This is a genomic window from Methanobrevibacter sp. UBA412 (genome assembly GCA_002495685.1).
In the GTDB taxonomy this organism is placed as follows: domain Archaea; phylum Methanobacteriota; class Methanobacteria; order Methanobacteriales; family Methanobacteriaceae; genus Methanobrevibacter_A; species Methanobrevibacter_A acididurans.
On sequence record DAGJ01000021.1, the window covers coordinates 552 to 180,930 of the forward strand.

A 180,379-nucleotide genomic window follows, 5' to 3' on the forward strand; every position below is an offset into this window, starting at 1 on the left:
ATATTCCGATTAACCTCAACTATGGAGGATAAATCAGCATTAAATACATTACCACAATTTTTACATTTATACTTTTGAACAATACAAGTTTCAGTTCCTTTATTCAAAAATATTAATTCACGTTCTATTTTACCATTTTTACGACTATGGTTAGACCCACACACTGGACAAACAGCATTACTATTGCTAAATATTATCTTACCATTTTTTTCAAGACGAATCAAATTAGGACTCATCTCTTGACATCCAATCAACTTTTTAGACACATCAGATCTAAAACCAGAAAACTCTTCACAAAAATCGTAAAGTTTAAATTGTATTGGTTCCATAGTATAACATGGAGCTTTTATTTTTGTTTTAGTCATATAAATATATTAGCTCCACTTAATATATTAAATTTACTATTTCTAAATCAAAAATAAAACAATTTTAAAGCTTAAAAAAAATTATAAGCCAAAACTTTCAAAAAATCAAAACACATAAGTTTTTGACAGAGCCATTTATATTAAATTATAAAACAATGTGTGAAAAAATAAAAAAAGTAGTAATTGATTTTAGAATATTTTAAAGAATAGTGGTATGAATACTTGTGATGGTAAGATTACAAGTGTTGCTATACTTACAGCTAAATTAGTACCAATCACTACAAGTAATACTCTGAATATATTATTATTCCATAAATCTCTTAAAGAGTTAATATCATTTAAGTTTTTAATATCTTTTTTACGAACTTTACGATATTTTAATTCAGTTAAACCACTGAACCATCCTGCTGCAAGTAATGGGTGGATTATTGTTAATGGTGCAACTACTCCTCCAACGAGTGCGGATTGAATTTTACTACCACTACATATGGATCCTACAAATCCCATTATCATACTTATTATGATGAATTCTGCTATGTTCCATTCAATTTTAATACCTTTTATAAATGCAAGAAAAAATATCACAACGAATAGTATTGGTATCATTGCTAAGATTATTTTAAGCCATGGTATTCCACCTTTTTTTTCAGTATTAGTTATTTCACTAATTGGTGGTATTGTTTCTGGATTATCTAAGTAACGATTTATTCCGTCTTGGTGTCCTGCACCTACAACTGCTATTACTTTATCTTCTTCAATAGATCGTATACTGTTTGCAAGGTATGCGTCTCTTTCTTGTACGAGTGCATGGTAAGCTCCAGGGGATACTTCTTGGAAATATTCCATTACTTCTTCTAAGGTTTCCTCGTTTTTTAACTCTTCAATGTCTATTTCTTCGGTTTCATCGTCACCTGAGAAGAAACTTGTTACTGTGCTGAAGAGGAATTTAAGTTTTTCCCAAAAACTCATATTGTTTAAGGTTCTTTGAAGTGTTATGTTTATGTCACGATCGAGTAGGGCGATTTTTATTCCTAAATCATTTGCTGCATCTGCTGCTGCTATCATTTCAGAACCAGGTTTAACATCTAAGTTTGCCCCGATTTTGTTTTGAATATATGAGAGTATGGTGGTTGCGAAGAATAATCCGACTTTGTTTTCTTTTATTATTTGTTTGATGTGGATTGATTCTTCATCATCAACGAGTCCAGCTCTTTCTTTCATTAATCTATCGTATCGTCCATAATCTAATTCTATTCCAACCACGTCTGGTTGTAATTCATAGATAGTGTTTTTAACTTCTTCCACACTATCTGAGGATACGTGAGCTGTTCCAATTATTGTTAAACATTCTCTTTTCATAGGTAAAAACTCTTAAAAATATATTTTTTAAATTATTCTTCTTTTTTTATAAAAAAATTTTATGGGGGGGGTGGTATTATATTTTTTATAAATTAAGAAAAATCTTTAATTTATCATGTTTTATTTTATTAACTATTTAAATAATATCTTTATAAGTATATAAAACTTATTTTTTTTAGATCAATTCTAATTTTTTATTTTTATACATTACTACATTATTTGTTATATTTTTCTTTATGCAGTAGTTTATGTCTTCAGTGTGTCCTAATTTTTTTAGGACTTGACTGGAGTGAGTGTTTAGTATTGATTCAGTGAAGTTTTCCTCATCTCGTGATGCAAGAATGCTTCCTATTGCATATTCACTTATTTCATCTGTACTTTTTAATTCTTTTTTTATCCAGTACAATATTTCACCACAAGCAAGGTAATCTTCTAAGGCAAAATTATGTTTTCTTCCAGCCATTACAAGGTCTATTTCTGTGCTTGCTATTTCAACTGCTTTTTTAGCCACAGCTTTTGCATTTATAAAGCTACCTATTAATACAGTTGAGTTCATTGCTTCCATTATTCTTGTTCCATTAGTTGTTGTTAAGACTAATGTGTCTTTATCTGTTTTGTAATTTTCAACTTTTTCAGGGGAGTTTCCTATTTGAAATCCCTCTAATTTTTTCCCTAATCTTTCCCCGGCAAGTACTGCATTTTCAGTTTTTGCAATTTTTCTTGCTTCTTCTGGTGTGAATGCTGGGATTACTTTTTTAAAGTTATTGAATGCTATGGTCATTGTGGCGCTTGCTCTTAAGGCATCTACTACAATGCTCACATCTTTACTTTGGGTTTTCTCAAGACTTAATGTTACTTTCATTTCCTTTTTTCCTTTAAAATTTAATTAAAATAATAATAATTATTAATATATATTAAGAATTAAATATTATTTAACAATAAAGTATTTATAAAAAAATGAAAAATCATTTAATAATAATTATTTAAAAAAAATTTTTATTTTATCTTTTTTTAATGGTGACATCATAATATGAAAATAGTTGTAACTCCAATGTGTGAAAAAATTGTACTATGGGCAGGTATATGTGACTATACTGTAAATAAGTTTCCAGATACAGAAAAAAATATGGATATAGCAATAGTTTTAGCTGAAAGGGAAACTAATATGGATTCTATAAATATAAGTTTAAACACATTTAAACAAATCAAAGAATCAATTAATAAAATATCTCAAATATTTAAAACAGATATTGATGAGGAAACTATAGAAAAAATATTTAAAAATAATAGGGATGCTTATAATATAATAAATAATTTAGATAATATACGCTATGAGAATAAAGACATTAATGTTAAAGTATACTCAAATTTTTTAAAAGACATTGTATGTGATTTAGGTTTTAATATAATAAATGATGAGAATACAGATTATAATATTGTAATTTATCCAGATTACCTTTCAAATCAAATAAGCATGGAAAATAAGGATTGTAAATTAATTAAGGTGGCCTCACATTCTAATGTACCTAATAATCCATTAGAACGTGCAGTCACACGGTATAATATTATATTAAATAATATTTAATTTTTAAAAAAATTTTTATATTCTATTAATATAATAATATATTATATAATATAATTATCTGTAATTTATTTAGTAAAATTTTTTTTTAGGGAGATTTTAATAGTATGTATGAAACATTAACATATGAAGGTGGAGTTCATAGAAGCGAAGAATTAAAAGAACTCATTGAAGATTTAGGTGGGTTTATTCTTCAAGAAAACGTTTTACAAATGGAATTAATCATTAATATGGCTGTTCCAATGGAAGATGTTGATAAAGTTAAAGAAAAAGCTAAAGAAATTCTTGGTGAAATAACAGTTGCACCTATGGCAGGAACTGAAATTGCTATTGTATCTCCAACTCTTGCAAGACATCACCTACCTCATGCAGCATGTGATATTAGTGAATATTTACGTCGTTATGGTGCAAAAGATAATATGATCGGTTTAGCTCGTGGTCATGGTAAAGGTACCTCTGGAATTTCAGAAATTGAAAAAGATTTAATTGAGGAACATGATATAGCTATTTTTGCTCTTGGAAGTTTTAAAGATTGTATTATTGATAAATCTTTCCTTTATGATGATATAGACATACCAGTTATTGTTACAGGATCTCCAGAAATAGATTTAGAAGATTTACCTGGAGCTGATGCTTATGTTTCAGGTTTAGGTCGTATACCTCGTAGATTAAAAAGAGGACCAGATATTCGTGCTTTGAAAAGATTAGTTGATGTTGTTGAAGATCAATTAACAATTTTAAAAAAAGATTTAGCTCAAGACCCTCCATTATTCCCAAGTATACTTGTTAAAAATGAGATTGAATCTCAAGTTCCAGCAATCCATGAAGTAATTAGTCCAACACCTGTAACTAGTCAAATTAGTGGTTTACGTGTTAAATTGGATTATGATAAGTATCATGAAGTCATTGAAAATGTTATGATTGATGATAAAAAATTAAAGGATATAGCTAGTGTTGAAAAATCTCATATGTATGATTATATTCTAGTTCGTCTTTTAAATGAAAGTTCTTTAGTTTAAATAAATTTTATAAAAATTTTTTATACTTTTTCTTATTCTATTAAATTATATATTTTTTTTGGTGTTTTTTGTGGAAAGTTTAAAGGAACGTTATATTTTAAATTCAGTTTTCCCTTCAATTATTTTAAGTTTTTATAATTATTTTTTATTAAAAGCTATGTGGGCTTTGATTGGTAGTCCTGATAATAATATAATTATGTTTTTAAGTGTTGGTGTATGTGTTTTAACTTTAATCTTTTCATATATTGAATTATATAATTCTAATAATGTGACACGTTCTATTATGGTTGTTTTGGAATCATGGAAATGGCCGTCTCTTATTTTCTTGTTTGTAATGATAATTTTATACTTAATTTCATATTTTGTAATAATACCTAAAATTATTACACTTAGTATATATCTTGTGGTGTTTTTAATAGGATTTTATGCTTATTATAATGCTCATAAAATTAAAGTCATTGGATATGAATTAGAAATTGAAAACTTAAAAGAAGAACTAAACATTATCCATATATCTGATATTCATTATGGGACCTATAGAAATCAAGGATTACTTAAAAAAATTGTTAAAAAAATTAATCACTTAGCAAATAAAGGGGCTCAACTTGTAATAATTAGTGGAGATTTAGCTGATGGATCAACAAGTATAGGAAAAGATGATTTTAATGAATTTAAAAATAGTAAAATACCTGTAATATTCACACCTGGAAATCATGATTATTATCCTGGAATAGATAATGTATACGTGGCTTGTGAAAATGCTGGAATCTATATTTTAAGTGATAATTACTGTACATTTAAAGATTTAAATATATATGGTTTAGATTATAGTTTTAAAAATCCAGAAAAATCATTTAATCAGTTTAATATTAATCTTGAAGATAATAATATAATAGTTTATCATGCACCTCAACACTGGGGGGAATTTATTAAATATGGTTTTGATATTCAATTATCTGGTCATACTCATGGTGGACAATTTTATCCTGCAAATTTATGGGTTGGAAAGTTTTTCCCATTTTGTAAAGGATTATTCATTAATAATCAAGGAGAGAAGACTAGTTATTTATCTGTATCTACAGGTGTAGGTACTATGGGTCCACCATTACGTTTAGGTACAAATAGTGAAATGGTTTTATTAAAACTCTTACCAAAAAAATAAAACTTACACATTTATTTTTTTAGTAGAGGGATTATTTATTTTAACTAGAAATTATATAAAAGATTCTTATGCAAATAGTAGCTGATGTTGGTGGAATTCCTGGAAAAGATTGTAGAGGATTTTGTAAATATTGTTATTTTCGTAAAGTAAAACCTATTGAACCTTTAGGTTGTAGGTACTGTCCTCCAAATACTGTAGGTTGTAAACATTGTGGTGAAGGTGTTTGTGAGACAGGTTCAGAGTTTAAACCTTCATTTCTTGTTATGAATGAGATTCAAACTGCTATGATGATGAATCAAACAAGTGATAAAGAACTTAAAGTGAATATTTCAGGTGGTGGGGATGTTAGTTGTTATCCTCAACTTGAAGAATTGGTAGCTGGAATTAATCAGTTTGGACTTAAATCACATCTTGGTTATACTAGTGGTAAAGGGATTGATGATTCTAAGATGGCTTCAAGATTAATGAATCTTGGTGTTGATGAGGTTACTTTCACTTTATTTGCTAATGATATTGGTTTACGTAAGGAATGGGTTAAGGATCCTAGTCCTGAGGCTTCTCTTGAATCTGCTAAACTTTTTGCTGAAAGTGCTAATCTTTATGCTGCAAGTGTTATTATTCCTGGGGTGAATGATGGTGAAGTTTTATGTAAAACTTGTGAATCTTTAGAGGAGTGGGGTGCTAAAGCTTTACTTTTAATGAGATTTGCTAATAGTACTAATCAGGGTCTTATTTTAGGTAATTCTCCAATTGTTGGGGATGTTAACTCTCAAAGTCTTGATGAGTTTTCATTGCTTGTTCAGGAAATTAATAAGGAGTATGATTTAAGAGTTACTGGAACTCCTTTAGGTGATCCTACTATTAATGCTCCATTTATTATTGCTCGTGATGGTAATGAGGAGTATTTACAATTTCTTAAAGAGGTTACTGGTGAGGCAACTATTATTACTAGTAAGTTAGCTGCACCATTTATTAGTAAAGTGTTTAAAAAGATTGGTGCTAATAATGTTAATGTTATTGGTACTGATAAGGAGATTGCTTGTTTAATGACTCAGGAAGATTTTGAATCTGTTGATTTAAGTCAGGTTAAAGATTCTGTTATTATTCCGGGTCGTAGTTTTGTTCATGATAAGGTTGCTGAGGATATATTTTCACGTGATGGTGTTGAACGTGTTGTTGGTAGGGGACCTGATACTTTAAGTGTTGATGGGGAATTAAGTAGTGGTTTTACTGAAGAGGAAGTTATTATGGAGGAATTAGAATCTTTTAGGGATTTGATTGATGCTATTAACTTCTTTGGGATGAGACCTAGTTAACTGTTTTTTTTCTTTTTTCAGTATTACTTTTTATTTTTTCTTATTCTATTTTTTTCTTATATTTTTTGGTGTTTTAATGTTTTGGATGGTTTTTAAAGGTTTTTTGCTTTTATTTTCTTTTTTGTAAGGTTTTTGTGTTTTTTGTTTGATTTTTTTAAATCTTTTTTTTATTTTAGTCTTTTTATTATTTTTATTTTTCAAAACTTTTTTTATTATTTTTATCAGTTTTTTTATTATTTTTCGTTGTGTTTAAAACGTTTGAAAGTTTATAATAATTGAAGAATATTAAAAATTAATTTTATAAATTTAAGATTATTTTAACTTATTATACAATTTTTTCATGTTTAAGTTAAAAAATTTTCATTTAATTTTTAAGATTTCAATTTTTTTTAATTTAAAAAACTAAACTTAATATTTTTTGGTGTTTTACTTAAATTATCTTATTTAACTTAGTATTTGTTTTGTTTTAATTTTATTATTGATTTTTCATGTTTTAATCTTTTGTTCTTTTAAATTTTTTATTTTTAGCTTCATTTGTTCTTAATAAATTTAGTAATACTTTTTATCCCAATAATAAGAAACAACTTAATTTAACTTATCATTAATAAAGTTTACTAAATCTTTCTAAAAAATATATTTATATTATATCTTATTCAAAGATAAAATCGTATACCAAATAGCTGGCTATTGCAATACTTGCTTTGTAGCTTACTCACTTCAAACATATTTTATATAAAACTGTTTGATTGAGTGGTATATTAGTAACTCTATTAAATTAGGAGGGAAAAAATGGCAAAGTTTGATGATAAAGTCGATTTATACGACGAAAGAGGTTCATTAGTTTCATCTGATGTACCTATCGAAGCTCTAAGTCCACTACGAAATCCTGCAATACAAAAAATTATTCAAGGTGTAAAACGGACTGTAGCAGTTAACTTAGAAGGTATCGAAAACGCATTAAAAACTGGATCTGTTGGAGGAAACAAATCCAAGATTCTAGGAAGAGAAATGGATCTCGACTTAGTAGGAAACGCTGACGCTATTGGAGCATCTTTAAAGAAAATGATCCAAGTAGATGAAGGAGACGACACATTAGTAGAACCTATCTCTGGTGGTAAAAGATTAAAAGTACAAATTCCAACCAAAAGATTAGCTTGTGCTGCAGAATACTCTGTATCCCCATTAGCTACCGCAGCTGCTTTAACACAATCCATTATTGAAAACATGGATGTAAGCATCTACGATGGTAACATGGTAAAAGCTGCAATCTTAGGAAGATACCCACAATCTGTAGATTACATGGGAGCTAACATTGCAACTATGTTAGATGTACCACAAAAACTCGAAGGACCTGGTTACGCATTAAGAAATATTGGTGCAAACCACTTCGTAGCTGCAACTCTTAAAAACTCATTACAAGGAACTGCTCTTTGTTCTATATTTGAACAATCTGCTATGTTCGAAATGGGAGATGCAATCGGTGCATTCGAAAGATTACACTTATTAGGTTTAGCTTACCAAGGTTTAAATGCTGATAATATGGTATTAGATTTTGTTAAACAAAACGCAGAAGGTAACGTTGGTAATGTTGTAGCTTCAACAGTTGACAAAGCTATTGGCGATAACGTTATTTCTGAAGCAGAAGATTTAAACGGCTTCAAATTATACAAAACAGACGATGTAGCAAAATGGAATGCATATTGTGCTGCTGGTTCCATAGCAGCTGTTATGGTTAACGTTGGTGCAGCAAGAGCTGCTCAAGGTATTCCAAGTACCTTATTATACTTCAACGATAACATAGAATTTGCAACTGGTTTACCTGGTCTTGACTTCGGTAGAGCAGAAGGTGTAGCTGTAGGATTCAGTTTCTTCAGTCACTCCATCTACGGAGGAGGAGGTCCTGGTATCTTCAACGGTAACCACGTTGTAACCAGACACAGTAAAGGATTCTGTATTCCACCAGTAGTAGCTGCAATGTCCTTAGATGCAGGTACTCAACTTTTCAGCCCAGAAAAAACCTCTGGACTTATTAAAGAAGTATACAGTTCATTCGATGAATTCCGTGAACCTTTAAAATACGTTGCAGAAGCAGCTGATGAAATCAAAGGAGACATCTAAGTAATCTATGAATTTATAAAAATTCATCCAAAATCTAATTTATTAAATAAAAAACATGAGGTAATTAAATGGATATAGAAATATTCCCTTTTAGAATACTCGGTTCAGACACTACCGAAAAATTATTAAATGAAATTGAATCATTAGATGATGTGAAAAGAACAGTCATTCATGGACCAAGATTCCCACCTTTAGATGATTTTGAACGTAAATACGGAGATCGCAGAGTCATCACAATAAACGGTGAAGAAGTTGAATTAAAAGTCAAGACTGGTCGTATATGGATTGAATTGGGAAACACTGAAACAATCGATTTAATTGATGAAATTTGTGGTAAATATCTTCCATTTGGTTATGATATTAACACTAACCGAGAACAATACATCAGAAAGTCTAGAACTGTTACTGATGATATGAAATATGGGAATGTTGATATGCCAGATGAATTAATTGGAATGACTGATCAACACTCAAAATTTTCAGAAAGTGTTTCATTAATTAAAAAAGATAAGAGTAATTCTTAAAATTTAAATAAAAATTAATATTTTATAAATGTGATTAACAATGATTGGAAGAAAAAGTCATGTAGTGGATTGTCGAGAAACTAGAGGTCTTGGTGAAGGTGGGGGTATTGCTCAAAGAGGAACTTTCGCTCAATGTGGAAGTGATGTTGTTGCAGTAGCTATGTCTCCTGGTAGACGTCACATTACTAAGCCTGTATGTGAAATCACATTTGCACTTCGTGAATCTAATCTTTTAACCAGTACTATTATCTTAGATGCAGGTTCAGGTGTTCCTCGTGATGCTCCTTCTGCTAGTGGTGGAAGCCTTTTTGGTTTAACCAATAAAGAGATTGAGCAAATGAGTCAATATAAATTACTTGTTGTGCATTTAGGTGGAGTTAAAAATCATATTATATACAAAGCAAGATTAATTTTAAGAAATGTTAATAAACCTTGTGTTATTATTTGCGAATACCCTATTGATTTTGAAGACCTTGCAAAAATTGGTGTTAAAACTTTAAAGGTTATGCCTGATGAAGTTAAAACCAAGGGCACTGTTGTGGGAATTATTAGTGGTGTTATTCGAGGAGAAACAGCTCCTCAGGAAAAATTAGATGAGATTATTAGAAAAGTCAAAATAGGATTAGGAGATGTATGATTATGGTACAATATTATCCAGGAACTTCTCAGGTTGCAGAAAATAGACGTAAATTTATGGATCCATCAAACGATCTTGAAGTTTTACGTGAAATATCTGATGAAGATGTAGTAAAAATTTTAGGTCACAGAGCTCCAGGTGAAGAATATAAAAGTGTTCACCCACCATTAGAAGAAATGGATGAGCCTGATGATATTATTAGAGAACTTGTAACACCTATTGATGGTGCTAAAGCAGGGGACAGAGTAAGATATATTCAATTCACTGATTCCATGTATTTCGCTCCAGCTCAACCTTTCTTAAGAGCTAGATCTTACGTAAACAGATTTAGAGGTGTAGATACTGGTACTTTATCTGGTCGTCAAATTATAGAATGTCGTGAAAGAGATTTAGAAAAATTATCTAAAGAAATCTTACAAAACGAATACTTTGATCCAGCTAGAACTGGAATCAGAGGTAAAAGTGTACACGGACACTCTTTAAGACTCGACGAAGACGGTATGATGTTTGATATGTTAAGAAGACAAATATTCAACAAAAAGACCGGTAAAGTCGAAATGGTTAAAAACCAAATAGGTATTGAATTAGATGAACCTGTAATTTTAGGTGAACCTATTGATGAAGAAACCTTAAAACAAAAAACCACCATCTACAGAAGAGACGGTGACTCCTACAGAGAAGATAAAGATGCTGTAAAAGTTTGTCAAAACATTCACGTATCTAGATCTATAGGTGCATACAATCCAGAAATATATGGAAACAAGAAGGTAGAATAATATGGCAGCAGATAAAAAGTTCATGGAAGCTTTAACAAAAAAGTTTAAAGAAGATCCTACCGACAGAACCACTACTTTTTATAACTTAGGTGGTTGGAGACAATCTGAAAGAAAAACTGAATTTGTTAAAGAAGGAGAAGAAATTGCTAAAAAGAGAGGAATCCCAATGTACAATCCAGACGTTGGTTCCCCTCTTGGTCAAAGAGCTTTAATGTCTTACCAATTATCCACAACTGATACTTTTGTTGAAGGTGACGATTTACACTTTATTAACAACGCAGCTATTCAACAAGCTTGGGATGACATTAGAAGAACTGTTATTGTAGGATTAAACACTGCACACACAGTTCTTGAAAAAAGATTAGGTATGGAAGTAACTCCAGAAACAATTACTAATTACTTAGAAACTGTAAACCACGCAATGCCTGGTGGAGCTATTGTTCAAGAACATATGGTTGAAACCAACCCTATGTTAGTAGCAGACAGTTATGTAAAAGTATTCACTGGGGACGATGAATTAGCAGATGAAATTGATGATTGCTTCGTTTTAGATATTAATAAAATGTTCCCTGAAGAACAAGCTGAAGCTTTAAAGAAAGAAGTAGGTTCTGCAGTATGGCAAGCAGTTAGAATTCCTTCCCTTGTAGGTAGAGTTTGTGATGGAGGTACTACCTCTCGTTGGTCTGCTATGCAAATCGGTATGTCTATGATTTCTGCTTACAATCAATGTGCTGGTGAAGGTGCAACTGGTGATTTCGCTTACGCATCTAAACACGCAGAAGTTGTAAACATGGGTACTTACTTACCTGTAAGAAGAGCAAGAGCTGCAAATGAAGTCGGTGGTATTCCATTCGGATTCATGGCAGATATTGCACAAGGTAGTAGAACTAACCCAGATGACCCTGTTCGTTCCTCCTTAGAAGTTGTAGCATTAGGTGCTGCACTTTACGATCAAATCTGGTTAGGTTCTTACATGTCTGGTGGAGTCGGATTCACTCAATATGCTACAGCAGCATATACTGATAATATCTTAGATGACTTCTCTTACTATGGACAAGAATATGTAGAAGATAAATATGGTGGATTATGTGAAGCTCCTAATAACATGGATACTGTTCTTGATGTAGGTTCTGAAGTTGCATTCTATGCTTTAGAACAATACGAAGACTATCCTGCTTTACTTGAAACTCACTTCGGTGGTTCTCAAAGAGCATCTGTTATTTCCGCAGCATCTGGTATATCTACTGCATTTGCTACTGGTAATGGTCAAACTGGTTTAAGTGCTTGGTACTTATCCATGTACTTACATAAAGAAGAACATTCCAGATTAGGATTCTATGGTTTCGATTTACAAGATCAATGTGGTGCAGCTAACGTATTCTCTATAAGAAACGACGAAGGTTTACCAATTGAAATGAGAGGACCAAACTATCCTAACTATGCAATGAATGTAGGTCACCAAGGTGAATACGCAGGTATTGCTCAAGCTCCTCACTCAGCTCGTAAAGATGCATTTGCATTTAACGCTTTAGTTAAAATCGCATTTGCTGACCCAAGTTTAACATTTGACTTCGGTGCTGTACGTTCTGAATTTGCTAAAGGTGCTTTAAGAGAATTTGAACCTGATGGTGAAAGATCTGTCATCATTCCAGCTAAATAAACACGAAATATTTTAAGACTAAGATAGGTGTTTTTAATTAAACACCTATTTTTTTTCTTAATTTTCTCGATTTATTTTCAAAAATAAAATTACAATCAATTTTAATAATTATCAAATAAGGTTTAATCTTTTTGTTTTCCTAAAAACTTTTTAGTAAAGCTTATATTAAACTTTTTTATATAGATATAAAGTATAGGTTAAACTATCCTATATTCAAATAAATCAAAAAATGTTTTCAAAGAGGTTAAACTTCCTTTTGAATATTTAAAAAAAATAATACAAAAAAATGTAAAACAATTTCTAATTTTTAGAAAGTTTTACTTTAGTTTATAAGTTTTCATTAAGTTATAAACTATTTACTCTAATAAAAAGGAATTCGAGTGGATATTAATAAATAAAATTAAATCATTTTTTTCATGATTTATAATAAAATATTAAAAATTTAGAATTTATTTTTAATGGAGAAAAAAAATCAATTAATAAAAAAATGAGTGCAATCCTTTAAAAAATGGGATAACAATTATTTTTTTTGGGATAAAAATAATTGTTAATGATTAATTATTAATTAATCAGAACCATTATAAAGTGAGAAATAATTATTAAAGAAGATAATTATTATTGTTTTCTTTAAATTAGCTTATTAAATTTATTAAATTAATTTAATAAAAACTAAGGAGGAAAAAATATATGGACCCAATTACATTAGGTGTAGTCGCATTAATCGGAATAGCTGCTACTATTGGTGGGGCATCAGAAGATATCGAATCTGATATCGGTTCTGAAAGTAACCCTAACTCACAAGTACAACTCGCTCCGCAAATGGGACATTTACACAGAATGGTAAATAAAGCGATCTCTGGGGAACCAGTCGCTTACGGTGTATGGTGTGGAATTTCTTGTTCCGTAGCTTATTTAGTTATGACATTAAATGCTGGATTTTTATCCTTACCTATTATAGCTATAGCTATTGGTGCAACAGTCGCTGCTCTTGTACACGTTATATATACAACAACAGCTCATATTGGTCGTATTGTTGGTCAAGCTCAGTTCCAACAACCACTATTTTATGATCTATTGATTGAATGTTTAGGACCTATTGCAGGTCATGGATTTATTGCAACTTTTTGTATTACAAGTTTCTGTTATTTAATGACAATCCCTCTCGGAGGAAATCCTTTAGTTAGCTTCCCATTACCTGTTTTAGGTGTTGTATGGGGTATTACTATTGGTGCTATCGGATCTTCAACTGGGGATGTTCACTACGGTACAGAAAGTGAATATCAAACTTACCCATTTGGTGGAGGTACTCCTGTAGCTATTCAAGGAGATATAGTTACTAAAGAAGCATGTGGTGCTAAAAACAGTATCGATGTAGGAAACTTTTGTGCTAAATTTGGTGGACCTTTAACTGGTGTTTGTTTCGGTTTAATTGTATTCTTCAGTTTCTGGATTACTGTTGTATTCGGAGTTACTGGTGGTATTATTGCTGGTGCAATAATTATATTAATTTTAATCTATCTTAACTTTAGATTAGAAACTTTTGCTCGTAATGTTTATGGACCTTATGAAGAAGAAGCTGAACCTGCAGAAGAAGCTGAAATTGTAGAAGAAGCTGAAAAGGCAGGACAATAAGGAGGATAAAATTATGTTAGACCCAATTAGTTTAATTATATTTATCGCTGTAGGTGGAGTTCTTATTGGAGCAGGTGTACACTTTATTCCTGTAGGTGGAGCTCCAGCAGCTATGGCAACAGCAACCGGTGTAGGTACTGGTACAGCTATGTTAGCAGCAGGTGCAGGTATGACTGGACTTGTTACAGCAGCTTCAATGACTGGTCAACCAATGATTCTTGTTGTTTTAGCAGGTGCAATTGGTGCAATGTTAATGATGGGATTCACCATGTTAATCGCAAACTATATTTATGTATATGGTTGTGGTGTTGTACCAGCTTCTGCAAAAGTAGATAACGATCCTATTACTGGTAGAAATCAAGAAATTTATTGTACACCTGGTACAGAAGGACACGGAATTCCTACTGTCTGTTTCGTCAGTGGAATTATAGGTTCTCTCATGGGTGGTGCAGGTGGTGGACTTATTTACTATGTAGTAAATAATGCAGCTACCAACGCTAGTTTTATTACAACCCCTATTGAAGCAGCAGCATTAGCAGCTATTATCGCTATTTCTGTTTATTTCATTAATTCTGTTATTGCTTCTTATAATATAGGTGGTACTATTGAAGGATTCCATGATCCTAAGTTCAAAAAAATTGGTCGTGGATTCGCAGCTTGTCTTATAGCATCCATTCTCTGCGCTATACTTTGTGTACTCATTTTAGGAGGTATCTAAAATGGCTGAAGAAAACGCAGTTAATTCTAATGCATTACTTGCAGTAGGAATAATTGGTGGATTATTAGGAATTTATTTAGTTGGTATCAACTCTCTTATAGGACCACTTCTTGCTTGTTTAGGTGGTATTTGTGCTATCGTATGGGGTGCAAATGCTATTAGAACCGTTGCAGGATATGGTTTAGGTACTGGTGTACCTTCTATAGGTTACATGTGTTTAGCTATTGGTATTATTGGTGGATTATCTGGTCTTGCTTTAACATTAGTTCCAGCTTTATCTGGATTTGTAATGTTAGGACCTGTATTTGCTTTAATAATTGCAATGGTTTTAGGTTTCATTGTAGCAGTTGTTGTTAAAAAAATTGTAGGAATGAAAATACCTGTTTTACTTAGATGTACTACTGAAATTGCTGGAGCAGCTGCTTTATCTGTTATAGCATTTTCCGTAGCATTAGCTGGAGCTTATGATATTAATTCTATATCTGCTGCAGTTCTTATACCAGGTTATATTGTTTTATTCTTTATTTTAAACACTATGGCTATACAAGAACCATTTAATGCTTGTCTTGGACCTAACGAAGATCAAAAAAGAACTTTAACCTTAGCTGTTGCTAATGGTTTCCTTGCAATTTGTGTCGTTGGTTTATTATTAATACCTTCTGGATTTGTTTCCTTATTAGTAATAATAGTTGGAGTTATTGGATGGATTTGCAGTTACAGAAAATTCCTTAAAATGTCTAATGAAGCTGCAGCATCCGTTAAATGGTCTGGTTTATGGCCTAAAACAGAGGATCAATAGGAGGTTCAATTATGGAAATGTTACCTTTAATTCAAGTTGTCCCAGAAATGGATCTAGCTATTGACCCTGTAACAGGATCAATAGGTGGAGCTATTGGTGGCGGAGTTTTAGTCACCTTAGACGATGTTAATGTTGAAATAGATAAAATAGAAGAAGCAGCTGATGAATTAATTAATTCTTTAGATCCAACCACTGCTCCTGTAGGTGCTTATGCTGGAAGAGCAGGTTCCTATGTTACTGCAGGTAAACAAACAAACTTTGTTTACGGATTCTTAATTGGATTACTTTTATTAGTAGCTATACTTCCTATTTTAGCTAAGATGGGGGTATTATAGATGGTAGATAAAAAAGAACCTGCAGCAGATTGGCCTCTTATCACAGGAGATTATGTTACAGGTGACCCTGAAAGCCCTGTTGCAGCTGTAACTTTAGCTTCTAATTTAGAAGAAGCTGCTGTTGCTGCTGGAGCTGCTATTGCAGGTCACTGTCACACTGAAAACCTTGGTCTTGAAAAAGTAATCGCTAACACTATTTCTGATCCAAACATCAGATTCTTAATAGTATGTGGTGCTGAAGTACAAGGACACATTACTGGTGCAAGTTTAAAAGCTTTACATGAAAACGGTGCTGACCCTGACAAAGGAGAAATCATAGGTGCTCCTGGAGCTATCCCATATATCGATAATATTCCACAAGATGGAATTGCAAGATTCCAACAACAAGTTGAAATAGTTGATTTAATCGATGTAGAAGATGAAGGTCAAATTGCTTCCAAAGTAAAAGAATGTGTTGAAAAAGATCCAGGTGCTTTTGAAGAAGAAGCAATGGTAATCGACGTTAGTGACGACGATGAAGATGAAGATGAAGGAGATGCAGTACGTCCTGTAACCCCTGAAACCGCTTTACTCGAAGCACGAATGAGAAACATCAACACCCAAATCAAAATGATTGGAGCAGTTGAAAAGGATTTATCCGGTAATTATGCAGGTAAAGTACAAGGAATCATGATTGGTCTTGTATTTACCTTAGTAATCGGAGCTTTATTCTTAATAATATAAGTTAGGAGGTAGGATTATGGTTAAATTTTCAAACAAACCAAACATGAAAGGTATTAAAAGTACATCTGAAAACATTAATCGATCTTCTAAACTTATAGGAAGACAAGGTCGATTATGGTCAGGATTATATCAAACTAGAGTTAGTGGTATAGGATACGGACTTATATTTGCTTTTGCACTATGTCTTGTAATACCATTAATAGTTAAATTATGCGGAATGTAAAGAGGTGTTATGATGGCTGATAATGAAATACCTCAAGTACTTGTTTCTGCAGAAGAATTCGATAAATCTAGTGCAAGATTAGATGATGTTGAAGAAAAAGTTGATTTTACTATTGGTGAATATTACCAACGTTTAGGTCAACAATCTGGTAGAGATGTTGGTATTTTATATGGTATAATTATAGGAATGATAATATTGTTAGTATTTATTAAATTTAATTTAGTAGCAATATTGACAGGATTACTCTAGAATTAATATTTGGAGGATTAACAAATGTATAAGTTTGATAAAGAACAAGTCGTCGTAGATGTTGCTGGATGTAAATGTGGTGGTCAACCTGGAGAATATCCAACCGTACTTGCAGGAACTATCTTTTATGGCGGACACAAAATTATTAGTGATGAAAAAGAAGGAATTTTCGATAAAGACAAAGCTGAAGAATTAATTAAACATATGGAAGAAATGGAAGATACCACTGGTAACCCATGTATTATCCAAACTTTTGGTGCAACACCAGAAGCTATGGTAAAATACTTAGAATTTGTCGGTGATGTATCAGACAAGGCTTTCATGATTGATTCTACTAGTGCTGATGCTAAAGTAGCAGGTGCTAGATATGCTCAAGATGCAGGTTTATCTGACAGAGCTATATATAACAGTTTAAGTATGGCTTGTGAAGAACCTGAAATCGAAGCAGTTAAAGAAACCGATATTTCTTCTTCAATTATTCTCGGATTCAACCCAATGGAACCTGGTGTCGAAGGTAAAATCGATATTTGGGAAAATGGTGGATCTGTAATGGATCAAGGAATTCTTGAATTAGCAGACGAATGTGGTATTGATAAACCATTTATGGATGTAGCTATTACTCCTTTAGGTCAAGGTGCAGGTCCTGCACTCAGAACAACATTTGCTGAAAAAAGTAAATGGGGTTACCCTATAGGATCCGGTATTCATAATGTACCATCTGCATGGGATTGGTTAAGAGACTACAAAAAGACAGTACGTAAAGAAACTTTCCACGTATGTGATATAGGTTCTGACCTTTTACAAATTGCTGTAGGAGGAGACTTCTGTCTCTTTGGACCTATCGAAAACAGTCCTGATGTTTTCCCAGCAGCTGCTATGGCTGATGGATTCGTTGCTGAAGCTGCAAAAGATTTAGGAACTGAACCTATAGAAACTCACCCATTCAATAAATTATTATAAATAATTTTATTAGTTTGAGGATTTTACTATAGAGTTTACTTCTTTAAACTCTTTTAAAGTTAAACACGTAAAAAATATAAAGGCTTTATATGGGCTTTTAGGTTTTAAGTAAAAATTTTTATTTAAAACTTAAATTCTATATAAAACCAATTTTTTTAAAACCATATTAATACTAATTTTACATAAATTATTACTAACTTTTTTTTACAAAAATTAAAACACCCCCTAGATTTAATTAAAATTCCTGGAAATCCTATTCTATATTAGAACAATTTAATAAAATTTATATTGTTATATTTATAAACCCAATAAACAAGCATAAAAATAAAAAATTTTATAATATTAATTTTAGGAGTTAAATGGTGTATAAAAATGTCATTTTTAGGTAATTTATTCAATAAAGGCCCAAAACCAGTTATAGCTCATAGTCAAACAGAAAAATTAGATTTTCTAAAAGCTAGTACTAACCGGCCTCAAAGTCCAGGTTTCAAAACAAGACCTGATGAGTATTATGTTGTTGCAAGTGTAGAACTCGGAAACACAACAACCAAATGTATTCTTACAGCTACCAACTTAAATTCTAGTAAATCCTACCTACTAGATAAAACAGTTAAAATGACTAGAGATATTCGAAAACCAAAACCCGACGAAGAAGTATTCGGTTCAACAGTTTGGGGAATAGAATTATCAAAAGAATCAGTAGCAGATTTAATAAAAGACACAGTACTAGAATCCCTACACAAAGCAAACGTAGACATGGAAAAAGACTTAGACTTCGTAGTACGTTCAACAGGTGTAACAGCAGGTTTTGCAACCACACAAGAAGTAGGTAAACTAGTAATAGCACTAGCAGACGGATGCTTAAATGCAGGTATACCACCTAAAAAAATGGCACCAGCAATGACCACACAACAATTACCAAAAAGATTACAAAATTTCACCCTACTAGACAATATAAGTTTCGATGGAGCAGTAGTAAGTGTAGTTCCACCACGAGGCCGAGAAGTAGTAGCAAACGAAATGGAAGGAGAACTAGTAACAGCAGGAATAAAACTAGGAAGTAAATGGACAGAAGTCGATTACCGAAACCCCTGTGTCAGCCTAGATTTCGGAAGTACACTAGCCGGCCGTATAGTAAACAAAGAAGAACCATACGCAAATACAATAGGTAACTTTTTAGGACTTGCAGGTGTTATAAGTGATTCACTTGCACGTGGAAGTAAACAAGTAGACCCCAAAGGTGGAGCAGCACTAGATTTATATGATCCAAAACTCCTACGTAAAGGAGATCAGAAAAAAGCAAAAATCAATGCACAAGAAGCACATAAACTCATAAACATCACCAAAGTACCAGAAGGTATGGAACGTTTCGGTACAGTACCATTAGACAGTACCCGAGCAAAAGATGCAGGAACCACTCTAATAGGTTGTGATGTTGGAACTAATGCAGATGGATTGCCTGAATTAATGGAATTAGGAGGACAATTCTATGATGAAGATGGTCTTCCAACCTTACTTGCAACAATGGATCATGTAAGTGCAATAATAGTTGACCGCTTACTAGATATAGCATTTGAAGAAAAACTTGTCCTACCTGGAAGCATATTAGGTGTAACAGGTCGTGCAGGTATCACCGGACGTAAACCTAACCTTATACTCGAATACACTAAAGAAAAATTCGATCAAGTAGTATTTGTTGAAGATGGTTTAGGTTTAGGTGCAGCTACTATGGCTCGTTGTATGAATAGTATGGGTACTCCAAAAACACCATTAGGTGGAAACCAAGGAGAACATTGTATACTTAAAAAACGTATGCAACTTCAAAACAAAAAAACATAATTAAACATAAAAATTATATTATAAACTTTATTCTTTCCTTTTTTTCTTATGATTTTTAGTATACTAATGGCTGGTGGACGTGGGACACGTTTAAATAATAAAGTTGAAAAACCATTATACAATTTTAATGGTAAACCCCTAATAGACCACGTAATAGGAAACCTTCAAAAATCAAAAGTTGATAAAATTATCATAGCACTAAGTCCACATACAAACCAAACACTAAAACATTTAAAAGAAAAAGGATTTAAAAACTTCAACCTAAACTTACTAGATTCTTATAATGAATTTATCCTAAATACTCCAGGTGAAGGATATCTTAAAGATTACAACTACATTTTAAGATTACTAGAGAAACATTCAAAAAAGGATACAGTACTATTTATCAATACTGATCTTCCTTTTATAAATTATAATATTTTAAATAAAGTTTTAAATGAATATCTAAAAATTCAAACTGATGCTTTAAGTGTTTTTGTTCCTGAAGAAATTTTCAATACCAACAACCTAGATTACAAGTATGCATATAAAGGATTAGTACCTTCAGGATTAAACATAGTTCGAAGCGAAAATATCATTCAAGAACAAGAAGATTTAATTTTACCACATATAGAACTAGCACTTAACATGAATACATTAAATAATATACAGATAGGGCTTAAATTATTAAAATAAAATATTAAAAAAAGACTTATCAAAAAGTTTATATATTTTATAACTACATAGATTTATTTAATAATATAAAAACTTTAATTCAGGCTTTTTTAAAAAAAAATATTTTATCTAAAAAAAAACAAAATCCCTTAAAAAAACTGTTAATAGAATAAAATATTAAAATTTTTTTTTTTATACATAAAAGAATACAGAAATTAAAAAACATATGAAAAAAATTAACTTGGTGGAATTTATAATGGAAAATAAGGCAATACCTAAAAAAGAAGAAAAAATGTGGAGTGAAATTAAGAATTATCAAGTAGCAACCAATAATGCACGTATACTTGGAGTTCTTGACGAACTTATAATAAACGAAAAAACTGGTAAAATAGTTGATATTGCTATTCGCGTAGAAAGTGGCCGTAACGTTCATGTAAAAGGCGCTAAACGTAAAGGAGACCTATTACTCGTTCCTTTCACTAAAGTTGAAAAAGTTGGAGAATTCATAATAGTAACAGAATAAAACTATTCTCTAAATTCTCTAATACCCCCCCATTTTTTTACATTACTACTACTTTTTTTTAAAACAATTTTTATAATTTCTATTTTTCAATCATTAAACTAAATAATTTAACCAATTTTTTCATAGAAACATATTCTAATTTATAAATATAAAATCTCTAAAAAATTTTTAATATAACAATAGTTTATATAAATGATAACAAATAAAAGAAGAATATAATAATTGTTATATTTTTTCTATAAAAAAAAATTAATAATTAAAAAAAAAGAATTTGTATTTAAATAAAAATAATTCATGGTGGTGGAAAATAAAATGTTACTAAAAATAGAAGACTTAGCAGTACAAGTCGAAGGAAAACAAGTACTCAAAGACATCGACTTATGTATAAAAGAAGGAGAAACCCACGTCCTACTCGGACCTAACGGTGGAGGGAAAAGTACACTCTTCATGAGCATACTCGGATTTCCTAATTACAAAATAACCAATGGTAATATAATATTTAAAGGAGAAGACATAACTAACTTAACAACAACCGAAAGAGTTCAAAAAGGAATAGGTGTAAGTTTCCAAACACCTCCAGCAATAAGAGGAGTAAGTGTAGAAAACCTATTAAGACTCATAGAAAACAAAGATATAGAAAAAGAACTCTCACCAAAAATGCAAAACTTATGCACAAAACTAAAATTCAACCAAGACTTCCTAAAAAGAGACGTGAACCTCGGATTCTCAGGAGGAGAAGTTAAAAGATCAGAAATACTCCAACTCCTAGCACAAAAACCAGAATTTGTAATGTTTGATGAACCTGACAGTGGAGTAGACATAGAAAACGTTGAATTAATAGCAGAAGAAATAAATGAATTATTAGAAAAAAATACCAAACCAAAACAAAGAACAAGATCAGGATTACTAATCACTCACCTCGGATACATCCTAAACTATGTAAATGCAGACATAGCACATGTACTCCTAGACGGTGAAATCGCTTGTTCAGGAAACCCAGAAGAAATAATACAAGATGTTAAAACAGAAGGATTTAGAGGATGTGTTGAATGTGCGGAATGTATCTCAAAAAGCTGCTAAAGCAAAAGACAAAAAAGCAGCAATAGGAACAGATGTAACTATAGAAAACTATTCAGAAGAAACTATAGATGCATATGATGTAATAGACAGCTTAGATGATGTAAGTAAATCAACACAAGACACCCTACTAAAAGTCGGAGTAGACTCTGATGAAACTAATCGAGCAGGATCATTTCTACAAGTTGGTCAAAGTAACATCTTCCAAGACAGCCTAACAGGTGACGTGGAATTACTAAACCTACAACAAGCATTAGATAAATACAATTGGGTATCAGATTTAATGTGGACAACAGTCCAAGCAGACGCAGATAAATACACTGCAAAAACAGCACTTCGAGAATCTGAAGAAAATGTAAGATCAGGTTACTTCATAAGAAGTAAACCAGGAACCAAACAAACCTTCCCAGTACAAGCATGCATGTTTATAGCAGACCAAGACGTAATCCAAACCACTCACAATATAATAATTGCAGAAGAAAACTCAGAACTACATTTAATAACCGGTTGTGCAACAGGTGACGATGTATCCTCAGCACTCCACGTAGGAGTCTCAGAACTATTCGTCAAACCAGGTGGAAAAATCACATTCACCATGATACATAACTGGGCAGAACAAGTAGAAGTACGTCCAAGAACCGGAATAAAAGTAGAAGACAATGGAACATTCATAAATAATTATATCTTAACCAGTCCAGTACACTCCCTACAATCTTATCCAACAGCACACTGTGTAGGTAAAAATTCACGTGCACTATTCCAAACCATCCTTAATGGTCAAAAAGATAGTTACATTGATAGTGGAGCACGGGGAATACTTTCTGGTGATGGAGCATCAACAGAAGTTATTAGTCGAGCAGTAAGTAATGATGAATCAAAAATTTATGCTAGAGGACACCTAGCAGGTGAAAGACCAAACGTAAAAGGACACCTAGAATGTAATGGACTCGTACTATCAGATGATTCAAGCATCTATGCTGTACCAGAATTAGAAGCAAACAGTAGTGGTCTTGAATTATCACACGAAGCTGCAGTAGGTAAAATAGATGAAGATGAAATTTATTACCTTACAAGTCGTGGTTTAACAGAAGAAGAAGCAGCTGCAATGATAGTTAGAGGATTTTTAAGTATGGACATAACAGGCCTACCACCAGCACTTGCAAAATCCACACAAGAAATGATAGACATGAGTGTAAAAGGAATATAAATAAATATTTTTCCTTTCACTCTATTTTTTTATAATGTTTCTAGCTAGATTAAACAATTCTTCTTTGTCTATATAAAGATTAAAACCCCCTATTTTTTTATAACTTTAATTAAACTATTTTTAAATTCAATTTTTAACAAAACCTTAAATAAAAATGATTTTATTACTCTCCTATTTTTTTAAAACAATTTACTGGTTTATTTATAATTACACTCCATTTTAACTAATTTTGAAAACTAATTTTTTTTAAATGACTTACAAAGTATTAATTACCTAATTATAATTGGAGGTGAAAAAAAATTTTAAAACTTAAATTTTAAGTACAGATATTTTAGTTTGATTTAAACAAAACTTATCAAATCTATCTAAGTCAAAAAAAAATTAAGGAATATAATTTTTAGAATGGAATGAAAAATAAGAAAAAAATTAAATTTTAAATCTTTAATGGGGAATTAAGAGAAAAATATAAGTCAAATAAATTTATATAAAAATTATAATAAAATAGTGGGGTTTTAAAGAATAAAAATTTTGAAAAACATAGATACAAAGACAATTTCAGGAAGGATCTCTAAAGAAAAATTTGAAGAATTAAAAAATTTAAATTTAGATGGAACAACTAGTATAAAAGTTGCTAAAGCAATAGATTTTTTAATATTAATTTATTCAGATAATAATGAACAATATAAGGAATTATATGAATTAAATTTAAAGAGAACCCGTAGAGATGAAATTGAAAAAGAGTTAAAGGAATTAAAAAAGGATATAAATTTTTTAGAAGAAAAAAACAATACAGTTAAAAACTTAGATTTAACTGATACATTAAAAAAAATATATTATAATGATAAATGTTCAGATTTTTTAAATAAGCAGTTAGAACGATTATCTAATAGAAGGTATGCTCCTGAAATTTTTAAAGATAAAAATAATTTATCTTTTAATCAAAAAAGGTACTTAGAAATTTTAATTAATAGTTTAAAAAAGTTTAATAATGAAAACAATTTTGATTTAGATTATGATAGTTTTATTGAGGGGATGATACAAATAAAACAGGAAAACAAGGATTAAATAAAAATATACTTATTATAAAAGTTTAAATTAAAAATTTAACTAAGTTTTAAATTGTATACACATTTTGCATACCTTTTAAAATTTTTGCGCAAGTGTAGTGTAAGGGGGGAGTTATAACTTTAAGTTATAACTATAACTATATTCTAACTAGTATACTAATAATAATAATAATAATAATAATAATAATAATAATATATTAATAAACTATAATTCTGCGAGGGTCCTGTATAGAAAAAGAGTTATAACTTTAAATTATAACTATAACTCCCATAATACAGTATACATTTTCAAATCTTAAAAAACCTATAACTTTAAGTTATAACTTTAACTCTATTCTTATAGTATAGATTTTCAGATTTTAAATTAACTATAACTTTAAGTTATAACTTTAACTCTATTCTTATAGTATAGATTTTCAGATTTTAAATTAACTATAACTTTAGGTTATAACTTTAACTCCTCTTACTTAGTATAGTTTATATTTATAAAAAATATTTTTTTCATATAATTGTATTAATTTATTCATTGTATTTTTTTAATGATCTTTTAATTTTTGGTTTTTAGATGAAATTTAAATATTTAAGGGGGTAATGTTTTTTTTATTAAAATTTTTTTGGGGTTTATTCTTATTTTTATATTTTTTGTTGATTTCAGCATATATTGCTAGCTAGAGGTATACTGATTGGTACTTTTTTCAATGTTTTATAGGGGCTTTGTTTTTTTTAATTTTTTCATATAATTTTTCTTGTTGGTGATGTTTGTGTTTCTTATTTTTTTAAGTGTCTATTGGATTTTTATTGAAGTTTTTTAAGTGTTTGTATAGTGTTTTAATTATTTTAAAGGTATTTAGTTAAAAATAAAACTGTTAGTATTAATACATACAAAAAACTTAATATGATATTTAAAGCTTTCGAAATACTTTTCGAAGTAACATTTATATTTAATACTTATTTAATATATTAACAGTACATTGATGTTAAGCTGAGCTAGCTCATTAACGTACAATAAAAACTAAAAATTAAATAAGAAAAATTAAGACTTTTTTTTTATTTAAAAAAATATTAGTTTTACATAAAAAAAACTTTTTATAAAAAGCAAAAAAAAAAAATATAAATCCTTAAAAAGAGAAGAACTTTTCTTTTTTTAGGTAAAAAAAATATATATAAAAAAAAATTTGAGATATTCTAGAGGAGGAAAAACTCTATGGACGAAGATGTAAAAATAGTAATGTTTTGTTGTAACTGGTGCTCCTATGGTGGAGCAGACACAGCAGGTACTGCTAGAATGCAATACCCACCGAATATAAGAGTAATTCGAGTAATGTGTTCCGGAAGAATAGACCCACAATTTATCCTTAAAGCATTCAGAGAAGGTGCAGATGGAGTACTTATCGCAGGATGCCATATGGGAGACTGCCACTACGATGCAGGAAACTACAAATTAGATAGAAGAATGAGATTAGTTTACAAACTCGTAGAAGACCTTGGAATAGGAAAAGAAAGAGTATACCATGATTGGATCAGTGCATCCGAAGGGGAAAAATTCGCAACTACTGTAACCATGATGGTAAATCGTATTAAAGAACTCGGACCATCCCCATTAAAAGAAGAAATCGAAGCAGAAGGATAAATTTAATATTATTTGGAGGATTATGATAACATGGCTGAAAAAGCACAAATAGGAACCATGTGGCTCGGAGGATGTTCCGGTTGTCACTTATCAATTGCTGATTTCCACGAATCATTACTTGATGTATTAGAATTAGCAGAATTCAAATTTTCACCAGTACTTATGGATACCAAATATGATGAAGTACCACACTTAGATGTACTTATTGTAGAAGGTGGAATAAGAAACAATGAAAACCGTGAATTAGCAGAAATGTTAAGAGAAAAAGCAGACTTTGTAATTGCATACGGAACATGTGCAGCATACGGTGGAATACCAGGACTTGGAAACTTACACACCGTAGAAGAATTAGAAGAAGAAGCATACATTAACTCTTGCAGTACTGTAAACCCAGAAGGAATCATCCCAAGCGAAGGCGTACCACACCTTGAATCCCGTGTAAGACCATTACACGAATGTATTGATGTGGACTTAACCATCCCAGGATGCCCACCAAGATCCGATGTAGTTGCACAAGCAATCATTACATTATTAAATGGGGAAACAATAGAATTACCAACAACTAACCTTTGTGAAGTATGTCCAAGAGAAAAACCACCTGCAGGTTTAGCAATGGACTTCATCAAAAGACAATTTGAAGTTGGAAAACCAGAAGAAGATTTATGTTTAATCTCCCAAGGACTCGTATGTATGGGACCAGCAACCGTATCCCTCTGTGGATCCGAATGCCCAGGAGACGCAAACGTACCATGCCGTGGATGTTACGGACCAACTGCAAATGTTAAAGATGCAGGAGCAAAAATGATTTCCGCTATCGCATCAGATTACGGAGTATCAGAAGATAAAGATGTAGATCCAGAAGAAGTAGCAAACGAATTAGATGATATCGTAGGAACATTCTACACCTACACTTTACCTGATGCATTAGTACCAATGAAAATGCAAAAAGGAGGCAAATAAATATGACAACACTTACAATGGAACCAGTAACCCGTATTGAAGGACACGCAAAAATAACCGTAGACCTTGATGAAAACGGTAACGTAAAAGACACAAAATTACACGTAATGGAATTCCGTGGTTTTGAAAAATTCTTACAAGGAAGACCAATAGAAGAAGTAGCACGTATAGTACCACGTATCTGTGGTATTTGTGATGTACAACACCACTTAGCAGCAGCAAAAGCAGCAGACCAAATCTTCGGATTCGGAGACGAAATACTCCCTACTGCTTATAAGATGAGAGAAATTGAAAACTGGGGATCATTCATGCACTCCCACGCTCTTCACTTCTACTTCCTCGCAGCACCAGATTTAATAATACCAAACGGAACAAGACAAACCCGTAACGTATTCCAAATCATTAAAGACAGTCCAGAAGTAGCATTACAAGCAATCAAAATCAGAAGAAATGGTTTAGATATTGTAAGAGCAATAGGTGGACGTCCAATTCACCCAGCTAGTAGTATTCCAGGTGGAATAACCACAGAACTCTCCGATGAAACACAAGCAGACTTACTTGCAAAAGCAAAAGAAAACGTTGAACTTGCACAAGCAACACTTGACCTTGCAAAACCAGTATTTGCTGAAAAATTAGACCTTGTACAAACCCTTGGAAACTTCGGAGACACACGTCACTGCGGACTCGTTAAAGATGGTGTATGGGATGTATATGATGGAAATGTTAGAATAAAATCCAAAGACGGATCCAAAATCGAATACGAATACAACAACCTCGAATACCAAGACATTGTTGCAGAACACGTAAAACCTTACAGTTGGTTAAAATTCCCATACATTAAAGAATTAGGATACCCTGAAGGAATTTACCGTGTAGCACCATTATCTCGTTTAAACGTTGCAGATAAAATGCCAGACCAAGCACCATTAGCTCAAGCTGCATTTGAAGAATTCCGTGAAAAATTTGGATACGCACAACAACCATTACTCTTCCACTGGGCAAGAATCATCGAAATGTTAGCAGCAGCAGAATGTGCAGCTGACGGATTAGATCAAGACTTATCTGGTGAAAAAGTACCGGAACCACAAGAAAAAGTAGCAGGAGAAGGTGCAGGTATTGTAGAAGCACCTCGTGGAACATTAATCCACCACTACAAAACAGATGACAATGGACTTGTAACTAAAGCAAACATCGTAGTAGCAACTATCCAAAACAATCCAGCAATGGAAATGGGAATAAACCAAGTCGCAAAAACTTACATTAAACCTGGTGTTGAAGTAGATGATAAAATCTTCAACCTTATGGAAATGGTTATCCGTGCATACGACCCATGTTTATCCTGTGCAACCCACACAATGGATGGTCAAATGAGACTTGCAACTATTGAAGTATACGATAGTGAAGGAACCCTTGTCAAGAAAATATAAAATATTTGATGCAAAAAAAAATATAATACTAAAAAAATTAGAATTTTATAAAAAAAAATTTTTTTATGAGGAATAAAATACTATTTAACCCCCATATTATTTTTTTATATAATCCCTTTTTTTTAGAATTATTTTATATTAAAAAAAATATTTTTTTTTCAAACAAAAAAATTAAAATATAAAAATTGAAGAAAAAAAATTTAATTAATTAAATTAGGAGAATAACTAATATGATATCAGTTAATCAAGATACTTGCATCAAATGTGGAGCTTGTGAAGGAGTTTGTCCTTCAGGTGCTATTGCAGTTAAAGAAACAGTAACTTACTGTGATACTTGTGAAAGTGAACCTAAATGTGCTGATGTGTGTCCTAATGGTGCATTAACTGTTGGAGACATTATCATTTCTGATGATGCAGATCCAGTTGTAAGATTAAACTTCAATCCAAGTAAATGTGACCAATGTGGAGAATGTATAAGTGCATGTCCTAAAAGTATAATGAAACTTGGAGACGAGGAAGGGGAATTACCACTTGGTGGATACTGTGTAATGTGTCAACAATGTGTTGATATTTGTCCAGTAGATGCAATCGGTATGCCAGGTATAAAAGAACCAGCAAGTCGTGAAGTAAATATTGAAGGTGCAGTCTACATAGAAGACTGTGTAGGATGTGGAACATGTGTAAGTGAATGCCCAGTAGAAGCAATTACTTTATCTGGTTATGGTGAACCAATCACTATAGATGAAGATACTTGTATTAAATGTGGAATCTGCTCACAAACATGTCCATGGAATGCAGTATACATTAGTGAAAACATTCCAACTAAACGTGGAAAAACCATAAACACTTTCACATTAAACAATACAGATTGTATTGGATGTAATACTTGTGTAGATGCATGTCCAGGAGACTTCATACAAGCTAAAGGTGCAGATTTAAGTATAAAATTACCAAAAGCATGTGCAGCATGTGGATTATGTGAAAAATTATGCCCAGTCGACGCAATCGAATTAGATGTGACTTGGGGACAAGCAACACAAGCCAACGAAGAAGGATTAGTCCGTGATACTGAAAAATGTATCTTTGATGGATCCTGCGCACTTAAATGTCCAACAGAAGCAATACGTGTAGTCACTAAACGTGGAATGGAATTACCATCCAAAAAACGTGACATGGGAGAACCATCCTTTAACATGTGTGCAAGATGCGGAGCATGCGCAGCAGTATGTCCAAACGATGCACTACAACTTGCAGAAGTAGATAAAATCATAGACGGTGTAACAGTTACACGTAACCGTATAAACTTCAATGCAAGTAAATGTGATCAATGTGGAGACTGCATAAGTGCATGTCCATATGACATGTTACATGAAACAAGTAAACCAAACTTACCTGTAGCAGGATTCTGCACACTCTGTGAAAACTGTATCGAAAGATGCAAAGAAGAAGCACTATCACTAAAATAAACACTTCTTATAAGACTTAAAAGGGGAGAAATTACTCTTATTTCCCCCTTTTTTCTTATAAAAAAATTTTAACTCTTTTTTTACTTAATTTAATTAGATAATTAAAATTTTTCTGTATATTAATCCTATTTTTTTTACTTTTATACTGTGAGAATTATATAGTAAAGTATTTATTGTATAATTACAATAAGGTTATATTAACATGGTATTTTTTTAACAACCCTTTAAAAAAATCTTATTAGGTTTTGGATTGTTTTAATAAATTAAAACAAAAATGAAAGGTTTAATTTGATGTTAAAAAATAACTAACACTCTTACACCTACTCATATTCCCACCATAATAATAATTGTACGAAAATTTTTAAAGGACAAAATAAACTATTGTTATTTAAAAGAATACTTCATGTTAAAAATGTTTATATGGGGATGATGTAATCCCAAATATGAAAAATGGGGGGAAAACTTTTTCTTCTATTTTTATTATATGGGTTTTACTATTATTTTCTTTCATATGAAAAAGAATAAAAAAAATATATTTAGACAGACGAATGAAAAAATAGATCAAAAAAAATTTAAAATAAAACTTTTTTGATACTATAATTAAACTCAAAAATTTTGAGGTGAAAAATAAAATGTTTTCAAAAAACATTAAAACATTATCATTATTTTTAGTCCTTGCAGCAGTTATGATTATAGCTGTCGGTGCAGTTTCAGCAGCTGTTGATGTTGAGGGTACTGGTACTCCTGGTGATGGTATTGTAACTGGTAATGCTTCCAATGTTAATGCTGCTGGTACTATAACTGGTACTGTAACAGTTAATGATGCAGCTGCTAACAGTACAACTGATGAAACTAATAATGCTACTAAATTTGATAAAGATGCTGGTACTCAAGTAACAGCTGGTACTGGTATTTATACTAAAGATGCTAATGATGCTTATGTTGTAGTTGATAGTGGATCTACTTTTACTCAAACAACTGGAACTACTGATGGTGTATTAACTGATGCTGGTGAATATACTATAACTGGTACTATTGCTGATACTAATAATAAATTAGTTAATGGACAAACATATTACCTTAAAGTAACAGCTCCACAATATACTGCTAGTTATGCTGGAACTACTGGAGCTTATACCTTTAATTATTTAGCTACTGCTGTAGATAAATATGTTCCATTTACTTACACTGAATCTAGTATTGTTTTAGATAATAATGCAAGTACTATTAATTATAATGATTCTTGGAGTTTCAGTGGAACTTTAACTGATGCAAATGGTAAGCCAATAGTTGATAATGTAGAGGTTACAATTACAGATAATGCTGATTCAGCTAAAACTGCTACTGGTAATATTCAAACTGATGCAAATGGGAAATTCACTATAACTAGTGATACTTGGACTAAATATTTAACAACTGGTGATCTTAATACTGGTGATCCTTTAACTGTTCAAGATAAAAATTATACTTTAACTTTCACTTACGGTACTACTCCTAATATAGCTACTGCTAGTGCAAATTTAAATGTTACTAATAAGAATGGTAAAGTTAATGTTGTATTAAATGATACTAATATTAACTTTGGTGATGTTATTACTATTAACGCTACTATTGTAGATGCTAATGGTAAATTAATGAATGTTGCAGAAAAGTTAACTGCTAATTTAATTAACCAAGCAACTGGTAAAGAGGATACTGTTACTTTAAGCCCTTCTACAGATGGAACTGATGTTTACACTGGTGCAACTAAAAATACTTTACCTGCTGGTGTTTACTATATTACTGTAACTGGTACTAAAACTAATTATGATATTAATGCTTCTGATGTTAATCTTTTAACTGTTAATAAGGTTGCTACTAATATTAAAGGTAATGATACTATTTACACTACTGGTGATGCTTTAGCTGTGGATGATTCTACTTTCATTAAATTAGTTTCTAACACTACTACTGGTAAAACTGATGTTTCTGGTTCTTGGACTGCTGTTCTTTATAAAGCAGACGGTACACCATTAAAAAGTGTAACTTTCAATACTGCTGATAAAGCAGCTACTAATACTATTAATGCAAACCAATTTAAGGGTTTAGCTGATGGTAGTTATTATGTTGTAATTAATTTTGCTGCTGATAATTATCTTCCTAGTAACACTACTGTGAACATTGTTGTTAAACAACGTAATACCATTACAGTTGAAAATCCTGATTTAAAATATGATTTCGGTACTACTGGTAATGATACTTACTTAAACATTACTTCTGATAAAGTTATGAATACTACTGTTGAAGTATTCCTTGGTAATGAATCTTTAGGTAATGTTGCTATTAAAGATGGTAAAGCTAGTATTGATTTCGGTGCTTTAAGTAAAAGTGCTGGAGTTTATAATGTTACTATAGTTTATGCTGGTGACGATACTTACTTACCATTTAATGCTACTGCAAAATTAACTGTTGTTGGTAAAAATATTGGTAATCTTAACACTAATGCTACAACTATTAATGGTGTAACTATAAACAGTGTTAATAAGACTTTCACTCTTAATTTAACTAATAGTACTAAAGATCTTGTTAATTATACTGGTACTGTAAAATATTACGTTGGTAATGAACTTGCTGGTACTATTAATATGGTTGAAGGTAAAGTTGTTGTTGATGCTAATACCTTAAAAGGTTTAACTCTTGGTGCAAATAAAGTTACTTTTGTAGTTGATAATAATGTAACTAGTAAAAATGTAACTGTAACTATTAACACTAAACAATTAACTAGTGATATCATATCTAATAATGTTTCTACTAATAATGCAACTCCTATTACCATTACTGGTACTATTGTTAACGCTACTGAAGGTACTGTAAAAGTAAGCCTTAAAGATGCTAAGAATAATACTATTGCTACTGTAACTGGTAATGTTGCTGCTGATGGAACTTTCACAGTTGCATTCGGTAATTATGCTAATGGTGTTTACACTGCAGAAATTAATTATACTTCTGTAACTGAATTATCTAGTGTTGCAACTAAAAATGTTACTGTTACTGTAAACGGTACTGCACCTACTCCTGTAGTTGGTAATGTTACTACTAATTTAACTATTAATACTAATTTCACTGAAGCTTATGGTGAAGGTTTAAACTTAACTGGTAAATTAACTGATGCTAATGGTAATCCTATTGTTGGTCAACATATTGCTCTTAATCTTACTAACCCTGCTAATGGTGCTAGTAAAATTTATTGGGTAACTACTGATACTAATGGTGAATACCAATTACAAATTAATTTATTCGTTGGATCTTACACAGCTAGTGCAAGTTTCGCTGGTTTCACAACTGCTGATAATAAAACTTATTATTTACCTAGTGGTCCTGCAAACGGTACTATTACCGTTACTAACGGAACCGAACCTGTAGATAACCGTACTGCTACTGTATTAGCATTCAGTAATTTCACTGAAAAGTATGGTCAAGCTTTAAACTTCACTGGAACTTTAAAAACTACTGATGGTACTCCTATTATTGGTCAAAAGATAGGTATGGTATTATCTAATGCTGCTGGTCAAAGTAAACTTTATTGGAGAACTACTGACTCTGCTGGAGAAGTACAATTACCTATTGAATTATTCGCTGGTGATTACACCTTCAAATGTTACTTTGAAGGGGACAGTACTTACCAACCTTCCAATAATCAAACTGGTAGTATTACTGTAACTGCTTAAAGTTTAGTATAGTTTTAAACACAAAATAAACAAAATTTATATAAAAAAATTTTAAGTTAGGAGGAATTTTCTCTCCTTTCTTAAAATCCTATTTTTTATTTTTTTAAATTCTTAAAACTTTTACAGGTGAAATTTTATTTATAAAATATTTACAGTGTACATGTTTACACACTCACACATTAATTTATTTAATAAAGGAATAAAAAAATCTTATACTAAATTTTTAAAAAAAAGAAACTATTAAAATAATTAAAAAAACATTTAATTAAAATATTATTTAAAACCTTAACTATAAAAATAATTAAGGCTTTACTAGGTTTTACTTAACTGTGCACGTATTTATTAATTTTTTCACCTGTCTTATCTATATCTCTTTTTAGTATTTCACCTTTTTCCATTATTACTTCTCCATTTACTATTGTCATTGTGGGTTTTCCAGTGTAGGTCCAATTTTTAAATGGTGAATATTTAGCTTTACTATAAAAAGTTTCAGGATTTATTACTCCACTTTCTTTAAGATTTACTATAGTTAAATCTGCATCGTATCCTTCAAGTATTTCTCCCTTATTTTCAAGGTGGAATCTTTTTGCAGGATTTTCACTCATAATTTTAGCTAGTAATTCTAAACTTAAGCTACCCTTATTTACCTCAGTTAAAAGTAATGGTAGTACACATTCGAGGTTACCTATTCCTGGTTTACTATCCCACACTCCCAAGTTTTTTTCATTTATTGTGTGTGGTGCATGATCTGTTCCTATTATACACTCAGGGTTAATGTTTTTTAATCCAATTTTATCATTAACACTTCGAAGTGGTGGGTTGGTTTTTACCATATTTCCTAAACTATTAAAATAAGTATTATCCAGATATATGTGGTGAGGTGTAAACTCATAACTTACATCACACGGACTTTTTAATACTTCCTTTAATCCTTTAACTGTGCTCAAATGACAGATGTGTGCTTTTAAATCATACTTTCTGATTAAATCTAGGACTTGTTTTATACTTACAATTTCTGCCTCTGAGGGTCGAGCATAACTATAATCAATACTCTGATTTTCCCTTTTACTTTTTTGATAGTAAGTGTTTTCATGTACTATAAAACGGTTTTCACAGTGACAAGAAACTAAAAAACTAGTACCCAGTTCAGTGTTTAATCTTCTTAAATCCCTAAACTTTTCATTTAAACTAGAATCACTTTCAAGGTCCATGAATATTTTAAAACTAGTTGGTTTTAATTCTGCTATCTTACACATTTCCTCATAAGTATTAAATCCAGAGTTTAAACCAAAGTTCACTATACTTTTCTTTTCCCCTATTTTTATTTTTTCACTGAAATTTTTATAAGTATTAGTTAAGGGTTTAGTATTTGGCATATCAATTACAGTAGTGAATCCTCCATTTGCAGCACTCATACTACCAGTATGAAAATCTTCCTTATAAGTTAAACCTGGGTCACGGAAGTGTACATGAGGATCTATTAAACCTGGAAGCACCACCTCACTTTCCCCGGGGTTTATTAGTTTTTCCCCTTCTAATTTAAGTTTACTTATTTTACTTATCTTTCCCTCATTTATTCCTATATTATATTCACCTTTCATGTTTACTATTTTCACATTTCTGAGTACTGTATCAAATAACATAAAATAAATCCAATCCTCCCACACAATAAATTTCTATTATAGTGTAATTAATTTTATTATTTATAAGATTTATAAATAATTAATATTATGGTAAGTGAAGTTTATGTGGAAAATATTTTAAAACGTGATAAGAAGATTTTTAAAAAAGATTACAGGGATTCTCAAAACCGGAATTTAGTGAAAAACAAAACACCCTCTAGTGGTGGTGTTCCTTTAATTGCTGATTTTACTGAGTATTCACCTTTACATAATGGTCATTATCATTGTATGAAAACTGCAAAAGAACATGTTCCTGATGGTTTGTTTGTTGCAGTTGTCCCTGGACTTTTTGAGCGAAGTGGACGAGGCCTACCCTACATTTTACCTCGTGAGGTTAGAGCTGAGATTGCTGTGAATGTTGGTGCGGATATTGTAGTTGAAGGGCCACCTATGGGTATTATGGGTTCTGGTCAATACAGTCTCTGTTTATGTAAAATGTTTCAAGCCCTAAACACTGACTACATTCCAAGGGGTTATAATCCTTCACCAGAATTTTCTGATATTCTTAAGCGTATAAGTATGGGTCATGCAGTTGTTCCTAAACCTTATAAAATAGTTGACACAACCCTTCATGAGACTGTTTTTAAGGGTAAGTTAGCTGAGGATAATTATGTTATTTGTTCATTTAGTAAAAGTTTGAATAAGATTGGATTTGATTTTAAGGATAAATTCATATTTGTTCCCCGTATTGAAGGGGTTAGTGGTACACGAATACGGGAAGCCATAGTTAGTAACGAATTAGATTCTATTAAAGACATGGTACCAAGTGAGACTTTAAGAATTTTAAAACGTGAAATAGAAAATAATCATGCACCATTACATAATATAAGAAACACAGAGGAAATCCTTAAAAATGTTAACTCTTTATCTTATGGGGAATTATCTAAATTAAACTTTTTCACACCAGAATTAACCAAAAATATTATACTTCACAGGGAAGAAGAGCCGTTTACTAATCTAGAGGAAGTTTTAAATATTATTCCTTATGGTTTTAGTACTCATTATAAACATAGGGTTTTAAGTATACTTGAGACAAAAGTAAATAATGATATAATATCTAATTATATTGAAACTTATCCTTTTAACATACGTGTACTAAATTATAAAAATGAACACGTTTTAGAAGATTTTAAAAATAAAATAATTAACGATAATAGGAGAATTAAATTATGGCGATAGAAAATGGTGACTTTGTTAAAATAGAATTCACTGGAAAAGTAGAAGAAACCGGTGATGTATTTGATACTACTAATCAAGATGTAGCTGAAGAAGCAGGAATATATAATAAGGATAAAAATTATGGACCAATACCAATAGTTGTTGGTGGAAAACATTTACTCCCAGCAATAGATGAAGCAGTGCTTGGTATGGAAGTAGGGGATAATAAGAAAGTAACAGTTGACCCTGAAAATGGTTTCGGTCATCGTGACAGTAGTTTAGTTCAACTCATCCCAATGAAAGAATTTAAAAAACAAGGTATGACACCATATCCTGGAATGAAAATTACAGCTGAAGGACAAACTGGTAAAATCTTAACTGTAAATGGTGGAAGAGTTAAAGTAGATTTTAACCATGAACTTGCAGGTAAAACTTTAGATTATGATTTAACCATCTCTGATGTTATTGATGATGATACTGAAAAAGTTAAAAGTATGATTAATCTTCACTATGCTTATCCTAATATGGATCTTGACAAGACTGAAGTTGAATTTGACGGGGACACTATTAAAATCAAGTTAGATGAAATCACTCATTTCGATCAAAAAACTTATATGGATATAACCTTTGCTAGATACCGAATTAGTAAAGATTTATATGAAAACATGCCATATGATAAGGTTCAATTTGTTGATGAATTCGAAAAAAGAGCAGAAGAAGAATCTGAAGAAACCGAGGAAAATACTGAAAGTGAAGAATAATTCCTCTCACTTTTCTTAATTTTTTTTTAACCCCTAAATATTAACAATTGTTAACATTTCTCTTATAAAAAAAATAAAAATAGAAGAAAAGATTTTAATTAAAAATATTACCTATAAGTTGAATTGGATCACTAAACAATACACTAACTGCATCAATATATGTAGGATAATCCCCACTTAAAGTAAATAAGTAAATCACATAACTAACCACTATAAGAATTAAAACAATTAAAATAATAGTTAAAATAATTTCACCAATACTAAACTTACCCTCATTCTCATCATCACCTTTTTCACGATGACTATGAATATTTTGAACATTACTATTTAATTCCTCATTATGAACATAATAATCTGCTTCATCCTCATAATACTGTTGAGGCTCAACATCCTCTTCAGGTAGATTATTTAGAACTTCTCCACTATGATGGAATAATCCTTTATCATAACCTCCAGTACTACTACTAGTATTATAAGCATCTGCTTCACGCATTTCATCCTCATACTCAGATTGCTGATTAGCATAAGCACTTTGAACACGACCAGTATCCGGTTCACTATTTAAATGACCTTCCTCTTTAATAATACGTTCACGAATCTCCTCATAACTTAAACCATCATCATCATTATTGTTTTGCATATGGACAGGAACAATAATATCTTCATCATCACTTTCACTTAAACTACTAGTATAAGTCCCATCATTAAAACTATCCTCAATACTACTAGTAACAGTTTCCTCTACTTCTTCCTCTTCATCTTCTTCAATTTCTGGTTCTTCTCTTTTAATGAAAGGTTTACGTGTTAAAGGACCATTTTCAGCTTCATCCATTGCTAATTGATCTTGAAGAGATAAAGGTTTATCAGATTTAACTTCCTCACTAATAGTTTCTTCACTTTTATCAGGTTCATCATAATAAAGATCTTCTAAATACTTCTCATACTTAGCTTCTAATTCTTCATCAGGACCATCACCCTCACTTACAGGTTCTGCTTCCTCGAAGACTGCAGGTTCCTTCATTTCAGGTTCAGGTACCTTATAAATATCATCACTTACTACTTCAGCTTCTTCTTTTTCATTTAAATATGAAGTGGACTCTTCAGTTAAACCTTCTTCTTCAAGCATACTGGAAATCTTAGCTGCTGAACGGAACTTATGCTTACCAGTATCATTAGAAACACTAACTTCTTCTGACTCTTCTTCGAATTGGTTTTCAAAGTCATAATCCCCATCTTCAGCTGCCTCGTCCTCTAATTCTGGTTCAACTTCACCAGTACTAATTTCACTTTGACTTGCAGGTTTTCTTTCAACTTCACCAGTACCAATATTAGGTTCCGGTTTCTTATTCTCCATAGCTTTTTCAACTATACTTTCAGTGACCAGTTCATTAATACAATCTTTACAATAAGTATTTCCAGCAATTTTTATAAGGCACTCTTCACATATTGGTTTACCACAAACTGCACAATTGGCTACTGCTTCTCTATCTGGATGATTTTCACAATTCATTTAAATCTAACACTCCAACAAACCATTTATTTCCTGATAAAATAATGTTTTATCCCTTTTTTATAAGTATCTTATTTTTTTTTTATTAAAATAAATGAGGGGTTTAAAAAATTTTTTATTTAATTCATAAATAACTAATATTAATTTTATTAATGTTATATATCTTTAACAAAACTCTTTATTAAAGTTTGTTTTATACTAAGCATTACACCCTAAAATTAATACTAATAGAACAATTAATTAATAATAATTTACTGAAAAAATAATTTTAACTATAAAAAATCCATTTAGCCAATGAATTACTAATTTTAAATAAAAAATTTTAAAAAATAGAAAAAAACATATTCAAATTATTTTATAATTAAAAAATTAGTTAAAAAAAAGTATTTAGTAAGGATTAAAGTTTCATCCTTACATAATTAAGTTCTGATTTTATTGTTTTGGCCAGGTTAAAACTTTAGGTGTTTTTGCATCTTTTAGGCGGTCAAGTACCATTTTTGGCCAGTTTTCTTTATCGAATCCTTTTTGTGCAAGGAATCCGAATAACCAACGTGTTAGGCCGAAACCTGTACAACCTGTCCAGATGTTGTGTTGGTGTGCTTCTTGTATACTGAATCCTTCTACGAAGTGTGTTCCATGATTGTTTGCACTTACTACTGCAACTCCTTTGTCACGGTTTGGTACTACTAGTCTCATTTCATATTTTGGTACGTCTGGGAATTCTATTCCACGGTTTTCAACTTTTCGTCCTTCAAGGTAGAATGGATCATCTCCTACTTCGGTGTACCATTCAAGTTCTAATTCACTTGCTAAGTCTTGGGATAAGAGTAGTGTTTGGTCTCTTACTTCATCTACTTGTTCTGGGGTTCCGCACCATACTGCTTCTACTCGTTGGAATTCATGTACACGGTCTAGGCCTTTTGCACCTCCACCTTCCCATCTGTAGGTCCATCCACTTTTATCGAAACATTTTATTGGTAAGTCTTTTTCATCTACTACTTCGTGTGAGAGGAATTCATAGAATGGTTCGCATTGTGCTGCAGCATTAACATATCCTGGGTCTTTTAGGCCATCTTTTAGGAGGTCTATTGGTATTTCATGGTTAATGATTAATTCTTGTTTGAATTTATCAAATGCTTCTGGGTCTCTTTTTGGTGCACTTACATAGTACATTCCTTCTGGTAGGCCTTCTAAGTATTTCATTTTATCTAATACTTCGAATGGTATGAGTTTTGGGAATAAGCATTCTTGGAAGTCAAGTTTATCTAGTACTTTTTCCACGAGGATGCTTTCTATTGCTCGCTCAAGTGCAGTCATTTTTGGTCCGTAGAACCATTGTCCTTTTCCAGGGAATTGTTTAACCCATCCAAGTTTTAATGCTTCTTCGGTTACATCATCTACAGGGTGTGTTTCGAATTTATCACTTCTGTAAACGATTTCACCTGGAGTACTGTTCATTTTGTAGGTTAAATCTAATTGTTCTCCATTTTCATCAGTTAACTCTTCTTTAGTAGCTACTTGTTTTATAATACGATTAATGGTTTGTTTTTTAATTTCAGATTCATTAATATCTTTAATTGTGAAACATACAAGGTTATCTTCTTCTTTAATGTCTTGGATTTGTTCGAATTTTAAAGCTGCATCCTTATTAAAACTATATTCATCATTTGGTATGCTTATTTCATAGGTGTCTATGTGCATGTCACGTACGCCTAAATGATATTTTTTACCAACAATTTTACTTAATGGATTTTTTAAACGTAATAATCCGTCATGTGCACGTATTTTATGACCAGATTTAATGGTTAAGTTTAATTTATCACCTGTAATATTCCAATCTGTAATTTGTGCTCCTGCTTCTATGGTTTCATTTCCTAAACCACGGAGTAATAATTCTTTATTCGCATCATCTATGAAGCTTTGAATATCCTCTTTAGCTTCTGTTGCATTTTTACTAAAGGTAATTTCTCCTTTGAGTGTGAATTTCATTTTCTTCCACATTCTCCCTTAAAATTTTTTTTTAATTTGTATTTAACTGTGATTTTTCAAGTATTTTCTCAACAAGTATCTCAGATGCTATTAAATCATCTGTGGTATTTAAGAAACTGCCTAAATTTTCACTTGTAATTTTATAATTTATAATATTATCTGTAATAGTTGATTTACAGTACCCTTCATCGTCATCTACTTTCAACGATTGATAAGATATTTCTGCATCTTCACTTTTTTTATATTCTATTTTTATATCTGCTTTAATCTTCACAGTAAAAGAATCCTTTATTTTTTTTTCAACTATTTAATATAAAAAAATATAAAATAAATTCATTTTATATTCTACTTATTAATTTTATGTATTCAAGTATATATTTATAATTCACAAAATTTTAATATATTAGTAAATGTATAATAATCATACAATTAAAATAAAAATCATAATATAAGATAAAGAGGGGAGTGCTTTTTAGAATGGTTGATTTTAGTGAAATGTTTATAACAGTTAATGGTACTAGTTTTTTTCATGGAGTGAAACCTTTCCAGGTTGGTAGTATTTTAAAATTAGTAAAGGATCCTGAAAATCTTCATGATGGTGAAGCTATTAAAGTTCTAATGCGTTATGCTGGTCAAGTAGGATTTGTTGCAAATAGTCCTAAAACTGTAGCTAAAGGAGCAATGAGTGCAGGTAGGATTTATGATAAAATTATGAATCCAGATTATGCTAAAGTACGATTTATATTTAAGGATTCTATAATAGCTCAAGTATTATCTCAAGAGGAATTAGAACAGGAAAAATCTGATGAAAATTCAGATGTAAATAAAATCTAAAAAAATTAAATTTGAGGGGGGTTTTTTTAATGAGTGTTAATGCAATAAAAGATAGTTTAAGTAGTATTGAATTTTTACCAGTGCAAAACTATGAAAACATTACAGTTTTAGGATTTAAAACTAGTAATCTTAATGATTTTGATTTTTTAACCCTTAAAAAGGGTTTACGTATGGGTTTAGTAGAGTTAAATGAGGAAAACCCTGGAGGGGTTGTGGATACTATTAAAGTGGAGAATAATGCAGTAACACCTTTACTTATACTTGAAGGTGAAGTGCTTATAGGTGCTAAACAGGATCGTATTGCAAATACTAGTCTTTTAATCCCACCACATCTTGAAACTTTAATACCAGTAAGTTGTGTTGAAGCTAATAGGTGGGAGTATCAAACTAATAATTTTAATGATTCCACAAATTATGCCCCGTCAAATCTTAGGGGTGCCCGGACAGAAACTGTTAATGTTTCACTTAAAAAAGAAGGAGCATATAAATCAAATCAGGGCCTAATTTGGGATGTGATTAATCAAACTCAAAACAATTTAAATATAAAATCCAAGACTAGTGCATTAAAAGATGTTTACACATCTAAAGCAGAAACATTAAATGAGTACTATGAAAGTTTCCCCTACACTCGTAAACAGAATGGTAGTATAATTCTTATAAACAATGAAGTTAAAGGATTAGAATTATTATATAATAACCATTTATATAAAGAGTTTCATGAAAGAATAATTAAAAGTTATATAGTTGATGCCTTACAAGAGTCTAAAACCAGTAATCCAGGAAATGAGGATTATGCTTATAATTTAGCTGAAGACTTCCGGGATAATATTTCCTCTTCTAAATATGAAACCTTCAAATCAGCAGGTTGTGGAGAAGATTCCCGTTTAGATAACACAGATTCAATGGGTTCTGCATTAATTTATAAAAATGAATTAATCCATGCAGTGTTCTTTAATAAATTAACACCAATTTCAATTTAAAAATAATTTTATTTTTATATTATATTATTATATAATAGAAATTACAAAATAACTTAATGTAAATGAATTTTTATTTTTAAACTCATTTTTAATTTTTTATGTAAATAAGAAATATTTTTTTTCAAGATGAACTTTTTTCAACATAACATTTATTAATGTTGATTAAAATAAATAATCGTATTCTATCTTAAATTATATAAAATAACATTAAATTTTAGATACAAAAAAAATAATTTTTATTTAATCTTAAAATTTTATTTAAATAAACCTCCTATATAATCTTAAAATTAAGTTTTAAAGGGGCTTGTTTATTTTTATTATATATCAAACCATAATTTATAATTTGGATTGTTTGATAGAAAAATTTTTAAATTTATTATTTATGGAGGAACTATTAATGGTTCGTGCTTACTCAAGAAAAGAATATATTAGAAAAACCCCAAATTCAAGAATTGTTCAATATGACATGGGAAGCTTAACAGATGAATTCCCAGTAGCTGTATCTTTATCAGTTAAAAGACCTATCAGAATTAGTCATAATGCTTTAGAAGCTGCAAGAATTGCTTCTAACAGATTAATGATGAGAAAGGCAGGAAGATTCGGATACCATTTGAAAATCAGAACTTACCCACATAATATTGTACGTATTAATCCTATGGCTACAGGAGCTGGAGCAGATCGTGTACAAAGTGGTATGAGAAACGCATTCGGAAAAGCAGTTAGTGTAGAAGCTTTATGCAGTAAAAATCAAAAAGTTATCACTATTGATATTAATCCTAAAAACTTTAACGATGCAAAACTCGCACTTAAACGTGCATCAATGAAACTTCCAGTTGCATGTAAAATCACTGTAGATAAAGGCGCAGAATTAATTAAATAAATATAATAAAAAGAAAGAAAATTTTTTCTATAAATATTTTCCTTTTTTTATTATAAAAACAAAAAATAAAAATAATTAATGTTAATATTTGATTAATAAAAAAAAGATTTAAAAGTTAATTCCAAAAAAAAATTAACCCTCAAAAATAAAATAAAATTCAATAAAACCTAAAAAAATAATGGATTAATCATTAAATTCTATTTAAAAAAATTTTTATGGAAAATTTATATTATATTTTTAAAAAAATATTGTAAAAAAAATATTAGAGGAAATTTGAAAAAATGTATGTTGAAAGATTTGAAAATATTAGCAAAGACGACATTGGAATAGCTGGGGGAAAAGGAGCAAATCTTGGAGAATTAACTCAAGCAGGCATCCCTGTACCACCAGGATTTGTAATAACAGCAGAAACCTACCAAAAATTCATGGAATCTACTGGAATATTCCAATCTGTAATGGATATACTTGACACAATCGATATTAACAAAACTAAAGAACTTCAAGAAGCTGCAGAAGAAATAAAACAAATAATCATTGACACTCCAATACCAGAAGACATAACCACTCTTATAATAGAAGCATACAATGCCTTATCACAAAGAGTAGGTGTTGATGATGCAGATGTAGCAATAAGATCATCTGCAACAGCAGAAGATTTACCTGATGCATCATTTGCAGGACAACAAGATACTTTCCTTCATGTTAAAGGAACAGAACAAGTAATTGAATATGTTCGTAAATGTTGGGCAAGCTTATTTGAAGCAAGAGCAATCTTTTATCGTGAAGAAAACGACTTCGACCATTCCAGAGTATTAATTGCAGTTGTAGTTCAACAAATGGTTAACTCTGAAAAAGCAGGAGTAATGTTCACTGTAAACCCATCCACAGGAGAAAATATTGCATTAATAGAAGGATCCTGGGGATTAGGTGAAGCAGTAGTTTCTGGAACAGTAACACCTGATACTTACACTGTAGATAAAGACACAGATAAAATCTTATCAGTCAAAGTCAGTGAAAAAAGATACATGTTCACAAAAGACGATGAAGGAACCAGTAAAGAAACCACTGTACCAAAAGACAAACAAAACCTAAGAGTCTTACCAGATGATGAATTACTTAATTTAGTTGCAATGGGAAAACGTATACAAGCACATTACGGAAAACCACAAGATACTGAATGGGCAATGGAAAATGGTAATTTATTCATGTTACAATCTAGACCAATCACTACACTTGGAGATGACACTCCAAAGCCTGAAACTAATGAAGTTGAAGACATGAAAGTAATTAAAAAAGGATTAGGTGCAAGTCCAGGTACAGGTTCTGGAACAGTGAAAATAATTAAAAAAATCCAAGAACTCGACAAAATCCAAGACGGAGACATAATGGTTACAACAATGACCACACCAGATATGGTTCCAGCAATGAAAAGAGCTAATGCAATCGTAACTGATGAAGGAGGAGTAACCTGTCACGCTGCAATCATCTCCCGTGAACTTGGAATACCATGTGTAGTGGGAACTGGAGACGGAACTAGTGCAATTAAAGAAAACATTGATGTAACTGTAGATGGTAAAAAAGGATTCATTTATGAAGGAATCCAAAAACAAGCCGAAGAAAAAACAGAAACACCAGCAACCCTTGCACAAGAAGCTCCAATCATAACCGTAACACAAGTAAAAGCAAACGTCAGTATGCCTGAAGCTGCACCAAGAGCATTCGCAACTGGAGCAGATGGAGTAGGATTACTCCGTACAGAGCACATGATGTTAGCTGCTGGAGTCCACCCTGTAAAATTCTTAGAAGAAGACAGAGAAGATGAACTAGTAAACATATTAGTTGAAAACATTCTCAAAGTAGTAGATGTATTCTATCCAAAACCAGTATGGTACCGTACATTAGATTCCCCAACTGATGAATTCAAAACACTTGACGGTGGAGAAAACGAACCTGATGAACCAAACCCAATGCTTGGTTGGAGAGGAATCAGAAGAGAACTTGACCAAGACGGCATACTTCGTGCAGAATTCAAGGCAATTAAAAAGTTACATGATCAAGGATACACAAATATTGGAGTAATGATTCCATTAGCACAACATCCTGATGAACTTAGAAAAGCAAAGAAAATCTGTGAAGAAGTAGGATTAACCCCACACAAAGACATTGAATTCGGAATGATGGTAGAAATACCAGCAGCAGCAATCCTCATACAAGACTTCATTGATGTTGGATTAGACTTCGTGAGTTTAGGAACTAACGATTTAACCCAATATACACTTGCAGTAGACCGTAACAATGAATTTGTTGCTAAAAATTATAGTGAAGAACACCCTGCAGTAATGGCATTAGTAGAACGCACAATCAGAACATGTGTTGAAAATGGTGTAACCTGCAGTATCTGTGGTCAAGCAGGAAGTGTACCTCACATTGTTGAAAAACTTGTTGGAATGGGTATTACAAGTGTATCTGCAAACTCTGATGCAATATTAGAAGTGCGTAAAACAGTAGCACGTGCAGAACAAAAATTAATACTTGATGCTGCAAGAAAACAACAATAGAAAAAACATTGGATTATCAAAAAAAGAAAAATACATTTTCATCTTTTTTTTATAATCCCCTCTTTTTTTAATATTCTTTTAAACAATAATAAACATTAAATTAAATTTTTATTCTATTTTAAAACTTTTTTTTTTAATCATATTTCCATAAAAATTTATAATTAATAATAAAATTAAAAATAAGGGAATTTATATGAATACAAAACCAATAGCAAAATCAGAAATCCTAAAAGAACTACAAGAATACCAAAACCAAGATTACAAATACGAATCAGGAAGGATATTGGGTTCAATGTGCACACAAGCACATCCATTTGCTAAAGAAGTTTTTATAAAATTTTTAGACAGTAACCTTGGAGATGCTGGACTCTTTCAAGGAACCAAACATATAGAAGATGAAGCAATAAAAACAATAGGATCATTTCTCGGAAACCCTGAAGTCTATGGAAACATTGTAACAGGTGGAACTGAAGCAAATCTCATGGCAATGAGAGGGGCTAGAAATCTTGCAATCAATGAAAAAGGAATAAAAAATGGGGAAATAATCGTACCAGAATCAGCACATTTCTCATTTAAAAAAGCACAAGACATGCTAGGATTAAAAGTAATCCACGCACCATTAGATAAAGATTACAGAACTTCTACTGATTTTGTACAAGACAATATAAACAAGAATACTGTTGCAATAGTGGGAGTTGCAGGTTCAACAGAACTTGGAGTAATAGATCCAATCCAAGAATTATCAGATATTAGTATTGATAAAAATATTCACTTACATGTTGATGCAGCATTTGGAGGATTTGTAATACCATTCCTTAAAGATTTAGGATACAATTTCCCAGATTTTGATTTCACCCTACCAGGTGTTGATTCCATGACCGTGGATCCACATAAAATGGGGCTTGCACCAATACCTGCAGGTTGCATACTATTTAAGGATAATAAATGTTTAGATGCAATGGCAGTTGATACTCCATATTTAACTTATAAACAACAATCAACAATTGTTGGAACCCGACTGGGAGCTAGTAGTGCTGCTATTTTTGCTTTAATGAAATATCTTGGTCGTGAAGGTTATGCTAAATTAGCAGAGGAATGTATGGATAATACTGATTTTCTAGCTAAAGGTCTTAAATATTTAGGTTATGACTTGGTTATGGAACCTAAACTTAATATTATAGGTTTTAACCATCCAAAGTTAAGTACTGAGGATTTAGCTGATGAACTTGAAAAAAGAGATTGGAGAGTTTCTATGAGTAAATGTCCAGAAGCTGTAAGAATTATAGTGATGAGACACATTAAGCATGAAAATATTCTAGATTTACTAGATGACCTTAAGGATATTAAAAATAATCTTTAAAAATTATCATACTTACATTGTTAACTACTTGTTTAATTAAGTATTAAACAATTTATATTAATTCTTTTTTTACCTTAAAAAACAGGAAAATTTCAATACTTTAAAAAATAAAAATATTTTTCTTATCTAAATAAAGTCACAGTATTTTATACTTTAACTTTTACAATAATAATACATGATACATCATTTGCATATTTATATAAATCATTACCAGTATAATCCACTTTTAACAATATATCTACCTGCAAATAAATTAATTTCTAATTTTCCCCAAATTTATCAAAAAAGAGAAATATTAAACTATTTCAAAAATATAAAATAATAATATGAAAGAAATCACAACACCAGTCAAAAATGAAACTATTAAAAATCTTAAAATTGGTGATAAGGTAAATATTACAGGAACAATGCTTACAGGAAGAGATGCAGTACTGCCAAAACTTGTAAAATTATTAGAAAATAATCAAAAAGATGAAATTAAAGTAAACCTTGAAGGGGCTGTGATTATGCATACAGCTTTTAGTAGTGCGGGGATTGCACCAACCACTAGTAATAAAACCGAAATAGAATCAAGCATAATACCATTATCTAGTGCTGGTGTGAAATTACATATAGGGAAAGGATCCCTACACCCTGAAACTGTTGAAGGTTTAAAAAAAGAGGGAAGTGCTTATATAGTAACACCACCTGTTGCAGCATTACTTACAAGTAAAGTGAAATCTTATAAATGTGTAATGTATCCAGAAGAAGGAATGGAAGCATTATACCAATTAGAAGTGGAAAATATTCCAGGTATAGTTGCAAGTATTAATGGTGAAACCATTTAAATAAACACACTATTTTTCAAATGCTCTCTAATTATTTAAATACTAATTTTATAAAAATATTAATATGCAAAGAAAAGGGGTAGCGAATTTACCATTACATGGAGGACACCCACCACACTGGTTATTCACCCGAATGATAGATTTAGCCGAAGCAATAACAGATGTAATACTAGATGAATACGGTCACACAGAATACTTAAACCGTATAAGTAACCCATACTGGTTTCAAGCATTCTCCTGCGTATTAGGATTTGATTGGCATTCCTCTGGAACAACCACAACAACACTTGGAGCTTTAAAAAGAGCAATTAAACCAGAAAAACATGGAATCTACATTTCCGGTGGAAAAGGTGCTAAGTCTCGTAAAACACCACAAGGCATAATTCATGCAGGAGATCTTTTCAATATTTCCACAAATAAAATTGATGAAATGGTGAACAATAGTAAATTATCTGCTAAAATAGATAATAGTTGCATACAAGACGGATTCACCCTATATCAACATAATTTCTTCATAACAGAAAAAGGTGAATGGGCAGTAGTCCAACAAGGAATGAATACAAAAAATAAGTATGCAAGAAGATACCATTGGATGAGTAACACAATAGATGATATGTTAGAAAACCCACATACTGGAATATCCTGTGATGAAAAAGAAGCACAAGCACTAAATATGGTTGCAACAGAAAGTCAAAACACACAACAAATTAGCATAGATTTAATAAATGATAATCCAGAACACTTACGTAAATATTTTAAAAGAAAAGATCAAGCACAAACTTTACTCTCAGATTTCAATTCCACAACCAGTTTCACCATGCCGGCACATCATCCAGTACTTGATATGGATTTATCAGATAAAGAATTTGAAGTACTTAAAGAAGCATGGGAAATACAACCTGAAAATTATGAGGAATTACTCCTTTTACATGGTATTGGTCCGAAAAAGATAAGAGCATTAGCATTAATAAGTGATTTAGTATATGGTGAACCTGCAAGTTGGGAAGATCCTGTGAAATATAGTTTCACACATGGAGGTAAAGATGGTTTCCCTTATCCTGTAAATCGTGAAGTATATGATAATTCAATTAATACAATGAGACAAGCAATAGAAGAATCCCATATAAATAAAGATGAGAGAATAAAAGCAATAAAAAGATTAGATGATTTTATCACCTAAAAAATAAAATTAGTATTTAAATTATATTTTAATGGTCTATTCCATGACTTTTCTTATTTTCATCATGAATATTTACATGTTTTCCATGAGCTTCTGGAATAACTTCAAAGACTGGTTCTTCAAATTCAATATTAAATTCTTCCCCATCCATTAACATATGTTGAAATACTGCTAATGCTGCAACTTCACTGTGAGGTTGTGTTGTAACACTAACATTCCAGTCACTATTTTCATAAACCTTAGTTGGGACTTTAGCTCCACCTACAACTATTAAAATATCTTTATCTGAATTTCTAACTTCACTTACAACGTCTTGTGCTTGTGAACCATACATTGTTAAGTGAACTATTTTCCCACCATTATCTCTCCAATCTGTGATAACTTTCATAAAGTTCTTTTCATAGGCAACTTCAAAGTCACCACCCCAACGGTTTACAATGTCTCGAACATTATCCATTAATCTATGATCTTGTTCTCCACTTAACCAAACTTTACTTGCACCAAAAGCTCTACTTGTTAAGCATACATGTGTTGTGATACGTGTATCTCTTTTTAATCTATGATCTAATCTTAAAACATTAATCTTCAAAAATATCAAACCTCTAAAAAATAATTTTTTTATACTATGAGTACATATGGTATAATCATCATTAAAAGTGAAAACATACGTCCTATTTCATTACTTGCACCTAAAACATCACCTGTTGCAAATTTCATATGATGTTTACATACAAGACTAGTTAATGCTCCACCAAGTATACCACCAATTACTCCAAATACTCCTAATTTTGTATTAATAACTAATGCGATAATTAAACAAATAATAACACTCACAATGTAGTTGGTTTTATTTGTGTATTCTATGAAACTTTTACCTGTACCATTAACATATGGTGTGCTTGTTAAACAAGTAGTTAATAATCCGAGTTTAGCACACATTTCACTTATTAGAACAATCCAAATAAGACCATGACTAATAAATGTGAAATAACAAGTAATAGTAATAAGGCCTGTTAAAAATAATGATGATATAGCACCAGTACCAATTAATGAATCACGCATTACACGGATTTTATCTTTACTAGTTCCCTGAAACATCACACCATCACTAAAATCAAGCAAACCATCTAAATGATGACAACCATTAATTAATATGAAAAATCCATAAATAATAACAGCACTTAAAAAGTAAGGTAAGTTTAAAACATTATTTAAAACAAATAATATAATAACACCTAATAATCCTACAAAAGCATTAATAACCGGCCAAAACCATGTCATTTTAGCCATTTCATCAATTGTTGTTCGAACATTCAATGGGATTATAGTTGAAAAAGTAAATAAGCCAAGAATACTTCTCCACATTGAAAATTCTTGTCTATTAAAATAATCATCCCTATTTTTGTCAACACGACTCATAAAAAATTTCACTCCAACCTTGTTCTACTTTTTCTTTATTCTTCAAATATTTTACTCATACAACCTGCAATTAATCCAGCAAAGATATCATCTAACATTGGACCTAAACCAAAAATAATCCCCGGTTTCTTTTCATCGTAACGTTTAAAATTAAAGGTAGCCTTAGTACCAGCAATCTGATTACTAATAGCTAAACCTAAAACCTCATCAGTATATAAATATGCTGGATCATCTGAGATATCAACTTCACGTAAACGATTATTCTCAAAATCCTGTTCTGTTCTGATTGCAGCCATTAATAAAGCAATCACATTAATATCAGTTAAACTCTTAAGGATTTCTTCTTCTAAACGATTCTTCAAATCATTAGTAACCTCAACACCAACACAAAGTTCAAAACCCGCATCAACTAAATCACTAATCTGTATACCTTCAGAAACAAGATAATCAAGAATACCGAAATCTAAACCCATACGTTTAACACTATCTTCACAGTTAATAATAACAGATTCCTCTAAATCCTTTAAAAACTTAGGAATATCTAAAGATTCATCATCATATTCAGCTTGAGTAATATCAACACCACTATCCATATACTCCTCATCATAATCCTGACTTGGAAGATTAGATGCAATTACCAAGAAATCATTCTGATTTATAATATTATTAATATGAACTGGTAAATTCAAACTTTGGAAAAACTTAGTTTTAGCTTTAATACAAGTCTTATAAATGTTTATTAAAAGTTTAGGACTTAAACTCTTATTAATCAAAATAACTTCACCAAGATTAATACGTGCATCCTTAAAACCTTTAGGACTATTTGCAACTTTCAATTTATCAGTGAAATCTTCAACACTAACATCATTACGTATAATATTCAATATACCATAATCATTATAAGTATTAGTGAAATATTCTAAATCCTTAGAAAATGTTGCAATATAACTACCAGAAATATTATTTGTTTCCTTATAATCTTCAGTTAACCCTATTAAACCCTCAATATCAAGGTTTTCACTATTTTTCACATCATCCTTTAAAATAATAATATTTTCAACTATATCAATACCATCACTTATTTCTAAATCACTAAAAGTTAAGAAATAATCTGGATTATTAATACAAATATGATTATCCGTATTTGAAACTTTAACATTACTTAAATGGTTCTTTTCACTTGTATCATTCACTATAAATAGCCCCTATATAAAAAAATTTTTGTTTTTATTTCCAATAATTAAAAGAGAATTCTTTTTCAAAATAATATATAATCAAGAAAAATAAAATATATTAAGATTTATAAAAAAATAAATCATATTTAATATATATCATTTTCAACATAATAAATATTAATATTTAAAATATAAAAAATAAAAAAAATTATAATTTATTTTTTTTATAGGAGAATGAAAACTTCATGGTAGTTATAATCGACCCACAACAAAGCGGAATTGCAGGAAACATGATAGTTGGAGCATTCGTAGATATGGGAGTAAACCCAAATGAAATGAAAACAATAATGGAAAAAGTAGCAAATGAATTCGGAAAAACCACCATACATTTAAATAAAATCAACAAAAAAGGCATCCAATCCACATATTGCAGGGTAGAAATACCTGAAGATGAAAATCCACACATCCATTACACAGAATTAATAAAAAAATTAGACACCATATCACAAAACACAGACTATGATCCTAAAATTTTTGAATTAAGTAAAAAAGTTTTCCAAAAAATAGCAGAAGCAGAATCCATAGTTCATGGTAAATCACTTCAAGAAATACATTTCCATGAAGTAGGAGCATGCGATGCAGTAGCAGATGTAATAGGCTCCGTCTATGGATACTATAAATTAGGATTAGATAAAACACAAGTCATAGGATTACCAGTAAGTGTAGGTGGAGGAAACATCAAATCCGCACATGGACGAATACCAGTACCAGTACCTGCAACACTAAATATTTTAAAAGGAATCACCATTAAAGGAGGACCAGTAGAAACAGAACTAGCAACACCAACAGGTGCAGCATTATATGTAACATTCTGCGATGAATTCAAACAATTCCAACCAAGTTTAAAACCCCAAATAATAGGTTACGGTGCAGGCAGGAAAGAATTCAACTACCCCAATGTATTAAGAATAATACAAGGAGAAAACCAAATACCATTAGAAAAAATAAATGTAATAGAAACCAATATAGATCACTTAAACGGTGAACAATTAGGATACCTATTCGATAAACTAATAAAAGAAGGAGCAAATGATGTAATCATAATCCCTGTAATTATGAAAAAAAATCGACCAGGACAAATACTAAAAGTAATATCCAAAGAAGAAAACACAGAACACCTATTAAAAACAATATTCACAGAAACAGGATCACTTGGAATAAGAGTAACACCAATGACACATAGAGGAATAGCTAAAAGAGAATTTAAAAAAATCCCAATCACAATAAATAAACAAGAATATGAAGTAACTTATAAAATAGCATATATTGATAATAAAATAATATCTAATCGCCCAGAATTCGAGGATATGAAAAAAATAGCACTAAAAACAGGTTTACCCCTAAAAAATGTAGTTGAACAAGCAAACATTACAATAAATAAACACTTAAAAGAAAACATATAAAAAGGCTTAAATTAATATGGAAATCAAAATAGCAACAATAGAAGATGCAGAAATAATAACTAGTATAGTTGAAAACACTATAACTGAAATCTATCCGAAATATTTATCTGAAGAAAATATAGAATATTTCCTAAACCTACACTCAAAAGAAAACATAATAAAAGATATTAAAAACAAAAACGTGTACGTATTCCAATACCATGGAATAAGCTTTGCAACAGCAACAATACATGAAAACAATGTAAAAAGATTATACGTACTACCATCATTTGAAGGAAACGGTTACGGTTCAGCAATAATGACTTTCTTCGAGGATAAAATAAGTGAAAAATATGATTACATCCTCATAGATTCAACTAGTCCCAGTATAAATTTTTACATTAAACGAGGATATTATACAATAGAAAATATAGAATTTAATATAAGTAATGAAAAAATTTTATACTATGAAATACTTAAAAAAGACTTAATAAAATAGGAATAAAAAACACATGATTAAAAAAGAAAACTTAAACCATAAAAAAGCAATAACAGTATTATCAGGAGGCTTAGATTCAGCAGTAGCCACAGCAGTCTATGCAAAAGAATACGATATACATGCAATAACATTCGATTATGGTCAAAAAGCAGCAAAAAAAGAAATACAAGTTTCTAAAGAAATATGTAAAGCCCTAAATATCAAACACACAGTAATGGATTTAAAATGGTTAGGTCAAATAAGTAACTCAGCATTAACCACAGACAAACCAATACCAGAAATCGAAAACAACAAATTAGATGATACAAAAACATGCACCAATACAGCAGATAAAGTATGGGTGTCAGGTAGAAACATAGTATTCACAAGTATAGCAACAAGCTTTGCAGAAGCAGAACATGCTGAAATAATCATTGTAGGATGGGATAAAGAAGAAGCAGCAACATTCCCAGACAACTCCAAAGAATTCCTAGAAAAATATAATCAAATGCTAAAAGAAGGATCACCACAAAACATCACAGTAAAAGCACCAGCAATAGATTTAAATAAAAAAGAAATAGTTCAATTAGGACAAAAATATAATGCCCCAATGAACTTAAGTTACTCCTGCTATAAAGGAAACAACAAACACTGTGGAGTCTGCGAATCTTGTATGCGACGTAAAAGAGCTTTCAAAGAAGCACAAATACCAGACCCAACAGATTATGAACAATAAAAAACATAAAATAAAATAACAAAAAAATAAATAAAAAAAATTTTTATAGTCTTGATTAAATTGAAAAAAGAATTCATAATGGCACAATTAGGTAGAATATTCATAATAGTAGCAATAATCCTATCAATAGTTAATGCTTTCTACTGGAAAAAGAATTACATAGACGGATTATCCGTAATATTCGCTTTCCTATCACTAGTCATGGTGCTATATGCATCACGTAACATTCGAAAACAATATACAAGTGGTCCAATTGGAGCATTAAACCAACAAGTAGCACAAAGCTACCTATTCAACATGGTATACAAGTCAACAATTCAAAACAATTTCGAATCACTACCACTTGCAGTAGAAGAAGAAGTAAAAGAAAAAATGCCACAAATAAGCATAGATCAATTACTAAAAATATATGACTATATGCTAACAATACCAAAAGAAATAAACATTTTCTACTATAACCTAGATTCCACTAATCAAAATGATTTAAAAAATTCAGAAGCAGATATTAAAGCTTGGATAAAAAGTAAATACTTATGGATGGATGAAGAAAGTCTAGATTTAAGTTTCCAAAGATTCTTTAACTCATAAATACTACTTTTAAGCTAACTATTTTTTTTTAAAATCCTAAAAAAATTTCAATTATTTTTTCAGTACTATCATGTATTGTAAATAATTTTTCGTTTTGTTTTACCATTTAAATTAATTAATGATAGTTATGAATTATTTTTTTAAATACAAAATATTTTATTAACTGAGATTTAAGAGAGGGAAAATGAATTATATCCTCCTTAATAAATACAGAATGAAAAGTAATGATCTGGATTTAATCAAATAAATTGAAACAGTTTTATCATGTCTTAATTATTATTTTAGTATAGGATTCCTAATCAAAGGATTTAATCTATTTAAAAGAATTAAAAAGAGTTTAAAGCTTTTTTAAATATTTAAAAATATGTGGGGAGTGTTACATTTTATTAATGTTACCTGAAAGTTACATTAAAAAAAGTAACCCTTAGCTAACCTTAGAATCCTTAGATTTTAAAATAGGGTTATTATTATTATATTTTTTTAAAAGTTACTTAAATTTTAAATTAGAGCCTCCCCTTAGTGAGAATTTTTATTTTAATTAATATAAAATATGTATATAGGGGTACCCTCTTCAGAAAAAGGTAACTTTGTAACATTTATACAAATTAATATAAAATATTAAAAACTATTTAATATTAATATATTATTTAATAAAATATTAAGGTGTACTTCCTTTAATAATGGTTACTTCATGAACATTAAAAAAGTAATCTTTTTTAAAAAAAGTAACCTCTAAAAAAGAAAGCCCTAAAATTAACTTAAAAATGTAAAATATCATGATTCACATTTTTAAAATAAAATCTAAGACATTAACTAATAAATTGGTTAAAAAATAAACAAGAATAATTTAAATAGAATTATATTCCAAATTTAAACACGTATATAATATAATTTTTAAATTTTTATTATTTAAAGTAGATTATATTATTAAAATAATAAATATAATATGAAATTATTTAAAGTTGGAAGACTATTTTTTCAAAAGATGAAAAGATTAATGAATCTTGCCCTTCTTTAAAGATATGTAAAATTATTGGATATTTAAATTCAAATAAGTTGAATATTACTTTAAATTATTATTTTCGTTTAGGTGTAATACAAAGAAAATAAACCTTCTATTAAAGATTTTGATGAAGGAGGAATACAAGAGATAGAATTATCTGAAAAATATAAAAATGATTCAAAAAAAATACAAAGGGATTATCTAATAACTTCAGATTTACTAAATGAAATATCAAATTATTATAAAGGACAATTAAAAAAAGAGGTTAAACTTAGTGAATTGGTAGGTATTAAATATTAAATAATTAATTTTTTTTTAAATTAGTGGTTTTATTTTTTAACTCAAGATTTTTTAAAGAATTAAAATTTTAAAAAAAAAGAGAAGATAATTTAGTTATTTATTTTGTTATTATTAATACGTAATACTGTTATCATTATCTCCTTTTTTAAAAAAAATAAAAATATTTTTTAAAGATTTTTAGCTAAATTCAACACCACAATCTTCAATCTCTTTTTTCAGATTTTTAAAATAGTCTTCAGAACTAACATTCATTCTATGGTTAGTAGCATTTGAATCCATTATATCTACATCTAATAATGGACTAATCAAATTAGGTAATCCTTCTGATTCAAATGAAACAATACCACAAATATCTGTATCATAAATAGGACTATTAACATTTATAGTTTGAATTTCTTCAAGATTATTAGCCTGTTCTATTTTCTTTTTTAAATCTTCACTAATATCTACAGCAAATGATAATGGGAGTTGAGATATTATTATGTGTTCATTAATATAAAATGCGAGCTTATTTTTAACTAAAGAATCCATAACATATTTATTTGGGCAATCTATAAGGATTAAATCTGTTTCACACATTTGTTTAGTGTCCATTAAATCTTCATATAAAAGATTATTTCCACGAAATTTTGGTAAGACATAAATTAAGTTTAATATATAACTATCATTTACACTAGTTCTATATACACTAAATCCTACTACTTTTTTATCATAGACTATTTCTTTCATAAAAGCATATTCATTGTCAGGATCTTCTAAAAATCCATCTTTAACAAAGGCTTCATATAAATAAGGATATTGATCTGTTAATGTAGGTACTAATTTAATTTGATCTTTAAGATGGTTTTCTTCTTGGTTGAATATTATTTTGCCTACACCATCTTTACGAGCTATATACTCATGTTTATTTTTATTTACCATGACATGTCACCTCTTAATGAATTAAAGTATTTTATTTTAAATTTCATACTTTTTCACCTCCTAAGATTTTATTTTAAATTAAATTATTTTCTCCTTTTATTTGATTTAATTAAAGAAAATAATTAAAATTCATTTTATTATATAGTACTAATACTCATTGTGGTAGCATGTGAAAATTACTATTCTTTTATTTTCCATATTTGATTTTTATTAAAACAATAAAATATGATTAAAAATAGATTGGCAGTTTCTATAACTGTTACATTAATTTAAAAACAATTATTTTTTAATTTTATGAGCTTAATAATTTTAATAAATAATAATTAATGAAAAATGAGAAATTTTAGTGATTTAATAAAATTTAGAAGAATTTATTTAAAAAAAGTTTTTGAATTATAATAAAAAGTTTAAAAAAAAGAAAAGGGGTTTATGGTAATAAGTGTTTACTTATTTTATTACCATTAAGGTGTCGCCAGCGTTTACAGTATCTCCTTCGTTGATGAAAATTTCTTTGACTTGTCCGTCTTTTTCGGCTTGAATATCATTTTCCATTTTCATAGCTTCTAATACTGCTACAACGTCACCTTCTTTAACTTTATCGCCAACGTTTACTTTGAGTTTTAAAATCATTCCTTGCATTGAAGAGGTTAATGCACCTTCAACTGGTGTGAATGGACCTTTATCTGTTGCTTCATCAATTTCCATAAATCCAGTTGGCATGATTTTAACATCGAAAACATCACCATCTACTTCTACAGCATATTCTGTAGGTATGTTAACTCCTTCATTAGTCATATCTGCTTGTTTAGGAGATAATAATTCTTCTTCTTCAACTTCTCCTTTTAAGAATTTAGTTGCAAGTGCAGGGAATAATGCAAGTGTTAAAATATCTTCATCTTTTTTAATTAAACCCTCTTTTTCCCCTTGTTTTTTGAATTTTTCATATTCAGGTTTAAGTAAATCTGCAGGTCTGCAATCTATTGGTTTTTCATCACCAATAATTTTTTTAGCTAATCTTTTATTAACTGGTGCAGGTGGTCTACCATAATTTCCTTTCATATACTCTTTTACTTCATTACTAACGTTTTTGTAACGTTTACCACCAAGTACATTCATTACAGATTGGATTCCTACAATTTGACTAGTTGGAGTTACAAGTGGAGGGTATCCCATGTCTTTTCTAACACGTGGCATTTCTTCAAGAACATCTTGATAACGATCAAGAGCATTTTGTTCTTTTAATTGGGATATAAGATTACTTAACATTCCTCCAGGAATTTGGTAAGTTAAAACATCAGTATCAATACGTTCTGCAATTGGATCAATTAAGCTGGAATATTTTTCTCGTATTTTTTCGAAATATTTTTTAATATGATTTAGTTTCTTTAAACTTAATTTAGTATCATATTCTGTTCCACTTAAAGATGCTACTATTGTTTCAGTTGGAGGTTGACTTGTACCCCATGCGAGTGGTGAAATTGCAGTATCTAAAATATCAACACCTGCTTGACAAGCAGCATAGTAACTTATAGGACTCATACCACTAGTACAATGTGAGTGTAAATTTATTAGTAAACCAGTTTCTTCTTTCAATCTGGTTATTAATTCATAAGTTGTTGAAGGGTTAATTAAACCAGCCATATCCTTAATTGAAATTGAATCACAATCTAATGCTTCTAATTCTTTAGCTAATTCAACATATTTATCAATAGTGTGCACTGGACTTATAGTGTAACTTATTGTACCTTGTACATGTCCACCTGCATTTTTAGCTACTTCAATAGATTTTTTCATATTTCTTACATCATTTAAAGCATCGAAGATTCTGAAAATATCAACACCATTTTCATAAGATTTTTCCACAAATTTAGTTACAACATCATCAGGATAATTTTTATAAGCAAGTAAGTTTTGTCCACGAAGTAACATTTGTATAGGTGTTTTTGTAATATTTTCCTTTAAAACTCTTAATCTTTCCCATGGATCCTCATTCAAATATCTTATACAAGAATCAAATGTTGCTCCTCCCCAAGCTTCTAATGAGAAATATCCGATTTTATCTAATTCCTCGGCTATAGGTACCATATCTCTAGTTCTTATACGTGTTGCTAAGAGTGATTGATGCGCATCTCTTAATGCAGTTTCTGTAATTTTTGTTGATTTCATGACTTTTTACACCTCTTCATGACTTCATATTATAAAATATAATTAACAGTTAACAATATAATTTATAAATTTTTTCATAAACTATTATTATCTTAGATTTTTTTAACTAAAATAGTTATTGTTTTAAAAGGGTATATAAAGTGAATTTAAAAATCATAAAAAAAATTAAAAAAAATAGTAGAAAATTTAAAAAAAAATAGGAATTTTAAACTTTCAAATCAATAACCTGATTTTCACTTGATTTAACATCTAAGGAAATATCCTCTTTTAAAGGCTTAATCTTTCTAGCAATTAATAAACCAATAACCAAGTTACCTATAATAAGGAATAAATTATAACCAATATAAATTCCAGGATACTGTACTAAATTATAACTTACAAAATGTCCTGCATAAACAGTATTTGTTAAATAAGTGAATAAATCAAATACACCATGTAATAGAATCACACTTAATAAATTATTAGTTCTAAGGAAAACAGCACCAAGAATAATCCCAGCAGTCATAGCATAAACAACTTGAATTAAAGTATCCAATAGGGGTGCATGAGTTAAATTAATAAGATGAGCTAAACCAAAGAAAAGACTAGCTAATATTAAAGTCTTATACACTCCTCTTTTACTATGACCAAAAACAGTCATTAAATTTTGAAGAATTAAACCTCTCATAAAGATTTCTTCATAAACTCCAACTGCAAATGAGTAAACAATCGCACCAATAATAGGAGCTAAAGTAAAAGTCATAGGATTATTAACATTTAATGTTAAAAATATGATTAACTGAACAACACCAGTTAAAATCACAAAAGAACCTAATTTAAGACCTAAACTTAAATTATGCTTACCAAAAAGATCCTTACTAAACAAGCCTAACTGTTTCATTATAAACAAAGACATAATAGCTAAAATAATTTCAGTAACACTTTCAGTAACATAAGGTAAACCTTGTGATAAATTAATTGCACTAAAAATTGTGTTTAAAACAATTCCAATAATCAAGAATAATATCAAAGAGAGTATAGTGAAAAGTAATGGTTTTCTTTTAGAAAAATTTTCTCTCGTATTTATAATAATCACCTCATAAATTTAAAATTTATACTTTTTTTAAAAAATTTTATCCTAATTCATTGAAAAATTAGCAAATACTTAATATTTAACTTAATAATTTATTGTTAATCAGTTTTAAAGCTTTTGGAAAATAAAACAATGAAATTAAACATTCAAAATATTAAAAACTTATCATGCTTTTATTCAAAAAATTATTAATTATAAAAAAAATATAAACTCAAATCAAGTTAAAATATAAAAAAAGGAGTTTAAAAAATATGCTTAAAAGAAGTGAATATTTAAAATCAGATAAAATATTAGAACCTCCACTTAACATTAATTTACCCTATTTTGCATATGGACTTTTCAAACCAGACCAATTAGCATACAATAAAATCAAAAACCTAACAAAAAAACACAATTCCGGGAAAATACATGCAGAAATCTATTTAAAAGATGGAATAGCATTACTAAAACCTATAAAAACTGGTAAATCCCTAATCAATGGTGAATTATACTATTTTAAAGAAAACATGAAAAATTTAGCCTATGACAATATCCGGGCATTTGAACCTAAAAAATTTTACAAATGGCAAGAAATCAAAGTAATAATAAATGGAAATCAGATAAAAGCAAACACTCTAATTGGGAAAGATTTTAAAAACAGTAAACTATTAAAAAATCCTAATTTTCAAAGTGAAGACCCATTCTTTAAAGAAGCATTATGTGAAATAGAATCAATAATTAAAGAAGACACTATAAATCAAGAAAAACTAGAATGGATAAACACTTCAAACTTTCAACATATTTTCAGATTACAAATGGCATACTCCCTACTTTGGACTTGTATAAAACGATTCGCATTTATAAAATACCCATTAACAGATAATTTATCTAATCAATATAAACTAATAGCCAAAGAACCAATATTTAAGGAAAATCTTTTAAAAACAGTTAAAACAGAGAGAAAAATTTACTCCTCAGATTACCTAAATGAAAACATATTAAATAAAAATTCTCCAGAAGAATCATTAAACTACTACTACACTCTCAGAAATTATGGAGTGCATAGAGAAACAATTTCCAAGGATTATATTATAATAAAAACAGGTTTACAAGAATTATTAAAAATATTTAAAGAAATAGTGAAAAATTCAAAAAAATGAAAATATAAATGAAAAATAGTAAATATTTTTAATGGTGAAGATTTTAATATTATCTTTCAAGATCACCATTAAGGAAAGCTTCAACTTTTTCAGCGGCAATATCATCAGTATACTGAACTGGTGGATGTTTCATAAGATATGATGAAATAGAAGTTAACTGACCACCAATACCTCTTTTTAATCCAAGTTTACAACAACGTACTGCATCAATAACACAACCAGCACTATTAGGTGAATCTTCCACACTTAAACGTAATTCAATATTCATAGGAACATCACCAAAAGTCTTACCTTCCATTCTTAAGAAACATAATTTATTATCATTTTGCCAAGGCACATAATCACTAGGACCAATATGGATATTATGATCTTCTAATCTTTGAGGAACAACCGCTTGAACAGCTTCTGTTTTAGATTCCCGTTTAGAACTTAAACGATCATGATTTAACATATTAAGAAAATCAGTGTTTCCCCCAGTATTAAGTTGATAAGTTCTATCAAGAGTAACTCCTCTTTCCTTAAAAAGATTAGCTAATGTACGATGAGTTATAGTTGCACCAATTTGTGCCTTAATATCATCACCAATACAAGGTATGCCTTTATCATGGAATTTCTTCTCCCATTCACCATTACTAACAATGAAAACAGGCATACAATTAATAAATGCAACACCAGCATCTAGGCAACATTGAGCATAAAAACGAGCAGCCTTTTCAGAACCTACTGGAAGGTAATTTAATAAAATTTCAGCACCACTATCTTTTAAAACTTGAACAACATCACAAGATTCTTCATCACTAACCATAAAAGTATAATCATCTTCATAATTTTTCATATGAGGAGCTACACCATCAAGAACTTTCCCCATTGATACTTTAACATCAGTTTCAGGGAGATTATCATTAAAAATAGTAGTACAATTTGGTTTTTCAAAAATAGCTTCATTAACACTTTTTCCAACCTTTCTTTGATCTATATCAAATGCTGCAACTACTTCAATATCTCCAGGTTCATAATCATCAATTTTCCAATGCATTAAACCATTGGAATCTTTCTCGGTTTTATCAGAATAATAATAAATACCTTGAATAAGTGAGCTAGCACAATTCCCCATACCAACTATAGCAATCTTAATCTTATCTACCAATTAAATTCACCTAATAATTTCTTTGTTTTATAATAAAATCTTAATAAATATAGAATATTTAAGAATAGTAAATTATAATAATATAATATTAAATTTCATTTTATTTAAATATGATTTTTATATAAAGTGATAAAATTAAAAGTATAAAAGTATTATTTAATATAAATTAAATTCAAGTAATAAAAAAAATTTTAAGGGAGTAAAAATGGGGAAGAACATGAAGAAAGTACTATTAATAGCATTCTATTTCAATCAAGTAAACGAAATAGCATCTAAAAGATTAAGAGCCTTAGCTAAATATTTACCTGAATATGGATGGGAACCAATAGTCATAGTTCCAAACCTTGGTAAGTTAAATATGGAAGGTTTAAATTGTGAAGTAATCCAAACTCCCTATGAAGACATGATGGATAAATGGTTAAAACGCCAAAGCACAGAAAAAGTTGAAAACACTCAACCAGTTATACGGGACTCAACAAGTGTAGATAACAAACTATTAAGTAAAATAGTAACATTCGCCGGTGAAATATTCGCTTATCCTGATGGTATGAAATATTGGTACGAACCAGCAATGGAATACTCCTCAAAAATAATAGAAGAAGAAAATATAAATGCAATAATCTCCTCATCTTGGCCAGTAACAGCACATAAAATAGGTAAAGATTTGAAAAAAAAGTATAATATACCATGGATAGCTGACCTACGTGACTTATGGAATATGAATCCATATATAAACCATACTCATATTAGAAACTATTTTGAAAAACGTTTAGAAATTAACACATTTAATCATGCAGATGCACTTACAACTACAACACCTCTTGCAGCTACCACACTATCACAATTACATCCAAACAATTTAATAGTCCCAATACCTTCTGGATACGATCCAGATGACTTTAAAAAAATAAACATTATAAAAGAGAAGAATACAAAACTAAACATAACATATGCAGGATCACTATATGCAGGAAAAAGAGACCCTACAATACTATTTGAAGCATTGAAACAATTAATAGATGAAAAATTAATTAAAGAAGATAAAATTCAATTAAACTTTTACGGGGATTCTGGAAACCTAAAAGAAATTGCAGAAAAATATGATTTAAAATCAACTTTAAATATTGGAGGATTCATCCCTCACGAAGAAGTACTAGAAAAAGAATCCCAATCAGATATTCTTTTACTTATTAGTTGGAATAATCCTAAAGAACAAATGTTCATACCTGGAAAAGTATATGAATACTTAGCACTTAAAAAACCAATACTATCTATTGGTTACAAGCAAGGATCCCTAAAAGATTTAATTACTGAAACTGGTATAGGATTTCATGTTTCATCTTTAAATGATACAAAAGAAGCATTACTAAAATTTTATAATGAATTTAATGAAAATAATATTATCACTTTTAAAGCTAATGAAAGTATTGATAAATTTTCAATGAAGAATACAGCTTCTAATTTTGCAAAATTATTAAACCAAATATAAAACATAATATTAAATTAATAAAAAAAAATAATGGAATGTATTTTTATGAATGTTTATTTAGAAATAACCAGACCAACAAATGCATTAATGGCAGCAGTAGCTGTACTATTAATGGCAATTATAAATTTCAATTATGGAATACCAATAATATTAGGTTTCATCACTGTTTTATTTGCAACTTCTGGAGGAAACGTGATTAATGATTTCTTTGATTATAAAATCGATAAAATAAACAAACCACAAAGACCAATTCCATCAGGACGAATCAGTTTAAAAAATGCTAAAAATTACTCAATCATACTATTTCTAATATCAATACTACTAAGTGGACTTATAAGCTACTTGGTGAAAGATTTAACACCATTAATATTAGTATTCTGTTGTTGTTTACTAATGTATTTTTATGCACGTAATCTTAAAGCCATGCCATTATTTGGTAATATTGCAGTATCATTACTTACAGCATTATGCTTCATATTTGGTGGGGATATCCTTGCATTCAGCACTCATTCATTTTTAATACTTCAAACAGGATGCGCATTAGGATTTTTCGCATTCTTCATGACACTAGCTAGAGAAATAACAAAAGATATGGAAGATATTGAAGGGGACAAAATAGAATCTGCAGAAACACTACCAATAGTATGGGGAAATAGGAATTCAAGCATCTTATCAAGTATATTAATAATTATAACAGCACTTGTAAGTCCACTACTATTTTACCTTAACATATTTAATGTTTACTACTTAATAGTGATGATAATACCTATAATTTTATTCTTATACTGTGCAATTATTATATTGAAAAACCAAGAACCAGTAACTTGTGGAAAAGTTTCAAAGTATTTAAAAATAGGCATGTTAATAAGTTTTTTAGCATTCATTATAGGATCCATACCATTCTAAAAAAAAATAGTGAAAAAAAATTTATAAAAAAAAGTGGGGGTTTTTTTATGTATTTTAATGAAAATATTTTCTTTAATAAATTATTTTTTGTAAATGGTGAAAAAAAAATATTTAAAACTTAAAAAAATCACCCCACAATTTTTTAAATATAAGCATTCTAGGTTTAACCTACTCCAATTTCATTTCCATTTGCATCAACTTCATGTCCAGCACCTTCAACAGTGTTTCCATCTTTATCATAAGTTACATACCCACTTTCAGTAGTTCCATTAGAATTGGTTTTTGACCATGTGACAGTTTTACTACCATCATCATTAACTATAGTGGTATTTGAAGAAACATTATTATTGCTTGAATCATTTAAATTTATAGTTGATGAATTGGTGGAATTATTTGAGGTATTTGTAGAATTAACTAATGCATTATTACTATTAGAAACATAAGTTACAGCTCCAACAGCAGCTACTGCAATAATTATAACAATCAATATTAAAATAAAAATATTGCTTTTTTCCAAATTTCTCACCTCCAATAGTGTTTAAAATTTAAATGTATCAAATACTTATAATCCTTTTACTTATTAAATATAACGGTTTTATTAAGGGTTAAAATATCAATTAAACACAGAATAAGCTTTTAAATAATCTTTAAAAATAGTGAACTTAAATAAAAAAATAGTGGAAAGGTTTTAAAAAACCCTTTAAGGATTAATATCCCTAATAAAATAAAAACTAATAAAATGTACTATAATCAAGTATCCCTCACCATTTAAGGAAACACTAAATCATTCACACTTTCTGATAAACACTAACCTCTCCAATCTGTTTAACTTCCTTATATTGAGGAATACTTAAATTTTGATATTGTGAAATATAATACTTCGTATTGTTAGCTAACATTTCACTAGAAAATTTCGAAGAATTCTCTTTACTAGTAACATAATGAACTTCTTTTTGAAGATACCAAGTAAATATCGGTCCCCTATCCGCCCAAATCACAGCAGAACTTAAATTCGGATCATGACCCTCTAACCAAGTTACAGTATCTTGCTCATTATTTACAAGTGAATCATGTTTATTAACACCTAAATATGAGAAACTCATAATAAGAAGTAAAATAACACAAATAGTAGGGATAATATGTTTTAAACTCACACTCTTAATCTTATAATCTTTTAACTTTTCACATATAAAACTTAAACCAAAAGTAATGAAAAATGCTAAAGCAGGAGCAAAAGCAGTAGCATAACGATCAACTTTAGTTAAATGAGCAGATAAAAATATCATATGACCCATAAACCATCCAATCATCATTAAATCATAAGTAAAAAATTCATACTTAAACTTATTATTCTCATTAAAACTTAAAAGCACCTTATTAAATGTAAGTGAAAAAATGAAAATACAGATAAAGAATAATATTTCACATTTAACAAAAGAAACCTTACCTGCAATGAAAAATGATAAACACATACCAACAATAGAAGCAAATAAAATCACATAAAAAATGCTTTTAGGAATCTTAAATTTACCTACAATATTATCCCAAAAACCATTAGTATCATAATTAAATCCAACTTTAGAATCCATAACACCATAAGATTCTTTTAAAACCTTTGAAAAACGATACAATGCATAAACAATACCAACCATACAAATAATTAACAATATAATACCAACCCAATGGTTAGGATTATAAATATATCTTGGAAGATTACTGAAATAATATAATAAATTATTCCCTTTATGCTTACGAATAGCAAAAGCAGATCTAGTAGTAGTGGAAGATATTGTTTCGGCTTGATTTAAAAAACCAAATGGTATATGATTAGATAAATAATAATAAAAAAACGGAACCATGAATAATAAACCAAACAAGGCACCACCAACAATATTCTTAAAATACTTCTTTATAGTTCCAAAAATATCCTTTTGGGATAAGAAATAAAGAATCATTACAGCAAAAACAACAGCACCAGTATACTTTGCAAAGAATGTTAAAACACTTAAAGGGAAAGCTAAATAAAAATATTTTTGATTTGTTTTCATTGCTTTAATAAAAAAGTATAAAGTCCAAATAGAAAGCGCAACACAAGGCACATCAATTGACCCATTACCTGCCCACATAATATTTACAGTGAAACTACCATACAATATAGCTCCAAAAATACTATAAGTATTATCAAATCTTAACTTTAAAAGAAGATAAGTTCCAACAACACCTAAAACATAAAAAATTCCAGTAATAACAAATAAACTATTAACACTCACAAAATTCAATCTAAAAGCAATACTAGTTAAAAAAGGAATCAGTGGAGATAAGAAATCCACATAATCATAACCAGTAATATTAACTCCACTAAACTTAAGAGCTTCAATCAAATAAAGGTAAATATCCCTATAAGAATGTCCAAGAATGTTTTCACTACAATTAATCCAAACAATCAAACTACCAATAATTAAAGAAACTATTAACACGGTTAATAAACTAAAAAGATTCTTATTTTCCGTAATAATTGATTTAAAATTCTTAAGCATATAATTAGATTTCTCCTTTAAAAAAATTTTTTTATTATTATCATTTTTTTTTATAATAATAATATAATCTATTAATAATATTTATTACATATTATTTAACATATTAAGAAAAAAGGAATAAAAATATATATGATTTTAAAGTGGATTTGAAATTAATGAAATTTATAAAAGACATCAACATAAACCGAATGGACTCACCTTACATCTTATTTTTATTAATATTCACTTCACTTATAACAATAAACATAATATTTTTCAATAACCAATTAGGTATTTACTGTTCAGACGTTTTCATCTACTTATTAAACAGTTTAAACTATGCTGGAGTGAATATAGATGCTAACGCTACAATGTATTTATCACCAGTACTATGTATGATTACAGGGGGAATATTCCGCTTAGGATATGTTAATGTTAATGCATTATACATTGTAACAGGAATTTTTGCAATATTTGGAAATTTAGGATTCTACATATTACTTAAAAAACGATTCAATAAAACATTAAGTTTAATAGGATCCATACTACTATTCAGCCTATCCCTAAATCTTCTATGGTTAGCAAATGGAACATTAGACATTCCCGCAATCGGTTTAAGTATTTGGTCAATCCTATTTTTCACATTAGCTGTAGATAAAAACCCTAAATATTACATACCATCATTACTATTATTTGTCTTAAGCATCTTCACACGTTATACTGCAGGATTAATCATACCAGTACTATTAATATACTTCTTTGGAAAATATGATTTATTCCAATGCTTAGACAAACTCTTATCAGATAGGGAATCTTTTAAAGAATCCGCAAAAGCATTTTTAAAAACCAGTGAAGTAAAATACATTATAATAGCATTAATCACTAGTGTAAGTTTAACAATAATTTTCCTATACTTTATAAGTGGATATGTAACAAATTTAGGATTCCTATCCCAATCATCAGCAGTTAGTTCAGGATTAAAAACAAGTGTTGTAGATTCAGCATTCACAACAAACACATATTTTTATATTACAAATTTCTTAAACTTCCTATTCTCAAATAATATAATATTTAAAGGTAACATACCATCATTATACAATCCAAACATAATCTCTTATTTAGTATTTTTCATAACAATTATAGGATTAATTATAGGTGGTTTAAAATTAAAATATCAGAAAAAAAGACACATTAATTTAAATGGTTTAACTGATTTTAAATCTGAAAATAAAATCGAAACAGTTACTAAAACAACTGATTATAAAATTAAAAATGAAAAAATCGTGTCAAAACCAATTAAAAAAACTGTTAAAGAACCATTATTTAAAACTAAAAAATTAGAACCATTACTAAAACTAATATTTATAATTACTTTAATATTTGCAGTATTAAGTTTTGATAAAATCAGTTCTACTATTACATTAATCTTAATCAGTTTCGATATTCTAATACTAAACTCCTTATTAAAAAATCATAAAATTAAATATTTAAACCTAGATTTAGCAATGATTGCATGGTTTCTTGTGTACTTAATAGCATTTACTTATATAAATATTAAAGTAAACCGTTATATTCTAACAGTAATGCCTGCATTTGTATACTTTTTCACAGTAGGATTAAATTATATTAGTCAAGAATTAGATTTTAATTTAAATATATTTAAACATAAAATCAACACATCCCAATTACTTGCAGTAATCCTAATCATAATATTTGTATTCAGTGCATTTACTTTCACATCAACAGTAACAATAGATCAAGAAATAAAATCACCAGAATTAATTTCCAACTACTTAAAACATTACGATCCAGATTATGAAAGTAAAAATATTGGAGTATATAATAAAAGACCATTTTCATGGTTCTTACATAAAGACTTATTCGGAATAGATAAATATCATAGGGATTACTTAGAACAAAGTGATTTAACATATTACATATCTAATGAAAAAGTGAACTTAACAAATTATCATCAAATTCAAAAAGAAGGTAATTTATACCTTTATCAAAGAAATAATACTTAATTAATGGAGAATAAACTAATATGAATATATTACATGTAGCACACTCTTACTATCCTTGTCTTGCAGCAGGAGGAGTAGTTAATGCATCTTATCAAATTGGGTGCAAACAAGTACAAAATGGTAATGAAGTTTATGTATACACTACAGATTCATGTAAAGAAAGATTAAAATTTGATAAAACAAACTATAATGTGGATATTAATGGAATAAAAGTAAACTACTTCAAAAACCTTTCCAATACAATTAAAACAAAAACCTTAGTAGACACACCAATCACCGCAGCCCATTATATACGTAAAGATATTAGTAATCATGATATAATCCACATTCATGAACACCGCCAAACATTAGCAATCCTCACATGTCATTATGCAAGAAAAAACAATATACCCTACATTGTACAAGCACATGGAAGTGTTTTACCATTTTTCCAAAAAGAAAAATTAAAAGAAATATATGATAAATTCTGGGGATTTAACACATTACATAATGCAAATAAAGTATTCGCCCTAACAGAAATTGAAAAACAACAATACATAAAAATGGGAGTTTCACCAGAGAAAATAGAAATAGTACCATTAGGAATAAACTTAGAAGAATACTCAAAACTACCACCTAAAGGAGAATTTAGAAAAAAACACAATATCCAAGAAGAAGACACCCTACTAATATTCATTGGACGATTACATAAAATAAAAGGATTAGACCTATTAATCGAAGCATTTGATGAATTAATTAAAACAAATAAAAATTATAATATAAAATTAGCAATAATCGGACCAGATGATGGATTTTTACCAGAAATACAAAAACTCCTAAAAAAGAAAGGATTAAACAAACAAATAATAATAACAGGTCCATTATATAAACAAGAAAAACAAGAAGCCTTAACAGATTGTGATATGTTTATAATGCCCTCCCAATATGAATCATTCACTACAAGTGGATTAGAAGCAATGGCATGTGAAAAACCATTAATACTAACTAAAAACAATCATATACACAATTGGGTTAACCAAAAATGTGGCCTATCCTGTGATTATGATAAAATAAGTTTAAAAAACAGTATACAAGAATTAATAGAAAATGAACAATTAGCAAAACAGTATGGTAAGGAAGGTCGTAAGCTAGTTGAAGAAAAATACAATTGGAATGTAATTGATAAACAAATAATAAACATTTACAATTCAATTATAAAATAATAAAAATTGTCCAGGTTAAATAATAATATTTAAATCATAAAAACAAGATATATAATTTAGTAAACTTATTAAAAAAAGTATATTGCAATAAAATTAAATCGGATAAGATTATAATTAATACCTTTTTTTTAAAACATTTATTTGCTATTATAGAGGATTACAGATGAAAGTTGTTGTTTGTCAAAATTGTGGAGCTAAATATCAATTAGAAGATGATGAAGATTTAGATGGTTTTGAATGTAGTATCTGCACAGGTAACTTAGAAGAACTTGCAGAATACCCAACAACTGGAGATTCATCACATAAAACTAAACAAACTCATTTTAAAAATAATTATAAAGATTTTAAGCTTGTTTACTGTGAGGATTGTGGATTAAAATATCGTTTAAATAGTAATGATATTGTAGATGAATATGAATGTGTAAGCTGTGGAGGAAGGTTAATACCTGTAAATGAAGAAGATCAAATGACTCCTTATCCAAAAATCCTAGAACCACAAGTATATGAAAAAACTGCCACAACTCCAGGTAAACGTCATGATATAAATAAATTAAAAGAAGATTTAGAAGAATCTCGCCAAGACTTAAAAGAATCTAATATTCAAAAACAATTTATAAAACAAGAAGAAATCACTGAAGCACCTATTGTTGAGGAAGATTCAATCCCAGAAGAAAATACAAAAACACCTATTATTGAAGGGGAAGTTGAACCTAATCAAGAAATACTTAATAAGTCTTCACATTCCCTACCTGAGGTAGAAACTAAAAAGGATTCAAATTACAATTCAGAATACTCTGAAAATATACTTAAAAAAAGTGTACGGGTAGGTCCTAAAGGAAGAATTTCAGATGAATTAACAGATTACTTAAGTAATGTAAAACATGAATCTGAAACAATTCCAGAAGATAATATTCAAACAAATAAAACAACAGAAGTTAAAAAACAATCTAAACGTGTTAAACATGAAGAAGCTTCAGCAAATGATCGTTACGCTTTAGCTTTATATAAATATCATGATGAATTAAAAAAACAGATGAAACAAGATTTTTTAGATGGAATTGCAGATTCTCATTATGGTGAAAATTCATTTGATAAACTCTCCAATATGATAAAAGATCAACTTAAATCTTATAGGGAAGATTTAACACATGCTCCTAAATTAATCCATACAGATATTAGAACACCTGAAGGATATAAAACTAATAAACAAGAACTTATACCTCACCCAAATGAGGAAAATTTATCTTACCATATGGTTTACATAGTAACCGGTTCAGTTGTGGCTTTAATAGGTTTAGCTGATGTTTTAATTTCAGGCAGAACCATAAGTATATCATTCATAACTTTAGGTATTATAATAATCATTTATGGATTTTATAAACGTTATTCCTATGCTGATAGTGAAGCTAGAGGTAGAATTATTCGTGCTAAACTATTAACTCTTCCTGAAGACTTTTATGTTTTATATTATGTAAGACCTCCTGAAGCAGGTAAAGGAATAAACCATGTTGTTATAGGTCCTACTGGAATATTTACAATTGTCACTCAAAAATATAATTCTAAAGAGGATAATGGTAAAATCAAACAAGATAAGGAAAATTCATCTTTAATTGGTAAGTCTGGTTCATTAGAAGAATATTTATCTAGTAAACATAGTTTAAAAGTTGTATCTAACTTTAGAGATAAACAAACTCATTTTAAAGTAAATGATAGTAAAATTAAATTTGATACTAATAATAAAATTAAACAAGAAACATTAAGTTTAAATGAAAATTTATCACAATTTTTAGATGAAAATGGTTTACCTGGAATACATATAGAACCACTTGTTGGTTTTGTAAATAATGAAGTTGCAGTTATTAATGTAATTTTAACTAATGATGATTTATTCCTTGAAGAACTTTTATATAAAATTAAGCATGGTGAACGTAGAATTGATGATTTAACAATTCATAAAATCGCAGTTTTATTATCACAATACTCAGCAGAATGTTCATCATAAAAAAAAATTTTAAAGAGGATTCATGATGAGTATACTATCTTTTTTTCATAATCTTAAAGTGAAACATTATACTAAAAATATTCAAAAAACTGTAAAAGAATGTGGAGTAAATCTTCGGGTTAATGGTCCTTCTCTTGCAACATCTAACACTTACCTTGGAAATAATGTTAATTTTAATGGGATTCATATTCAAGGTAAAGGTGAAGTTAAAATTGGTGATAATTTCCATTCAGGTATTGAGTGTATGATCCTTACTGATAATCATAATTATGATAATGGTGAAGCTATACCTTATGATGAAACTATAATTAGTAAAAATGTTACTATAGAAGATAATGTTTGGTTAGGTAATCGTGTAAACATATTACCTGGTGTTACTATTCATGAAGGTGCTATAATTCAATTAGGAAGTGTTGTTGTTCGTGATGTTCCTAAGTGTGCTATAGTTGGTGGAAATCCAGCTACTGTTTTTAAATATCGTGATAAAGACCATTATGAAAAGTTAAAATCTCAAGCTAAATTTCATTAAAAACTAATTATTTATTTTTTTTCCTACTCTAAATTTTTAACTAATCATTTTTTTAAAGAATCTAATTTCTTCTATTTTTATACATTTCATTACAAATATTAAAGCGAAATATACTATTACTCCAATTATTATTGCGATTAGAACATTTATTAACCCTGTTGGGTTAATTAATTTAACTACTATTCCCATTATAATTGCTGCTATAATAATTTTTATAGTGGAACTTTTTTCATAAGGTAATTTATGATATTTTCTACTTTTATATGTTGTAATTGTGAATGTGAAAATATAACATAGTAATGTTACGAATGCTGCTCCAATGATTCCTAGAATTGGTACTAATAAAATATTTAATAAGATATTAGCTATTGCTGCTACGGTCCATAGTTTTCCTAAGATTTTTGTTTCTTTTTCTAATATTAAATAATTGTTAGTTATTCCGTAAACACCCATGAATATTGCACCTAAGCATACAAATGGTGTTACTAAGTATCCTGTATTTGCAATAGTGCTAGTTGTTATAAGTAAGAGTAATGGTTTGCTTAAAACTGACATTCCTACAGCTGCAGGTACTGTTAATAATAAGTAATATTTCATACTATACCTCATATAATAATCAACAGTTGCCATGTCTCCTTTTTCATAATGTTCTGGAAGTATTGCTGGGAGTAGAACAGCAAATGGTGATAAGAACATTAATAAAACACTTCCTAATGCATATCCTGGAGAGTAACAACCTACTGCTGCTGATCCAAGTATGGTTCCAATAACATATTTATCACTTGAATCAACTACCCATGAAGATACATTATTTGGAATAGTTGGAATAGCAAAAGATAGTTCCTCTCTCAAGTTTTTATATGAAGGCTTACCAATTCCAAGATATCCAACCACCATAATTAACATCATAATAAAGACTAATGCATATCCACTAAGTAAACCTAAAACAACAGTTTCAATATGATAACCTGAATACACAAGGAAAATACATAAAAGAACCCCAATATAACTTTGCAAAATCAAGAAAATACTATACTTCTTCATTTGCTGAAAAGTCCTAAAGAAAGTAATTAACATCAAATTCAAACAAGCAAAAAATGAAATCAAAGTAGTAATATATAATACTTGTAAATTCCCATTAAACAAAGCATTCGCTATAGTTTGTCTGAAAATCAAAAAACATCCACAAATAATCAAAGTAGATAACAAAGTAACTGAAATCATACTATAAAAAGAACCCCTAATCTTAGTTTTATCCTTCTCAGAAGATAAAAATCTAACCATAGTATAAGGTAGGCCAAGATTAGCAATATTCGGAACCAAAGCAACAGTAGTAGTAACTTGAGCCCACATACCATACTCAGCAGTGGAAAAACTCTTAGTAATAATTGGTATGAAAATAAGACTACTTAAACTAATTAAAATATTAGTAATACCAACTAAACCAATTCTCTGAACAAATTTAACATACTGACTCAAAACAAACACACCTAATAATCAAAACATTAAATCTTTTTTCGAGGAACTTGCATAATATTCTTATTCAACAAAACATCCTCTAAAAGTTGCTCATCATAATTCTTAAAAAAGAAATCAGCATTATACTCTTTCAAATCTAAATCTTTCAATTTATTAACCATATCATTAGGATTTCTAACTTTAACAACAATTTTCTTCTCAACCAAATCATCTAAATACTCAACACCAGGAACATCAACAATAAAAGTCTTACAATTAAAAGCTAAACCCTCATAAATTGCAGTAGAAAAAGCACCAACCTGATACTCAGATTCAGCAAATAATTTATATAACTCCGGTTCATTACTATCAATAACACTAAAATTATCTAACTTATCTGCTTCAACAAGTTTAGGATAATTCTCCTTCCAAGTACTATACTCCCCAGGATGTAATTTATAAATAAAATCATAACCATCTAACACACTAGCTAGATGGCATGCAAATTCACTTAAATACTTCCCTATAACCCCTTGGGAAATAAAAAGTATCTGATTCTTCTTCTTAGAAACATCCTTATACTTTTTACTATTATCCTCAAAATAAGGAAAACCAACACTAAAAATAGCATGCTTCTTAATAGGATAAGCACTAGCATCTTTCCAATAATCCCCAAAACTTAAAATCTTATTAGGGAAATAAGCTATATGTTCATAAGTCCCACTTTTAAGAGTAATATTCTCACTAGGATAACTATAACCTAAATGATACTTACTAATTATACCATGCTGTAATTCAATAACCTCTATACCTAAATCTTTACAAGCAGCAACCAAAGCTTTATTCTCATAAGCAACTACAACATAAACTTGTTCAACTTTCTTCTCATTCAATAATTCCCTATACTTCTCATATTCATACTGAAAATTAAGAATATGATTAGAAAAAATCTCAAATAAATTAACTTCAACACCAAAATGATTATGAATTAAATTCTCAATAGACTGTATAGTTTCAGATTCTTTCTCCGTATACTCAATATTATGTGTTTTTTTATAAAAATAAGAACCAAGCAAAATACGATCATTAAACTTAACCTTATCATCCTTTTTAATATAATGCTTATTTAAATAAGGAGAATCAAGAACTTCATAAGATTTACCTAAGTTTTCTAAGGTATCTCTTAAAAAATAACTATAAATATCCATATACTCCCCATTATTTAAGACCTTACGAGGATGATTAAAAATTAGAATTTCAAAATTATCTTGACCTTTAAAAGGATTACAAAAAATACTATTCTTAATAAAAGGCAAGAAAGATTTAACTTTATCAAATAAACTAACACTAGCTTGCTGAGCACTACCAAATAAACCAAGTTTACGGGTTATTTCATAATAAAGATATAAACGTACAAGTTCCCAAGGATAAACATGTTGAATCATAATATAATTAAGATTATACTCATTTTCCAATCTAAAAAATTCATCACAAACTTCTTTAACACTCATCATTTCAATTAAATCCTTCTACAAAATAATTAATATTTTTTCCCGTAAAAATTCTATTTAAACATATTAAAATCTAATAAGTCATCTTCACAAATATGTACTTTAACTTCCTTACCTAAAACTAAATTAATCTTATTAGGTGAAATACCGCTACCTGGACGTTTAAATGTTAAATCATCAATATCAATAATTTCACCAACATCCATATCACGCTTAGCAACTATGGATCTACGAGCTTGAATTCGTGCAGCACCTTCACAATCTAAGGGAACCTTATCATATTGACCATTAATACTTCTAATAAATTCAATATTTTTAAAAAACTTCTTAACATCAGATGGATCCATAGCATGATAATGATCATTACCTTTTAAAGTTTTATCTAATGTGAAATGTTTTTCAATAATTTTAGCACCATTTAAATAAGCAGTAGTAAGAACCAACATTTCATCATCAGGTTTAGTATGATCTGAATAACCAATATCATATTCTGGATAAAGATTTTTAAGATTTTTAATCATTAACAAATTAGCATCAGCATAATCTGTAGGGTAAGATAAAACACAATGCATAATACCAATATCACGGTTATCTTCATCTTCAATAGCCCGAATAGCTTCTGAAATCTCTTTAGTAGTTGAAGCCCCAGTAGAAATAATAATAGGTTTGTTTTTACGTGCAATAACCTTAATAAATGGAATATTTGTTAAATCGGATGAACTTATCTTATAAACACTCATAAATTCATCTAAATATTCAACAGATTCAAAATCAAAAGGGGTTGAAAGAAACATTATACCAATACTATCACAATACTTGGCAATTTCATGGTATTCTTCACTGCCAAATTGATCAAACTTTTTAAACAATTCATATTGGGAAGTTGTTGGTTCTTCATTTAAATCCCAATAAGCTGGAGAATTCTTTGAAGCAATTGTATTAGCTTTATAACTTTGAAATTTAACAGCTCCACAACCAGAATCTTTAGCTTCCTTAACCATTAATTTTGCAGCATCCATATTACTAATATTCATCTTTTTAGCTATGTCATAATAGTTAACACCAATTTCTGCAATTAAAAATGGTTCTTTATTGAATATGCTCATTGTTTAACATTTCTCCCTTTTTTTCTTTTTCAAATTCTAAATATTTTGGTTTAACAATTTTCATTAAGTTTTCAAAACCATGTCTAACATCAACATTTTTCATACGATTACTCATTTCCAGTCGTAAATCATAATTATAAATAATATCATTAATAGTTTTAATTAAATCAGTTTCCTTAACTTCACTACCTAATCCTAAATTAATAAAACCATTTTCCACATTACCAAAAATATGGGTTAATTCTCGTTGATTTTGACAAAGACAAACACATGGAACTCCAATAGAAGCTATTTCATACATTGTTCTACCTGCTGAAGTGAAAATAATGTCTGCTGAAATCATATATTCACTAATATTTTTAACATCTTCAAAGATTTCAATGTTACTGTAATCTTGGAACTCTTTTTCAATTCCTTTTTTATCCATATACCCAAGTCCAAGAATAACTTTAACATTACCTTTAAAATCACTCTTTAAAATAGAATTTAAAGTTTTTTTAGTTAAATCATTTGGATCTGTTCCTCCAAATGTTAATAAAATCTCTTTCACACTTGGATGGATTTCTTTATAAGGTTGATAATAGAATTCATCCTTTAAAATATAATAAAGATGACCACTGTATAAATTTTTAAGAGGTATCTTATGCTCATATAATGCATCACAAACTACATCAGCATATTTCACTCCCCCTCCTAAATCCTCAAAATTAAGAACAAAATAATCTTCATCTTTTAAACTTTTAATATAACTAGATGATGTGTTTAAAATATCATTTACTACAATATCCGGTTCATACTCCTTAATTTTACCTAGAATATTATCTTCTTTATGTGTAATGTATGGGTAATTATAATTTTTAATTATATTAATCCCAATTTCTTTATTCTCATTTAATAAGAACATAACATCATGATTCACTAATTTAGATGCAATAGCTAAACCTCGATAAATGTGGCCTGTGCCAATTTCATGAGAAGCATCAGTCTTAATAAGAATACGTTTTTTCATTAAAAGACGTTCTGCAACCCACCAATCCTCATAATTATCAATATCAATACTTTCATGAGGACTTACAGGTATTAAATCAATTTTTTCACCTAATCGTGAATCTTCTTTAAGGAATTCTCTTTTTGTTGCAAAAATAGAGCCAGTTTCACGGTATTGTTTAGGTAAATACTGACGATTAACCCTTTTACTATATAAAGGATAAAATTTATCATCTTCAGTATCATAACCCCAACTTAAATGCCTATCATCAACAACACTAATAACAGTATCATTACCCTCACAAAGCTTTTCAATAGCCTTATTCAAGGTACTGGTTTTTAAAAGAGGAGAAGTAGGTTGAAGAGTTATAACAAAATCATAAACAGTATTAAACTTTTCTTCTTGTTTAATTGTAGCATCATAAATAACAGGATCTAAAGGCACATTATCTTCTGCTAACTCTTTAGAACGTTTAATAACATCAGCACCAAACTTCTCAGCAATAAATTTAATCTCATCATCATCAGTACTAACAACAACATTATCAATATACTCAGAAGAATTAGCATGGTTAATAGTATGTGCAATTAAAGGTTTATCATTCATCATACGAATATTTTTACGAGGAATACCTTTAGAACCTCCTCTTGCAGGAATAACCACTAAAATTTTATTATCCTTATACATCTTTAAGAAAACCTTTTCCCTTTTTTAAATTTTAAAAAATAATTACTTTTCATATAAATTCATTATATTCATAAATATATAACCATAGAATATTTATATTTTTTTTAAAAAAAGGATAAAAATCTTTTAAAAATTAAATATATTTAGTTTCAACTAAAATTTTAAATATTTATTTAAACAAACAGAAATTACATTAAGAATTATAAAAATATTAATTACTATCTAATTATCAAAAAGAACATAATAAATAAAAAAACGGTGTAAAACAAAATGAAAAATTTATCTAAAGAATTAGTTAGCAGAATAAATGATATTGCTGTACCTGTAAGAATAATGCACGTTTGCGGATCACATGAACATGCCATAATGGAAAATGGGATAAGATCACTATTACCTGAAGAAGTAGAAATTGTTGCAGGACCAGGATGCCCAGTATGTGTAGTTCCATCAAGAGAAATAGATGAAGCACTATCACTTGTAAATCGAGATGTAACAATCACAACATTTGGAGACATGCTAAGAGTTCCAGGATCCAACCAATCACTAGCAGATGCAAAATCAAAAGGTGCAGATGTAAGAGTAGTTTATGGAATAAACAATGCAGTAGAACTAGCAGAAAAAAATCCAGAAAAAAAAGTAGTTTTCATTGCAGCAGGATTCGAAACAACTGCACCAACAACAGCATCAACAATACTAAACGAACCACCTGAAAACTTCTCAATCCTATCATGCCACAGATTAATACCACCTGCATTAGACTTCCTAATATCCTCAGGAGAAACAAATTTAAATGCACTAATCGAACCCGGACATGTTTGCACAATAATAGGAACCAAACCATTCGATCATTTCTCAACAAAATATGGAATACCACAAGCAACAGCAGGATTCAACCCATTAGACATTCTCATGGCAGTTTACCTAATCCTTAGACAAATCAAAAACGATGACCCTCATGTAGATAATGAATACAAAAGAGCAGTAAGAGAAGAAGGAAACATAGTAGCTCAAAAAGCAATGGATGAAGTATTCACAGTAAAAAGTAGAGAATGGAGAGGATTTCCAAAAATGCCAAACAGTGTTCTTGAATTAAAAGATGAATTCACCCAATACAATGCAAGAGACATATACGATATAGAAGTAAAAGATGTGAAAGAAGCACCAAAAGGTTGTATATGTGGACCAATACTTCGTGGATTAAAAAGACCAACAGATTGTAAATTATTCGGAAAATCCTGCAACCCAATGCACCCAATAGGAGCATGTATGGTAAGTAAAGAAGGAACCTGTAACATAGCACACAGATACACTCCAAAAAATTAAAAATACATATTCCATAAAAAGGATATAAAACAATGAAAAAAATAAAAGCTTTAGCATTAGATATTGACGGAACCATCACAGACTCACAAAGATTACTATCTATAAATGCAATCAAAACAATAAGAAAAGTTGAAAACAGTGGAATACCAGTAATATTAGTAACTGGAAATACAGCAGTATACACTTACGCATTAACAACTTCCATAGGTACAACAGGAGGAGTAGTAGGTGAAAACGGTGGAGTAATGTTTAAAGAAGGATACAAAAACAATGAAACAATAGTATTCGCAGATAAAAAATATATAGATAAAGCTTACAATTACCTAAAAGAAAACTTAACAAAAGAACATCAATTAAAAATAGTAGATGACCAATACTGCAGACTATCTGAAATAGCATTTTACAGAACAATGAATGCAGACATAATACGAGAAATATTAAAAGATTGGAATGTTAAAGTCTACGATAGTGGATTTGCCTTACACATAACAGATCAAAACATTAACAAAGGAATCACATTAGAAAAATTAGCAAAGATTTTAAAAATTAACCCTGACAACATAATGGGAATAGGAGACAGTGAAAACGACTTAGACTTCCTAGACCATGTTGGGATAAAAATAGCAGTAGCAAATGCTAGTTCAAATCTAAAAGAAAAAGCAGACTATGTTTGCAAGAAACCCAACGGTGATGGGGTAATGGAAGCTGTAGAAAAATTCATATTCAATGATTAAAAAAAAATAATAAAATAATTCAATTTATCAGGGGATAAAAAATACAATGTTAAATCAAATAATAGAAGAAGCAGAAAGAAACATTAGCAAATACTGTGATGAATACGAAATATTTGCTGAAAACTCAAAACTCTTAGAGTTAGATGCACAAAAATCAGATTTAAGCTTTGCAAAACAAGAAATCAACTTAGGACTAGGTATAAGAGTAATACAAGACAATAAATTAGGTTTTGCATTCACATCAGATATGAATAAAATATCAGAAACAGCAGAAAAAGCATATTCCAATGCAAAATTAAACCAAGAAGATTCAAACTTTGCATTTGCAGAAAAATCATCCTATCCAACAATAAAAAACAATTATGATAAGAAAAATGAAGAATTAGAATTAGATGAAATGACTTCATTCATGGAAAACATACTAAGCACAGTAGAAGAAAAAGGATGTAAACCAACAAGTGGAGGATTTTCAAGAGGATCCGGTGAAGAAATAATCTTAAACTCTAACGGAGTAAATGCATCTGAAAAAGGCACTGGTTTTGGAGCATACATTGCAGTAAACGCTTTTAAAAAAGATGAATTTTCAAGTGCATATGACTCAATATCCTCATGTAACTATGACTTTAATGGGGAAGAATTAGCAGAAAAAGTATCCCAACTAGCCATGGATTCAGTTGGTGGGGAAAACATAGATACTGGAGATAAAGAAGTAATCCTAGATTATAATGCAGCAACTGGATTATTAAACACTTTCATGAGCGGATTCAATGCAGATAATGTTCAAAGAGGAAGATCAATACTTAAAGACAAAGTAGGCAAATCAATCGTTAGTGAAAACTTATCCATATATGATGATGGAACTATAGATGCAGGTTTATCTAGTTGTAAATTTGATGGAGAAGGAACACCATCACAAAAAACAGAACTAGTAAAAGATGGAGTTCTTAAAGGATTTATATATGATATTTACACAGCAAACAAAGCTAATATAAAAAGTACAGGTAATGGTTTCAGAGGATCCTACTCATCAACACCAGGAGTAAGTTCATCAAACATAATACTAGATTTTAATAAAATGACAAAAATCGATGAAATAGATAATGGAATAATTGCAACAGACCTACTAGGAGCACACACTGCAAATCCAATAAGTGGAGATTTCAGTGTAGAAGTAAACAATGGATTTTTAATAGAAAATGGGGAAATCACCAAACCAATTAAAAAAGCAATGATATCTGGAAATGTTTTTGAAACATTTAAAAATTGTGAAGCAATAGATTCACAAATAAAACAATATGGATCATTTATCCTTCCAAAAATCTTATTACATAATTTAAGAGTAATTGGTTAAAAAAAAGAAATTCATATTAAAAAAATTTTCAATGAGAATAATTTAATTCTCATTTAACTACTTACTTATTTTTTTAGATAAAAAATTAGGATTCAAGGTTTTATACCTTCCATTTAAAATAGAATTAAATGTAAAATCCATAGCTTCATTAATAGATTTAAATAAATCCATATCATTATTTTTAATCAAATTAGCAACAATAGCAGCTGAAAAGGTACAACCAGAACCATGAGTATTATCACTCTCAATTAATTCTTGATTAAAAACTTTAACTTCCCCATTATAAAAAGTATTAACTCCATTTAAATGACCACCAGTAATGATTACATTACAATAATCACCAATCTTATAAGCAGCTTCAATGGCATCCTCTTTAGATTTAATCTCAATTCCACTTAATTGTTCTGCCTCAGAAACATTTGGAGTAGTAAGTATACATCGAGGAAGTAAATATTTTTTAAAAGCTTTACAAATATTATTTTCACTTAACTTATCACCAGCACTAGCAACCATTACAGGATCAACTACAATTTTTAAATCATATTCTATGACCTTTTTAGAGACAGCTTTAATAATGTCTTTGGAATATAATAAACCAGTTTTACCATAACCAATATCATATTCACTTAAAACAGAATCAAATTGTTCATTAATAAAATCCACAGTAATTGGTTTAACAGAATATACTTTAGATGGATTTTGAGCAGTTAATGCAGTTACAACACTTGTAGGGTGAATATTATAACTGGCTAATGTTTTAACATCAGTTAATATTCCAGCCCCACCAGAAGGATCTAAGCCTGCAATTGTAATACCAATCATAAATAATTAATCTCGTGTTACTTTTAGTCTTTCATGACCATGAATACTTTCAACACTAATATTTAAAGACTCTAAATACTTTTTAGTATCAGTACCTTTACCATGAATCATAATTTCCCCTAAATCTTCAGTTGTATTAACATCTAAAGCCATATAAAAAGAATCATGAACTAATGGGGAAAATCCTTTAGCCTCTGCATTTTCAACATGTTTTTGAAAACTAAACTCTCCAAATTCCATATTAATACCACAAGGCTTAATAATAAGAGCATTAGTTCCCCCACCTTTAGAAGGTACAATAAGAAAATCAAGCTTGCTCGCTTGTTTAATAATTAATTTAATATTAGTTTTACCAATAAGCGGAACATCAGAAGGTATAATTAACACTTTTCGAGTTTTACCTCTACAATAAGTCATAGCCTGATTAAGAGCCTTATTCAAATTACTATCCTCATTTTCAACTAAAGTATCAACTTTTAACTTTTTAGCATAATCTAATACTTCACTGTCCCGACTAATAATAATAATCTTATCAACTAACCTTTTAAGAGTAGCTGTAACATCTTTTAACATAGCTTTTAACAAGTCTTCTCTTTCTTCACTAGATAAAAATGGAGACAATCGTGTTTTAGCATCAGTGAATTTACTTACAGGTATTATTGCATAAATCTTATCCACAACTATCAATACTCCAAAAATTTTAAAAATTTTTTTATAATAATTTAATAAGTTTTAGCTATTAAAGCAACATGTTTAGCAGGTTTACCACAATGAGCACAAACATCATCAGTTTCAATATCTTCCTTATAAGTTCCAAGTAAATCAATATCAGTTAACTCTTCAATAGCTTTTCCACAGTCTTCATCCCCACACCATGGGAAACTAACCATATTACCATTTTCAATAAGACTATTTATCTCATTAACATCCTCAACTGATTTAATATTATCCTTAAATGAATCCCAAGCATTTTCTCTTAATAAACCATCAATATCATTTAAAGCATTTTTAACTGGTGAAACAATATCCTCTTTAAGACTAAGCTCTATCTTTTCAAGATTATCTCTTCTTACAAGAACAGTTTTATTATTTTCTAAATCTCTTGGACCAAGTTCTAATCTAATTGGTGTTCCTTTTAATTCCCATTCATAAAATTTCTTACCTGGTCTAATATCTCTACTATCAATTCTTACACGTATACCAGCATTTTCTAAACTTTCTTTAATTTCATTACACTTGTTTAAAACTTCTTCTTTTCCTTTTTTAAATAATATAGGAATTATAGTAACTTGTTTAGGGGATATTTTTGGAGGTAAAACTAATCCTTTATCATCACCATGAATTCCAATAACTGCAGCTATTACTCTATCACTAATACCATAACAGGTTTGATAAGCATATTCATGTTCTCCTTCTTTATTCTCAAAGGTTATATCATAAGTTTTTGCAAATGTTTGACCAAGATTATGCACAGTTCCAATTTGTAAAGCTTTTCCATCAGGTAATAATGTGTCAAAAGCCATAGTATAATTTGCACCAGGGAATTTATCCCAAATAGGTCTTTTAGTAATAGTATAAGGAATTCCAAGTTCATTGAAAAGTTTCTTAAAAATTTCAATACCTATTTTAACTTGTTCCTCTGCTTCTTCAGAACTAGAATGAACTGTATGAGCTTCTGCAAAAGTAGTTATTTCACGAACTCTAATCAAAGGACGAGTATGCTTAGTTTCATATCTAAAAGTATTAACAACTTGATAATATCTCATTGGTAAGTCAATATGGGATCTAACCCATAAAGATAACATTGGATAAATACTACTTTCACTTGTAGGACGTAAAGCTAACTTTTCATTTAATGGTTTATTACCACCTTGAGTTACCCAATAAACTTCATCTTCAAATCCTTTCACATGTCTTCCTTCTTTAGCTAATTCACTTTCAGGAATTAATAAAGGGAATAATACTTCTTCATGATCTTTATCAAGTAATTCACTATAAACTTTTAACATATGTTTTCTTATTTGATATCCGTATGGTAACCAAACACTCATACCTTTAATTGGATATCTAGCATCAGTTATATTTGCTTCTTCTAAAATATTGTGGAACCATTCACTAAAGTTTTCCAAATTTATCACCTAATAATAATTTAACAATTAATATTTTATTGTTTTTTAAATTTTATATATCTTATCCAAAAAATTTAATTTTTCTCATAAAATATTATAAAATACCAAAACTTTTTTTAATCTATTAAATATAGAATATTATTGAATGATAAATAAATTATAAGGAGAATATTTTTGTCATGGTAACTAAAAAAATTCAATTACCTCGTGAAGTACATATTGGACCAGGTTTAATTGATAATACAGGAACAATATGTAATGATTTAAGGTTTTACAATGATGCATTAATGGTTTGTGGACCCCACACCTATAAAATTGCAGGTAAACAAGTTATTGATAGTTTAGAAAATGCAGATTTCAGTGTTGAAGTAGTTAAAGTAGATTCAGCCACTCAAGAAAGTGTGAATCAGGTAGAAGAAAAAATAGGTAAAGCTCAAGTAATACTTGGAGTAGGTGGAGGTAAAATCATTGATGTTGCTAAAATGTCCTCAGCAAATACTGGAACCTACTTTTTATCCGTTCCAACCACAGCATCACATGATGGAATAACATCCCCTTTAGCATCAATAAAAAGTGATAAAGGCAGTGTGTCAATTAAAGCACAATCTCCAATGGCAGTAGTTGCTGATACTGATATTATAAGAAATTCTCCTTACCGTCTTTTAGCATCAGGATGTGCCGATGTAATAGCAAATTACACAGCAGTACTAGACTGGAAACTAGCTAAAAGATTACAAAATGTTAGTTACAGTGAATCTGCATCATCTCTATCACAAATGACTGCAAAACTAATAACTCAAGGTGCTGATCAAATAAAACCAGGATTAGAAAAAAGTACAAGACTAATTGCAAAAGCATTATTCAGTACAGGAGTTGCTATAAGTATAGCAAACACATCCCGTCCTGCAAGTGGATCAGAACACCTTTTCTCACATGCATTAGATAAAATAGCAGAAAAACCAGCACTTCACGGAGAACAATGTGGAGTAGGAACTATAATGATGATGAACCTACATGGTGGGGACTGGAAATGTATACGTGACTCATTACAAAAAGTTAAAGCACCAACTACAGCAAAAGAATTAGGGGTAAGTCCTGAAGAAATAATAGAAGCTTTAACAATAGCACATACAATAAGAGACAGATATACTATACTTGGGGATAGAGGATTATCTAGAGAAGCAGCAGAACAACTAGCAACAAGTACAGGGGTGATTTAATGATAACATTAATAGGTAAAGAATTAGCGAAAAAAGGAACAAGTTTCATATTTCAAGGACCTGCTGATGAATGTGAAACATGTAGATTCGAAACAACATGTATAGGTTCATTAAAAGTTGGAAGAAAATACACTATAACCGAAGTCAAAGACTCAGAACTTAAATGCCCAATTCATGCAGAAGAAAAAGTAGTACCTATAGAAGTAGAACTAGCAGATATTGAAATGTTATTAGATTCCAAAAAAGTATTTGAAGGATCATATTTTAATTATGAAAAACCAGTATGTACAATTAAAGATTGTAAATATCATCATTTGTGTTTCCCTGATGGTTTAATTTCTGAAGATAAAGTATCAATAGCAAAAGACTTAAGAGAATCACCAGATGATTGTCAAATGGGTTTATCTTTAAAGAAGATATTAGCTAGATTCTAAAAATAATATTATATAATTTAATCTGTATAAAAATTAAATATTGAACAAAAAAAATTAATAAAGGTGGAAGAAGAACTATGAACCTTAAATTAAATGCAGGATATGCTGCAGCAGAATTAGTAAAAGATGGTCAAGTTTTAGGTCTTGGAACCGGTTCAACAACTCATTATTTCATAGAAAAAGTAGGACAAAGAGTTAAAGAAGAAGAATTAGAATTATTCGGAATCCCTACAAGTTACCAATCATTTTTACTTGCAAAAAAATGGAATATACCATGCACAACATTAAATGAATACAGTATAGATTTAGCTGTTGATGGTGCCGATGAAGTGGATCCTCAAAAAAATCTTGTAAAAGGTGGAGGAGCAGCTCATACACTTGAAAAAATTGTGGATTACTCTGCAAAAGAATTAGTTATAATTGCAGATGAATCTAAAGAGGTTGAAAAACTTGGAGCATTTCCAGTTCCAGTTGAAGTTATTAAAGAAGCAACACAACCTGTAATAAGTGCTTTAACTGATATGGGTGCAGAACCAGTTATAAGAATGGGTGTTCAAAAGGATGGACCTGTAATAACTGATAATGGAAATTTCATTATTGATGCTAAATTCCCTACAATTGACAGTCCTGTTGATATGGAAATTGAGCTTAACACTATTCCCGGTGTTGTTGAAAATGGTATATTTACTGAAATGGTAGATAAAGTAATTTTTGGAACTAAAAATGGTTTAAAAGAATTATAAATATTAAATTTTATTAAATGGAGTGTGATTTTTCATGCCAATTCCTGGACTTAATATACCTTATGAATTTAGAAAGATGTTAAACATGTTTTTAATTTTAATGGGTATAGCTATAATTATTTATGCAGTTTTATGGATTTTAGCTAAGTTAGCATTGATTCCATATGTATTTTTCAGTATTTTCCCACAAATAATACTATTAATAATTGGTATTTTTATCTTTTATCAAGCTTGGATTAACAGAAAACAATACTAAAAACTATTTTTTTTATTTTATTTAGAAGAATATTTTTCTTTTTTCCACATTTTTTATAGAAACATTTATATACTAAAAAAATTATATTAAATAATGCTTATATTTTTATATAAAATTTTTTAATTCAGATAAAAGGATTAAAAAATAAATTAATAATAAAAAGATTTTTAATAACTACTCACAAATAAAATTAAACTACTATTAAAAAATAAAATATAATTTTTAATTAATAGTTAAGGAATATTAAACTCTAAAATTTTTATAAAAAAGTATTCGGCTTTTTTGGTTAGGAATAAAAGTTTTGGCAAGTTATAATAACGATGATATAACTATTAATTAAAAAAAATATTTATTTACTATTCCAATAATATGTTATTTAAAAAAAATTTTCACGCTCAGCTATTATTATTAATTAAAATATAAGAAAATAAGCTTTTTATTAAAGTTATATAAACCTAAAAAAATTACCTTAAAAGAAAAATTCAATAAAATGTAGTCTAATGAATCGTTTTTTCTTAAACTCCATTTAACAAGAACTCATTTATTTACCCAAAATTAATTCTATTTGGAAAAAACGAATATAAAACACGTAAAAAGGTTTCAATATAACTTTAATAAAAAATCCTCTTATTTTTAAATTTTTATACTATTTCTAAAATAACTTAACTCCAACATTAAAAAAATATTATAGTAATAATATATAAACAAATATATTACTAATATTAAACAAAACTAAAACTATAATGTAAATTTTATAAAATTAATTTTTATCACATTATACTAATAAACAATAAAACTTTTTTGGAGGAAAACGGATAAAATGTCAAAAATTTTTATTTCATGTGCATTACCCTACGCAAATGGACCTTGCCATTTAGGACATTTAAGATCAACTTACATTCCTGCAGACATCTATGCAAGATGTAATAGAATGCAAGGAAACGAAGTATTATTTGTCTGTGCAACTGATGAACATGGAACACCAATCGCTGTACAAGCAGAAAATGAAGGAAAAAAACCTATAGAAATAGCTAAAAGATATCATGATATGATAGTTGAAGATGTAAAATCTTGCGACATCACATTAGACAGTTTCACACGTACAACAGATAAATTACACTATGAAATCAGTCAAAACTTCTTTTTAAACCTATACAACAAAGGATTAATATATGAACACACTATAGAACAATTATACTGTGAAAATTGTCATAAATTCTTACCAGACCGATACGTTGAAGGAACATGCCCAGTATGTGGAGCAGAAGGAGCAAGAGGAGACCACTGTGAAAGTTGTGGAAGACACTTAGAACCAACTGAACTCAAAGAACCACAATGTTTAACCTGTGGACACACACCAGTTATAAAAACAAGTAAACAATACTTCTACAAACTCAGTAACTTCGAAGATGACATAGAAGAATACATAGAAAACAATAAAAAATTACCCTCAAATGTAAGAAACTATGCACTAAACTGGTTAAAAGAAGGTTTAGACGATTGGATAATGACAAGAGATATGAAATGGGGTATACCTGTCCCATTAAAAGATGCTGAAGGAAAAGTAATATATGTTTGGGGAGAAGCATTCCTCGGATACATATCATCAGCAGCACAATGGTCAAGAAAAACAGGAAAACCATGGGAAGACTACTGGAATGATACAGCAATACATTTCATTGGTAAAGATATCATCTACCATCACGCACTATTCTGGCCAGCATTACTATCCGGTTATGGTTGTAAATTACCAGACAACATATTTGCCGGAGAATTCCTATCCCTTGAAGGTAAAAAAATGAGTACAAGTAAAAATTGGGTAATATGGGTATCTGATTTTGTACGTGACTTCGACTCAGACTTACTAAGATACTACTTAACAATCAACGCACCACTAAACAAAGACACAGATTTTAGTTGGGATGATTTCCAAAGAAGAGTAAACGATGAACTTGCAGATGTACTTGGAAACTTCTTACACAGAACTTTCACATTCACCCACAAATTCTTCGATGGAAAAGTACCAGAATACAAAAATCCAAGCCAAGAAGACATTGAATTTGAAAAATTAATAAAACAATTACCTGAAACAGAAAAAGATTACATAAACGATTTTAAATTCAGAGAAGGATTAGTTGAAGTTTTCAAAGTAGCTAAAGCAGCTAACAAATACTTTAATGACCAAGAACCTTGGAAAGCAATAAAAGAAAATCCACAAAAAGCAGCAAACACAGTATACTTATGTGATCAATTAGCAAAAAGCTTTGCAACATTAACAAAACCATACATCCCAAAAACTGCAGATAAAATCGCAAAAATAGTAAACATCACAGATAATGATACTTGGGATAAAGCAACAGAATACCTCCCAATAGGTCATGAAATAAACAAACCAAAACCACTATTCCAAAAAATAGAAGATTCAACAATCAAAGCAGAAAAAGAAAAATTATACAAAAACTTAGAAAAAAGCACAGATAATGGAGAAAAGAAAATGAGTGAAAAAATCAGTATAGATTACTTTGATAAAGTAGAAATAAGAATTGGACAAATAAAAGAAGCAGAAAAAATTGAAAAATCTAATAAATTATTAAAATTACAAGTAAATGTTGGAGACAAAACATTACAAATAGTTGCAGGATTAGCAAAAAGATACAGTCCAGAAGAATTAATAGATAAAAAAGTAACAGTACTAGTAAACTTAGAACCTGCAAAACTATTTGGTGTAGAATCCCAAGGAATGCTTTTAGCATCAGGTGAAAGTGCAGCACTACTCGTACCTGAAGAACCAGTTAATGTAGGTGAAGAAATACAATAAGAAAAATATTTAAAATTAATTCTATCCAATTTAAAATTGAAAAATATTCGGCGTATAAAAAAAACTTTAAATAAAAAAAATATTTAAAATTAAAAGATAGAATTAAATTAAAAAACTTCCCCTCCAACCCCCCCAACTTTATTTAGTCTTTTTATGAAAAATTAGCCTCACAGGTGAGTAATAAAATGGATGAATCCATGCTCATAACAAATGCTGAAAAGTATTTAAATAAAATAGATAAAGAAAAAATTGACATAAAACACATTAACAACATTGAAGAGTTTAAAACAGTCTACTTCAGGTTTCAAGAAAGATTAAACACCTTACAAGATTTAAAAGAAAAAATGGATGCAAATGGTTACACAGCACCATTTAGATCATTAAACCGTTATGGAGTTTCCTCCACATCAGATGTTGGATTTGATGAAATATCTGAAATAAACCGTCATAACCAACACTTCAGATTAAAAGCAACAGCAAAACGAAACATTTTAGATCGAGTTAAAGCAGCAATAGACTCACATAAAATAGCAATGGGAAACCTTGAATCCTATGGTCAATTTAAATGTAAAGACTGTGGAAAAAGTTACAGACCAACAAACTTCAATAATCCAAATATAAAATGTGACTGTGGTAGTGAAAACTTTGAATTTGATGTAGACGAATCCGGAGTCTACAGACTAGAAATAATACCACACTTACCATTATCTGGTAACTACATGGTATTAATGAGTGAACTATCTGAATGGGGAAGAGATTCACTTAAAAAAGTTTTAAATTTACTTAAAACTAAAAGAAAAACAGTAATAACAAATGTATCTCCTGTAATCTCAGTAAAAGAAAACAATAGATGGATAACAAAAAGAGTATCCCTAGATTCTGAATTCGTAGATAGCTATGAAGAAGAACTTCGAAGAATTTATGGAAGAAACTTCCGAATAGAAAGATTAGACTTCCATAGATCAAGACCAACAATAATAAATGATAAACATACAAGAACCGCTCTAGCAATAGCTTACGTGAAACATTCAGAAACCATAGTTAAAAAACACAAACAAGCAATCCTAAAAAATAATATTAGAAACTTAGAACACTTACAAATCTATGACGAAGTAGTTAAAGATGTTAAATTAGACAACCCAAACTTTATCGAAGAACTTGACACATTAGAAGAATGGAGAAACAATAAAGTAAGTGAAATATTACAAGATATAGGATTAATGGATAAATTCGGTCACTTAGACAGAACATTAAAAAGCGATATTAAAAAAAGAGACCAAATAGAACAAACAATATTCTCAGAAATAGCTCCAACACTAATAAGATGGGATATCTTCAAATACTACATAACAACCTCCAATGATAAAAGAAAAAGATATGGCGGACCATTCCCATACATCAGAGGAGATATAGACAGACAACAAAGAAAAATTTTCCAAAGATATTCAAACAAAACCATCAAAATATTACAAGAAATGGAAAATGAGAAAATCATACCAGTACCAGACATGGATCTTTTACTTTACAAAAAATTCAATTTAGAAAAACAAATAAAAAATTCTAATATAAAATTAGATTACACAGCACTAGGTGCAGCAATGATAAGTACCAACTCAGATATTCCAATAAAAGAATCAGCTAGAGTATTCACTGTATCCCAAAAACGTGTAGAAAAAGAAATCAAAAACTTAGAAAACAGTAAAAGACCTAGAAGTAAAAAATCAAAAAAGTTTTTAGAAATGATAAAAAATTAAAAAAAAGGGTTAAAATTCAATGATTAATGAGGATCAACAAAATTCAACAGACTTAGATATTAATGCGTGGCAAATACATATTACTCATCCATTAACTTCAGAAAAAATAATAGAATTAATGGATAATTATCCTAGTCTTAGAAGAATAACATGTTCACAGAGTTTATATGATAATATTTCCCCAAAATATCTTGAAGCATTAAAATCATTAGACATAAAAGTGGAAGTAGAATATAATTGGGGAAGAAAACGAGTACACCCTCAAGAAGATATAGATAAAGTATTAAACTCTTTAAAAGAAGGAAATTCACCTAAAAGTATTAGTGAACAGTTCAATATTCCTTTAAATAGGGTATATTACTTCAGATCAAAATATTCAAACGATTCTAAAAAAGATTATAATTTCTATAAAAGAAAATATGATGATAAATTACGTTTAAAGATTAAAAATTTAGTTAAAAACGGTGAAAAACCAAAGAACATATCAAAAGACTTTAATATTCCTCTTAGATCTGTTTATAATATTTTAAATGATAAATAACTTCTTTTTACATTTTTTTACTAAAATTTGATTAAATCCATTTTTTTTTTAAGATTACTCTTAGATGAGGGTAATGTTTAATGATAAAATCATCATAATACTTTTTTATAATTTTTACAAAGGATAAAATTCTTTTATTTCTATCTATACGCTATTTAAAACATTTATATACTCTTTCAATCTCGTTTTTAGTTTTATTATTTTTTCAATAATCCCTTTTTTTAAAAAATTTAAATGGATAATTTTTAATATTAATAATAATATAATAAGATTAATTTTTACTTTAATTAAGTAATGTTTTTTATTAAAAAAAATTTAAATGGAGAAATAAAAGTTCATGATTTCAGTTTTAACACCTCCACATCTGCCTTTAGTTTTAATTGCATTGGTTTGTGGTATTGTATCATTTGCAGTTACTTGGTTTGTTATGCCTCATCTTATTCATCGTTTGGAAAATGCTCATATTGTAGGTAAGGATATTCATAAATCTTTAAAGCCTATTGTTGCAGAGATGGGTGGTTTAGGAATATTATTTGGTTTTATTATTGGTATGTTTTGTGGTGTTTATTTATTTTCTACACTTACATTTCAATTGATTATTGTATTATTGGTTATTCTACTTGTAGGTATTATTGGTATGGTTGATGATTTAATAATGCTTTCATCTTATGAGAAGTTAATATTGCTATTTTTTGCAGGTATTCCTTTAATTTGGGCTGCTCCACCTAATGTTGGATTTTTCTATATTATTTGTATTCCTATTGCAGTTAGTATTTGTTCTAATTTAACTAATATGCTTGCTGGTTTAAATGGTATTGAATCTGGTTTAGGTGTAATTGCAATGGTTTCTCTTACTATTTCTTGTATTGTTCTTGGTAAGTATGATGTGGCTATTATAAGTATGAGTATGTTAGGTCCTTTAATTGCATTTTTATACTTTAATAAGCATCCGGCTAAGGTTTTCCCTGGGGATACTGGTACATTAATTATTGGTGCAGCTATTGCAGCTATTGCATTTATTGGAAGATTAAAGTTCATTGCTTTTATTATATTATTACCTAATATTATTGATGCTGCATTGAAATTTTATAGTGCTGGTGTTATGAATCGTGCAGATCAAAAGCCTACTCAGGTTTCATCTGATGGTACTCTTTTCAGTCCAGATCAAGGTTTCAAGTCTTTGATTCGTTTTGTTTTAAGAAAACCTGTTGATGAGAAGACTGCTGTTAAAATGATTTGGGGTATTGGAATCTTTTTCGGTCTTGTTGGTATTATTATTGCTATATTGATGCCTGGTGTTTTAGATAATCATTTAATGGCTCAATTTTTAAGTTTTAAAGATTTATTTTATCATATTTAAAATTTTTTTTATATTTTTTTTATTTAATAAATTAAATGTATATACATAATTATATGTGTACACACTTACACATAAAATTATTTTTAAAAAAAATAATTAATGAAAAAAATATAAGTTAAAATCAATTCTTAGCACGAATTCTTAACTTTTCATAAATTTCATCAATTTTAGCATCTTCTTCTTTTTCTCTTTTCTTAAGAACATTATCATTTTTCAAATTAAATTTATCAATTAAATCATAAACATCCTTAGAAGAATGAGATACCTTTTTAGATGAAGTTTCTGTAAGTTTTTTATAAATCCTATCTACCTTTTTATCTTGCTCTTTTTCACTATAAGGCACATTCATAAAAATCCCTCATCTCTAATTTAATATTTTACATTTTAATAACAGGTAACTGTATTTCTCTTAAACAATCCTTCTCTTCAACTTCAAAAGGACTATTTAAAAATATTTCTTTAGGTGAACCAATAATATCATAATGATTCACTTCAGCAAATTCAATCATTTCATCATAACTTTCCCGAATATTATCACGAGACCCTTGATGAATACCTGAAAGAACAGTGTGTTCAACCATATCAGCAATATCTATTTCAGGAGTTTTATCCACTTCATCATCAGAAATAGGAACACCTAAATCATAAACAACATCATCTTCTTTAACTCTATCAGGCATCCGATAAAATATAACAAAATAATTACCAATAGTTTTAATCTCTTTATCTTCAACCCATCCAGTTAACTTAGAAATCATAACTTCCATATCACTTAAAGATCCTTTATGTTTCATAACAGCAATTTTATGATCAGGTACAATTTTTTCTTGAACATTCATAATAATCATTTCCTCATTAATTAAATATTAACTTTTTTATTTAAATAAAGTAACAGTTACAATTTCCCCTTCATCTACTAACTCAATATTTTTATCAACTTTAGTATAACCATCTGCAGTAGCTAAAGAAAATATAGCACCAGAATCCTTAAATATAGGTTCAACACCATCATTCTTTATTCTAACTAACTGATATTGCATTCTACCAATAGGAGAATGGATTCTTTTAGTTATAGGTCCGGTAAAAGTATTCTTATTCTCATCCACTTTAATACCAGCTAATTTCTCTAAACTTGGAACTACAAACACGTTAAAAATCACAAGCGCACTAACAGGATTTCCAGGCAAACCAATCACAATTTTACCATCAATAACCCCAACTAATGTAGGTTTACCTGGTTGAACTGTAATCCCATGAATATAAACACAACCTAATTCATCAAGAATACTTCTTAAATTATCCCCAACACCTGCAGAAGTCCCACCAGAAACTAATACAACATCAAAATCTTTAATACTACTATTAATCTTATTTTTTATAGAATCATAATCATCTTTAATAATACCTAAAGTTTCTGCATCTGAACCAGCAGCATCAGCCCCAGTTTTTAACATATCACTATTAACATCATAAATTTTCCCAGGAATAATAAGTTCATCATTATCTAATAATTCATTCCCTGTAGAAATAATACCAACTTTAGGCTTTTTATAAACATCAACTTCACTAATTCCTTGTGCAGCTATAACCCCAATTTTAGAAGGAGTTAAAAGATCACCTTTACTTAAAATCTTATTACCCTTTTTAATATCAGAACCTTTTTGCCCAATTTCTTGAGTAGGTGTTAAACTTTTAAATAAATTAACATTACCTTCATCATCTAAATCTGTAAACTCAACCATTTCAACAGCTTCAGCACCATCAGGCATAGGAGCACCAGTACTAATTTGGATACATTCTCCAAGTTTCAATGTTTTGTCACTAAAATCCCCAGCTTCAACAACATCCACGATCTTAACAATATTTGGACTTTCTTCACTAGCACCATAAGTATCCTCTACTTTAACAGCATAACCATCCTTAAGTGCTCTGTTAAAAGGAGGAAAATCTATTCTGCTTTCTATATCATTAAATAAAACACGATTAAGACTATCACTTAATTTAACACTTTCAGATTCTGGAGTATAATACTTTTCAAATAAATCCCCAATAATCTTCTTAGCATCACCAGATTCTTTAATCTTTAAAAATTCCTTTCCCATTTTAATCACAATTTTCTTAAAAATAAATAAAAATTTTTTATTATTAATTAGTATATCATTAATTCCAATTATATATAATATTATATATAAAGAATTATAAAATAATATTCATATTATAAAATATTGTATGTTTACAATTTTTTTAAAATATTAAAAAAACCCAGTATTTATTTTCTTAACAACTAAAATCATTATTAAGACACTTATAAATCATTTAAGGTTCATAAACAGGAGGAAAATTTTTGACTAATAAAAAACATAATAACAACAATGCCCCACAAGAGTATCACAGAGTAAGAACACCTCGAAGAGGAGAAATGCCAGGAGTAGTAGAACAAATCATGGGACATGGAAAAATCAGAGTAAGATGCTCAGATGGATACATAAGAATGACCCGTATACCTGGAAAAATGAAAAAACGTATTTGGATTCGAGAAGGAGATGTTGTACTCGTTAAACCATGGGATTTCCAAACCAATGAAAAAGCTGATGTAATTTGGAGATACACTAGAACAGAATCTAACTGGCTCGAAAGAAAAGGCTACTTAAAAATGTAAAACCATCTATTTTTAAGTAAATTTTAATTCCCATACCAAAAATAAAAAATATTTCAAAAAAAATAATTTCAGAAGGTTAATAAAAATGGATTCTAAAATAAATAAAGCTGATGCAGAATTACAAAAATTAATCTCTGAAAAAAGAATAAAAGATGATGATGATAAAAAAGTAGCTAGTGAAGTATTCGATGATAAAACATTAAAAACCTTATACAAACTAGCTAACCAAAACTATTTAGACATCTTAAACGGGGCCATTAGCACAGGTAAAGAAGCAAACGTCCTTAAAGGCATAAAAGATGATGGATCCATAATAGCTGTAAAAATTTATCGAATCACCACATCTGATTTTAAAAAAATGCATTATTACATTGATGGTGATCCACGTTTCAATGTCAAATCAACAAATAAAAGACAACTAATAAAAGCTTGGGTTAATAAAGAATACCGAAACCTAAACAGATTATATGAAAATGGTGTAAATGTACCTAAACCTATTGTTGCCTTAGATAATGTATTATTATTAGAATTTATAGGAAATGATCAAGGAGAACCTGCAAAAACTGCACGATACGATCCTCCAGAAGACCCTACAGATTTTTATGAAAGATTACTTTTAGAAATGGATAGGTTCATAAATAAATCTAACTTAATCCATGGTGACCTATCAACTTTCAATATCATGAATTTTAATCAAAATCCTGTAATAATTGATGTTTCACAATCTGTAGTTCGAGATCATCCAATAGCTAAAGAATTATTGTTGAGAGATATAAAAAATATCTCTACAGAATTCAATAAATTAGGAGTTCAAACTTCTGAAAGTAAAATTAAAGATTATTTAAATCTTAAAATTTAATAAAACTACTTTCTACTATTTTTTTATAAAAGAAGATTACTTTTCAAATGCTTGGAAAATATTCTTTTAATAATTAATTTCAATATTAATAATAACGCTTGTTTATATCCAAAAAAAATAATAGGAAGTTAGTTTCTAATTTTTTAAAATATAAAAATTCATTTTTTTTCAAAATGAATAAATAAGATTAAAATAATATAAGAATAATGTATTTAATAATATTTGGAAAAAATGTTTAAATAAAACTTTTTTCTACTATTATAATAAAATTTGAGGTGAATAAATTGCCAGAAACTGACTATCTTAAAATTCCTAACAATCGAGTAGGAGTTTTAATTGGAAAAAACGGTGAAACTAAAGAACAAATTGAGAAAGTAACTCAAACCCAATTAGATATTGATGGAGAAGAAGGTTTAGTAACAATAAATCCAACTCCTGATATGGAAGATCAATTAGGTGTTTGGAAAACTAATCATATCGTCAAAGCTATAGGTAGAGGTTTTAATCCTGAAACTGCATTAAAATTATTAGATGATGATATGTACTTAGAAATAATTAAGTTACCTCTTTTTGTTGGAAAATCTAAAAAAGCTTTAGCTAGATATAAAGGAAGAATCATTGGAAAAGATGGTAAAACTAGAGAAATCATTGTTGGAATGGCAGAAGTGGATATGGCAATTTATGGAAAAACAGTTTCCATTATTGGTCTTCTAGATAATGTGGAGATTGCAAAAGAAGCTGTTGAAATGATTCTTAATGGATCAAGACATAAATCTGTATATGGATTTTTAGAAAATAAAAAGCAAGACTTAAAAATGAAAGAATTTAAGGCTATTGTTGGAATTGATGATGATGAAATTCAACTTCGTGATGATTTAGATGATAAAGATGATGAATCTGAATCAGATGAAGATTTAGAAGAATAATTATTTTTTTAATTCCCATTCTTTTTTTTATTTTATTTTAAAGATTAATTTGAATTTATTATTTAATTAATTTTTAAGATTTTTTCCATTTTTTTTTATCCTATTTCTTAAAAACTCCCTACATTACTAAATTTATTATCAAAAATTAGGCATACTCTGTTGATTAAACTTATTAGTTACACTAGTTCCATAATAATAATTAATCTTAAAAATATTAATTTTAGTTTTTTATAATAAAACTTATATATAATATTAACTATAGGTATATCTATTGATAAATTTAGTAGAGTTTATTCAATTTTATACAAAATAATATTTTTTTCTACCAAAAAATAAAATATAAATTTTCAAATTTATAAAAAAAGGTTTTTTCTTTTTATAAAAAAATTTTATTTAAAATTTTTTTTAGCTAATGCTATGAAAAAAATATTAAAATCATCATAATTACAAAATATATAAAAAATTTTTTTAATGGAGGTAAATTAATTTGTCCCAACAAGCATCAGAACTCTTTGACAACTTCCAAGAATTGACACCGTCAGAGTTCTTCAGAAAAAATAAACAAATGTTAGGATTCAGTGGAAAAATAAGATCATTAACCGTAGTATTCCACGAACTTATAACTAACAGTTTTGATGCAGCAGAAGAAGCTGGAATTCTTCCAGAAATTAAAATAGACTTAAAAAGACTTGATAAAGAACATTATGTTCTAAGACATTCAGATAACGGTCCCGGAATCCCAGAAAAATTCATAATGAAAGTATACTGTACAATGTTTGCAGGATCCAAGTTTAGAAACATCCAATCCCGAGGACAACAAGGATTAGGATGTAGTGGATGTGTACTTTTATCCCAAATGACTACAGGTGAACCAGCACATGTAATCTCAGGATACCAAGAAAACGGGGAACTAAAAGGAATTAAAATGGACTTTAAAATGGATGTTAAAAAGAACAAAGGTATGTTACTACACAAAGAAAAATATCCTGTAGACCATACTGGAGTATGCATAGAACTCCAATTTAAAGATGTTTCATATTCCCTAGCAGAACAAGGAGCATTTGAATATATACGTAGAACCATGATAGGAAACCCTCATGCAAAAATAATATTCAGAGACCCATCAGGACACAAATATATATTCAATAGAGCATCAGACATTGTACCTCCATTACCAAAAGAAGTATTACCTCATCCAAAAGGTGTTACCGCAGATGATTTAATCTTCATGGCTAAACACACAGATAAAAGACGATTTAAAAGTTTACTAACAAGTTCACTTTCCAGAATGTCTGCTAAAAGAATTAAAGAAGTTGAAGAACTAACTGGAATCGACTTAAACAAAAGACCAAAAGATATGAAATGGGCTGAAGCAGAAGCAATAGTACATGCTTTCTCTAAAATGAAATTCATGGCCCCACCAACAAACGGTTTAATACCAATTGGTTCAGATCAAATCGAAAAAGGTATGAAACAAATACTTAAACCAGAATTCATAACTTCCATTACAAGAAAACCAGTAACCTACAAAGGAGGAGTAGCTTTCATTGTAGAAGCTGGAATAGCATATGGAGGGGACTGTGGAAGACTCATCAGTGATCAAAGAAAAGCAGAAATAATGAGATTCGCAAATCGAGTACCATTATCATTCGATCAAGGATCATGTGCAATAACAGAAGCATTAAAAAGTATAGACTGGAAACGATACGGAATCAGAGACCTTGACAATGCTCCAATAACATTATTCATTAACATAATCTCAACCCAAGTACCATACTTATCTACAGGAAAACAAAGTATTGCTCCAGAACCTGAAATAGTTCATGAAGTAAGACAAGCATCAATGAAACTAGCACGAAGACTTCAAAAACATTTAAGAAAGAAACGAGCAGCTAAAGAAAAGAAAATGAGATCTAAAATATTCGAAGATTACGTACCTGTAATCTTAGAAGAAGCTGCAAAACTTGGAGAAGTTGAAGTACCAGACTATGAAGAAGTATTATCCAAAGTAACTAAAAGATCCATTGCAGATTTATTAGGTGAAACTGTAGAAGAAGTTGAAGAAGAGGAAGAAGATGCTTTAATGGAAGAACTAGATGAATTCGGATACAAAGTAGATGAAGAACATTCAAACATGACAAATATTGAAAATAAATCAGTTGTAGAAGAATTAGAAGATGAACTAATCATTGAAGAAGAAGATGCAAAAAAAACACAATCAGAAAGTAAACAATCTACTTTAACAAAAAATGAAGGTGACTAAATATGGCTGAAGAAGAAAGACCTGAAGATATGAAAAAAGGATTATCCCATAAAGAAAAAAGAAAAGAATACACATTCAATAAACTCAAAGAATTAGGTCAAGGAATTGTTGCTGATGTAGAACAAAAAAAAGTACCTTCATTAAAAATCCCTTCTAGAGGAACAGGAAACATAGTATATGATGATGCTAAAAAATATTATGTTCTCGGAGACCGATACGGTCGAAGATCATTAGGAAATGTTAAACAAATCCGTAAAATGGGACAAATGGTATTCACTGCAAATTTCTGTAAAGATTTAGTTCAAAGAGAAAAAACTGCAACAATACGGGAAATGTATTATGTATCTGAAGGTTGGGGTGTAGAATTTAACACACAACAGGAATCAAATACTGTAGGTGAAGATTTAGAAGTAGCACTTGGAACAACTCGTGAAGACCTTGGATTAATGCCCGAAGAAGATGGAGCATCAGTATACGGTGATTTAACCCTATTAGATGATGATGTTGAATTAAATGCTAAAAAATCTGGAAAATCAGGTTACACTATAAGTCCAACAATTGACCAAGTAGAATTTCTTGACTGTGGAGTAGAAAGAGTACTCGCAGTGGAAACAATGGGAATGTTTCACAGATTAGTTCAAGAAAACGCTTATGACAGATTCAACACATTAGTTGTTGGATTAAAAGGACAAGCAGCACGTGCAACAAGAAGATTCATAAAAAGATTAAACACAGAATTAAATTTACCAGTATATATTTGTAACGATGGAGATCCATGGGGATTCCATATTGCACAAGTTATCATATCTGGAAGTGCTAAATTAGCACATGTAAACTATGACCTTGCAACTCCAAATGCACAATTTATTGGTGTAACCGCAAGTGATATTATAAATTATGATCTTCCAACTGATCCATTAAAAGATATAGATGTTTTAAGATTAAAAGAACTATCTAAAGATCCAAGATATCAAACAGATTTCTGGCAGACTGAAATAAAAAAGATGCTTAAAATAGGTAAAAAAGCAGAACAGCAATCTTTCAGTAAATATGGATTAGAATATATTGTAGATACATACTTCCCACATAAATTAGGAATAGAAGAATAAACAATTTATAATCATAAATTAAATATTATTTTTCTTATTTTCTAAAATTTTCTTCTTTTTTTTAACTTTTTTTTTATAATACAATTAATAATACGTGTTGGATTTATTTATGAGAGATTTAAAACAATTAAAAATCAAATTATCTAATATAATTAATGAGTATAATGGAATAAATATTGATTATATTCCTACAGATTCTATAGTTATTGAACCTTGGACTAGGTTAAAATGTCAATATGGATGCTCCCATTATAAAAAGTCATTAACCTGCTCACCTTACCCACCGAAACCTAGTGAAATGCGAGAAATAGTGAAATCTTACTCTCAAGCTATCCTATTAGAATTTCATGAAAATTTTGAAATAATTAATAATCTTGTTGTGGAAGTAGAAAATGAATGTGCAAGAGAAGGTTTTTATAAAGCATTTGGTTTAGGTGCAGGATTTTGTAAATTTTGTAAAGAATGTAATCTTGAGGAATGTTTAAAACCTGAACTAGCTAGACCTTCACTTTCTGCAGTAGGAGTAGATATTCATAAAACAATAGCAAATAATGGATATGATATTTTAGCTTATGATGAAATTGAAAAAACATATTTATGTTATGGTTTAGTTTTACTTGATTAATTAAAATCTTAGTATTATAAGATTTGTATGGAATTATTTTAAAAGATTATATCAAATTACTTATATTACTAAAAGAAAAATAGTATTATAATTAATAAAATATGTTTTTATTAAATTTTAAAAAATTTTTTTTAGGTGTTAAAAAATTATGAAATCTGTCGCTATTAATGGATATGGAACTATTGGTAAAAGAGTAGCTGATGCAGTTGCAGCTCAAAAAGATATGAAAATTGTGGGTGTAAGTAAAACACGACCAACATTTGAAGCAAGAGCAGCAGTAAATAAAGATTATCCTTTATATATTGGTATTCCTGAACGTGAACACTTATTTAGGGAATCAGGAATTGAAATAGCAGGTACTGTTGATGATATGATTGAAGAAGCTGATGTTGTAGTTGACTGTACCCCTGGAAATCTTGGAAAAGCAAATCTAGAGAAATATAAAAAAGCTGGAGTTAAAGCTATTTACCAAGGTGGAGAAGATCATGAACTAACTGGATTATCATTTAATTCCTTTGCAAATTATGATGATTCATTTGGAGCAAATTATACACGTGTAGTTTCATGTAATACAACAGGATTAACAAGAACTTTATCAACTATAGATCCAATATGTGACATTAAAAAAGTAAGAGCAGTTATGGTTCGTCGAGGAGCAGATCCTAACGAAGTGAAAAAAGGACCAATAAATTCAATTGTACCTAACCCTCCTAAAGTACCTTCTCATCATGGACCTGATGTGAAAACTGTTATGGGAGATATTGATGTTACAACTATGGCATTATTAGTTCCAACAACTTTAATGCATCAACATAATTTAATGGTTGAAATTAATAATGATGTGACTATTGATGAAATTATAGATGCATTTGAAAAACGTTCCCGTGTAATGCTTGTAGATGCAAGTGAAGGATTAGGATCTACTGCAGAATTAATGGAATTTGCTAAAGAATTAGGTAGAAATAGAAATGATTTCTATGAAATCCCAGTATGGAGAGAATCAATAAACATTGTAGATAATGAATTATTTTATATGCAAGCTGTTCATCAAGAATCTGATGTTGTTCCTGAAAATGTTGATGCAATACGCGCATTACTTGAAATGGAATCAGATAATGAAAAATCCATAGCAAAAACTAATAAAGCAATGGGAATATTATAAAATAAAAAAAAATACACATTATATTAAAATTTCTAAACCTTTTTTTTAAATTTTTTTTTATAAATTAAATAATTCATAACCTTTTTTTTTTAGAAGTGATTAATCATGGAAGATAAAATAATTTTTGGACCAGCAGGAAAACCATTAGATTATAATGGAAGTGCTTATACTTCATCAAAATATCTCTCAAAACAGGGTTTACATGCATTTGAATATCAATCTTCTCATGGAATTAGAATTGGAGAGAAAAGTGCTAAAATATTGAAAAAACAATCAGAAAAAGAAGATGTTTTAATATCAATGCATGGGCCTTATTATATTAATATGTGTTCTAAGGAACCTGAAAAAATTGATGCTTCCATAGAAAGATTAGTTGATTCTGCAAGAGTAGGTGAATGGATGGGTGCATATCGTTTAGTGTTCCATCCAGGTTTTTATTCTAATCAAAAACCAGAAAAAGCTTTAGAGATATGTGAACAATCTTATAAAAGATTACTTGAAAGATGTGAAGAAGAGGGGTTTGAAAATTATACTTTTGCCCCTGAAACTACAGGTAAAAAATCTCAATTAGGTAATCTTGATGAAATTATTAATATGTGTCAAGGTTTTCAACATTTTGAACCCACTATAGATTTTGCTCATGTTCATGCTCGTGGACGTGGAATTTTGAATAAAAAAGAGGATTATAGTTGTATTTTCTCTAAATTAGAAAATGGTTTAGATATAAAAAGATTGCATTGTCATTTCACAACTATAGAGTATACTCATAATGGTGAGAGAAAACATCATAATTTAAATGAATATCCTGAATATGGGCCGTATATTAAGGATTTATTGTTAAATCTTATTGAAAATGATTGGAAAGCTACAATAATTTGTGAAACACCTCTTAGGGATAAAGATTCTATGAAGATGAAACAAATTTATGAATCTTTAATTTAAAATAAAATTTTTTTAATTTTACTTTTTTTTTAGATATAATATTTTTAATTTATAAATAGTTCAATTTTACTTTTTGGTAAATAAATTTTTAATATGCCTAAATTTAATTGTAATTTAAAATTATTATGATTAGATGGAATGTTTTTACATAATAGTAATATAATGCTTATTTTTTGCTTAATATGACAATATATTTATATAGGATGTTGATTACAATACTATAATATATAATAAATATATGTAAGAAAATATTTATTATAAAAAAAATTATTGTGGAGATGTTTAATAATGAAGAACAATGAATTACCTCTTGCACCTATTGCAAGAATCGTTAAAAATGCAGGTGCAGAAAGAGTAAGTGAAGATGCTAAAGAAGCATTAGCAGAAAAATTAGAAGAATGCGCAACTGAAGTAGCTAAAGAAGCTGTAGCTTTAGCAAGACATGCTGGTCGTAAAACCATCAAAGCTGAAGATATTAAATTAGCTAAAAGTGCAATTTGCTGCAAAGATTAAATTTATTAAATTTAATTTTTTTTATTTTAACTTTTTTTCAAAAATTAATAATACTACTTTTTTTACATAATTTTAATAAATACGAAATAATTTAAAATTAAACTATAAAACTTTTTTGTGTAAATTATATTTTTTTAAATTACATAAAACAATTATACTTTTATAAAAAAATATACATATTATTTTATAATAAAAAATTATAATAATTTTTTTTATCATATAATCTAATTATATTCTATTTTCAGGTGATTAAAAAATGTTTTATAAAACAATTATGCGTATAGACGATGTACACAGACTAAGAGATATAAGAGATCAATTATTAGTATTACAAGGACGAAATCCTACAAGAGAAGGAGATAGAGCTCTTAAAGTTGTAGTTCAAAGAATAGATAATATTCAAGAAAAATTAGATAAACGTTAATATTAATTAATTTCAAACAATCTACCATTATTTTAAGAAGGTTTAAATATTATGGAAATTAAAGAATATGCAAGTCTTAAAAAGATTCAAGATCAATTATTAATTGACCAAGGAAGAAAACCTACACGAAAAGGGAATAAATCCTTAAAACAAATTAATAAATCTATTCAAAAATTTAATAATATTAAATTAAAGTGAATATTTTTTTTATAGAATTTTTTTTTAATAAACTTTTTTTTGGATAAAAAGTTTAAATAACCATTTTTTTCAGTTGGTGTGAAATTTTGCAAACGAATAATCAAAACAATGACGTTAATAAATCTACGAATACAATAACCACTTCTAAAGTAAATAATAATAAAGAAGCTAAAGCAGTTGTTTTAAAAGGTGTTGGATATCCATTTAATTTTGCTTTAATGGATGGTTCAAATATAGAAATATCAGATAAGGTGCTATTTGAACAATATGCACGAGATCAATGGATAGGTATGGATGTAAGTGAAGGCACTTATCTTTTTGACCAAAAAATAATCCCAGATTTTGCATTTAAAGTTATCACTGTATTTCCAAACAATTCTGTAATTGGGGAAAATACTTCCATAGTTATTGTGGAAGAAGAAAAAGTTAAACCTACTTTGAAATCTATAAAAACTAATTTCAGTATTAGTGATGTGGTAGGTCAAGAAAGTGCTAAGAAAAAAGCTAAAGTTATAATGAAATATTTACATGAACCTGAAAAATTTGGAGAATGGGCACCACGAAACATACTATTTTATGGACTTCCAGGTACTGGTAAAACAATGTTAGCCAAAGCATTATCTAATGAAATCAAAGTTCCATTATATTTAATCAAAGCAACATCATTAATTGGTGATCATGTTGGAGATGGTGCATATAAGATCCATGAACTATTTACACTTGCACAAAAAACATCACCATCCATAATATTCATAGATGAAATAGACGCAGTAGCATTACACAGATCATACCAATCACTAAGAGGAGATGTATCTGAAATAGTAAACGCACTACTAACAGAAATGGATGGAATAAACCCAAATAAGGGGGTAATAACCATAGGTGCAACTAACAACATAGAAACATTAGATTACGCAATCAGATCAAGATTCGAACAAGAAATCGAATTTGCAATGCCTACAGAACAAGAAAGAAAACAAATCATAGAAAACAACCTGAAAACATTCCCACTAAAAATGGAAGTACCAACCGAAAAATTAGTACAAATATCAAAAGGCATGAGTGGAAGAGACATTAAAGAAAAACTACTCAAAACAGGATTACACAATGCAATATCTAATGATAAAAAAACAGTAACAAAACAAGACATTAAATATGCAATAGATATGAAAAAACAAAAACAAAACGAAGTAAAAAACATGTTTGTATAAAAAAAAGAATTTTCTTTAATAAATACAAACCCTACTATTTTTTTTTATTCAAATTAATAAAAATAATTCATTCATTAATGAAAAATTTCTCAGCTGCATTAATCAAATACTCATCCTCATCTTCAGCAGCATTCTTAATATTAACAGAAATATCATAAAAAATTTTATTAACAATAGATTTAGTAAGATTATCAATAATCTTAACACTACCTTCACTATCAGCTAACTTCACAATAGCTTTTTCACTTTCCCTTTGACGAATATCTTCCATATTAGATCTAATCTTACGTAAAATATCTTCAACTTTCATTAATTTAAAAGAATTTTCCAATAAATCAAATTCTTCTGAAATAATCTTCTCAGCAGCTTCAGATTCATTTTTACGCAAAGCCTTATTTTTTTCAGCAACCCCTCTTAAATCATCAATATTTAAAAGATTAACATTTAAATCTTTAACATCCTCATCAATATCTCGAGGATTAGCAATATCAATCATTAAAATATTTTCAGCATTTTTATCCTCAATAATAGGAGCAACACGTTCCTTAGTTAAAATATAATGAGGAGCACCAGTAGCACTAATAACAACATCAGCATTAGCCAAATAATGACCAATATCATCAATTAAAATAGATTCTCCACCTAATTCTTTAGCTAATCTATTTGCACGGAAATAAGTTCTATTAGCAACAAAAATCGCTTTCAAATCTTTCTCAGCAATAGCTTTAGCAACTAAAGTACCCATTTCACCAGCACCAATAACAAGAACACACTTACCTCTTAAATCACCAATAATTTCCTCAGCTAAATCAACAGCAGCAGAACCAATAGAAACACTACCCTGATTAATCATAGTCTTCTGTCTAACTTCCTGGCCCACATGAATAGCCTTTAAAAAAATAGTATCTAAAATTTTACCACAATGATTTTCCTTATCTGCAACTTTTTTAGAATCCTTAATCTGACCTAAAATTTGATCTTCACCAACAATCATAGACTCTAAACCAGAAGTCATTCTAAAAAGATGAATAATACTATCATCACCATATTGAATAATAATATTCTTATTATCATGATCTAATAATGGCTCATCATAAGAAATAAAATCATCATGAATATAATATTCATATCTGTTACAAGTAGATATTTCAACATATTCATTAATATCATACTTTTCTTTTAATTGATTAAATAAATTTTTTAAATCATTAGAAACTATTTCCATAGTCTCAATATCTGCAATTTTATGATCTACACCTATATTGATTATCAATTAATTCTCTCCCTAAAAAAAATAAACATAAAAGAAATTCTATTAATATTATATTACTATTAATTATTAAATATTTTCAATTAAACCCTCAACATAAACTTTAGCTTCATCTAATTTAGATTCCTCTAAAAGCATATTAACTTTATCATCCTTTAAAATATCATACAATTTATTCTTCCTATCTTTCTGATTAGGAATCTTATTTTTTAAAAGATTACGACAATAATCTTGAAGTTGAATCTCAAGAATATCTTTAGAACTAATTGTAGATTGAATCTTTTTTCGAAGCTCCTTAGCCATCAAAGGACTTTTACCGCCAGTAAATAAGGAAATTTCAACATCACCAATAAAAAAACTTGAAGGAATGACAAGATTACCCTCATCTGGACAATCAGCACGATTAACTAATTTACCCTCACTAATTTTTGAAACATAATCAGATAAATCCTTATCTCCACTAGCTAAAATAACAATATCGCACCATTTAACTAACTTGTCAACATTACTCAAATCTTCTAATATGGCTCCTTTATCTAATAATTCTTCAGAAATAAAATCTCCAGCTAAAATAACATTAGAACCTTTATCCAAAAAACGATTAGCTCTACGTGTAGCTACCTCTCCAGTTCCTAAAATAAAAACATTTTTATCTTTCACTTCTAAAAAAACTGATGTTAAACCCATATAATTACCTTTCTTTATTAATTAAAAACTAGTTTAATAAAAAATATTTCATAAAAAAAATAAAAAATTAGTAGAATTTTTTTAATAAAAAAAATTCATAAAAAATAAATAAAACATATAAATTTTATTTTCCATTTTCTAAAGCTTTAACTCTAAGTAACTTAATAGCCATATGCAAATCATTATTACAATCAGTTAAAACTTTATTAGCTTCAGTTTCAGATATTTCGAATGCATCAACAAGAGCATTAATATTTTCTTCACAATCATCTTCTGTATTACCAACTAATGCTTCGGATAATTCTTTTTTCAAAGTTAAATATTCATCTGGACTCATGTTAATATTTCGCAATACCATATCTCTTAAAGGACAAGGTTTAGATGTTTTACAACACCAAACTAATGAACCAAAACAAGTTCCAGCACCTTCGCCCAATCTAGTGTTTTTAGCGAAATCTTCTTTAATTTTTATATATTCTTGTGGTGTTATTCCTACTTCTCTTAAAGCATTCATCACAGGACATGGTTTAACTGGAGGACAGCAAAATGCTAATCCTCTAACATCTCCCCCTCGACATATATGTGATGGTGCGTCATCCCAACCCATATTATTACTCCTTAAATTTATTTTATTAAAATTTTATATTTAATTAGTTTTTCACTATTAAAAGAATGCCTAAAATTAAGACATAATTACATTTTAATTAGTATATCTATATAAAATTTAATTCTATATAAAACTAATATTTTTATTCTAATAATATGATTTTTAAAGTATATAATGTAAACGGTTTTATTTAAAAAAAATGTAAAAAAAGAATTAAAAGTATGATAAATTATTATTCGTCTTTTAACATGTCTTCTTTCTCTTTAACTGTTAATGATGAAACGATTTTTTCAGGTTTTCCAGTTTCTAAAACTTTTCCGCCTCTCATAAGAGTAGCACGATCACAAACATCTAATACGAAATCCATATCGTGGGATACTATTAAGAATGTTTGATCAAATTCATCTCTTGCTCGAAGAATAGAGTCAGTTACAATAACTCTTGTAATTGGATCCATAGTACCAGTTGGTTCATCTAAAATAATAATATTTGGCTCTTTAATAAGAACTTGTGCAAGTGCTACACGATGTTTTTCCCCTACACTTAATTCATCAGGATATTTTTCTAAAATATTTCCTGCAGTACTTTCATCAAATCCAACAGCAACAAGAACATGACTAGCTTTTATTTTTGCAAATTCTCCAGGTAAATCTAAACTTATAGCATCAGTTAAATTTCCAAGAATTGTTCTACTTGGATATAAGGAATATTCTTGGTGAAGTAATCCAATATAAGGAGTCACTCTTCCCCGATTAAATTGACCTGCCTTAGTCATATCAATCCAATCATCTCCAAGTTTAATGTTAATTTCACCACTACTTGGATCAGTTAAACCTAATATCATACGAGTAAGTGTTGTTTTTCCAGAACCACTTAATCCAACAATTCCAAATATTTCCCCATGGTTAACACTTAAATTAATGTTATCATCAGCTTTAACTACTCCTCTTTCAATAGAATAATAATATTTCTTAATATTTTTAATTTCTATTTCAGGACCACCATGTGCATGTTTTTCAACTTTTTTAGGTAAAGGAACAGTAGCTAAAAATTTATCAACAACTTCTTCAGGTTTTCCACATTCTTTAATTTCACCTTTTTCTAACCAAATAACTTTATCTGCTAAAGTATTAATTACTTCTGGCCAATGACTAGTAATAACCATAGTAATATTCTTATTTTTAATTTCTTTTTCAAGAGTATCATGTAAACGGTCAGCAGTTTGAGGATCTAATGTACCTGTAGGTTCATCAGCTAAAAATAAAGTTGGATTTTTCGCTAATTGTCTAGCTAAAACTACTCTTTGCTTTTCTCCTCCACTTAAATCACGAGCTACATGAGTTACACGGTGGCTCATTTGAACCATATCTAAGAGTTCTAAAGCTCTATAAATATTTTCTTCTAAATATTTACCTTCATCACCCATAGCTTTAAGAACATTATCGATTACAGTTTCTTCATCGTATAATGCGAAATTTCTTTGAAGCATTATAGCTATTCTTCTTTTAATAGCAGCAAATTCTAATCTTTCAGCATGCCAAAAGTCAATGGTTTTTTCTTCATATTCTCCACCACATGAACATTTTTTACCAATTTTAGAGGGTGCTTCAACATGCATACATTCTTTACACATTGCAACATGGAATATTATTTGACCTTCATCTGGTTCATATTCTTTTGTACCTCTTAACATACTGATTAAAACAGATTTTCCACTACCACTTCTACCTAATATTCCTAAAGTTTCTCCTTCATCAATTTCTAAGTTTATGTTTTTAAGAACGGGGACATCATTAAATGTTTTTCCTATGTTTTTAAATGTAATAAAAGACATTCGTTCACCTTTAATTTTTTTGTTCCTTTTTTTAATTTATTTTATAATGAATATTATTCCTTTTTTGATTAATAATCGTAAATTTATAAAATTCTTATATATTAGATTTTATATTTCTTATTTATAATATTTATTATCTTATTTTATAACAGATTTAATATTTTTAATTTAATTAATACATCTTCCACTACCATGCATAGGAGTTCCACATTTAGGGCATTTAGTATTTTTACAAGGTTCACCCTTAATTTTAGGGATTTCATATCCACATTTAGGACATTTACAAGAAGAAGGAGGAATTCCAATACCTCTACCTTCTCCTCCAAAAGATCTTCTTTTATTCAATGTATCATTTTTTAAGAGTATGATTTTATCAGATTTACATTCTGGACATTCAGTGTACTTTTTATTATTATTTTTCCATTCTAATCCACAATTTTGGCAATGGTAAACTTCATGTTCATCCATTTTTTTACACGTCCTATTTTTTTTACCTTAATCTTTTAGAACATTATTTGAAATTTTTTTTTATTCCTCTATTAATAATTCAATATCTTTAGATTTGCAATCTGGACATTCAGTGTACTTTTTATTATTGTTGTTCCATTGAAATCCACATTTTTTGCAATGATAAGTATTTGGTTCGTTAATATTATCAGTTTCAATTATATTGATTTTTCTCCCTTCAATTAAGGATTTAGCAATTTTTTTTCTAGCAGAATTCAGTATTCTATGGAAAGTTGACTGGGAGATGTTCATTAATTCTGCAGATTCTTTTTGATTAAAATTATGGTAATCCTTTAATCTAATTGCTTCATATTCATCAGCTACCATTTTTATAGCTGGTAAATTATTATTGTTTTGATTGAAGCACCTTTGTTCAGGATTTTTACTTATTTGACGTTTGATTTTTGGTCTAACCATAATTTTCAACCTTTATAATATAATTTTTTATTATATATTATGAATATATATTCATAACACCTTTATAAAACTTACTATAAACATAAATAAAAACAGAAAAAATTACAAAGATGATAAATCAAAATCTAATTTACCATTCATACAAGCCCTAGCTAAAGAAACACCATCAGCACCAGCACTAACCATATCCTCAGCACGCTCAAGTGAATTAATAGAATTATTACCAATCAAACAAATATCAGTTTCACCTGAAATTCTACGAATCAAATCCAAATCAGCATTAGCAACACCAGGATTCATAGCATCCACATGAAGAAAATCAGCACCAGATTCATCAACCAATTTAGCAATACTCAAAGTATCAACACCATTAACATTAGCACGAATCTTAACAGAAACCTTAGAACTAGCATTATCAACAACACTAACAATATAATCTGATAAATCAGAACGTTTTAACATACTTTGCCCACAACCAATACTAGTTAACTCTTTTTGTCTACAATGACAATTAATCTCAACAATATCAACAGAATCTAATTCACTAACTTTAATAACATTCTCAGGATTAACAGAACGAACATTACAAGAAATTAAAACATCAGAATTTTCACGAATCAACTCAGATTCATCTTTAATAAAAGAAAAAACATTAGACATTTCTAAATCAAACTCTTTCCTACCTCTAGAAATAATTTTTTTACCAGCATCAATAGAAGATTCATCAATATTAAAACCTCCTAAAGTAGCAACATTAAATCCATAAGGAATTAACTTTAATAAAAAATTTCCATCACTTATTCCAGCCATAGGAGCTATCACTTTTATCATAAAAAATCAATCTCTCATTTATAAAAAAATAATTTAAAAAAAAGGAAAATTCAATAAAAACTTAATAAAAAAAGAATAATTAAAAAAAAATGGATGGTTTTTAATATACGGAATTTCTTTTTTTATAGGTGAAATACATTAAATTTAAATAAATTTAATCTTTATATTCTTTTTCAACAATGTCAATCCATTTCTCATTGTTGCATTCACGAATATTTTCTAAACCAATATCCGCCATATAAGCAGCATCTTCAGCATTATTACCTTTTCCAATACCTGCTTTTAAACCAATACCGATCTCATCATATAATTCTTTTAAAGTTTCTTCAATTTCCTCAGCACTCATACCATTACATGGGCACATAAAGTTATCTCCACCAATAAAGAACACTAAACCGCCTTTTTTAATTAACTTACTCATTAAATAATGCTGTGCCTTATTAACCATAAAACTAGTATCAAAAGCAGACTCAATATCAGTTAAAGTTTCAGTCACACTATTAATATCCACATGGGCAACTTGAACATAATTTTCACTATTTTCAGCTAAAGAATCAACAGCTAAAATTTCCTTTCTTTCTTTTTGTTGAGCTCCACCTTTATTCTGTAAAGCAATTGTTGCTAATTTTTGAGCTTCATGAGGTGTTTCAGCAGCACCCACACCCATACTTATTGTAATTGGGTATCTATTACGAATAGATCTTTGAATTCTTAAATGATCTTCAGTATCTAAACCATTAGTAATGGCTAGCATATTATCAAATCTAGTAAAGAACACTAAACCTTTCTTCATAGCAAATTGTCTTTGCACATCAGCAAATAATTCAGATTGTAAAATTTGAAGGTCAGATTCATTACGTGGGCGAGGAGTAACTGTCCAAGGACCATAGTTATCAATTTGTATCAATGTCATTTGTATCATATAATTTCACCTATATTATTAATATATAGATTTTAACTAAATAGTATAAAAACTTTTCATTATATTTTAAATAAATTTAAAAAAAAATTTAAGTCTTTTTAAAGAAATTAAAAAATCAAATCTTTTTTAAACAATTTTTAGCTAAATTTTTTTTATCTTCCATAGTTTTCATAATAGTATTAGTCACTGTTACTTCTGGAATAATCTTTCCAATTTCACTCTTTAAATTCTCATCTTTTAAATCAATAACCATCTTATTAAGAAAACTTTTATAAATAGATGCAATACCATAAGAACTAGTTTCATAACCTAAAGCATTCATAAACTTATTTGCAGGACCACTAACCGCAGAACCACCAACAATAGGAGAAACCCCAACAACATAAGTACTTTTCAAAGCATCTATAACTCCATCTAACTTTAAAATAGGTAAAATACTAGTAATAGGATTAGATGGGCCTATAATCACAATATCTGAATTCTGTATAGTATTAATAATTTCAGGAGCAGGTTTAACATTACTATAAATCACATCTAAAACTTCAGGTTTCATCTGCTCTTTAATTAAAAAATCATGAAATTCCATTTCACCTTTATCAGTTAAAATTTTTATTTCAGAATCTTCATCACTCATAGGATAAACTTTAGATTTAATATTTAAACCTTTTCTTTGAATATCAACAGCTTCAGTTAAACTATAATCTTTTAATAATAATGTTTTTTGAATTTTAGTACTCCGATCTTTATCCCCAATTCTCAATAACTCAGGAGAACCTATTTCACTAAGACGTTCATTAGTTATAAAAGTATCATCCTTAATCCCATACCACAAATCTTCATTAATAATATCTGAAAGCGTATAAAGCACAGTATCAATATCTGCAGAAACATAAACTCCAGAAAAATAATCATTTTCAACAGTATTAACAATTATATTAATATCCTCAGCATCAACAATATTTTTCAAACCTTGAATTAATTTTGGAGTTCCTGTACCTCCAGAAAGTATAGTAATTATCATTTAAATAGCCTCTATAAAAAAAATAGTAAATATTTTTTTTTATTTAATATTTATAGTTTCAATCGCATTAACAGATTCTTCTCCACATTGAGGACATGGATGTAAATCATCAATTAAAAGAGCCATTTGATTATCACAATTAGGACAATTATTTTCTAATAAAATTTTTCTTCTATGTTGGAAACTTGTTTTATTAAAATCAAAAGTTAAAATCTTATTAAATTTTAAATCATTACCTATAAGATCAGGTATTAAATTATAAATTTCTTTTTCATTTAAATTAGTGTTATTAATTTCTGGAACATAAGTTTTAATAAAATTATCACAATTTTTACAGTATCCAACATATAGATATCCTGCTAATTCAGAATTATCCATTTTCTTAGAAGTCTTCATAGTTAAACTTTCTTCAACTATTTCATCTTTATCTTCATTTAAATAAAAAATCAATGATTTATCAGTAAATTTAAAACCACAATTTTCACATTCATATTTAACAATAGAACCCATTCTAGTTATTCTCCAATATCTATTTTATAGAATTTTTCTCGGTATGTATCATATAATGGAGGTAAAATCTCATTAAGTCTAGTATATTCTATAAAATAATGTTTACTTATTAAATAAGCAGTATCCTCATTAAGTAATCTTCTTTTTATTAATCTTGGAATATTATCTCCAATCCAAAAACGACTAATAATTTGAATACCTTCATCTTTCTCCTTAATTACATGAACCATTTTACTATGGCCAATTACTCCACCAATAGTACCTATGGTTGCACAAAAAACAGTACCAATATTATTATCTTTAAATAATGTTTTATCAAATCCAAATATCCATGGATTTTGAAATTTAATAGCTAATGTCACATTACCTTTACCAAAATCTTCTGTAACATGATGAGTGCATGGTTCAAAACCGTGAAATTTTCCTTTATATAATTTATCATCTAAATTAATAATACTTGAATGGTAACCAGGATACCATAATCTGTAATATGTACTACTTTGTGAGTACCACCAAAACCACCATTCAATCATATCAACTGTAAGATTCGGAAAGTTTAAGGTCATTGAAAGTAGATAAGTACCATCATCTAAGCATTTATAACCAGTTTCATTTTGAACATCTTCATTCAAAATTAATTGATTAATATTACTCTTAGATATTGTAGTGATATCTGAAGCTTTATTAATCTTTTGTCTAATTTCTTTACTTAACTTAGGTAATGGGATTTCAAACATTTGATCAATTACATTCTCAACCATAAACTCATCTTCTTAAAAATTTTATTCTTTATTTTCTAAATACATCATATTGTTTAGGTAATAATAAAGGATTAATATTACTGTCCTTATTTCTTAATAAATTAAAACCAGTAAATCCACGAACAATAACAACAGGTAAACCTTCATCAGCTTGCCCTTGGATTAATGATGCAGCTGCAGCTAATTCATCAGCTGTTGCAATTTCAGAAGATTTCAATTCTCTACCATATAAATCTTTTTCACCTTTTCGTTTCCAAAGAGGATTAATACCAGAACAACCTATAGCAGTTCCAATAGCACCAACACGGAAGGCTCTACCTTGAGTATCAGTAATAATAACAGCTAATTCTTTACCAGTAACATCTTCTAAGGCTTCTCTTAAATCTCTAGCAGACTTATCAGCATTTTTAGGCATTGGTGTAGCTAAACCTTCATCAACATTTGATTCATCAATTCCAGAATTAGCACACACAAAACCATCCTTAGTCTCAGTTATAATAAAATCAGGACCAACCGCTACAACTTCTCTTGACTCTTGAATAATTGCTTCAACTAATTTAGAATCTTTTTGAGTTTTTTTAGCTATAATAATAGCATCATCAGATGGTAAAATATCTCCTAAATTTATAATATTACCCTCTGCCTTAGAAACCATAGTTTCAGCAATTAACAAAATATCACTATCTTCAAGTTCAATATTTTGTTCTTCTAAAGCTTTTAAAATTAATTTAGTTATATTATCCCCTTTTTTTACTAAAGGAATTCCTTCAAGTCCAATTAATTCGAGTGTCATGTTAATAAAATAATGTTTAATAATATAAAAATTTATTGTTTTATGAAAAAATTACATTTAAAAAGCTTAAAATTTAATTTAAAAAATAAAAAAATAAGTAAAAAATAAATAAATAAAAAAAATAGAAAAAAAATAAAAATTCTTATTAAAATTATGGAGTTAAAACAGAAATATCCCATTTTCCATCATACACACTAGCTGCAGATGTTACGGGTTTTTCAAATTCTTCAAATGCTCCACCATCAAATATTAGTTGAGCCGCTTCATCAGCATTTTCAGCACTGAATTTAACAATTTCAGGATTATTGCATTCATATGTAGATATAAATACAGCTTCACCAAAACCTACTTTTTCAACTAATAATTTCTCATCAGTAACAATTCCAACATAACACTCATAATCATTTTCACTACATGCACAATTAATTACAGCAGCAATTCTAGGAGTATTATAATCATCTTTCTCATAATCCATAGTTAACAGAGAGTAACCTAAAGCATCTTTAATACTCATTCCTAAACTAATTTTATCTGCAATAACATCAGTATGTGAACCATTAGAAACTATTGCAGTATCACCAACAATTTTAATACAATTATATGCAATATAAGTATTTTTAAATATATCGGTTTCAAAACCTTCTTTTGGAATTATTGCAGCTTCATCTTCACCTTTTTTAGCTTGTCTATTTGGAAAAGATCTACTAGAAACTCTATAAGCTACAAAAGGTTTACCATCTGTACTCATACCTACAGATAAAATTCTACCTAAATACATTTTTTATCAACCTCAAAAAAAAATATTATAAAAAAAAATTTATTTAACCCGTTTCAGGGCTACGAACTGCCTTATTAGGATCCATACCCGATGGTATCTTAATCGTAATCGATTTATCTTGAGGGTTAATATCTATTCTACCCTGATCCATAACTTGAGCTTGAACACCAATAGCATTATCCTTAATTTGGTCAGACATATCAATACCATTAACAGTAACTTTTTGCAAACCAGCTACAGGAATCATATAATATTCATTATTCCCTGAACTATCAGTTATATTTGGTTTACCTGTACCTCCGTTGTCTTGATGGCTCACATCAGCAGCACCAAAACTACTAGTTACAACTATAAAAATTAATAAAGTAAATAAAATGTCTATAAATGGCACTAATTTGATTTCAGGCTCATCATTTTTAAGTTTTTCTTTATGTTTCTTAATATCAATTGCCATTTTATTTTCCTCATATACATAAAAAAATTTGAAAAACTAAAAAGAATTGAAAATAAATTCTCCCAAGCTTTTAAAATTTCATAAATTCATTGTTTAAGTTTACTTTCAGTTATTTCAGATTTAACATCACATTTTTCCAAAATAATATTACTAATACTTTTTTCTAGCATACTAGGTTTAAATGAAATTTGGACATTAGAATAAGGTTCTGAAATTTCTCTAACACTAACAATACCTTCAGCTTCTTGTAAAGCTTCAATAACACAAGGCATTTTTTCATAAACCCTAATTTTAACTACAGCATAACTCCAATTAGTCATTTTAGTAGCTAATTCAATTTTATCCATTTCTTCATCAATCAAACCTTTAATATAAGTATTTATTGGTATTAAAAGAATAGCTACAGCTAATCCTGCAATAGTTGTAATTAATGCAACATAGATTCCCTGAGCCATAGTAGTACTACTAACATTTACACCTAAACTTTTAAAAGTCATCCAAATACCTAAAACTGTACCAATCAATCCTAAAAAAGGAGCAATTTCAATAATAGTTTTAAGAGTACTAAGATTCTTAGTCATTTTACTAACTTCAACAATAAAAATCTGTTCCATACTTTCTTCGACTTCGGTTTTATTTTTATAACCGATTTTTAAAGCTTCGGATATAATTCTAGATACTGGATTCTTGTAATGGCTAATATTTTTAAGAGCTTCAATAGCTCCACCTTTTTCCATAGAAACAGTTACAGTACCCATAATTTCAGTAGCATCAACTTTACTAATACGTCTTAAATAGAATACTTTCTGTAATGAAATTAATAAACCCCAAATACCTAAAAAAGTAATAATGTAGGTAATAATTCCACCATCTTGAAACATTTCAATAATACCATTAATACCGCCAGTTAATGCTTCAATCAACATGTTTTCCTCTTTAATTATTTTATAAAATTATGTATAAAAATTATTAAATAATATAATAAAAAATATTCACTTAATAATAACTGTAGTTTTATTTAAAGTAATATATATTTATTTTTAAAAAAATTAAAAAAAAGTAAAAGAAAAATTTTAAAAAAATTAATTAAATATTAAACAAATCATTTAAAGATTCACTCATAGTAGGATGGGTGAAAACTTGATTTTTAAGTAAAGTATAATCTAAATCTAAATCCATAGCTAATTTAATAATATTAATCACTTCAAAAGATTCCTCACAAATTAACTCAGCACCTAAAATCTTATTAGAATCCTCATCAATAATAGCTTTTAATAAGCCAACAGGATTTTTAAGAACTTGTGCCTTAGGAATACCTGCAGCAGGCATTTTAGATATTTTTACATTAAAACCTTTATCAATAGCTTCTTTTTCAGTTAAACCAACTCTAGAAAAACAAGGATCAATAAAAACACTAAATGGAACATTCTTACGATTAGATAAATTATAATCCATTTTACCTTCAAGTTGATTTTTCACAATACGGAAATCATCAAGAGATATATAAGTAAATTGAAGACCACCTACAACATCACCCATAGCCCAAATATTAGGAGTAGATGTTTGTAAATTATCATCTGTTTTAACCGCACCACGTTTAGTAGTTTCAACACCTGCAAGATCTAGATTCAACCCTACAGTATTAGCTTTTCTACCAGTAGCAATTAAAACAGCATCAGCACAAAAACTATTCTTAACATCATCAATAGTATAATTAATCACAGCTTCATCATCTTTATTAATAATAGATTCGATTTCAGCATTAAAAATAATATCAATACCTTTATTCTTAAAAATAGATTCAATCTCATCTGCAACATCTCTATCGTCACGTTTTAAAAACAAAGGTCCATGTTGAATAATAGTAACTTTAGATCCAAAATTTGAATACATAGAAGCAAATTCTAAACCAATATATCCACCACCAACAATAACTAATCTTTCTGGAAACTCATCAAGATCCATTAAGCTATCACTGAAATAAACATAAGGATTATTATCTATCCCTTCAATAGGAGGTTTTACAGAACTAGATCCTGTATTAATAAAGATTCTATCTCCTTCAATATTAAAAGTTTCATCATTGGTTTTTATTTGTACCTGATTTTCATTTATAAAACTTCCAAAACCATTAAAAACAGTAATATTTTCATTTTTATCTAACATATTAAAGTTTTTTTCACGAAGCATACCAGTTAATCTTCTTTTTTCAAGAATTGCTTCTTTATAAAACTTCTTTTTTTCATCTAAATTTAAATCTTTACCTTTTAATTTTAAACTACTAGTCACTAAAGATTTTGATGGAATACAACCAACATTAATACAAGTTCCACCATACATTTGGTCTGATTTTTCAATCATCGCAACACTTTCACCTTTAGAACCTAAATATGCTGAAAGTGTTTTACCACCTTTTCCAAATCCAATAACAATATTTTGAAAATGTTTCATTATATATTCACCTCAAAAATAAATTCATATTCAATAATTTAATTAGTGATTTAATAATATTTATCTTTATTTAAAATGTTGTAATAAAAAATATTGTTTAGGAAAATAACGAATAATTTAAAAAAAAGTATGTAATTAAAGAAGTTAAAAATTTAATATCTAATACTTCTCATTTTTTGTACAGTATTCCAACTTTTACGTACAAAATAAGGCATTTCATCATATGTAAAATTAGTTAAAAAATCTTTAGTTTTAGGATCACTAGGGTAACCTGAACCAATCCCACCCATTTGAATATAATCTTCATTAATATCTTTAATAATTTTATCCCTAGTACATTTAGCTATAATTGAAGCTGCAGCTACTTGATAATAATTATCATCTGCTTTATGTTCTGCTGTAATATTATCACATTCAACTATGCTTTTAATTTCATTTTCTAATCGTTTAGGTTTAACATCTAATGAATCTATAATAACAGCATCTGGTTTCAAATTTTCAATAATTTTAATCATAGCAATTTTTTCAATTTCATTTAAATTCACATCTTTAGATCGTAAATTATCAATATCCATTGCAGTTATCTCAACAGTTTCATACTCAAACATTTTCACTAATTTACGAGCAAGAGTAGTTCTTCTTTTAGGAGTTAATTTTTTAGAATCCTTAACACCCATTCGTTCTAATATTTTTGTTTTTTCTTCAGGAATCACAATACCTGCTACTATCATAGGGCCTAATACAGGGCCTCTTCCAGCTTCATCTAATCCTAGAATATTCATAATTATCTATAACCAAACATTTAAACAAAATTTTTTCTAAAAAATAAAAATTATTATTATTTTTTTAAGATTTATATAAAGAATTTAAAAAATAGTTAAAAAAAAATTTGTTTATTCATTAAAAGATTATGTTTTATATATCTTTCAATGAATTCAAATTTCTTTTATTGAGTTTTTCCCGTGTTTATAGGAGAAATTTATCTCATAGCTTTAAGACGTACTTCTGGTTCTAAAGCTAATGGTTCTGCAGCTACGATTGCAGTTCCTTTTGCAACAACAGTCATTGGGTCATCGGATATTTTGATTGGTATTTCTACTTCATCAAATATTCTTTCTTTAACTCCACGTAATCTGGAAGTTCCACCTACAGCAACAGTATTTGAATAGATTCCCATCATTAATTCAGGAGGTAATCTTTCTAATATGAGTTGTAATCCATTCATTACTTCAATCATTATTGGTTCAGCTGCATCTGCAACTAACATTGAATCAATAACTACTTTTTTAGGTCTGTTAGTATCCATTGCTTTTCCAATGATTTCTACACTTAAGTTTTCCATTTCTTCACTACAATGAACCATACCAACTTCAATTTTTGCAGCTTCAGCATCATGGATACTTATTGCAACATTGAATTTTTCTGCAACTAATTCAACAATTCTTGCATCAATATCGTCTCCACCCCAACGGACGGTTTCAATATCATTAATTCCTCCAAGAGAAATAACAACTAAATCACTTGAACCAGCACCAATATCAATAACCATTGTTCCATTAGGTTCTGCTATAGGTAATCCTGCACCTATTGCTGCAGCTAATCCTTCACTAATAACTAGAACATATTCTGCTCCTGCTTTTCTACCAATTTCTTCAGCAGCATTTTTTTCTACTTCAGATGAATCTCCTGGAATTCCAATAACGATTCTTCCAACACTTTCACCATCTTTAATACCAATTTCCATGGCTTTAATTAATAAAGCTTGAGCTTGAGCTATATTTTCAATAACTCCTTTTTTTAATGGTCTTACTGCGGTAATATCTTCAGGAGTTCTGCCTAACATTCTTTTTGCTTCTTCTCCTACAGATAAAACTGCTGTTGGATCATCTTTTTTAACAGCAACAACGGAAGGGATTTGATATAAATCAAATTTGTCTCCAGATGGTTTTGCAATCACTGTATTTAAAGTTCCTAAATCTATTCCTAAGCTATTTTTAACTATTGTTTTTTTTGGTTCTGATTCTTGTACCTCGGTATCTCCAAAAATACTCACGGTTATTCCTCCATAATGTCTTTAAAGTCTATAACAAAAATTTTATTTGATGTAGCGATTTTTTGAATTTTAGCGACATCCTCGTCATGTTCAATTGAAATGAGAATTGTATTTAATACTGCTTCATCCATATTGAATAGAGGAGTTACGATATTCTGTAAAAATTTGGGTATATCCTTTGAAATATTTAATTCAGTTTCTATAAACCCTGTAGTTTGATCTTCTAATAAAATTGAAATGGGTGCATTTTCTCTTCCAGTATCATTAACAAATTTTTTTATTCTATCTTCAGGACCTACTAATGTCATTAAATTATCTTCATTTTCAATATAGTAAGGGGCAATTACAATAGATGCACTGCCTTGTTCTTTAGATAATTTACTGATTTCTCTAATTTTATAGGAATCTCCTTTTAAAATGATGAAATCAAATTTTTTATTAATTTTACCTTCAGTAAATGAGATATGTTCTCTAAATAGAATTTTAACAGTTTTTTTAGATGCAATTGCTGTGTATACTATGTCATTAACTAGTTTATCATTTCCAGCTATAACACACCATACTTTTTCAACATCTTCTTCAGATGAAACTTTTGCAGCTTGTCTGAGGATCTGAATTTTATCTTCTATCATCATATACACATCATAAAACATTCTTTTTCGAATGCTAACCCTATTAAATTAAGCATATTTTATTTATATAAAAATATAAGGTTATATTAATTTTTTAAATATGTTACACTATTTTTAGATAATATAACAATTTCTAAACGATTTAATAAAAATTAAATTTATAGTGCTAACATTTAATAATTATCTATATTTTACTAATATTTATATTTAATATATTAATCTATAAAAAAAGTTTTAAAAATTTAATTTAATTAAAAAAATTTCTATATTATATATATTATTACATTACATTACTATATAAAATTTTAAAAAAATTTTTATAAAAGTTTAAAGAAATCTGTGTATACAATTAACTTAAATATTATTTATTAAAAAAAAGGTTAGGGTTATATAATTACTCTAGAGGTTAAAAGATAAAATGCAATTACAAGAAACTGGAATTTTTAATTTTATCCGAATACCTGATTTAATTTCATCATTAAACATGATATTCGGAGTTTTAGGGATTCTAATGGCAATAAATAATTATTTCTCATTATCAGCATTTTTTATTATCATTGCAATAATTTTTGATAGTGTTGATGGATGGGTTGCAAGAAAATTAGGTTTTCATGATGATTTAGGATTTGGTAAAAATATTGATTCTCTAGCAGATATCGTTTCATTTGGTGTTGCTCCAGCAGTACTATTATATACATTAGGAATGAAACTAGCACCAAATCTTGAAATTTTAACTATTATCATATGTTTATACATGGTACTATGTGGACTTTTAAGATTAGCACGTTTCAACGTAATCGGTGAAAAAATTGAATATAAAGGGTTCATAGGTTTCCCTATACCAGGAATAGCATTATTACTAACAGCGTTATATTTAACAGGAGTTTTCAACATATGGTTTGCATATATTTTAATGATTATTGTTGCTACATTGATGGTTAGTAATTTCAAATATCCAAAAGTGGATAATTATCCTATGATTGCAATTTCAGTAATATTAATAATATTAACACCACTAAAATTAGCATTATTCAATATAAATATACCCGCATTAATTTTATTTATAATTGTATTAATCTATTTAATCATATTTCTTTATTATAATCTAAATAACACAATTGATAATTTAAATGAATAAATTTGTAAAAAGGGAATCATTAACAGATGTTACATAATAAATTAGATATCAAAACATTAATCGTTATAATAGCATTAATTATCCTTGCTATGTATGCATTTACAGAGGTAACCTATTTTTCTTCAAAAATAGTTGTAGAACGAAATATTGAATCTCCAGTATTAACAATTCCAGAATTAGGTGTTCAAGAAAAAATTAATAATGTTTCTATATCTCAAGGAGTTTATAAAGAAGAACAATCTTACACTCCAACTCATGGGGAAGTAATATTATTTGGACATAGAACACTTCAAGGATCACCATTCTTAAGGTTAAATGAATTAAAACCTGGAGACATTATTACATTAGATTGGCCAGGTATAGGTGAAGCAAACTATACTGTAAATTCAACAAAAATAGTTCCAGCATCATATAAAATGCAAGTAAACAATACTTTGCAAAAAATAGATTTAATAACATGTAATCCAATTGGATCAACAAGTGAAAGATTAATAGTTTCAGGAGATTTAACCAGTGTAGGTGAAATAAATAATACAATATTAAAAGAAAATCCTCAAAAAGATTATGGATTGTACATATGTATTATATTTTTAGCATTAGGATTATTATTCACATATTTCTATCCTAAAGAATATCGAATGATTATATTAATTGTTATATTGATATTGTCAGCAATATTATTCTATTATAATTTCTTCCCAATATCTTCACAGATTATGGCTAATAAATTAGGATGGTTAAATAGTTTTTATAATTTCTAAAAAAGGCATGCTTTAATAAAAAAGGAGAGTAAACATAATGGATGTAAATGAAGAATATTTTAATAATATAACTAACAGAGAAAGAGCAATATTTGAAGGGGCAATAACAATGGGTGCATTATTCCACCAATTTGTAGGAACTCCTATAAGTAAAGCAACAGCACCTAGTTTAGAAAATGCAATCAAACAATCATTAGAATTACAACCTGCTATAGAAAAAATAGATGTTAAAATAGATTTATCAAAATTAGATGAAGCAATGACAGATTTTGATTATACTACACTTAATGGTGACATGTTAGACATTAAAATATACTCTAAAATTGAGGATATTTTAGCAGTAATACGTATTGAATTTATAGAAGAATTAAACTATCCTTTAATGTATGTTGAAGATATATTTGAATAAAAGTATAAATAATCAAATAAATACTAAATATAACAAATTAAAACACGTTTTAAAATAAAAATTCACTTCTTTTCAATTCTTTTTTTTTAATAAATTTTATTAATTATTAAATCTATATAATAAAGTGTTTGTCTAATTAATAAATCAATATTAATTAGAAATTTAAAAAAAAATTATTATAGGATTAAATAAGATATTTAAAAAAAATTTATTTCAGGACGATTTTATGATATATATAAACTCAAAATTATGTAAAGGATGTGACATTTGCATAATTACATGCCCAAAGGATGTTTTTGAGAAATCTAAAGAAAAAAACTCAAAAGATGTTTATTTACCTTTCCCAAAAAATGAAGAAAAATGTAATGTATGTGGCTTATGTGAACTTTCATGTCCAGATCAAGCAATTGCTGTAGATAAAAAGGAGGACTAAAATGTCTGAAGAATATTTCTTATTAGGAAATGAAGCCTGTGCTAAAGGTGCAATTTATGCAGGATGCAGATTCTTTGCAGGATACCCAATAACTCCTTCAACAGAAATAGCAGAAGCATTAGCAAGAGAATTACCTAAAGTTGATGGTGCATTTGTACAAATGGAAGATGAAATAGCATCTGCAGGAGCACTAGTTGGAGCATCATGGAGTGGTGCTAAATCAATGACAGCAACATCAGGACCAGGAATCTCATTAATGCAAGAAAACATTGGTTATGCATTCATTACAGAAACTCCAATTGTAATAATAAATGTACAAAGAGGTTCACCATCTACAGGTCAACCTACAATGTCCAGTCAATCAGATATGATGCAAGTAAGATGGGGATCACATGGAGATTATGAACCAATCGCATTAGCACCATCATCAGTACAAGAATTCTTTGACTTCACAATAGAAGCATTCAATTTAGCCGAAAAATATAGATGCCCAGTATTTGTAATGTCAGATGAAGCAGTAGGACACATGAGAGAAAAAATGTCAATACCTAACGATATTAACGTTCAAACTCGTCAAATGCCTGAAGAATCTCCAGAAGATTACCTACCATTTAAAGCTCCAGAAAATGGCACACCAAAAATGCCAGCATTTGGGGATGGATACAACGTAGCAATAACTGGATTAACACATGATGAAAAAGGATACCCAGATACAAATAATCCAAAAACACACTCACAACTCGTTAAAAGATTATGTGATAAAATATTAAAAAACCGGGAAGATATCGTATCTTTTAAAGAAGAAGATTGTGATGATGCAGATTTAATAGTAATAACTTATGGTTCACCATACAGATCTGCAAAAACAGCAGTTAACCAAGCAAGAGAAGAAGGTCTTAAAGTAGGTTCATTAAAAATCAACACACCATGGCCTTTCCCCGATGAAGAACTAGAAAAAATAGCAAAACAAGCAGATGATTTATTAGTACTTGAACAAAATCTTGGACAAATGGTTCATGAAGTAGAAAGAGTAGCTAAATCAGATGCAAATGTTCATTTATTTGGAAAAATTGGAGGAGAACTCCACAAACCTGATGAAATCTTAACAAAGATTAAGGAAATCAAGGGGGTATAAATAATGGTTGAAGAAAAACAAAGTCCATTTTTAAAATATTTAAGAGAAGATAGACTTCCTCACATATTCTGTCCAGGCTGTGGTAATGGTATGGTTATGAATGCTTTCTTTAAAGCATTAGAAGGTACTGATATTGATTTTGATAATATTGCTATGGTTTCAGGAATAGGATGTTCATCTAGAATACCAGGTTATGTGAAATGTGATTCATTACACACAACACATGGAAGAGCATTACCATTTGCTACAGGATTAAAAGTAGGAAATCCTGATTTAGATGTTATAGTATTTACTGGTGATGGGGATGGTGCATCTATAGGTGGAAATCATTTAATTCATGCTGCAAGACGTAATATTAACTTAACAGTTATTTGTGTTAATAATAATATTTATGGAATGACTGGAGGACAAATCAGCCCAACCTCACCAAAAGGAAGTTATGCAACTACAGCACCTTACGGTTCTAAAGATGTTCCATTTAACTTATCCGAATTAGTGGTTGCTGCAGGAGCATCTTATGTAGCTAGATGGACATCAACAAATCCACTACAATTAGTTAACTCTATTAAAAAAGGATTAAATACTAATGGATTTGCATTCATTGAAGTAGTTACACAATGTCCAACATACTATGGAAGAAAAAACAAAATGAAAACTGCAACTTCAATGTTCGAATACTTAAAAGAAAATAGTATTAATAAAAGAAAAGCTGACAAAATGACTCCAGAAGAAATTGAAGATAAAATTATTATTGGAGAATTTATCAATAGACAAGAACCTGAATTCACAGATAATGTTCAAAAATTAGATGAGGAAACTTCTAAAAAACCATATAAAAAACGAACAGCATATGAGGAGTTATGATTAATATGAGAACTGAAATAAGAATTGCTGGATTTGGTGGTCAAGGAGTTATAATGGCTGGAATCATTGTAGGTAAAGCTGCAGCATTATATGATAATATAAATGCAGTTCAAACACAATCCTATGGTCCTGAAGCTAGGGGAGGAGCATCTAAAACTGAAGTTGTAATTAGTGATGATGAAATTTATTATCCTAAAGTTCAAGAACCAGATATCCTTGTTGCAATGTCACATACTGCTTTAATAAAATATATGGGTGATTTAAAAGATGGTGGAATATTAATTATAGACCCAGATATGGTTGAAGAAGATGATCCAGTACTTGTTAAATTTATCAAAGACCATAATATAAAATTATTCAAAGCACCTGCAACAGAAACAGCTGTTAATGATATCGGTTTAAGAGTAGTTGCTAATATTGTTATGGTTGGTGCAATAGTTAAAGCTACAAAAATAATTTCTAAAGATGCTGCATTAAAAGCAATTTTATCTAGTGTTCCTAAGGGAACTGAAAAGAAAAACCAAGAAGCATTTGAAGCAGGATATAATTTGATTTAATTTAAATAAATAGTATAAAAAAAATTATTGGGGAATAATCATGAAATTTTATGAAAATAATGCAAAAAAAATCTTTAAAAAGGAAGGTATTCAAATTTTAGATGGAGAAGTTGCATATTCTCCTCAAGAAGCTATGGCTATTACTACAGAATTTGGAGTTCCCGTTGCAATTAAATCACAAGTTTTAACTGGGGGAAGAGGTAAAGCTGGAGGTATTAAATTTGCAGATACTCCTGGTGAAGCTTTCCAAGAAGCTACTGAACTTTTAGGTTCTAAAATTAAAGATGAAACAGTTAATCATTTATTAATTGAAAAAAAAGCAGATATTATTAAAGAATTCTTTTTATCCATTACTATAGATAGAGCTAATAAAAGACCTATTATAATGGTTAGTGCTGAAGGTGGAATGGAAATAGAAGAATTAGCAAAAACTAATCCTGAAAAAATTATTAAATATCATGTTGATCCTTTAAGAGAATTTTTCCCATTTGAAGCTCGTGAAATTGCAATTAAAATGGGTGTTGATTCTAAATATATTCAAGGGATTGGTAATGTAATTTGGGAACTTTATCAAGTATTTGATAAATATGATGCTCATACTGCGGAAATTAATCCTTTAGCCTTAACTCCAGAAGGTTTTATTGCTGCTGATGCTAAATTAGAAATTGAAAATGATGCTTTATTCCGTCATAAAGATATTATGGAAGAATTAAACTTCCAAAAGAAAGAATTTGCATTTGTTACTCTTGAAGGAGATATTGCAGTATTAGGTAATGGTGCTGGTTTAACTTTAACTGGAATGGATATGATTAAACTTGCTGGTGGTGAACCTGCTACTTTTCTAGATATTGGTGGGGGATCATCTGAAAGTACTATTAAAAAAGCTTTAAGTTTAGTTTTAACTTACCCTCCTGTGAAGGTAGTATTTTTAAATGTTTTAGGTGGTATTACTCGGGCTGATGATGTTGCTAAAGGTGTAGTGGATGCTATTAAAGCAACTAATAAAGAAGTTCATATTGTAATACGTTTAACTGGTACTAATGAAAAAGAAGGTCAAAAGATTTTAGATGATGCAGGAATTCCATATGAAACAAGTATGGAAAAAGCTGCTAAAAAGGCTGTTGAAATTTGTAATTCTCTTAAAAATTAAAAAAATTTTAATATTAAAATTTTTTTTTAATTTTCACTTTTTTTAAATATTTTAGACTCTATGGAGTTTATATGGTGCCATTTAATTTTTATTTTAATAATACAACTCTACTTATTTCAGAGTCATTAATTATTTTTTGACCTGTGTATTGACAAATTTCTTCTGCAAAATCTTTTACTTCTTGGAATGTTGGCATGTTTTCAAGTGTTAATCTTTCTCTTGAATATCCTACACACATGTACGCTTTTATTTCTACATAAGTAGGGTTTGCTTTTTCTAAAAGTTTCGCATAATCTTCTGCTTTAACCATATTTTTTCCCTTAACACATGTTGTCCGTATACATGTTCTACTATCATAACTATTTAAAAAGTTAAGGGTTTCATTTAAACGATTCCAACCATCATTTATTTGAGGGTTACAAACATCTTTATAAATTTTCTCATCAGGTGCATCTAAGGAAATGTATAATTGTGTAGGTTCATTTTCTAACTCTTCCAATTTTTTAGGATTCATCCCATTACTAACAAGAAAAGTGTTAAAATCCCGACGATTAAACTCCCCAATTAACTCATCAATTTCAGGATAAAAAGTAGGTTCACCTGCTAAAGAAATAGCAGCATTAGTAGGTTTCTTACTTTCCTCTAATTTCTTTTTATCTGCTTTATCATTACCCCAAAAACCACATAAAAGTTTAGTCTGAGCAGCAATAGCCTCATCAATAATAGTCTTAGGATCATCATAATCCCCATCCCATTCAGTTTCAGTTAAAGACAAATCCCTCCAACAAAAACTACACTTCTGATTACAAAAAGGAACTGCAGGAGAAAATTGAAGACAACGATGACTTTCAATACCATAAAACTTCTCTTTATAACAAACTCCCTCATTCAAAATACTTTTTTTCTGCCAATGGCAAATCTTGGCTGCAGAATGACCATGTTCACCTACAAAACGATAACCACTATACTCTAATTTTTCTTGTTGCTTTTTAGTTAATGACATAATAAAAACCATAAATTTTTAAAAATATACCTAATTAAAATTAATTATAAATATAATTATACATAATATTATTTATTATATACGTTTAGAATTCTTTAAAAAGATTATTTTCTAAAAAAAATTCAAGGAATTCAAAAATTAAAAAATTTTTATGGGGTAATTAAATTTGTCTAAAAATGATAAACCTATTGTAATATTAAATTATAAAACTTATTTAGAATCTAGTGGAGACAAAGCATTATCATTAGCAAAAGACTTAGAAAGTGCTTATGATGAAACAGGAATACCAATGATAGCATCACCACAAGCAATAGATATAACAAAAATAAAAGATGAAACAAGCATACCAGTTTATGCACAACATATAGATCCAATAAAACCAGGTGGAAACACAGGATCAAATCTATTAGAATCATTTTTAGCTAATGGCATAGATGGAACATTACTAAATCATTCAGAAAAAAGAATGAAATTAGCAGATATAGAATCTTTAGTTACTAAAGCAAAAGAATCAAACCTAAAAACATGTGTATGCTCAAACAATGTTGCAACAAGTGAAGCCATAGCAACACTCTCACCAACATACGTAGCAGTAGAACCTCCAGAATTAATAGGAACAGGAATACCAGTATCTAAAGCAGAACCTGAAATCATCACAGGAACCGTAGATAAAGTAAAAAATATTAACAAAAATGTTAAAGTTTTATGTGGCGCAGGAATATCAACCGGAGAAGATATGAAAGCCGCTATAGAACTTGGAGCAGAAGGAGTTCTTTTAGCTAGTGGAATAATAAAAGCTAAAAATCCAAAAGAAGCATTACTGGATTTAGTAAGTAAAATATAATAGGAGTAAAATAATTAGGTAGGGAAAAATAATATGTCAATTAACTTTAACACATTAGATGATTTTGAAATAGAAGGAAAAACAGTTCTTATAAGAATTGATATAAACTCACCTGTAGACCCCTCATCTGGAACAATTTTAGATGACACCCGAGAAAAATTACATTCCGAAACATTAAAAGAATTATCAAACAAAGGTGCAAAAACAGTTATTCTAGCCCACCAAAGCAGACCAGGAAAAACTGATTTCACAACTCTAAAACAACACGCTGAAGTATTAACAGATATCCTAAGCATACACGTTAAATATGTAGACTCAATATTTTCAGTTAGAGCAAAAAAAGCAATAAGAGATTTAAAAGAAGGTGAATTACTCCTTCTTGAAAATGCAAGATTTTTCTCAGAAGAAACACTTCAAAGAACTCCAGAAGAACAATCAAAATCAATAATGGTAAAAGAATTATCCCCACTTATAGATTTATTTATAAACGATGCATTTGCAGCAGCACACAGATCACAAGTTTCACTTGTAGGATTCACTAAAAAAGTTCCTTCAGCAGCAGGCAGAGTAATGGAAAAAGAATTAAAAATACTCACTGAAGCATTAGATAATGTTAAAAAACCATGTGTATTTGTTCTTGGAGGAATGAAAGCAGACGACTCCATAATGGTAATGGAAAATGTATTAAGAAATGGAACAGCAGACACAGTTATAACTTCAGGTATAATAGCAAATATTTTATTATGGGCAGCTGGAACTGATATTAAAGATGTTAATAAAGATTTCATTAAAAATAAAGGTTACTATAATATGGTGGATAAATCAAAACAACTACTTAAAGAATTCCCCAATCAAATAGTATATCCAAAAGATGTAGCAGTAACTGTAGATGGAGAAAGAGAAGACTTACCTATTAACCAAATAACAAATCATTCAATCTTTGATATAGGTAAAGAAACAATTAAAGAATATGCAAAAATAATTAGAGATGCAAAAACAATATTTGCTAATGGTCCAGCAGGGGTCTTTGAAAATCCGAAATTTGCAATAGGCACTGAAGATATAATAAATTCTATAGCAATATCTAAAGGTTATAGTATAATTGGTGGAGGACATATTGCTGCAGCTACTACTAGTTTAGGATATGAAGATAAAATGGATCATGTAAGTAGTGGTGGTGGAGCTTGTATAAGTTTACTTGCAGGAAAAAAATTACCAGCAGTTAAAGCTTTAGAAGATTCTGCAAAAAATTTTGAAAAATAAAATTAAATTTTAAATATTATTTTAATTTCCTTTTTTTTTATTTTATAGCATCAAATTCTTTTTTTAAATTTTCACTAGTAAATTCAGGATCTTCACTTTCCATAATCGCTGAGACAACACAAATCCCTTCAATATTTGTACCTTTAAAATCTTTAACATTAGATTCATTAACTCCACCTATAACAACAACTGGAATATTTACAGAATCTGCAATATTTTTCAAATCTTGAAGACTTATATGTGGAGCATTAGGTTTTGTTGGAGATGGAAAAACAGCACCAGATCCAATATAATCTGCACCATCATTTTCAGCTTTTTTTGCTTGTTCTACAGTTTGAGCTGAAACACCAAGTAACATATCCTGTCCAATTGCTTTTCTAACTTCAGCAGCATCAATATCACTTTGACCTACATGAACTCCATCAGCTTCTAAATCCATTGCTATAGCTACATTATTATCAATAATAAATGGAATATTATATTTTTTAGCTATTTTCTGAACTTTTTTACCTATTTCTAAAAATTCAGTTAAAGGTAATTCTTTTTCACGAACTTGAAGCATTGTAATGCCACCTTTAGCTGCTTTTTCAATAATGTTTAAAAATTCATCTTCAGTTTTATTTTTATTATTAGTTACTAAGTATAAACTATAATCAATATCTTTATTCATAATTAATCATTTCCTTTATTTTTTTAACATATTTCTTTAATTTTTGCTTCTTTCTTTAAATCTTCTGGAGAAGTTTTGTATAAATAATCTATAAGCATAGTTCTAAAACTACCAGTACCTAAATTATTTTCTTTAACATATTCACTAGCTTTTTCTCCAGCAATTCCCATATGGGCTGTTGCAGCTATTGCTCCAATGAATGGGTTGTTTACACTTTCATAGACACCAACTATCATACTTAACATACAGCCACTACCAGTGATTAATGACATCATTTCATCACCATTACTTATACTATAAGTTTGTTCTCCATTTGATATTAAATCTATTGGTCCACTTGCGACTATAATAATGTTTAAGTTTTTAGCTATCTTTTTAACTATTGCAGCATTTTCTCTGAGATTTTTTTCACTAATTAAATCATTATCATTAGCATCTACTCCAACTGCTCCTGTTGTACTGTCTTTGGTTATTTCCATTAAATCTCCAACAGCTCTTATTTCAGACATGTTTCCCTTAATACATGTAATTTTATGATTTTTTATTAAGTATTTAATTATGTTTTTTCTGTTTTCTGTAACACTTATTCCTACTGGATCTATTATTACAGGGGTATTGTTCTCATCAGTTCTTTTACAAGATTCTTTTATTATTTTGATGGACATACTGTTTAATTTTCCAATGTTTATTACAAAGGATTGTGCTATTGCTGCAAAATCTGCACCATCTTCATCGTCATCAAACATTGCTGCAGTTCCCCCTACTGCTAACATTGCATTAGTACAATCATTTATGGTTACATTATTTGTTAATCCCACTGTTAATGGTTTTTCACTCTTTACAGTTTCTAAAGCTTTTAGTATTTCATTGGTTATGGTTTTAGCTTTTTTTTTCATTGTTATCCTCATTTTAAAAATTTTCTTTGGAGATATTATTTTTGTTATTGTAACTTAAATAATTTGTCATGAATATTCATGATAAATTATTCTTTTTTTCAAATAACCGAAAAGTATTTAAATGAAAATAAACTAACAACTTAATGTTGAATATTTTATTTATGATGCCTCGGTGGCTCAGTCTGGTAGAGCGCGAGACTTGTAATCTCGTGGTCGTGGGTTCAATTCCCACCCGGGGCTTGATAAATATATTATCTAATAAAAAAATATTATCTATTAAGATAAATTATTTTTCACAATTTTTAATTAATTTTCAACATAAATTTTATTAAATTGAATCAAATAAGAGTTATATTTATAAGTAATGAAAACATAATATATTATATCTTGGGACCGTAGGGTAGCTTGGTCGATCCTTTGGGCTTTGGGAGCCTGAGACTCCGGTTCAAATCCGGGCGGTCCCATCAAATATCTACCCGCCTTAGCTCAATTTGGCAGAGCGTTGGACTGTAGATCCAAATGTTGCTGGTTCAAGTCCGGCAGGCGGGATTTCATATTTGTATTGGTGAAAAGGATAAAATTTAATCCTATTCTATCTTAACTATTTTGTTTAAGATGTGAAATAATTATTTTTATTTTAAAAAATAATTAAAAAACAATACCTTTATATATATGTAAAATCAATACTGTATTAATGGGCAAAATTTAAGATTTTTGTTCATGATTTGTAATATTTGCCCTGGTGGTGTAGGGGCTATCATGTGGGCCTGTCGAGCCCGCGACTTGGGTTCAAATCCCGGCCAGGGCGTTTAAATATTTAAGCCTATTATAGAGTGCATATGCCTATTCAAAAGGACATAAAAAAATTATAATTTTAAATATTAAAACCTACATTTAAATACTACAAAAACGTAAATACTATAGTATTAATATAACAATTATTTTCATTTGTAATCAAGGGCCCGTAGCTCAGTCTGGCAGAGCGCTTGGCTTTTAACCAAGCGGCCGCGGGTTCAATTCCCGTCGGGCCCGTTCTAATTTTTTACATACTTTATATTAATTACTAGATATTTTAATCGAATTTCGAATTTAATTTATTCTATTTGGAGGAATATTGTGAAGATGAATATTCTAGAACATCATTATGTTCCAAAGCATGAAATTTTAACTGATTCTGAAACTAAGAAATTTACAAAAAGCTTAGAATATGATGTTGAAGAATTACCTAAAATTAAAGCAAAAGATCCTGTTGCAAAAGCTATAGATGCTAAACCAGGAGATATTTTAAGAATTACTAGAGATAGTCAAACTGCAGGAACCTTTTTAACCTACAGACTAGTTGAAGAGTAAAAAAAGATAAAATTTTTTTTACTAAAACTAAATCATTTTTTCTTATAAAACTATAAAAAATAGGTAAAAATTTCAAATTAAAAATTTAAGGGTTCAAAGCTGGTTATTTTTTAGGATTCAATTTTTAATTAACAATAATAACTACAAATTAAACCTTTCAAGCAAGAAAAATTAACGAATTGATATTTAAATTTATTAAATATCAAGGAAAAAATTATAAAAAAAATATTTTGTATAAAAAAATAATTAAATTCAAGAAAATTATCTAGATAAAATTTTTTTTTAAAACTTCTTAACTATTATAATATAATTAAGAGTACTTAATCTATTTTAAAAAAATAATTATAAAGAATTTTAACAATTTTTTTTTATTTACAAAAAAATTTTAATTATTATAAATCTGGAGGAAGTCCATGAAAGAAAATACATGGGGTTTAGTAAACTCATTTTTTGATGAATACCAATTGGTAGATCACCATTTAAAATCTTACAACGACTTTGTTAACAATCGTATACAAAAAATTATTGATATAACCGATCCAATAAGCTTAGAAAATGGTAAATATACTGTAAGAACAGGTAAATTACATATCCATAAACCATTCACTAAAGAAGCAGATGGATCAAAAAGTATGATTTATCCAACTGAAGCAAGATTAAGAAACTTAAATTATTCAGCACATATGTACTTAGAAATGACATTAGACGAAGAAGGACAACCACAAAATCCACTCACTGAAGAAGATGAAGTATACATAGGTGAATTACCACTTATGCTTAAATCTGATATTTGCCATTTACATGGACTTAATGCTGATGAATTAGTTGCTAAAGGAGAAGATCCAAAAGACCCAGGTGGATATTTCATAGTAAACGGTTCTGAAAGAGCAGTAGTTACAATGGAAGAAATTGCTCCAAACAAAATCATATTAGAAAGAATTGGAGAATTTGAAGATAGAAGAGCAAAAGCAATAGTAACTTCTATTAAAAGTGGTTTCAGAGCAAGAATATCTTTAGAATATAAAAAACCACGTAAAAGTGGTGTTTTCCTAAGAATTTCTTTCCCATATGTACCTGGAGAAATACCTCTTGTGATTTTACTTAGAGCATTAGGATTATCTACTGATGAAAAAATCATCACAGCAATATCTGAAAACTTCAACTACCAAATGGTAATTGCAGATGATATGCAAGTATCCTCATCCCAACTTAAAATCGATTCTGAAGAATTAGAAGAATTATCTGCTGAAGAAAAAGAAGATTACTTAACTCAAGCAGCAATAAAATTCATAGGAAATCGTGTAGCAAAAGGTATGACTGAAGAATACAGAATCAAAAGAGCTGAAGATGTTATTGACAGATACTTATTACCACACATGGGAACCGAACCAGAAAGACGTCATGATAAAGCAATATACCTTGCAGAAATGACTGAAATGTTACTCCAAGTAATAGCTGGAGAAAGAGATCCCCATGATAAGGATCACTACACTAACAAAAGACTCAGAGTATCTGGAGATTTAATGGAAGATTTATTTAGAGTAGCTTTCACAAGTCTAACTAGAGATATGAGTTACCAATTAGAAAGAAGCTTATCACGTGGAAAAACATTATCTATTAAACAAGCAGTACGTTCAGATGTACTAACAGAAAATATTAAACATGCTATAGCAACAGGTAATTGGGTAGGTGGAAGAGCTGGAGTAAGTCAATTATTAGATAGAACCAGTTACATGGGAACACTTTCACATTTAAGACGTGTAGTATCCCCATTAACAAGAAGTCAACCCCACTTTGAAGCAAGAGATTTACACCCAACACAATTTGGTAAAATATGTCCAAATGAAACTCCAGAAGGACCTAATTGTGGATTAGTTAAAAACTTAGCATTATTATGTAAAATATCCGAAGGTTCAGACACTCAAGAAATAGTAGATACCATTGAATCAATGAATGTATTAAACAAATAATCAGGAGGAATTCCGTGACAGAAACAGCAAATCAAGTTAACAAAGCTAAAGTTTATATTAATGGGGAACTCATTGGTTCAGTAAACGACCCTATAGATTTCACTAAACAAATGAGAGAAAAAAGACGAGCTGGTGAAGTATCTGATGAAATGAACATAACCTATTATAATGATACTGATGAAATTTACATATTCAATGATCCAGGAAGAGCTCGAAGACCTTTAATCATAGTAGAAAATGGACTTCCATTACTTACAGAAGAACATTTAGATCAAGTTGAAAAAGGAAAAATCACTTGGAATGATTTAATAAACATGGGTTTAATTGAATATTTAGATGCAGAAGAAGAAGAAAATGCATACATAGCAATGACATTAAATGATTTAAATGAAGATATAACTCATTTAGAAATCGACCCATCTACTATGTTAGGTATATGTGCAGGAATCATCCCATTTTCAGATCACAATTCTTCTCCAAGAAATACCATGGAAGCAGGTATGACCAAACAAGCACTTGGATTATACGTATCAAATTATGCATTACGTACAGATACAAGAGCACACTTATTACATCATCCACAAACCCCTATAGTAAAAACAAGAATTATTGATGCAACCAATTATGATGCAAGACCATCAGGTCAAAACTTAGTAGTAGCATTAATGAGTTATGAAGGGTATAACATGGAAGATGCAATGATCCTAAACAAATCTTCTCTTGAAAGAGGAATGGGAAGAAGTTCATTTTTCAGATCATATGAAGCATCAGAAAGAAGATACCCTGGAGGACAAGAAGATAAATTCGAAGTCCCAGAAAAAGGAGTAAAAGGATACAGATCTGAAGAATCATACAGAAACTTAGATGAAGATGGAATAGTCAACCCAGAATCACATGTAGAATCTGGAGATGTATTAATCGGAAAAACAAGCCCTCCAAGATTCTTAGAAGAAATCGATGAATTCGGTACAGTAGCTGAAAAAAGACGAGAAACAAGTGTAACCGTAAGACACGGTGAAAAAGGTATAGTCGATGCAGTATTACTAACCGAAACTGTTGAAGGAAGTAAATTAACAAAAATCCGAGTAAGAGAAACAAGACAACCTGAATTCGGAGATAAATTCGCTTCAAGACACGGGCAAAAAGGGGTAGTTGGATTAATATTATCCCAAGAAGATGTACCATTCACAGAAGATGGAGTAATACCTGATATTATAGTAAACCCCCATGCGATACCATCAAGAATGTCTGTAGGACAAGTACTTGAAATGGTAGCAGGTAAAGCAGCTTGTTTAGAAGGAGAACGTATTGATGGAACACCATTCAATGATGATATTGAAGGCGAAATCAAACAAACCTTAAAAGACCATGGATTTGAATCTGCAGGTTGTGAATCATTATACAATGGTTCCACTGGAGAAAGAGTCGAAGCAGAAATATTTGTAGGAGTAGCATACTACCAAAAATTACACCACATGACAACAGATAAAGTTTACGCTCGTTCAAGAGGACCAGTACAAGTTCTCACACGCCAACCAACAGAAGGAAGAGCACGTGAAGGTGGTTTAAGATTTGGAGAAATGGAAAGAGATTGTCTTATAGCTCACGGAGCAGCATTATCATTAAAAGAAAGACTCTTAGATGAATCAGATAAGTATGAAGCAATCGTTTGTGACAATTGTGGTATGCTAGCAGTATACGATAAAAACAAAGATAAAAAATACTGCCCAATATGTGGCGATTCAGAATCTTACCCAGTAGAAATTTCATATGCATTTAAACTTTTACTCGATGAACTCAAAAGTTTATGTATCTTCCCTAAATTAGTATTAGGAGATAAAGCATAAGAAACTTAACAAAGACGGACTTATGATTACTAATAAAATATATTAAAAGGAGCTAATATTTTGCAAAAAGGAATTATAAAACAGATTAATGAAATAGATTTTGGATTAATGTCACCAGATGATATTCGGAAAATGTCTGTTGTTAAAATTGAAACTCCCGATACCTACGATGAAGATGGATACCCAATTGAAAATGGATTAATGGATCCTCATTTAGGTGTTATAGACCCAAGTTTAAAATGTAGAACCTGTGGTTTTAGAGGAGGAGAATGTCAAGGGCACTTTGGAAGTATCGACTTAGCAAGACCTGTAATACATGTAGGTTTTGGAGATATTATTCATAAAATCTTACGTTCAACTTGTAATGAATGTGGAAGAATCCTTTTAGATGATTCTGAAATTGAAACCTACACAAATAAAATGAATGAATTAAAAGAAAATGGGGAAAATCTAAACGGCTTAATTAAAGAAATCTATAATGTAGCACGTAAAGATGAATGTCCACATTGTGGAGCAGAACAAGAAGCTGTTAAAATAGATAAACCAATATCTATCATTCAAGGAGATTACAAGTTAACTGCATCTGAAGTAAGAGAAAAATTAGAAAGAATCAAAGATGAAGATGCTTACATTTTAGGAGTAAACCCTGAAGTAGCACGTCCAGAATGGATGGTATTAACAGTATTACCAGTACCTCCAGTAACTGTAAGACCTTCAATCACTTTAGATACTGGTGAAAGATCTGAAGATGATTTAACCCATAAATTAGTTGATATTTTAAGAATCAACCAAAGATTAATAGAAAACATGGAAGCAGGAGCTCCACAATTAATTGTAGAAGATTTATGGGAATTATTACAATACCATGTAACAACTTACTTTGATAATGAAGCATCAGGAGTACCTCCAGCAAGACATCGATCTGGTCGTCCATTAAAAACCTTAGCTCAAAGATTAAAAGGTAAAGAAGGAAGATTCAGAAGTAACCTTTCAGGTAAACGTGTAAACTTTTCAGCACGTACTGTAATTAGTCCAGATCCAAACATTAGTATTAATGAAGTTGGAGTACCTGAAATGATTGCAAAAGAAGTAACTGTTCCAACTTATGTTAATGAATGGAATATTAACAAAATGAAAGAACATGTTCTTAATGGACCAAATAAACATCCTGGAGCTAACTATGTAATCAGATTAGACGGTCGAAAAATGAGAGTCTATGATGAAAACAAAGAAAACATAGCAGAAAGCTTAGAACCGGGATGGATTATAGAAAGACATTTAAAAGACGGAGATGTTGTTCTATTCAATCGTCAACCATCACTTCACAGAATGAGTATGATGGCACATGAAGTAAAAGTTTTACCATATAAAACATTCAGACTCAACCTTTGTGTATGTCCTCCATACAATGCAGATTTCGATGGGGATGAAATGAACATGCACGTATTCCAAACAGATGAATCTCGTGCAGAAGCAAAATCATTAATGAGAGTACAAGAACATATTCTCTCTCCTCGTTTTGGTGGTCCAATTATTGGTGCTATCCACGATCATATTAGTGGAGCATACTTATTAACCCGTGATGGATCAACATTTACTGAAGAACAAGCTTTCCAAATAATCAGAAAATCCCATTTAGCAATACCTAAACGTAAATATGAAGATTGGACTGGAAAAGAATTATTCAGTTTACTCCTACCAGATGATCTTAATATGCATTATAAAGCAGAAATCTGTAGACATTGTGATGAATGTTTAGGAACTTCATGTGAAAATGATGCATATGTTGTTATTGAAAATGGGGTTCTCGAATACGGAGCTATAGATGAAAAAGCATATGGTTCATTCAGTGGTAAAATCTTAGATAAAATTGTTAAGGAATATGGTCCTGATCGAGCTAGAGAATTCTTAGATCGTTCAACTGATTTAGCTATTTGTGGAATCATGAAAACAGGAATCACAACAAGTACTAATGATGAAGAAATTCCAGAAGAAGCTAGTGACAGAATTGAAGCACGTTTAGATCAAGCTGAAGAAAACGTAGATAAATTAGTTAAAGCTTTTGATGCTGGTGAATTAGAAGCATTACCTGGTAGAAGTTTAGAAGAAACTTTAGAAATGAAAATCATGCAAGTTCTTGGTGAAGCTCGGGATAAATCTGGGGAAATTGCTGAAGCATACTTTGGAATGGATAACCACAGTGTAGTAATGGCACGTACTGGTGCAAGAGCATCTATGCTTAACTTAACTCAGATAACTGCTTGTGTAGGACAACAATCTGTTCGTGGGGGTCGTATCCACAGAGGTTATATTGAAAGAACTTTACCTCACTTCAGAAGAAACGAATTAGGTGCTAAAGCTAAAGGATTTGTTCATTCAAGTTATAAAGAAGGATTAGATCCAATAGAATTCTTTTTCCACGCTATGGGAGGAAGAGAAGGGCTTGTTGATACAGCTATTCGTACAGCACAATCTGGTTATATGCAAAGAAGACTTGTAAATGCTTTACAAGATTTAAAAGTTAAAGAAAATGGGTTAGTAACAGATAATAGAGGAAAAGTTGTTCAAACCATGTTCGGAGAAGATGGAGTAGATCCAGCAAAAAGTGATTATGGACATGCAGCAGACCTTGATAAACTAATTGATGAAATGAGAGTTAAAAAATAAATTCAGGAGTAAGGTTAGTATGGCAGAAGAAATGGATAAAGCAATAACTAAAGTAGAAAAAGTTCTTAAAAAGAGAAAAATCGATTTTCCTGAAAAATATGTTCTCAGTCTTGCAGATGCTTATGTAAGAAGAGATTTAACTGATAAAGAATTAGATAAATTAATAGTTAAAGTCGAAGAAGCCTATGAACGAGCTCATGTTGAAGCTGGGGAGGCTGTTGGAACTGTAGCTGCACAATCTGTAGGAGAACCTGGTACTCAGATGACCATGCGTACTTTTCACTACGCAGGGGTAGCAGAATTAAACGTTACCTTAGGTCTACCAAGACTTATAGAAATTGTTGATGCAAGAAAGAAAATTTCAACTCCAACAATGGATATTTACTTTGAAGAAGAATACAATAACGATGAAGAATTTGTTAAAAAATTAGCAAACCGAATCGGTAAAAGTACAATCAATGATGTCATTAAAGATTTCAATTTAAATTATGCTGAAATGAATGTTCAAGCAGAATTAGATGTTGAAAAAATTCAAGAAAAAAGACTTGACTATGATGATATAATTGCAAGTATAGAAAAAGCTTTTAAGAAAGTAAATATAAAAGACAACATGCTTACATTTGAACCTTCAAAACAATCAATTCGTGAACTAAGACTTCTCTCAGATAAAGTACGTGATTTACAAGTAAGTGGTATTAAAAATATCGGAAAAGTAATTATACGTAAAGAAGATGAATTCACAATACATACAGAAGGATCAAATTTAGGTCAAGTTTTAAAAATAGAAGGTATTGACAAATTTAGAACTTCCACTAATGATATATACGAAATAGAAAACGTTCTTGGTATAGAAGCAGCTCGTAACGCAATCATACATGAAACCTCTAGAACTCTCGGAGAACAAGGGTTAAGTGTTGATATAAGACACATAATGTTAGTTGCAGATATGATGACTCACCAAGGAGTAGTTAACTCTATAGGAAGACATGGAATTAGTGGAGAAAAATCAAGTGTTCTTGCTCGTGCTGCATTCGAAGAAACCAGTAAACATTTACTTCATGCAAGTATAAGAGGAGAAGTTGATCATTTAACCGGTGTAATAGAAAATATTATTATTGGACAACCAATACCCCTTGGTACTGGCTCAGCTAGTGTCATAATGAAACCAAATAAATAAAGGAGGCAGATGATGGACGTAGATAGAGGAATAAGAGTCGCAGTAGACACAGGAGATGTCACATTAGGCTCAGAAAAAGCAATTCAATCTTTAAAATTAGGAAGAGGTTTATTAGCTGTAGTAGCAGCAAACAGTCCTAAAGAAATTAAAGAAGATGTTGAATACTATTCAAAACTTTCTGAAATACCATTCATAACATATGAAGGTACCAGTGTAGAATTAGGTTCTGTTTGTGGAAAACCATTCACAGTAGCAACTTTAATCATTAACGATCCAGGAGATTCTACTATATTAGAAATATTGGGGTAGATTTAATTGTCTATTAAATTTAATGCAAATGAAATCAGATACATAGCTCTCTTTGAGAGTTTAACTGGTGCAATGGTAAAAGATTGTATCATTGATGAAGATAATAGTAAAGTAACCTTTGTTGTTAAAAATGGAGACATGGGCTTAGCTATCGGTAAAGGTGGAAGCACAGTCAACAAAGTTCAAAAAGCTGTAGATAAAGGTGTTGAAATCATCGAATTTTCAGAAGATCCAACAACTTTCATAAAAAATATTTTAGCTCCAGCAGAACTTAAAAACATTAAAGTTCTCCAAAAAGAAACAGGTGAAAAAATAGCTACAGTTGCAACAGACTCTGTTAACAAACGTATTGCCATTGGTAAAAACGGTGTTAACATAGAAAGAGCTAAACTTTTAGCTAAAAGACAACATAATATAAGTAATATCATTTTAAAATAAATAAGATATTACTTATTTTTTCTTTTTTTAAAAATATTTAATAATTAAATTAACTAAAAACTTTTTCTAAAATAGATTTTTTTCAAAAAATAAACTTGAAAAAACATAACATATATAAATGTAGTAAAACATAATTATTGATATTATAGGTATGGTTACATAAACCAAATTTTAATGTTATAAAAAAAATGTATTTAGTAAATACTATGAAGCTAAATGTGTGCAATTTAGTTACAATAGAAATTTCCTTTATAACAAAAAACCTATTAAAATTAAATAAATCCATAAATCAACATATTGTATAAAAATTAAATAATACTAATTTTTTAAAATCAATTTGTTTTAACACTTAAAATTAATCAATAATATTAATCAGTGTTAACGTTATTTATTTAATGAAAAAATAATCCAAAAACTAAATATAAAAAAATTATATTACTAAATATAATTAGCTAATTATATTAAAAAATACAATTTATAAACCTTCAAATTAGTTTTAAAACTAAAATAAGGTATTATTACAAAAAAAATAGATTCTATAATTATAATATCTATTATAAATTAGAAATTTAGATTGCTATAAAAAAATTATATTGTGAAGAAAGAAAATTTTATAGTAAATCGCAGCGGTGGATTTCTAATTCATAATCATGAATTATATTATTATAATCTTTCACAGACAAAAGAAAAAGAGGATATAATATGCCAGGACTTTTTGCTGCAAAAAAATTAAAAAGTAAAAGACAACATTTTAAATGGAAAGATGTGGAATACAAAAGAAAAGCTTTAAGATTAGATGTTAAAGCAGATCCTTTAGAAGGAGCTCCACAAGCACGAGGAATTGTAATTGAAAAAGTAGGAATAGAAGCAAAACAACCTAACTCTGCAATTCGTAAATGTGTACGTGTTCAATTAATTAAGAACGGTAAACAATTAACAGCATTCGCTCCAGGGGACAATGCTATAGGATTTATCGATGAGCACGATGAAGTAATGATTGAAGGAATCGGAGGACCATCCGGAAGATCCATGGGAGATATTCCTGGGGTTCGTTGGAAAGTATCTAAAGTTAATAATGTAGCTTTAGAACAAATGGTATCTGGAAAAATTGAAAAACCAGTAAGATAAGTGAGGTAATCCGTATGAGTCAAATTTTTGAAAAATATGAATTAGATGATGTTAAAATTTCTGATTTAGGTTTAAATGGATACATCTGCTTAGATGAAACCATTGTTCCTCATACATCAGGTCGACATGTTAAAAGACAATTTGCAAAATCTAAAGTATCTATCGTAGAAAGATTAATGAACAAATTAATGAGAACTGAAAGAAATTCTGGTAAAAAAAATAAAGCATACATTACAGTAAGAGATGCATTAGAAATTATTCAAAAGAAAACCAAACAAAATCCAGTTCAAATCTTAGTAAAAGCTGTAGAAAAATCTGCACCTCGTGAAGAAACTACTCGTATTAAATACGGTGGAATAGGATACCAAGTAGCTGTAGATATTTCCCCACAAAGAAGAGTAGATTTAGCATTAGGTTTCATAAGTTTAGGAACAATGCAATCAGCATTCAAAAACAAACAATCTATGGCACAATGTTTAGCTAATGAATTATTAATGGCTTCAAATGAAGATTCTAGAAGCTTTGCATTACGTAAGAAAGAAGAAAAAGAAAGAGTAGCAAAAGCTGCACATTAAGTGTTAAAATAACACAAAAAATTATTATTATAGGTGATTATTTTGAGTAGACGAGATAAAATGATTGAAAAGATCAAGGATTTAATGTACAAACCAGAATCTATTAGAAACATTGGTATTGTAGCACACATTGATCATGGTAAAACAACATTATCTGATAACTTACTTGCAGGTGCAGGAATGATTTCTGAAGAACTTGCAGGGGATCAAAGATTCTTAGATTTCGATGAACAAGAACAAGCACGTGGTATCACAATCGATGCAGCAAACGTATCCATGGTTCACCATTATGATGGTAAAGAATACTTAATCAACTTAATTGATACTCCAGGACACGTTGATTTCGGTGGAGACGTAACTCGTGCAATGAGAGCAGTAGATGGAGCTGTAGTTGTAGTATGTGCTGTTGAAGGTATCATGCCCCAAACTGAAACTGTATTAAGACAAGCATTAAAAGAACATGTTAAACCTGTTTTATTCATCAACAAGGTAGATAGATTAATTAATGAATTAAAATTAGAACCTGATGAATTACAAAACAGATTCCTTAAAATCATAGCTGAAGCAAACAAACTCGTAAAAAATGTAGCTCCAGAAGAATTTAGAGATGCATGGAAATTTGATGTAGCAGATGGAAGTGTAGCATTTGGATCAGCTTACCATAACTGGGCTATAAATGTTCCAATCATGCAAAAAACTAAAATCAACTTCAAAGATATCATAGACTACTGTAATGATGATAAACAAAAAGAATTAGCTCACAAAGTACCAATCACAGAAGTATTACTTGGTATGGTAGTAGAACACTTACCTAGTCCAAAAGAATCCCAAGCATATCGTGTACCACACATCTGGGATGGAGACATTGAAAGTCCTGCAGGACAAACCATGACAACTACTGACCCTGATGGACCATTAGCAGTAATGGTAACCAATGTAACTGTAGATAAACATGCAGGAGAAGTTGCTACTGGAAGAGTATACGGAGGTACCATATCTAAAGGTACAGAAGTATTCTTAGTAGGTGGACATGCAAAAGCTAGAGTTCAACAAGTAGGTGTCTACTTCGGACCAGAAAGAGTTAATACCGATAATGTACCAGCAGGTAACATTGTATATGTTGCTGGTGCAAGAGGCGCAATAGCAGGGGAAACCATTTGTGATCCTGAACACAAAATTGTAGAATTTGAAGGATTAGAACACATATCCGAACCTGTAGTAACCGTTGCTGTAGAAGCTAAAAACACAAAAGATTTACCAAAACTTATTGAAGTATTAAGACAAGTAGCTAAAGAAGATCCAACAATTCATGTAGAAATTAATGAAGAAACTGGAGAACACTTAGTATCTGGTATGGGAGAACTTCACTTAGAAGTTATCAGTTACAGAATCAACGAAAAAGGTGTAGATATACAAACTTCTGAACCAATCGTTGTATACAGAGAAACTGTATCTGCAAAAGCAGGCCCAGTTGAAGGTAAATCTCCAAACAAACATAACAGATTCTATATTACCGTTGAACCTTTAGATGATGAATTATTCAAAGCAATGCAAAAAGGTAAAATAAAAGAAGGTAAAGTCAAAGGTAAAGAATCTGCTGCAGAATTCCAAGAATATGGAATGGAAAAAGATGAAGCTAAAAAAGTATGGGATGTTTACAATAAGAGTGTATTCATAAATGCAACTCGTGGTATCCAATACTTAGATGAAGTAAAAGAACTCCTTATTGAAGGATTCGAATCTGCTTTAGATGATGGTCCAGTTGCAAATGAAATTGCAATGGGATTAAAATTCAAATTAGTAGATGCAAAACTTCACGAAGATGCAGTTCACAGAGGACCAGCACAAGTATTACCATCTATCAGAAAAGCTGTTTATGGATCTATCATGTTAGCAAAACCTACATTACTTGAACCTATGCAAAAAGTATTCATCAACACTCCATCTGAATACATGGGATCATGTACTAGAGAAATTCAAAACAGAAGAGGTCAAATTGTTGACATGACTCAAGACAGAGACATGGTCAGTATTGAATCTAAAGTACCTGTAGCTGAAATGTTTGGATTTGCAGGTGATATTAGATCCGCTGCAGAAGGTAGATGTTTATGGTCTACTGAAATGGCAGGATTCGAAAGATTACCTGGAGAATTACAATCTAAAATTATTAGAGAAATCAGACAAAGAAAAGGATTATCTGCTGAACCTTATGGAGCAGAACATTACTTAGGATAAATCACTTTACGATTTCAAATTAATATTATTAGATTAATTAAAATTAAAAAATTCAAATCAAATAAACTCTGAAAATGATTAATAATAATAAAATTATTATGATTCAGAGTAATGATTTTTATTTATTAAATCAAGATTTATATTATGAAAAAAATATATAAACATTAAAGTTATATATTATGAAAAATAATATCAATTATTGTATATATTGTTAAGTAACTTTACTTAACCAATAAAGAAATTATACTAATAAAAAATTAATTTATTAAAATGAGGTTTTTATAATGGCAAAAGCAAAAGAACATATAAACTTAGCATTTATTGGACACGTTGACCACGGTAAATCCACTCTTGTTGGACACATGTTATTAGAAGCAGGTGCAATCGCGGAACAACAATTAGATGACGGTGAAAACAAATTCAGATTTGTTATGGATAAATTAGGAGAAGAAAGAGAAAGAGGAGTAACTATTGATTTAGCTCACCAAAAATTCTCCACAAACAAATATGATTTTACTGTAGTAGATTGTCCTGGACACAGAGATTTCGTTAAAAACATGATCACTGGAGCATCCCAAGCAGATGCAGCTGTATTAGTAGTAGCTGCAGACGATGGTGTAATGCCACAAACAAAAGAACATGTTTTCTTATCTAAAACTTTAGGTATCAATCAATTAATCGTAGCAGTAAACAAAATGGATGTTGTAGATTACAGTGAAGACAAATATAATGAAGTAAAGAAAGATGTTTCTACTTTAATTAAATCTATTGGATTCAAACCTGATCAAGTACCTTTCATCCCATTATCTGCATTTGAAGGAGACAACATTAAAGAAAAAAGTCCAAACATGACTTGGTATAAAGGAGATGCACTCATACCTGCATTAGACAAACTTAATGCACCTGAAAAACCTTTAACCTTACCTTTAAGAGTACCTGTACAAGATGTATACTCCATTACTGGAGTTGGAACTGTACCTGTTGGAAGAGTTGAAACTGGTGTAATGAAACAAGGAGATAACGTAATATTCGAACCTGCAGGAGCTTCCGGAGAAGTAAAATCTGTAGAAGAACACCACGAAGCATTACCTCAAGCAGAACCTGGAGACAATGTCGGATTTAACGTACGTGGAGTAGGTAAAAACGATATTAGAAGAGGAGATGTAGCTGGACATGTTTCCGATGCACCTGCTGTTGCAAAAGAATTTGATGCACAAATTGTTGTATTACAACACCCAGGAGTTATCACTGTAGGATACACCCCAGTATTCCACTGCCACACTTCTCAAGTAGCTTGTACTTTCATTGAATTAACAAAGAAAATCAACCCAGCTACTGGTCAAGTTGAAGAAGAAAACCCTGACTTCTTAAAAACTGGTAACTCTGCATTTGTTAAAATACGACCTACAAAACCTATGGTTATTGAAGATGCAAGAAAAATCCCTCAAATGGGAAGATTCGCAATCAGAGATATGGGTCAAACCGTTGCTGCAGGAGTATGTATTGCAGTAACTCCAGCTAAATAAGTTGGATAACAATTAAAATCAGTATAAAAGAACATTATAAAAATCCTACATCCTCCCAATATTATGGAAGGATGTAATTAATTTTTTATCTTTTATAATAGATTTTTGAGCCTTTTTATTTTTTTTGGAGGATAAGATGAATCAAGCAAGAATCAAGCTTACAGGAACAGACCCTGAAAAACTCAATTATGTTTGCGATCAACTTAAAAAGATTGCAGAACGTACAGGTGTAGATATTTCAGGCCCAATCCCATTACCAACTAAAAAATTAGTTGTGCCTACCCGTAAATCTCCTGATGGAGAAGGAAAAGCATCATGGGAAAAATGGGAATTACGTATTCATAAACGATTAATCGGTATTGGTGCTGATGAAAGAGCAATGAGACAAGTAATGAAAGTCAATGTTCCAGATAATGTAAGTATCGAAATCGAATTAAAAAGTTAATTAAATGAATCTAAAGATATAATTTGTAGCTAAAAATAAAATTATTTTTATTAAGTGTTTAGCACAATTTTATACCCCATTCATTTTTATTTATCAATAATTTTAATAATATACTATTGCCAAGATAGCCTAGCCAGGTAAGGCGCAGGACTTGAGATCCTGTGGAGATTCTCTCCGCCTGGGTTCAAATCCCAGTCTTGGCGTTTATTTCATATATCTTTTTTTAAATTTTTATTCTTTATTTTCTAATTTTTAAAAATGCTTAAATATTACTCAATTTTTTAAACTCTTTAAATTTAAATAACCCTTAAGTATTAAGCTAATAATGAGAACACTTAATGTTTTAATTTAATAAGTAATTCATTTAAACTATTAATAATGTATTCTTCATCTAAATCATTAATATGGGGCCTATCAACTAATACAATATCTATTCCAAATTCATTTGCAGCACTAATCTTCTCAAAAAGACCTCCAGTTTCACCACTTTCCTTTGTAATAATAACTTTAGCATTAAATTTATTAATTAAAAACATATTCTCTTCTTTAGTTGAAACACCATCCATAAATAAAACATGACTAGGATCAATATTTAATTCTTCACACTTCACAATAGAAGACTTTACATTTAAAACACGAGGATAAAAAAAGTCTTTATTCACATACTTTAAAACATCACTCATAGTGTTAGCACCAGCAAAATGCAAAACATTTTCATTATCCCTATTTAAATCTTCTACAATAAATCTTCCAGCTTCAACAAAAGAATCAACATGATAAAGAGAATTAGTATTAACACACTTTAAATTAAAAGGAGGTCTCTCAAAACGAATATATTCAATATCTACAATCTTAGAAATTTCAATTGCAGTTTGACTTATATGTGAAGCAAAGGGATGAGTAGCATCAATTAAAAAATCAAAATCCCCATTACTTATAATTTTTAAAATTTCATCTTTAACTAAAGGTTTACAAATAACATCATCACTACCCCTACTCAAAGATAATTCACCACCATATTTAGTAGTAGTTGTAGTTAAAATATAAGAATCATTAAAATTATCCTTAATTAACTTAATAATATCAGTTGCATCCTTTGTTCCACCAAGTAAAAAAATATTCAAATAAAACCCCATCCTAACTTTAATAAAAAAACTTTTTTTTTAAACAAATATTAAGGGTAAATATAAAAACTAACCTTTTTAAAATTCTTTAAATGCATATTCTTACCTTTAACATTTAAATCCTCACCACTTAAAGGTTTAATAATAATAGAAGAATTAATCTTTTCAGATAAATCAATTAAATAAGGTTGAATTTCATAAGGAGGACGTATAGAATAAATTAAATCCACACCTTCATAAATAGATAAATCAGGTTCCATAATATCATCTTTAACTACACTACTATCTGCAGGATTAATATCAACTTTAATTAAATCAATATTTTCACAAGCAATTAAATAGTTAGATATATCAAAAAACTTCCCTACACCTATTTCAACCACTTTAAAATTTTCTCTATCTTCCCCTAAATTTTTAATATATTCTCCTAAACCATCCCACAAATTAGTACATCTCCCTAAAAATAATTTCTCTCAAAAATATTTATCTAAAGAATCAGTATATAAACCATGTATAATAAAATTTTTTAAAAGAAATAAATGAATTAATAATAAAATTAAATAATAAAACATTATATAAATTAATAATAAAATTTTAAGGTTAATATAAAAAATGATTATAAGAAAATTTCAATACTCCGACTTAAAAAAAGTGTATGAAATAGAAGAAATGTCCTTTTCAGAACCTTACAATACAGATATTTTATTAAAATTATATGAATTAGGAGTAGGGTTTTTAGTTGCAGAAGAAGATAGTGAAATTGTAGGATATATACTATTTTGGATAAAAGAAATAGATAATGGTCATATCATATCCTTAGCTGTAGATAAAAATTATAGAGGAACTAAAGTCGGAACAAGATTATTACAAACAGCAATAAATATATTCATAGACAGTGGGATATATAAAATTAATTTAGAAGTTAAAACACAAAACTATAAAGCTATAACATTTTATAAATCATTAGGATTTGTAGTTGACCGTGAAGAAATAAACTATTATGAAGATGGATCTAATGCATTTAAAATGCACTTAGACTGCCCATCATAAAAATAAATTTTCTAAAAATTCTTTCCCAGTTTCAGTTTTAAAAATTTTAGATTCAACACTAAAAATACTAGATTTACTAGAATTTTCTTCATAAAGATTCACTAAAAAATCAGCTTCAACTAAAATTTGAAAATCCACACCATCAATTTTATTATAACTATGATGATTACCTATAAGAAAAATTACTCTTTCAATAAAATCATTAGAAAAATCATATTTAATAAGTAATTTTTTAGCTAAAGCAGGACCTAACTCTTCTTGATGTTTACCATTAGAATCCCCATACTTTATTTCACTTTCTTTAATACCAATATCATGAAGAATACATGCTACTTCAATAATTCTTAAAGTCTCATTAGAAACATTTTCTAATTCTCCAATAGTTTTACCGAAAGCATAAACTTTTAAAAAATGATTGATCCGTTTACAATCACCTTTAAAAATTTTTATCATTTCATTAATTAATTTTTCATTAGTCATAAAAAATATAATTCCTCACAATTCATTTATTAAAAAAAATTTTCATGATTAAATATCTACATTATTTATAATTCTATCTTCAATATCTTCATAATGATTATATTCTGCTATATAATTATTTTTCTCTTCATTTAATTGATTTTTATACTCCTTAACCTTTTCTTCATCCTTTAAGAAGTCTATCTGATTAAAAGGGTAAGAATCCTTAATTTTAATTAAATCTTTATTAATAATTTCTATTCTAATTTTTAATAAATTAATCAATTCTAATAATTCTTTAATATTTTTTTCTTTAGATTTAGGAAAATTACTATTAATTGTCATAACTTTTATTGATTTAATAGTATTAAAATCATAATTTTCATAAGCTTCTATAACATTTAATAAATAATTTTCCATAGTATAATCAAAATTATCCACTAAATCAGGATGTAAAAGAAGAAGAGTTTCCTTATAAACATGGTTTAATTTTTTAAAATCTTCTCCCTTTAACTCTTCTTTCAGTCCATGATTTTTAGTCACAGTCAATTTAGCTGATATTTCCTTTAAATATTCATTTTGTTTCCCAAATTCATTTTCAATTTGTTCATCAATTTCAAAAAGATTCAACCTAGATTTTCTATTCAATTGTTTCTCAATTAAACCTATTTTCATCTTAATTTTCTCACATTCTATTCTATTAGTTTCTATTTTCTGTTTTAAACTACCAAATTTTAGAATGTAATCTGTATCCAAATTAGGACAAACATGTAATTGTAAATGGTCCATTAAAACTATTTTTTCAGCTAGTTTATCTCTTAAAAGATTAACCTCATTTTTTAATGTTAAAATTCGGGTATTTTCATTCATATAATCACATTTCATCTATGTCTTCTATTCCTAGGTCTTCTTCTTGAGTATCGTTTTTTACGTCTACGTTTTAATACAGAATTTCGAACAAGAATAACACCAACTATTATTATAAGTATAACAATTCCAATAGTGACTAAAGTTGCATTAGTATTATCATAATACTTATGGAAATCTGCCTCTTGAGGAAGTACCATTTTGGATGAACTTGTTTGATCTTCAGTTAATAAAGCAAAATTATAAACTAAGTCATAGTAACCTATACGTGCGCCATCATAATTAATATAATTAGGAGCTCGCCCATTTTCATCCATATAATCAACAACAATATCAGACATATTCACATAATCTTGTAGTGAATATTGATTATGATTAAAGGAAGAATATTTCTCAGGATTACTTGGTGGGGAATAATCATCTGGAGTGTTTAAAGAGTAACCTGCAATGTAAGAGGAAGTCATATATAAGATTTGTTGTGTGGTATAACTACCATAACTAGTTTCCATTTTTGCAGGATATCCATCCACTATTTTTTGACTATCTTCAGCCATATACTTAGGATCCATCTTATGATAAGAAATTAAATTAGTATCAAGAGTACCACCACTATTTCCACTTTCAACAACTTTTATAATAGAATCTGCTAAGTATTTATTAACAGTATCACTACTTTCTGAAATTCCATTTTCATCAACTTCATTAGGTAAAGCTTGACAAGGTTGTATTAAATTTATTCCTGCTTCAGTTAAAAGGGTCCCAGGTTTTTGAATATTAGCAAATGAACTATTAGAATAATTGTCATCATAAGATCTTCTTAAAAAGTTAATATTAGTTAAATCTAAAGTACCTGCATTAACATAAACAATTTTTTTATTTGAAAGACTGGATGATGCTTTAGCTAGGTTAAGTAGATTAGCAGCATCTGCATAAGCTATAGCTACACTAACATCGGCATCAGCTTGAATTGCACGATCACCTTCACCAGGGTTAGATGCACTACTATCAATAATTACATTTATTTGCCCATTACTTTCCTGTTCAATATAATTTTTTATTTCATTTAACATGTTAATGTCTTGATCATTACCTTGCATGTTATCACATGTTAAAAAAACTGTTGTAGCATTTACATCTTCTGCCATAACTGGAACAATAATCAAAAGAATTAATAATATAAACGTAATAATTTTCCACTTCATAAAAATCTTATAATCCTTTCATTTTTTTATTTAAAAATTTTTTTTTTTTAATCTAATGTATTTCCAAGTATCCATTGTAAAGTGTTTAATTTAATATCACAAGTCCACTCAGCAGCATGAAGTGCTCTTTTATTTTCCATGTCTCCTTTTTCACTTGCTATTGCATAATCTTCATTTAATTTTTTAAGTTTTTTGGTTTCCTTTTCAACCATTTTTTCAATTTCACTTTCATCTTTACTCATAACAGCTTTTATCACTGCTTGTTGAAGCTGACTACCTACTAATATAACACTAATTTCATTAGTTATTGGTTCTGTAGTGTTTATAATTCCTTCTTCTTTTTCTTTTAACTCAGTTAATTTTTCATTAATTTCATCCATAGATTTCATAATTATCTTTTTTTCCTAATTCAATTTTTTTTGGGATTGAAGAATATCTTTATTTATTAATATATAATTTATAATTCATTTTTTATATTAATAATTTAGTAAAACTTTTAAATTATTTATTATATAATATTTAATGATTATATAAAATTATAAAGGTTTTCTATGAAATATAAAAAATGTTTGAATTGTGGGACAGATAATGAATTAAGGGCAAAATTCTGTCGAAAATGTGGAGCTCCCTTTATAAATAAGGAAAATATTAATATAACTAAAAATCAAGAAACAGGTAAAAAACAGGAAAAGCATGAAAAAATTATTATTTTTACTCTCATAGTAATCATATTTTTTGTAATTAGTGGATTAAGTGCATCTATTATTAATACTGATTCTAATAGTTATAATAATGTTAGTGGAGATTCAGGAGTTTCAACTACTACTCATAGTTCACAAAGCAATGTTAAAGAAGTTTCATCATCATTTCCTACTGGATTAATTTTCCCTGATGAGTTCACATTTCCTTTTGATTCATCACAGGATACTCAACAAAATATAGTAGATAGTGAAAGTTCATCTTCAATTTCAAATTCTAATGATTATAGTTCTGATTCCGGAGATTCAGATGGATCTGTTGATTCAGAAAATTCTAATGATTATAGTAACTTAGGCCTTAGTCAAAGTGTTGAAGAGTAATACAAAATTATTTTAAAAATAAACAATTAATTATAATAAGTTGAATATAATAAATTATATTCTAATATTAATGTTTTAAAAAAATGGTGATAATATGAGCGGTGATGATGAAATCATTGATGTTAATGATTATGATGTAGTAAGTAAAGAAGAAATTGATGATGAAGTTAACACCTCAAATCAAAATACTGAAAACACTACTCAGTATAATGAAAAAACATACAATTCTAATGATTCTTATAATAATGATTTTATGTTTTCCACTCAAAACCCATTAATTCTATTATTAGTGGTTGTTTTTATAATTTTATTTGCAATTATTGCCTTAACTTTTCATTAATTAATTTATAAATTTTATTCCAATTTTTTTAAGGTTGTTCATGATAAAAAATTTCTTAATAAAAAATCAAAAGTTAACATTTCGTGGGAAAAATTTAATAATTTTTCTTATAGCTTTCACTTTATATTTAATTAATAAATTTATTTTAATATCTTTAAATTCTTTTTTTTCTAATTATTTTAATGATTTATTAGCTACATTACTACTTTTTAGTTTTATCAATACAATTTCACCAATATACTTAAAAAAATCAGTAATTATCATTTTAATAACATTAATTGCAATATTTTTTTGGGAGTATCTTTCTTTATTTTTAAAACCTGGAAGTGTTTTTGATTGGTATGATATTCTTGCATACTTAATTTCAATGGTAATTTATTTATTAATTTTAAAATTTTATTTAAAAATAGAAGATTAATTTTTAAAAAATTTTTTTTAATATACTAAAAATAGCTAATTATTTTAAGGGAGTTTTATAAATATAATTATAATTTATAATATTAATATAATATTTTTATAAATAAATGGTGATTCAATGATAAAAGAGGCTAAGATAGCTTTAGAAGATGGAACTATTTTAAAAGGTGAAGCATTTGGATATGAGACTACGAATGTGGGAGAAGTTGTTTTTTCAACAGGTATGACAGGTTATACTGAATCTTTAACTGATCCTTCATTTAAAGGTGAAATCTTAATGAGCACATATCCTTTAGAAGGAAATTATGGAGTAGATGAAGATTGGTATCAATCTGATAAAATTCAAACTGAAGGATTCATAGTTCGGGAATTATGTAGACAACCAAGTTGTTTTGGTGCGGATAAATCATTAGATGAATTTTTAAAAGAATTCGAAATTCCAGGAATTAGTGGAATTGATACTAGAGCATTAACTCTTAAGATTCGAGAATTTGGGTCCATGAAAGGAGCTTTAACAACTGAAAATATGGTTGATGATGAACTTCTTAAACTAGCTAGAGAACAACCTAATATTCAAGATATTGATTTAGTTCCAAAAGTATCTACTAAAGAAATAAAAGAATATGGGGAAGACATGGATTTAAATGTTGCTTTAATTGATTGTGGGGTTAAGAAAAACATTATTCAAGGATTCTTAGACAAAGGAATGGGTGTAACATTATTCCCTTATGACACTCCAAGTGATAAAATAATGGATTATGATCCAAATGGTTTAATGGTTTCATGTGGACCTGGAAATCCAGAAAGAAACCTTAAAACAATTGATACTATTCAGAAATTATCAAATAAATTACCTATTTTCGGTATTTGTATGGGTCAACAAGTAATAGCAAAATCTTTTGGAGCTAAAATTTTCAAAATGAAATTTGGTCATAGAGGAGCTAATCAACCTGTAAAAGATTTAGAAACTGGTAATGTATTTATAACTTCACAAAATCATGGATTTAGTGTTGATGCAGATTCATTAAAAGATACTCCATTAAATTTAACTCAAGTTAATTTAAATGATGGAACACCTGAAGGATTCTCTCATGATGAATTAGTTTTAAGATGTGTACAATACCATCCTGAAGCAGGTCCTGGACCTAATGATACTAGATTCATATATGATGAGTTTAAGGAAATGATGAATACATATTAAATAAATCATGAAAAGAAAATATTATTTGAATTACTGAAATTTTTAAAAATGATTAATTAGTTTTTTTACGGATTTAAACTTTATAAAAAAATTATTTTGAGGATTATATAATGCCTATTGATAAGGATATAAAAAAAGTGTTAATAATTGGTTCAGGACCTATACAAATAGGTCAAGCTGCAGAATTTGATTATTCTGGATCACAAGCATGTAAATCAATTAGAGAAGAAGGAATTGAAACGGTTTTAGTAAATAGTAATCCAGCAACAATTCAAACAGATATGGATATGGCGGATACTGTTTATACAGAACCTTTAACACCTGAATTAGTTGCAAAAATTATTGAAAAAGAAAATATAGATGCAATACTCCCAACTATGGGTGGTCAAACCGGATTAAACATAGCAACAGGACTTGGAGATTTAGGATTACTTGATAATATTAAAGTTTTAGGTTCTAATGTTCAAACAATTAAGGATGTTGAAGACCGAGATTTATTTGGAAATTTCATGAACAGATTAAATGAACCAATTCCAAGATGTCATGCTGTTGAATCAATTGAAGATGCAGTAAAAGCAGTTAATGATATAGGATACCCTGTAATTGTAAGACCTGCATTTACTTTAGGTGGAACTGGTGGGGGTGTAGCTCACAATGAAGAAGAACTAAAAGAAATAGCTACACATGGATTAGACATGAGTCTAATCAATCAAGTTCTTATAGATGAATCCGTTCTTGGATGGAAAGAATTAGAATTTGAAGTAATGCGAGATAAGAATGATACTTGTATAATTGTTTGTACAATGGAAAACATGGATCCAATGGGTATACATACTGGAGAAAGTATCGTAGTAGCACCAATACAAAATTTAAATGATATAGTATACCAAAGATTAAGAGATGCTTCTATAAAAATTATTAGATCCTTAGGAATACAAGGGGGATGTAATATACAATTTGCATTAAACCCTGAAACAAATGAATACAAAGTAATTGAAGTTAATCCAAGAGTAAGTAGAAGTAGTGCATTAGCTTCAAAAGCAACAGGTTATCCAATAGCTAAAATATCCTCAAAAATAGCATTAGGTTTAACTTTAGATGAAATCCGTAATGATATAACCAAAGAAACACCTGCATCATTTGAACCTTCCATAGATTACGTAGTAGTTAAAATTCCAAGATGGCCATTTGATAAATTTAAAGGAATAAATCGAAAAATTGGGGTGCAAATGAAAGCAACCGGAGAAGTAATGGCAATCGGTCGAACAATGGAAGAAGCATTACAAAAAGCTATACGTTCATTAGATATAGGAGTTCATGGTTTTGAAAAATGCAAATACACTGAAGATGACCTTATTAATCCAACTGATGAAAGATTATTCCAAATGTACACTGCTTTAAAAGATGGAATGTCTGTAAAAAAATTATATGAATTAACAAATATTGACACTTTCTTTTTAGATAAAATAAAAAACATTATAGATTTTGAAGAAACCTTAACAAAAGAAAATATTAAAAATCCTGAAATATTTAAAAAAGCAAAAACAATGGGATTCTCAAATTATACATTAGCTGAATTAACTAATCAAAAAGAAGAAGATATAGTTGAAATAGCTAATAAAACAGGCATTAAACCAAACTATAAAATGGTTGATACTTGTGCTGCAGAATTTGAAGCAAAAACACCTTATTATTACAGTAGTTATGATGATGGAAATGAATTAAAAACTGATGATAAAAGAAAAATCATGATTATTGGAGCTGGACCAATAAGAATAGGTCAAGGAATAGAATTTGATTACTGTTGTGTACATTCTTCACTTGCATTAAAAGAACAAGAAATAGAAACAATACTTATTAATAACAATCCAGAAACTGTAAGTACTGATTATGATATATCTGATAAACTATTCTTCGAACCATTAACATTTGAAGATGTAATGGGAGTAATCGAAAATGAAAAACCAGAAGGAGTCATTGTACAATTTGGTGGACAAACAAGTATAAACCTAGCAGTCCCATTAGCAAATGCTGGAATAAAAATATTAGGAACACCTTATGAAAGTATTGATAAAGCTGAAGATCGTGAAAGATTTACTGAAGTACTAAACAAATTAAACATTCATCAAGCACCATACGGATTAGCACATTCATTTGAAGATGCTAAAAAAGCAGCACATAAAATAGGATTCCCTGTACTTGTAAGACCATCCTATGTAATTGGTGGACGAGCAATGGAAATTGTTTATGATGATACTGAACTTGAAACCTATATGCAAGAAGCAGTAAAAGTCTCATCTGAACACCCAATATTAGTAGATAAGTTCTTAGAAGATGCAATAGAATTAGATGTAGATGTATTATGTGATGGAGAAAATGTCTTTATTGCAGGAATCATGGAACATATTGAGGAAGCAGGAGTGCACTCAGGAGATTCAGCTTGTGTAATACCTCCACAAACAATCCCTGAACACATATTAGACATTATAAGAGAAAACACTAAAAATTTAGCATTAGAACTTGATGTTGTAGGTTTAATGAATATTCAGTATGCTGTAAAATTAGATGAAGAAATGGTTTACATTATTGAAGCTAATCCTAGAGCAAGTAGAACAGTACCATTTGTAAGTAAAGCAATAGGAATACCTTTAGCAAAAATAGCAACATGGTTAATGGTAGGTGCTAAATTAGAGGACTTTGGTTTAACTAAAGAAATAAAAATTAATCATGTAGCTGTAAAAGAATCTGTATTCCCATTCATCAAACTCCCAGAATCAGACACAATACTAGGTCCAGAAATGAAATCAACTGGAGAAAGTATAGGTGTTGATGAAACATTTGGATTAGCATACTACAAATCTCAACTAGCAGCTGGAATGGATTTACCAAAAGAAGGTACAATCTTCATAAGTGTTAAAGAACAAGATAAAAAGAAAATCCAATTAATAGCTGAAAAAGCACATAATTTAGGATTCAAATTAGTAGCTACATCTGGAACTGCAGATAGTGTAAAAAATGTTCCAATTAATAAAATTAAAAAAGTTTCACAAGGATCTCCAAACATTAAAGAACAAATGTTAAATGATGAAATCGATTTAATTATTAATACACCCGCAGGAAAACAAGCATCTGAAGATGGATATATCATCAGAAGATTAGCTATCGAACTTGGAATACCTTATGTAACAACATTAGCTGGAGCTAGAGCAGCATTAAAAGCAATCGAAGCTATTAAAAATAATGAAATTAAAGTTAAATCCTTAAATGAACATCTCGACGAGTCAATTTAAGTTTTTATTAACTTTTAATTTTTAATATTTTCTCATTTACTTTTCCTATTACTAAAAAATATTTTATAATTTTATTCAAAAATTATTTATTAACTCTTTTTTTATTCAAAATTACATCTTTTAAATATTCTTTTTTTAAACATTTAATTAATTTTTTGAAAAAATATATTAACAATAAAATTGTTAACTAAAAATATTGAATTTAAAAAATTAAAAATCTTTATTATAAAAACCTAAAAATTTTAGGGGAGGGAAACATTATTATGAGATCATTTGATAGAATAAAATCCGGAATTCCGGATTTAGATAAATCATTAGATAATATACGTTTAGGGGATAATGTAGTATGGCATGTATCAGAATTAGATGAATTTAGATTATTTGTAAAACCTTTTATCAACCAAGCTTTAAAAGACCATAGAAACTTAATATATATAAGATTTGCTTATCATGAACCATTTGTAGACATCACACCAGAAGAACAAGAAATGTTAAACAAAAGGGATCCAAATAGTGATGAATTATACACAATGATTCAAAGAGAAAATGGTTTAAAAATATACCAAGTAGATCCATCAACACAATTCGAAGCATTCACAGTAGCAGTACATAACATCATTACTAAAGAAGGAAGATTTTCATTCTATGTGTTTGATTCCCTATCTGAACTTCAAGTAGCATGGTCAGCAGATTTAATGATGGGAAACTTCTTCAGAGTAACATGTCCTTACTTATTCCAATTAGATACAGTAGCATACTTCCCACTACACAGGGGAAGCCATTCCTTTGAAACAATAGCTAAAATTAGAGATACAACACAATTATTAATAGACATATACAGTGAAGATGATGAAATTTACATACATCCACTAAAAATATGGAACCGATACTCACAAAGCATGTTTTTAGGACACAAATATAATAAAGAAGACCAATCAATCGAAGTACTAACAGATGGTGTAGGTGTAAGTAGATTTTACCAAGTACTAAACAAATCATCAGCATACCATAACGAACAAACTACAGATAATTGGGATAGATTCTTCACATTAGCACACCTCCAATACAGAAATGGAGAAGACATCACAGATAAATGTGATAGAATGTGTAAAATGATGATAAGCAAAGATTCACACATGTTCCAATTAGTAAAAGAAAACTTAGAACCTTCAGACTACTTTGAAATATATAATAGATTAATAGGAAGTGGAATGATAGGGGGAAAAGCATGTGGAATGCTTATTGCACGAAAAATAATAAAAAACAAATTACCTGAAGAATATAAAAGATTAGAACCTCATGATTCATTTTACATAGGTTCAGACATGTTTTACACATACATAGTAGCTAATCATTTATGGGACTTACGAATAAAACAAAGAACTAAAGAAGGATACTATGTTGAAGCTAAAAAACTTAAAAAAGAACTTCAAAATGGAATATTCCCTGAAGAAATACGAGAAAATTTTAAAAGAATATTAGATTACTTTGGACAAACACCAATAATAGTAAGAAGCAGTAGTTTCTTAGAAGACGGATTTGGAAACGCATTCGCTGGAAAATATGAATCAGTATTCTGTGTAAATCGAGGAACATTCGAAGAAAGATTACAAGACTTTGAAAATGCTGTAAAAACAGTATATGCAAGTACAATGGACATATCTGCATTAGAATACCGTAATAGAAATCACTTAGAAGATATAGATGAACAAATGGCTCTTTTAGTACAAAGAGTATCTGGATCATATTATGAAGATTATTACTTCCCAACAGTAGCAGGTGTAGGATACTCATATAGTCCATACTCCCCATTACCAGATATGGATAAAAAAGCAGGAATGTTAAGACTTGTAATGGGATTAGGAACTAAAGCAGTTGACAGAACACAGAATGATTACCCTAGAATAATCAATTTAGATAAACCAAAAGTCGTTACAATGACAAGTATGGCAGACAGACACAGATATTCACAACATTCATTAGATGTGCTAGATTTAAAAGAAGTTTCAGTAAAAGAACACCCAGTATCTGAAGGATTAGAAGTTTTACCTAGATATGCAAAAAATGAAGTAGTAGAACATGATACTGAAATAGAAGAAAGATACAAAGAACAAGGTAATCCTCGTGAAGTAGTATTTGTTTCATGTCAAGGAATGGTGAATAATAAAGAATTCACAAATATGATGCAAAATATATTAAAAACATTAGAAGAAAACTACAACTTCCCAGTAGATATAGAATTCACAGTAAATATAGGAAAACAACACTCATTTGTAGTAAACTTAGTACAATGTAGACCATTATCCATATCCAAATCAAATGAAAATATTGAAATCCCTCAAATACAAGATAATATTCTATTCCATATTAAAGATGCAAGTATGGGAAGATCTAGAAGAGAAAACATAGATGTAATTGTAACTGTAGATCCACATAAATATTATGAATTCCCTTACAATAAAAAATCTAACATAGCTCGTATAATTGGAAAAATAAATGATTACTATAAACATGAAAATATAAACTTAATGTTAATAGTCCCTGGAAGAATAGGCACATCTTCACCTGAACTTGGAATACCTGTAACTTTTGCAGATATTAGTGACTTCTTCGCAATACTAGAAGTATCATATAGTGAAGTAGGATATGTTCCAGAATTATCCTTTGGAAGTCATTTATTCCAAGACCTTGTTGAAGCAGATATATTTTATGGAGCACTATTTGAAGATGAAACTCGATTAGTTTATGATACACACTTGTTAGATCAATTCCCAAATCAATTAAAAAATATAGATTCTACATTAGGAGATGAAATATATGAAATGGTTGATGTAGTGGAAATAAAAGAGGGTAAAATGGAATTTTACTATGATATGAAACAAGACGAAGCAATAAGTTACTATGAAAAATAAATAAAAATTAATATTCTCATATTTTATATTAATAAACTAATAATAAAGGATTTTTATGATAACTATAAGTAATGGGATAGTTTTAAAAGGTTTAAATCTTGTTCCCTCAAAAGAAAATATTTTAATAGATGATGGGTGTATTCTTGAAATATCACCGGATATTAAAGAAGGAAAAATATTAGATGCTACAAATTGTATAATTTGTCCATCATTTTTAAATGCTCACACTCATATTGGGGATTCTATAATTAAAGATGAAGGGGATGGTTTATCATTAAGTGAGATAGTAAAACCGCCAAATGGTATTAAACATAAAGCATTAGAAAGTGCTGATGAAAATAGTTTAATTTCATCTATGCAGGATGCAATGTGGACAATGTTAAAAAGTGGAACAACTCACTTTATTGATTATCGTGAAGGTGGGATTAAAGGGGTTAAATTATTAAAAAAAGCATCTGAAAATATTCCAATAAATCCAATAATACTTGGAAGAGATAATAGTTTTTACGGGGATAACCCGGATTTACATAAAGTAAAAATTAATGCACGGAAATTATTAAAAATAGCAGATGGTTTGGCGCCAAGTGGATTTGGTGAAATAAGTCAAGAAGTTGCTAATATAATTGTTGACGAATGTGATAAAAAAGGGAAAATTTCATCAATTCATGCTGCAGAAAGTGAAAATGCACAAAGAAAGTCAATAGAAAAAAAAGGTAAGAGCGAAATTGAATTAAGTGTTGATTCAGGTTTTAAACAAATAGTTCATGTTACTATTCCTGTTAAAAATGATATTGATTTGTTAAAAAATTCAAATTCATCTATAACTTTGTGTCCTAGAGCAAATGCAACTTTAGCTGTTGGTACTCCTCCTATAAAAAAAATTTTAAAAACAGGATTAAAACCATTAATTGGAACAGACAATTTAATGGTAAATACACCAAATATTTTTAGGGAATTAGAATATACACTTAAAATTATGAGAGCACAAAATAAGCATTATGTTCCACCCCGAACAATACTTGAATTTGCAACAACTAATATATGTGCCCAAGCTAATAATCAATTATTAAATTCAATAATTAATAAAACTATTATTACAGAAGGTAATACAGCACAATTAATGGTAGTTAAAAAATTATCAAAAAATAACTACTTAAGTTTAATAAACAGAACAGAAACAGAACATATTAAATATTTATTCAATAAGAATATTATAAAATTTTAATACATAAATTTAATAACTAATAAAATAATATTTTAATTGAAAAAGATTTTATTCATTCAAATTATATAAAATAAAAAAAAGGTGATAACATGGTGGAAGAACAATTATATAAAAAAATCTTATTCCCAACTGATGGTTCTAAATATGCACAAAAAGCTGAAAAGGACGCATTATTCCTTGCAGAAACTTGTGATGCAGAATTAATCATTTTAAGTGTAGTGGAAAACTCATTTTCAGTAGGTTTACCTGCAGATGATACTACCTTCAGAATAACTGAAATGCTTAAAGAAGATGTTAAAAATAATTTAAGCAATGCTAAAAATGATATTGGGGAAAATGTAAAAGTAACTACTAAAATAGGTGAAGGTTCTCCAGCTGATGTCATACTAAAAACAGCAGAAAATGAAAATATCGATTTAATTGTAATGGGCAGTTCTGGTAAAACTGGATTTGATCGTTTCATTATGGGTAGTGTTGCTGAAAGAGTAGTTAAAGCTGCTAAATGTAAAGTTTTAGTAATCCACTAAAAAAAATTTATTTTTAAATTTTAAACTTTTTTATTTTTTTTTACTAAAACCTTTATTCTTTTTTTAAACACTATTTAAAACATTTTTGCATAAAAGTTATATAAAATAAAAATAAAATAATAAACTAATAGTATTATATTATTAATTTAATGTAAAAATCTTTAAAAAAATTAATAAAATTTTATAAACTAATTTAAAAAAAAATTATTATAATAAAATTTTTTTCTTTATTCTTGCTGATTTTAGTGTAAAGAGTATAAAATATATAATATTTTAAAGAATCATAAAAGAATAAAAAGATAAATAAAGAAAAAACAGGAGATATTTTACCTATTTTAAATTAAATCAGATTAAGAATAAATAGAATAATATTATACAAAAAAAATAGTATATGGTGATATTAATGTTAGTAAAAGACATATTGTCTGAAGATGTTGTTTATGTTAGTGTTCCTGGAACACGTGAAAAAGCTTTAGAAATAATTGTTAAAAAAAATGTATCAGTTGTTCCTGTAGTTAAAGAAGGTTCTAAAAAATTAGTAGGAATATTAACCCGTTCTGACTTAATAACTAATCCTGATGAAGAACAAGTAGCAATGTTAATGACAAGAGATTTAGTTACTGCTGAATTAGATGAACCTATTGAAGAAGTAGCTAAAAAAATGGTAAAAAATAATGTAAGAAGAGTTCCAGTTGTTGAGGGTGAAGATTTAGCTGGAATTGTAACAGCATTTGATATTGTATCATTAGCACTAACTGAAATGGATATTAAAGATCCTGTGGAAAATTATATGATAAAAACAGTTCCAACTGCATGGGATCAAACACCTTTAAACGTTGCTTTTGAAAACATGGCATTATTCGGATTAAAATCATTAATCGGATTAAATAATGAAGGAAAAATGAGCGGAATACTTACTGAAACAGATTTCATAGCAGAAAGTGAAGTTAGAAGTGAAACAACACAACATGACTCTACTGTAGGTACTGAAGGAGACAAATGGTCTTGGGACAGTACAAGTGTATTATACATTGAAAAAAATAAACTTAAATTCACAGATAAAGTTGTTCGTGATGTAGCTTCTGATAAAGTAACTACAGCTAATTCTAAAACTAAAGTATCTGCATGTGCAGAAAAAATGAAGTCATTAAATGTTGAACAATTACCAGTAATTGGAATTGAAGGAGACCTTATAGGTCTTGTTAGAGCAAGTGACTTGATTAAAGCTTTAATATAAAACGAAAAATTATAAAAAAGTGAGAAAAAACCATTTTTTTCACTTTCCTTTTTTTTTAAATCATTTTTTTTATCTAAAAAATTTTTTCTATAAATCTTTAAAAAGAATTATGATAAATTCCTTTTAAAATTTTTTTTATCTAAATTTATGGTGGAAAACATATGGAATCACAACCTATTTTAATAATTAAAGATACTCCTAGTACAATAGGAATAAGAGTTAGAGTGGGAGAAGTTTATAAAGAAAACAATATTCAATTAAGTGTCATGTTAGGTTATTACTGGGAAAACAATTTACCAGTTATAAAAAATCTCATAGAATTATTTGAAAATGTTATAAAAAGAACTGTAAATGAAGTATACCCTCATCAAAATTTATTTCTAAAATATGATATTCTTACAGATGATGTTTTAGAAAAAGCAACAAAATTAGAAATTAAATTAATTGAAGTTAAAGCTGATGGTACTGAATTTAAATTAGACGGTAAAATTATAACATTAAAAGGAATTTTATCTGAAGAAACTTATTCTGCTGAAGATAAAGAAGAACTAGTTTCAAATATACATGAAAAACATGTTGAAAAAAAATTAGTTAGTCAAGAAAAAATGTCCTTTAAGGATTTTGTAAAACTTCAACAAAAAAAATAGTTAATAAAATAAAATTAAATTTTATTTTAAATATTCCTTCTAATAAAAGGTAATATATTAATTAATGTTTCTTTACTCTCAGCGAAGTCTTTAACATTTTCTATTATGATTTTGCCTTTCTCAGAGATTATAACATTTTTATTATTAAAACTTAAAATAAGTGTATTATTATTTAAAGTTTTAATTTTCCCTATTTCTTTTAATTTTTCAATACTATTTGAAATATTTATTGTGTAAGGTAATTTAATTTCTGATATACTCTGTTCTGATTTGAAATTTATCATCCTATTTTTATTAGTCTTAGGAGTGATATTAAGTAAAATATTATTAAATTTTAATGTTTTAAGCTTATTACCTATTAAATTGATTTTATTTTCATCTAATTCATATGGTTTTTCTATTTCTATTTCTGCATTATTGTTATTATCTCTTATTTTAATTGTTTCATCCTTATTTATGTTTTTAATAAACTCTTCACCATAATCAATACGTTTAATATTTTCATGATTTAAGGGAATATTTGTTTTTATTCGTGTTGCAAGGCATGTTGTTGATTTGTTATATTCAATATTATTTTCTTTTAAATATTTTTTTACTTCATCACTGCTTATGCCTTCATTTATAAGAGGTGTTAAAAAATTATTTTTATAAGTTATTAAAATCCCTGGACGATCATCAAAAAGATCACTTATATTATTTCCATCTACAATAATATCAATAGATTCATCATGTGCTACCTCTTTAATTTTATCATACATGATTTGACGACAAAGATAGCACCGATTTCCTTTATTTTTTATAAACTCATCTACATTAAATAGGTCAATTTTAACAATTTTCTGTGAAATACCAATTTTATGAGCAATCTTTTTAGAATTTTCAATAAAACCTGTAGGCATTAAACCATTATCAATAGTAATAGCAATAGGATCTCTACAAACTTCAACAATCAAACTAGAAAGTAAACTACTATCAGCCCCTCCAGAAAATGCAATAGCAACATGTTTACCTCTAAGTTCCTCTTTAACCCCATTAATTTTATCTTCAATACTCATAAAAACTCCTCAAGCATAAAATCATACTAATGATTTAATATAATTTAATACTTCTATAGCATCTAAAGTTTTAATATCAGGAACCTTGGTAATAAAATCAATTAATTCATCCTTAATCTCATCACTTAACTCAGATTTTTTAAAAATATTATAATAAGTTCTTTTAGGATAATAAATTGATTTAGCAACATTTAATATATGATTCTCCAATTCATTATCAATTATTCCCTCTTCAACACTTAAATCTAATTTATAATTCACATTAACTAAAGCTTCAGATAAAACAGTTTGACTTTCAGGATCAAATGTTACAGCAACATCATCATCTGAATTTAAAATACCCTCTCTGTATTGTTTATAAATATTACCAATACCAATCATACCTAAATCATCTAATTCAGAAGCTCTTAAAGCACCCATACTGCCTCCACCAACAACAGTTACACCTTCATTCATTGCTTTCATAATTTCTTTATGACTAACTGCAGGATGTTGGTGAAAAACACCATCAATAATCCCAATAATATCAGGTTTATCATTTAAAGCATTAAGAACATCCCCTCTTTTAACTGGGAATCGATAATCAGCATGCAAAATTTTTTCAGCATCTTCAAAAGAAATAGATAAACCTGTAAAAATTATAATCTTCTTATTTAACATAATAAAAGGTTTCCATAAATTTATTTCAATGATTTAAATCATATTCAACAGCACGTTCTCCTCTTCTAGAAGGATCAAGTGCAAAAAGTTCCGCACCAGGAATAATAACTCGAACAACATTAACTCCAATTTCAGATCGTGTTAAATCTTTAAATAATATTTTATTTAAACCAACATTACTTAATTTTTCAATACAAGTATCAATATCTTTTTTAATAGAAATATTACTATTATTATCAATACTACTTAAATTAATCTTATCTCCTTCTGATTTGAAGTAATGACTATTGATTTTTTTCATTCGACCATAACCGGCTTTTCTCATAAAATCTGCACGAGCAGTATCCTCACGAGTACCATGAATTTGAGTGGCTCGGCTTTGAGCAACCTCGGTTAAAGCACGTAAAACAGCAATTTCAGGATTTAAATGGGTTCCAACACCTAAGGTTAATAAAGCTGCATCTTTTAATAAAGTATCATCACTTGATGCAGCTATAGTTGGAATTTCCACATCAGCTGTAATATCTAATAAATTTATATTCACAGATTCATTTTCAAACTTATTTAAAATATTATTAATATCTTCACTTTTAATAGTATCCAAATCAATTTCTTTTCGATTTTTTTTAGTTTCTTCAAAAATACTCCAAGCATCTCTTTCAACAACTTCAAAAATCCCATGAAGCACTGCTTCCTCTAAAACATTACCTGAAGCCAAACCATTAGTATTTCCCTTAACAAAACTATTAACATTTTCATTACTTGGAATATATGGATGATAAATTAAATTAATAGGAACATCAAATTCTTCTTCGGACACAATATCTGTCATTTTACCCCATTCTAACTCTAAACCCTTTAGACTTTCAATATCAACAGATTGAGGTAAAACTAAACTTTCAAAATCAACAGGATTAACCATATCATCAAAAGTACCAATAATTATATTTTCATTATCAATTTTTTGTTTTTCAGCAGAATATCTTTCAAAACCTTCCATCATAGCAGAAGCTTTAGCTTGAGGTTTACCAATTCCTTTACCTGCATAAACACTTACACTTCCTTCTTGAGCAGTTGGTCTTATTGCAGAAAAAACAGGAATTCCCACACGATCAAGATCAGTAATTTCAGTTAAACGTGTAATACCTGCAACTCTTAATTTATCTTCATAATTTTTAATAGTTTCTTTAGGTTCTTTAACCCTATGAGTACCATTAAAATATTTGATTGGAATATCTGAAAACATATTGACTCCTTTTATTAAAATTTATTTATAATTTTTGATATAATATAATAATTGTTATATAAAGTTAATAAAATTTATTATAATATTATAATCAAATCATTAATTAAAAATTAATAAAAATAAATAAGAAGGAAAATTATATTATGGCAAATGAGAGTAAAAATATTCACTTAAACAATATAGTGAAAAAATTAGAAGAAAATAATTATGATGGAATGTTACTAGCAGATTTTAATAATATTAGGTACATTTCAGGATACTTACCCCAAAGTTTTGCTTTCGCTATATTAAAAGAAAACCCAATAATATACGTTGCAGAAATGGATATGGAAATAGCTAATAAAACTAGTTCTATAGAAATTCAACAATTTACATCATATGATGAACTCAAAAGAATATTAAAAAAAGAAAATTTAACTAATTTCGCAATAGAAAATAATTTAACTGTAAATAGTTTTACAAAACTCAATAATGATTTAAAATTAAACATTGAACCATTCATGGCCGAAGAAAGAATGATTAAATCTTCAGATGAGATAAAGAAAATAGATACAGCAATGAATATTGCACATAAATCATTATTAGAATTAAATCCAAGATCTTTAATTGAAAAAGGTATAAGTGAATGGGAAACAGCATACAAATTAGGTTATTTAATGCGTAAAAATGGTGCTGAAGTAGAATCATTTGACACCATAGTAGCATCAGGAGCAAATAGTAGTTTACCTCATGCAGTTGTAAGCCCTAAACCTTTAGATCCTCATATATTAATTGATTACGGATGTAAATATCAAGGTTATTGTTCAGACACAACAAGAACTTATCCTAGCACTGAAAAACAAGAAGAAATATTCGATATTGTGCTTGAAGCTCATGATAAAGCTATAAAAGCAATTAAACCTGGAATTGATGGTTCAAAAATTGATGCTGTTGCAAGAGATATTATAACTGATTATGGATATGGAGATAAATTCATTCATACTACCGGACATAGCTTAGGCTTAGATATTCATGAAGCCCCAACATTATCTACAAGAGACCACACTATACTAGAAAATAATATGATTGTAACAGTTGAACCTGGAATTTACTTAGAAGGAAATTTTGGAGTTAGAATAGAAGATACCATATTAATAAATAATAAAGGTAAAATAATTGGAAATTTACCTCAAAGATTATAAAAAAAATTATTAATGGAGGACTATTAATGAAAATGTTAATAAATGGGGAAAATTATGATAAAGATGAACATAAAGAAATTTTAAACCCCTACAATGGAAAAATAGTTGACACTGTACCTATTGCTAATAGAAATGAAGTTAAAAAAGCAGTTAATGCAGCAAATCAAGCTAAAAATTCATTAACTGAAATGAGTGCACGTAAAGTTTCTGAAAAATTATATGATGCTTTTGAAAATCTAAAAAATGAAAAAGAAGAATTTGCAAAAATCATAACACAAGAAACAGGAAAACCAATAAAACAATCTTTAGGTGAAATGGAGAGATCAATAGATACTTTAAAATTATCTGCAGAAGAATCTAAAAGAATTTATGGTGAAACAGTACCATTAGATGCAGGTTTAGGAGGTAAAGGTTTTTTTGCATTTACTGAAAGAATCCCATTAGGTGTTGTAGCAGCAATAACACCATTTAATTATCCTGTAAATTTAGCAATTCATAAAATAGCCCCAGCAATAGCAGCAAAAAACACCACTGTTTTTAAACCTAGTATGCAAGCACCTCTTGCAGGACTTAAAATGGCTGAAATTATTGCACAAGAATTTCCTAAAGGAGTAATTAACACAATTACTGGTATGGGTGGTGAAATTGGTGATGCATTAATAACTAATGAAAATATAAATAAAATATCTTTTACAGGTAGTGTTGCAACAGGATTATTTATAGCATCACGTGCTGGAATGAAAAAGATCACATTAGAATTAGGGGGAAACGATCCCTTAATAGTACTTGATGATGCAGATATAAAAAAAGCTGTAAAAGGAGCAGTAAATGGAGCTTACCTATATTCTGGACAAGTATGCATGGGTGTTAAACGTATAATTGTAGATAATCTTATCGCAGAAGAATTCACAGATTTATTAGTTAAAGAAACACAAAAATTAAAAATTGGGAATCCTATGGATGAAAATATGGATATGGGACCATTAATTGATGAAAATGCTGCAATCAATGTTGAAAAAACAGTTGATAATGCAATATCTGATGGGGCTGAACTCTTAACAGGTGGAAAACGTAAAAACACATTTTATCAACCTACCGTTTTAGACAATGTTAATATGAATATGGATGTAGTATCTAATGAAACATTTGGGCCAATAGCCCCAATCATTCATGTTGATGGTGTTGAAGAAGCTATAAAAACAGCTAATAATACACAATATGGTTTACAAGCCGGTGTATTCACAGAAAACATGCATAATGGTTTAAAATGTGCCAATGAAATTGAAGCAGGAACTGTGTGGATAAATAAACAATCAACATTCAGAACAGACAACATGCCATTTGGAGGAGTTAAATCCAGTGGAGTAGGAAAAGAAGGAATAAAATATGCCGTACATGATATGACTAAACCAAAATTAATTGGATTTAACTTACGTTAAATTTAATACTTAAAATTATTCCTTTTCAACTCATTTTTTATTTCTTTTGAAGAAATCCTTCAATAAGATTTCTAGTATCATTTAAAGATTCCATAGGAATACCATTAGGTAACTCTCCTAATTCACCTTTAACATCTTTTAAAACAACACCATTCACACCAAGAAACATCCCTTCACTTGCAATGTCCATAAAACTTTGTGGAGGTAACATCGCAACAGCAACATGATTACCCTCTTTAACATCTAAATTATTAGTAACAACAGTAATTGCTCTTTTTTTAAGGTTAACATTACAAATCATTAAAGAATCAGCATTAGGATGTTTACTAACACTCATGATTTCTCCAACTAAAATATCTATCCCAATAATTGGATCATTAATTGGACCTAAAGATAATCTATGACGTAAACCTAAAATTGTATTTAAAAAGAATTGAACCTTGGCAACATTCTCTTCAGTTTTCTCTCTTTCTTCTTTAGGTGCTTTATTAAGAAAAATATGATTCCATTCTTCTCCCCCTAAATAATGTATAACATAATTAGCCTCTTCCTCTAATTTATTAACATCTGGAGAATTACTTAACTCATCACCTTCAAGATATGAATAAAGTAATGATTGAAAATGAGCATCCATATTATCTGCAGATTCAAGAGCCATTTTTTTATTCCAATGACCTCTAAACGCACCAGTTTGAACAGTTCTCATAAATAATTCTTTAGATTTAACAGCAATTAAAATTCTATAATCTTTAGATGTATCCCACACATTTATCTCTCCAAAATTAAATAATCATAAATATTTCTTTAAAAGTAAAATTATACTAATTACTATATTAAATTTAGTATAATTTAAACTTAATTTAAATTAATCAATTTTATCAAATTTCATTTAAAACACTATTATGAAAAATATACTTTTAATTTAAGAACCAATAACGCTTATTAAGCCTTAATTTTAATTATAAGTTTAAAATTTTTATTTTAATAGAATTTTAACAAAAACTTTTTATACTAATAAAAAAAAATAATATATTACTTAAAGTTTAACTAAATTTTCTAATGAAAATAACTTTAAATCATAGTAAAAATCTAATAAAACAAGTTAATCAAACAAAATAACTAATATATGAAATTTAGTTAAATAATATCAATATTATATAAATAATTTACAATGGTGAAAAAATGGTAGAAGTTTCCAGTCTTTATGATTTAGATATATATACTATAGCAGGGCAATATGTAGGACAAGTAGCTGATGTTGTACTTAACATTAAATATGGAACTATTTCCAAACTACGAGTAAAAGCATTAGAACCTGAAAAGAAAAATGTAGGAATAAGAGATATTTTTACTAGTGGGTTAAGAATGGTCCCTGAAGAAGAAAATGTAAATTCATATCATCAAGAAGGATTACTTGATGTTGGATATGATAAAGTAAAAGCTATTGGGGATATAATGTTAATAGATCCACAAGATTTAATTCATAAACCACAAGCTCAAAGAGTTAGACCTACACCTACTCCTAATGTAGAAGCACCAACACCAAAAGCTCCAAAAACACAAGAAGCTGAACCTAAAATCCAAGATCCTACTGAAAAGGTTGAATAAGATTTTAAGTTTTTTTCTTTTTTCTTTTTATTAATTTTTTTTAAAAATTATTAAGTTATTAAATTTTTTTATTTTTTCTCTATAAATCATGATTAAAGTATAAAAAAACTAATTAATATGATACTTTAAACATTTAAACGATTTTTTACTTTTAAAATTCATCTAATATTTTTTCTAAAAAAAATAAGATTTATTAAAAGTATAAAAGTTATGAAAAATAATTAATTTATGAAAATAGAAAAATCAAATAAATATAAAAAAAATAAAAGTGATTATTTATGAAAGTTGGAATTATAGGTTGTGGAGCTATAGCAAATCTTATAGTGAACAATATTTTAGCAACTGAGAAAAATATAAGCATCAAACATTTCTATGATCGTGATATGGAAAAAGCTGAAAATTTAGCTAGTATTGCTAATGGTATAGCAGTTATAAATATTGAAGATTTAATAGATAATGTTGATTTAGTTTTAGAAGCAGCATCCCCAAGTTCAGTTAATGAATATGCTTTAAAAGTTTTAAATAAAGGAAAAAGCATGATTATAATGAGTGTTGGAGCTTTAATGGATGAAAATTTTAGGAATGAAGTAGTTGAAACTGCAAAAAAACATAATGCTAAAATTTACACTCCATCTGGAGCAATACTCGGATTAGATGGTATAAAAGCTGCATCTGTTGGTGAAATTAAAGAAGCTAAACTAACAACAAGAAAATCACCTAAATCTTTAGGAAAAGATGTTAATAAAGAAGAAATATTATTCGAAGGTAAAGCATCACAAGCAGTTAAAAAATTTCCATTTAACATTAATGTAGCTGCTACATTAAGTTTAGCATGTAAAATGGATATTGATGTTAAAGTTATAGTTGATCCAAAAGTTGATAGGAATGTTCATGAAGTAGTTGTTACAGGTGATTTCGGAAAATTCACTACTCGATGTGAAAATTTACCATGTGCTACTAATCCTAAAACCAGTATGCTAGCAGCTTTCTCTGCAATAAAATTATTAAAACATTTCAATGAAACATTACTTAGTGGTACATAAAAAGTAATAAACTTAATTATTTTTTTTCAGGTGAAAATTTTGAAAGATTATGAAATATACTCCAATCTAAAAGTACCTAAAGGGTCAAATATTGTCTTACGTTTAGATGGTAGAAAATTCCATACTTTAGCAAAAACATTAAATTTAGAAAAACCTTATGATTCTAATTTTGCTAAACTAATGATTGAAGTATGTAAAGATTTATTTACTGAATTTTCACCTAAATTTATTTATACTTTTTCTGATGAAATAAATATTTTACTTTCTGAGATACCATTTTCTAATAGAGTTGAAAAGATAGATTCTGTTTTTTCAAGTTTGGCATCTAGTTCAATAACTAAACATTTAAACGATTTTTTTGATTTAGATGAATTACCATTAATTTCTTTTGATTCAAGAATAATACCCCTCCCTTTTAATGATATAAACACATATTTTAAATGGAGACAAGATGAAGCTTGGAGAAACTGTAAGAATGCTTATGGAATTTGGGTATTAAAAAAAGATTATTCTTCTAAAATAGCTAATGAAAAAATTAAAGGATTAAAGTCTAGTGATATTCATAACTTGTTATTTGATAAAGGAATAAATTTAAATAATCTTCCAGTATGGGAAAAAAGAGGAATCGGATTTTATAAAAAAAATAAAAAAATTAAGGGCTTTAATCCAAAAACCAATTCAGATACAATCTCTTATAGAAATTACCTTTATATAGATTGTAATCTTGAAATGTTTTCAAATGATTTTTTTAAAACAATTAATTTAAAACATGATTAAAAATAAAAAACATAATAAATAAGGAAGTGTCATATTTATGGTATTTGATAAATTTATTTCAAAAGTATTAAGTAATGATAAAAGAAATTTTAATGAAGTGTGTGTGGATAATAAAGTTATTGATTCTGTAATTTATTATGCCAAGGAATCTTATCCAAATGAGTTTTTAGCATTCTTTGATGGTCATGTTAAGGATAATAAACTTATTTTAGATAGTTTACTTTTTTTACCTGGTGAAACTTCAAATACAGGTGCAACTTTTAATGAAGGTTTAATGCCACCTTCTCAACGGATTTGGGGTACTGTTCATTCTCATCCAGGTCCAAGTGCACAACCTAGTAATGCTGATTTAATGACATTTAGTAAACATGGATTATTTCATATGATTATTTGTTTACCTTATGAAATTCCTAGTTTTTGTGCTTATGATGCTTATGGGGATTCTGTAAAATATACTCTTGGTGATTATGATGATAAAAATCAGGATGCAATGTTAGATGATTTACAGGATTTACAAGATGAAATAGGGCATGGTTATCCAGAAGATTATGATTTTTCTGAAGATGACAGTACTAAAGAATATGATGCTTTTATGAAAAAATATAATGAAGCTAAAGCTAATAATCAAAGAGTAATCTATATTGATGTTAATAAATTAGAAAATGATAATTATAAAAATAAGTAAAAATATTTAAAAAATTTTAAAAAAAAATTAAAGATATGAATTTTTTGCAAGAAATTTATATTTATAATTTTAATTTAGTTGCATCAAATACATAATCTAAATCTATTAATTCTTTAATTACTTTATCTGGTACTGGATGATCTAATGTTAAAATCATTATTGCTTCTCCACCAGCAACATCTCTTCCTACTTGCATGATTCCAACATTAACTTTATATTCTCCTAATTTTGTACCAATTAAACCAATAGTTCCTGGAACATCTTTATATTTTGCTATAAACATGTTTCCTGAAGGTTTAACATCTACCCAATATTCGTTAACTTTAACTATTTTAGGTTCATGTATAAATGTTCCTTCTGCAGAAAAACTGTCTTTAGTACTTTTAGCTCGAACTTTAACTAAAGAATCGTAACCTTTAGCATTATCTGTTTTTCCTTCGGTAATTTTAATTCCTCTTGTTTTTGCCATGTTTAAAGAGTTCACTGTATTTACGGAACTGTTTAAAATAGAATCAAGAATACCTTTTAAGACACATCTTCCGAGTATGTCTTGGTTTTGAAGACTTGCTAATTCACCACAGTAGATTATTTCTACTTCTTTAACTTTTCCTTTTAATGATTGGGATATGAAACTTCCTAAACGTTCACAAACTTCCATGTAAGGTTTGAGTTCGTTTTTAAGTCTGTTATCTATTCTTGGTAAATTTATAACATTTTTAGGAGTTTTTCCATTATTTAAATCTATAATTTCTTCAGCTACTATAATAGCTGCACCTTTTTGAGCTTCTTTGGTAGATGCTGCAATATGTGGGGTTAAAACAATATTATCTAAAGTTATTAACTTATTATCTTTAGGAGGTTCATTTTCATAAACATCTAAAGCAGCGCCTCCAATTTTATTTTCACTTAAAGCTGTGTATAAAGCTTCTTCATCAATAATTCCACCACGAGCACAATTAACAATGAATGCATTTTCTTTCATTAAATCAAATTGTTCATCACTAATAGAATGTTTAGTTTCTTCAGTTAAAGGAACATGAATAGTTATGAAATCAGCATTTTTAAGAACAGTATTTAAATCGGTTAATCTTACACCCATTTGTTCTGCAACATCATCAGGTAAATAAGGATCATATACTATTGCATCCATTTCAAAAGCTTTGCAACGGTTTACAACTTGAGAACCAATTCTTCCCATTCCAATAACACCTAGAGTTTTTCCTCTAAGTTCAACTCCCATAAATTTCTTCTTTTCCCATTTATTATCTTTAACAGATTTATCAGCAATAGCAATTTTACGAGCCATAGCTAATAATAATCCCATAGTATGTTCAGCAACAGTAATACTAGTTGATTCTGGGGAGTTAACAACCATAACACCATTTTCTGTAGCTGCATCGATGTCTATATTATCTACACCAACACCGGCTCTTGCAATAATCTTTAAATTGTCAGCAGCTTCAATAACTTCTTTAGTCATCTTAGTTCTACTTCTAACAACTATTCCATCAAAATCTTTAATAGTAGCTACTAATTCTTCAGGAGATATAGTTGTATTAACAACAACATCCATCTCATTTTTTAACATAGCTATTCCATCTTCATTAATTGCATCTGCAACAAGAACTTTCATTTTTTTCATTCTCTCCTATATTAATTATTTAAAATAAATTACTTTTATAATACATAAATAAAATTAATTTTTTTATTAATTAAAAAAACCTTTTAACAAATTTTTTCTCTATAAAGTTTTACATTAACTATAAATATTTTTTCACACTATTTTCATATTAATAAAAATTTTATATATTTTTTTATAAAAATTTATAAACTTTTTAAATCATATTATTCTTAATGATTTTTGAATAAAATAAATTTTTAGAATTAAAAAGGTTGTAATTAATCATAATACAACTTTAGTTTAATCTAATATTTAAAAATTATTATAAAAAAAGAGGTGAAAAATTATGGTTTCAA

The 180,379-nt window shown here is 28.9% G+C and carries 167 protein-coding genes, 6 tRNA genes and 1 pseudogene; 115 read left to right on the forward strand and 59 right to left on the reverse strand.

Translation table 11 applies throughout. The features are described 5' to 3' along the window. From BP997_RS05455 to comB, 3 genes and pseudogenes are all read right to left on the reverse strand, one after another. Positions 1–365 (reverse strand): annotated as a pseudogene (locus BP997_RS05455) (transposase family protein); the annotation flags it as partial. A 189-nt stretch (positions 366–554) separates the two neighbouring features. Then, positions 555–1,724 carry a TraB/GumN family protein gene (locus tag BP997_RS05460; RefSeq protein ID WP_413823978.1) on the reverse strand — a complete coding sequence of 390 codons (1,170 nt, stop codon included), beginning with the start codon at positions 1,722–1,724 and terminating at the stop codon, positions 555–557. A 175-nt stretch (positions 1,725–1,899) separates the two neighbouring features. Then, positions 1,900–2,586, reverse strand: coding sequence for a 2-phosphosulfolactate phosphatase (gene comB / locus BP997_RS05465; RefSeq protein WP_413827367.1), 687 nt, complete (start codon positions 2,584–2,586; stop codon positions 1,900–1,902). Between the two features lie 168 nt (positions 2,587–2,754). Here comB and BP997_RS05470 point away from each other — a divergent pair, with 168 nt between their 5' ends. From BP997_RS05470 to BP997_RS05605, 28 genes are all read left to right on the forward strand, one after another. Beyond that, the gene (locus tag BP997_RS05470) at positions 2,755–3,309 is read left to right on the forward strand and encodes a hypothetical protein (RefSeq protein WP_413823983.1); all 555 of its coding nucleotides are present in this window, start codon (positions 2,755–2,757) and stop codon (positions 3,307–3,309) included. 104 nt (positions 3,310–3,413) lie between these two features. Continuing rightward, positions 3,414–4,325 carry a methanogenesis marker 7 protein gene (locus tag BP997_RS05475; protein WP_409198444.1) on the forward strand — a complete coding sequence of 304 codons (912 nt, stop codon included), beginning with the start codon at positions 3,414–3,416 and terminating at the stop codon, positions 4,323–4,325. 70 nt (positions 4,326–4,395) lie between these two features. Further along, positions 4,396–5,487 (forward strand): metallophosphoesterase, encoded by a 1,092-nt coding sequence (locus tag BP997_RS05480; protein WP_413823988.1) that lies wholly within the window; start codon positions 4,396–4,398, stop codon positions 5,485–5,487. A 68-nt stretch (positions 5,488–5,555) separates the two neighbouring features. Continuing rightward, on the forward strand, positions 5,556–6,803 hold the full coding sequence (gene mmp10 / locus BP997_RS05485) for a methyl coenzyme M reductase-arginine methyltransferase Mmp10 (protein WP_413823991.1): 1,248 nt from the start codon (positions 5,556–5,558) through the stop codon (positions 6,801–6,803). A 789-nt stretch (positions 6,804–7,592) separates the two neighbouring features. After that, entirely contained in the window at positions 7,593–8,921 is a 1,329-nt protein-coding gene (gene mcrB, locus BP997_RS05490) for a coenzyme-B sulfoethylthiotransferase subunit beta (protein ID WP_413827360.1), read from the forward strand. A gap of 68 nt (positions 8,922–8,989) precedes the next feature. Further along, the gene (gene mcrD, locus BP997_RS05495; RefSeq protein WP_413823997.1) at positions 8,990–9,445 is read left to right on the forward strand and encodes a methyl-coenzyme M reductase operon protein D; all 456 of its coding nucleotides are present in this window, start codon (positions 8,990–8,992) and stop codon (positions 9,443–9,445) included. Between the two features lie 40 nt (positions 9,446–9,485). Beyond that, positions 9,486–10,082 (forward strand): methyl-coenzyme M reductase I operon protein C, encoded by a 597-nt coding sequence (gene mcrC / locus BP997_RS05500; protein WP_413824000.1) that lies wholly within the window; start codon positions 9,486–9,488, stop codon positions 10,080–10,082. 2 nt (positions 10,083–10,084) lie between these two features. Continuing rightward, on the forward strand, positions 10,085–10,858 hold the full coding sequence (gene mcrG, locus BP997_RS05505; protein ID WP_413824003.1) for a coenzyme-B sulfoethylthiotransferase subunit gamma: 774 nt from the start codon (positions 10,085–10,087) through the stop codon (positions 10,856–10,858). Position 10,859: 1 nt separating this feature from the next. Then, positions 10,860–12,518: a coenzyme-B sulfoethylthiotransferase subunit alpha gene (gene mcrA / locus BP997_RS05510; RefSeq protein WP_413824006.1), complete on the forward strand. Its 1,659-nt coding sequence runs from the start codon at positions 10,860–10,862 to the stop codon at positions 12,516–12,518. Between the two features lie 687 nt (positions 12,519–13,205). Further along, a complete protein-coding gene (gene mtrE, locus BP997_RS05515) occupies positions 13,206–14,150 on the forward strand; it encodes a tetrahydromethanopterin S-methyltransferase subunit E (protein ID WP_413824009.1) in 945 nt (314 codons plus the stop codon). 13 nt (positions 14,151–14,163) lie between these two features. Next, positions 14,164–14,868, forward strand: a complete 705-nt coding sequence (gene mtrD, locus BP997_RS05520; protein WP_413824012.1) for a tetrahydromethanopterin S-methyltransferase subunit D — start codon at positions 14,164–14,166, stop codon at positions 14,866–14,868. Between the two features lies 1 nt (position 14,869). Further along, a complete protein-coding gene (gene mtrC, locus BP997_RS05525) occupies positions 14,870–15,667 on the forward strand; it encodes a tetrahydromethanopterin S-methyltransferase subunit MtrC (RefSeq protein WP_413828995.1) in 798 nt (265 codons plus the stop codon). Positions 15,668–15,678: 11 nt separating this feature from the next. Continuing rightward, positions 15,679–16,002 carry a tetrahydromethanopterin S-methyltransferase subunit MtrB gene (mtrB, locus tag BP997_RS05530; protein ID WP_409198455.1) on the forward strand — a complete coding sequence of 108 codons (324 nt, stop codon included), beginning with the start codon at positions 15,679–15,681 and terminating at the stop codon, positions 16,000–16,002. Further along, positions 16,003–16,725 carry a tetrahydromethanopterin S-methyltransferase subunit A gene (mtrA, locus tag BP997_RS05535; protein ID WP_409198456.1) on the forward strand — a complete coding sequence of 241 codons (723 nt, stop codon included), beginning with the start codon at positions 16,003–16,005 and terminating at the stop codon, positions 16,723–16,725. It abuts the gene before it with no gap. Positions 16,726–16,741: 16 nt separating this feature from the next. Further along, on the forward strand, positions 16,742–16,948 hold the full coding sequence (locus BP997_RS05540) for a tetrahydromethanopterin S-methyltransferase subunit F (RefSeq protein WP_409198457.1): 207 nt from the start codon (positions 16,742–16,744) through the stop codon (positions 16,946–16,948). A 12-nt stretch (positions 16,949–16,960) separates the two neighbouring features. Next, positions 16,961–17,197, forward strand: coding sequence for a tetrahydromethanopterin S-methyltransferase subunit MtrG (gene mtrG / locus BP997_RS05545; RefSeq protein WP_409198458.1), 237 nt, complete (start codon positions 16,961–16,963; stop codon positions 17,195–17,197). Between the two features lie 24 nt (positions 17,198–17,221). Next, a complete protein-coding gene (gene mtrH, locus BP997_RS05550) occupies positions 17,222–18,157 on the forward strand; it encodes a tetrahydromethanopterin S-methyltransferase subunit H (protein ID WP_413824017.1) in 936 nt (311 codons plus the stop codon). Between the two features lie 372 nt (positions 18,158–18,529). Further along, the gene (locus tag BP997_RS05555) at positions 18,530–19,996 is read left to right on the forward strand and encodes a methanogenesis marker 14 protein (RefSeq protein WP_413828997.1); all 1,467 of its coding nucleotides are present in this window, start codon (positions 18,530–18,532) and stop codon (positions 19,994–19,996) included. Between the two features lie 66 nt (positions 19,997–20,062). Next, positions 20,063–20,671: an NTP transferase domain-containing protein gene (locus BP997_RS05560; protein ID WP_413828999.1), complete on the forward strand. Its 609-nt coding sequence runs from the start codon at positions 20,063–20,065 to the stop codon at positions 20,669–20,671. A gap of 235 nt (positions 20,672–20,906) precedes the next feature. Next, positions 20,907–21,173, forward strand: a complete 267-nt coding sequence (locus BP997_RS05565) for a PRC-barrel domain-containing protein (RefSeq protein ID WP_409198462.1) — start codon at positions 20,907–20,909, stop codon at positions 21,171–21,173. Positions 21,174–21,485: 312 nt separating this feature from the next. Next, a complete protein-coding gene (gene sufC / locus BP997_RS05570; protein WP_409198466.1) occupies positions 21,486–22,253 on the forward strand; it encodes a Fe-S cluster assembly ATPase SufC in 768 nt (255 codons plus the stop codon). Then, positions 22,189–23,457: a SufB/SufD family protein gene (locus BP997_RS05575; protein WP_409198467.1), complete on the forward strand. Its 1,269-nt coding sequence runs from the start codon at positions 22,189–22,191 to the stop codon at positions 23,455–23,457. The genes sufC and BP997_RS05575 overlap by 65 nt, the downstream gene beginning before the upstream one ends. A 528-nt stretch (positions 23,458–23,985) precedes the next feature. Next, entirely contained in the window at positions 23,986–24,522 is a 537-nt protein-coding gene (locus BP997_RS05580; protein ID WP_409198468.1) for a hypothetical protein, read from the forward strand. A 1,206-nt stretch (positions 24,523–25,728) separates the two neighbouring features. Beyond that, positions 25,729–26,154, forward strand: coding sequence for a hydrogenase iron-sulfur subunit (locus BP997_RS05585; protein WP_409198469.1), 426 nt, complete (start codon positions 25,729–25,731; stop codon positions 26,152–26,154). Between the two features lie 30 nt (positions 26,155–26,184). Further along, entirely contained in the window at positions 26,185–27,114 is a 930-nt protein-coding gene (locus tag BP997_RS05590; protein WP_409198470.1) for a F420-nonreducing hydrogenase, read from the forward strand. Positions 27,115–27,116: 2 nt separating this feature from the next. Then, positions 27,117–28,541: a Ni/Fe hydrogenase subunit alpha gene (locus tag BP997_RS05595; RefSeq protein WP_413824343.1), complete on the forward strand. Its 1,425-nt coding sequence runs from the start codon at positions 27,117–27,119 to the stop codon at positions 28,539–28,541. A gap of 230 nt (positions 28,542–28,771) precedes the next feature. Beyond that, on the forward strand, positions 28,772–30,007 hold the full coding sequence (locus tag BP997_RS05600; protein WP_413829001.1) for a 4Fe-4S binding protein: 1,236 nt from the start codon (positions 28,772–28,774) through the stop codon (positions 30,005–30,007). 632 nt (positions 30,008–30,639) lie between these two features. Then, positions 30,640–33,714 (forward strand): beta strand repeat-containing protein, encoded by a 3,075-nt coding sequence (locus BP997_RS05605; RefSeq protein WP_413829003.1) that lies wholly within the window; start codon positions 30,640–30,642, stop codon positions 33,712–33,714. Between the two features lie 323 nt (positions 33,715–34,037). Here BP997_RS05605 and pyrC read toward each other — a convergent pair whose 3' ends face one another. Then, the gene (gene pyrC / locus BP997_RS05610; RefSeq protein ID WP_413829005.1) at positions 34,038–35,357 is read right to left on the reverse strand and encodes a dihydroorotase; all 1,320 of its coding nucleotides are present in this window, start codon (positions 35,355–35,357) and stop codon (positions 34,038–34,040) included. An 87-nt stretch (positions 35,358–35,444) separates the two neighbouring features. Between pyrC and BP997_RS05615 the strand changes: the two genes are divergently transcribed. Beyond that, a complete protein-coding gene (locus BP997_RS05615; protein WP_413829007.1) occupies positions 35,445–36,575 on the forward strand; it encodes a nucleotidyltransferase family protein in 1,131 nt (376 codons plus the stop codon). After that, entirely contained in the window at positions 36,566–37,315 is a 750-nt protein-coding gene (locus BP997_RS05620) for a peptidylprolyl isomerase (RefSeq protein ID WP_413829009.1), read from the forward strand. Before BP997_RS05615 ends, BP997_RS05620 begins: the two co-directional genes overlap by 10 nt. A 94-nt stretch (positions 37,316–37,409) precedes the next feature. Here BP997_RS05620 and BP997_RS05625 read toward each other — a convergent pair whose 3' ends face one another. From BP997_RS05625 to BP997_RS05635, 3 genes are all read right to left on the reverse strand, one after another. Further along, on the reverse strand, positions 37,410–38,825 hold the full coding sequence (locus BP997_RS05625) for a B-box zinc finger protein (RefSeq protein ID WP_413829011.1): 1,416 nt from the start codon (positions 38,823–38,825) through the stop codon (positions 37,410–37,412). Positions 38,826–39,257: 432 nt separating this feature from the next. Continuing rightward, positions 39,258–40,814 (reverse strand): serine--tRNA ligase, encoded by a 1,557-nt coding sequence (gene serS / locus BP997_RS05630; RefSeq protein WP_413829013.1) that lies wholly within the window; start codon positions 40,812–40,814, stop codon positions 39,258–39,260. Between the two features lie 31 nt (positions 40,815–40,845). Further along, on the reverse strand, positions 40,846–41,088 hold the full coding sequence (locus BP997_RS05635) for a KEOPS complex subunit Pcc1 (protein ID WP_413829015.1): 243 nt from the start codon (positions 41,086–41,088) through the stop codon (positions 40,846–40,848). A 203-nt stretch (positions 41,089–41,291) separates the two neighbouring features. Between BP997_RS05635 and BP997_RS05640 the strand changes: the two genes are divergently transcribed. The 7 genes from BP997_RS05640 to BP997_RS05670 all read left to right on the forward strand — a co-directional run bounded on the left by BP997_RS05640 (position 41,292) and on the right by BP997_RS05670 (position 49,433). Then, positions 41,292–41,648: an HIRAN domain-containing protein gene (locus BP997_RS05640; protein WP_413827402.1), complete on the forward strand. Its 357-nt coding sequence runs from the start codon at positions 41,292–41,294 to the stop codon at positions 41,646–41,648. Between the two features lie 29 nt (positions 41,649–41,677). Next, complete coding sequence (locus BP997_RS05645) at positions 41,678–42,628, forward strand: ARPP-1 family domain-containing protein (RefSeq protein WP_413829017.1); 951 nt, start codon at positions 41,678–41,680, stop codon at positions 42,626–42,628. A 397-nt stretch (positions 42,629–43,025) separates the two neighbouring features. Continuing rightward, positions 43,026–43,508: a 50S ribosomal protein L16 gene (rplJ, locus tag BP997_RS05650; RefSeq protein ID WP_409198483.1), complete on the forward strand. Its 483-nt coding sequence runs from the start codon at positions 43,026–43,028 to the stop codon at positions 43,506–43,508. Positions 43,509–43,789: 281 nt separating this feature from the next. Then, positions 43,790–46,066, forward strand: coding sequence for a phosphoenolpyruvate synthase (ppsA, locus tag BP997_RS05655; protein ID WP_409198484.1), 2,277 nt, complete (start codon positions 43,790–43,792; stop codon positions 46,064–46,066). A gap of 193 nt (positions 46,067–46,259) precedes the next feature. Beyond that, a complete protein-coding gene (gene mfnA / locus BP997_RS05660; protein WP_413826235.1) occupies positions 46,260–47,426 on the forward strand; it encodes a tyrosine decarboxylase MfnA in 1,167 nt (388 codons plus the stop codon). Positions 47,427–47,752: 326 nt separating this feature from the next. Beyond that, on the forward strand, positions 47,753–48,253 hold the full coding sequence (locus BP997_RS05665; RefSeq protein WP_413826238.1) for a fumarate hydratase C-terminal domain-containing protein: 501 nt from the start codon (positions 47,753–47,755) through the stop codon (positions 48,251–48,253). Positions 48,254–48,317: 64 nt separating this feature from the next. Continuing rightward, a complete protein-coding gene (locus BP997_RS05670; protein WP_413829020.1) occupies positions 48,318–49,433 on the forward strand; it encodes a DUF763 domain-containing protein in 1,116 nt (371 codons plus the stop codon). Between the two features lie 28 nt (positions 49,434–49,461). Here the strand turns inward: BP997_RS05670 and BP997_RS05675 are convergent, their stop codons facing one another. From BP997_RS05675 to BP997_RS05685, 3 genes are read right to left on the reverse strand one after another with little or no spacing between them, the layout of a single operon-like run. Then, a complete protein-coding gene (locus tag BP997_RS05675) occupies positions 49,462–50,022 on the reverse strand; it encodes a tRNA (cytidine(56)-2'-O)-methyltransferase (protein ID WP_413826244.1) in 561 nt (186 codons plus the stop codon). A 29-nt stretch (positions 50,023–50,051) separates the two neighbouring features. Continuing rightward, positions 50,052–50,852 (reverse strand): adenosylcobinamide-GDP ribazoletransferase, encoded by an 801-nt coding sequence (gene cobS / locus BP997_RS05680; protein WP_413826247.1) that lies wholly within the window; start codon positions 50,850–50,852, stop codon positions 50,052–50,054. Positions 50,853–50,887: 35 nt separating this feature from the next. Beyond that, complete coding sequence (locus BP997_RS05685; RefSeq protein WP_413829022.1) at positions 50,888–52,045, reverse strand: phosphatidylglycerophosphatase A; 1,158 nt, start codon at positions 52,043–52,045, stop codon at positions 50,888–50,890. Positions 52,046–52,272: 227 nt separating this feature from the next. Between BP997_RS05685 and larC the strand changes: the two genes are divergently transcribed. From larC to BP997_RS05705, 4 genes are all read left to right on the forward strand, one after another. Beyond that, positions 52,273–53,490, forward strand: a complete 1,218-nt coding sequence (gene larC, locus BP997_RS05690; protein ID WP_413826253.1) for a nickel pincer cofactor biosynthesis protein LarC — start codon at positions 52,273–52,275, stop codon at positions 53,488–53,490. Between the two features lie 16 nt (positions 53,491–53,506). Further along, the gene (locus BP997_RS05695; protein WP_413827440.1) at positions 53,507–53,968 is read left to right on the forward strand and encodes a GNAT family N-acetyltransferase; all 462 of its coding nucleotides are present in this window, start codon (positions 53,507–53,509) and stop codon (positions 53,966–53,968) included. A 13-nt stretch (positions 53,969–53,981) separates the two neighbouring features. Further along, positions 53,982–54,683 carry a 7-cyano-7-deazaguanine synthase QueC gene (queC, locus tag BP997_RS05700; RefSeq protein WP_413829024.1) on the forward strand — a complete coding sequence of 234 codons (702 nt, stop codon included), beginning with the start codon at positions 53,982–53,984 and terminating at the stop codon, positions 54,681–54,683. A gap of 78 nt (positions 54,684–54,761) precedes the next feature. Then, positions 54,762–55,271 carry a hypothetical protein gene (locus BP997_RS05705; RefSeq protein WP_413829026.1) on the forward strand — a complete coding sequence of 170 codons (510 nt, stop codon included), beginning with the start codon at positions 54,762–54,764 and terminating at the stop codon, positions 55,269–55,271. A 1,480-nt stretch (positions 55,272–56,751) separates the two neighbouring features. On the opposite strand, the gene BP997_RS05710 is transcribed toward BP997_RS05705, so the two are convergent. The 3 genes from BP997_RS05710 to BP997_RS05720 form a co-directional block, all read right to left on the reverse strand. Next, positions 56,752–57,495 carry a hypothetical protein gene (locus BP997_RS05710; RefSeq protein WP_413823876.1) on the reverse strand — a complete coding sequence of 248 codons (744 nt, stop codon included), beginning with the start codon at positions 57,493–57,495 and terminating at the stop codon, positions 56,752–56,754. A 447-nt stretch (positions 57,496–57,942) separates the two neighbouring features. Next, positions 57,943–59,661, reverse strand: a complete 1,719-nt coding sequence (gene oadA, locus BP997_RS05715; RefSeq protein ID WP_413823878.1) for a sodium-extruding oxaloacetate decarboxylase subunit alpha — start codon at positions 59,659–59,661, stop codon at positions 57,943–57,945. A 205-nt stretch (positions 59,662–59,866) separates the two neighbouring features. Further along, positions 59,867–60,658, reverse strand: a complete 792-nt coding sequence (locus BP997_RS05720; RefSeq protein ID WP_413829028.1) for a CPBP family intramembrane glutamic endopeptidase — start codon at positions 60,656–60,658, stop codon at positions 59,867–59,869. A 326-nt stretch (positions 60,659–60,984) separates the two neighbouring features. Between BP997_RS05720 and BP997_RS05725 the strand changes: the two genes are divergently transcribed. After that, the gene (locus BP997_RS05725) at positions 60,985–61,872 is read left to right on the forward strand and encodes a hypothetical protein (RefSeq protein WP_413829030.1); all 888 of its coding nucleotides are present in this window, start codon (positions 60,985–60,987) and stop codon (positions 61,870–61,872) included. 49 nt (positions 61,873–61,921) lie between these two features. On the opposite strand, the gene BP997_RS05730 is transcribed toward BP997_RS05725, so the two are convergent. Next, positions 61,922–62,986 carry an inositol-3-phosphate synthase gene (locus BP997_RS05730; RefSeq protein WP_413823842.1) on the reverse strand — a complete coding sequence of 355 codons (1,065 nt, stop codon included), beginning with the start codon at positions 62,984–62,986 and terminating at the stop codon, positions 61,922–61,924. 250 nt (positions 62,987–63,236) lie between these two features. Here BP997_RS05730 and BP997_RS05735 point away from each other — a divergent pair, with 250 nt between their 5' ends. Next, complete coding sequence (locus BP997_RS05735; protein WP_413823733.1) at positions 63,237–64,508, forward strand: glycosyltransferase; 1,272 nt, start codon at positions 63,237–63,239, stop codon at positions 64,506–64,508. Between the two features lie 45 nt (positions 64,509–64,553). After that, entirely contained in the window at positions 64,554–65,414 is an 861-nt protein-coding gene (locus BP997_RS05740; protein WP_413823735.1) for a UbiA family prenyltransferase, read from the forward strand. A 163-nt stretch (positions 65,415–65,577) separates the two neighbouring features. On the opposite strand, the gene BP997_RS05745 is transcribed toward BP997_RS05740, so the two are convergent. Both BP997_RS05745 and BP997_RS05750 read right to left on the reverse strand, forming a co-directional pair. Then, complete coding sequence (locus tag BP997_RS05745) at positions 65,578–65,931, reverse strand: hypothetical protein (protein ID WP_413823738.1); 354 nt, start codon at positions 65,929–65,931, stop codon at positions 65,578–65,580. Between the two features lie 271 nt (positions 65,932–66,202). Next, complete coding sequence (locus tag BP997_RS05750) at positions 66,203–67,951, reverse strand: glycosyltransferase family 39 protein (protein ID WP_413823740.1); 1,749 nt, start codon at positions 67,949–67,951, stop codon at positions 66,203–66,205. A 155-nt stretch (positions 67,952–68,106) separates the two neighbouring features. Here BP997_RS05750 and BP997_RS05755 point away from each other — a divergent pair, with 155 nt between their 5' ends. The 4 genes from BP997_RS05755 to BP997_RS05770 all read left to right on the forward strand — a co-directional run bounded on the left by BP997_RS05755 (position 68,107) and on the right by BP997_RS05770 (position 73,687). Then, the gene (locus BP997_RS05755) at positions 68,107–69,954 is read left to right on the forward strand and encodes a glycosyltransferase family 39 protein (protein ID WP_413823743.1); all 1,848 of its coding nucleotides are present in this window, start codon (positions 68,107–68,109) and stop codon (positions 69,952–69,954) included. Positions 69,955–69,974: 20 nt separating this feature from the next. After that, entirely contained in the window at positions 69,975–71,156 is a 1,182-nt protein-coding gene (locus BP997_RS05760) for a glycosyltransferase (protein ID WP_413823746.1), read from the forward strand. Between the two features lie 163 nt (positions 71,157–71,319). Then, on the forward strand, positions 71,320–73,158 hold the full coding sequence (locus tag BP997_RS05765) for a hypothetical protein (RefSeq protein ID WP_413829032.1): 1,839 nt from the start codon (positions 71,320–71,322) through the stop codon (positions 73,156–73,158). A 22-nt stretch (positions 73,159–73,180) separates the two neighbouring features. Beyond that, on the forward strand, positions 73,181–73,687 hold the full coding sequence (locus BP997_RS05770; protein WP_413823749.1) for an acyltransferase: 507 nt from the start codon (positions 73,181–73,183) through the stop codon (positions 73,685–73,687). 36 nt (positions 73,688–73,723) lie between these two features. Here BP997_RS05770 and BP997_RS05775 read toward each other — a convergent pair whose 3' ends face one another. Genes BP997_RS05775 through BP997_RS05790 form a run of 4 tightly spaced genes read right to left on the reverse strand, consistent with a single transcriptional unit; the run spans position 73,724 to position 79,437 of the window. Continuing rightward, positions 73,724–75,175, reverse strand: a complete 1,452-nt coding sequence (locus BP997_RS05775) for a flippase (RefSeq protein WP_413823752.1) — start codon at positions 75,173–75,175, stop codon at positions 73,724–73,726. A 17-nt stretch (positions 75,176–75,192) separates the two neighbouring features. Beyond that, a complete protein-coding gene (locus BP997_RS05780; protein WP_413823755.1) occupies positions 75,193–76,659 on the reverse strand; it encodes a sialyltransferase in 1,467 nt (488 codons plus the stop codon). A 50-nt stretch (positions 76,660–76,709) separates the two neighbouring features. Next, positions 76,710–77,762, reverse strand: coding sequence for an N-acetylneuraminate synthase family protein (locus BP997_RS05785; RefSeq protein ID WP_413823758.1), 1,053 nt, complete (start codon positions 77,760–77,762; stop codon positions 76,710–76,712). After that, on the reverse strand, positions 77,746–79,437 hold the full coding sequence (locus BP997_RS05790) for a cytidylyltransferase domain-containing protein (protein WP_413823761.1): 1,692 nt from the start codon (positions 79,435–79,437) through the stop codon (positions 77,746–77,748). Before BP997_RS05790 ends, BP997_RS05785 begins: the two co-directional genes overlap by 17 nt. Before the next feature lie 270 nt (positions 79,438–79,707). Between BP997_RS05790 and hypD the strand changes: the two genes are divergently transcribed. Genes hypD through BP997_RS05805 form a run of 3 tightly spaced genes read left to right on the forward strand, consistent with a single transcriptional unit; the run spans position 79,708 to position 82,845 of the window. Then, positions 79,708–80,760: a hydrogenase formation protein HypD gene (gene hypD / locus BP997_RS05795; protein ID WP_409198515.1), complete on the forward strand. Its 1,053-nt coding sequence runs from the start codon at positions 79,708–79,710 to the stop codon at positions 80,758–80,760. A gap of 32 nt (positions 80,761–80,792) precedes the next feature. Then, the gene (locus BP997_RS05800) at positions 80,793–81,494 is read left to right on the forward strand and encodes a phosphoglycolate phosphatase (protein ID WP_413823765.1); all 702 of its coding nucleotides are present in this window, start codon (positions 80,793–80,795) and stop codon (positions 81,492–81,494) included. 46 nt (positions 81,495–81,540) lie between these two features. Further along, positions 81,541–82,845, forward strand: a complete 1,305-nt coding sequence (locus BP997_RS05805) for a TldD/PmbA family protein (RefSeq protein ID WP_413829034.1) — start codon at positions 81,541–81,543, stop codon at positions 82,843–82,845. A 57-nt stretch (positions 82,846–82,902) separates the two neighbouring features. Here BP997_RS05805 and thiD read toward each other — a convergent pair whose 3' ends face one another. From thiD to proS, 3 genes are read right to left on the reverse strand one after another with little or no spacing between them, the layout of a single operon-like run. Further along, positions 82,903–83,667 carry a bifunctional hydroxymethylpyrimidine kinase/phosphomethylpyrimidine kinase gene (gene thiD, locus BP997_RS05810; protein WP_413823770.1) on the reverse strand — a complete coding sequence of 255 codons (765 nt, stop codon included), beginning with the start codon at positions 83,665–83,667 and terminating at the stop codon, positions 82,903–82,905. A gap of 6 nt (positions 83,668–83,673) precedes the next feature. Next, positions 83,674–84,345, reverse strand: coding sequence for a 2-phospho-L-lactate guanylyltransferase (gene cofC / locus BP997_RS05815; protein ID WP_413823772.1), 672 nt, complete (start codon positions 84,343–84,345; stop codon positions 83,674–83,676). 44 nt (positions 84,346–84,389) lie between these two features. Continuing rightward, a complete protein-coding gene (gene proS / locus BP997_RS05820; RefSeq protein WP_413823774.1) occupies positions 84,390–85,796 on the reverse strand; it encodes a proline--tRNA ligase in 1,407 nt (468 codons plus the stop codon). Between the two features lie 179 nt (positions 85,797–85,975). On the opposite strand from proS, the gene BP997_RS05825 reads away from it, so the two are divergent. The 8 genes from BP997_RS05825 (at position 85,976) to BP997_RS05860 (ending at position 94,922) form a co-directional block, all read left to right on the forward strand. Further along, positions 85,976–87,016 (forward strand): NAD(P)-dependent glycerol-1-phosphate dehydrogenase, encoded by a 1,041-nt coding sequence (locus BP997_RS05825; RefSeq protein ID WP_409198521.1) that lies wholly within the window; start codon positions 85,976–85,978, stop codon positions 87,014–87,016. Then, a complete protein-coding gene (locus BP997_RS05830) occupies positions 87,016–87,450 on the forward strand; it encodes a UPF0179 family protein (protein WP_413823776.1) in 435 nt (144 codons plus the stop codon). The genes BP997_RS05825 and BP997_RS05830 overlap by 1 nt, the downstream gene beginning before the upstream one ends. Positions 87,451–87,527: 77 nt before the next feature. Then, positions 87,528–88,193 (forward strand): ribose-5-phosphate isomerase RpiA, encoded by a 666-nt coding sequence (rpiA, locus tag BP997_RS05835; RefSeq protein ID WP_409198523.1) that lies wholly within the window; start codon positions 87,528–87,530, stop codon positions 88,191–88,193. Positions 88,194–88,227: 34 nt separating this feature from the next. Further along, entirely contained in the window at positions 88,228–88,449 is a 222-nt protein-coding gene (locus BP997_RS05840) for a hypothetical protein (protein ID WP_409198524.1), read from the forward strand. Positions 88,450–89,269: 820 nt separating this feature from the next. After that, complete coding sequence (gene metG / locus BP997_RS05845) at positions 89,270–91,267, forward strand: methionine--tRNA ligase (protein ID WP_409198525.1); 1,998 nt, start codon at positions 89,270–89,272, stop codon at positions 91,265–91,267. A gap of 185 nt (positions 91,268–91,452) precedes the next feature. Then, positions 91,453–93,021, forward strand: coding sequence for a DUF530 domain-containing protein (locus tag BP997_RS05850; protein WP_413823779.1), 1,569 nt, complete (start codon positions 91,453–91,455; stop codon positions 93,019–93,021). 19 nt (positions 93,022–93,040) lie between these two features. Beyond that, positions 93,041–93,562 (forward strand): resolvase, encoded by a 522-nt coding sequence (locus BP997_RS05855; RefSeq protein ID WP_413823782.1) that lies wholly within the window; start codon positions 93,041–93,043, stop codon positions 93,560–93,562. A gap of 337 nt (positions 93,563–93,899) precedes the next feature. After that, positions 93,900–94,922 carry a multidrug transporter gene (locus BP997_RS05860; RefSeq protein ID WP_413823785.1) on the forward strand — a complete coding sequence of 341 codons (1,023 nt, stop codon included), beginning with the start codon at positions 93,900–93,902 and terminating at the stop codon, positions 94,920–94,922. A gap of 121 nt (positions 94,923–95,043) precedes the next feature. On the opposite strand, the gene BP997_RS05865 is transcribed toward BP997_RS05860, so the two are convergent. Genes BP997_RS05865 through glp form a run of 3 tightly spaced genes read right to left on the reverse strand, consistent with a single transcriptional unit; the run spans position 95,044 to position 97,024 of the window. Further along, positions 95,044–95,271: a hypothetical protein gene (locus BP997_RS05865; protein ID WP_413823788.1), complete on the reverse strand. Its 228-nt coding sequence runs from the start codon at positions 95,269–95,271 to the stop codon at positions 95,044–95,046. A gap of 28 nt (positions 95,272–95,299) precedes the next feature. Continuing rightward, positions 95,300–95,761, reverse strand: a complete 462-nt coding sequence (locus BP997_RS05870; protein WP_413823791.1) for a GyrI-like domain-containing protein — start codon at positions 95,759–95,761, stop codon at positions 95,300–95,302. 36 nt (positions 95,762–95,797) lie between these two features. Next, positions 95,798–97,024: a gephyrin-like molybdotransferase Glp gene (gene glp / locus BP997_RS05875; RefSeq protein ID WP_413823793.1), complete on the reverse strand. Its 1,227-nt coding sequence runs from the start codon at positions 97,022–97,024 to the stop codon at positions 95,798–95,800. Positions 97,025–97,266: 242 nt separating this feature from the next. On the opposite strand from glp, the gene eif1A reads away from it, so the two are divergent. From eif1A to BP997_RS05935, 12 genes are all read left to right on the forward strand, one after another. Then, the gene (gene eif1A, locus BP997_RS05880) at positions 97,267–97,581 is read left to right on the forward strand and encodes a translation initiation factor eIF-1A (protein ID WP_409198532.1); all 315 of its coding nucleotides are present in this window, start codon (positions 97,267–97,269) and stop codon (positions 97,579–97,581) included. Positions 97,582–97,666: 85 nt separating this feature from the next. Next, a complete protein-coding gene (locus BP997_RS05885; RefSeq protein ID WP_409198533.1) occupies positions 97,667–98,440 on the forward strand; it encodes a serine protein kinase RIO in 774 nt (257 codons plus the stop codon). 284 nt (positions 98,441–98,724) lie between these two features. After that, entirely contained in the window at positions 98,725–99,366 is a 642-nt protein-coding gene (locus BP997_RS05890; RefSeq protein WP_413823796.1) for a KH domain-containing protein, read from the forward strand. A gap of 487 nt (positions 99,367–99,853) precedes the next feature. Further along, the gene (top6B, locus tag BP997_RS05895; protein ID WP_409198535.1) at positions 99,854–101,629 is read left to right on the forward strand and encodes a DNA topoisomerase VI subunit B; all 1,776 of its coding nucleotides are present in this window, start codon (positions 99,854–99,856) and stop codon (positions 101,627–101,629) included. Positions 101,630–101,658: 29 nt separating this feature from the next. Beyond that, positions 101,659–102,738, forward strand: coding sequence for a DNA topoisomerase IV subunit A (locus tag BP997_RS05900; RefSeq protein WP_409199061.1), 1,080 nt, complete (start codon positions 101,659–101,661; stop codon positions 102,736–102,738). Positions 102,739–102,847: 109 nt separating this feature from the next. Beyond that, complete coding sequence (locus BP997_RS05905) at positions 102,848–103,363, forward strand: DUF2284 domain-containing protein (RefSeq protein WP_409198536.1); 516 nt, start codon at positions 102,848–102,850, stop codon at positions 103,361–103,363. A 148-nt stretch (positions 103,364–103,511) separates the two neighbouring features. Next, complete coding sequence (locus tag BP997_RS05910; protein WP_409198537.1) at positions 103,512–104,525, forward strand: phosphorylating glyceraldehyde-3-phosphate dehydrogenase; 1,014 nt, start codon at positions 103,512–103,514, stop codon at positions 104,523–104,525. Between the two features lie 105 nt (positions 104,526–104,630). Beyond that, complete coding sequence (locus tag BP997_RS05915; protein ID WP_413823798.1) at positions 104,631–105,467, forward strand: TIM barrel protein; 837 nt, start codon at positions 104,631–104,633, stop codon at positions 105,465–105,467. Positions 105,468–105,755: 288 nt separating this feature from the next. Continuing rightward, the gene (locus BP997_RS05920) at positions 105,756–105,980 is read left to right on the forward strand and encodes a histone family protein (RefSeq protein WP_409198539.1); all 225 of its coding nucleotides are present in this window, start codon (positions 105,756–105,758) and stop codon (positions 105,978–105,980) included. A 256-nt stretch (positions 105,981–106,236) separates the two neighbouring features. Further along, on the forward strand, positions 106,237–106,404 hold the full coding sequence (locus tag BP997_RS05925) for a hypothetical protein (RefSeq protein WP_409198540.1): 168 nt from the start codon (positions 106,237–106,239) through the stop codon (positions 106,402–106,404). Between the two features lie 51 nt (positions 106,405–106,455). Further along, positions 106,456–106,602 carry a hypothetical protein gene (locus tag BP997_RS05930; RefSeq protein ID WP_409198541.1) on the forward strand — a complete coding sequence of 49 codons (147 nt, stop codon included), beginning with the start codon at positions 106,456–106,458 and terminating at the stop codon, positions 106,600–106,602. A gap of 86 nt (positions 106,603–106,688) precedes the next feature. Next, entirely contained in the window at positions 106,689–107,813 is a 1,125-nt protein-coding gene (locus BP997_RS05935) for an AAA family ATPase (RefSeq protein WP_409198542.1), read from the forward strand. Between the two features lie 67 nt (positions 107,814–107,880). Here BP997_RS05935 and hemA read toward each other — a convergent pair whose 3' ends face one another. The 19 genes from hemA to BP997_RS06030 form a co-directional block, all read right to left on the reverse strand. Continuing rightward, positions 107,881–109,086, reverse strand: a complete 1,206-nt coding sequence (gene hemA, locus BP997_RS05940; RefSeq protein ID WP_409198543.1) for a glutamyl-tRNA reductase — start codon at positions 109,084–109,086, stop codon at positions 107,881–107,883. A gap of 66 nt (positions 109,087–109,152) precedes the next feature. Next, positions 109,153–109,770, reverse strand: a complete 618-nt coding sequence (locus BP997_RS05945) for a precorrin-2 dehydrogenase/sirohydrochlorin ferrochelatase family protein (RefSeq protein ID WP_409198544.1) — start codon at positions 109,768–109,770, stop codon at positions 109,153–109,155. 124 nt (positions 109,771–109,894) lie between these two features. After that, positions 109,895–110,377, reverse strand: a complete 483-nt coding sequence (locus BP997_RS05950) for a methanogenesis marker 9 domain-containing protein (RefSeq protein WP_409198545.1) — start codon at positions 110,375–110,377, stop codon at positions 109,895–109,897. A gap of 232 nt (positions 110,378–110,609) precedes the next feature. Further along, a complete protein-coding gene (gene atwA, locus BP997_RS05955) occupies positions 110,610–112,211 on the reverse strand; it encodes a methyl coenzyme M reductase system, component A2 (RefSeq protein WP_413823801.1) in 1,602 nt (533 codons plus the stop codon). Between the two features lie 168 nt (positions 112,212–112,379). Next, positions 112,380–112,679, reverse strand: a complete 300-nt coding sequence (locus tag BP997_RS05960) for a hypothetical protein (RefSeq protein WP_409198547.1) — start codon at positions 112,677–112,679, stop codon at positions 112,380–112,382. A 60-nt stretch (positions 112,680–112,739) separates the two neighbouring features. Further along, positions 112,740–113,135 carry a DUF134 domain-containing protein gene (locus BP997_RS05965; RefSeq protein WP_409198548.1) on the reverse strand — a complete coding sequence of 132 codons (396 nt, stop codon included), beginning with the start codon at positions 113,133–113,135 and terminating at the stop codon, positions 112,740–112,742. Between the two features lie 102 nt (positions 113,136–113,237). Further along, complete coding sequence (locus tag BP997_RS05970; RefSeq protein WP_409199062.1) at positions 113,238–113,945, reverse strand: MJ0144 family RNA dihydrouridine synthase-like protein; 708 nt, start codon at positions 113,943–113,945, stop codon at positions 113,238–113,240. A 175-nt stretch (positions 113,946–114,120) separates the two neighbouring features. Then, positions 114,121–114,888, reverse strand: coding sequence for a GTP cyclohydrolase III (locus BP997_RS05975; RefSeq protein WP_409198549.1), 768 nt, complete (start codon positions 114,886–114,888; stop codon positions 114,121–114,123). A 115-nt stretch (positions 114,889–115,003) separates the two neighbouring features. Continuing rightward, positions 115,004–115,906 (reverse strand): 2-phospho-L-lactate transferase, encoded by a 903-nt coding sequence (gene cofD / locus BP997_RS05980; RefSeq protein WP_409199063.1) that lies wholly within the window; start codon positions 115,904–115,906, stop codon positions 115,004–115,006. 42 nt (positions 115,907–115,948) lie between these two features. Continuing rightward, positions 115,949–116,419, reverse strand: a complete 471-nt coding sequence (locus BP997_RS05985) for a hypothetical protein (RefSeq protein WP_409198550.1) — start codon at positions 116,417–116,419, stop codon at positions 115,949–115,951. Between the two features lie 5 nt (positions 116,420–116,424). Continuing rightward, positions 116,425–117,180, reverse strand: coding sequence for a DAPG hydrolase family protein (locus tag BP997_RS05990; protein ID WP_409198551.1), 756 nt, complete (start codon positions 117,178–117,180; stop codon positions 116,425–116,427). A 28-nt stretch (positions 117,181–117,208) separates the two neighbouring features. Beyond that, positions 117,209–117,973, reverse strand: coding sequence for a coenzyme F420-0:L-glutamate ligase (locus BP997_RS05995; protein ID WP_409198552.1), 765 nt, complete (start codon positions 117,971–117,973; stop codon positions 117,209–117,211). Between the two features lie 151 nt (positions 117,974–118,124). After that, positions 118,125–118,751, reverse strand: coding sequence for an IMP cyclohydrolase (locus tag BP997_RS06000; protein ID WP_409198553.1), 627 nt, complete (start codon positions 118,749–118,751; stop codon positions 118,125–118,127). A gap of 43 nt (positions 118,752–118,794) precedes the next feature. Beyond that, positions 118,795–119,205 carry an ExbD/TolR family protein gene (locus BP997_RS06005; RefSeq protein WP_409198554.1) on the reverse strand — a complete coding sequence of 137 codons (411 nt, stop codon included), beginning with the start codon at positions 119,203–119,205 and terminating at the stop codon, positions 118,795–118,797. A gap of 86 nt (positions 119,206–119,291) precedes the next feature. After that, a complete protein-coding gene (locus BP997_RS06010) occupies positions 119,292–120,131 on the reverse strand; it encodes a MotA/TolQ/ExbB proton channel family protein (protein WP_409198555.1) in 840 nt (279 codons plus the stop codon). A gap of 160 nt (positions 120,132–120,291) precedes the next feature. Beyond that, the gene (locus tag BP997_RS06015; RefSeq protein ID WP_409198556.1) at positions 120,292–121,656 is read right to left on the reverse strand and encodes an FAD-dependent oxidoreductase; all 1,365 of its coding nucleotides are present in this window, start codon (positions 121,654–121,656) and stop codon (positions 120,292–120,294) included. Positions 121,657–121,808: 152 nt separating this feature from the next. Then, the gene (rnhB, locus tag BP997_RS06020; protein ID WP_413823804.1) at positions 121,809–122,438 is read right to left on the reverse strand and encodes a ribonuclease HII; all 630 of its coding nucleotides are present in this window, start codon (positions 122,436–122,438) and stop codon (positions 121,809–121,811) included. Between the two features lie 197 nt (positions 122,439–122,635). Further along, complete coding sequence (locus BP997_RS06025; RefSeq protein ID WP_409198558.1) at positions 122,636–123,709, reverse strand: rod shape-determining protein; 1,074 nt, start codon at positions 123,707–123,709, stop codon at positions 122,636–122,638. Between the two features lie 2 nt (positions 123,710–123,711). Further along, positions 123,712–124,341 (reverse strand): hypothetical protein, encoded by a 630-nt coding sequence (locus BP997_RS06030; RefSeq protein ID WP_413823844.1) that lies wholly within the window; start codon positions 124,339–124,341, stop codon positions 123,712–123,714. Between the two features lie 418 nt (positions 124,342–124,759). On the opposite strand from BP997_RS06030, the gene BP997_RS06035 reads away from it, so the two are divergent. The 8 genes from BP997_RS06035 to sucC all read left to right on the forward strand — a co-directional run bounded on the left by BP997_RS06035 (position 124,760) and on the right by sucC (position 130,788). Then, positions 124,760–125,479 (forward strand): archaetidylserine synthase, encoded by a 720-nt coding sequence (locus BP997_RS06035; RefSeq protein WP_413823807.1) that lies wholly within the window; start codon positions 124,760–124,762, stop codon positions 125,477–125,479. Positions 125,480–125,505: 26 nt separating this feature from the next. After that, positions 125,506–126,240, forward strand: coding sequence for a class E sortase (locus tag BP997_RS06040; protein WP_413823809.1), 735 nt, complete (start codon positions 125,506–125,508; stop codon positions 126,238–126,240). 37 nt (positions 126,241–126,277) lie between these two features. Continuing rightward, positions 126,278–126,649 (forward strand): dihydroneopterin aldolase family protein, encoded by a 372-nt coding sequence (locus BP997_RS06045; protein ID WP_413823812.1) that lies wholly within the window; start codon positions 126,278–126,280, stop codon positions 126,647–126,649. Between the two features lie 226 nt (positions 126,650–126,875). Further along, the gene (locus tag BP997_RS06050; RefSeq protein ID WP_409198562.1) at positions 126,876–127,082 is read left to right on the forward strand and encodes a 4Fe-4S dicluster domain-containing protein; all 207 of its coding nucleotides are present in this window, start codon (positions 126,876–126,878) and stop codon (positions 127,080–127,082) included. Between the two features lies 1 nt (position 127,083). After that, positions 127,084–128,217, forward strand: coding sequence for a 2-oxoacid:acceptor oxidoreductase subunit alpha (locus tag BP997_RS06055; protein ID WP_413823815.1), 1,134 nt, complete (start codon positions 127,084–127,086; stop codon positions 128,215–128,217). A 3-nt stretch (positions 128,218–128,220) separates the two neighbouring features. Next, a complete protein-coding gene (locus BP997_RS06060; protein WP_413823817.1) occupies positions 128,221–129,081 on the forward strand; it encodes a 2-oxoacid:ferredoxin oxidoreductase subunit beta in 861 nt (286 codons plus the stop codon). Between the two features lie 5 nt (positions 129,082–129,086). Next, the gene (locus BP997_RS06065; protein WP_413823819.1) at positions 129,087–129,638 is read left to right on the forward strand and encodes a 2-oxoacid:ferredoxin oxidoreductase subunit gamma; all 552 of its coding nucleotides are present in this window, start codon (positions 129,087–129,089) and stop codon (positions 129,636–129,638) included. Between the two features lie 40 nt (positions 129,639–129,678). After that, positions 129,679–130,788 carry an ADP-forming succinate--CoA ligase subunit beta gene (gene sucC, locus BP997_RS06070; RefSeq protein ID WP_413823822.1) on the forward strand — a complete coding sequence of 370 codons (1,110 nt, stop codon included), beginning with the start codon at positions 129,679–129,681 and terminating at the stop codon, positions 130,786–130,788. 88 nt (positions 130,789–130,876) lie between these two features. Here the strand turns inward: sucC and twy1 are convergent, their stop codons facing one another. Further along, a complete protein-coding gene (twy1, locus tag BP997_RS06075) occupies positions 130,877–131,791 on the reverse strand; it encodes a 4-demethylwyosine synthase TYW1 (protein ID WP_413823824.1) in 915 nt (304 codons plus the stop codon). A 166-nt stretch (positions 131,792–131,957) separates the two neighbouring features. Here twy1 and tpiA point away from each other — a divergent pair, with 166 nt between their 5' ends. Both tpiA and BP997_RS06085 read left to right on the forward strand, forming a co-directional pair. Further along, complete coding sequence (gene tpiA / locus BP997_RS06080; RefSeq protein ID WP_409198568.1) at positions 131,958–132,635, forward strand: triose-phosphate isomerase; 678 nt, start codon at positions 131,958–131,960, stop codon at positions 132,633–132,635. A gap of 33 nt (positions 132,636–132,668) precedes the next feature. Further along, positions 132,669–133,898: a phosphoglycerate kinase gene (locus BP997_RS06085; RefSeq protein ID WP_413823826.1), complete on the forward strand. Its 1,230-nt coding sequence runs from the start codon at positions 132,669–132,671 to the stop codon at positions 133,896–133,898. A gap of 37 nt (positions 133,899–133,935) precedes the next feature. Here BP997_RS06085 and thiE read toward each other — a convergent pair whose 3' ends face one another. Both thiE and thiM read right to left on the reverse strand, forming a co-directional pair. After that, positions 133,936–134,568: a thiamine phosphate synthase gene (thiE, locus tag BP997_RS06090; protein ID WP_413823828.1), complete on the reverse strand. Its 633-nt coding sequence runs from the start codon at positions 134,566–134,568 to the stop codon at positions 133,936–133,938. Between the two features lie 23 nt (positions 134,569–134,591). Continuing rightward, positions 134,592–135,464 (reverse strand): hydroxyethylthiazole kinase, encoded by an 873-nt coding sequence (thiM, locus tag BP997_RS06095; RefSeq protein WP_413823831.1) that lies wholly within the window; start codon positions 135,462–135,464, stop codon positions 134,592–134,594. Positions 135,465–135,630: 166 nt separating this feature from the next. On the opposite strand from thiM, the gene BP997_RS06100 reads away from it, so the two are divergent. From BP997_RS06100 to BP997_RS06185, 18 genes are all read left to right on the forward strand, one after another. Beyond that, a tRNA-Thr gene (locus BP997_RS06100) sits at positions 135,631–135,704 on the forward strand. Positions 135,705–135,853: 149 nt separating this feature from the next. Then, positions 135,854–135,928: transfer RNA gene (locus BP997_RS06105), tRNA-Pro, on the forward strand. Between the two features lie 11 nt (positions 135,929–135,939). Continuing rightward, positions 135,940–136,013 (forward strand) — tRNA-Tyr (locus BP997_RS06110). 187 nt (positions 136,014–136,200) lie between these two features. Beyond that, positions 136,201–136,272: transfer RNA gene (locus BP997_RS06115), tRNA-Asp, on the forward strand. A 150-nt stretch (positions 136,273–136,422) separates the two neighbouring features. Then, a tRNA-Lys gene (locus tag BP997_RS06120) sits at positions 136,423–136,496 on the forward strand. 84 nt (positions 136,497–136,580) lie between these two features. Then, on the forward strand, positions 136,581–136,814 hold the full coding sequence (locus BP997_RS06125) for a DNA-directed RNA polymerase subunit H (RefSeq protein ID WP_413823834.1): 234 nt from the start codon (positions 136,581–136,583) through the stop codon (positions 136,812–136,814). 413 nt (positions 136,815–137,227) lie between these two features. Next, a complete protein-coding gene (locus BP997_RS06130) occupies positions 137,228–138,784 on the forward strand; it encodes a DNA-directed RNA polymerase subunit B'' (RefSeq protein WP_413823837.1) in 1,557 nt (518 codons plus the stop codon). 14 nt (positions 138,785–138,798) lie between these two features. Then, positions 138,799–140,631, forward strand: coding sequence for a DNA-directed RNA polymerase subunit B (gene rpoB, locus BP997_RS06135; protein ID WP_409198574.1), 1,833 nt, complete (start codon positions 138,799–138,801; stop codon positions 140,629–140,631). A 57-nt stretch (positions 140,632–140,688) separates the two neighbouring features. Then, a complete protein-coding gene (locus tag BP997_RS06140) occupies positions 140,689–143,298 on the forward strand; it encodes a DNA-directed RNA polymerase subunit A' (protein WP_409199065.1) in 2,610 nt (869 codons plus the stop codon). Positions 143,299–143,317: 19 nt separating this feature from the next. Beyond that, positions 143,318–144,475, forward strand: coding sequence for a DNA-directed RNA polymerase subunit A'' (gene rpoA2 / locus BP997_RS06145; protein WP_409198575.1), 1,158 nt, complete (start codon positions 143,318–143,320; stop codon positions 144,473–144,475). 9 nt (positions 144,476–144,484) lie between these two features. Then, positions 144,485–144,784 carry a 50S ribosomal protein L30e gene (locus BP997_RS06150; RefSeq protein ID WP_409198576.1) on the forward strand — a complete coding sequence of 100 codons (300 nt, stop codon included), beginning with the start codon at positions 144,485–144,487 and terminating at the stop codon, positions 144,782–144,784. 6 nt (positions 144,785–144,790) lie between these two features. Next, positions 144,791–145,222: a NusA-like transcription termination signal-binding factor gene (locus tag BP997_RS06155; RefSeq protein WP_413823839.1), complete on the forward strand. Its 432-nt coding sequence runs from the start codon at positions 144,791–144,793 to the stop codon at positions 145,220–145,222. Positions 145,223–145,924: 702 nt separating this feature from the next. After that, positions 145,925–146,350, forward strand: a complete 426-nt coding sequence (locus BP997_RS06160; protein WP_409198578.1) for a 30S ribosomal protein S12 — start codon at positions 145,925–145,927, stop codon at positions 146,348–146,350. 14 nt (positions 146,351–146,364) lie between these two features. Further along, entirely contained in the window at positions 146,365–146,925 is a 561-nt protein-coding gene (locus BP997_RS06165) for a 30S ribosomal protein S7 (RefSeq protein ID WP_409198579.1), read from the forward strand. Between the two features lie 42 nt (positions 146,926–146,967). Next, positions 146,968–149,160: an elongation factor EF-2 gene (locus tag BP997_RS06170; RefSeq protein WP_413829036.1), complete on the forward strand. Its 2,193-nt coding sequence runs from the start codon at positions 146,968–146,970 to the stop codon at positions 149,158–149,160. 284 nt (positions 149,161–149,444) lie between these two features. Continuing rightward, on the forward strand, positions 149,445–150,686 hold the full coding sequence (gene tuf, locus BP997_RS06175) for a translation elongation factor EF-1 subunit alpha (protein ID WP_413825289.1): 1,242 nt from the start codon (positions 149,445–149,447) through the stop codon (positions 150,684–150,686). 136 nt (positions 150,687–150,822) lie between these two features. After that, the gene (rpsJ, locus tag BP997_RS06180; protein ID WP_409198582.1) at positions 150,823–151,131 is read left to right on the forward strand and encodes a 30S ribosomal protein S10; all 309 of its coding nucleotides are present in this window, start codon (positions 150,823–150,825) and stop codon (positions 151,129–151,131) included. Between the two features lie 118 nt (positions 151,132–151,249). Beyond that, positions 151,250–151,334 (forward strand) — tRNA-Ser (locus BP997_RS06185). A 132-nt stretch (positions 151,335–151,466) separates the two neighbouring features. Here the strand turns inward: BP997_RS06185 and cobK are convergent. Further along, positions 151,467–152,255, reverse strand: coding sequence for a precorrin-6A reductase (gene cobK / locus BP997_RS06190; protein ID WP_413825287.1), 789 nt, complete (start codon positions 152,253–152,255; stop codon positions 151,467–151,469). A gap of 50 nt (positions 152,256–152,305) precedes the next feature. Then, positions 152,306–152,698, reverse strand: a complete 393-nt coding sequence (locus tag BP997_RS06195; RefSeq protein ID WP_413825284.1) for a UPF0146 family protein — start codon at positions 152,696–152,698, stop codon at positions 152,306–152,308. 169 nt (positions 152,699–152,867) lie between these two features. Here BP997_RS06195 and rimI point away from each other — a divergent pair, with 169 nt between their 5' ends. After that, positions 152,868–153,305: a ribosomal protein S18-alanine N-acetyltransferase gene (gene rimI, locus BP997_RS06200; protein ID WP_413825282.1), complete on the forward strand. Its 438-nt coding sequence runs from the start codon at positions 152,868–152,870 to the stop codon at positions 153,303–153,305. Here the strand turns inward: rimI and BP997_RS06205 are convergent. From BP997_RS06205 to BP997_RS06220, 4 genes are read right to left on the reverse strand one after another with little or no spacing between them, the layout of a single operon-like run. Continuing rightward, on the reverse strand, positions 153,300–153,785 hold the full coding sequence (locus BP997_RS06205) for an HD domain-containing protein (protein WP_413825280.1): 486 nt from the start codon (positions 153,783–153,785) through the stop codon (positions 153,300–153,302). The genes rimI and BP997_RS06205 overlap by 6 nt on opposite strands. A gap of 48 nt (positions 153,786–153,833) precedes the next feature. Continuing rightward, positions 153,834–154,649, reverse strand: coding sequence for a hypothetical protein (locus tag BP997_RS06210; protein ID WP_413825278.1), 816 nt, complete (start codon positions 154,647–154,649; stop codon positions 153,834–153,836). After that, a complete protein-coding gene (locus BP997_RS06215; protein WP_413825276.1) occupies positions 154,646–155,833 on the reverse strand; it encodes an adhesin in 1,188 nt (395 codons plus the stop codon). Before BP997_RS06215 ends, BP997_RS06210 begins: the two co-directional genes overlap by 4 nt. Before the next feature lie 47 nt (positions 155,834–155,880). Continuing rightward, positions 155,881–156,222, reverse strand: coding sequence for a hypothetical protein (locus tag BP997_RS06220; RefSeq protein WP_413825273.1), 342 nt, complete (start codon positions 156,220–156,222; stop codon positions 155,881–155,883). Positions 156,223–156,384: 162 nt separating this feature from the next. On the opposite strand from BP997_RS06220, the gene BP997_RS06225 reads away from it, so the two are divergent. The 9 genes from BP997_RS06225 to BP997_RS06265 all read left to right on the forward strand — a co-directional run bounded on the left by BP997_RS06225 (position 156,385) and on the right by BP997_RS06265 (position 168,708). Continuing rightward, a complete protein-coding gene (locus BP997_RS06225) occupies positions 156,385–156,912 on the forward strand; it encodes a zinc-ribbon domain-containing protein (RefSeq protein WP_413825271.1) in 528 nt (175 codons plus the stop codon). Positions 156,913–157,006: 94 nt separating this feature from the next. After that, complete coding sequence (locus tag BP997_RS06230) at positions 157,007–157,252, forward strand: hypothetical protein (protein WP_413825269.1); 246 nt, start codon at positions 157,007–157,009, stop codon at positions 157,250–157,252. A 535-nt stretch (positions 157,253–157,787) separates the two neighbouring features. Continuing rightward, positions 157,788–158,870, forward strand: coding sequence for a glutamine-hydrolyzing carbamoyl-phosphate synthase small subunit (gene carA / locus BP997_RS06235; RefSeq protein WP_413827034.1), 1,083 nt, complete (start codon positions 157,788–157,790; stop codon positions 158,868–158,870). A gap of 110 nt (positions 158,871–158,980) precedes the next feature. Continuing rightward, on the forward strand, positions 158,981–162,160 hold the full coding sequence (carB, locus tag BP997_RS06240; RefSeq protein ID WP_413825263.1) for a carbamoyl-phosphate synthase large subunit: 3,180 nt from the start codon (positions 158,981–158,983) through the stop codon (positions 162,158–162,160). A gap of 263 nt (positions 162,161–162,423) precedes the next feature. Next, the gene (locus BP997_RS06245) at positions 162,424–165,072 is read left to right on the forward strand and encodes a PEP/pyruvate-binding domain-containing protein (protein WP_413825260.1); all 2,649 of its coding nucleotides are present in this window, start codon (positions 162,424–162,426) and stop codon (positions 165,070–165,072) included. Positions 165,073–165,127: 55 nt separating this feature from the next. After that, positions 165,128–166,297 carry an amidohydrolase family protein gene (locus BP997_RS06250; protein ID WP_413825258.1) on the forward strand — a complete coding sequence of 390 codons (1,170 nt, stop codon included), beginning with the start codon at positions 165,128–165,130 and terminating at the stop codon, positions 166,295–166,297. An 89-nt stretch (positions 166,298–166,386) separates the two neighbouring features. Continuing rightward, complete coding sequence (locus BP997_RS06255) at positions 166,387–166,824, forward strand: universal stress protein (RefSeq protein WP_413825256.1); 438 nt, start codon at positions 166,387–166,389, stop codon at positions 166,822–166,824. 403 nt (positions 166,825–167,227) lie between these two features. Next, positions 167,228–168,061 (forward strand): CBS domain-containing protein, encoded by an 834-nt coding sequence (locus BP997_RS06260; protein WP_413825253.1) that lies wholly within the window; start codon positions 167,228–167,230, stop codon positions 168,059–168,061. Positions 168,062–168,222: 161 nt separating this feature from the next. Beyond that, the gene (locus tag BP997_RS06265; protein ID WP_409198598.1) at positions 168,223–168,708 is read left to right on the forward strand and encodes a hypothetical protein; all 486 of its coding nucleotides are present in this window, start codon (positions 168,223–168,225) and stop codon (positions 168,706–168,708) included. A 26-nt stretch (positions 168,709–168,734) separates the two neighbouring features. On the opposite strand, the gene BP997_RS06270 is transcribed toward BP997_RS06265, so the two are convergent. The 3 genes from BP997_RS06270 to BP997_RS06280 are packed head-to-tail and all read right to left on the reverse strand — an operon-like array spanning position 168,735 to position 171,669. Then, a complete protein-coding gene (locus BP997_RS06270; protein ID WP_413825250.1) occupies positions 168,735–169,763 on the reverse strand; it encodes a hypothetical protein in 1,029 nt (342 codons plus the stop codon). Between the two features lie 21 nt (positions 169,764–169,784). Continuing rightward, the gene (locus BP997_RS06275; protein ID WP_413825248.1) at positions 169,785–170,423 is read right to left on the reverse strand and encodes a TfuA-related McrA-glycine thioamidation protein; all 639 of its coding nucleotides are present in this window, start codon (positions 170,421–170,423) and stop codon (positions 169,785–169,787) included. A gap of 25 nt (positions 170,424–170,448) precedes the next feature. Beyond that, positions 170,449–171,669 carry a YcaO-related McrA-glycine thioamidation protein gene (locus BP997_RS06280; protein ID WP_413825245.1) on the reverse strand — a complete coding sequence of 407 codons (1,221 nt, stop codon included), beginning with the start codon at positions 171,667–171,669 and terminating at the stop codon, positions 170,449–170,451. Between the two features lie 143 nt (positions 171,670–171,812). Between BP997_RS06280 and BP997_RS06285 the strand changes: the two genes are divergently transcribed. Together BP997_RS06285 and BP997_RS06290 are read left to right on the forward strand one after the other, a co-directional pair. Beyond that, the gene (locus BP997_RS06285; RefSeq protein WP_413825242.1) at positions 171,813–172,850 is read left to right on the forward strand and encodes a M24 family metallopeptidase; all 1,038 of its coding nucleotides are present in this window, start codon (positions 171,813–171,815) and stop codon (positions 172,848–172,850) included. A gap of 26 nt (positions 172,851–172,876) precedes the next feature. Then, positions 172,877–174,289, forward strand: a complete 1,413-nt coding sequence (locus tag BP997_RS06290; RefSeq protein ID WP_413825239.1) for a lactaldehyde dehydrogenase — start codon at positions 172,877–172,879, stop codon at positions 174,287–174,289. A 37-nt stretch (positions 174,290–174,326) separates the two neighbouring features. On the opposite strand, the gene BP997_RS06295 is transcribed toward BP997_RS06290, so the two are convergent. Then, on the reverse strand, positions 174,327–175,055 hold the full coding sequence (locus tag BP997_RS06295) for a tRNA-binding protein (RefSeq protein WP_413825237.1): 729 nt from the start codon (positions 175,053–175,055) through the stop codon (positions 174,327–174,329). 416 nt (positions 175,056–175,471) lie between these two features. Between BP997_RS06295 and BP997_RS06300 the strand changes: the two genes are divergently transcribed. The 4 genes from BP997_RS06300 to BP997_RS06315 all read left to right on the forward strand — a co-directional run bounded on the left by BP997_RS06300 (position 175,472) and on the right by BP997_RS06315 (position 178,402). Beyond that, positions 175,472–175,897 carry a PRC-barrel domain-containing protein gene (locus tag BP997_RS06300; protein ID WP_413825235.1) on the forward strand — a complete coding sequence of 142 codons (426 nt, stop codon included), beginning with the start codon at positions 175,472–175,474 and terminating at the stop codon, positions 175,895–175,897. A 278-nt stretch (positions 175,898–176,175) separates the two neighbouring features. Next, complete coding sequence (locus BP997_RS06305; RefSeq protein ID WP_413825231.1) at positions 176,176–176,940, forward strand: aspartate dehydrogenase; 765 nt, start codon at positions 176,176–176,178, stop codon at positions 176,938–176,940. 39 nt (positions 176,941–176,979) lie between these two features. Then, on the forward strand, positions 176,980–177,717 hold the full coding sequence (locus BP997_RS06310) for a tRNA(His) guanylyltransferase Thg1 family protein (RefSeq protein WP_413825228.1): 738 nt from the start codon (positions 176,980–176,982) through the stop codon (positions 177,715–177,717). Positions 177,718–177,754: 37 nt separating this feature from the next. After that, positions 177,755–178,402, forward strand: a complete 648-nt coding sequence (locus BP997_RS06315) for a Mov34/MPN/PAD-1 family protein (protein WP_413825225.1) — start codon at positions 177,755–177,757, stop codon at positions 178,400–178,402. 61 nt (positions 178,403–178,463) lie between these two features. Here BP997_RS06315 and serA read toward each other — a convergent pair whose 3' ends face one another. After that, on the reverse strand, positions 178,464–180,035 hold the full coding sequence (serA, locus tag BP997_RS06320) for a phosphoglycerate dehydrogenase (protein ID WP_413825304.1): 1,572 nt from the start codon (positions 180,033–180,035) through the stop codon (positions 178,464–178,466). Positions 180,036–180,379 lie beyond the last annotated feature (344 nt).

Excerpts from the sequence above, each read along its gene's own strand:
- BP997_RS06015 (WP_409198556.1), bottom strand. The coding sequence starts at position 121,656 with ATGAAACATTTTCAAAATATTGTTATTGGATTTGGAAAAGGTGGTAAA.
- BP997_RS05670 (WP_413829020.1), top strand. The coding sequence starts at position 48,318 with ATGCAAAGAAAAGGGGTAGCGAATTTACCATTACATGGAGGACACCCA.
- BP997_RS05640 (WP_413827402.1), top strand. The coding sequence starts at position 41,292 with ATGGTTGATTTTAGTGAAATGTTTATAACAGTTAATGGTACTAGTTTT.
- BP997_RS05970 (WP_409199062.1), bottom strand. The coding sequence starts at position 113,945 with ATGGCTGGAATAAGTGATGGAAATTTTTTATTAAAGTTAATTCCTTAT.
- BP997_RS06305 (WP_413825231.1), top strand. The coding sequence starts at position 176,176 with ATGAAAGTTGGAATTATAGGTTGTGGAGCTATAGCAAATCTTATAGTG.
- hypD (WP_409198515.1), top strand. The coding sequence starts at position 79,708 with ATGAAAAATTTATCTAAAGAATTAGTTAGCAGAATAAATGATATTGCT.
- BP997_RS05800 (WP_413823765.1), top strand. The coding sequence starts at position 80,793 with ATGAAAAAAATAAAAGCTTTAGCATTAGATATTGACGGAACCATCACA.
- BP997_RS05925 (WP_409198540.1), top strand. The coding sequence starts at position 106,237 with ATGTTTTATAAAACAATTATGCGTATAGACGATGTACACAGACTAAGA.
- twy1 (WP_413823824.1), bottom strand. The coding sequence starts at position 131,791 with ATGTCATTAACTAAAAAGCAACAAGAAAAATTAGAGTATAGTGGTTAT.
- BP997_RS05555 (WP_413828997.1), top strand. The coding sequence starts at position 18,530 with ATGTCATTTTTAGGTAATTTATTCAATAAAGGCCCAAAACCAGTTATA.
- BP997_RS05915 (WP_413823798.1), top strand. The coding sequence starts at position 104,631 with ATGGAAGATAAAATAATTTTTGGACCAGCAGGAAAACCATTAGATTAT.
- BP997_RS05565 (WP_409198462.1), top strand. The coding sequence starts at position 20,907 with ATGGAAAATAAGGCAATACCTAAAAAAGAAGAAAAAATGTGGAGTGAA.
- serA (WP_413825304.1), bottom strand. The coding sequence starts at position 180,035 with ATGAAAGTTCTTGTTGCAGATGCAATTAATGAAGATGGAATAGCTATG.
- BP997_RS05780 (WP_413823755.1), bottom strand. The coding sequence starts at position 76,659 with ATGATGAGTGTTAAAGAAGTTTGTGATGAATTTTTTAGATTGGAAAAT.
- rimI (WP_413825282.1), top strand. The coding sequence starts at position 152,868 with ATGATTATAAGAAAATTTCAATACTCCGACTTAAAAAAAGTGTATGAA.
- BP997_RS06065 (WP_413823819.1), top strand. The coding sequence starts at position 129,087 with ATGAGAACTGAAATAAGAATTGCTGGATTTGGTGGTCAAGGAGTTATA.
- BP997_RS06280 (WP_413825245.1), bottom strand. The coding sequence starts at position 171,669 with ATGTTTTCAGATATTCCAATCAAATATTTTAATGGTACTCATAGGGTT.
- BP997_RS06230 (WP_413825269.1), top strand. The coding sequence starts at position 157,007 with ATGAGCGGTGATGATGAAATCATTGATGTTAATGATTATGATGTAGTA.
- mcrC (WP_413824000.1), top strand. The coding sequence starts at position 9,486 with ATGATTGGAAGAAAAAGTCATGTAGTGGATTGTCGAGAAACTAGAGGT.
- sucC (WP_413823822.1), top strand. The coding sequence starts at position 129,679 with ATGAAATTTTATGAAAATAATGCAAAAAAAATCTTTAAAAAGGAAGGT.
- BP997_RS06060 (WP_413823817.1), top strand. The coding sequence starts at position 128,221 with ATGGTTGAAGAAAAACAAAGTCCATTTTTAAAATATTTAAGAGAAGAT.
- queC (WP_413829024.1), top strand. The coding sequence starts at position 53,982 with ATGATTAAAAAAGAAAACTTAAACCATAAAAAAGCAATAACAGTATTA.
- BP997_RS05740 (WP_413823735.1), top strand. The coding sequence starts at position 64,554 with ATGAATGTTTATTTAGAAATAACCAGACCAACAAATGCATTAATGGCA.
- carB (WP_413825263.1), top strand. The coding sequence starts at position 158,981 with ATGCCTATTGATAAGGATATAAAAAAAGTGTTAATAATTGGTTCAGGA.
- BP997_RS06265 (WP_409198598.1), top strand. The coding sequence starts at position 168,223 with ATGGAATCACAACCTATTTTAATAATTAAAGATACTCCTAGTACAATA.
- mtrG (WP_409198458.1), top strand. The coding sequence starts at position 16,961 with ATGGCTGATAATGAAATACCTCAAGTACTTGTTTCTGCAGAAGAATTC.
- mtrD (WP_413824012.1), top strand. The coding sequence starts at position 14,164 with ATGTTAGACCCAATTAGTTTAATTATATTTATCGCTGTAGGTGGAGTT.
- BP997_RS05840 (WP_409198524.1), top strand. The coding sequence starts at position 88,228 with ATGCCAATTCCTGGACTTAATATACCTTATGAATTTAGAAAGATGTTA.
- rpsJ (WP_409198582.1), top strand. The coding sequence starts at position 150,823 with ATGAATCAAGCAAGAATCAAGCTTACAGGAACAGACCCTGAAAAACTC.
- BP997_RS05885 (WP_409198533.1), top strand. The coding sequence starts at position 97,667 with ATGGATTCTAAAATAAATAAAGCTGATGCAGAATTACAAAAATTAATC.
- BP997_RS06300 (WP_413825235.1), top strand. The coding sequence starts at position 175,472 with ATGGTAGAAGTTTCCAGTCTTTATGATTTAGATATATATACTATAGCA.
- BP997_RS06035 (WP_413823807.1), top strand. The coding sequence starts at position 124,760 with ATGCAATTACAAGAAACTGGAATTTTTAATTTTATCCGAATACCTGAT.
- BP997_RS05790 (WP_413823761.1), bottom strand. The coding sequence starts at position 79,437 with ATGTATAAGGATAATAAAATTTTAGTGGTTATTCCTGCAAGAGGAGGT.
- carA (WP_413827034.1), top strand. The coding sequence starts at position 157,788 with ATGATAAAAGAGGCTAAGATAGCTTTAGAAGATGGAACTATTTTAAAA.
- BP997_RS05860 (WP_413823785.1), top strand. The coding sequence starts at position 93,900 with ATGATTTCAGTTTTAACACCTCCACATCTGCCTTTAGTTTTAATTGCA.
- larC (WP_413826253.1), top strand. The coding sequence starts at position 52,273 with ATGGTAGTTATAATCGACCCACAACAAAGCGGAATTGCAGGAAACATG.
- BP997_RS05900 (WP_409199061.1), top strand. The coding sequence starts at position 101,659 with ATGAAAAAAGGATTATCCCATAAAGAAAAAAGAAAAGAATACACATTC.
- BP997_RS06225 (WP_413825271.1), top strand. The coding sequence starts at position 156,385 with ATGAAATATAAAAAATGTTTGAATTGTGGGACAGATAATGAATTAAGG.
- BP997_RS05590 (WP_409198470.1), top strand. The coding sequence starts at position 26,185 with ATGGCTGAAAAAGCACAAATAGGAACCATGTGGCTCGGAGGATGTTCC.
- BP997_RS05560 (WP_413828999.1), top strand. The coding sequence starts at position 20,063 with ATGGCTGGTGGACGTGGGACACGTTTAAATAATAAAGTTGAAAAACCA.
- serS (WP_413829013.1), bottom strand. The coding sequence starts at position 40,814 with ATGAAATTCACACTCAAAGGAGAAATTACCTTTAGTAAAAATGCAACA.
- rnhB (WP_413823804.1), bottom strand. The coding sequence starts at position 122,438 with ATGAATATTCTAGGATTAGATGAAGCTGGAAGAGGCCCTGTATTAGGC.
- BP997_RS06270 (WP_413825250.1), bottom strand. The coding sequence starts at position 169,763 with ATGAGTATTGAAGATAAAATTAATGGGGTTAAAGAGGAACTTAGAGGT.
- BP997_RS05990 (WP_409198551.1), bottom strand. The coding sequence starts at position 117,180 with ATGGTTGAGAATGTAATTGATCAAATGTTTGAAATCCCATTACCTAAG.
- BP997_RS05605 (WP_413829003.1), top strand. The coding sequence starts at position 30,640 with ATGTTTTCAAAAAACATTAAAACATTATCATTATTTTTAGTCCTTGCA.
- BP997_RS06130 (WP_413823837.1), top strand. The coding sequence starts at position 137,228 with ATGAAAGAAAATACATGGGGTTTAGTAAACTCATTTTTTGATGAATAC.
- mcrD (WP_413823997.1), top strand. The coding sequence starts at position 8,990 with ATGGATATAGAAATATTCCCTTTTAGAATACTCGGTTCAGACACTACC.
- BP997_RS05950 (WP_409198545.1), bottom strand. The coding sequence starts at position 110,377 with ATGGGTTGGGATGACGCACCATCACATATATGTCGAGGGGGAGATGTT.
- BP997_RS05695 (WP_413827440.1), top strand. The coding sequence starts at position 53,507 with ATGGAAATCAAAATAGCAACAATAGAAGATGCAGAAATAATAACTAGT.
- BP997_RS05870 (WP_413823791.1), bottom strand. The coding sequence starts at position 95,761 with ATGAATGTTCAAGAAAAAATTGTACCTGATCATAAAATTGCTGTTATG.
- BP997_RS05625 (WP_413829011.1), bottom strand. The coding sequence starts at position 38,825 with ATGAATTGTGAAAATCATCCAGATAGAGAAGCAGTAGCCAATTGTGCA.
- thiM (WP_413823831.1), bottom strand. The coding sequence starts at position 135,464 with ATGAAAAAAAAAGCTAAAACCATAACCAATGAAATACTAAAAGCTTTA.
- BP997_RS05825 (WP_409198521.1), top strand. The coding sequence starts at position 85,976 with ATGGTAACTAAAAAAATTCAATTACCTCGTGAAGTACATATTGGACCA.
- glp (WP_413823793.1), bottom strand. The coding sequence starts at position 97,024 with ATGGGAAAGGAATTTTTAAAGATTAAAGAATCTGGTGATGCTAAGAAG.
- BP997_RS05575 (WP_409198467.1), top strand. The coding sequence starts at position 22,189 with ATGTTAAAACAGAAGGATTTAGAGGATGTGTTGAATGTGCGGAATGTA.
- BP997_RS05730 (WP_413823842.1), bottom strand. The coding sequence starts at position 62,986 with ATGGGGAATTGTGCTAGCTCACTTATTCAAGGTATTTATTATTATTCT.
- BP997_RS05765 (WP_413829032.1), top strand. The coding sequence starts at position 71,320 with ATGAAAGTTGTTGTTTGTCAAAATTGTGGAGCTAAATATCAATTAGAA.
- pyrC (WP_413829005.1), bottom strand. The coding sequence starts at position 35,357 with ATGTTATTTGATACAGTACTCAGAAATGTGAAAATAGTAAACATGAAA.
- BP997_RS06275 (WP_413825248.1), bottom strand. The coding sequence starts at position 170,423 with ATGTTAAATAAGAAGATTATAATTTTTACAGGTTTATCTATTTCTTTT.
- BP997_RS06010 (WP_409198555.1), bottom strand. The coding sequence starts at position 120,131 with ATGTTGATTGAAGCATTAACTGGCGGTATTAATGGTATTATTGAAATG.
- BP997_RS06000 (WP_409198553.1), bottom strand. The coding sequence starts at position 118,751 with ATGTATTTAGGTAGAATTTTATCTGTAGGTATGAGTACAGATGGTAAA.
- BP997_RS06250 (WP_413825258.1), top strand. The coding sequence starts at position 165,128 with ATGATAACTATAAGTAATGGGATAGTTTTAAAAGGTTTAAATCTTGTT.
- rplJ (WP_409198483.1), top strand. The coding sequence starts at position 43,026 with ATGGTTCGTGCTTACTCAAGAAAAGAATATATTAGAAAAACCCCAAAT.
- BP997_RS06165 (WP_409198579.1), top strand. The coding sequence starts at position 146,365 with ATGAGTCAAATTTTTGAAAAATATGAATTAGATGATGTTAAAATTTCT.
- BP997_RS05975 (WP_409198549.1), bottom strand. The coding sequence starts at position 114,888 with ATGATACAAATGACATTGATACAAATTGATAACTATGGTCCTTGGACA.
- BP997_RS05600 (WP_413829001.1), top strand. The coding sequence starts at position 28,772 with ATGATATCAGTTAATCAAGATACTTGCATCAAATGTGGAGCTTGTGAA.
- BP997_RS05905 (WP_409198536.1), top strand. The coding sequence starts at position 102,848 with ATGAGAGATTTAAAACAATTAAAAATCAAATTATCTAATATAATTAAT.
- BP997_RS06210 (WP_413825278.1), bottom strand. The coding sequence starts at position 154,649 with ATGAAATGTGATTATATGAATGAAAATACCCGAATTTTAACATTAAAA.
- BP997_RS06220 (WP_413825273.1), bottom strand. The coding sequence starts at position 156,222 with ATGAAATCTATGGATGAAATTAATGAAAAATTAACTGAGTTAAAAGAA.
- BP997_RS06315 (WP_413825225.1), top strand. The coding sequence starts at position 177,755 with ATGGTATTTGATAAATTTATTTCAAAAGTATTAAGTAATGATAAAAGA.
- mtrE (WP_413824009.1), top strand. The coding sequence starts at position 13,206 with ATGGACCCAATTACATTAGGTGTAGTCGCATTAATCGGAATAGCTGCT.
- mmp10 (WP_413823991.1), top strand. The coding sequence starts at position 5,556 with ATGCAAATAGTAGCTGATGTTGGTGGAATTCCTGGAAAAGATTGTAGA.
- mtrB (WP_409198455.1), top strand. The coding sequence starts at position 15,679 with ATGGAAATGTTACCTTTAATTCAAGTTGTCCCAGAAATGGATCTAGCT.
- BP997_RS05620 (WP_413829009.1), top strand. The coding sequence starts at position 36,566 with ATGGCGATAGAAAATGGTGACTTTGTTAAAATAGAATTCACTGGAAAA.
- BP997_RS05750 (WP_413823740.1), bottom strand. The coding sequence starts at position 67,951 with ATGCTTAAGAATTTTAAATCAATTATTACGGAAAATAAGAATCTTTTT.
- metG (WP_409198525.1), top strand. The coding sequence starts at position 89,270 with ATGTCAAAAATTTTTATTTCATGTGCATTACCCTACGCAAATGGACCT.
- BP997_RS06005 (WP_409198554.1), bottom strand. The coding sequence starts at position 119,205 with ATGGCAATTGATATTAAGAAACATAAAGAAAAACTTAAAAATGATGAG.
- BP997_RS06050 (WP_409198562.1), top strand. The coding sequence starts at position 126,876 with ATGATATATATAAACTCAAAATTATGTAAAGGATGTGACATTTGCATA.
- tuf (WP_413825289.1), top strand. The coding sequence starts at position 149,445 with ATGGCAAAAGCAAAAGAACATATAAACTTAGCATTTATTGGACACGTT.
- BP997_RS05710 (WP_413823876.1), bottom strand. The coding sequence starts at position 57,495 with ATGGTAAATAAAAATAAACATGAGTATATAGCTCGTAAAGATGGTGTA.
- BP997_RS05965 (WP_409198548.1), bottom strand. The coding sequence starts at position 113,135 with ATGGTTAGACCAAAAATCAAACGTCAAATAAGTAAAAATCCTGAACAA.
- thiD (WP_413823770.1), bottom strand. The coding sequence starts at position 83,667 with ATGATTGGTATTACAATTGCAGGCTTAGATCCTTCTGGTGGGGCTGGA.
- mcrA (WP_413824006.1), top strand. The coding sequence starts at position 10,860 with ATGGCAGCAGATAAAAAGTTCATGGAAGCTTTAACAAAAAAGTTTAAA.
- mtrA (WP_409198456.1), top strand. The coding sequence starts at position 16,003 with ATGGTAGATAAAAAAGAACCTGCAGCAGATTGGCCTCTTATCACAGGA.
- BP997_RS06040 (WP_413823809.1), top strand. The coding sequence starts at position 125,506 with ATGTTACATAATAAATTAGATATCAAAACATTAATCGTTATAATAGCA.
- BP997_RS05665 (WP_413826238.1), top strand. The coding sequence starts at position 47,753 with ATGAAAGAAATCACAACACCAGTCAAAAATGAAACTATTAAAAATCTT.
- cobS (WP_413826247.1), bottom strand. The coding sequence starts at position 50,852 with ATGAGTCGTGTTGACAAAAATAGGGATGATTATTTTAATAGACAAGAA.
- mtrH (WP_413824017.1), top strand. The coding sequence starts at position 17,222 with ATGTATAAGTTTGATAAAGAACAAGTCGTCGTAGATGTTGCTGGATGT.
- BP997_RS06260 (WP_413825253.1), top strand. The coding sequence starts at position 167,228 with ATGTTAGTAAAAGACATATTGTCTGAAGATGTTGTTTATGTTAGTGTT.
- BP997_RS05920 (WP_409198539.1), top strand. The coding sequence starts at position 105,756 with ATGAAGAACAATGAATTACCTCTTGCACCTATTGCAAGAATCGTTAAA.
- BP997_RS05910 (WP_409198537.1), top strand. The coding sequence starts at position 103,512 with ATGAAATCTGTCGCTATTAATGGATATGGAACTATTGGTAAAAGAGTA.
- BP997_RS05865 (WP_413823788.1), bottom strand. The coding sequence starts at position 95,271 with ATGAATGTGCCTTATAGTGAAAAAGAGCAAGATAAAAAGGTAGATAGG.
- mtrC (WP_413828995.1), top strand. The coding sequence starts at position 14,870 with ATGGCTGAAGAAAACGCAGTTAATTCTAATGCATTACTTGCAGTAGGA.
- BP997_RS05725 (WP_413829030.1), top strand. The coding sequence starts at position 60,985 with ATGCTTAAAAGAAGTGAATATTTAAAATCAGATAAAATATTAGAACCT.
- sufC (WP_409198466.1), top strand. The coding sequence starts at position 21,486 with ATGTTACTAAAAATAGAAGACTTAGCAGTACAAGTCGAAGGAAAACAA.
- thiE (WP_413823828.1), bottom strand. The coding sequence starts at position 134,568 with ATGAATAAAGATATTGATTATAGTTTATACTTAGTAACTAATAATAAA.
- BP997_RS06285 (WP_413825242.1), top strand. The coding sequence starts at position 171,813 with ATGGCAAATGAGAGTAAAAATATTCACTTAAACAATATAGTGAAAAAA.
- BP997_RS05985 (WP_409198550.1), bottom strand. The coding sequence starts at position 116,419 with ATGGGTTCTATTGTTAAATATGAATGTGAAAATTGTGGTTTTAAATTT.
- BP997_RS05995 (WP_409198552.1), bottom strand. The coding sequence starts at position 117,973 with ATGACACTCGAATTAATTGGACTTGAAGGAATTCCTTTAGTAAAAAAA.
- BP997_RS06150 (WP_409198576.1), top strand. The coding sequence starts at position 144,485 with ATGATGGACGTAGATAGAGGAATAAGAGTCGCAGTAGACACAGGAGAT.
- BP997_RS05930 (WP_409198541.1), top strand. The coding sequence starts at position 106,456 with ATGGAAATTAAAGAATATGCAAGTCTTAAAAAGATTCAAGATCAATTA.
- BP997_RS05945 (WP_409198544.1), bottom strand. The coding sequence starts at position 109,770 with ATGGGTTTAACATCAGTTTTTTTAGAAGTGAAAGATAAAAATGTTTTT.
- BP997_RS05770 (WP_413823749.1), top strand. The coding sequence starts at position 73,181 with ATGATGAGTATACTATCTTTTTTTCATAATCTTAAAGTGAAACATTAT.
- BP997_RS05755 (WP_413823743.1), top strand. The coding sequence starts at position 68,107 with ATGAAATTTATAAAAGACATCAACATAAACCGAATGGACTCACCTTAC.
- rpoA2 (WP_409198575.1), top strand. The coding sequence starts at position 143,318 with ATGGCAGAAGAAATGGATAAAGCAATAACTAAAGTAGAAAAAGTTCTT.
- atwA (WP_413823801.1), bottom strand. The coding sequence starts at position 112,211 with ATGTCTTTTATTACATTTAAAAACATAGGAAAAACATTTAATGATGTC.
- BP997_RS05705 (WP_413829026.1), top strand. The coding sequence starts at position 54,762 with ATGGCACAATTAGGTAGAATATTCATAATAGTAGCAATAATCCTATCA.
- BP997_RS06255 (WP_413825256.1), top strand. The coding sequence starts at position 166,387 with ATGGTGGAAGAACAATTATATAAAAAAATCTTATTCCCAACTGATGGT.
- comB (WP_413827367.1), bottom strand. The coding sequence starts at position 2,586 with ATGAAAGTAACATTAAGTCTTGAGAAAACCCAAAGTAAAGATGTGAGC.
- BP997_RS06085 (WP_413823826.1), top strand. The coding sequence starts at position 132,669 with ATGTCAATTAACTTTAACACATTAGATGATTTTGAAATAGAAGGAAAA.
- BP997_RS06055 (WP_413823815.1), top strand. The coding sequence starts at position 127,084 with ATGTCTGAAGAATATTTCTTATTAGGAAATGAAGCCTGTGCTAAAGGT.
- BP997_RS05830 (WP_413823776.1), top strand. The coding sequence starts at position 87,016 with ATGATAACATTAATAGGTAAAGAATTAGCGAAAAAAGGAACAAGTTTC.
- BP997_RS05540 (WP_409198457.1), top strand. The coding sequence starts at position 16,742 with ATGGTTAAATTTTCAAACAAACCAAACATGAAAGGTATTAAAAGTACA.
- BP997_RS06245 (WP_413825260.1), top strand. The coding sequence starts at position 162,424 with ATGAGATCATTTGATAGAATAAAATCCGGAATTCCGGATTTAGATAAA.
- BP997_RS06030 (WP_413823844.1), bottom strand. The coding sequence starts at position 124,341 with ATGATAGAAGATAAAATTCAGATCCTCAGACAAGCTGCAAAAGTTTCA.
- BP997_RS05460 (WP_413823978.1), bottom strand. The coding sequence starts at position 1,724 with ATGAAAAGAGAATGTTTAACAATAATTGGAACAGCTCACGTATCCTCA.
- BP997_RS05645 (WP_413829017.1), top strand. The coding sequence starts at position 41,678 with ATGAGTGTTAATGCAATAAAAGATAGTTTAAGTAGTATTGAATTTTTA.
- BP997_RS05785 (WP_413823758.1), bottom strand. The coding sequence starts at position 77,762 with ATGAGCATATTCAATAAAGAACCATTTTTAATTGCAGAAATTGGTGTT.
- BP997_RS05615 (WP_413829007.1), top strand. The coding sequence starts at position 35,445 with ATGGTAAGTGAAGTTTATGTGGAAAATATTTTAAAACGTGATAAGAAG.
- BP997_RS06160 (WP_409198578.1), top strand. The coding sequence starts at position 145,925 with ATGCCAGGACTTTTTGCTGCAAAAAAATTAAAAAGTAAAAGACAACAT.
- BP997_RS06205 (WP_413825280.1), bottom strand. The coding sequence starts at position 153,785 with ATGACTAATGAAAAATTAATTAATGAAATGATAAAAATTTTTAAAGGT.
- mfnA (WP_413826235.1), top strand. The coding sequence starts at position 46,260 with ATGAATACAAAACCAATAGCAAAATCAGAAATCCTAAAAGAACTACAA.
- BP997_RS05850 (WP_413823779.1), top strand. The coding sequence starts at position 91,453 with ATGGATGAATCCATGCTCATAACAAATGCTGAAAAGTATTTAAATAAA.
- BP997_RS05760 (WP_413823746.1), top strand. The coding sequence starts at position 69,975 with ATGAATATATTACATGTAGCACACTCTTACTATCCTTGTCTTGCAGCA.
- BP997_RS05595 (WP_413824343.1), top strand. The coding sequence starts at position 27,117 with ATGACAACACTTACAATGGAACCAGTAACCCGTATTGAAGGACACGCA.
- mcrB (WP_413827360.1), top strand. The coding sequence starts at position 7,593 with ATGGCAAAGTTTGATGATAAAGTCGATTTATACGACGAAAGAGGTTCA.
- BP997_RS05470 (WP_413823983.1), top strand. The coding sequence starts at position 2,755 with ATGAAAATAGTTGTAACTCCAATGTGTGAAAAAATTGTACTATGGGCA.
- mcrG (WP_413824003.1), top strand. The coding sequence starts at position 10,085 with ATGGTACAATATTATCCAGGAACTTCTCAGGTTGCAGAAAATAGACGT.
- rpiA (WP_409198523.1), top strand. The coding sequence starts at position 87,528 with ATGAACCTTAAATTAAATGCAGGATATGCTGCAGCAGAATTAGTAAAA.
- BP997_RS06045 (WP_413823812.1), top strand. The coding sequence starts at position 126,278 with ATGGATGTAAATGAAGAATATTTTAATAATATAACTAACAGAGAAAGA.
- ppsA (WP_409198484.1), top strand. The coding sequence starts at position 43,790 with ATGTATGTTGAAAGATTTGAAAATATTAGCAAAGACGACATTGGAATA.
- BP997_RS05960 (WP_409198547.1), bottom strand. The coding sequence starts at position 112,679 with ATGGATGAACATGAAGTTTACCATTGCCAAAATTGTGGATTAGAATGG.
- BP997_RS06290 (WP_413825239.1), top strand. The coding sequence starts at position 172,877 with ATGAAAATGTTAATAAATGGGGAAAATTATGATAAAGATGAACATAAA.
- BP997_RS05585 (WP_409198469.1), top strand. The coding sequence starts at position 25,729 with ATGGACGAAGATGTAAAAATAGTAATGTTTTGTTGTAACTGGTGCTCC.
- BP997_RS05855 (WP_413823782.1), top strand. The coding sequence starts at position 93,041 with ATGATTAATGAGGATCAACAAAATTCAACAGACTTAGATATTAATGCG.
- BP997_RS05475 (WP_409198444.1), top strand. The coding sequence starts at position 3,414 with ATGTATGAAACATTAACATATGAAGGTGGAGTTCATAGAAGCGAAGAA.
- oadA (WP_413823878.1), bottom strand. The coding sequence starts at position 59,661 with ATGAAATCAACAAAAATTACAGAAACTGCATTAAGAGATGCGCATCAA.
- BP997_RS06215 (WP_413825276.1), bottom strand. The coding sequence starts at position 155,833 with ATGAAGTGGAAAATTATTACGTTTATATTATTAATTCTTTTGATTATT.
- BP997_RS05805 (WP_413829034.1), top strand. The coding sequence starts at position 81,541 with ATGTTAAATCAAATAATAGAAGAAGCAGAAAGAAACATTAGCAAATAC.
- BP997_RS05735 (WP_413823733.1), top strand. The coding sequence starts at position 63,237 with ATGAAGAAAGTACTATTAATAGCATTCTATTTCAATCAAGTAAACGAA.